Annotated in this window: 168 protein-coding genes, 7 tRNA genes and 1 other RNA gene (1 of these 176 cut by a window edge); 131 read left to right on the plus strand and 45 right to left on the minus strand. The window is 65.4% G+C overall.

The features are described 5' to 3' along the window. The first annotated feature begins 187 nt into the window (after positions 1–187). A complete protein-coding gene (locus tag DSM100688_RS00005; RefSeq protein ID WP_152357145.1) occupies positions 188–499 on the plus strand; it encodes a hypothetical protein in 312 nt (103 codons plus the stop codon). Between the two features lie 246 nt (positions 500–745). On the opposite strand, the gene glnA is transcribed toward DSM100688_RS00005, so the two are convergent. From glnA to DSM100688_RS00025, 4 genes are all read right to left on the minus strand, one after another. Next, entirely contained in the window at positions 746–2,182 is a 1,437-nt protein-coding gene (gene glnA / locus DSM100688_RS00010) for a type I glutamate--ammonia ligase (RefSeq protein WP_152357146.1), read from the minus strand. A 418-nt stretch (positions 2,183–2,600) separates the two neighbouring features. Continuing rightward, positions 2,601–3,416, minus strand: coding sequence for a DUF4191 domain-containing protein (locus DSM100688_RS00015; protein WP_152357147.1), 816 nt, complete (start codon positions 3,414–3,416; stop codon positions 2,601–2,603). A gap of 117 nt (positions 3,417–3,533) precedes the next feature. Then, the gene (locus DSM100688_RS00020; protein ID WP_152357148.1) at positions 3,534–5,033 is read right to left on the minus strand and encodes an FAD-dependent oxidoreductase; all 1,500 of its coding nucleotides are present in this window, start codon (positions 5,031–5,033) and stop codon (positions 3,534–3,536) included. Between the two features lie 102 nt (positions 5,034–5,135). After that, positions 5,136–5,747, minus strand: coding sequence for a DUF3043 domain-containing protein (locus DSM100688_RS00025; protein ID WP_152357149.1), 612 nt, complete (start codon positions 5,745–5,747; stop codon positions 5,136–5,138). 100 nt (positions 5,748–5,847) lie between these two features. Between DSM100688_RS00025 and DSM100688_RS00030 the strand changes: the two genes are divergently transcribed. The 3 genes from DSM100688_RS00030 (at position 5,848) to DSM100688_RS00040 (ending at position 10,916) form a co-directional block, all read left to right on the plus strand. Further along, positions 5,848–7,215 (plus strand): dipeptidase, encoded by a 1,368-nt coding sequence (locus tag DSM100688_RS00030; protein WP_152357150.1) that lies wholly within the window; start codon positions 5,848–5,850, stop codon positions 7,213–7,215. A 384-nt stretch (positions 7,216–7,599) separates the two neighbouring features. Beyond that, on the plus strand, positions 7,600–8,208 hold the full coding sequence (locus DSM100688_RS00035; RefSeq protein ID WP_152357151.1) for an ECF transporter S component: 609 nt from the start codon (positions 7,600–7,602) through the stop codon (positions 8,206–8,208). Between the two features lie 173 nt (positions 8,209–8,381). After that, positions 8,382–10,916, plus strand: a complete 2,535-nt coding sequence (locus tag DSM100688_RS00040; RefSeq protein WP_152357152.1) for an ATP-binding cassette domain-containing protein — start codon at positions 8,382–8,384, stop codon at positions 10,914–10,916. Positions 10,917–11,205: 289 nt separating this feature from the next. Here DSM100688_RS00040 and DSM100688_RS00045 read toward each other — a convergent pair whose 3' ends face one another. Beyond that, on the minus strand, positions 11,206–11,880 hold the full coding sequence (locus DSM100688_RS00045; RefSeq protein ID WP_152357153.1) for an ABC transporter ATP-binding protein: 675 nt from the start codon (positions 11,878–11,880) through the stop codon (positions 11,206–11,208). 28 nt (positions 11,881–11,908) lie between these two features. Then, positions 11,909–13,744: an FtsX-like permease family protein gene (locus DSM100688_RS00050; protein WP_152357154.1), complete on the minus strand. Its 1,836-nt coding sequence runs from the start codon at positions 13,742–13,744 to the stop codon at positions 11,909–11,911. 289 nt (positions 13,745–14,033) lie between these two features. Between DSM100688_RS00050 and rpoZ the strand changes: the two genes are divergently transcribed. From rpoZ to fmt, 6 genes are all read left to right on the plus strand, one after another. Continuing rightward, entirely contained in the window at positions 14,034–14,318 is a 285-nt protein-coding gene (rpoZ, locus tag DSM100688_RS00055) for a DNA-directed RNA polymerase subunit omega (RefSeq protein WP_033493015.1), read from the plus strand. Between the two features lie 186 nt (positions 14,319–14,504). Beyond that, positions 14,505–15,728, plus strand: coding sequence for a methionine adenosyltransferase (gene metK / locus DSM100688_RS00060; protein WP_152357155.1), 1,224 nt, complete (start codon positions 14,505–14,507; stop codon positions 15,726–15,728). A 230-nt stretch (positions 15,729–15,958) separates the two neighbouring features. Next, positions 15,959–17,263, plus strand: coding sequence for a class I SAM-dependent methyltransferase (locus DSM100688_RS00065; RefSeq protein ID WP_152357156.1), 1,305 nt, complete (start codon positions 15,959–15,961; stop codon positions 17,261–17,263). Between the two features lie 839 nt (positions 17,264–18,102). Next, positions 18,103–20,463, plus strand: a complete 2,361-nt coding sequence (locus tag DSM100688_RS00070; RefSeq protein WP_152357157.1) for a primosomal protein N' — start codon at positions 18,103–18,105, stop codon at positions 20,461–20,463. A 96-nt stretch (positions 20,464–20,559) separates the two neighbouring features. Continuing rightward, on the plus strand, positions 20,560–21,264 hold the full coding sequence (locus DSM100688_RS00075; RefSeq protein ID WP_152357158.1) for an HAD family hydrolase: 705 nt from the start codon (positions 20,560–20,562) through the stop codon (positions 21,262–21,264). An 86-nt stretch (positions 21,265–21,350) separates the two neighbouring features. Beyond that, entirely contained in the window at positions 21,351–22,325 is a 975-nt protein-coding gene (fmt, locus tag DSM100688_RS00080; RefSeq protein ID WP_152357159.1) for a methionyl-tRNA formyltransferase, read from the plus strand. 247 nt (positions 22,326–22,572) lie between these two features. Here fmt and serB read toward each other — a convergent pair whose 3' ends face one another. Beyond that, positions 22,573–23,247, minus strand: coding sequence for a phosphoserine phosphatase SerB (serB, locus tag DSM100688_RS00085; protein WP_152357160.1), 675 nt, complete (start codon positions 23,245–23,247; stop codon positions 22,573–22,575). A 29-nt stretch (positions 23,248–23,276) separates the two neighbouring features. Here serB and DSM100688_RS00090 point away from each other — a divergent pair, with 29 nt between their 5' ends. The 6 genes from DSM100688_RS00090 to pafA all read left to right on the plus strand — a co-directional run bounded on the left by DSM100688_RS00090 (position 23,277) and on the right by pafA (position 29,953). Further along, entirely contained in the window at positions 23,277–23,987 is a 711-nt protein-coding gene (locus DSM100688_RS00090; protein ID WP_420837463.1) for a DedA family protein, read from the plus strand. Between the two features lie 17 nt (positions 23,988–24,004). After that, a complete protein-coding gene (gene arc, locus DSM100688_RS00095; protein ID WP_152357162.1) occupies positions 24,005–25,546 on the plus strand; it encodes a proteasome ATPase in 1,542 nt (513 codons plus the stop codon). After that, entirely contained in the window at positions 25,543–27,201 is a 1,659-nt protein-coding gene (dop, locus tag DSM100688_RS00100; RefSeq protein ID WP_152357163.1) for a depupylase/deamidase Dop, read from the plus strand. Before arc ends, dop begins: the two co-directional genes overlap by 4 nt. A 127-nt stretch (positions 27,202–27,328) precedes the next feature. Next, a complete protein-coding gene (locus DSM100688_RS00105; protein WP_152357164.1) occupies positions 27,329–28,156 on the plus strand; it encodes an inositol monophosphatase family protein in 828 nt (275 codons plus the stop codon). Between the two features lie 112 nt (positions 28,157–28,268). Next, positions 28,269–28,472: a ubiquitin-like protein Pup gene (locus DSM100688_RS00110; RefSeq protein WP_152357165.1), complete on the plus strand. Its 204-nt coding sequence runs from the start codon at positions 28,269–28,271 to the stop codon at positions 28,470–28,472. Then, positions 28,472–29,953, plus strand: a complete 1,482-nt coding sequence (gene pafA / locus DSM100688_RS00115) for a Pup--protein ligase (RefSeq protein ID WP_152357166.1) — start codon at positions 28,472–28,474, stop codon at positions 29,951–29,953. Before DSM100688_RS00110 ends, pafA begins: the two co-directional genes overlap by 1 nt. 508 nt (positions 29,954–30,461) lie before the next feature. Here the strand turns inward: pafA and DSM100688_RS00120 are convergent. Beyond that, positions 30,462–32,060, minus strand: coding sequence for a zinc-dependent metalloprotease (locus tag DSM100688_RS00120; protein WP_152357167.1), 1,599 nt, complete (start codon positions 32,058–32,060; stop codon positions 30,462–30,464). Positions 32,061–32,121: 61 nt separating this feature from the next. Here DSM100688_RS00120 and DSM100688_RS00125 point away from each other — a divergent pair, with 61 nt between their 5' ends. Both DSM100688_RS00125 and DSM100688_RS00130 read left to right on the plus strand, forming a co-directional pair. Continuing rightward, positions 32,122–32,982, plus strand: coding sequence for a YlbL family protein (locus DSM100688_RS00125; RefSeq protein ID WP_420837465.1), 861 nt, complete (start codon positions 32,122–32,124; stop codon positions 32,980–32,982). A 97-nt stretch (positions 32,983–33,079) separates the two neighbouring features. After that, positions 33,080–33,496 (plus strand): DUF3052 domain-containing protein, encoded by a 417-nt coding sequence (locus tag DSM100688_RS00130; protein ID WP_152357169.1) that lies wholly within the window; start codon positions 33,080–33,082, stop codon positions 33,494–33,496. A gap of 63 nt (positions 33,497–33,559) precedes the next feature. Here DSM100688_RS00130 and DSM100688_RS00135 read toward each other — a convergent pair. Next, a tRNA-Val gene (locus tag DSM100688_RS00135) sits at positions 33,560–33,633 on the minus strand. 160 nt (positions 33,634–33,793) lie between these two features. Between DSM100688_RS00135 and DSM100688_RS00140 the strand changes: the two genes are divergently transcribed. The 6 genes from DSM100688_RS00140 to DSM100688_RS00165 all read left to right on the plus strand — a co-directional run bounded on the left by DSM100688_RS00140 (position 33,794) and on the right by DSM100688_RS00165 (position 41,376). Beyond that, the gene (locus DSM100688_RS00140; RefSeq protein ID WP_152357170.1) at positions 33,794–35,527 is read left to right on the plus strand and encodes a DivIVA domain-containing protein; all 1,734 of its coding nucleotides are present in this window, start codon (positions 33,794–33,796) and stop codon (positions 35,525–35,527) included. Then, the gene (gene dxr / locus DSM100688_RS00145) at positions 35,524–36,708 is read left to right on the plus strand and encodes a 1-deoxy-D-xylulose-5-phosphate reductoisomerase (protein ID WP_152357171.1); all 1,185 of its coding nucleotides are present in this window, start codon (positions 35,524–35,526) and stop codon (positions 36,706–36,708) included. Before DSM100688_RS00140 ends, dxr begins: the two co-directional genes overlap by 4 nt. Before the next feature lie 75 nt (positions 36,709–36,783). Continuing rightward, positions 36,784–38,025 carry a flavodoxin-dependent (E)-4-hydroxy-3-methylbut-2-enyl-diphosphate synthase gene (gene ispG / locus DSM100688_RS00150; protein WP_152357172.1) on the plus strand — a complete coding sequence of 414 codons (1,242 nt, stop codon included), beginning with the start codon at positions 36,784–36,786 and terminating at the stop codon, positions 38,023–38,025. A 74-nt stretch (positions 38,026–38,099) separates the two neighbouring features. Next, a complete protein-coding gene (locus tag DSM100688_RS00155) occupies positions 38,100–39,758 on the plus strand; it encodes an alpha/beta hydrolase family protein (RefSeq protein WP_163146779.1) in 1,659 nt (552 codons plus the stop codon). A 20-nt stretch (positions 39,759–39,778) separates the two neighbouring features. Then, positions 39,779–40,579, plus strand: a complete 801-nt coding sequence (gene recO, locus DSM100688_RS00160; protein ID WP_152357174.1) for a DNA repair protein RecO — start codon at positions 39,779–39,781, stop codon at positions 40,577–40,579. Between the two features lie 5 nt (positions 40,580–40,584). After that, the gene (locus DSM100688_RS00165) at positions 40,585–41,376 is read left to right on the plus strand and encodes an isoprenyl transferase (RefSeq protein ID WP_152357175.1); all 792 of its coding nucleotides are present in this window, start codon (positions 40,585–40,587) and stop codon (positions 41,374–41,376) included. Between the two features lie 173 nt (positions 41,377–41,549). Here DSM100688_RS00165 and DSM100688_RS00170 read toward each other — a convergent pair whose 3' ends face one another. The 3 genes from DSM100688_RS00170 to DSM100688_RS00180 form a co-directional block, all read right to left on the minus strand. After that, positions 41,550–43,124: a glycoside hydrolase family 32 protein gene (locus DSM100688_RS00170; protein ID WP_152357176.1), complete on the minus strand. Its 1,575-nt coding sequence runs from the start codon at positions 43,122–43,124 to the stop codon at positions 41,550–41,552. A 212-nt stretch (positions 43,125–43,336) separates the two neighbouring features. After that, a complete protein-coding gene (locus DSM100688_RS00175) occupies positions 43,337–44,671 on the minus strand; it encodes an MFS transporter (RefSeq protein ID WP_152357177.1) in 1,335 nt (444 codons plus the stop codon). Positions 44,672–44,961: 290 nt separating this feature from the next. After that, on the minus strand, positions 44,962–46,032 hold the full coding sequence (locus DSM100688_RS00180) for a LacI family DNA-binding transcriptional regulator (protein ID WP_152357178.1): 1,071 nt from the start codon (positions 46,030–46,032) through the stop codon (positions 44,962–44,964). A gap of 124 nt (positions 46,033–46,156) precedes the next feature. On the opposite strand from DSM100688_RS00180, the gene dnaG reads away from it, so the two are divergent. The 8 genes from dnaG (at position 46,157) to DSM100688_RS00220 (ending at position 56,972) form a co-directional block, all read left to right on the plus strand. Beyond that, a complete protein-coding gene (dnaG, locus tag DSM100688_RS00185) occupies positions 46,157–48,301 on the plus strand; it encodes a DNA primase (RefSeq protein WP_152357179.1) in 2,145 nt (714 codons plus the stop codon). 478 nt (positions 48,302–48,779) lie between these two features. Beyond that, positions 48,780–51,122, plus strand: coding sequence for an LTA synthase family protein (locus DSM100688_RS00190; protein WP_239519265.1), 2,343 nt, complete (start codon positions 48,780–48,782; stop codon positions 51,120–51,122). Positions 51,123–51,210: 88 nt separating this feature from the next. Beyond that, positions 51,211–51,915 (plus strand): hypothetical protein, encoded by a 705-nt coding sequence (locus DSM100688_RS00195; RefSeq protein WP_152357180.1) that lies wholly within the window; start codon positions 51,211–51,213, stop codon positions 51,913–51,915. Positions 51,916–51,961: 46 nt separating this feature from the next. Further along, positions 51,962–52,204: a helix-turn-helix domain-containing protein gene (locus tag DSM100688_RS00200; RefSeq protein ID WP_152357181.1), complete on the plus strand. Its 243-nt coding sequence runs from the start codon at positions 51,962–51,964 to the stop codon at positions 52,202–52,204. A gap of 324 nt (positions 52,205–52,528) precedes the next feature. Beyond that, the gene (gene pdxS, locus DSM100688_RS00205; RefSeq protein WP_152357182.1) at positions 52,529–53,404 is read left to right on the plus strand and encodes a pyridoxal 5'-phosphate synthase lyase subunit PdxS; all 876 of its coding nucleotides are present in this window, start codon (positions 52,529–52,531) and stop codon (positions 53,402–53,404) included. Positions 53,405–53,443: 39 nt separating this feature from the next. Next, the gene (gene pdxT, locus DSM100688_RS00210) at positions 53,444–54,082 is read left to right on the plus strand and encodes a pyridoxal 5'-phosphate synthase glutaminase subunit PdxT (RefSeq protein WP_152357183.1); all 639 of its coding nucleotides are present in this window, start codon (positions 53,444–53,446) and stop codon (positions 54,080–54,082) included. A gap of 157 nt (positions 54,083–54,239) precedes the next feature. Continuing rightward, positions 54,240–55,886, plus strand: a complete 1,647-nt coding sequence (locus tag DSM100688_RS00215; protein ID WP_152357184.1) for an aminotransferase-like domain-containing protein — start codon at positions 54,240–54,242, stop codon at positions 55,884–55,886. Between the two features lie 57 nt (positions 55,887–55,943). Beyond that, positions 55,944–56,972 carry an isoaspartyl peptidase/L-asparaginase family protein gene (locus DSM100688_RS00220; protein ID WP_152357185.1) on the plus strand — a complete coding sequence of 343 codons (1,029 nt, stop codon included), beginning with the start codon at positions 55,944–55,946 and terminating at the stop codon, positions 56,970–56,972. A 336-nt stretch (positions 56,973–57,308) separates the two neighbouring features. Here DSM100688_RS00220 and phnX read toward each other — a convergent pair whose 3' ends face one another. The 5 genes from phnX to DSM100688_RS00245 all read right to left on the minus strand — a co-directional run bounded on the left by phnX (position 57,309) and on the right by DSM100688_RS00245 (position 64,688). Then, a complete protein-coding gene (gene phnX, locus DSM100688_RS00225; protein WP_152357186.1) occupies positions 57,309–58,091 on the minus strand; it encodes a phosphonoacetaldehyde hydrolase in 783 nt (260 codons plus the stop codon). A gap of 57 nt (positions 58,092–58,148) precedes the next feature. Further along, positions 58,149–59,357 carry a 2-aminoethylphosphonate--pyruvate transaminase gene (locus tag DSM100688_RS00230; RefSeq protein ID WP_152357187.1) on the minus strand — a complete coding sequence of 403 codons (1,209 nt, stop codon included), beginning with the start codon at positions 59,355–59,357 and terminating at the stop codon, positions 58,149–58,151. A 312-nt stretch (positions 59,358–59,669) separates the two neighbouring features. After that, complete coding sequence (locus DSM100688_RS11845) at positions 59,670–62,552, minus strand: extracellular solute-binding protein (protein WP_204316605.1); 2,883 nt, start codon at positions 62,550–62,552, stop codon at positions 59,670–59,672. Between the two features lies 1 nt (position 62,553). Next, positions 62,554–63,366: an ABC transporter ATP-binding protein gene (locus tag DSM100688_RS00240; RefSeq protein ID WP_152357188.1), complete on the minus strand. Its 813-nt coding sequence runs from the start codon at positions 63,364–63,366 to the stop codon at positions 62,554–62,556. Between the two features lie 452 nt (positions 63,367–63,818). Further along, on the minus strand, positions 63,819–64,688 hold the full coding sequence (locus DSM100688_RS00245; RefSeq protein ID WP_152357189.1) for a MurR/RpiR family transcriptional regulator: 870 nt from the start codon (positions 64,686–64,688) through the stop codon (positions 63,819–63,821). 141 nt (positions 64,689–64,829) lie between these two features. Here DSM100688_RS00245 and DSM100688_RS00250 point away from each other — a divergent pair, with 141 nt between their 5' ends. The 3 genes from DSM100688_RS00250 (at position 64,830) to DSM100688_RS00260 (ending at position 69,200) form a co-directional block, all read left to right on the plus strand. Next, on the plus strand, positions 64,830–67,061 hold the full coding sequence (locus DSM100688_RS00250) for an alpha-L-arabinofuranosidase C-terminal domain-containing protein (protein ID WP_152357190.1): 2,232 nt from the start codon (positions 64,830–64,832) through the stop codon (positions 67,059–67,061). Between the two features lie 201 nt (positions 67,062–67,262). Continuing rightward, on the plus strand, positions 67,263–68,459 hold the full coding sequence (locus tag DSM100688_RS00255; protein ID WP_152357191.1) for an SLC13 family permease: 1,197 nt from the start codon (positions 67,263–67,265) through the stop codon (positions 68,457–68,459). 171 nt (positions 68,460–68,630) lie between these two features. Continuing rightward, on the plus strand, positions 68,631–69,200 hold the full coding sequence (locus DSM100688_RS00260) for a hypothetical protein (protein WP_152357192.1): 570 nt from the start codon (positions 68,631–68,633) through the stop codon (positions 69,198–69,200). A gap of 12 nt (positions 69,201–69,212) precedes the next feature. Here DSM100688_RS00260 and DSM100688_RS00265 read toward each other — a convergent pair whose 3' ends face one another. Beyond that, entirely contained in the window at positions 69,213–70,907 is a 1,695-nt protein-coding gene (locus DSM100688_RS00265) for an aldehyde dehydrogenase family protein (RefSeq protein ID WP_152357193.1), read from the minus strand. A gap of 296 nt (positions 70,908–71,203) precedes the next feature. Here DSM100688_RS00265 and DSM100688_RS00270 point away from each other — a divergent pair. From DSM100688_RS00270 to DSM100688_RS00370, 22 genes are all read left to right on the plus strand, one after another. After that, positions 71,204–71,277 (plus strand) — tRNA-Arg (locus DSM100688_RS00270). A gap of 737 nt (positions 71,278–72,014) precedes the next feature. Then, entirely contained in the window at positions 72,015–73,022 is a 1,008-nt protein-coding gene (locus tag DSM100688_RS00275) for a TrmH family RNA methyltransferase (protein ID WP_152357194.1), read from the plus strand. Positions 73,023–73,196: 174 nt separating this feature from the next. Then, positions 73,197–74,276: a phenylalanine--tRNA ligase subunit alpha gene (gene pheS / locus DSM100688_RS00280; RefSeq protein ID WP_152357195.1), complete on the plus strand. Its 1,080-nt coding sequence runs from the start codon at positions 73,197–73,199 to the stop codon at positions 74,274–74,276. A gap of 6 nt (positions 74,277–74,282) precedes the next feature. Continuing rightward, positions 74,283–76,889, plus strand: coding sequence for a phenylalanine--tRNA ligase subunit beta (pheT, locus tag DSM100688_RS00285; RefSeq protein ID WP_152357196.1), 2,607 nt, complete (start codon positions 74,283–74,285; stop codon positions 76,887–76,889). A 114-nt stretch (positions 76,890–77,003) separates the two neighbouring features. Further along, positions 77,004–77,708: a hypothetical protein gene (locus DSM100688_RS00290; protein ID WP_152357197.1), complete on the plus strand. Its 705-nt coding sequence runs from the start codon at positions 77,004–77,006 to the stop codon at positions 77,706–77,708. Between the two features lie 162 nt (positions 77,709–77,870). Then, a complete protein-coding gene (argC, locus tag DSM100688_RS00295; protein WP_152357611.1) occupies positions 77,871–78,965 on the plus strand; it encodes an N-acetyl-gamma-glutamyl-phosphate reductase in 1,095 nt (364 codons plus the stop codon). Beyond that, positions 78,962–80,134, plus strand: coding sequence for a bifunctional glutamate N-acetyltransferase/amino-acid acetyltransferase ArgJ (gene argJ, locus DSM100688_RS00300; protein ID WP_152357198.1), 1,173 nt, complete (start codon positions 78,962–78,964; stop codon positions 80,132–80,134). The genes argC and argJ overlap by 4 nt, the downstream gene beginning before the upstream one ends. Before the next feature lie 9 nt (positions 80,135–80,143). Then, positions 80,144–81,100 carry an acetylglutamate kinase gene (gene argB / locus DSM100688_RS00305; RefSeq protein WP_152357199.1) on the plus strand — a complete coding sequence of 319 codons (957 nt, stop codon included), beginning with the start codon at positions 80,144–80,146 and terminating at the stop codon, positions 81,098–81,100. A 46-nt stretch (positions 81,101–81,146) separates the two neighbouring features. Next, on the plus strand, positions 81,147–82,448 hold the full coding sequence (locus tag DSM100688_RS00310) for an acetylornithine transaminase (RefSeq protein WP_240811832.1): 1,302 nt from the start codon (positions 81,147–81,149) through the stop codon (positions 82,446–82,448). A gap of 57 nt (positions 82,449–82,505) precedes the next feature. After that, positions 82,506–83,471, plus strand: a complete 966-nt coding sequence (gene argF, locus DSM100688_RS00315; RefSeq protein WP_152357201.1) for an ornithine carbamoyltransferase — start codon at positions 82,506–82,508, stop codon at positions 83,469–83,471. A 67-nt stretch (positions 83,472–83,538) separates the two neighbouring features. After that, entirely contained in the window at positions 83,539–84,051 is a 513-nt protein-coding gene (gene argR / locus DSM100688_RS00320; RefSeq protein ID WP_152357202.1) for an arginine repressor, read from the plus strand. Positions 84,052–84,190: 139 nt separating this feature from the next. Next, a complete protein-coding gene (locus tag DSM100688_RS00325) occupies positions 84,191–85,429 on the plus strand; it encodes an argininosuccinate synthase (protein WP_152357203.1) in 1,239 nt (412 codons plus the stop codon). 1,186 nt (positions 85,430–86,615) lie between these two features. Beyond that, a complete protein-coding gene (argH, locus tag DSM100688_RS00330) occupies positions 86,616–88,109 on the plus strand; it encodes an argininosuccinate lyase (protein ID WP_152357204.1) in 1,494 nt (497 codons plus the stop codon). A 97-nt stretch (positions 88,110–88,206) separates the two neighbouring features. After that, complete coding sequence (thiF, locus tag DSM100688_RS00335) at positions 88,207–89,016, plus strand: thiazole biosynthesis adenylyltransferase ThiF (RefSeq protein WP_152357205.1); 810 nt, start codon at positions 88,207–88,209, stop codon at positions 89,014–89,016. 44 nt (positions 89,017–89,060) lie between these two features. Beyond that, positions 89,061–90,305 (plus strand): DsrE/DsrF/DrsH-like family protein, encoded by a 1,245-nt coding sequence (locus DSM100688_RS00340; RefSeq protein WP_152357206.1) that lies wholly within the window; start codon positions 89,061–89,063, stop codon positions 90,303–90,305. Between the two features lie 350 nt (positions 90,306–90,655). Next, entirely contained in the window at positions 90,656–91,150 is a 495-nt protein-coding gene (locus DSM100688_RS00345; protein ID WP_152357207.1) for an HD domain-containing protein, read from the plus strand. Positions 91,151–91,244: 94 nt separating this feature from the next. Beyond that, complete coding sequence (locus DSM100688_RS00350; protein ID WP_204316622.1) at positions 91,245–92,057, plus strand: putative ABC transporter permease; 813 nt, start codon at positions 91,245–91,247, stop codon at positions 92,055–92,057. A gap of 95 nt (positions 92,058–92,152) precedes the next feature. Then, positions 92,153–93,475, plus strand: a complete 1,323-nt coding sequence (gene tyrS, locus DSM100688_RS00355) for a tyrosine--tRNA ligase (protein ID WP_152357208.1) — start codon at positions 92,153–92,155, stop codon at positions 93,473–93,475. Between the two features lie 88 nt (positions 93,476–93,563). Beyond that, positions 93,564–95,477 (plus strand): tetratricopeptide repeat protein, encoded by a 1,914-nt coding sequence (locus tag DSM100688_RS11850; RefSeq protein WP_204316606.1) that lies wholly within the window; start codon positions 93,564–93,566, stop codon positions 95,475–95,477. Continuing rightward, entirely contained in the window at positions 95,477–96,511 is a 1,035-nt protein-coding gene (locus DSM100688_RS00365) for an HAD-IIA family hydrolase (RefSeq protein WP_152357209.1), read from the plus strand. The genes DSM100688_RS11850 and DSM100688_RS00365 overlap by 1 nt, the downstream gene beginning before the upstream one ends. A gap of 125 nt (positions 96,512–96,636) precedes the next feature. Next, positions 96,637–96,765, plus strand: coding sequence for a hypothetical protein (locus DSM100688_RS12175; protein ID WP_275575895.1), 129 nt, complete (start codon positions 96,637–96,639; stop codon positions 96,763–96,765). Positions 96,766–96,768: 3 nt separating this feature from the next. Then, the gene (locus tag DSM100688_RS00370; RefSeq protein WP_152357210.1) at positions 96,769–97,506 is read left to right on the plus strand and encodes a TlyA family RNA methyltransferase; all 738 of its coding nucleotides are present in this window, start codon (positions 96,769–96,771) and stop codon (positions 97,504–97,506) included. Positions 97,507–97,601: 95 nt separating this feature from the next. Here DSM100688_RS00370 and DSM100688_RS00375 read toward each other — a convergent pair whose 3' ends face one another. Both DSM100688_RS00375 and DSM100688_RS00380 read right to left on the minus strand, forming a co-directional pair. Beyond that, on the minus strand, positions 97,602–98,255 hold the full coding sequence (locus tag DSM100688_RS00375; RefSeq protein ID WP_152357211.1) for a potassium channel family protein: 654 nt from the start codon (positions 98,253–98,255) through the stop codon (positions 97,602–97,604). A gap of 202 nt (positions 98,256–98,457) precedes the next feature. Then, complete coding sequence (locus DSM100688_RS00380; protein ID WP_152357212.1) at positions 98,458–99,921, minus strand: TrkH family potassium uptake protein; 1,464 nt, start codon at positions 99,919–99,921, stop codon at positions 98,458–98,460. 230 nt (positions 99,922–100,151) lie between these two features. Here DSM100688_RS00380 and DSM100688_RS00385 point away from each other — a divergent pair, with 230 nt between their 5' ends. From DSM100688_RS00385 to DSM100688_RS00420, 8 genes are all read left to right on the plus strand, one after another. Beyond that, positions 100,152–101,156: an NAD kinase gene (locus DSM100688_RS00385; RefSeq protein ID WP_152357213.1), complete on the plus strand. Its 1,005-nt coding sequence runs from the start codon at positions 100,152–100,154 to the stop codon at positions 101,154–101,156. Continuing rightward, positions 101,149–102,966, plus strand: coding sequence for a DNA repair protein RecN (locus DSM100688_RS00390; RefSeq protein WP_152357214.1), 1,818 nt, complete (start codon positions 101,149–101,151; stop codon positions 102,964–102,966). Before DSM100688_RS00385 ends, DSM100688_RS00390 begins: the two co-directional genes overlap by 8 nt. Positions 102,967–102,971: 5 nt before the next feature. Continuing rightward, complete coding sequence (locus DSM100688_RS00395; RefSeq protein ID WP_152357215.1) at positions 102,972–103,637, plus strand: HAD family hydrolase; 666 nt, start codon at positions 102,972–102,974, stop codon at positions 103,635–103,637. A gap of 191 nt (positions 103,638–103,828) precedes the next feature. Beyond that, positions 103,829–104,203: a GntR family transcriptional regulator gene (locus DSM100688_RS00400; RefSeq protein WP_152357216.1), complete on the plus strand. Its 375-nt coding sequence runs from the start codon at positions 103,829–103,831 to the stop codon at positions 104,201–104,203. Between the two features lie 20 nt (positions 104,204–104,223). Continuing rightward, positions 104,224–105,174 (plus strand): ABC transporter ATP-binding protein, encoded by a 951-nt coding sequence (locus DSM100688_RS00405; protein WP_152357614.1) that lies wholly within the window; start codon positions 104,224–104,226, stop codon positions 105,172–105,174. After that, positions 105,171–105,887, plus strand: a complete 717-nt coding sequence (locus tag DSM100688_RS00410; protein WP_152357217.1) for an ABC-2 transporter permease — start codon at positions 105,171–105,173, stop codon at positions 105,885–105,887. The genes DSM100688_RS00405 and DSM100688_RS00410 overlap by 4 nt, the downstream gene beginning before the upstream one ends. A 323-nt stretch (positions 105,888–106,210) precedes the next feature. Beyond that, entirely contained in the window at positions 106,211–106,645 is a 435-nt protein-coding gene (locus DSM100688_RS00415; protein WP_152357218.1) for a GntR family transcriptional regulator, read from the plus strand. A gap of 2 nt (positions 106,646–106,647) precedes the next feature. Continuing rightward, the gene (locus DSM100688_RS00420; RefSeq protein WP_152357219.1) at positions 106,648–107,787 is read left to right on the plus strand and encodes a DUF1648 domain-containing protein; all 1,140 of its coding nucleotides are present in this window, start codon (positions 106,648–106,650) and stop codon (positions 107,785–107,787) included. A 140-nt stretch (positions 107,788–107,927) separates the two neighbouring features. Here DSM100688_RS00420 and thrC read toward each other — a convergent pair whose 3' ends face one another. Beyond that, the gene (gene thrC / locus DSM100688_RS00425; protein WP_152357220.1) at positions 107,928–109,427 is read right to left on the minus strand and encodes a threonine synthase; all 1,500 of its coding nucleotides are present in this window, start codon (positions 109,425–109,427) and stop codon (positions 107,928–107,930) included. Positions 109,428–109,606: 179 nt separating this feature from the next. Between thrC and glyA the strand changes: the two genes are divergently transcribed. The 22 genes from glyA (at position 109,607) to tsaD (ending at position 133,060) form a co-directional block, all read left to right on the plus strand. Beyond that, complete coding sequence (gene glyA / locus DSM100688_RS00430; RefSeq protein ID WP_152357221.1) at positions 109,607–110,914, plus strand: serine hydroxymethyltransferase; 1,308 nt, start codon at positions 109,607–109,609, stop codon at positions 110,912–110,914. Positions 110,915–111,231: 317 nt separating this feature from the next. Beyond that, positions 111,232–112,539 (plus strand): glutamate-5-semialdehyde dehydrogenase, encoded by a 1,308-nt coding sequence (locus DSM100688_RS00435; RefSeq protein WP_152357222.1) that lies wholly within the window; start codon positions 111,232–111,234, stop codon positions 112,537–112,539. An 80-nt stretch (positions 112,540–112,619) separates the two neighbouring features. Beyond that, positions 112,620–113,177 (plus strand): phosphoribosylglycinamide synthetase, encoded by a 558-nt coding sequence (locus tag DSM100688_RS00440; protein ID WP_420837466.1) that lies wholly within the window; start codon positions 112,620–112,622, stop codon positions 113,175–113,177. 29 nt (positions 113,178–113,206) lie between these two features. Next, entirely contained in the window at positions 113,207–113,890 is a 684-nt protein-coding gene (gene nadD / locus DSM100688_RS00445; protein WP_204316623.1) for a nicotinate-nucleotide adenylyltransferase, read from the plus strand. 187 nt (positions 113,891–114,077) lie between these two features. Beyond that, positions 114,078–115,100 (plus strand): ribose-phosphate diphosphokinase, encoded by a 1,023-nt coding sequence (locus DSM100688_RS00450; protein WP_152357224.1) that lies wholly within the window; start codon positions 114,078–114,080, stop codon positions 115,098–115,100. Between the two features lie 112 nt (positions 115,101–115,212). After that, positions 115,213–115,283 (plus strand) — tRNA-Gln (locus DSM100688_RS00455). Positions 115,284–115,414: 131 nt separating this feature from the next. Continuing rightward, complete coding sequence (gene glmU, locus DSM100688_RS00460; protein ID WP_152357225.1) at positions 115,415–116,797, plus strand: bifunctional UDP-N-acetylglucosamine diphosphorylase/glucosamine-1-phosphate N-acetyltransferase GlmU; 1,383 nt, start codon at positions 115,415–115,417, stop codon at positions 116,795–116,797. Between the two features lie 63 nt (positions 116,798–116,860). Then, positions 116,861–117,259: a ribosome silencing factor gene (rsfS, locus tag DSM100688_RS00465; protein WP_152357226.1), complete on the plus strand. Its 399-nt coding sequence runs from the start codon at positions 116,861–116,863 to the stop codon at positions 117,257–117,259. Positions 117,260–117,336: 77 nt separating this feature from the next. Further along, a complete protein-coding gene (locus DSM100688_RS00470) occupies positions 117,337–118,044 on the plus strand; it encodes a histidine phosphatase family protein (protein WP_152357227.1) in 708 nt (235 codons plus the stop codon). 98 nt (positions 118,045–118,142) lie between these two features. Next, complete coding sequence (locus DSM100688_RS00475) at positions 118,143–119,408, plus strand: alpha-amylase family protein (RefSeq protein ID WP_152357228.1); 1,266 nt, start codon at positions 118,143–118,145, stop codon at positions 119,406–119,408. A gap of 98 nt (positions 119,409–119,506) precedes the next feature. Next, positions 119,507–121,003 (plus strand): amino acid permease, encoded by a 1,497-nt coding sequence (locus DSM100688_RS00480; protein ID WP_152357229.1) that lies wholly within the window; start codon positions 119,507–119,509, stop codon positions 121,001–121,003. A gap of 170 nt (positions 121,004–121,173) precedes the next feature. Beyond that, the gene (amrB, locus tag DSM100688_RS00485) at positions 121,174–122,790 is read left to right on the plus strand and encodes an AmmeMemoRadiSam system protein B (protein WP_239519266.1); all 1,617 of its coding nucleotides are present in this window, start codon (positions 121,174–121,176) and stop codon (positions 122,788–122,790) included. Continuing rightward, the gene (gene amrS / locus DSM100688_RS00490) at positions 122,787–123,944 is read left to right on the plus strand and encodes an AmmeMemoRadiSam system radical SAM enzyme (RefSeq protein ID WP_152357231.1); all 1,158 of its coding nucleotides are present in this window, start codon (positions 122,787–122,789) and stop codon (positions 123,942–123,944) included. The genes amrB and amrS overlap by 4 nt, the downstream gene beginning before the upstream one ends. Before the next feature lie 177 nt (positions 123,945–124,121). Then, complete coding sequence (locus DSM100688_RS00495) at positions 124,122–125,363, plus strand: hypothetical protein (RefSeq protein WP_152357232.1); 1,242 nt, start codon at positions 124,122–124,124, stop codon at positions 125,361–125,363. Between the two features lie 146 nt (positions 125,364–125,509). Continuing rightward, positions 125,510–125,582: transfer RNA gene (locus DSM100688_RS00500), tRNA-Ala, on the plus strand. 299 nt (positions 125,583–125,881) lie between these two features. Further along, entirely contained in the window at positions 125,882–127,396 is a 1,515-nt protein-coding gene (locus DSM100688_RS00505; RefSeq protein WP_152357616.1) for an MFS transporter, read from the plus strand. Between the two features lie 289 nt (positions 127,397–127,685). Then, entirely contained in the window at positions 127,686–128,549 is an 864-nt protein-coding gene (locus DSM100688_RS00510; RefSeq protein WP_152357233.1) for a D-hexose-6-phosphate mutarotase, read from the plus strand. 204 nt (positions 128,550–128,753) lie between these two features. Further along, positions 128,754–129,734 carry a DNA polymerase III subunit delta gene (holA, locus tag DSM100688_RS00515; RefSeq protein WP_152357234.1) on the plus strand — a complete coding sequence of 327 codons (981 nt, stop codon included), beginning with the start codon at positions 128,754–128,756 and terminating at the stop codon, positions 129,732–129,734. Positions 129,735–129,824: 90 nt separating this feature from the next. Beyond that, positions 129,825–130,427, plus strand: coding sequence for a tRNA (adenosine(37)-N6)-threonylcarbamoyltransferase complex ATPase subunit type 1 TsaE (gene tsaE, locus DSM100688_RS00520; protein WP_163146748.1), 603 nt, complete (start codon positions 129,825–129,827; stop codon positions 130,425–130,427). Between the two features lie 127 nt (positions 130,428–130,554). Then, positions 130,555–131,445 carry a tRNA (adenosine(37)-N6)-threonylcarbamoyltransferase complex dimerization subunit type 1 TsaB gene (tsaB, locus tag DSM100688_RS00525; protein WP_152357235.1) on the plus strand — a complete coding sequence of 297 codons (891 nt, stop codon included), beginning with the start codon at positions 130,555–130,557 and terminating at the stop codon, positions 131,443–131,445. Continuing rightward, complete coding sequence (gene rimI, locus DSM100688_RS00530) at positions 131,445–132,020, plus strand: ribosomal protein S18-alanine N-acetyltransferase (protein WP_152357236.1); 576 nt, start codon at positions 131,445–131,447, stop codon at positions 132,018–132,020. The genes tsaB and rimI overlap by 1 nt, the downstream gene beginning before the upstream one ends. After that, the gene (gene tsaD, locus DSM100688_RS00535) at positions 132,017–133,060 is read left to right on the plus strand and encodes a tRNA (adenosine(37)-N6)-threonylcarbamoyltransferase complex transferase subunit TsaD (RefSeq protein WP_152357237.1); all 1,044 of its coding nucleotides are present in this window, start codon (positions 132,017–132,019) and stop codon (positions 133,058–133,060) included. The genes rimI and tsaD overlap by 4 nt, the downstream gene beginning before the upstream one ends. Positions 133,061–133,416: 356 nt before the next feature. Here tsaD and DSM100688_RS00540 read toward each other — a convergent pair. Together DSM100688_RS00540 and DSM100688_RS00545 are read right to left on the minus strand one after the other, a co-directional pair. Beyond that, positions 133,417–133,489 (minus strand) — tRNA-Asn (locus tag DSM100688_RS00540). A gap of 36 nt (positions 133,490–133,525) precedes the next feature. Beyond that, positions 133,526–133,598, minus strand: a tRNA-Asn gene (locus DSM100688_RS00545). A gap of 308 nt (positions 133,599–133,906) precedes the next feature. Here DSM100688_RS00545 and DSM100688_RS00550 point away from each other — a divergent pair. The 6 genes from DSM100688_RS00550 to DSM100688_RS00575 all read left to right on the plus strand — a co-directional run bounded on the left by DSM100688_RS00550 (position 133,907) and on the right by DSM100688_RS00575 (position 140,575). Then, complete coding sequence (locus tag DSM100688_RS00550) at positions 133,907–135,586, plus strand: SpaA isopeptide-forming pilin-related protein (RefSeq protein ID WP_163146749.1); 1,680 nt, start codon at positions 133,907–133,909, stop codon at positions 135,584–135,586. Positions 135,587–135,622: 36 nt separating this feature from the next. Beyond that, positions 135,623–136,768, plus strand: a complete 1,146-nt coding sequence (locus DSM100688_RS00555) for a hypothetical protein (RefSeq protein WP_152357239.1) — start codon at positions 135,623–135,625, stop codon at positions 136,766–136,768. A gap of 262 nt (positions 136,769–137,030) precedes the next feature. Further along, positions 137,031–137,885 (plus strand): class C sortase, encoded by an 855-nt coding sequence (locus DSM100688_RS00560; protein ID WP_275575896.1) that lies wholly within the window; start codon positions 137,031–137,033, stop codon positions 137,883–137,885. Continuing rightward, positions 137,882–138,499, plus strand: coding sequence for a M23 family metallopeptidase (locus DSM100688_RS00565; protein WP_152357241.1), 618 nt, complete (start codon positions 137,882–137,884; stop codon positions 138,497–138,499). Before DSM100688_RS00560 ends, DSM100688_RS00565 begins: the two co-directional genes overlap by 4 nt. Positions 138,500–138,576: 77 nt before the next feature. Further along, positions 138,577–140,388: an AMP-dependent synthetase/ligase gene (locus DSM100688_RS00570; RefSeq protein ID WP_152357242.1), complete on the plus strand. Its 1,812-nt coding sequence runs from the start codon at positions 138,577–138,579 to the stop codon at positions 140,386–140,388. 110 nt (positions 140,389–140,498) lie between these two features. Next, a tRNA-Asp gene (locus DSM100688_RS00575) sits at positions 140,499–140,575 on the plus strand. A 304-nt stretch (positions 140,576–140,879) separates the two neighbouring features. On the opposite strand, the gene DSM100688_RS00580 is transcribed toward DSM100688_RS00575, so the two are convergent. Beyond that, complete coding sequence (locus DSM100688_RS00580) at positions 140,880–141,755, minus strand: pyridoxamine kinase (RefSeq protein WP_152357243.1); 876 nt, start codon at positions 141,753–141,755, stop codon at positions 140,880–140,882. A 431-nt stretch (positions 141,756–142,186) separates the two neighbouring features. Here DSM100688_RS00580 and DSM100688_RS00585 point away from each other — a divergent pair, with 431 nt between their 5' ends. Next, positions 142,187–143,503 (plus strand): O-acetylhomoserine aminocarboxypropyltransferase/cysteine synthase family protein, encoded by a 1,317-nt coding sequence (locus DSM100688_RS00585; protein WP_152357244.1) that lies wholly within the window; start codon positions 142,187–142,189, stop codon positions 143,501–143,503. Between the two features lie 118 nt (positions 143,504–143,621). Here the strand turns inward: DSM100688_RS00585 and DSM100688_RS00590 are convergent, their stop codons facing one another. Then, positions 143,622–145,361 (minus strand): acetolactate synthase large subunit, encoded by a 1,740-nt coding sequence (locus DSM100688_RS00590; RefSeq protein WP_420837467.1) that lies wholly within the window; start codon positions 145,359–145,361, stop codon positions 143,622–143,624. A gap of 246 nt (positions 145,362–145,607) precedes the next feature. Between DSM100688_RS00590 and DSM100688_RS00595 the strand changes: the two genes are divergently transcribed. After that, positions 145,608–146,381, plus strand: coding sequence for an ABC transporter ATP-binding protein (locus DSM100688_RS00595; protein ID WP_152357245.1), 774 nt, complete (start codon positions 145,608–145,610; stop codon positions 146,379–146,381). 22 nt (positions 146,382–146,403) lie between these two features. Continuing rightward, a complete protein-coding gene (locus DSM100688_RS00600) occupies positions 146,404–149,157 on the plus strand; it encodes an ABC transporter permease (protein ID WP_152357246.1) in 2,754 nt (917 codons plus the stop codon). A 642-nt stretch (positions 149,158–149,799) separates the two neighbouring features. Here the strand turns inward: DSM100688_RS00600 and DSM100688_RS00605 are convergent. After that, complete coding sequence (locus tag DSM100688_RS00605; protein WP_152357247.1) at positions 149,800–150,543, minus strand: response regulator; 744 nt, start codon at positions 150,541–150,543, stop codon at positions 149,800–149,802. Positions 150,544–150,685: 142 nt separating this feature from the next. Then, positions 150,686–153,358, minus strand: a complete 2,673-nt coding sequence (locus DSM100688_RS00610) for a sensor histidine kinase (protein ID WP_420837464.1) — start codon at positions 153,356–153,358, stop codon at positions 150,686–150,688. 165 nt (positions 153,359–153,523) lie between these two features. Between DSM100688_RS00610 and DSM100688_RS00615 the strand changes: the two genes are divergently transcribed. Beyond that, the gene (locus DSM100688_RS00615) at positions 153,524–154,867 is read left to right on the plus strand and encodes an alpha/beta fold hydrolase (protein ID WP_152357248.1); all 1,344 of its coding nucleotides are present in this window, start codon (positions 153,524–153,526) and stop codon (positions 154,865–154,867) included. Between the two features lie 222 nt (positions 154,868–155,089). Here the strand turns inward: DSM100688_RS00615 and DSM100688_RS00620 are convergent, their stop codons facing one another. After that, complete coding sequence (locus tag DSM100688_RS00620) at positions 155,090–156,172, minus strand: LacI family DNA-binding transcriptional regulator (protein WP_163146752.1); 1,083 nt, start codon at positions 156,170–156,172, stop codon at positions 155,090–155,092. 178 nt (positions 156,173–156,350) lie between these two features. On the opposite strand from DSM100688_RS00620, the gene DSM100688_RS00625 reads away from it, so the two are divergent. The 3 genes from DSM100688_RS00625 to proC all read left to right on the plus strand — a co-directional run bounded on the left by DSM100688_RS00625 (position 156,351) and on the right by proC (position 160,844). After that, positions 156,351–158,237 carry a beta-L-arabinofuranosidase domain-containing protein gene (locus DSM100688_RS00625; RefSeq protein ID WP_152357250.1) on the plus strand — a complete coding sequence of 629 codons (1,887 nt, stop codon included), beginning with the start codon at positions 156,351–156,353 and terminating at the stop codon, positions 158,235–158,237. Positions 158,238–158,321: 84 nt separating this feature from the next. Further along, positions 158,322–159,839 (plus strand): peptide MFS transporter, encoded by a 1,518-nt coding sequence (locus DSM100688_RS00630; RefSeq protein WP_204316607.1) that lies wholly within the window; start codon positions 158,322–158,324, stop codon positions 159,837–159,839. Between the two features lie 204 nt (positions 159,840–160,043). Then, positions 160,044–160,844 (plus strand): pyrroline-5-carboxylate reductase, encoded by an 801-nt coding sequence (proC, locus tag DSM100688_RS00635; RefSeq protein ID WP_152357251.1) that lies wholly within the window; start codon positions 160,044–160,046, stop codon positions 160,842–160,844. A 162-nt stretch (positions 160,845–161,006) separates the two neighbouring features. Here proC and DSM100688_RS00640 read toward each other — a convergent pair whose 3' ends face one another. Continuing rightward, complete coding sequence (locus tag DSM100688_RS00640) at positions 161,007–161,957, minus strand: AraC family transcriptional regulator (protein WP_152357252.1); 951 nt, start codon at positions 161,955–161,957, stop codon at positions 161,007–161,009. A gap of 243 nt (positions 161,958–162,200) precedes the next feature. On the opposite strand from DSM100688_RS00640, the gene DSM100688_RS00645 reads away from it, so the two are divergent. Both DSM100688_RS00645 and DSM100688_RS00650 read left to right on the plus strand, forming a co-directional pair. After that, positions 162,201–163,766 (plus strand): peptide MFS transporter, encoded by a 1,566-nt coding sequence (locus DSM100688_RS00645; RefSeq protein ID WP_152357253.1) that lies wholly within the window; start codon positions 162,201–162,203, stop codon positions 163,764–163,766. Between the two features lie 110 nt (positions 163,767–163,876). Further along, positions 163,877–165,925: a beta-galactosidase gene (locus tag DSM100688_RS00650; protein ID WP_152357254.1), complete on the plus strand. Its 2,049-nt coding sequence runs from the start codon at positions 163,877–163,879 to the stop codon at positions 165,923–165,925. 272 nt (positions 165,926–166,197) lie between these two features. Here DSM100688_RS00650 and pepN read toward each other — a convergent pair whose 3' ends face one another. Further along, positions 166,198–168,810 (minus strand): aminopeptidase N, encoded by a 2,613-nt coding sequence (pepN, locus tag DSM100688_RS00655; RefSeq protein WP_152357255.1) that lies wholly within the window; start codon positions 168,808–168,810, stop codon positions 166,198–166,200. Positions 168,811–169,170: 360 nt separating this feature from the next. Between pepN and DSM100688_RS00660 the strand changes: the two genes are divergently transcribed. The 3 genes from DSM100688_RS00660 to DSM100688_RS00670 all read left to right on the plus strand — a co-directional run bounded on the left by DSM100688_RS00660 (position 169,171) and on the right by DSM100688_RS00670 (position 174,795). Beyond that, on the plus strand, positions 169,171–171,438 hold the full coding sequence (locus DSM100688_RS00660) for an alpha-galactosidase (protein WP_152357256.1): 2,268 nt from the start codon (positions 169,171–169,173) through the stop codon (positions 171,436–171,438). 133 nt (positions 171,439–171,571) lie between these two features. Continuing rightward, the gene (locus DSM100688_RS00665) at positions 171,572–173,104 is read left to right on the plus strand and encodes a peptide MFS transporter (RefSeq protein ID WP_152357257.1); all 1,533 of its coding nucleotides are present in this window, start codon (positions 171,572–171,574) and stop codon (positions 173,102–173,104) included. A 542-nt stretch (positions 173,105–173,646) separates the two neighbouring features. Next, the gene (locus DSM100688_RS00670; protein ID WP_163146753.1) at positions 173,647–174,795 is read left to right on the plus strand and encodes a GNAT family N-acetyltransferase; all 1,149 of its coding nucleotides are present in this window, start codon (positions 173,647–173,649) and stop codon (positions 174,793–174,795) included. A 226-nt stretch (positions 174,796–175,021) separates the two neighbouring features. Here the strand turns inward: DSM100688_RS00670 and DSM100688_RS00675 are convergent, their stop codons facing one another. Continuing rightward, the gene (locus DSM100688_RS00675) at positions 175,022–179,194 is read right to left on the minus strand and encodes a DUF3418 domain-containing protein (protein ID WP_152357259.1); all 4,173 of its coding nucleotides are present in this window, start codon (positions 179,192–179,194) and stop codon (positions 175,022–175,024) included. Positions 179,195–179,262: 68 nt separating this feature from the next. After that, the gene (locus DSM100688_RS00680) at positions 179,263–179,919 is read right to left on the minus strand and encodes a class I SAM-dependent methyltransferase (protein WP_163146754.1); all 657 of its coding nucleotides are present in this window, start codon (positions 179,917–179,919) and stop codon (positions 179,263–179,265) included. A 155-nt stretch (positions 179,920–180,074) separates the two neighbouring features. On the opposite strand from DSM100688_RS00680, the gene hflX reads away from it, so the two are divergent. From hflX to DSM100688_RS00695, 3 genes are all read left to right on the plus strand, one after another. Further along, on the plus strand, positions 180,075–181,559 hold the full coding sequence (hflX, locus tag DSM100688_RS00685) for a GTPase HflX (RefSeq protein WP_152357621.1): 1,485 nt from the start codon (positions 180,075–180,077) through the stop codon (positions 181,557–181,559). A 277-nt stretch (positions 181,560–181,836) separates the two neighbouring features. Continuing rightward, positions 181,837–182,799, plus strand: a complete 963-nt coding sequence (locus DSM100688_RS00690) for an L-lactate dehydrogenase (RefSeq protein WP_152357261.1) — start codon at positions 181,837–181,839, stop codon at positions 182,797–182,799. Between the two features lie 553 nt (positions 182,800–183,352). Then, on the plus strand, positions 183,353–184,300 hold the full coding sequence (locus DSM100688_RS00695; RefSeq protein WP_152357262.1) for a cation diffusion facilitator family transporter: 948 nt from the start codon (positions 183,353–183,355) through the stop codon (positions 184,298–184,300). 88 nt (positions 184,301–184,388) lie between these two features. Here DSM100688_RS00695 and lexA read toward each other — a convergent pair whose 3' ends face one another. Continuing rightward, positions 184,389–185,117 carry a transcriptional repressor LexA gene (lexA, locus tag DSM100688_RS00700; RefSeq protein ID WP_152357263.1) on the minus strand — a complete coding sequence of 243 codons (729 nt, stop codon included), beginning with the start codon at positions 185,115–185,117 and terminating at the stop codon, positions 184,389–184,391. Between the two features lie 151 nt (positions 185,118–185,268). On the opposite strand from lexA, the gene DSM100688_RS00705 reads away from it, so the two are divergent. Then, entirely contained in the window at positions 185,269–185,700 is a 432-nt protein-coding gene (locus DSM100688_RS00705) for a LysM peptidoglycan-binding domain-containing protein (RefSeq protein ID WP_239519267.1), read from the plus strand. Between the two features lie 59 nt (positions 185,701–185,759). After that, positions 185,760–186,206, plus strand: a complete 447-nt coding sequence (nrdR, locus tag DSM100688_RS00710) for a transcriptional regulator NrdR (RefSeq protein ID WP_152357264.1) — start codon at positions 185,760–185,762, stop codon at positions 186,204–186,206. Positions 186,207–186,314: 108 nt separating this feature from the next. On the opposite strand, the gene serA is transcribed toward nrdR, so the two are convergent. Further along, positions 186,315–187,514, minus strand: a complete 1,200-nt coding sequence (serA, locus tag DSM100688_RS00715) for a phosphoglycerate dehydrogenase (RefSeq protein WP_152357265.1) — start codon at positions 187,512–187,514, stop codon at positions 186,315–186,317. 10 nt (positions 187,515–187,524) lie between these two features. Continuing rightward, on the minus strand, positions 187,525–189,804 hold the full coding sequence (locus DSM100688_RS00720) for a HelD family protein (protein ID WP_152357266.1): 2,280 nt from the start codon (positions 189,802–189,804) through the stop codon (positions 187,525–187,527). Between the two features lie 308 nt (positions 189,805–190,112). On the opposite strand from DSM100688_RS00720, the gene mraZ reads away from it, so the two are divergent. From mraZ to DSM100688_RS00790, 14 genes are all read left to right on the plus strand, one after another. Further along, positions 190,113–190,592, plus strand: coding sequence for a division/cell wall cluster transcriptional repressor MraZ (gene mraZ / locus DSM100688_RS00725; protein WP_420837468.1), 480 nt, complete (start codon positions 190,113–190,115; stop codon positions 190,590–190,592). Further along, positions 190,592–191,737: a 16S rRNA (cytosine(1402)-N(4))-methyltransferase RsmH gene (gene rsmH, locus DSM100688_RS00730; protein ID WP_152357268.1), complete on the plus strand. Its 1,146-nt coding sequence runs from the start codon at positions 190,592–190,594 to the stop codon at positions 191,735–191,737. Before mraZ ends, rsmH begins: the two co-directional genes overlap by 1 nt. Beyond that, on the plus strand, positions 191,734–192,285 hold the full coding sequence (locus DSM100688_RS00735) for a hypothetical protein (protein ID WP_239519268.1): 552 nt from the start codon (positions 191,734–191,736) through the stop codon (positions 192,283–192,285). The genes rsmH and DSM100688_RS00735 overlap by 4 nt, the downstream gene beginning before the upstream one ends. Further along, on the plus strand, positions 192,285–194,093 hold the full coding sequence (locus DSM100688_RS00740) for a peptidoglycan D,D-transpeptidase FtsI family protein (protein ID WP_152357269.1): 1,809 nt from the start codon (positions 192,285–192,287) through the stop codon (positions 194,091–194,093). The genes DSM100688_RS00735 and DSM100688_RS00740 overlap by 1 nt, the downstream gene beginning before the upstream one ends. 88 nt (positions 194,094–194,181) lie before the next feature. After that, the gene (locus tag DSM100688_RS00745; RefSeq protein WP_152357270.1) at positions 194,182–195,078 is read left to right on the plus strand and encodes a UDP-N-acetylmuramyl peptide synthase; all 897 of its coding nucleotides are present in this window, start codon (positions 194,182–194,184) and stop codon (positions 195,076–195,078) included. Positions 195,079–195,175: 97 nt separating this feature from the next. Further along, positions 195,176–196,720 (plus strand): UDP-N-acetylmuramoyl-tripeptide--D-alanyl-D-alanine ligase, encoded by a 1,545-nt coding sequence (locus DSM100688_RS00750; RefSeq protein ID WP_152357623.1) that lies wholly within the window; start codon positions 195,176–195,178, stop codon positions 196,718–196,720. 70 nt (positions 196,721–196,790) lie between these two features. Further along, on the plus strand, positions 196,791–197,891 hold the full coding sequence (mraY, locus tag DSM100688_RS00755) for a phospho-N-acetylmuramoyl-pentapeptide-transferase (RefSeq protein ID WP_152357271.1): 1,101 nt from the start codon (positions 196,791–196,793) through the stop codon (positions 197,889–197,891). A gap of 78 nt (positions 197,892–197,969) precedes the next feature. Further along, positions 197,970–199,409, plus strand: coding sequence for a UDP-N-acetylmuramoyl-L-alanine--D-glutamate ligase (murD, locus tag DSM100688_RS00760; protein WP_204316608.1), 1,440 nt, complete (start codon positions 197,970–197,972; stop codon positions 199,407–199,409). 193 nt (positions 199,410–199,602) lie between these two features. After that, positions 199,603–200,790, plus strand: coding sequence for a putative lipid II flippase FtsW (gene ftsW / locus DSM100688_RS00765; protein WP_152357624.1), 1,188 nt, complete (start codon positions 199,603–199,605; stop codon positions 200,788–200,790). Positions 200,791–200,904: 114 nt separating this feature from the next. Beyond that, positions 200,905–202,074, plus strand: coding sequence for a UDP-N-acetylglucosamine--N-acetylmuramyl-(pentapeptide) pyrophosphoryl-undecaprenol N-acetylglucosamine transferase (locus DSM100688_RS00770; RefSeq protein ID WP_152357273.1), 1,170 nt, complete (start codon positions 200,905–200,907; stop codon positions 202,072–202,074). Positions 202,075–202,113: 39 nt separating this feature from the next. After that, the gene (gene murC / locus DSM100688_RS00775; protein WP_152357625.1) at positions 202,114–203,748 is read left to right on the plus strand and encodes a UDP-N-acetylmuramate--L-alanine ligase; all 1,635 of its coding nucleotides are present in this window, start codon (positions 202,114–202,116) and stop codon (positions 203,746–203,748) included. Then, positions 203,748–204,938, plus strand: a complete 1,191-nt coding sequence (locus tag DSM100688_RS00780) for a cell division protein FtsQ/DivIB (RefSeq protein WP_152357274.1) — start codon at positions 203,748–203,750, stop codon at positions 204,936–204,938. Before murC ends, DSM100688_RS00780 begins: the two co-directional genes overlap by 1 nt. 350 nt (positions 204,939–205,288) lie before the next feature. Further along, positions 205,289–205,685: a transfer-messenger RNA gene (gene ssrA, locus DSM100688_RS00785) on the plus strand. Positions 205,686–206,069: 384 nt separating this feature from the next. Continuing rightward, the gene (locus DSM100688_RS00790) at positions 206,070–209,216 is read left to right on the plus strand and encodes an alpha-mannosidase (protein ID WP_152357275.1); all 3,147 of its coding nucleotides are present in this window, start codon (positions 206,070–206,072) and stop codon (positions 209,214–209,216) included. A 206-nt stretch (positions 209,217–209,422) separates the two neighbouring features. Here the strand turns inward: DSM100688_RS00790 and DSM100688_RS00795 are convergent, their stop codons facing one another. Further along, positions 209,423–210,322 (minus strand): MBL fold metallo-hydrolase, encoded by a 900-nt coding sequence (locus tag DSM100688_RS00795; protein ID WP_163146757.1) that lies wholly within the window; start codon positions 210,320–210,322, stop codon positions 209,423–209,425. Positions 210,323–210,371: 49 nt separating this feature from the next. Then, complete coding sequence (locus tag DSM100688_RS00800) at positions 210,372–211,673, minus strand: MFS transporter (RefSeq protein WP_152357277.1); 1,302 nt, start codon at positions 211,671–211,673, stop codon at positions 210,372–210,374. A 320-nt stretch (positions 211,674–211,993) separates the two neighbouring features. Between DSM100688_RS00800 and DSM100688_RS00805 the strand changes: the two genes are divergently transcribed. Next, positions 211,994–215,137: an alpha-mannosidase gene (locus DSM100688_RS00805; protein WP_152357278.1), complete on the plus strand. Its 3,144-nt coding sequence runs from the start codon at positions 211,994–211,996 to the stop codon at positions 215,135–215,137. Positions 215,138–215,204: 67 nt separating this feature from the next. Here DSM100688_RS00805 and DSM100688_RS00810 read toward each other — a convergent pair whose 3' ends face one another. Both DSM100688_RS00810 and DSM100688_RS00815 read right to left on the minus strand, forming a co-directional pair. Continuing rightward, a complete protein-coding gene (locus DSM100688_RS00810; RefSeq protein ID WP_152357279.1) occupies positions 215,205–215,522 on the minus strand; it encodes a type II toxin-antitoxin system RelE family toxin in 318 nt (105 codons plus the stop codon). Next, entirely contained in the window at positions 215,523–215,831 is a 309-nt protein-coding gene (locus DSM100688_RS00815) for a type II toxin-antitoxin system prevent-host-death family antitoxin (protein WP_152357280.1), read from the minus strand. 356 nt (positions 215,832–216,187) lie between these two features. On the opposite strand from DSM100688_RS00815, the gene DSM100688_RS00820 reads away from it, so the two are divergent. The 6 genes from DSM100688_RS00820 (at position 216,188) to DSM100688_RS00845 (ending at position 224,021) form a co-directional block, all read left to right on the plus strand. Next, positions 216,188–217,456, plus strand: a complete 1,269-nt coding sequence (locus DSM100688_RS00820; RefSeq protein ID WP_152357281.1) for an ABC transporter substrate-binding protein — start codon at positions 216,188–216,190, stop codon at positions 217,454–217,456. Then, the gene (locus DSM100688_RS00825) at positions 217,456–218,445 is read left to right on the plus strand and encodes a carbohydrate ABC transporter permease (protein ID WP_152357282.1); all 990 of its coding nucleotides are present in this window, start codon (positions 217,456–217,458) and stop codon (positions 218,443–218,445) included. The genes DSM100688_RS00820 and DSM100688_RS00825 overlap by 1 nt, the downstream gene beginning before the upstream one ends. Then, positions 218,435–219,262: a carbohydrate ABC transporter permease gene (locus DSM100688_RS00830; protein ID WP_152357283.1), complete on the plus strand. Its 828-nt coding sequence runs from the start codon at positions 218,435–218,437 to the stop codon at positions 219,260–219,262. The genes DSM100688_RS00825 and DSM100688_RS00830 overlap by 11 nt, the downstream gene beginning before the upstream one ends. A gap of 21 nt (positions 219,263–219,283) precedes the next feature. Then, positions 219,284–220,561, plus strand: a complete 1,278-nt coding sequence (locus DSM100688_RS00835) for a glycoside hydrolase 5 family protein (RefSeq protein WP_152357284.1) — start codon at positions 219,284–219,286, stop codon at positions 220,559–220,561. Positions 220,562–220,741: 180 nt separating this feature from the next. Continuing rightward, positions 220,742–221,836, plus strand: a complete 1,095-nt coding sequence (locus tag DSM100688_RS00840; RefSeq protein ID WP_170286262.1) for a LacI family DNA-binding transcriptional regulator — start codon at positions 220,742–220,744, stop codon at positions 221,834–221,836. Between the two features lie 73 nt (positions 221,837–221,909). Further along, complete coding sequence (locus DSM100688_RS00845; RefSeq protein ID WP_152357285.1) at positions 221,910–224,021, plus strand: beta-N-acetylhexosaminidase; 2,112 nt, start codon at positions 221,910–221,912, stop codon at positions 224,019–224,021. Between the two features lie 443 nt (positions 224,022–224,464). Here DSM100688_RS00845 and DSM100688_RS00850 read toward each other — a convergent pair whose 3' ends face one another. From DSM100688_RS00850 to DSM100688_RS00875, 6 genes are all read right to left on the minus strand, one after another. Beyond that, complete coding sequence (locus tag DSM100688_RS00850; RefSeq protein ID WP_152357286.1) at positions 224,465–225,700, minus strand: AGE family epimerase/isomerase; 1,236 nt, start codon at positions 225,698–225,700, stop codon at positions 224,465–224,467. A gap of 117 nt (positions 225,701–225,817) precedes the next feature. Beyond that, entirely contained in the window at positions 225,818–227,119 is a 1,302-nt protein-coding gene (locus tag DSM100688_RS00855; protein WP_152357287.1) for a glycoside hydrolase family 125 protein, read from the minus strand. A 418-nt stretch (positions 227,120–227,537) separates the two neighbouring features. Further along, complete coding sequence (gene fucP, locus DSM100688_RS00860; protein WP_152357288.1) at positions 227,538–228,920, minus strand: L-fucose:H+ symporter permease; 1,383 nt, start codon at positions 228,918–228,920, stop codon at positions 227,538–227,540. Positions 228,921–229,050: 130 nt separating this feature from the next. Then, positions 229,051–229,440 carry a VOC family protein gene (locus DSM100688_RS00865; RefSeq protein ID WP_152357289.1) on the minus strand — a complete coding sequence of 130 codons (390 nt, stop codon included), beginning with the start codon at positions 229,438–229,440 and terminating at the stop codon, positions 229,051–229,053. A gap of 219 nt (positions 229,441–229,659) precedes the next feature. Continuing rightward, positions 229,660–230,556 (minus strand): carbohydrate kinase family protein, encoded by an 897-nt coding sequence (locus tag DSM100688_RS00870; protein ID WP_152357290.1) that lies wholly within the window; start codon positions 230,554–230,556, stop codon positions 229,660–229,662. A 73-nt stretch (positions 230,557–230,629) separates the two neighbouring features. Then, positions 230,630–230,686, minus strand: the final stretch of a protein-coding gene (locus tag DSM100688_RS00875; protein WP_152357291.1) for an ROK family transcriptional regulator. Its footprint extends 1,155 nt past the window's final position; only the last 57 of its 1,212 coding nucleotides appear in the window; the start codon falls outside the window, past its right edge — the gene reads right to left on this strand; the stop codon is at positions 230,630–230,632.

Consider the following 230,686-nt stretch of genomic DNA (forward strand, 5'->3'; position numbering starts at 1 on the left):
TGCCGGCCGATGATGATGAAAACGTGTCCATACACCATTGTCACCACCCAAACCCGTCAACCATGCCCCAGGACATACCGTCAACCATGCCCCGACACATGCGTCAACTATCCGCTGAAGCTAAACACACTGAAATCTAAAAACCATCAAAGAAAACAATGAATGCCTTATACAATTAAGGAGAATCATGGATATTGTTCCATCGTTAGCATTCTTTGCCGGCATTGCAATTTCAATCACAATTTCCGTAGTCCTCATGCGTAAGGCAAGTAACAGATTCATCATTAATGTAATACTGTATATAATATCCGTTGCATTCCAACTCGTGGTTCTGTTGCTCTTGCCGTCTCTGGCATTCACCTATCTACAAAACATGATGGATGTCGACACCGTCGAATTTTACGCTGCACCACTTACACTGTTCTTCCCCATTGTGGCAATACTTGCGTTCATGGTGTCGGACGGCATTATGGTGACAAAGCGACTATGGAAATCCTGAAAAATATTATCGAATGACACTAGCTGTCACTTGATTTCTATATAGCCGTAATAGCTGATGCCATTCAACGCATAATGGAAACTTCCCGTCAAGCATCATTCGTCAGTCATAATGAACCCAGTCATCATACACAATGGGTGGTCTACTCTGGAACCAGAGTAGACCACCCATTGTGTATGAGGCTTCCGCCTTTTGTACCCTTACTGTTGAAATTGGCTTAATTGCAACAGTAATGAGCTGTAAAACTCAGATGTGGAAGTACAGCTCGTACTCGAGCGGGGTCGGGGCCAGACGGGCCTGGTCGATCTCGCCACGCTTGATGTCGATCCAGGTCTCGATCAGGTCGTCGGTGAACACGTCGCCGGCGGTCAGGAAGTCGTGATCGGCTTCCAGCGCATCCATGGCCTCGGCCAGGGAGCTCGGGACCTGCTTGATGCCCGCGTGCTCTTCCGGCGGCAGCTCGTAGAGGTCCTTGTCGACCGGCTCCGGCGGCTCGATGTGGTTGAGGATGCCGTCCAAGCCAGCCATGAGCTGGGCGGAGAAGGCCAGGAACGGGTTGCAGGACGGATCCGGCGCGCGGAACTCGATGCGCTTGGCGGCCGGGGAGGTGCCGGCCAGCGGGATGCGGATGGCGGCGGAACGGTTGCGGGCCGAGTACACCAGGTTGACCGGGGCTTCGAAGCCCGGAACCAGACGGTGGTAGGAGTTCAGCGACGGGTTGGTGAAGGCCAGCACGGAGGAGGAGTGCTTGATCAGGCCGCCGATGTACCAGCGGGCGATGTCGGACAGGCCACCGTAGTTCTTCTCATCGTAGAACAGCGGCTTGCCGTCCTTCCACAGGGACTGGTGGCAGTGCATGCCGGTGCCGTTGTCGCCCGCGAGCGGCTTCGGCATGAAGGTCGCGGCCTTGCCGGCCAGCGCGGCGGTCTCGTGCACGACGTACTTGTACTTCATCAGGTCGTCACCCGCGTGCTGCAGGGAGTTGAAGCGATAGTTGATCTCCTGCTGGCCGGCGCCGGCGACCTCGTGGTGGGAGCGCTCGAGGATCAGGCCGACCTTCTGCAGGTTGGCGACCATGTCGTCGCGCAGATCCTGGGTGTGGTCGATCGGCGGAACCGGGAAGTAGCCGCGCTTGACACGGTTCTTGAACGCGATGTTCGGGGTGCCGTCCTCTTCGGTGTCGAGGCCGGTGTTCCACGGGGCCTCGATGGAGTCGACCTCGTAGAAGGAACGCTGCATGGAGTTCTCGTAACGCACCTTGTCGAAGATGAAGAACTCGGCCTCCGGCGCGAAGGACGCGGTGTCGGCGATGCCGGTGGACTTCAGGTAGGCCTCGGCCTTGCCGGCGACCTGACGCGGGTCACGCGAGTACGGCTCGTCGGTCAGCGGGTCGACGATGGAGAAGGCCACGTCGAGGGTCTTGTGCTTGCGGAACGGGTCGATGAAGGCGGTCGTGACGTCCGGCACGAGCTTCATGTCGGATTCGTTGATGGCCTGGAAGCCTTCGACGGAGGAACCATCGAACGGCATGCCGTCGGTGAACGCGTCCTTCAGGAACTCGCTTGCCGGCACGGTGAAGTGCTGCTGCACGCCGATCAGATCAGTGAAACGGACGGAGACATACTCGATGCCTTCCTTGTTGATAAGGGCCTCGGCGTCTTCCTTGGACTTGAGTTCGGTCACGGGACCGCTCCTTTCGTGAAGTTACTTACAGGCTTACAGTCTAGAAACGTGCGTTTCGCCCGCTCGTCATTTCGGTTACGAGAATGTTTCGTGATGGCGAACCGGCATGGTGCGTGCGATGCGGACGGCGGAATGATGCGATTGTTGTGTTACGGCACGTTACGTGAGCGGTCACGATCGTGTTCGATTGGTGAGACCGATGGGTTCCGCTGTTGACGGATATGCCCGACTCCCGTAACGGACATACAGCCGATTCCACCCGGCGAATCGGCTGTATGTCCGTTACGGGGTGGGGTGGAGTGAAGAGAAAGAGACGGGGATATACAAAAAGGGTCTGCAATCGGATGATTGCAGACCCCTGACGTTGGTCGGTCGCAGCGTTACGGCAGTGACGACAATGGTGACGTCGCGACGGCGATCACTTGCCGCGCATGGCGCGACGGCTCACGCGCTGCGGGCGGTTCGGATCGATGCCCTTCGGGATGCCGTAGCCGGTCTTGCTCTGCAGCGTATCGAGGCGCTTGTTCAGCGTCTCCAGCTCGTCCTTGGTGAGAATGAACCGCGTGGTCGGCTTGATCTTGTACCACATGGTGTCCCACCAGCCGGTCGGCTGGGACTTCGGACGGTACGCCTTCTGCTTGACGACGGTCTTGCGCAGGTCCTTGAGGCGGGTCTGGTTCGCGCCGGTGCCCACGTAGATGCGGTAGACCGGGATCTGCGAGCCGGCGGTGACGCCCTTGATGCGCTGCTCCTGACGCTCCATCGCGTGCTTGACGCGGTCGTAGTCGCCTTCGCCGAGCAGATAGATACCGTTGTAGCCGGTGCCGCGCCAGATCATGTCCTTGGTGCGCGGGTCGATCCACACCGGCTGATCCGGGAAGTTGAAGCCGGCCTTGTTGATGTTCTTGAGCACGCTGACCGCCGCGCCCGGGCGGCCTTCGAGCTTCATGTAGCCGACGCGGTCGGCGCGGTTGGTGAGCACCATCGTGCCGAGCAGCATGGCGAGCATGATCGCGGTGATCATCAGCAGGATCCACGAGATCACGGACCAACGGAACACGATGCCCAGGATGATGAACACGACGATCGGTCCGCCGAGCGCGACTCCGACCAGCCACGGCAGCGACTTGTCCTCGGCGGCCGTGTACTTGTAGATCTGTTTGATCTGATTGACCGTGGTGGACATGCGCGAGAACAGGCCGTTCTTCTTCGCCTTTCCGTCCTTCTCAGCCATTACTTCCTCACTTGACTCAGGGTGAACACACTATTTCACCACTCTACCAGCACCATTGCCCCGGCGTGCGGGCATGCGAAGCCGCGCACGGCCGCGCATACCCGCAACCGTCTGCCGTCACCGCGTGTTGAGCGGCCGCCCGTCCGCCTTGAGCAGCGCCTCGCCGAGCGTCTCGGAGAACGTCGGATGCGGGTGGATCAGCCGCGCCGCGTCGTGCAGCGGTACGTGGTTGCCGACGATCTGCTCGGCTTCGGCGATGAGATCGGACGCCATCGGCGAGACGATGTGCACGCCGAGCACGACCGGCACGTCGGGGTCGGCGGCATACTCGCCGGCCACGATCGACAGCGATCCGGCCGAGCCGGACATGAGCATGCGCGCGTTGCCGAGCATCGGATACACGGTTTCGCTCACGTTGACCAGATCGTCGCGCAGCTGCGCCTGATCGAGCGTCAGTCCGACGCTGGCCGCTTCGGGGGAGGAGAACACGACCTGCGGCACCGTCGCGTCGTCGACCGGACGCGGGTCGGCGTCGGCGATCGCCTCGGCCACGGTGATGCCCTGCTCGAACGCGCGATGGGCGAGTGCCGGCCCTTCGGTGATGTCGCCGATCGCCCACACGTGCGGCAGGTTGGTACGGCCGTACGGATCGGTGGCGACCATACCGTCTGCGTTGATGCGCAGGCCGGTAGCGGTGAGCCAGTCGGCGTCGGTGATCGGATCGCGGCCGATCGCGGCCAGTGCGATCTGCCCCCAGACGGTGTGCTCGCCGTCTTCGCCATCGCGCGTATAGTGGACGGTCGCGCCGAGATTGACGCCGGTGTCGACGTGCGTGACATGACTGTGCGTGACGATGGTGACGCCGTGCCGTTTGAGTTCGCGGGTGAGTGTGACGGCAGCGCGCCGGTCCCAGCCGGACAGGACGCGGTCCTTGCGGATGAGCAGCGTGACGTCGGTGCCGGCGGTCTGCCACATGGACGCGAATTCGAGCGCGACCGCGCCCGAACCGATGATGACGGCGCTGGCGGGGAATTCGTCGATGGCGAGCGCGTGCGTGGAGTCGATGAGCGCGTTGCCGAACGGGATGCCCGGCAGCGGGCGTGGGCGGGAACCGGTGGCGATGACGACGTGCGTCGCGGTGATCGTCGCCGTGTCGCCGAGCGGTTCGGGCACGCCGGCCCTGACATACCGTTCGACGGGGGAGTCGGTCACGTCGAACGTGTATCCGGCCGTCGTGCTTGACGTTCCCTGATGCAGTCCGGTGACTTCACCATGAAATACGGTGACGCCGCGGTGCGCGAGCAGTCCGGCCAATCCCTTGGTCATCGTGTCGATGATGTGCAGCCGATAGTCGCGCAGCCGGCCGAAGTCGATGCCGTCGACGGACGCGTTCACGCCGAGCTCGGCCGCGCGGCGGACGGTGTCGATCGTATGCGTGGCGGTGATGAGCGCCTTCGACGGTATGCATCCGCGGTTCAGACACGTGCCGCCAAGCGTCGCGTCGCGTTCGATCAGCGCGACCGAACGACCGAGTTCCGCCGCGCGCAACGCCGTCGAATAGCCGCCGGGACCGGCTCCGACAATCGCGATGTCAAATTGTTTCACATGCTGTTCCACGTTGTGCCTCCCTGCTGCTTCCCGTCTCCTTCAGACAAAGGGAGCGGGATCGTAATGGATACCGGATATGAAAAAGGCTCCCGCAGGGGGAGCCATCGACGATCACTCGGGGAAATGCCCACGCTTCGGATACCGCGGCTTCGGCAGACGCCAACGACGCACCTGAATGGCGCGGCTCCACGCGTACGTGCCGGAACGCATGCCCTTGGACACGGACTTCTCGCCGTACTTCTCGATGAGCTTGACCTTGAGCTTGCGCCACATGAGCCACACGTCGATGATCACGGCGAACAGGTACACGTACATGACCACCATCAGCGGGATCGACAGCGACGGCCAGACGGTGGTGACGAGCATCGACGCGATGAGGATGACGATCGCCACGGGGATGAAGAACTCGCCAAGGTTGAACCGGGCGTCCACATAGTCGCGGATGTAGATGCGCCACGGCAGGCGCTCCGACTTCGGCATGTGGTTGATGTCGCCGGTCTGCATCGCCGTGTATTCGGCGTCCTCGCGGGCACGCAGACGGGCCTTGGCCTCCTTGGCGCTGGCCTTGCGGTCGTTCGGCACGAGCGGGCGGATGTTGCGCGCCTGCGCCTGCTTCATCTTCGGGGTCGGGCGACCCTTCTTCTCGCCTCGTGCCGGCTCGGAAGCCGCGGCCTCGGCGGCCGGCTTCTGGGCCTCTTCCTTCTTGAACGGATTCCATGTCATAGCTGCCCAGCCTACGGGCACGTCAGGACGCGGAAACCGTGCCGTCGGGCCGCTACAATGACTGATTGGCATACGTTTACCGATCATATAAAGGAGCATCATGGCCGCACCCACCGCCGATGAGATCCGTTCCCGCGTCGAAGGCGACTTCGACCGCATCGTCGACCTGCTGAGCCGCAAGGTCGCGCTCAAGTCCGTCTCCGCCGAAGGCATCACCGGCGAGCACATGAGGCGTTCGGCCGAATTCGTCGCCGACGAGCTGCGTCAGGTCGGCGTCGACGCGAAGGTCGTCCAGTCGCACAACCCAGATGGCACGCCGGGCGCATGGGAGGTCATCGGCTCGCGCATCGTCGATCCGAACGCGCCGACCGTGCTGCTGTACGCCCACCACGACGTGCAGCCCGTACCGGACCCGGCCGAATGGGATACCGACCCGTTCGTCGCGACCATGGTCGGCGACCGTCTGTACGGCCGCGGCTCGGCCGACGACGGCGGCGGCATCGCCATCCACTCCGGCGCGCTCAAGGCGCTCGGCGACGACCTCAAGGTCAACATCAAGGTCTTCATCGAAGGCGAGGAGGAGATGGGCTCGCCCAGCTTCATCCCGTTCATCGAGGAACATGCGGCCGAATTCGAATCCGACGTCATCATCGTCGCCGACTCGGGCAACTGGGCCGCGGACATCCCGTCGCTCACCACGTCGCTGCGCGGCAACACGACCGTCGACGTCACCGTGCGTTCGCTCACGCACCCGGTGCACTCCGGCCAGTACGGCGGCCCGATCCTCGACGCGAACACGCTCGCCGCGATGCTCATCGCGTCGCTGTACGACGCCAACGGCGACCTCGCGGTGCCCGGCATCGCCGCCGACGAACCGGTGGGCGGCCTGCAGCGCGACGTGGACGAGGCCGGCGTGCGCGCCGACGCGGGCGTCGTGGACGGCTGCGTGCTCGCCGGCACCGGTTCGCTCGCCTCGCGGCTGTGGACCAAGCCGTCGCTCACCGTGATCGGGTTCGACGCGCATCCGGTCGATGGCTCGTTCAACGTGATCAGCCCGGCCGCGCGCTTCCGCCTGTCGCTGCGCACCGCGCCGAGCCAGCGCCCCGAGGAGGCGCAGGCCGCGCTCATGGAGTACCTGCGCACGCACGCGCCGTTCGGCGCCGAGGTGACGGTCGAGGCCGGCGACAACGGCATGGGCTGGGCGATGGACCCGACCGCCGAAGCCACGAAGGACGCGCTCGAGGCGATGGAGGAGGCGTTCGGCGTCGCGCCGATCAACCAGGGTCAGGGCGGCTCGATTCCGTTCATTCCCGAACTGCAGCGCATCTTCCCGGCCGCGCAGGTGCTCGTCACCGGGCCGGAGGATCCGAAGGCGAACGCGCACAGCCCGAACGAGTCGATCTCGCTGCCCGGCCTGCGCGACAACGTCATCACCGAGGCGCTCCTCCTCGCCAAGCTCGGCAAGTAGCTGTGCCCGCACCCCCTGACGGACATCCAGCCGTTTTCATCGTTGGAATCGGCTGGATGTCCGTCAGGGAAGCGAGCGTGCGACGTCAGGGAACGTTCCCTGACTACGGAGCTCCCCATCCTCTACGGACATACAGCCGATTCCAACGATGAAAACGGCTGTATGTCCGTTGAGGGCTATGGACAATGGCGGGGGATTGGGTTATGCTCGGGAATCGTTGACACGGGGGCTGCGGCCGGCGCGATGCGCTGGGCAGCGGCTGAGATGAGGATTCCCTCGACCGATTGAACGTGAGTCCGGGTAATGCCGGCGAACGGACGTCGCTCCTTCCCGTGCCTTGCAAACGCCGGATCTTCGGCGCGTTAAGAGAGAAAGGCACCCATTATGTCCGCAAACGAAACCAACGCGGCCACCAAGCACTCCAACAAGTGGCGCATCGTCGATATCGTCGTCGCCGCCATCATCGCCATCGCCTCCGGCGTCATCTTCTGGGGCTGGGACGTCGTCTGCGCCGTCCCGCTCGCCGTCTTCGGCGCGGTCACCCCCGGTTTCGAAGGCCTGCTCAACGGCTTCTGGCTGTTCGCTGGCCCGCTCGCCGCGATCATCGTGCGTAAGCCCGGCGCGGCCCTCTTCGCCGAAACGCTCGCCGCGTTCCTCGAGCTCACCCTCGGCAACCAGTGGGGCGTCGGCGGTTCGCTGATCGTCGGCATCGTGCAGGGCCTGTTCGCCGAAATCGGCCTCGCGATCTTCCTGTATAAGAAGTGGGACCTCGTCTCCGTCGTCCTGTCCAATGCCTTCGCCGGCATCGGCTGCGCCGTCTACTACTGGATCACCAACCCGGCGTGGGGCCCGGTGCAGGTGATCGTCTACCTGGTCACCTCGTTCATCTCCGGCGCGGTGTTCGGCGTGGTCTGCTGGTACCTGCAGCGCGCGCTCGCCGCGACCGGCGTGCTCGACCGCTTCGAATCCGGCCGCGCGCAGGCGCTGGTCTGATCGTCATCCATCACGGCTCTTCCGCGACCTGTGCGCGGAAGAGCCGTTTTTGTCTGTCGTCATTTCCGCCGCACACGACGCACAATACATAATCCGCGTATCCGTACGTCATCATCCACACGTCATCGTGTACGGCACCGCATACATACGCATCTTTGAATCACGGGGCATCCATGACTTCCGCACCTTCCGCAACCCTTGACGATCCGGCCGACGCATCGGCGACCGCAGTTGCAGCCGCAACCCACGCGCCGACCGAGCCGATCGCACCCGTCGCCGTACGCGCACGTGACTGGGGCTGGCGGCACTCCACCCGCCGCGACTTCGCCCTGCGCCACGTCGACTTCGACATCAGACCCGGCGAACACGTGCTGCTGCTCGGCGCATCCGGCGCCGGCAAATCCACGCTCATGGCCGCACTGGCCGGCGTGCTCGGCGGCGACGACGAAGGCGAGGAGGAAGGCTCGCTCACGCTCGACGGCGTCGAAGCACGTGACGCACGCGGCCGAGCCGGGCTGGTTCTGCAGGACCCCGACTCGCAGATCATCCTCGAACGCGTGGGCGACGACGCCGCGTTCGGCTGCGAAAACCTCGACGTGCCACGTGATGAAACCTGGCGCCGCGTTCGCGAATCGCTCGGCATCGTCGGCCTTGGTGACCTCGACCTGACCCGCTCCACCGCCCACCTATCCGGCGGCCAACGTCAACGGCTCGCGCTTGCCGGCGTGCTCGCCATGCATCCGGGACTGTTGCTGCTCGATGAACCGACCGCGAATCTTGACCCCGAAGGCGTGCGCGAAGTGCACGACGCCGTGCGCGACGTGCTCGCGAAGACCGGCGAGACGATGGTCGTCGTCGAACATCACATCGATGTGTGGCTCGACCTGATCGATCGTGTGATCGTGCTCGGCCGGCCCGAGGACGGCAACGTCACCGGCGGCGTGATCGCCGACGGCACGCCGAACGAGGTGTTCTCCACGATGGGCGACGTGCTTGCCGACGGCGGTGCATGGGTGCCGGGACGCGCCGTGCCGACCACATACCGTACGACGCGTGAGGCATACGGCCGCGCGCAGTCCGGCAAGCCGTTGCTCATTGCCGACGATCTGTCGTTCGGCCGCGGCACGCCGCTCGGCGAACATGCGAACCTGGCCTTCCGCGGCGGCGAGGTCTACGCGCTCATGGGACCGAACGGCGCCGGCAAATCCACGATGGCGCTCACCCTCGCCGGACTGCTGCGGCCGCTCGCCGGACACGTGCGCGTCTCCGCCGACCTTGCGCCGGCCAGTCGCGGCGCGTCCGCCAACGACGAACCCGTGCACTGGAGGAGCCGTGAGCTGCTTGGCCGTGTCGGCATGGTCTTCCAGGAACCGGAACATCAGTTCGTCACCAACAGCGTGCGCGACGAGGTGGCGCTCGGTCCGAAGGGCATGGGTGCGGGCGACGACGAGGCGTACCGCATCGCCGACGACATGCTCGAGCGGCTTGGTCTCGCGCGCTTCGCCAAAGCCAACCCGTACACGCTGTCCGGCGGCGAGAAACGACGCCTTTCAGTCGCATCGATGCTGGCCGCCGCACCCAAGGTGCTCATTATGGACGAGCCGACGTTCGGACAGGATTTCACCACGTGGACCGAAATGGTACGGCTTATCGCCATTGCCCGCGACGAAGGGTCGGCCGTGATCATGGTCACGCACGACGAGCCGCTCGTTGATGCGCTGGGTGCGACGCGCGTGCGGTTCGAAGCAGGGGAGATGCGTACGGACGGCGATGTCCCGCGTGAACCGGCGGCGTCGGTATCGTCCGCATCCGTGCCGTCGGATTCCGCCGTGTCCGTATCATCCGCAACGGATGCCGTAACGAATACCGCAACGGACGCCGTCGCGCAGATCGTACGTGTCAGCCCGCAAAGCGAACGCCACGAACCCGCCAAGCCCGCGTCGCCGTCGTGGTTCATCGCACGCATCAACCCGGTGAGCCGTTTCGTCATGGGCCTGATCCTGTGCATTCCGATGTTCTTCTCCCTCGATGTGGTGAGCGCGACCACGGCGCTCGGCATCGAACTGGCCCTGCTGTGGATCGGCGGTGTGAACCCGATCGCCGCATGCCGCAAAACATGGCCGGTGTGGATCGCCGCGGCCGGCGGCTTCGTGTCCGTGTTCCTGTACGGCAAGGCATCCGGCGCGACGCTGCTTGAACTCGGCGTGATCCACGTGACCGAGGGATCCGTGTACTTCGCGTGCGCCACGTTCCTGCGCGTGCTCGCGATCGCCATGCCCGGCGTGATCCTCGCGCTCGGCCTCGATCCGACCGATCTGGCCGACGGGCTCGTGCAACTGCTGCACCTGTCGCCGCGGTTTGTGTACGGCGGACTGGCCGGCATGCGCATGTTCACGCTGCTGCAGGAGGACTGGCGTGCGCTTGGACTGGCGCGGCGGTCGCGCGGCCTCGGCGACGAGGGCGCCGTCAAACGCGCGCTGTCGCAGGCGTTCGGCCTGCTCGTGCTGTCGATTCGACGGGCGACCAAGCTCGCCACGGCGATGGAGGCGCGCGGATTCGGCGGCTCCGGACCGCGTTCGCAGGCGCGCGTGTCGTCGCTGCACGCGATCGACGTCGTGGGATACGCGATCGCCGTCGCCGTGCCGACGATCGCGCTGACCGCGGCGGTGCTCACCGGCTACTGGAACCAGCCGTTGTTCTCCGCGTAATCTCCCCAACCTCAACGGACAGCGGAACCAATAAACCTCAACGGACAACCAGTCGATTCCCAGGGCGAATCGGCTGGTTGTCCGTTGAATATATAGAGTTTGACGTCTGGATAAAAGGGCCCGACGCTCGAATAAAAAAGCCCGGTTTCCGCAAGGCGTCGCTGCAGGAGCGGGCCGGTACCCTCTAACGGACATACAGCCGATTTCGGTATGCAAATCGGCTGTATGTCCGTTAGAGGTTGAGGGAGCCGGCCTTTTGGAAAGGGGCGAGTGCGTTAGAGGGTGTGGCTTAGGCGCGACGGCGCAGCGGGGCGAGCTCGAAGACCTCGTCGGACGCGGCGGCCACCTCGGGGCTGTGCGTCACGATGATCACACAACGGTCCTCGTCATGGGCCAGCGCGCGGAAGATCGACATGATGTCGTCCTGCGTGGCCATGTCGAGGTTGCCGGTCGGCTCGTCCGCCACCACGACCTTCGGGTCATAGCTCAGCGCCCGGGCGATCGCCACGCGCTGCTGTTCGCCGCCCGACAGGTGCAGGATCCGTTCGTTCGCGTACTCGGCCGGTAGATGCACCTGTTCGAGGAGCTTCACGGCGATGTCCTTCTTCGGCTTGTCGAACGTCTTGCCCGACGCGTCCATCGACAGTATGATGTTCTCCGCCACCGTCAGCTGCGGCAGCAGGTTGAAGCTCTGGAAGATCACGCCGATGTCGTGGCTGCGATAGTCGTAGCGGTCCTGCTTGGCAAGATCCTTGCCGTTGTAGACGACCTTGCCTTCGGTGGGGGAGGTCAGGCCGGAGATGAGCGACAGCATCGTGGTCTTGCCCGCGCCGGACGGACCGGTGATCGAGTACACCTCGCCGGTGCGGAACGTGTGGCTGATGTTTTTCAGCACCTTCTTGCCGCCCTTGGTGTACGAATAGCTGACGTTGTCGAGTTCGAGGATGGGGGTTGGTTCGGTCATGATGAAATCCTTTGCGAAGTAGACGGGATCACGAACGGTCGGCGAGGATCTGCAGCGGCTCGTAGCGCATGACGAACACGACGGCGACGAGCGCGGCGACCAGTGTCAGGCCGAGTCCGATGAGCAGCAGCTGGCCGACGATCTTGAGGTTCACGGTCGCGTTCACGTTCGAGACGTAGTTCACGGCCTGGCCCATCATGCCGCGCGGCCCGTTGCCGCCCGGCTGGTTCTGCGCGTTGGCGGAGGATGACGAGCTGGACGAATCGCTCGAGTTGGACGAATCGCTGCCGGAAGCATCGGACGACGAGTCGGATGACGACGAGCTGCTGCTGGACGATGAGCCGCCCTGCGCGCCCGGCCCCTGCATATCGCGGCCGAACTGCGCGTTCTGGCTGGACGCCTGCGACTCCTGCTGCGCGACCTGCGCGGCCAGCAGCTGGTTCGACACCGGCACCGAGGCGACCGCGCCGCCCGCCGCGCCGAGCGCGAGGCCGATCATCGTGACTACGAGCAGCTCGAACGTGAACTGCGCCGCCACCTTGACCTTCTTCACGCCGATCGCCGTCAGCACGCCGACCTCGTACTTGCGCTCGCGCACGTTGAACAGGGTGAGTACCACGAGCACCACCGCGCCCACGCCGAGCACGATCCACAGCAGGGTCAGCGCGAACTGCGCGAGGTTGTCGAGCGGCACGAGGCTGGACTCGTACTGCTCCACGTCGGCGGACGAGACGGTGTAGTCGTCGCTCAGGCCGGCCTTCTCGGCGTCGGAGACGAACTGCTCATAATCGTCCTTGCTGGAGAACACGTACGTGTAGTTGAGCTGCGCGGCCGCGGTCTCGACGGTGTTGCCGCTCGAGTCGGTGGAGGAGGTCGTCGAATCGGCGTCGAGGCCGAGCGACTTCAACGTGGAGACGGACGTGTAGATCGCGTTCGCCGGGTCGGATGCGGTCGAGCCCATCGGACCGCCCATCTGGTTGGACGATTCGGTGCTGTTCTCGTAGATGCCGACGATGGTGAACGTGTAGGTGGTGTCCTCGTCGTTCACGTTCTCGAGCGTGAACGTGTCGCCGACTTTGAGGTTGTTGAAATCGGCGAGTTCCTTGGAGATGATCACGTCGCCGTCCGAGTCGGAGTCGTAGCCGAAGACCTCGCCGTCGCTCATGGTGAACGTGCCGTTCTCTGCGTTGGCCACGGCCTCGTCGGAGGAGAAGCCGACGAGCGAGAAGTCGCCGGAGGCCATGGTCATGCCACCGCCCATGTCGCCGCCGCCTTGACCTCCGCCTGGCTGGCCCTGCTGGCCGTCGCCGGACTGCGCGTTGCCGTCGGACTTCGTCGAGTCGCTATCGGACGTCGAGCTGGACGAATCGGACGACGAGGATGACGACGATGACGACGATGACGACGAACCCGACGACGTGGAGTCCTCGACCGGCTGGACGGCGTCGGTTTCGGCCAGCGACGCCGTCTCCGTGTAATACGTCGACTTGACCGCGCTGGACGCCTTCGCGTACTTCTCGTAGTCGGCCAGCGACAGCTGCTTGTCGCTCATCGCCTCACGCATCGCGTCGAAGTCCGGCTTGGAGTCGGACGACGATGACGACGAGTCGGAGGAGTCGGATGAGCTGGACGAATCGGATGACGACGATTCGCGCAGCTCACTGATCGCCTTGCTGCGGTCGAAGCTGATCTGCGCGGTGATGGTGGTGTTGTCGAGACCGGTTTCGCGTGCGGTGACGGCCGCCTGCCGGATGGCCAGACCGATGGTGGCTGCGGCCGCGATGATGGCGACGATGATGGCGACGAGAATGTTTCGCCCCTTGTTGCGTATGACATTGCGCCAGGCGTTCTTCAGTACGAACATGACGGTTCCTTTGCGTGGCTTTGTATGGTTCTGTTCCGCGGGCCGAACTTGGGCGACCCGATACCTGTCATGAAACCGCCGCCATGTGGCAAACGCCTGTGGCGCCGCTGGAGCCGTTCTGGCCGGTTCGTGCGATGTTCTTGGACGTTTCCTGAGCGTCATCTGAGAACGATGATGGTATAAGGGTCGCTCGATCGCATGATGCGGCCGCGAAGACGAGGGGTCGGGGTATATTCGTTAGGTTGGAACAGCTGTAACGCTACGTATTGATGATTCGGAGAACAACACCATGGCTTTTGGCACCGATCCCCGCCCGCAGGGACTTGCGAATCCGCCGATCGACGATCTGATGGAGCATGCCGATTCCAAGTACGCGCTCGCGATTTTCGCCGCCAAGCGCGCCCGTCAGATCAATTCCTACTTCACCCAGCTCAACGAGGGCCTGCTGCAGAACGTCGGCCCGCTGGTCGAATACCAGAACCAGGAGAAGCCGCTGTCCATCGCGTTCCGCGAGATTAACGAGGGTCTGCTCGAGGAGACCCTCGGCGAGGATGATCTGAGCGAAGGCAACTGATCGACATTCTTGGCTTGATCGACGCATTATAGCGTCTACGCCCCGTCCGATATGTTGTGGGAGAAATCACTTCCATACCAGCGTATCGGCGGGGCGTATTATTTTTTAACGTGACAAGTTCCGGTCCGCCATCCGTCGGCGTGACCGATAGGGGAATCAGGCGGGTATATAGAGGTGTGAAGCAGTATGGAACGACGATTGATTTCGGCCGAATCGGTGACTGAGGGACATCCCGACAAGATTTGTGATCAGATTTCGGATGCGATTCTGGACGATCTGCTGCGGCAGGACATCCACTCGCACGTCGCTGTGGAGACCGTGGCCGGTGTCGGCCAGTTCCTCATTTTCGGCGAGGTCAACAGCGAAGGCTACTGCGAGGTGCAGCACGTGGTGCGCGACGTGGTACGTCGCATCGGCTACACGAGCAGCGAGGTCGGTCTCGACGCCGACTCGTGCGGCGTGCTCGTCTCCATCACCGGCCAGAGCGCGGAGATCAACCAGGGCGTGTCCCGTCTGAGCCACGAGCAGGAGACCGCGGCCTCCCGCGAGGAGCGCTACGAGGCGCAGGGCGCCGGCGACCAGGGCGTGATGTTCGGCTATGCGACCGATGAGACCGACGTGATGATGCCGCTGCCGATCCACTTGGCGCACCGTCTCGCGTACCGGCTCGCGCAGGTGCGCAAGAGCGGCGAGGTGCCGCATCTTCGTCCGGACGGCAAGACCCAGGTCACCATCGAATACGACGAAAACGATCACGCCGTGCGTCTCGACACGGTGCTCATCTCCACGCAGCACGATCCCGAGGCCACGCACGACTGGCTCGAGGCGCAGCTCGTCGAGCATGTCATCAAGCCGGTGCTTGACGAGGTCCTTGGCGACAAGGTCGAGCACGACGACTACCGCGTGCTCGTCAACCCGACCGGTTCGTTCGTGCTGGGCGGCCCGGCCGCGGACTCCGGCCTGACCGGACGCAAGATCATCGTCGACACGTACGGCGGCGCCGCCCACCACGGCGGCGGTGCGTTCTCCGGCAAGGACCCGAGCAAGGTCGACCGTTCCGCCGCGTACGCCGCGCGTTGGGTCGCCAAGAACATCGTCGCCGCCGGACTCGCGCATCGTGTCGAGGTGCAGGTCGCGTACGCGATCGGCGTGGCCGACCCGGTGTCCGTGAACGTCGAGACGTACGGCACCGAGATCGGCGGCGTGACCCGCGACCAGATCCAGCGCGCGGTGCGCAAGGTGTTCGATCTGCGTCCGGCCGCGATCATCGACGAACTCGACCTGCTGCGTCCGATCTACTCGAAGACCGCCGCATACGGCCACTTCGGCCGCGAGGACAAGGACTTCACGTGGGAGCGCACCGACAAGGTCGACGAGCTCAAGGCCGCGATCGAAGCCGAGGCCGAGTGATCCGAGGCCGATCCAACCGGCTGCACCGACGTACATGCGTCGGCATATAACTCAATGACAGACTATGGCGCCTGCCGTGAATGTGGTTCGCGGTGGGCGCTTTTTTGCAAGCCGTGCGCGACACGTCATACGCGTGCGGCCGTTGCGGATCGCGCAATCCGCGCGTGAACCGGCAACGGCCGTCGCATGCCGGACACGGTTCCGCAGAGCATTACAGAAAGAGGCGAACCATGAGCTATGGCAAGACAATGACCGTCGCCGAAATGGTCGGCGAATTCATCGAACCCAATCCGCTGCTGCGCGTCGAGGCGTTCGACGGCTCGACCTTCGGCCCGCAGACGGCCGATCTGGTCGTGCGGGTCAACACCCCGAACGCCGTGTACCAGTTGTTGGAGCATCCGAACGAGATCGGTGCCGTGCGCGCCTACGTGCTCGGCGACTTCGACATCGACGGCATCGACTACGCCGACCCGTACCCGCAGCTGCGCCGGCTGCTGTCCCTCGCTCCGTATGTCAAGCCGCTGTCGCCGCTTTCGATCGCCAAGGTCGCCGGCTCGATTCTCAGCCACGGCATCCGCAAGGCTCCTGTGCCCGCGACCGAAGGCCCGTCCAAGTTCGCGCGTATCAAATCCGGACTGCTGCCGCACACCGAAAAGGCCGACAGCGAAACCGTGAGCTTCCACTACGACCTGTCCAACACGTTCTACCGCAACTTCCTCGGCCCCACCATGACCTACACGTGCGCCGTGTTCCCGACCGAAGACACGAGCCTGGAGGACGCGCAGCTCAACAAGATCCGGCTCGTGCTCGACAAACTTGGTCTGAAGCCCGGAGACCGGCTGCTCGACATCGGCTGCGGCTGGGGTACGCTCGTGATCGAGGCCGCCAAACGCGGCATCAAGGCGCTCGGCGTATCGCTGTCGAAGGAGCAGATCGAATACGGCCAGGAGTGGATCAAGCGCGAAGGGCTGGAAGATCTGGCCGAACTGCGCGTGATGGACTACCGTGACGTGCCCGAACGCGACTTCGACGGCATCTGCTCGATCGGCATGATGGAACACGTGGGCGTGAAGAACTACCAGAGCTACTTCGAAGAGATGTTCAAGCTCCTCAAGCCCTGCGGCCGACTGCTCAACCACCAGATCACCATCAGCCACGACAAGCCGAACGGCAAGCCCGGCACCGATGAATTCCTCGACCGGTACATCTTCCCCGACGGCGACCTCGGCGCGCCGGGATTCATCGAAAGCTGCATCCACGACGCCGGCTTCAACGTGGTGCATCAGGAGAACCTGCGCCAGCACTACGCGCTCACGCTGCATCACTGGAATCACAACCTGTCCGAGCATTGGGATGAGGCCGTGGCCGAGGTCGGATTCGAGCGCGCGAAGGTATGGGGCCTGTACATGGCCGCGTGCGCGCTCAACTTCGAAATCGATGGTATTCAGGTGCATCAGTTCCTTGCGGTCAAGCCGGATCGCGTGGGGCATCCGGACGGCAAGTGGTATCCGCTGCGTCCGTGGTGGCGGGCGTAGTCGGAGCTGCGCGTCGTTGTGCGGGGGCGTGTCGTTGTGCGGCTTTGCTGCTTGTTCCCTCCAACGGACATACAGCCGATTTGTGGAGTGGAATCGGCTGCATGTCCGTTGGAGTTGTGAGGTATGTGATCGTCGGGGCGTTTCCTGGGCGTTGCAGCGTGCTCCTCTAACGGACATGCAGCCGATTCCGTGGCTGTTATCGGCTGTATGTCCGTTAAGGCGTGGGTGTCGTTGGTGATGCGCAAGGGTTTCGGGGAATGATGGCGTTCGTCCCGAATTTCTTGCGCTGAGAGTTGGTCAGTGCAAGAAATTCGGGAGAAGTGGGCTGTTTTCCCGAAAAAGTTGCGCTGAGGGCGAGTGAGAGCAAGGATTTCGGGACGATGCGGCTGTTTTCCCGAATTTCTTGCACTGGTGGTGTGGCGTGGTGGCCGATGCGTGTGCATCCTTGGGTTTCCCATCTTCGACGGACGTACAGTCGATTACCCCGGTCAAACCGGCTGTATGTCCGTTGGAATTGTGGGGTATTTGGTCGTGGGACGTTTTTGGATTGTGCAGCTTATTCATCTAACGGACATACAGCCGATTTTGGGGTTGATATCGGCTGGTTGTCCGTTGTGAGGGGAGGGGGATGGAGGTTCGGGACGGCTTGCCGGATAATCCGCCATTAGAATCAGAATCAACGGACATACAGCCGGTTTACGGGGCAAAATCGGCTGGTTGTCCGTTGTGAGTGTGCGAGTTGTAAGAATGCAGGTTCGCAAGAACGCAAGGATTCGAGTTTGCAGGTTTGCCCGAGTCGGGTGTGGTACAGCAGAGCAGGTGTGGTACAACAGGGAGATATGACCATGCCGGACGCCGAACAGCTGGCGCTTGACGGGCTCGCCCCACGCAAGCGCCGCAAACGTGCGCCCGAATCCCGCACGCCGACTGCCGACGACCCCATCGCACAGGTCGTGCTCGATATCCAGGCCACCCATCTCGGCCGTACCTTCGACTATCTCGTCGACGCAAGCCAATCCGACGCCGCGCAGCCCGGCACGATGGTCCGCGTCCGATTCGGCGGTCAACGCGTCAACGGCATCATCTGGAACCGCGCTGCCTCCAGCGACACGCCATCGTCGTCGCTGCGCTATCTCGAACGCATCCTCACGCCGTCGCCGCTCGTCTCCGCCGCGATGCGACGTGACATCACGCTGATCGCCGACGCGTACGGCGGCACCCGCGCCAACATCCTGCGCCTCGCCGTACCGACGCGCGTCGCCCGCATCGATCAGGAGCAACGGCTCGCCGCCGGCGCCGTATGGCAGGGACACGAACGCTTCGGCGACCGGCAGCGGCAGGCCCGTGACACCGGATTCGCTGGATTCCGCCAATCGTACGACCATGCGGAACGGTTGCGCGCGGCGCTGGACGGTACTGATTTCGCCGCGTTCGTGGTCGACGCGCTGCCCGGCGCCGCACGATGGGCGACCGACCTCGCCTGGATGACACTCGAGGCGCTGCTCGCCGGCAAATCGGCGGTGATCGTGCTGCCCACCGCGCGCGAGGTCGACGATTTCGCCCGCGTGCTCGCCGACGGCTGCGGACTGCGCCCGTTCTCGCCCGACCAGGCGTCGCATGGCGGCTGGCGCGGCGACTTCGCCGTGCTTGAGGGCAGCGCCATGCCGCCCGCCGAACGCTACCGCTCCTATCTTGCCATCGCCACCGGGCAGGTGCGCTGCGCGATCGGCGCGCGATCGGCCATGTACGCGCCGGTCGAAGGCCCCGCGCTGTTCGCCATCGTCGATGATCTCGCCTACCAGAACATGGACGGCTTCATGCCGTATCCCAACGCGCGCGGCGTGCTGCGGCTGCGTGCCAAGGCGCACGGCGGCGTGTTCGTCAGCCTCGCCAACGCGCGCAGTCCGATCAGCCAATGGGAGACGAACGGCGACGGTGACCCGGCCACGGTACGTGACACGCCGACCAGCGGCTTCTCCACCGCCATTCATCCGCTGCCCGCCGTCGTCAAGGACCAGACCCCGTGGATCCGCTGGCTCAACCGCGACGAACTCGCACGCATCGCCGACCCGACCATCGGCGCACGCGTGCCGCACACCGCCGTCCGCATCCTCACCGCCGCACTCGAACGCGGCCCGGTGCTGCTGTCCATCCCCGCCGACGGCATCACGCAAAGCCTGAGCTGCGCGCGCTGCCATCGTCAGGCGCGCTGCCCGCGCTGTACCGGGCCGCTCGAACTCGCCGTGTCCGCGAACCTGAATGCAAACGGCGGCCGACGCGCCGGCACTCCGCCGAATGCTGCCGCTGCCACCGCTACTGCCGCGCCGGCGCCGCGTTGCCGTTGGTGCGGCGCCGCCACCGTGAACTGGACCTGCCCCGGCTGTGGCGGCGAGCGGCTGCGTGTCATCCGCGTCGGCGCGGCCGGCACCGCGCAGGAACTCGCAGGACTATTCCGCGGCGTGCCCATCGTCGTCTCCTCGCCGAGCCAGCCGCACGGCATCGTCCAATCGATCGCATGCCGGCCGCAGATCGTCATCGCCACACCCGGCGCCGAGCCGCGCGTACGGCCGATCCGCGACGGCGACGGCCCTGCCGGTCGTGAATACCGAGCCGTCGCGATCCTCGATGCATGGACGAGTCTGTACGCACCCGGCGTGGACGCGCGCTCGGACGCACTGGCCGCATGGATGCGGGCCATGGCCCTGTGCGCGCCACGATCGCGCGGCGGACAAGGACTCCTGCTCGGCGAAACCGATCCGGCCATCGCGCAGGCGCTGATGCTGTGGGATTCGCCGCTGCTCGCCGCACGGGACCTCGACGAGCGACGCGAGACGGGTCTGCCGCCGGTATGTGCGGCGGCCTGTGTGTGGGGACGCCGCGACGCGGTGGCGACCGCACTCGCCCGTATCGGCGTGAGCGGTACGATCGGCGCGAACGGCCGCGCGGGGGAGTGGGCCACGGTGACGATCGGTGGCGAGGAACTGCCCGCGGTGCTCGGTCCGGTGCCGATTCCGCAGCCGGTCACCATCAACGCGCGCGAACTGGAAAGCACCGCCGACCGTGTCAAGGTCGTGGTGCGCGTCGCCCAGTCGCGGCGCGCCGAACTCGCGATCCGGCTGCGCGACGCCGTATCCCGGCACGTGGCCGCGCGCGAGCCGGGGGAGCTGCGGTTCCGGCTCGATCCGAAAGACCTGATCTGACAAACGGCTGACAGGCCGGTCGGCCGTTGGTTGGTCGTCGTGGCATGGGACGATGGTGCACGGAAAGACTCGGACGACGTTCGATTGGAGGATCGTATGAAGGGTTGGCCGGGAGAACCGGATATGGAGCACGACGTGCTCATGGCGGACGGCAACGCCGCGTCGGCGGCGGGCAAGCCGATCACCGACGTCATCTTCGATTTCGGCAACGTACTGATCTACTGGGATCCGGCCGCCGTGCTCATCGCGCGGTACAGTCAGGACACCATCGACCAGTTCCTCGACAACGACATCTCCGGCTTCTATGATGCGAACGATCGCATGGACGGCGGCGCGAGTACGGCCGAGGGCATCGCGTGGATGCGTGAGACGCACGGTGACCGTTGGGCCGACATCCTGCAGTACTACTGCGACAACTTCGAGGATTCGCTCACCGGCATCGTGCCCGGCATGCGCGTGCTCGTCGACGATCTCAAGGCCGCGGGCGTCGGCGTGTGGGGCCTGTCGAACTGGGAGAAGAGCCTGTTCCACTGCGCCGAGGAGAACTGCAAGATCCTGCAGCGGCTCGACGGCAAGCTCGTGTCCGGATTCGTCAAGCTGCGCAAGCCGCACCGCGACATCTACGAGGCCGCGCTCAAGGACTTCGGCATCGCGGCCGAGACCAGCGTGTTCGTCGACGACAAGGCCATGAACATCGTCGGCGCGAACGAGGCCGGCATCCGCGGCATCCGCTTCTCCGACTCGCGCAAGCTGCGTGAGATCCTCATCCGTCAGGGCGTGGCCATTCCCGGCGTGCAGTGAGTCCCGTGCGCGGCGGCCACGCATGCCGCCGATCGGGCATCCGCGTATCATGTGACCCTGTCGTTATTCAGTGAAGGAGAGATGGTTTGCTGAAAATCCTGTTCGCCGGCACGCCGGACGTGGCTGTGCCGTCGCTGCGCGCGCTGGCCGCCGACACCGAACATTTCGAGATCGTCGCCGTGCTCACCCGCCCTGACGCGCCGACCGGCCGCGGCCGCAAGCTCACGCCGAGCCCGGTCAAACAGGCCGCGCTCGAACTCGACCTGCCGGTCATCGAATCCGACCCGTCCGAGGACAACGTGTTCATCAGCGAGCTCGCCGCCACCGGTGCACAGGCCGCCGCCGTGGTCGCCTACGGCAAGATCCTCAAGGAATCCGTGCTCGACGCGTTGCCGCTCGGCTGGTACAACCTGCATTTCTCCATGCTGCCGCAGTGGCGTGGCGCCGCCCCCGTGCAGCGCGCCATCTGGGCCGGCGACCGGTACACCGGCGTCACCGTGTTCCGCATCACGCGCGGCATGGACGCCGGTCCGATCGTCGCCCAGCGCGAAACCGAGATCGACGCGCATGAGAACGCGGGTGATCTGCTGATGCGATTGGCGAACAGTGGATCGTCGGTGCTCGTGCACGCGATGCAGGCCGTGGACGCCGGCCGTGCGGCCGCGGTCGCCCAGCAGGAGGGCGACTATCCGAAGGCCGAGAAGATCCGCGTTGACGACGCACATATCGACTTCACCGCGCCGGTCGAGGTCGTGGACCGTCAGATCCGCGCGTGCACGCCGAACCCGGGCGCATGGTGCCTGCTGCACGCCGACGACGCGGACGGTGCCGAACCGATCACGTTGCATGTGCTGCGTGCGCAGCCGGCCGATATGGATCATCCGAACGCGCCGGCGGCATTGGCGGCGGGCATGATTGCGGCGGGCAAGAAGAACGTGTGGGTGGGCACCGGTTCCACGCCGCTCGAACTGCTTGAGGTCAAGGCACAGGGCAAGAAGGCCATGCGCGCGCCCGATTGGGCCCGCGGCGCCCGCCTCGCCCCCGCCGCACACTGCGCCTGATTCTCGCTGTCGCGCCACCACCCCCACCGCATCGCCACCCCCAACGGACATACAGCCGAAAAGGATGTCCACATCGGCTGTATGTCCGTTAAGGGGAGACGAGTTTGGCCAGAGGGATGGCCGTTGGATACGTTGGGGTATGGCTGTGCCACATCGTCGTGGCCATACCCTCTAACGGACATACAGCCGATTTTCCTATCCTTTTCGGCTGCATGTCCGTTAGAGGGAAGGGAGAGATGACAGGGGATTACGGACGAATGAGGGGAAGAACCCGGGTGAGGTCGCGCTCGTTGATGGCGTGATGGGCGGCGAGCTGGGTCTTCGGCTTCGCGCAGAACGCGATGCCGAGACCGGCGGCCTGAATCATCGGAATGTCATTCGCACCGTCGCCCACAGCCACGGTCTGGCTCATCGGCACGCCGATCCGCTTCGACCACGCCTGCAACGCATGCAGCTTCACCGTCTTGCACACGATATCGCCGACCACCTGCCCGGTCAGCACGCCGTCCGCGACCTCCAGCCGGTTCGCCAGCCAGAAATCGATATGCGCATCCTCCGCCAGACGGTCCACCACCTCATGGAATCCGCCCGACACCACGCCGACCTTCCAGCCGTGTTCGTGCAACGTGTCGATGAGCTTCAGCGCGCCGTTCGTGAAATGCAGCCCGTCATGCACCGTATCGAACACCGACACCGGCAGACCCCGCAACAACGCCACGCGGGCGCGCAACGCGTCGCAGAACTCCAGTTCGCCGCGCATCGCCCGTTCCGTCACCGCCGCGATCTCGTCGCCGCAGCCGGCCGCCTCGCCCAGCTGGTCGATGACCTCCTCGTCGATCAGGGTGGAATCCACGTCCATCACCAGCAGTCCGGGCTTCGACAGGGTCGGGGTGTCAAGGTCTTGCAATGTTTCATCGAGCATGCTTCCGATTGTCGAAAAACGTTGGGACAATGGCCCCTATGACTTTTTCGACGACATTTCCGGCCGTGATACTGGCCGAATCCGCCACACCGATCTGCACGACGGGCGAGACGGGCCTGATCGGCGCGATCACCGACTGGCTCGTCGGTCTGATGGAGACGATCGGCGGCATCGGAGTGGCGTTCGCCATCGCGCTCGAATCGATCTTCCCGCCGATCCCCAGTGAGGTCATCCTGCCGCTCGCCGGCTTCACCGCCGCACGCGGCACGCTGAACCTCGTCGAGGCGATCATCTGGGCCACCGTCGGCTCGCTGCTCGGCGCATGGGCGCTCTACGGCATCTCGCGCTGGGTAGGCCTGCACCGCATCCACCGCGCCGCCGACGTGATCCCCGGCGTGAGCCGCAAGGACGTGAACAAGGCCAACGACTGGTTCACCAGGTACGGCACCTGGTCGGTGCTGCTCGGCCGTGTGATTCCCGTCGTGCGTTCGCTGATTTCGATTCCGGCCGGATTCAACCGCATGAACTTCGTGCAGTTCACCGGCTGGACGCTGCTCGGCTCGGCGGTGTGGAACACGATCCTCGTATCGACCGGGTATCTGCTCGGCGACCAGTGGTGCTCGATCCTCGGTGTGCTCGGCGTGTTCGAGGATGTGGTGATCGTCGCCTTCATCGTGGTCGTCGTGGTGTTTGCGGTACACAAGATTCGTAGCATGATAGCGGCACGGAAGAATCAATAGCAGAGGTGAGGCATACGATGGATGAGGAACGGAGCGCCGAGGAGCTGGCGGCGCTCAATGATCGGCTGATGGAGAAGAACCATGCGTTGGCGCAGGCGTTGACCCGCGCCGGCAAGGAGCTGACGAAGGCCAAGGCGCAGCTGGCGCAGCTCGCCCAGCCGCCGCTCACCTTCGCCACAATGGTCAAGGTCGACTCCACGCATACCGACGAGGACGGCGTGCAGCACGCCAGCGCCGAAATCATCGCCGGCACCCGTCGCATGGTCGTGCCCGTCGCCGCGAACGTCAATGCCTCCCGACTCGCCGTCGGCAACACGGTCATGCTCAACGAGAACATGGTGCTCGTCGAACAGCGCGGCCCCGACACCGCCGGCCCGGTTCGCACGGTCAAGGAGACGCTCGATGACGGCCGTCTCATCGTCGCCGACGCCAGCGGCAACCCGCAGCTCATCCGCCGCGCCGGCACACTCGCGAACGTCACCGTCAACCAGGGCGACCGCGTCTGCGTCGATCCGTCCAACCGTCTCGCCATCGAACTGCTACCCGAATCCGACGACGGCGACCTCGTCCTCGAAGAGACCCCCGACGTCACATTCGCCGACATCGGCGGCCTTGACCAGCAGATCGAACGCATCCGCGATGCCGTCCAACTGCCGTTCCTGCACCGTGCACTGTTCGAGCGCTACGATCTCAAACCGCCCAAGGGCGTGCTGCTGTACGGTCCGCCCGGCAACGGCAAGACGCTCATCGCCAAGGCCGTCGCCCACGCGCTCGCCGAAGGCTCCGGCAACGGCTCCGGTGTGTTCCTGTCGGTCAAGGGCCCCGAGCTGCTCAACAAGTTCGTCGGCGAATCCGAACGGCTCGTACGCATGATCTTCAAACGCGCCCGCGAACGCGCCGCCGACGGACGCCCGGTCATCGTGTTCATCGACGAGATGGACTCGCTGCTGCGTACGCGCGGCTCCGGCGTCTCGTCCGACGTGGAGACCACGATCGTGCCACAGTTTTTGGCCGAACTCGACGGCGTGGAACGACTCGATAACGTAATGGTGATCGGCGCGTCCAACCGCATCGACATGATCGACCCGGCCGTGCTGCGCCCCGGACGGCTCGACGTGAAGATCCACATCGAGCGGCCTGATGCCGCGCAGGCGACGTCGATCATCCGCCACTATCTGACCGACGACCTGCCGCTGGAGAACGGCGTGGATGCGGACGCCCTGGCGCGCGTCATGGTGGGTGACATCTACGATCGTTCCGAACGCCGGCATCTGTGCGACGCCTGTGACGACAAGGGCGCGTGGACGGCCGTGTTCCTCGCCGATGTGGCGTCCGGCGCGATGCTCAAGAACATCGTGGACCGGGCCAAGACCAAGGCCGTCAAGGCGTCGATCGACTCCGGTTCGCCGGTCGCGCTCGGCGCGGCGCTGCTCGGCGCGGCCGTCGAGGACGAATTCGCGGAGACCCGCGACTCGGTGCTCGACGCCGACCCCGAACAGTGGAGCCGCATCAACGGCATGGACATGGGACGAATCACGAGAATCAGAGGTGTGCGATGAGCGTCAGACGCGTCATGGGAACGGAAACCGAATACGCGGTGTCGCGCGCGGACGGCGCGCACGCCAACCCCGTGCAGCTGTCGTTCGACGTGGTCGGCGCGGCCGCGAACGACGCGAACGCGCACATCCGCTGGGACTACCGGCAGGAGGATCCGGTCAACGACATGCGCGGCACCCGGCTCGAACGCGCCGCCGCCCGCCCCGACATGCTTACCGACGCGCCGCAGCTCAACATCGTCAACGTGATCGCCCCCAATGGCGGCCGCGTCTACGTCGACCACGCGCACCCCGAATACTCCGCGCCGGAAACGACCGACCCGTTCGAAGCCGTACGATACGACCACGCCGGGGATCGCATCATGCTCGCTGCGGCCCGCCGCGCGTCCGCAGACACCGGCACGCCGATCGTCCTGCACCGCAACAACGTCGACGGCAAGGGTGCCAGCTGGGGCACGCACGAGAACTACATGACGCTGCGAGCCGTACCGTTCGACGTCATCGCCCGCCTCATGACCGCCCATTTCGTCACCCGGCAGATCTACACCGGATCCGGCCGCGTCGGCCTCGGCGAACGCAGCGAAACGCCGGGCTACCAGCTGAGCCAGCGCGCCGACTACATCCACATGAAGATCGGCCTGCAGACCACGTTCGACCGGCCGATCATCAACACGCGCGACGAACCGCACAGCACCGGCGACTGGCGCCGCCTGCACGGCATCGTCGGCGACGCGAACCGCATGGACGTGCCGCAGACGCTCAAACTCGGCGTCACCTCCATGCTGCTGTGGCTCGCCGAACACGCCGACGACGCCGGACTGGACATGACCGACCTGCTCGACCGGCTCGAACTCGCCGACCCGGTCGCCGCGATGCACACCGTTTCACATGATCTGACGCTCGCCGAACCACTGCCGCTCGAACACGGCGGCGCGATGACCGCATGGCAGATCCAGGTCATGCTGCGTTCCGCCGTCTACGCGGCCGCCGCGATCATCCACGGCACCGACACGACCGGCGAACCGGTCTGGCCGGATAAGCCGACGCGGTCGATCATGGCGATGTGGGGACAGGCGCTCGCCGACACGGCCGCCATCCGGCATGCCGACGACGACGCGCGGCTGACGATGAGCGCCGAGGCGTCGCGCGTCGAATGGCTGTTCAAATGGCAACTGCTCGAGAAACTGCGCCGCAAACGCGGCCTCGGCTGGGACGCGCCGCAGCTCAAGGCGATCGACCTGAGCTGGGCGGCGCTCGACCCGGCCACATCGGTGTTTGCGAAACTCGCGTCGCACACCGAACGGGTCAACACGGACGACGACGTACGCGCCGCCGCCGAACGGGCGCCCGAGGACACGCGCGCCTGGCTACGCGCCACGATCGTAAGCCGGTACCCCGATCAGGTGGTCGCCGCGTCGTGGTCGCACCTGACCGTGCGTGCGCATCCCGACGCCGTCGACGACCGTGACCTATACGGCAACGCGAGCCGGCCGACCGCCCGCCAATCCGACCTGTTCACGCTCGACATGTCCGACCCGCTGCGCTTCGACCGCACACGGTGTGAACGGATTGTGGACGAATGTTCGACCGCCGTGGAAACGCTGTCGAGACTCTCTGAGAACATCACGACTTCGGATAAAATGAACATGATCATGTGATCGGTTCAAGGGCGACCACCGGCGACGACCGGGCCCTTGGCCGCAACGACCAGCAGAACGACCACCGCCCGCCGCCCCAGCGACACCAAGCGTACGGCGGCCCGACCGCACGAACGTAAGGATGACGATGGAACTGAGGGAACTCGCACTGGAAGTGGCGCGCATCGCCCAGGACGCCGGCCGCCACGCCCTGACCGACCAGATCAACCCGCGCGACCTGAAAAGCCTGAACCTGTCGCCGGACAAACAGTCCACGCTCGACGTCGACGACCGCCTGTCGCGGTTCATCGCCAACCGTCTGTCGTACATCGACAACTTCAACGGCCAGTGGCAGGACCGCCCCGAGGAATGCCATCCGGGCGAACGCTACTGGTGCGTCGGCAACATCGACGGCATCATCAACTATTCGCGTAACATGCCCGAATGGGCGATCACCGTCTCCCTGTTCGAATTCAACGAGGAAGGCTCCGCACAGCCGATCGTCGGCGTCGTGCACGCGCCGGCCCTCGGCATGACGTATCTGGCCGCGCGCGGTCAGGGTGCGATCCGCATCCGCAAGACGCCGATCGGCGACAAGCGCGAGAAGATCATGCCGTCGACCACCGCGCATCTGGACGGCTCCGTCGTCAGTTACGGCATGTCGTACGTGCCCGAGGAGTCCAAGCGCGCGCTCGCCGTGGTCAGCGCCATCGCCGGCCTGCCGGCCGACATCAAGCGCGTCGGCCCCGCCTCGCTCGATCTGTGCAAGGTGGCCGACGGCACGTACGACGCGTACTTCGAGCCGAACCTGCATAAATGGGACGTGCCCGCCGTGTCCGCCGGCGCAATCGTATTATGGGAGGCACAGGCCAAGCTGCGCACATGGAACGGCGGCTTGGTCCACTGGCGTCGCGAAAACGACATCGTGGCGTCGAACGGTCTGATCATCGACGAGCTGCGCCCGTACCTGCTGTAGTGCACGCGACGGCCGAAGCGGCGGCGTCGGCACCGCCGGGCATCACGGTGCGCGCGAACTCGACGATCACGGAACGGATCGCGAAACGGTCACAGAACAGGGAGCGGCAATCATGCCTCAGCAATTCGAACAGGCGAACGCGGACGCGCAACAGTCCGCACAGCATGACGCGCAGGCCGAAACCACGCGCGTCGAGAACACGCAGGCCGAGGCGACCGGCGACGTGCTCGACTCGGTGCTCGACGACATCGAATCCGTGCTGGAGACCAACGCCGAGGAGTACGTGAACAGCTTCGTGCAAAAAGGCGGCGAGTGATGCCGCAGCTGCGCGACAGCGGCAACAGCGGGCCGGGATCGACGGTGCGGCAGTCCCCGGAATTCGAAGGATTCGCGCGCATCTTCGGCATCGAAACCGAGTACGGCGTGTCCGTGACCGGCGCCGGCCGGCCGGTGGACGCGGGTCAGGTCGCCATGATGATGTTCCAGCCGATCGTGTCCCGGTCTCGCTCGACGAACACGTACCTGACCAACGGCTCGCGACTGTACCTCGACGTCGGTTCGCACCCCGAGTACGCGACCGCCGAGGCGCGCCGTCCGCTTGATGCGCTGGCGCAGGACATGGCCGGCGAGCTCATGATGCGCCGGCTTGCGGCACAGGCGCAGGAACGGCTGCAGGCCACCTACGGCACCGGTCTGCGTGTGCACGTGTTCAAAAACAACGCCGACTCCGCCGGGCACTCGTTCGGATGCCACGAAAACTATCTCGTGCGCCGGTTCGTGTCGCTCGAACAGGTCGAACACGAGCTGCTGCCGTTCCTCATCACGCGGCAGCTGTACACCGGCGCGGGCCGTGTGACCGACGAGGGTTTCGAGATCACGCAGCGCGCCGATTATCTGGACGAGGCCGTCTCCTCCGCCACGACGCGTTCGCGCCCGATGGTCAACACGCGCGACGAACCGCACGCCGATCCTGAGGAGTTCCGCCGCCTGCACGTGATCATCGGCGATTCCAACCGGTCGCAGTGGGCCACGTGGATGAAGCTCGCCGTGACGCATCTCGTGCTGTGCGTGATCGAGGAATCCGCGCGGCTGGGCGTGCCGTCCGGGTTCGAGACGTTCGCGTTGGCCGCGCCGGGGGAGGCGAACCGCGCGGTCAGCCGTGATCTGACCTGCCGGAACGCATCGCTGCGGATGGCGGATGGCCGGGAGTTGACGGCGCTTGACATCCAGCGTGGGTTCCTGCGCATCGTCGAACGGTTTGTCGCCGGACATGCGGCGGCGATGGATGCGGCGATGAACGGGACGAGGACGGATGCGGTTGCGTCGCGTGACGGGATCGGCCGGGTACTTGACGAGTGGCGTCGCACGCTGGACCTGCTGGATGCGGGGGAGAGCGGACGGTTGGCGGACCGGGTCGACTGGGCGGCGAAGCTGCGGCTGTTCGAGACGCTGCACGCGCGCCGCGGCGGGGTCGCGCAGTCCAAGCTCGAACAGCTGGACATGGACTATCACGACATCGCGAACGGCACGTTGTACGATGCGCTGCTGCGTCGCGGCGCGATGATGCGGCTGCTGGACGACGGGGATGCGCGGCGTGCGCTGACCGAACCGCCGGCCGATACGCGCGCCGCGTTGCGCGGTGGATTCGTCGCTGCGGCGTTGGTCGCAGGCGCGCAGTTCTCCTGCGATTGGACGCGGCTGACGTTGTCGAGCCCCGAACACCGCGAGGCGGTGATCCTCGACCCGTTCGCCGACGAGCCGACGGCCGATTACCGCCAGCTGATGCAGGCGCTCTAGGCGGTTTCAAGTCCGTTGAGCAAGTGCTGCGGACAGGGATTGGGGCGGTCGGTGAGACACATCCATAACCCTTGACGGACATACAGCCGATTCGCACGGCGAAAACGGCTGTATGTCCGTCAAGAAGTTGCGGCTACAACATTGAGAACTGTCGTACGTGTTTTTGGCTTCATTCTTCAACGGACATACAGCCGTTTTCGCCGTGCGAATCGGCTGTATGTCCGTTAGTGGGACGGTCGTTCATGACTCGGGCGAGCAACTGCGCGAGATCGGCTGTATGTCCGTTGGAGGGGGGGCGGTGGATCAGCGTGCGGCGGCTGTCGCGTGGCGCGCCCGTACCGTTCAACGGACATACAGCCGATTTACCGGTCGGAATCGGCTGTATGTCCGTTAGGGAGTGCGGCTGGAAGGGAGTACGACGGCTACTGTATTGCGTCCGTATAACACTAACGGACATACAGCCGATGATGATGGGTAAATCGGCTGTATGTCCGTTAGGGGGGGTGGATCAGTCGGTGGGAGTGTTCTTGTCGCTGTCTTGGCCGCCGTCCTGATCGTCGCCGTTGCCGGTCTCGCCTCCGGCATCAGTGTTGCCATCAGCGCCAGTAGCATCGCCGGGGGTTTCGTCGAGGAGCTTGGTGAGCTCGGCGTCCCAGTCGATCGCAGAGGTATCGCCGCTCGCGAAGCTGTCCGCCCCGTCGTCGCCGGTCGCACCGGTGCCCAGCGTGCCCGACTGACCGGTCGTCTGCGAGGCATCCGTCGAGCCATCACCGGCCGCGACGGCCGGCGCATCGGACGGCAGCTGCGGCAGCAGATCCGGGTGCGACCACTTCGCGTCGCGCGCCTCGGCGCCTTCCTCCGCGCCGATCCTCTCCCACAGCGCCGCGGCCTCACGCATCCGCTTCGGCCGTAGCTCCAGACCGATCAGCGATTCAAACGTCCGCTCGGCCGGGCCTCCCACCGCACGCTCGCGTCGCAGCATCTCACGCAACTGTTCGATATGCGGAATATGCGCCATGCCGGCGCGCCACACCACGCAATCGACCCAGCCTTCGACCAACGCGAGCAGCGTCTCCAGCGACGCCTTCGCCTCCCGCTGCTCCGGCGTGTCCGCGATGCCCACCTTGGTGAGGTTCACCGCGCCGGAAATCGCCTCCGGATCCATGCTCGTCGCCTCGCGCAGCTGCTCCTCCATCGCGTCGAGATCGATGTCCACGCCGCGCGCGTACTTGCCGATCAGCGCTTCGAACCGCGGCATCAGCCACGGCACCGACGCGAACAGGCGCGCGTGCGCCATCTCCTGCAACGCAAGGAACGACATCACCTCGTCGGCCGGCAGATCTAGCGACTTCGCATATTCCTCGACGTTCTGCACGATCAGCCCGCCCGCGGGATTCGCCAGCAGCGCGATGCCCTGATCGAAGCTGCCGCGCACCTCGTGCGACAGGTCGCCGGCCGCATGCCCCAGCTGCATCGCGAACGACGTGTTGCCGAGCAGCTTCATCAGCTGCGCCGGGTTCTTCATGCCCTCCGGCACCGGAATCGGCACCGGCCCGGCGAACATGCCCGCGATTTCGCCGTTGAACGAATCGCCCAGACGCTCGGAGATCACCGACGCCAACGCGTCGTTCATCGACTCGGCCACCGGCGCGGCGAACTTTGCCCACGCATCGATTGTCCCTTCGACCCAGCCGGCGCGGGTCAGCACATCCGGTTCGCCGCCGGCCGGATCCATCTCGCAGGCCGTGTCCAGCCACAGGCTCGCCTCGCTCATCGCGCGTCGCGCCGCCTGCCCGTCCGTTGCGTTCACCGACGCCAGCGAGCCTTCGCCGTTCGCCTTCTGCAACGCGAGCGACTTGGCGAGCTTGACGTTGATCGGTCCGTTCTCGACGGTCTGCTGCATGTCGCCCGGCGTGTTGAGCCCGCCGGCGGTGAACGCCTGCATCAGCGCCTGCACCTCGCTCGGCTTGGGCAGCTTCGCGGGATCCTGGTTCATGAGCTGGTCCTTGATCGCGTCGGGCAGGCTGTTGATCTGATTGAAGGCCATCTCGCCCTGGATCGGGCCGAAACAGTCGATCAGCCATTGGTGCAGTGCGTTCTCATCCATAGTCGGTTCCCCGCTTCGTGTGTTAACGTGTTGGTTCCATAGTATTGGAGGTATGCCGAAAATGCACCTGAAACGTCACCCTCACGCCCAAGGCATATTCCCACGCATCGGCGCGCGCGTCCGCGACTACTGCACGTCTCGTCCGCGCAGGTATTTCATCGGATCGATGGCCGTGCTGCTGTCGGTCGTGGTGCTGTGCCTGCCGAGCGCGTACGTCGTGGAGGGGCCCGGCCCGACCGCCGACGTGCTCGGCACGAGCGACGGCAAGGAGATCATCGCGGTTTCCGGCGCGCGCACGCACGCCGACAAGGGCAAGCTGCTGCTCGTCACCGTCAACGCGTCCGGCGTACCGGGCTATCCGGTGACGAACGCGCAGGCCGTGAAGGCGTGGCTCGATCCGCACGAAACGGTGATGCCACAGGAGGCCGTCATCCCGGTCGGCCAAACCGCCGAGCAGTACAAGCAGGAGAGCAACCAGCAGATGAGCTCGTCGCAGGACTCAGCCACAGCCGCCGCGCTGACGTACGCGAAGCGACTCGGCGTCGATACGGACGGCGTGACGGTCACCATGCACGTCGACGATATCGGCGGCCCGTCCGCCGGCATGATGTACGCGCTCGGCCTGATCGACAAGCTCACCGACGCGGACGAAACCGGCGGGCTGACGATCGCCGGCACCGGCACGATGTCCAAGGACGGCAAGGTCGGCGCGATCGGCGGGATACGGCTGAAGATGCTCGGCGCGAAACGCGACGGCGCGAGGTGGTTCCTCGCGCCCGAGTCGAACTGCGACGAGGTCGTCGGCCATGTGCCGCAGGGGCTGCGCGACGTGAAGGTGTCGACGCTCGACGAGGCGTATCGCGCGCTCGTGGCGATCGGCGAAGGCAAGGGGGAGTCTCTGCCGCAGTGCTCGGCCGACTGACGGCCGCGTATGGCCGTATGACGCGCGCGACCGTTTTTCGAGACGCGCCGCGTGTGTTAACGTCGCTGTTCCCAGCGGTTTGCTAATGTAATGTCCCGTGAATCAAACGGCATCTGATAACGCTGAAGAGTTCGGTTTCCACAAGGGCGACATCGTCCAGGAGTGGCTGTGGGACGAGGACGTGGACGATTCGATCCGCGCCAAGATCGAGGATCTGACCGGCGAGGATCTGGTCGACGAGGATTACGATTCCGCCGTGGACGGCGTGATCATCTGGTGGCGCGACGGCGACGACGAGGACGAACTGTCCGACGTGATCGTGGACGCGTATGCCGTGCTCGGTGACGACGGCCCGCTGTGGGTGCTCACCCCGAAGCCAGGACGCCCCGGCGCGGCGAGCTCCAGCACCGTGCAGTCGGCCGCGAAGACCGCCGGCATGAACGCGGCCACGCCGCTCACCGCCAGCAAGGACTGGAACGGCATCCACCTGCGCGCCTTCGGCAAGGGCCGCTGATCGCAGGATTCGGTGGGGAGTACTCGGGATACCGACGACGCCCGCTGCATCGCGGGCCAAAGGTGGGCGATGAGGGATTCGAACCCCCGACATCCACCGTGTAAAGGTGGCGCTCTAACCAACTGAGCTAATCGCCCGCACGTGAATACTGTAACGTATGCCCGTACAAAAGCGCGACATGAGCGCGTCGGGCGGCTGCACGGGCGTGTCGTGACCGGCACGCCCGTTTTTGCGTGCCGTGCGTCGCAAGCGCAACGTAGAGTTGAAACCGCAATACTATCCGTAGGAGGTCGATAGATGGCGCAGGAAGCCGAAGCCGCACGCGGTGAGTCGATGATCGCCCGTGCCGGGAAGCGCAAGTTGGGATACGACGCCGCACAGGTCGATGCGTTCCTTGAGCATGCGCATGCGCTGTACGACAGCGACGCGGCGACGCTCACCCAGCGCGACATTCAGAATGTGTCCTTCGACGTGGCCAAGGGCGGCTACGACATCGCGCAGGTCGACGCGGCGCTGTCGCGTCTGGAACGCGCCGTGGTGGACCGTCAGACGGCGGCGCAGATCGCCGATCAGGGTCGCGTGGCGTGGAAGGCGCAAAGCGAGGAGTTGTACCGTCAGATCGCCGCGCATGCGGCGCGGGCGGCCCGCGAACGCTTCCGCGGCGGCGAGAAGGGCCATCCGTCGTATGACCGCAAGCAGGTGGACCGTCTGATCGACGACGTCGTCGACAAGGCGGCCGCCGAGCTCGGCGTGGACGGCGCCGGCCAGCAGACGGCGCGCGGACTGGAAAACGTCACCGCGGCGTCGGTCGCCGGCGCGGTGTTCACCCAGCGCAAGGGACGTCGCGGCTACGACGAGCGTCAGGTCGACTACTATCTCAACGCCTGCGTGCAGCTGCTCACCCGCATCGAATCGTTCGCCCGCGTGTCCGCGCGCGTGCAGGGTACCGCAGACGCCGAACCGGCGGCATCGCAGGCTCCCGCCGCCGCGACGCAGCCCGGCGTGGCGCCGTTGTTCCCCGCCGCACCGCAGCCCGCCCCGGCGACCGACCAGCCCGCTTCGTACACGGCCGACCCGTCGTCGGCCGAATCCTTCGACGCACTGCACAAGGCCGAGCAGGCCATCTTCGCGCCGCAGGCCACCGCTCCGACCCCCGAAACCGTGGTCGCCCCGGCGTTCCCGCCGGCATCCGCCGCCGAGTCCGCTCCGGTTCCGTCGCCGGCTCCGGTCTCCGTCGCTCCGGCCGTGAACCCGACCGTGCCCGAGGCGCCGGCCCCGGCACCCGAGCCGGCCGCCGCGCAGCCCATCATCCCTGTGTCCGAATCGACGTCGCTGGGCGATTCCTCGCTGGCCGAACTCGCCCACATGGCCAAGGCTGCGCATGAGGAGGCTGTGCAGGAGGCCTCGACCGCATTCCAGCCGCACGTGCCCGATCTCGCGGCACCGTCCGTGCCCTCGCTCACCGAACCGGTGCTCGCGGTGCCGGCCCCGACCGCCGTATCCGCGACGACCCCGGCGCCCGTTGCCGCACCGCAATCGCCCGCCGCGCCCGCGCCGGTTCAGCCGGTGCATGAGGAACCCGCCACCCCGTCGGCCGGCGAGACCACGCAGGCCATGGCGCCGGTCATGCCCGAATCCTTCGCCCCGGCCTCCAAGCCGGAACGTCCGTCCACGCCGCACGTCCGCGTCAGCGAGTTCACCGTGCCGAACCCCGCGCCGACGCCGTCCCCGGTCGAGGCGGTGAACGACACGCCTTCGGCCGTGGGTGCCGTGCCGTCCTTCGCGCCGTCCGAACCGGTCGCAGCGGCTCCCGTAGAACCGGCTGCCCCGGTGCCGCCGGTTGCTGCCGCGCCGGCCCAGCCGTCGCCCGTCACCGACGAGACGGCCGCCAACGGCAAGACGAACACGCCGAACCTCACGGCGTTCCCCTCCGTATTCCCCAGCATCGACAGCGACATCAACACCGACATCCCCGACCTGTCCTTCCCGTCGCTGTTCGACGATCACGATGTGAAGAAGCGCGAACAGTGAAACAGCAATCCACCGTCGTCATCCTCGGTTCCACCGGATCCATCGGCACACAGGGCCTCGACGTCATCGCCCGGCATCCCGAACGGTTCACCGTCACCGGCCTCGCCGCCGGCGGTGCGCACGTCGAACTGCTCGCCCAACAGGCCGCGCGGTTCCACGTGCCCCAAGTCGCCGTCTTCGACAAGCATGCAGCCGCGCCGCTACGTGACGCCCTCGACCGCGTGGGTGCGCACTACACCAGCGTGCAGGCCGGCCCCGAGGCCGTCATCGCGCTGGCCGGCTGCGGTGCCGGCGTCGTGCTCAACGGCATCACCGGATCCATCGGCCTCGAACCGTCCATCGCCGCACTCAAGGCCGGCTCGCAGCTGGCGCTGGCCAACAAGGAATCCGTCGTCGCCGGCGGCCACCTGCTGTTCGGCGCGCAGACGCGCGACAACCAGATCAACCCGGTCGACTCCGAGCATTCCGCGATCTGGCAGTCCCTGCGCTCCGGCACGCACGCCGAAGTGAGCCGTCTGGTCGTCACCGCGTCCGGCGGTCCGTTCCGCGGCTGGAAGCGCGCCGACATGACCGGCATCACGCCCGAACAGGCGCTCAACCATCCGACCTGGCACATGGGCCCGGTCGTCACCATCAACTCGTCCACGCTCATGAACAAGGGACTCGAGGTCATCGAGGCGAGCCGGCTGTTCGACATCCCGCCGGACCGCATCGCCGTGACCGTCCACCCGCAGTCCATCGTGCACTCGATGGTCGAGTTCTGCGACGGCGCGACGATCTGCCAGGCGTCTCCGCCGGACATGCGTCTGCCGATCGCGCTCGGCCTGTCCGCGCCGGACCGTCTCGACAACGTCGCGGCCGCATGCGACTGGACCAAGGCCGCCAGCTGGACGTTCGAGCCGCTGGACGACGAGGCGTTCCCGGCCGTGTCGCTGGCACGCCATTGCCTCGCGGCGTCCGAAAAGCATACGGCCGTGCTCAACGCGGCCAACGAACAGGCCGTGCACGCGTTCCTCGAACATCGACTGCCGTACCTCGGCATCGTCGACACCGTCAAGGCGGTGCTTGACGAGATGGACGCCGAGCTGCGCGGCGCGCCGCTGTTCGCATCCGTGGAGGAAATGAGCCAACTCGAGCTGGAAGCCCGCCGTCGTGCGGACGATCTGATAAACAAGCAGTAGTCGATATCGTGAATACGGGCCGTGCGGTTGTCGCCGGCCCGTAACTATGAGACGCGTAGGGAACCACATCACATCATGAATTCGTCGAACGCCGAAACCACAAGCCTCCAGCAGCCCGTCGCCAAGCCGTTCCGCAAGACCGGCGACCCGGTCGACCTGACCAGCGAATCGCCGCTGCACCCGCGCCGCAAGTCGCGCCGCATCATGGTCGGTCCCGTGCCGGTCGGTGGGGGAGCGCCCATCTCCGTGCAGTCGATGACCAACACGCTCACCGCAAACGTCGGTGCCACGCTCCAGCAGATCGCCGAGCTGACCGCCGCCGGCTGCGATATCGTGCGCGTCGCCGTGCCGAGCCAGGACGACGCCGACGCACTGCCCGAGATCGTGCGTAAGTCGCCGATCCCGGTCATCGCCGACATCCACTTCCAGTCCAAGTACGTGTTCCAGGCCATCGACGCCGGCTGTGCGGCCGTGCGCGTCAACCCGGGCAACATCCGCAAGTTCGACCAAGTCGGCCCCGACATCTGCAAGGCCGCGACCGACGCGGGCATCTCGCTGCGCATCGGCGTGAACGCCGGCTCACTCGACAAGGAGCTGTACGCCAAGTACGGCGGTCCCACCCCGGAGGCGCTCGTGGCGAGCGCGCTCAAGGAGGCGCGCATGTTCGAGGACGTCGGCTTCCACGACTTCAAGATCTCCGTCAAGCATCACGACGTGATCACCATGGTGCAGACCTACCGTCTGCTCGCCTCGAAGGGCGACTGGCCGCTGCACCTCGGCGTCACCGAGGCCGGTCCGGCATGGCAGGGCACCATCAAGTCGTGCCTTGCGTTCGGCGCGCTGCTCGCCGAAGGCATCGGCGACACGATCCGCGTGTCGCTGTCCGCGCCGCCGGTCGAAGAGGTGAAGGTCGGCTGCAAGCTGCTCGAATACATGGGTCTGCGTCCGCGCAAGTTCGACATCATCTCCTGCCCGAGCTGCGGTCGTGCACAGGTCGACGTGATCCAGCTCGCCTCCGCCGTGACCGAGGGGCTGAAGAACGTCACCGCGCCGATCCGCGTGGCCGTCATGGGTTGTATCGTCAACGGCCCGGGCGAGGCGCGTGAGGCCGACCTCGGCGTGGCCTCCGGCAACGGCAAGGGCCAGATCTTCATCAAGGGCAAGGTCGTCAAGACCGTGCCCGAGGACCAGATCGTCGACACGCTGCTCACGATCGCCAACGACATCGCCGCGCAGATGGAGGCCGACGGCCAGGTGCCTGTCGGCTCCACCGGGCCGGTCGTCGTGCCGATCCAGCATCCGAACCGCGCCGCATGACGCAACGGGACCAGCGGAACGCAACGTTGGCCGACCGGACGGCCGCGCGGCCGTGGAACCGCGGCCGCAGGCTCATGCTGCGTCTGCCGATCTTCATCATCCTGCTGGGCGTGCTCGCGTACGTGTCGAACGCGACGACCGTGCCGTGGAACAACGAACCCACCGGCCGGACGATCGCCTCGCTGAACGCCGACACCGCCGTCACGTTCGCCAACCCACGGCATGCCACCCTGCATCAGGTCGGCGATTTCGACGTCACCGAACGCAATGCCTATCTCGACGTGCGCCGTGCGTCGACCGGCGAGATGCAACGCATCCGTGTCCTCATCCGCACGCCCAAAACCGACACGGCCGGCCTGCCCGCCGTCGTCTTCATGCACGGCGCCGGCCACGGTGGCACCCCGGACGATTCGTTCGGCGACATCGCCACCGACCTGGCCTCGGCAGGATTCGTCACCGCCGTCATCGACAAGCCGATCTGGTCCACCAACGACATCACCCGCGACTATCCCGCATCGGCCGCCGCCTACGATCAGGTCGTCGAATATCTGCGTGCCCTGCCGAACGTCGACGCCGCGCACGTCGGCATCTACGCAACCAGCGAATCGACGTGGATCGCCTCGTACCTGCTGCAACAGGACCATGACATCGCGTTCCAGATCCTGCTCAGCCCCATGGTGTACACGCCGCGGCAGTCGCTCGGCTTCCTCGCCGCGCAGGACTTCGCGCTCGTCGGCGCGCACGACGGCTACCAGTCGATCGTCCGTCGCGTGTTCAACGCCGACACGGCCCTGCTCGGCCTGACCAACTTCGACCTTGCGGACATCCCGAACGCCGACGCCTACGCGATCCCGACGTTTGTGGCGTACGGGTCGAAGGACGTGATGACCGCGCAGGTCGACGGCACCGAAACGATCTACGACCTCGCCAGACGGTCCGGCAACACGGACGTGACGGTGCGCGCGTACCCGATCGCCAACCACGTGATGCGCCTCGGCAGCGACGAGGAGGACGGCACGCCGTTCGCCGACGAGTACACGCGCGACGTCGCCGATTGGGCGGCCGGCACCGTCGCCGGGCTCACACAGACCAGCGAACGCGTCGCCGGCGACTCGCTCTACCAGTCGATCGCCGTGCCCGACGATCTGGCCGCACGGCGTGGACTGACCGTCTACGGGCTGTTGCTGCACGTTTCGACACTGGTGACGCTGCTGGTTGCGGCCGTCGTGGCGTTGGCCGCGGCGGGACGTTCGATACGGTTCAGGATGCGACGACGGGGAACCATCCGCGACACGGCGGCCCGGACCTCCGCGCTGGGATTCGCGCACGGCTTCGGCAACGCGCTGCTCACCCTGACCCTCACCACGCTGGCGACGATGCTGTTGTTCGCGGCCGGGTTCGGCCAGGTGATCATGGGTGTGGTGCGGCTCGCGTGGGGTAGCGCGCCGAGCGACGACCCGGGCATCATGCGCTGGAGCTGGCCGGTCATCCAGATCGTGTGCACGCTCGTGGTCTGGGCGTGGAGCGGCGTGTTCGCACGGCTCATCGAGGTCGCTACGGCGCGCGGCATCCTGCAATGGCCGCCGCGTCGCGGATCGATCCGGGCGGTGGTGACGGGCCGCGAGCCGGTGCTCGCCTCCACGCGGCTCGGGCGTGTGCTGTTTTGGGCCACGGCGGTCGCCATGCTGCATATACTGTTGTTCTTCGCGTTCTGGGGACTGTTCGTCTATTAGGCCAGGAAGGAGCCGTGTCCATGCCGCTGTACCGCGACGAGGCCGTCGTGCTGCGCACCGCCAAACTCGGCGAGGCCGACCGCATCATCACCATGCTCACACGCGGCCACGGCAAGATCCGCGCCGTCGCCAAAGGCGCACGCAAGGTCAAATCCCGCTTCGGCGGACGGCTCGAACCGTTCATGCGCGTCGACGTGCTCATCGCCACCGGCCGCTCGCTCGACGTCATCTCCCAGGCCGACTCCATCGCCGCGTACGCCGCGCCGATCAGCGCCGACTACGAGTCGTACGTCGCCGCCAACGTCATCGTCGAAACCGTCGACAAGCTCGTCGCCTCAGAACACGAACGCGTACCCGCGCAATACCAGCTGCTCATCGGGGCGTTGCACGCACTCGCCAAACGTGCGCACGCGCCGGCCGCGATCGGCGACTCCTACGTGATGCGTGCGCTCGCCCTGGCCGGATGGCTGCCGCGGCTGGCCAGCTGCGTGGTGTGCGGTGATCCGGTGGGGGCGCCGGCGTATCTGTCCGTGGCATCGGGCGGCGTGATGTGTGCGGCCGACCATACGCCGGACTCGCATCGGGTCGAGCCGGTGGTGCTGCGGCAGTTCGCGGCATTGGCGCGGGGCGACTGGGAGGTGCTGGATGCGGGTGGCGCGGGTGCTGGGAGCGCGGCTGCGGGGACGGCTGCGGCGGGAACCGCGGGGGCTGCGGCAGTCGGCGATGAGACCGTGCTGCTGCCGGACACACGCCGCTTGGTGGAGGAGTGGAGCGAGTATTACATGGAACGGCCGATTCGTTCACTGCGCTTGCTAGATTAGCGCTTATGGCTTTTGAGAACGTCGACTACACGTCGCTGGACATTCCGGCGGCGCCTTTTTCCGACCCGTCCATCATCCCCGATTTCCCGAAGAACAAGGTGCCCCGCCATGTGGGCGTGATCATGGACGGCAACGGCCGCTGGGCCAAGCAGCGCGGCATGATCCGCACCAACGGGCATCAGGCCGCCGAACCGGTGGTGTTCGACACGATCGCCGGCGCGATCGAGGCGGGCGTGCGCTACCTGTCGCTGTACACGTTCTCGACCGAGAACTGGAAGCGTTCCCCGCAGGAAGTGCGTTTTTTGATGGGTTTCTCGCGTGAGATCATCCACCGCCGCGTGGCGCAGATGGACGAGTGGGGCGTGCGCGTGCGCTGGTCCGGCCGCCGTCCGAAGCTGTGGAAGTCGGTGATCGACGAGCTCGAGGTGGCGCAGGAGCGCACCAAGAACAACAAGGTCATTGACGTGGTGTTCTGCATCAACTACGGCGGCCGCGCCGAGATCGCGGACGCATGCGCGGCGATCGCCCGCGAGGTGCGCGACGGCCGCATTTCCGGCGACCGCGTGACCGAGAAGATGATCGCCGACCATCTCTACCTGCCCGACGTGCCCGACTGCGATCTGGTGATCCGCACGTCCGGCGAGCAGCGGACCAGCAACTTCCTGCCGTGGCAGGCCGCCTACGCCGAACTCGACTTCGTGCCCGAGCTGTTCCCGGATTGCGGGCGCGAGGTGCTGTGGCGGTCTATCGACCACTATGTGCACCGCGACCGGCGGTTCGGTGGGGTGACCAAGTAGCGTCCGTCGGTTCCCGGGATTCGGCGTGGCCATCCCGGGAACCAGGAACCGCACAATAACGAACAAAGGCCGGAATCACAGTGGCGTGATTCCGGCCTTTTGCATGTTCATATAAACAAAGCCCGGTTCCCGGGATTTCTTGCGGAGAATCCCGGGAACCAGAACGGGCGAGCTTACTCCAGTCCGATGGACTTCAGGTGATGGATCTTCAGCGCATCCACCTTCAGCGATCCGGACTCGGCCACCAGCTTGACGGCGCGCGGGCCCTCGGACGCGTAGGAGTAGGAGCTGAGCACCTGATGACCGTGGTTCACGTACACCTCGACCGAACCGCGGTCCACGAATACGCGCAGCTCCAGCTTGCCGGTCAGCTCGTCCACGTCGAGCGGCGCGGCGCGGTAGCCGCGGTCGCCGTTGCGCATCGCGCCACGGTCGACCACCACGCGGCCGATCTGCTCGTCGAAGCCGATCGCCGTGTAGGCGCCATCCTCGGTCGCATGCACGCGCAATCCGGCGCGCTCGGCGGTGGAGACATCCAAGTCGATCGTCATCTCGATCTCCACGGCCTCGGCATCGTCCAGCAGCACGCGCTCACCGTCCTGCTCCAGTTCGATCGTGCCGAAGTCGATCGTGTCCTCACGCAGGCCTTCGACCTCGGCAACCGGCGCGGTGTGGATGTCGCCGCAACGCGAGCCGAGCGTGATCTCGCGGGGGAGTGTGAGTTGGCCGCACCAGCCGTCGTCCTCCATCGGGATCGGCTGGATGAACGGGCTCATCCAGCCGTACATGATCTGCCGGCCGTCGCGGCCCGGCGTCTCGGTGTCGCCGGCGGCCGTGTTGAACGACTGCGGCGCGTAGAAGTTGTGGCCGCAGTCCCACAGGTGGAACTCGGTCTCCGGCACGAACGCCTCGCCCGGTGTCCACGAGCCGATCTGGTAGCCGGCGGCCGACGTGCTGTGGCTGTCGAAGCCGTGCTTCTTCGCGCCCATCGCCGAGTAGCCGATAACCCACTTCTCATTGCCTTCCGCGTCGCGGATCGGGAAGAAGTCGGGGCACTCGAGCATGAACACGTCCGGGTCCGGATGCTGGAACAAGACGGTCTCGAACGTCCAGTCGACCATGTCGCTGGAGGAGTACAGCCACATCTGGCCGCGCTGCTCGGCGGAAGAAACGCCGAATGTCATCCACCACTTGCCGGCGGTCTTCCAGACCTTCGGATCACGGAAGTGCCAGTGCACCTTGTCGCGCGGGCAGTCGACCACCATGCCGCGCTTGGTGACGTGCGTGAGCGTGTCGTCGTCCGGCTCGGCGAGCATCTGCACCTGCCATTCGCCGCCGGTGTTGTCCACGCCGTTGGCCCAGCGGTGACCGGTGTAGAAGAACTTGACCTTGCCGTCGTCGCCAATGACCGCGCCGCCGGAGAACACGCCGTTCTTCTCCTGCTCGAGGCTCGGAGCGAACGCGATCGGCTCGCGGCGCCAGGTCACCATATCGGCGGAGGAGACGTGGCCCCAGTGCATCGGGCCCCACTGGGTGCCGTACGGGTGCAGCTGGTAGAAGACGTGCCAGCGGCCTTGGTAGTAGCACAGGCCGTTCGGGTCGTTGATCCAGCCGCCGTTCGAGGCGATGTGGAACTTCGGGTACCAGCGGTCGTTGCGGGTGGCGGCGAGCTTGGCGACGCCGGCTTCGGCCTTGGCGAGTTCGGCGTCGTGATCGGCGATCGGCGTGAGGATGGGGGATGCGCTCATCGTTGAGTTCCTTTCTGATGATGTTCGGCGGTCCGTGGCGGTTGCCGTGGCGGGAGGCCGGTGACGTGGACGGACGTTGCGGGGTGTGGGTTATGGAAGATGGTGCCCGGAGCGACAAAAGGGGAAACGCTGCCGGGCACCACGGTGGTGTCGGTTCGTGCGGCGGGGCCGGATGGGTGATGGACGAGCCGCACGAACCAAGGGGAGGAAGATCAGGCCTTGGCCGCTTCCATCTGGCGCAGCTGCTTGTCGGTGTAGAACGGGTCGCCGCCGACGTCCTGATCGTCCTTCTTGATGACGAAGAAGCCGTAGATGAGCGAGGCGAGCACGATCGCGGAGATGATCCAGAAGGTGATGCGGATGCCCATGTCGTTGGCCGGCATGAGCTCCTTCATGTAGCCGTGGAATGCGCCCAGCGGGGTGGAGAAGATGATCTGGCCGACCTGCGAGGCGATCTGGAAGCCGACCATGTACAGCGTGGCCGACAGCTTGGTGTCGAAGTGCAGGGTGAAGTAGCGGAACGCCGGCAGGCAGAACAGCGGCACCTCGATGGAGTGGAACAGCTTGACGATCGAGACGGTGACCGGATCATGGAACACGCCGCATAGGCCGATGCGGGCGAACATGACGAACGCGCCGAGCAGCAGGGAGTTGCGCACGCCGATCTTCTTCATGATGATCGGCACGACGCCCATCATCGCGGACTCGAGGAAGACCTGGAAGCTGTTCAGGGTGCCGTAGGTGGCGTTGCCGATGGCCTTGGTCGGGAACAGGGAGGCGTAGTACTGCGGGAACATCTGCTGATCGAACACGACGTAGAAGGTGTTGGTGAACAGCATGAAGACGATGAGCACCCACAGGGTCGGCATGCCGAGCACGCTCACCATCTCCTTGAGAGACGGGTTGGTCGGCGCGGCGTTCGGATCGGCCTCCTTGCGGAGCTCCTCCTTCTGCTCGGCCGGCACCCAGAAGGCATAGACACCCAGCATGACCAGACCGCAGATGGAGCCGACCCAGAAGTTGATCAGCGGGTTGATGTTGAACAGGAAGCCGGCGCACAGGGCCACGATCGCGTAGCCGAAGGAACCCCAGGCACGGGACTGGCCGTATTCGAAGTTGAAGTGGCGGGAGTAGCGTTCGGTGACGGCCTCGAACAGCGAGCAGGCGGCCATGAAGCCGGCCGACAGCACGACGGAGCCGATGAACGCGCCGATCCAGCGGGTCGCGCCGCCGGCGGAGATCATCGGGTGATAGACGAACTGGACGAACGGGCCGACGAGCGCGGCGATCACGGAGATCACGATGACCAGGTTGCGCTTGATGCCGAGCTGGTCCTGGATGACGCCGTAGACGAACATGATGATCATGGTCGCCGCGGAGTTGATGGTGTAGATGAGGCCGGCCTCGCCGTCGGTCAGACCGATCGACTCGAGCCAGATGCGGAAGAAGGACCACCAGATGCCCCATGCGCAGAAGAACATGAAGATGCCGAACGAGCTTTGCAGGTAGGAAGGATTCTTCCATGCCGCGGTTTTGCCTGCTGCCATTGCATTCCCTTTTCTCTCACGGCCGCTGCCATGCGACCGTTGTTTGATATTGGTTGGTTGTAAGGGGGTTCCGCTCCGGGCTGCTGCGCCCTTGCGTGGAATCGTGGTTTCAGTATAAAGCGTCAAACGATTTACGTCAAACGATTTAAGTACCTGTCGGCGTGTCGCGTAAATCGTTTGACGCGTCAGATCGGAAGCGTGGCGGTTTTCGCTCGCTGGGACATGCCCCAGCGAGCGAAAACCGCCACGCGGATGCGTGTGCGCTCGGTGCCGGACACGCACGTTTGTGGTCAGACGAGCGTGTCGTCCGGCGCGTCGCCGCGCACCGACTCCTTCTCGATGAGCGTGCAGTGGATCTTCGCCGGCACCGGCGCGTCGATCGGCGGCATCACGGCCGTCGTATCCGGCGCCGCGAACCCGCTCAGATCGCGTCCCGGCTCGATCAACGACACCAGCTTCAACGCCGCCCAGTAGCCCATTTCGTAATGCGGCAGCTCGACCGTCGTCAACTGCGGCGACAACGTCTCCGCCAGCACGCGGTGGTTGTCCACGCCGACCACCGATACATCGCGGCCGATCGTCAGTCCGCGCCGCGCCGCGCACTCGTACACGTACCAGGCGCGCGCGTCGTTGAAGCAGAACACGCCGTCCGGTCGTGCGCGATCGAACAGGTCGCTCACCGCACGCAACGCCGGACCGTTGTTGAGCACGTTCGCCACCAGCGTCTCGTCGTACGCGAAACCCGCGTCCTCGAGCGCGCGCCGATAGCCGTCCATCCGTCCGTTCTGCGCGATCAACGGCTCCGAACAGCCGACGTACGCGATGCGTGCGCAGCCGGCGTCGATCAGCCGGCGCGTCGCATCGTAGGCGATGCGGAACTCGTCGGGTTCGACGCTGGGGTACCTGCCGTCACGATCGGTCGCGTCGACCAACACCAGTGGATAGTCCTTGAGCTCATCGGGCACGTCGACGTACCGGTTCGACATCTTCGCATACATGAACCCGTCCACGCCGTACCGTTTGAGCGTGGCGATCTCGTCGGACTCGTTCGATGCGCCGTCCGTGTTCACCGTGAGCAGCATGTAGCCGAGCTGGCTCGCCGCGTCCTGCGCACCGAGGATGATGCCGCCCGCGTACGGCGTGGTGGCGACCTCCTCGCTGATAAATCCGAGGATGCGCGTCTTGCCGGTGCGCAGCGAACGGGCCAGCGGGTTCGACTGGTAGCCGAGTTGCTGCGCCGTATCGCGCACCCGGGCGGCGATCTCCGCCTTCACGCGCCCCTCGTCGCGGTGGTTGAGCACCAGCGACACCGTGGACACCGACACCCCTGTCTGCTCCGCGATTTCCTTCATCGTCGTCATACGTCAAACGATACACCCTGCGTGCCGTTGCGTAACGGACATACGGCCGCAACACGCACGCGGATCGGCTGCATGTCCGTTACGGGGGCATGGAAGGCGGGGCGTGCCGGTACTCTGGAACACTATGGCCGGGATGATTCTGAAGGAAGACGTGGAAAAGGTGCGCGCACGGGCGGACCTGTACGACATCGTGTCCGCGAGCGTGACGCTGAAAGCCTCCGGCACGGGCACGTACGTCGGCCTGTGCCCGTTCCATGACGAAAAATCCCCGAGCTTCAACGTCCGCCCGGCGCTCGGCGTCTGGCACTGCTTCGGCTGCGGCCTTGGCGGCGACGTGTTCAAATTCGTCGAACAGCAGGAGAACATCGATTTCCGCGAAGCCGTCGAACTGCTCGCCGACCGCTACCACATCGAACTGCATTACGAAAACGGCTCCAAACAGAACGAACACGCCGGCTCCAAACGCGCCCGCCTGCTCGAGGCGAACGAGGAGGCGCAGCGTTTCTTCGTCTCGCAGATCCTCACCAAGGAGGCGCTGCCCGCGCGCAAGCTGCTCGGCGGCCGCAACTTTAGCCAAGCCGACTGCGAACGGTTCGGCTGCGGCTACGCGCCGCAGGGCTGGGACAATCTCGTGCGGCATCTTGCCGGCAAGGGCTTCACGCAGCAGGAGATGCTTGACGCCGGCCTCGCGCGTCGCGGCCAGCGCGGCATCTACGACTACTTCCGCGGCCGCGTCACCTGGCCGATCCGCGATTCGACCGGCCGCACGCTCGGCTTCGGCGCGCGCAAGCTGTATGAGGACGACCAGATCAGCGCGAAGTACATCAACACGCCCGACACGGCGCTCTACCGCAAAACGCAGGTGCTGTACGGCATCGACATCGCCAAGTCTGCGATCGTGAAAAAACGCCAGGTCGTGATCGTCGAGGGCTACACCGACGTCATGGCCATGCATCTGGCCGGCATCGACACGGCCGTGGCGACCTGCGGCACCGCGTTCGGCGCGGAGCACGCGAAGATCGTACGCCGATTGATCGCCGACGACTCGCTCGGCGCGGTGCAGCTCGTCGGTCCGCTCAAGGTCGACGGGCAGTCGCTCAGCTCGCGCATCGTGTTCACGTTCGACGGCGACGCGGCCGGGCAGAAGGCCGCACTGCACGCGTTCGGCCTCGACTCGGCGTTCCTGTCGCAGACATTCGTGGCCGTGGCCGACGACAACCTTGACCCGTGCGACCTGCGGATCGAACGCGGCAACGAGGCGGTACGCGCGCTCATCGCCGGCGCGAAGCCGCTGTACGACTTCGTCATCGACGCGGCGATCAACCGATTCGACACCACGTACACGACCGGGCAGATGGGCGCGGTCAAGGCCGCCGCGCCGCTCATCGCGCAGATCCGAGACCGGTCGCTGCTTGACATTTACACGCGCAAGGCAACGCGTCGCATCGGCGTTGATCTGGACATCATGCAACGTGAGGTGCGCGACGCGCGACGGCAGCTGCACGTGCGCGACGACGACGCGTACGCCCCGAAACGACGGTCCGGCGGCTTCGGCGGCGGCGTGGGCGCCGGCGACGGATTCGGTGAGACGAACGGCGGCGCCGGGTTCGCCGGACGCGACCGATCCGGCGGCGACCCGTACGCGAACCCGGCCGCCCGCAAGACGCTCGAACGGCGCGACGCGGCAGACCAGACGTACTATCGGATCGACGATGCGGTGTTCATCTGCGAGCAGCAGTTCATGGCCACGCTGATCCAGGTGCCGCGCGCGATCGATCCGTCCATGTTCGCGTCGCTGTCGCTGTCGAACTTCATGACGCCGGTGTTCCGGTCGCTGTTCCAGACGATCGCCGCGGCCGGCGGACTGCCGGACACGACCACGCCGCAGGGCCTGTGGATGCACAACCTCGCGAAGGCCGGCGGGCCGCTGCTTGACCCGGTGGTCAACGAGCTGGCCGTGATGCCGCTGCCGCTGCCGCCGAGCGACGCCGATCTGCGCGCCAGCGACGGGGGAGCGGCCGGCGACGGCGACGCGAACGGTGCGGCGGCGCAGCTGCGGCCGGCGTCACCCGCCGAGCAGCAGTACGCCGCCGAACTAACGGCGAAGCTGCTGGACATGGGTTTCATGCGGCGCATCGGCGCGGTGCGCCGGCGCATGGCGCAGCTGCCGGACGGCGAGGAGAAGATCGGACTGCTGGGTGAGATCACCCGTATGGAGGCCGCCCGCAAGGACCTGCAGTCGCAGATCTTCGGCAACAACGTCGGCTGACGCGTGCGGCGTCGCTCCCCGCGGTCCCTGTTTTCATCCTCTCCTCTCGACCTCCCCTTCCTAACGGACATACAGCCGATTTACCTATGCGAATCGGCTGTATGTCCGTTGAGGTGATTGGGTGGTGAGGTGGGAAGTCGGTGCGCTGTTATGTCTGCGTGCCGCTGTGTCTATACGTTGTCTTGCCTGCCTCTCGTCCGTCTCGCACTTTGTTCTGCTCGCCCTGGTTCTGGTTCCACCCTTTAACGGACATACAGCCGATTGAGGTGGGTGAATCGGCTGTATGTCCGTTAGGAGGGGGCTTGCAGTCGCGAAAGCTATCCGTCGCGGGAGCGATCCGCGGGCAAGTCCGGGGAAGACTGATGATACAGACGTGAGAGACGGGCGGATGTGTATGGCACGTGAATTTTGGCTACGTTGCGGTGACATCTTGGTGGCGGCGATGGCCGTCGTGCGGTCGCGGCCATAGGCTGAAAGCATGAAGCAGTGGCGTGACGACGGCAGGATTGAGATGGATTCGGGCTCGCAGATGATGGCCTCGATGGAATCCACGGTGAGTATGCCGGAACCGGTGGGGTTCCCGGGACCCACTGCGATTCCCCGTCCCCTGCGGCATCCTTTCGGCGGCATGCGCGACCGTGTACGCGGCCATGTACGAGATCGGCTGTCGTCATCCGCCCGTCGGCTCCGCCCGGAACGGGACAAGGCGTCGCGGGCGGCCCACGTCCGTGCTCCGTTCCCGTGGTGGGCGTACGTGATCGCGTTCGTGTTGTTCGCCTCCGCCGCCGTGCTCATGCTGCAGTGGAGCGTGATGATCGCGCGCAGCCGCACCACGCCGTGGGAGTTCGTCGCCAAGATGTTCGGCATCGGGCCGGACGGGACGACGGTGCAGTTCGGCCAGTTCCAGTTCCTGCTCAACCTGCTCGTGATCGGCGCGGTCTATGCGGTGCTCGTATTCGCGATCAACCGGTTCTGGATCGCCAGCGGGCTTATGGTCACGGTGGCCGGCGTCATCGCCGTGCTCGAGCGCATGAAGGTGCTCGTCCGCTCCGAAACGATCCGGCCCACCGACATCACGCTGATGGCCAGCGGCGGCGCGGGCGGCATGGGCGACACCGTCACCAACACGCCGGCCGGTTCCGTCGAGGCGATCGTCCAGATGACGGTCACGGTGGCGGTACTGCTCGCGGTTTGCGTCACCGCTGCGGTCTTCGACGGCCGTCGCTCGCTGATCGTCACGCCGCGTCGGTTCATCGGCCGTGTCCGCCGCGGCCTCGCCGCCGTGATCTGCGCCGCGATGCTCGTCGCGTTCGCCGCCGACCTTGGCACCACCGGATCATGGGCGAACTCGTTCGCCGCCGGCTTCGGCGACAAGGCGAAACTGTGGGACTCCATCGAAGACGCGCAGTCCAACGGCGTCGCGGTCGGTTTCCTGCGCCTCACGCGCCCCAAGGTCATGGACCGTCCGGCGAACTACAGCGAGGCGACCATGCGCAAGGTCGCACAACGGTACGCCGCGCAGGCCGCCGCGATCAACCGCACGCGCACCACGAACCTCACCGACGGCACGGTCGTCATGATCCTGTCCGAATCGTTCTCCGACCCGACACGCGTGCCCGGCATCACGCTCAACGACGACCCCATGCCGTACATCCGGTCGCTCAAAAAGACCACCACATCCGGGCTCATGCTGTCGTCCGGCTACGGCGGCGGTACCGCGAACCTCGAATTCCAGGCGCTCACCGGGTTGAGCATGACCAACTTCGACGCGTCGCTGTCGAGCCCGTATCAGCAGCTCGTGCCGCAGATGACCTGGTCGCCCTCGTTCAACCAGATCTGGAACGCGGACGGCGACACCAGCCAGGCCGTCCACCCGTACAATCCCGCGCTGTACTCGCGCGCCACGAACTACCGCAAGTTCGGCTTCGCGAACTTCTACTCACAGAACGATCCGCTCATCGCCGACCATGCGACGCGCATCGACCGGTCGCACTACATCAGCGACGAAACGTCGTACGACAGCGTGCTCAAGCTCATCGACGCCGCGTCCGACAGCACGTCGAACCATGCTGCGGACGGCAAATCCGGCAGCCAGTTCATCCAACTGGTCACCATGCAGAACCACATGGGCTACGAGAACTGGTACGACCACAACCAGTTCACGGCCAGCTCCACGACCGGTACACCGCTTTCGGCCGACGAACGCACGCACATCGATACGTACGCCAAGGGCATGAGCTACACCGACCAATACACGAAGGCGTTCCTTTCCAAGCTCGACGCGATGAGCAAGCCGGTCACCGTGATCTTCTACGGTGACCATCTGCCGAGCATCTACAAGCACGCCAGCGCCGACGACCGCAACTCGATCCCGCTGCACGAGACCGACTATTTCATCTGGTCGAACAGGGCCGCGCGCGAGGCGACGCGCAAGACGGAAATCGCGGGTGTGGAGCATGCGGATGCGTCGGCTTCCGATTCGGACGCCGACGAGAACGCATACACATCGCCGAACTATCTCATGGCGCAGACCGCCGCGCATCTGAACGCGCGCGTCTCGCCGTACCTCGCGTTCCTGACGGCCATGCACCGAGCCGTACCGGCGATGGAACCGCCCGTGGTCAACGTGACGCAGGGCTGGACGCGTATCCCCGAAGGCACGCCGCTGTATCTCGATGCGGACGGCAAACAGATTGATGTCAGCCGTGCGTCGGCCGCGACCAAACGGCTGCTTGACGACTACCGGCTCATCCAGTACGACATCACCGCCGGCGACGGGTATCTGCGTGGGCTTGGATTCATGGACGTGCCCGAACAATAGTCGTCACACATTACAATATTAACGACAAACGATAAATTCGGCGTATACTGGAAGCGTAGGCACCGCAATCGATGACAAGGAGGTCATCATGGTCACGCAGCCCGTATCCACGACGCAATCCGCAACCCGATCCGCAACCCGGCAGACCAAGTCGGACATGCTGCTCGACCGCGCGGGCGGCGCGGCCGTCGTCATCGCGCGCATCGCGGCGGTCATCCTCGCGTTCCTCGCGGTCATCCAGCTCGTCATCACCATCATGTTCCTGGTCGACGGCCGTTCGTTTGCACCCGACGCCACGTCAGGCTACGCCGTATCGATGGACGCGGGCATCGGCACCGCGATCATCACCGGTCACTTCCTCGACAGCGACATCCGGCTCGTCAATTGGACGAACGATGCGATCAACGCGCCGGCCGTCGTGCTCGTCAGCCTCGAACGCACCGCGATCCTCACGCTGTTCGCGCTCGTGTTCGGCGAACTCGCCGCATTGCTCGCGAATCTGCGCGACTGGCTGCGCGACCGTGTGCGGTACGCCGACGCCGAAGCCGGCACACCCTCGCCGTTCCGCACCGTGCCGATCGAACGGCTCGACCGCGTTGGCTGGTACCTCATCACAGCTCCGGTCTCAGCGCTCGTCGTCACCGGTGTGTGCGCCCTGCTCGGCTGCGCGGTTTCGGTGACCGGCGGCTCGTCCACGGCCATCCTCGTCATGCTCGGCATCCTCGCGTTCATGTTCGCGCGGGTGTTCGGCTATGGCGCCGCACTGCAACACGACGTGGACGGGCTGCTGTGATCGCGGCGATGATCGTGGTGATGGACGCGGCGAGGGGAGCGCGGCGATGAGCGGGCGGATCGTGCTGCGGCTCGACCGGATGATGGTCGAGCGCGGGCGTTCGCTGAACTGGCTGGCCGATCGGGTAGGCATCACGAACGTGAACCTGTCGAAGATCAAGAACAACCGCGTTTCGGCCATTCGGTTCAGCACGCTCGCCGCGATCTGCGAGGCGCTTGACTGCCAACCCGGCGACATCCTCGCATACGAGGCGGATGGCGAGGAAGGCGATGGTCGGGAAGACGGATGACGGTCGGAAAGGCAGCGGTCGGGCATTGTCTGCGTGACGGTGACGTGCGCGATTGGTATGACGATGCCCGTCGTTCCTCCTGTCCGGTTCCCTTAACGGACATACAGCCGATTACGGTGGGCGAATCGGCTGTATGTCCGTTAAGAGAGAGGGAGGGACGGAGCGAGAGTGTGGGCGAGACGAAGCCAGGGCGTGGCGTGAATTGGCTGGGTCAGAAAACCGTCGATTGGTCTGGTCCAAATTGGACTGGTACGGTTGCGCGATCGGCGTGCGTCTGATAATGGGCGAGACGATATCGAACACTCTCGAACGCAAGGGGACAATATGACGCAGAACCGTGCCGAACTCAACCGCAACCTCGCCCAGATGCTCAAGGGCGGCGTGATCATGGACGTGACCACGCCCGAACAGGCCAAGATCGCGCAGGACGCCGGCGCGTGCGCTGTCATGGCGCTCGAACGCATCCCGGCCGACATTCGCGCGGCCGGCGGCGTCTCGCGCATGTCCGACCCGGCCATGATCAAGGGCATCCAAGCCGCCGTGTCCATCCCGGTCATGGCCAAGGTGCGCATCGGCCACATCGCCGAAGCGCGCATCCTGCAGGCCATCGACATCGACTACATCGACGAATCCGAAGTCCTCTCGCCGGCCGACGACGTGTACCACATCGACAAGAACCAGTTCGACGTGCCGTTCGTATGCGGCGCGAAGAACCTCGGCGAGGCGCTGCGCCGCATCGCCGAAGGCGCCGCCATGATCCGCACCAAGGGCGAGCCCGGCACCGGCGACGTCATCCAGGCCGTGCGTCACATGCGCACCATGACCAAGCAGATCCACGAACTGACCGCACTGCGCGACGACGAGGTGTACGAGGCCGCCAAGCAGCTCGCCGTCCCGTACGACCTCGCCAAGTACGTGCACGACAACGGCCGTCTGCCCGTCGTCAACTTCGCCGCCGGCGGCGTCGCCACCCCGGCCGACGCGGCGCTCATGATGGAGCTCGGCGCGGAAGGCGTGTTCGTCGGATCCGGCATCTTCAAGTCCGGAGACCCGGCCAAGCGCGCCGCCGCCATCGTGCAGGCCACCGCGAACTGGCAGGACGCCGACCTGCTCGCCAAACTGTCCGAAAACCTCGGCGAGGCGATGGTCGGCATCAACGAGGACGAGATCCAGACCATCATGGCCGCACGCGGCGAGTGACTCCGCATCCGTTCCGCTGACTCGATCGGAGGTTCATTTATGGTCGTAGCCGTCCAATACATCTCCAAAGAGGAATCCGACGACGCCGAAACCGCGAAACACGGCGTAACCGGTATCCTCGCCGTGCAGGGCGCATTCGCCGAACACGCGGCCGTACTCGACAAGCTCGGCGCGCCGTGGAAGCTGCTGCGCGCCGCCAGCGACTTCGATGCATCGATCGACCGCGTGATCCTGCCCGGCGGCGAATCCACCACCCAGGGCAAGCTGCTGCGTTCGACCGGTCTGTTCGCGCCGATCGCCGAACACATCGCCGCCGGCAAACCGGTGTTCGGCACCTGCGCCGGCATGATCCTGCTCGCGAGCCGCTTGGATAACGATCCGAACGTGTATTTCGGCGCGCTCGACGCGACCGTCCGTCGCAACGCGTACGGACGCCAGCTTGGTTCGTTCGCCGCCACCGCCGACTTCGGCCGGCCCGGCGATGCGGACTACCTGCCCGATCTGCCGCTCGTGTTCATCCGCGGGCCGTACGTCGTCTCGGTCGGGCCGAAGGCCGACGTGAAGACCACGGTCGACGGACATCCGGTCGCGCTGCGGCAGGGCAACATCCTTGCCACCGCGTTCCACCCGGAGCTCACCGGCGACACGCGCCTGCACGAGCTGTTCCTGTCGTTGTAGGTGCGGCTGATGCGGTTCGTCTCCCGTCCCGCGTGGCGGAAAACGCTCGCTGAGGCACGTCTCAGCGAGCGTTTTCCGCCACGAAGAGGTAGGGTGACGGAGGACGGCGGCGGAGACCGCGTGATGTCGGACGGTCGGACAGGATGGGGGTGATCGCATGCAGCTGCGACTCGACCGGCACAGCAGTGTGCCGATGTACCGGCAACTGGCCGGCGAACTGCGCGAGCAGATCGTCTCCGGTGCACTCGCCGAAGGCTACCGACTCCCGACCGAGCGCGAGCTCGCCGCACGGATGTCGGTCAACCGCGCCACCATCCTGCAGGCGTACCAGCAGCTCAAGGACGAGGGTCTCATCGCGTCCAAAGTCGGCAAGGGCACGTTCGTGCTGCCCGTCGCTTCAGCACGATCGGCTTCGGTGCCGTCTGCGCCGCAGCCGCCTGTCCCGTCCGACCTCGTGCATGACCATTCCCATCCGCGTGTCGTCACCATCCGCGACACGCGACGCCGCGACGCCGCGGCCGACCCCGAACCGACCGTCATCCGCCCGCCTTGGTCGGTGCTGTTCAGCGACTACTCCAACCGATTTACCTATCACGACATCGCCGAAGCGGAACGGGCGCAACGCGGCGGCGCCGGCGCGGCCGACGGTCATCGCATCATCGACTTCGCCACCGGCTCGCCGAACCCGGCCGACATCCCCGACGACCTGCTGCGCGCCGTCAGTCTCGAAGCGTTCGCCTCACGTGAATTCGACGGACAGCCCGAATCGCCGATCGAAGGTTTCGACGAACTGCGCGCCCTGCTCGCCGACCATATGCGCACGCGCGGCGTCCAATGCGACGTGCGCAACGTGATGGTGCTCTCCGGCTCGGAACAGGGCATCGACCTGATCGTGCGCGCGTTCGTCAACCCCGGCGACTGCGTGTTCGTCGAACAATCCACGTTCTTCCCCGCGCTGCAGTCGTTCCGCTCGGCCGACGCGCGCATCGTCGGCATCCCCATGGACGCGCACGGCATGCGCACCGATCTGCTCGACGGCTACTGCGCGCGGTTTCGCCCGAAACTCATCTACACCATCCCCACCTTCCATAATCCCACCGGCGCCACGATGCCCGTCGACCGCCGCCGCGAGCTCATCGACGTGGCGCGGCGCTACCAATGCCTGATCATCGAGGATGACGCATACGGGGAACTCTGGTACGGCGCGGCGGACGCGTCGCTCCCGGCGCACCGGCCGGTGCCGCTCAAAGGCATGGAGAACGCGGGATACGTCATGTATCTGTCAACGTTTTCGAAAACCGTGACGTCGGGGCTGCGCACCGGATGGATCGTCGCCGATCCGCACGTGATCGCGCGGCTGGCGGCGTTGCGGCGCATGGTCGACCAGCATACGAGCACGTCGTCGCAACGCATTTGCCTGGAACTGCTGCGCGAGGGGCGGATCGCCGCGCACGTGCGCACGCTGACGGCAGCGTATCGGACACGACGGGACGCGGTGACGCGCGCACTGACGCGATACGCGCCGGACGGCATGCGCTGGACCGTGCCGGCTGGCGGATACTACGTGTGGGTCACGCTGCCGGACGGCGTGCGGTCGTTGGACGTGCTGGCGGCATGCCGTGCGCGGGGCGTCACGTTCATGCCGGGCGGCGTGTTCGACGTGGACGAGACCGACGACGCGCACCTGCGGCTCAACGTCGTGCGACCGGATGCTGCGGATCTCGAACGCGGCGTGCGCGTGATCTGCGAGACGGTCGCCGAGATTCGCGACGGATTGGGTGGCCCGGCAACGACCCGCTCGTAACCGTCGTCGGCACATGCGGTGATGATGGCATCGCATCGACCTGGAAGGGGAACAATCATGGCAAGGCATTCCACACCGTTGGCGACCGTCGAATCGGCGGGCGACGAGGACGGCATCACACTGATCATCCACGCCGGAGCCGGCGATCGAGGCAGGCACCATACGCCGGAACGCTCGGCGCAGGTGCAGTCCGACCTGCGGCGCGCGCTGGACGCCGGATACGCGGTGCTGGAGGCGGGCGGTTCCGCCGAGGACGCGGTGATCGCGGCCATCCATGTGATGGAGGATGCGCCGGAGTTCAACGCCGGGCGTGGAGCGGCGCTCACCAGCGACGGCATCGCGCAGATGGATGCGTGTCTGATGGACGGCGACGGGGAAGTCGGCGCGGTCGCCGGCGTGAGCACGGTGAAGCATCCGATTGACGCGGCGCGGGCCGTCAAGGACCGGACCAAGCACGTGCTGTTCGCGGATCCGACCGATGCTGAGATCGCCGCGTGGGGTGTCGAGACCCAGCCGAACGAGTACTTCATCACCGAGGAACGGCGGCGCTCGCTGGCCGAGGCGCAGGCCGGCGGCGACGCGTGGGCGAAACGCGCCGATGAGGCCGGGGACGGGGCCGAGACCGCCGGAACATCACGCGACGCGGCCGGTAGCGGCGTGATCGGCGGTTCGCTCGGCGACGAGAAGCACGGCACGATCGGCGCGGTGGCGCGCGATGCGGCCGGGCGTATTGCGGCCGGCACCTCCACCGGCGGCATCACGAACCAGATGCACGGGCGCGTCGGCGATTCTCCGCTGCCCGGATGCGGCACGTTCGCTGACCGACGCACCGTGGCCGTCTCCTGCACCGGCATCGGCGAGGCGTTCATCAAGGCGGTCGCGGCGCATCAGGTGGCCGACCGAGTGCGTTTCGCCGGCGAATCCGTGCACGACGCGGCCGTAGCCACGCTCGCGGAGGTCGCCGCCCATCACGGCGACGGCGGTATGATCGTCCTGCCGGCGAACGGCCGCGGCGTGGTGGCCTATAACAGCGAGATGATGAACTTTGGCTACCGCAGTGCCGCCGGAGAGCGTGTCAACGGGTGAGATGTCTCGGCGGCCGGTGACCTGACACGCGATGATGCCGTCTGTCGGCATGCTGATGGGCTCATCCGACGGGCAATATGCAAACTGAGAGGCAGATTTACCGAGATTACGAGGTCTTTCTGCAAACTGAGAGGCAGCTTCCACCGCCGACACGCCGGAATTCGGCATATCGTCCGGGCATATCATCCGGTCATTCGGGGCGTCGGCTGCCTCTCAGTTTGCAGAAAGACCCGTGCAGTGGCATGAATCTGCCTCTCGGTTTGCGAAAAGCCGCTGTCCACGGGCGGTGAGGTGCTACCAGTGGACAGCGGCTTTCCGGGAAACGACGTGCAACACTCAGGCGATCTGGGCGAGCAACGCCGGCAGTTCGGTCATCGTATCGATGACGGCGTCGGCGCCGGCCGCCACGAACGCGTCACGTGCGGCGGCGCGGGCGGCGGCCTGGTCGGCGGGGGAGAGCGCCTCAAACTCGGACTGGCTCAACGCCATCTGCGAGCTGCCCTCCGTCACGCCGATCGTGAACACGCCGGCGTTCTTGCCCTCGCGGATGTCGGAGAGCGTGTCGCCCACCTTGGCGGCGCGGCGCACATCGGTCACGCCCAGCGTCTCAAGGTTGCGGAACACCATGTACGGGTAGGGGCGGCCGAACCCGTTCGTGGAGTCCGGGCTGAACCAACAGTCGGGCGCATAGCCGTTCGCGGCGGCCTGTGGCACGACGATGTCCATCATCTTGTCGGTGTAGCCGGTGGTCGAGCCGATCTTGATGCCGGCCTCGCGCAGCGCGGCCACCGCCTCCGTCACGCCCGGCTTCGGATCGGCGAACTCGTTGAGGATCGACAGCAGCTTCGGCTCGAAATGCGCGTACACGGCATCCACGTCCGCATCGGTCGGGGCGGCACCGTGTTCGTCCTCCCACGCGCGGGCGATGCGGTCCATGTGCAGCATCGTGTTGATGTGGTCGTGCTTGAGCATGCCCATCGGCTTGCGCGTCTCGGCCATCGTCGGCTCGATGCCGAACTCCTTGAACGCCTCTTGGAACGCGCGCACCGGCGCGAAGCACCCGTAGTCCACGGTGGTGCCGGCCCAGTCGAAGATCACGGCATCAAAACGGTTGGTCATGGCAGATTCCTTTCAGATTGTTCGGATCGTTCGGATCGGATTTCCGGGGGCGCAGTCTCAGGCGGTGAGCTTCACGCCGGCCGGGGCGGCAGCCTTGATCGGCTCGCCCGCGGCGTCCATCGCGGCGATCGCGGCCGGCACGGAGTCCGAGCCCGTGGCCGCCGCGAGCAGTCCGCGCTCGCCCATGTACAGCGCCAGCAGTTCGGTCACCTTCTCGATGTCGTCGGCGTAGATCTCGCCGATGTTGCCGAGGCGGAACGTCTCCTCGGTGGTGAGCTTGCCCGGGTAGATCGCGTAGCCGCGTTCCTTGATGAACTCGTACATGTCATGGAAGTCGAACGTCGTGCCTTCCGGGTACAGGAACGTGGTGATGATCGGACCCTGGTGTTCGGCGAGGAACACGTGGAAGCCGAGCGCCTTCATGCGTGCGATGAGCAGGTGGTTGTTGAGCGCGTAGCGGGCGGAGCGCACGGGGATGCCGCCTTCGGCGAACATCTCGTCGAGCGCCTTGGAGAACGCGAGCACCACATGGGTCGGGGAGGTGTAGCGCCACTTGCCGTTCGCCTTCTCGAGCGTGTTCCACTGGTCCCACAGGTCGAGCGAGAGGCTGCGAGCCTTGCCTTTGGATGCTTCGAGCTTCGCCTTGTTGCAGATGATGAAGCTGAAGCCCGGCACGCCCTGAATGCACTTGTTGGCGGAGGAGACGAGGAAGTCGATGCCCCATCCGGCGACCGGGATGTCCACGCCGCCGAACGAGCTCATCGCATCCACCATGAACGTGCAGCCGTGCGCCTTGGCGACGGTCGCGACCGCGGCGATGTCGTTGAGCAGGCCGGAGGTGGTTTCGGAGTGGATCATGGACACGTGCGTGATCGTCGGGTCGTTGCGCAGGTACTCGTCGACCTTCGCCGCGTCCGGGATGCGATCGTACGGTTCCGCGTACTGGACGTAGTTGATGCCCGCGTGCTCGCAGATCTTCACCTGACGGTCGCCGTACGCGCCGTTCGTGCACAGCAGCACCTTCTCGTCTTTGCCGATCACGGAGGTCAGCACGCTTTCGACGCCGAACGTGCCGGAGCCCTGCATGAGCACGGCGGTGTAGTCGGCCGGATCGCAGTGCGCGAGCTCGAGCAGCTGGCGGCGGATCTTCTGCGTGATCTGCTGGTAGTCCTCGTCCCACGTGCAGTGGTCGAAGAGCATCTCCTCCTTGACGGTGCGCGTGGTGGTCAGCGGGCCGGGGGTGAGGAGCTTGTATTCGTTTGCCATGATGGTTGGTTCCTTTCCTGATTTCCGATTGCCGACTGTAGTCATTCACGTAGTTGATGACATCTTCTACGTAGTCTGATGATTACCGTCGGCGTGTTGTCTGTAGTTCTGTTGGTTTGTTTGATTGCCGTTTACGATTGACGATTCGCGTTATGCACAGGTACCCCTACCGGGCCGGGGTACGGGATACGTTATCCGACGCGCTCCGGGTCGCTCGGCCAAGTCATACGGTCTGACAACGCATCCCGTACCCCGACCCTACGTTTCGTTATGACGTTGCGTTTGATCGGGGTGAACGACGGTGAACGGAGGCTACTTCCCCTGCGCGATGCGCTTGCACTCGGCGGAGAAGTCCTGATGCTGCTGGAGCAGGTCGACGGTCAGGGGCTTGGGGAAGGTCTTGGAACGCTTGGACGCGTTGGCCGGGGCCTTCTCGCCCACGTACAGCGGCGTCGGATACGTTTCGAGCAGTTCCTTGCGGCCCTGGTCGATGATCACCGCGGCCATCTGCTGCGCCTTCGGGTTCGTCGCCTTGCCCTTGTCGAGCACCGCCACCGATTCGGTCAGCGAGTAGTTGCCCTCCTCGGGGTCGACGTAGTCGATCGGCAGGCCCTTCTTCTTGTCCGCGACGGCTTGGTGGCGCAGGCCGAAGCCGATCGCCACCTCGCCCGAGCGCACGGCCTTCAGCGGGCCGGAGCCGGACTGTTCGAGGTGCGGGCCGGCGTTGCGGTAGATCGCCGTCAGGATGGCCTTGCCCTCCTCGCCGGTGCCGTACGCGTCCGCGATGGCCTGGATCATCAGCCAGCCGGTCGACGAGCCCTCCATGTCGGGCACGGAGATCAGCCCCGCGTACTTCGGGTCCGCGAGATCCTTGAAACTCTTCGGCGCGTCCACGCCGGCCTGCTTGAGTGCGGTCGTGTTGACGATGATCGCGCCTTCCTGCGCGGTGGTCGGACGGCGGTAGTTCGGCGCCTTCGAGTTCTCGGACGTGCCGAGCAGCTGGGACTTCACATCGGTCAGCGGCGCGAACATGTGGTTGCGCTCCTGCGCCGAATCGACGTAGTAGGAGCTCATGGTGAGCATGTCGGCCTCGAGCGCCTTGCCCTCGGCGAGCATCTTGCCGCCGAGTTCCGAGGTGCCGAACGGCTGGATGATGTACTGGTCCTTGAACCCGTTGTTGTCGAGCGCATGCTGGAAGGCGACTACGGCCTCGTCGTCGGCGTTCGTGTAGATCACGACCTGGCCGTTGGCGGAGGCGGTGGAGGTTGCGCCGAAGCCGAAACCGACGAGCAGCACGGCGAGCACGGCCGACAGTCCGGCGGTGAACGCGTTGCGGGCGCGGCGGTTGCCGCTGGTCGGCAGCGGGAAGTCCGGCGTGCCGTTCTCGGCGGCCTGCACCGCGGCGGTCAGCTTCGTGTCGGCGGCGACGGTGGACCGTGCGGCGGCGACCTGCGGCGTGCGCACGGTGGCGCGGGCCGCGGCGCGGGCACGCTCGGCGGAACGGTCGCGTGTGGCGAACGCGATCACGCCCTTGACGACGAGGTTCGTCACGAGGATGAGCAGCGAGAGCACGAACACGTCATCGAACTTGGCGATGTGCTGCAGCGCGGAGATCTTCGTGGTGATGACCTGCGTGCGCGCGCCGGTCAGGAACACGACCGCGGAGATCGTGACCATCGCGTTGACGAAGTAGTAGCCGAACACCTGCAGGATGGTCGGCAGCGCGTTCGGCGTGACCACGCGCACGATCGTCTTGATCCAGTTGTCGCCCATGAGTTTGGCGGTGGTCTCCCAGCCGGCGTTCATCTTCGAGAGCGAATCCTTGATCATCTGGTACGGGGTCGCGAAGTAGTGGATGATGTTCGCGGCGATCAGGATCCAGAACGTGTTCTGCAGGCCGGAGCCGGAGAATGCGAACAGGAACGCGATGCCGAGCACCATGCCAGGCACGGTGTTGATGATCGCCGAGATCGCGTCGACCGAACGTTTCGCCCAGTTCGGCAGCTTGGAACGCGACGTGACCAGGCCGGCCGCGTACGCGAACAGGCAGCCGATGATCGCGGTCATCACGGCCACGTACAGCGAGTTCGTGAACACCTGCGTGAGCTCGGGATCGGTGAACATGTTGGCGATGTGCGCGAACGTCGGCGCCGTGTTGAACGGCCATTCCGAGACGAACGGGATGAGCAGGATCACCGCAAACACCGACAGGGTGCACACCAAGACCACCACGGAGGCGATGCCGCACGCCCAGTCGCGGCGCGGCCCCTTCGGCAGATCGACCTGGCTGATCTGCTTGTAGCGGATCGCGAAGCGTTCGAGCACGGTCATCAAAATGATCGAGATGATCGACGGGATCAGCATGAACACGGCGATCACGGCGCCGCGGTTGAAGTTCGGGATGGAGCCGAGCATCTGGTTGAACAGCGTCATCGCGAGCACGTCGTATTCGCCGCCGACCGACGTCGGGATGCCGTAGTCGGTGAACGCGAGGAAGAACGACTGGATGAACGCGACGGCCATTGTGCCGATCAGCGGGCGCAACACCGTGTTGAGGAACGTGGTCAAGGGCTTGTCGCCCATGATGTGCGAGACGATGATGAACTTCTTGTCGACGAATTGGAAGCTGTTGTTGATCAGCAGGAAGCAGGTCGGCAGCGTGTAGATCACGTAGCCGAGCAGCAGGCCGTTGAACCCGTAGATGTCGAACAGCTGGTGGCCGCCGAGCAGCCGGGTGATCAGACCCTGCTTGCCGAACGAGTAGATGATCGCGAAGCCGTACGTGATGGTCGGCAGCAGCATCGGCAGCTGGGCGAGCAGGCCGACCGCCTTCTTGAATCCGGCCGGCACGTTCGTGCAGTTGATCGTGTACGCGAGCAGGAACGCGAGCAGCACAGCCACGAGCGCGGACACGGACGACACGGCCAGCGAGTTGGTGATCGACCGCGTGAATTCGGGGCGCGACAGTACGGCCGCGTAGTTGGCAAGCGTCGCGCTGCCGTCCGCCGTGGTGAACGACTTGACGATGACGAGCACCATCGGCACGACGAGGAACGCGGCGAACGCGACGGCCACGATGACCAGCAGCGTCCACAGCTCGGTCTGCTTCGGGGCGCGCGGACGGCGTTCGTAGTTGACGATTTCGGGGCGGATGTTGGGCAGCTGGTTGGCCGCCTGGATCGATTCGGCGGACATGTCAGGCCTCCTGCGCGCTCGCGGCGGTGGCCGTGGTGGCCGGCTGGCGATCGGCGGCCGCGTGCGCGTCGCCCTCGTTGAACAGCGTGTAGATGTTGTTGCGCTTGACTTCGAGCTGATGCAGGATGAACTTCTTCACAAAGTCGGACGCGGGGTGCTCGATGATGTTCTCCGGGGTGTCGTACTGCGCGATCTTGCCGTGGTTGATGATGAGCACCTTGTCGCTCATCGTGCATGCCTCTTCGGGGTCGTGCGTGACCATGATCGTCGTGAGCTTGTACTGTTCCACGATCTGCTTGATCTTCGCCTTGATCGACTCCTTGATCACGCCGTCCAAAGCGGACAGCGGCTCGTCGAGCAGCAGCAGTTTCGGCTTCATCACCAGCGTGCGGGCGAGTGCGACGCGCTGCTTTTGACCGCCCGACAGCTCGTCGATGCGCTTGTTCAGATGCTCCTCGAGCCCGAGCAGCGAGATCAGCTCCTTGATCTCGCTTTCCGACGAGATGCCCGGGTTGTTCCGCAGGCCGTACGTGATGTTCTCGTAGGCGGTGAGGTTCGGGAACAGCGCGTAGTCCTGGAACACGATGTTGAACCCGCGCTTCTCCATCGGCACCTGCGTCAGGTCCTCGCCGTTGTAGATGATTTGGCCGCTGGTCGGATCGGTGATGCCGAGGATGATGTTGAGCAGCGTGGTCTTGCCGCCGCCGGAGGGCCCAAGGATCGACATGATCTGGCCGTCGCCCAGCGTCAGGCTGATGCCGTTGAGGACGTGCGTGTCCCCGAAGGATTTGGTGATGTTCTTCAATTCGAGCATATTTCTCAACTTGCCTTCCGGCAGGCTGCTCGTGGCGGCCTGCGCGTCATTGACGCCGGACCGTGCGCCGGCGTCCCGTTCGGTATTCAGTTATGTGCGACCGAACCTCACGCCGCAGTTTCTATCGTCCGTCCATGCGTCGCCGCGTTGCGCCATCGGAGGGGAAAGCTCAATAAAAGAATGGTGAACAATGCGTAAAACTACGCAGCTTCGTTGTAGTTTCGTAGTTTTCGGTTGGTGTGTCATGACGAGATTCGCGTTTCCCAACGGACATACAGCCGATTGCGCCCGGTGAATCGACTGTATGTCCGTCAAGGGGGGAGAGCCGGTGAGTGTGGGAACGCATGCGTGGCGGAAAACGTTCGCTGAGCACATGCTCAGCGAACGTTTTCCGCCACGAGACGAGTGGGATGGAGCGGTACGGCTGCATGCGTGCCGCACCGCGGACCGGATCAGCCGCGGTACTCACGATCGGCGATGATCTTGCCGGAGCGGTCCAGCTCGGTGGAGAACCGGCCGTAATCGCTCAGGATCACGCCCATGTACAGCATGTCCACCAACGCCGTATGCGCCACGCGTGAGAAGATCGCGTTACCGTAGATCGTATGCTCGCCGCGTCCCGCGTACAGGCACACGTCCGCCCAGTTGGCCAGCGGCGTGCCGTACGCGTTCGTCACCGCAATCGTATGCGCGCCCTGCGCTTTCGCCAGCCGCAGCGCCTTGACGGTGTCCGCCGAGGACCCCGAATAGGAGAAGGCGACCGCCGTATCATCCGCGCCGAGGTGGCCGGCGCCGATCTGCTGCAGGTAGGCGTCGGTGTTCAGCCGCGATTTGAGGCCGAGATAGCCGAGCTTGGTGAACAGATCGGTGGCCGGCACGAGTGAGTTCTCCACGCCGTAGATATCGATCAGGGAGGCGCCGGCGATCAGCGAGACGGCCTTGCGGAACGCGGCCTGATCCAGCGACGAGGCCATGTCGTCCAATAGCGTCTTCGCGCTGTTGACGGCCTTGACCGGCACCGAATCCACGTCGTCCCACGGGTTGAGATCGAATCCTTCGAGCGGGTCGAACGTCACGCGACGTTCCGCCTCGGGATGCTTCAGCACATACCGCAGTTCACGGTACCCGCCGAATCCGAGCTTGCGGGAGAACCGGATCACCGTGGGCTGGCTCACACGGGCGGCGTCGGCGAGCTGGCCCACGGTCAGCGCCGCCGCCTCGTCGAGATGGTCGCGCACGTACTGTGCAACGGCACGTTCCGCCGGCCGCAGCGAAGGATACACATGGTCGATGCGTTCGCGAATGCCGACCGAGGACTGCATGCACGCCTCCTTCACGCCTACTCATTATCCGCGTTTCAGCTTATGCGATGCGGATGCGTCCGCGATGCACGCAAATTGACGTGCCGGTAAACACGCATTGAACACTTCCGTCGCCCGCGGCGGTGCGCGATAATGGGACGCATGGTGACGATAACGGTGGGCGCGCCGACGCATCCGGCCAGCGAACGGCTCTACGGCGTCTTCTTCGAGGACATCAACCACGGCGCGGACGGCGGCCTGAACGCGAACATGGTCGACAACTACAGTTTCGACGGCGTGTACCTGCATCATGAGTCGCTGCGGCTCAAAGGCGCGGACCGATGGCGGATCGAAGCCGATCCACTGCGCGGCTGGCGGTTCGACGGCGTGACCGCGACCAGCTGCGGCACCGAAATCCGCGGGGAGCGCGGGCGCCGCGTCGCGACCGACTGCCCTGCGCCGCCGATCCACCGCAACAGCCGCTACGCACGCATCGCGATCGGCGGGCTGCATCTCACCGAGTGCGCGGCCCATCCGTCCATCGAGAACTACGGGTACGGCGGCGACCTGCGTCGCGCCGGCCTGTACGCCATGTCCATCATGCGCGACCACACGTACGACTTCACGGCGGCTGTGCGGCCGGTCAACGGCAAGGTCGCGCTGCACGTCACCGTCATCGGTGCCGACGACCGGCCGATCGTCGACGACGTGCGCTTCGACGTCGACCGATTCGCCGGCGAGCCGATGCGTGACGGCTGGGTACAGGTCAGGTACGCGCTGACCGGTCTGGCGAACGACTACGGTGCGCTGCACATCGACGTGATCGGCGAGCCGGGGGCGACGTTCGATCTCGACTGCGTGTCGCTCATGGATGCGGACTCGTGGGGCGCGGGCGATCCGAAGTGGCGATACGGCCGGCTGCGGCGCGATCTGGTCGAGTCGATTGCCGCGCTGAAGCCGGCTTTCGTGCGCTTCCCGGGCGGCTGCATCGTCGAAGGCGTCACGCCCGGCAACGAATACCGGTGGAAGGACACGGTCGGCGCGTTGCCGGCCCGCCGTCAGCAGGCCAACATGTGGGCGTACAAGACGCCCGACGGCGGCATGTACTCGCAAAGCTACCAGATCGGCTTCTACGAGTACTTCTGCCTGTGCGAGGACCTCGGCGCCAAGCCCCTGCCGACCCTGTTCGCCGGCATCACCTGCCAGTCGCCATACCGTGACCCCAAGCACGTCGACACCGACTCCGACTGGTTCCGGGACGTCGTCGTGCAGGAATACCTCGACCTCATCGACTTCGCCAACGGCGATCCCGACGAGAGTCCATGGGCGGCCGTGCGCCGCGACATGGGCCACCCCGAACCGTTCGGCCTCGACATGATCGGCGTCGGCAACGAGAACTTCGGCGCGGACTACGTCGAGAAGTTCGATGCGATCAGCCGCGCCGTCCACGGCAAGGATCCGCACATGCTATGCGTGATGAGCGCCGGACTGTTCCCGTTCCGCCTGCCGATGCGCCGCACGTGGAACCATGCGCACGCGGTCGCGGCCGGTCAGGTGCCGGGCGTCGCGGCGATGCCGGGAGACGACGACGTGTGCGGTGACGGCCGAGCCGTCCGCGAACCGGGATTCGGTTCGCCGTCCATTCTCGTGGACGAGCACGCGTACCACTCCCCGGAATGGTTCATCGCGCAGGCCCACCGATTCGACGACTACCGGCGCGACGGCACCGGCGTCTACTTCGGCGAATACTCCGCCAACGGCTACTTCGCCGCCCAGCCGCAGAACTACGACCACGCGAGCCAGTGGCGGTCCGCGCTTGCCGAGGCCGCGTTCCTCACCGGCTGCGAACGCAACAGCGACGTCGTCAAGATGACCTCGTACGCGCCGCTGCTCTCGCACGTCACCGCCCACGGCTGGGAGCAGAACCTCATCGAATTCAACCCCGCGCATGTGCGGCCGAGCGTCAACTACGAGGCGGAGCGGCTGTTCTCCGCGAACTACGGCACGTGCGTCTACGACTGCCGCATCGACGGCGACACGGACGATCTGTACGTATCGGCCACCGGCGACGACGGTCGCGTGCATGACGATGACCGTATGCGACGGTTCGTCAAACTCGTCAACACAGGGGAGCGGCGCATCGGCGTCACCCTGAACGTCACGTCGCGCGATGACGATCGCGACACATGCGACATGGCCGACACGTCGCGGTCGCTGCACGTCGAAACGCTTACCGCCGATCCGTACGCGCGCAACACCCTCGATTACACCGGCGACGGCCACGACTGCGTCACCCGCACGGTACGCGACTCGACGCTGCCGGAGGCCGACGGACCGGTGCGTATGGCGCTCGTGTTGCCGTCGTACAGCATTACGCTGGTACGGTTGTCCTGACCGACGGTTGTCCTGACCAACGGCGTCCGGCAACGTAGCGGCGACGACCATCATGGTCGGAACGAAAGTACAATCCGCCGTAAGGCTGAGCGGCCGTTGGCGTTGGAATCGGTCGGAAAACAACACGTCGGCACGACGTACTTGGGCCGGTGCTCCGCTAGAATCATCCACGGTTAACGCACGGTGAACTTCGGAGGAACAATGCGTCGCTGGGCCATCGAGCTGCTGAAAAGCGAAACGATCCTGATCGTCGCCACGATACTCGCGATCATCTCCTGCTTCATCGTTCCGCCCGACGCCGACTACAAGGACTACGTGCACATGAGCACGATCAGCCAGCTGGTCTGCCTCATGCTCGTGGTATGCGGCTTCCAACGCATCGGCGTGTTCCGCATCATCGGCTCGCGGCTGCTGCACCACGTCGGCACCGCGCGCGGCCTGGTGATCACGCTCATCTCGCTCACGTTCTTCTCGGCGATGCTCATCACCAACGACGTGGCGCTCGTCACGTTCATTCCATTCGCGATCTCCGTGCTCATCATGGCCGACATGGAGGAGCACGCCGTGCTCGTCGGCACGCTCATGACCATCGGCGCGAACGTGGGCAGCATGTTGACGCCGATCGGCAACGCGCACAACCTGTACTTAAAAGCGCTCACCGGCATGCCCGCAATGGAGATGATCGGCATCATGGCGCCGTATTCGGCCACCGCCGCGGTGATGCTCGTCATCATCTCGTGCATCGTGTTCGGCAAGAAGCCCGTTTCGGAATTCCGCTCGCTCGACGGCGCCGGCATCGAACAGGGCGTGCTCGCCCCGTCGAGCGAAGGCCACCGGCCCGACGAGATCCGCATCACCGGCTACGGCGCGGGCTACGGCGGCTGGCGCACCATCGTCTACACGCTGCTCTTCGTCGTCTGTCTGCTCGCGGTGAGCGACGTCATCCCGCTGTGGGCCATGTGCGTGATCGTGTTCGCCGCGTTCCTCGTGTGCGACCGCAAGGTGTTCAAGAACGTCGACTGGGGCCTGCCGCTCACGTTCACCATGTTCTTCATCTTCATCGGCAACATGAAGCGTGTGCCGGAATTCTACGAACTGGCCGCGTCCTTGGTGAACATCCGCCCGCTCGAGGTCGCGGTCGGCTCCAGCCAGCTCATCAGCAACGTGCCGACCACGCTACTGCTGTCGGGCTTCACCGAACAGTGGCGTCCGCTCATCATCGGCACGAACCTTGGCGGCATGGGTACGCTCATCGCCTCCATGGCCTCGCTCATCGGCTACAAGAACGTCGTGCGCAAGTATCCGCACCAGAAGGGCCGGTATCTGGCCGTCTACTCGGCCGTCAACGTGCTGTTCCTCATCGTGCTCGTCGGGCTTTCCTGGATCATCGAGCCGTGACTCGCAAACCGTGAACACTTTGCCGTGAACCTTGCCGTGAGCCGCCCAACCGTTACCGGGAACGTGACCGTTCGTATGCTGTGTTCGGGCGTGGGCTGATCGTCGCGGATTTATCATGGATGCATTACGGAACACGGGTGTTCCGGTTCGTCGCCGAGGAGTAGTGCCGCCATGGAAAAGACACCGCAGAAGAAGCGCCGCGAACGCATCGCGCGCATCGTCGCCGGTGTAGTGGCGGCGCTGATTGCCGTCGGACTGCTGCTGTATTACGTGCCGTGGCCGCAACGCATCCGCATCGACGGCGACGCGTACCGGGTCGATAGAAACGCCGATTCCGACACCTCGTACACGATGTCGCTGGACGCGACCCGGTTACATTATCTGTTCCGGTCGGATCGCCTGACCGGACACGTCACCATCCGTCCGGCCGGCGGCGGGGATGTGGCGGTCGACCATGACCTCGACCGTCCGGGGTGGTATATCACGGACGTGACCCAGCCCGGCACCAAGGACACGGTCTCGTATTTCTGCGGATTCTGGGTCGACTACACCGGCTCCAGCCCCGACATGACGACGGTAAGCGGTCTGCTGTCGGCCGACCGGACCTCGATGCTGATCGAGGTCAATAGCGACCAGGGCCGAGGCGTCTACATCGCGCCGGCCTCCGACGAACAGTCTGTCGAAACGATCAAAACCGAACTCGGCAAAGTCTTCGACGTGGACGGCTGGATTGACAGGTGACTATACGTTGTTTCAGCGGGACAGCATGGAGATGAGGGTGCGCTTGCGCTTGGTGTAGGGCGGGTAGATGAGGGAAAGCGTGTCGGGGAACGTCGGCTTGGCGACGACGGTCTTGACATGGCTGAACTCGAGGAAGCCGGCGTAGCCGTGGTAGGCGCCCATGCCCGACGCGCCCACGCCGCCGAACGGGAGCCGACTGGACATCAAATGGCCGAGCGGAAGATTGAAGCCGAGCGCGCCCGAACTCGTCTCGCGCTCGAAACGGCGGCGTACGATGGTGCTGCGCGAGAAGACGTAACAAGCCAGCGGCCGCGGACGGTCGTTGATGAAGGCGATGGCGGCGTCCGCGTCGGCGACAGTTAGGATCGGCAGGATCGGGCCGAAGATCTCCTCCTGCATCACCGGAGCGTCCGGCGAGACGTGCGTGAGTACGGTCGGCGCGATATGCCGGCTCGCGCGGTCGCCGTAACCGCCGCAGATGATGTGCGCGGCGGATGACGGGTCGTCTGAGTTCGGCATCAGCGACATCAGCCGGTCGTAGTGACGGTCGTTGATGATCCGCGCGTAACTGGACGACCATACTATGCGCGAGTCGTGTGTATCGTCGTACGTCATATGGTCGTCGCGGCCGTACGTCTGTCGGTTGCCTGGCCGGCCGCTATTCGTCCAATCGCGTGTGGTTGAACTATCGTCGGCGGTGACGTGTACGTCGTCGTAATCGTGTGCGTATCCGTCGTCCGTCCGACGACGATCGTCGGACACGACTCTGCCGAATGCGACGGATTCTCGTCGTCCATAGTGCCGCCCGGCGACGGCGACCGGGCCGGAGTCGTACATAACGGCATCACGTCGTCCTCCGACGTTTCCGAACATCCGATACGCCGCTTTCGCGATACGCTCCGCCAGATCGTCGGCGATATCAGGCGTCGCCAGTACGTAATCGGGCGCGACACAGGTCTGCCCGGCATTGACGAACCGACCCCACGCGATACGCCGCGCGGCCACGTCCAGATTCGCCGTACCGTCCACGAACACCGGCGACTTGCCACCAAGCTCCAGCGTGACCGGCGTCAGATGCTTCGCCGCGGCCTCCATCACGATGCGGCCGACCTTGCCGCCGCCCGTATAGAAGATATGGTCGAACGGCTGCTTGAGCAGCTCGCCGGTTTCCCGCGCGCCGCCCTGCACCACGGCGAACGCGCGGCGGTCAAGATAACGGTCGATCAGCGTCATCAATGCACGGCTCGTCTTCGGCGACAATTCCGACGGTTTCAGACACACGCAGTCGCCCGCCGCGATCGCGTCGACCATCGGCTCCAACGACAACAGCACCGGATAATTCCACGGCGCGATCACCAGCGCCACGCCCTTCGGTTCCGCCACCGTCCAACCGGCCGCCGGCTGCAACAGCCAGTGCATCGGCTTCGGCCTGCGGGCCGCCCAGCGGGCCAGCCGAGGACGCACGAACCGAATCTCCTCCAGCGTCAGATTGATCTCCATGAGCATCGTCTCGGTCGTCGGTTTGCCGAAATCGTCATGCACCGCACGCGCCAGCCGCGCGCCCTGCTCGCGCAGCATCCGCTCCATCGCATCCAACTGCGCCCGCCGCCACCGCAACGGCCGTGTCACGCCGCGCCGGAACGTCCCGTCAAGCCGGTGGAATGTCGCCTCCGCATCGAGACTATCGTCGTAGTGATTCGCACTCATGCTCCCGTTATACCAGCGATCGTCGCGCGGCGGCCGACCGAAGCCGGTCTGCGGTTCGTCTTCTGGACGAAAGCAGACGCCGGCCCGAGACATATGCGTCCGTTTTTGTTCAGAAGAGGGGGAACTGTGAGTATTATGCTCAAACCGACGACCCCGGGATGAGAAGTCACGTGGTCGCAGAAAAGGGTCGTATTACTCGATGATGGTTCGGTGATTGGTTGTTCAGTGATTGATTTCGGTGACGGCATGCTGACGTTAAGCGAGTACCGGCATGCTGCTATACTGTCCCTTCGTTTGGCCCCGTAGCTCAGCTGGATAGAGCATGTGACTTCTAATCTCAGGGTCGCCGGTTCGAGCCCGGCCGGGGTCACGAGAAAGCCCTTGGAACTGCTGTATTGGCAGTGGTTCCAAGGGCTTTGTGATACCTCTGGCCGCTATTCCAACGTTGTTCTGCTGTCACCTTCTGACGGACAACCAGCCGATTTGAGTGGGTATATCGGCTGGTTGTCCATTGCGGGTGTGGGCTGAGGGCGTGGGCTGTTGTTGGTGGTGGTGCGCAAAGATTTCGGGGAATGATGCCGTTCGTCCCGAATTTCCTGCGCTGAGGATGGGTCAGTGCGGGAAATTCGGGAGAGATGGGTTGTTTTCCTGAAAAAGTTGCGCTTGGACTTGCTCAGTGCGGGTTATTCGGGACGATAGGGCTGTTTTCCCGAATATCTTGCGCTGGCGATGTGGCGCGGTGGCCGAAGCGTGTGCTTCCCTGGGGTTCCGCTCCCCGGGACGGACATACGGCCGATCGAGATACCGAATCGACTGTATGTCCGTTAGGGGAGGAGATGGGAGAAGTGGTTCGGGACTGTTTGCCGGGAACCCGTCATCATGATCAACGGACATACAGTCGATTGCGCGGCGAGAACGGTTGTATGTCTGTTGAGGATGAGGTGATTGAATTGCGACAATATATACAGCGGTCATTGTTCTTTCTCTCTAACGGACATGCAGCCGATTCAGGCGGGTAAATCGGCTGTATGTCCGTTAAGAGGAGGGGAAGAGGGTAAAACGGCGCGGCGCGGCGGGCGATAGCGGGGATGGGGTATGGTGACGGGTATGCCGATTTCCGCTGAAGTGCTGGCCAATGTGAAGGCCGACCGTATCCGCCGTGTATCCGATCTGGCCAACCGCCGCAGCCGCGAGAAAAGCGGACGGTTTCTGATCGAGGGGCCGCAGTCCGTGCGCGAGGTCGTCGCGTGGCATCCCGATGTGGTGCGTGACCTGTACGTGCAGGCCGGCGATGCGTCGGACGGCAGCCACGACGGTTTCGCCAATCAGACGATCGCTGCGATCGCGCAGGCCGCGCTGGACTCCGACATCTACGTGCACCGGGCGACGCGCGAGGTCATGACGAGGATCAGCTCCGACGCGCAGGGTATTGCCGCGGTCGGCGACCTTACCGCGATGCGCGATGCCATGCGATTCGACGGTGTGTCGTCGCACGGTGCATCCGCGAACGATTCGCCGGTACGGGATGCGTCGTCGCATGACACGTCCGTGGAGGATGCCGCCGAACGCGACGCCCATGACGGCGGTGCTGACGACGGCAGCGTTCGCGGGATCTCCGGTCCGTTCGTCGCGGCGTTCTGGCAGGTGCGCGACCCCGGCAACGCCGGCACTGTGATCCGCGCGGCCGACGCGGCCGGCTGTGATGCGGTCGTGTTCGTCGACGACTGCGTCGACGTGTTCAATCCCAAGGTGATCCGGTCCACCGCCGGTTCGCTGTTCCATCTGCCGGTCGTGTCCATGACGACCGGCGGGTTCTTCGATCGTGCGCGTGCCGACGGCGTGCGGGTGATCGCCGCCGACGTCTACGGCACCGACGATCGCAAGCCGGAACTCCTGCCGGACGTGCTCGCCGAACGGTCCGGAACGCGTCGCATCACGGACGATCCGCACGGCGATGCGATCCTGTTCGGCAACGAGGCGCGCGGCCTGCCGCGGGACGTGCTCAAACGGTGCGACCGCATCGTGTCCATTCCGCTGTACGGCAAGGCCGAATCGCTCAATCTCGGCACCAGCGCCGCGGTGATGCTCATGAGCCTCGCCATGGCGCGGCGATGACCGTCGATGGCGCGGCGGCAATGACAACGTTGACGGACATCGTCGCGATCGGCGCCGCGATGACGGCGCATGACGGCGGATGTGAGCCTTCACGGCCCGGCGATGTCGAGTCGTATAGGGACAATGTGAAGTTGGTTTAATGCTTGAAAACGCATGTTTTCGCAACATGCAAGGATGCAAGTCAAGGAAAGGGTGCTCGTGGCAGAAGTGCAATTCGATGCCCAGGCGGTGACCGACGCGGTCAACGACGGCATAGCGAAAATCGAGAACGCCTCCACCTCGGAGGAACTGAAAGCCATCAAAAGCGGCGTCATCACGGCGTTGACCCAGGCCAGCAAGGCCATCGGCTCGCTGCCGGTCGACCAGAAGAAGGACGCTGGCAAGCTCATGGGCAAGCTGCGCGCCGACTTCGGCCGCGCGTTCGGCGCCAAGGAGACGCAGGTCAAGGCCGATGAGGAGGCCAAGGCCCTCGCCGCCGAAACCGTCGACATGACGCTGCCGGTGGACCGCAAGCCGCTGGGCGCGCGTCACCCGATCTCGCGCGTGATCGAGGACATCGAGGACTTCTTCACCTCGATGGGCTGGCAGATCTCCGCCGGCCCCGAAGTGGAGACCGAATGGTACAACTTCGACGCCCTGAACTTCGGCCCCGACCATCCGGCCCGCCAGATGCAGGACACGTTCTACGTCAAGGGCAATCAGGCCAAGGACGCCGCCGGCTTCGTCGGCTCCAACATGGTCGTGCGCACGCAGACCTCGTCCGACCAGGTGCGCGCGCTCATCACCCGCGGCGTACCGCTGTACATCGCCTCCCCGGGCCGCGTGTTCCGCACCGACGAGCTTGACGCCACCCACACGCCGGTCTTCCACCAGTGCGAGGCGCTCGCCGTCGACAAGCATCTGACCATGGCCGACCTCAAGGGCGTGCTCGACAAGCTCGCCGTCGCCATGTTCGGCCCCGAGGCCAAGACCCGTCTGCGCCCGAGCTACTTCCCGTTCACCGAGCCGAGCGCCGAGCTCGACCTGTGGTTCCCCGACAAGAAGGGCGGCCCGGGCTGGCTCGAATGGGGTGGCTGCGGCATGGTCAACCCGAACGTGCTCAAGTCCGCCGGCATCGACCCGGACGTGTACACCGGCTTTGCGTTCGGCGTCGGCGTGGAACGCACGCTGCTGCTGCGCCACGACATCAACGACATGCACGACCTCGTCGAGGGCGACGTGCGATTCAGCGAACAGTTTGTGATGGGGGAGTGATAGCCCATGCCCATGATTGACATCGATTGGCTCAAGGACCACGTCGAAGTTCCCGAGGACCTGACCTACGAGCAGCTCGCCAAGGACCTCGTCAAGGTCGGCCTTGAGGAAGAGGAGATCCACTCCTCGCAGGTCACCGGCCCGATCGTCGTCGGCTACGTCGTCGACGCGACCCCGGAACCGCAGAAGAACGGCAAGATCATCAACTGGTGCCATGTCGACGTCGGCCCCGAATACAACGAGACGGACGAGCACGGCAACAAGGTGCCGCGCGGCATCATCTGCGGCGCGCCGAACATGGCCGCCGGCGAAAAGGTCGTCGTGACCTTGCCGGGCGCCGTGCTGCCGGGCGACTTCAAGATCGAGCCGCGCAAGACGTACGGCCACATCTCCAACGGCATGTGCGCCTCCGAACGCGAGCTCGGCCTCGGCGACAACCACGACGGCATCATCCTGCTGCGCAACTACGGCTTCACCCCGGAGGAATACGACGCGCTCAAGCCGGGCGACGACGCGATGCACCTGCTGCATCTCGACCAGCCGCTGCTCGAGATCAACATCACGCCGGACCGCGGCTATGCGTTCTCCTACCGCGGCGTCGCCCGCGAGTACCATCATTCGACCGGCGCGGCGTACGTCGATCCGGCCGTCGAACTCAACGCCAAGGCACCGGTCGTCGCCGGCGACCCGAACGTCACTCCCGACATCGAGGTGTCGATCGAGGACGACAACCCGATCCACGGTGTGCCCGGCTGCGACCGATACTATGCGCGCGCCGTGCGTGGCTTCGATCCGGCCGCACACACGCCCAACTGGATGCGCCGCCGTCTCGTGCGCGCCGGCATGCGTTCGATCTCGCTCGCGGTGGACGTCACCAACTATGTGATGCTCGATCTCGGCCAGCCGATGCACGCCTACGACATGGACAAGATCGAGGGCCCGATCGTCGTGCGCCGCGCCCGCGAAGGCGAGCAGCTCACCACGCTCGACGGCAAGAACCACGACCTGAGCACCGAGGACCTGCTTATCACCGATTCGCCGAACGGCGACCGCGGCTCGCGCATCCTCGGCATCGCCGGCGTGATGGGCGGCCTGTACGGCGAGGTCACCGCGGACACCAAGAACATTCTGCTCGAGGCCGCGCACTTCGATCAGGTGACGATCGCCCGTTCCGCGCGCCGTCACAAGATCCCGTCCGAGGCGTCTCGTCGTTTCGAACGTGGCGTCGACTCGCAGCTGCAGCCGGCCGCCGCGCAGATGGCCGCCGAACTGCTGTCCCGATACGGCGACGGCGAACCGAGCATGCATCCGACCGACGTCAACAACGTCGTGTTCCGCCGCCCGATCCACTTCAAGGCAAGCGAGGTCGCCCGAGTGGCCGGACTCGATGTGGACGTGAACCGTATCAGCGACATCCTCACCGACATCGGCTGCCGTGTGGCCGGTGGCGGCAACGGCGAGTTCTCCGTGACCGCGCCGAGCTGGCGTCCCGACCTCAACGAGGCATGCGATTTGGTCGAGGAAGTGGCTCGACTCGTCGGCTACGACGAGATCCCTGTCACCGTGCCGCCGGCGCCGGTCAACGGCGCGGTCGGCCTCACCCCGGAGCAGCGCCACCGCCGCGAAGTGGCCAACGAGCTCGCCGAATACGGTATGGTCGAAGCGCTGAGCTACCCGTTCATCGGCGACGAGGAATTCAAGGAGTTCGGCTACGACGTGGACGCGACCAAGCGCGTGAGCGTCGAGATCACCAACCCGCTGGCCGGCAACCGCCCGTACCTGCGCCGCGACATCCTGCCGACCCTGGCCGGCACCGTGCAGCTCAACCTGCGCCGTGGCCTGGAGAACATCAGCCTGTACGAGATCGGCCACGTCTACCTGTGGGATCCGAACGCGCCCGCTATCCCGGCGTTGCCCGGCGGCGTCAAGCCGACCGACGAGCAGCTCGCCGCGCTCGACGCCGGCCTGCCCGAGCAGCCGATGCACGTGGCCGGCATCCTCACCGGTCTGGCCGAGAACTCCGGATGGCTCGGCGGCAAGCGTACCGTCGACTGGAGCGACGCCGTCGAGGCCGTGCGCCGCATCGGCGAACGGCTCGGCGCGGACCTGACGTTCGACCAGCCGGCCGCCGCCGACGTGCCCGCCCAGTGGCATCCGGGCCGCACCGCCCGCGTCATGGCCGGCGACACGTTCGTCGGTCTCGTCGGCGAGCTGCATCCACACATCGACAAGGCACTCGGCTTCCCGGAGCACTCCGCCGCGTTCGAACTCGACCTCGACGCGCTGTTCGCCACGCTCGACGGCAAGCCCGTGCAGGCCAAGCCGATCTCCACGTTCCCGCCCGTCAAGCAGGACCTCGCCTTCACCGTGCCGACCACGGTGAGCGCCGCCCAGCTCGAGGACGTGATCCGCGAAGCCGCCGGCGATGCGCTCGAGTCGATCGAACTGTTCGACGTGTTCACCGGCGATCAGATTGGCGAGGGTCTGAAGTCGCTCGCGTTCGCGGTCGTGTTCCGCGCGCCGGATAAGACGTTGACCGCCGAGGACAGCGAGGCGATCCGCAAGGCGATCGTCGACAAGGCCGCCGGCATCGGCGCGCAGCTGCGCGCATAACGGCCGACCTGTGCAGTGGGGCTTCCGAAACGTTTCGGAAGCCCCACTGCGTCATTACAGTCACTGCACGAACTTCGTCATCGTGCGATTCCCTTGAGAGGCAGATCACAGACCATGACCGATCCATCGAATCAGACCGGCGACCAGCCGGGCGCGCAACCGCAGTACGGCCAGTACCAGCAGCCGGAATACGGGGCCATGGCCAACCAGTATCCGGCCGGCTACGATCCGTACGTATACGGCAGGCCGGATACCACGCCGGCAGCCGAATCGCAGGGCGGCCAAGCCGCGCAGCCGAACGCCGCGCAGTCCAACATGCAGCCGAACGCCGTACAGTCGAACAACACGCAGCCCGCATCGTCCACGCCGCCGCAGTGGCCCGCGAACCAGCCGCCGTACGGATACCCGCAGCAGCCGAACCCATACGGTCGGCCGATGCGCGGCATGCGCAACGATGCCGACCCGAACCGTCCGCCGCATCTCATCAACGGCATCAACGTGGACGATCCGAACCAGAATCCGCTGTATGGACGATGGGATCTGATGTCCGTGTTCTCGCTGTTGTGCGCGCTGTTCTTCCCGGTGCCGGTGCTGCCCGCCCTCATGGGCGCAGTTTCCATGCGCCGCACGAAACTGTTCCATATGAAGGGTTTCTGGCTGGGCTTCGCCGCGGTGTTCATCAATGTGTTCTACACGATCATGGTCGTGTGGCTGGCTGTCAACGGCATCAGCATGACCGAGTACTACCAGGCCCTGCTGAACATGCTGCAGAGCGGCGGTGTGGGCGGCGGATCGGACGGTGGTTCCGTCAGCGCCTGACCGTCGACGGCGTGTCTATGCGCGTCGTGCGGCTTGTGTGTGTCGTGTGTCTTGTGTGTTTCCTGCGTCTTTCGCATCGCCGACACTGTATAGTTATGCAATGTACTGCATAAAGTGTATAGTGACATGATGTTTACGAACGTCAAGGAAAAGAGCGACGACATGGCGAAATATACGGTAGCCGTGGCCGGTGCGACGGGATATGCGGGCGGTGAGGCGTTGCGCATCCTCGCCATGCACCCCGATTTCGAGGTGACCTGCGTGGCCGGTCACTCCTCGGTGGGCGACACGCTGGGCAAGCACATGCCCCACATTCCGCAACTGGCCGATCTGGTGGTCGAGGACACCACCCCGGAGGCGTTGAACGGCCACGACGTGATCATCCTCGCACTGCCGCACGGCGCGTCCGGCGCGTTGGCGACCAAGCTCGACCCGAACGCGGTGGTAGTGGACCTGGGCGCCGACCACCGGCTCGAGGAACGCAGCGCATGGGACGCCTACTATGGCGGCGACTTCTACGAGCACTGGACGTACGGCATGCCCGAACTCATCGTCGGCAAGGACGCTGACGGCGCATATCGCCGCCAGCGCGCGTCGTTGCCCGGCGTCAAGCGCATCGCCGGTCCGGGCTGCAACGTGACCGCCACCACGCTCGCCATGCAGCCGGGCGTCGCCGAAGGACTCGTCGAGCCGAAGACGCTGGTGGCCGATCTGGCCGTGGGCTATTCCGGCGCCGGCAAGAACCTCAAGCGCACCAACCTATTGGCTGCCGAGGCCTTCGGCTCGGCCGTGCCCTACGGCGTGGGCGGCACCCACCGCCACATCCCCGAAATCCTGCAGAATTTCGCCCACGCCGCCGGCCGGGACGCCGCGGCGGCCTCGGACTTCACGCTCGGCTTCACGCCGATCCTCGTGCCCATGGCGCGCGGCATCCTCGCCGTCGTCTCCGCGCAGCTGACCGACAAGGCGAAGGCGATGTCCGACGACGACATCCGCGCCGTCTGGCTGAACGCCTACGCCGGACAGGACTTCATCACCGTGTTGCCGCAGGGCACGCTGCCGGCTACGGCCAACATCATCGGCTCGAACGCGGCGCATGTGCAGGTCGTCACCGACCGCAAGGCCGGACGCCTGATCGCTTTCGCCGCCATCGACAACCTCAACCGCGGCACCGCCGGACAGGCGGTGCAGTCGCTGAACATCGCACTCGGCCTGCCGGAAGACGCGGGCCTCACCAAGATCGGAGTAGCACCGTGAGCGTTACCTTTGCACAGGGATTCTCGGCCGCAGGCGTGGCCGCTGGCATTTCTTCAGTCGCCGGAAAGAAGGATCTGGCCCTCGTCGTCAACAACGGCCCGCTGGACGCCGCAGCCGGCGTGTTCACCTCCAACCGATTCTGCGCGGCACCCGTGCAGTGGTCGCGTCATGCCGTCGCCGACGGCCATATCAAGGCCGTGATCCTCAACTCCGGCGGCGCCAACGCCTGCACCGGCAAGCCCGGCTACGAACAGTCGCGGACCACCGCCGAGACCGTCGCATCGCTGGTCGGCGCGGACGCCGACGACATCGCCGTGTGCTCCACTGGCCTGATCGGCGAGCTGCTGCCGCTCGACCACGTGCTCGCCGGCGCGCGCGCCGCGCACGACGCGCTGGCCTCGACCGCCGAGGCCGGAGCCGACGCGTCGCACGCCATCATGACCACCGACACCAAGCCCAAGACCGTCACGCTTGAAGGCAAGGCCGGTTGGCGCATCGGCGGCATGGTCAAGGGCTCCGGCATGATCGCCCCGCAGCTGGCCACCATGCTGTGCGTCATCACCACCGACGCCGTGGTCTCGGCCGGGCAGCTGCAGGCCGCACTGAACGCCGGCGTCGACACGTCGTTCAACCGCATCGACGTGGACGGATGCATGTCCACCAACGACACCGTGCTGCTGCTCGCCTCCGGCGCCTCGGGCGTCGAGCCTGACCCGGACGAGTTCAACGCGCTTGTCGCCTCGGCCTGTGCATCGCTCGCCCGCCAGATCATCGGCGACGGCGAAGGCGCCAGCCATGACATCCGCATCACCGTCACCGGCGCCACCACCGAGGACGCTGCCCTGGCCTGCGGCCGTGCGGTCGCCGCGTCCAACCTGCTCAAGTGTGCGATCAGCGGCAACGATCCGAACTGGGGACGCATCGTCTCTTCGCTCGGCACCGTGCCGCCGGACGTCGCCCCCTACGATGCGACCAAGGTGACCGTCGACGTCAACGGTGTGCGCATCTGCGAAAACGGCGGTGCCGGTCGCGACCGCTCCGAGGTCGACATGACCCCGCGCGAAGTGCACATCGACATCGACCTCAACGCGGGCGACGCCGAAGCGACCGTCTGGACCGACGACCTCACCCACGAATACGTCCACATCAACGCCGACTACGAAAGCTGACAGCTGAACATGGCAACAGAACTGAAGGGACCGGGATTCCATTTCGACGTGCACACCGACCTGCGCGCCGACCAGAAGGCGGAGGTGCTCATCGAGGCGCTCCCGTGGCTCGAGGAATTCGCCGGCCAGCGCATCGTCGTCAAATACGGCGGCAACGCGATGATCGACGACGAGCTCAAACGCTGCTTCGCCGAGGACATGGTCTTCCTGCGTCAGGTCGGCCTGCACCCGGTCGTGGTGCACGGCGGCGGCCCGCAGATCTCGCAGATGCTCAAGGCGCTCGGTATCAAGTCCGAGTTCAAGGGCGGCCTGCGCGTCACCACGCCCGAAGCCATGGACGTGGTGCGCATGGTCCTCACCGGCAAGGTGTCGCGCGAGCTCGTCGGCCTGATCAACGCGCACGGCCCGTTCGCGGTCGGCCTGTCCGGCGAGGACGGCGGCCTGTTCTCCGCCATGCAGCGCCGGCCCGTCATCGACGGCAAGCCCACCGACGTCGGCCTGGTCGGCGACGTGGTGAGCGTCGATGCGTCGGCCGTCGAGGACCTCATCGCCGCCGGGCGCATCCCGGTCGTTTCGTCCGTCGCGCCGAACGAGGACGACGCCACCGAAGTGCTCAACGTCAACGCCGATTCCGCGGCCGCGGCCCTCGCCGCCGCGCTCGGCGCACGCAAGCTCGTGATCCTGACCGACGTCGACGGCCTGTACGCCGACTGGCCGGACCGCAATTCGCTGATCGGCCGCATCGGCGTGGAAAACCTGCGCGACATGCTGCCCGACCTCGAATCCGGCATGCGCCCGAAGATGGAGGCGTGCGTGCGCGCGCTCGACGGCGGCGTGCCGCAGGCCCACATCATCGACGGCCGCAAGCCGCATTCCATCCTGAACGAGATTTTCACCACCGCGGGCATCGGCACCATGGTCGTGCCCGACGACGGTGTGGAGATGAGGAGTTCCTATGCCTACTGACAACACTGCAACCACTGCGGCCGCCGCCGTCTTTTCCACGACGGACGTGGCCACGAACGGGGCGCACGAGGAGACGCTCGGCGCCGAAGGCTCCAAGTGGCTGGGGGAGTACTCCCAGGTGCACATGAACGTGTTCGGCACGCCGCTGCGCGTCATGGACCACGGCCAGGGCGCGTACGTGTGGGACATCGACGGCAACGAATACCTCGACTTCCTCGCTGGCATCGCCGTCAACTCGATCGGCTATGCGCATCCCAAGTGGGTCAAGGCCGTGAGCGAGCAGGCCGCGAAGGTTGCCCACGTGAGCAACTACTTCGCCACCGAACCGCAGATCAAGCTCGCCGAAAAGCTCGTGCAACTGGCCGGCGCCCCGGAAGGCTCGCACGTGTACTTCGGCAATTCGGGCGCGGAAGGCAACGAGGCGGCCATCAAGCTCGCCAAGCTGTACGGTCGTACCCTGCCCGGCGCCGCGCCGGCGCTCGGCGGCAAGCCCGCCCGCATCATCGCCATGACCCACGGCTTCCACGGCCGTACGCTCGGCGCGCTGTCCGCGACGTGGAAGCCCGTCATCCGCACGCCGTTCGAGCCGCTCGTGCCGAACATCGAATTCGTCGAGGCCGGCGACCCGGTCGCTCTGTACGAGGCGTTCGCGCAGACCGGTCCGGGCAAGTACGGCAAGGGGCCGGTCGCCGCGGTCATCATGGAGCTCATCCAGGGTGAGGCCGGCGTGCGGCCGCTCGGCGCCGACTACGTGAAGAAGGCCCGCCAGATGTGCGACGCGAACAACGCGCTGCTCATCATCGACGAGGTGCAGACCGGCATGGGCCGCACCGGCGCGTGGTTCGCGTTCCAGCGCGAGGACCTGTCCGGCGGCATCGTGCCCGACATGATCACCTTCGCCAAGGGCGTGGCCGGCGGTTTCCCGATGGGCGGCATGATCGCCTTCGGCCAGAAGCTCTCCAGCCTGTTCACCCCCGGTTCGCACGGCTCCACCTTCGCCGGCAACCCGCTCGGCGCGGCCGCCGGCCTCGCCACGATCGGCGTGATCGAGGACGAGGATCTGGTCGCCAATGCCGAGGCGCGTGGCAAGCAGCTGCGCGACGGCATCATGGCCACCGGCAACACGCTGTTCGAATCGACGCGCGGCCGCGGCCTGCTCGACGCGATCCAGCTCGACCATCCGTGCTCCCACGCCGCGATGAACTGGGCCCTCGAACACGGGCTGATCGTCAACGCGGTCGCCCCCGACGCGCTGCGGCTCGCGCCGCCGCTCAACGTCACCGAACAGGACGTCGATGCAGCCATCGCCATCCTCGCCGGCATCCCGAACGATCTTCCCAACGACTGACGGCACCGACCGGCAGCCACGGCTGACGGTGACCGATAGCACTGATAAGGAGTCATTATGACCGGTCAACTGCGTCACATGCTTCGTGACGACGACCTCAACCACGAGGAACAGAAGCAGGTCCTCGAACTCGGCATGAAGTTCCGCGAGAACCGCTTCTACCGCCAGCCGTTCGCCGGCCCGCAGGCCGTCGCCGTGCTGTTCGACAAGCCGAGCACCCGCACCCGCTCCAGCTTCTCCATCGGCGTGGCGGAACTCGGCGGCTACCCGCTCGTCATCGACAAGTCCGGCTCCCAGCTGGGCCGCGGCGAGCCGGTGGCCGACACCGCGCGCGTGCTCACCCGCATGGCGTATGGCATCGTCTGGCGCACGTTCGGTCAGGACCGCGTCGAGGAGATGGCCAAATACGCCACCTGCCCGGTCGTCAACGCACTGACCGACGAATTCCACCCCTGCCAGGTGCTCGCCGACTTCCTGACCATCGCCCAGTTCCGCGGCGGCGTGGACGCGCTGCCCGGCAAAACGATCGCCTACGTGGGCGACGCGGCCAACAACATGGCCAACTCGTACCTGCTCGCCGGTGCGGTCGCCGGCATGAACGTGCGCGTGGCCGGCCCGTACGGCTACCTGCCGCACGCGGACATCGTCGCGGACGCCGAGCGTCTGGCCGCCGAGAACGGCGGGTCGATCCTCGTCACTACCGACCCGCGCGAGGCCGTGGCCGGCGCCGACTGCATCTTCACCGATACGTGGGTCTCCATGGGCGAGGAGGCGGAGTATGCGATCCGTTCCAAGCCGTTCTGGGACTATCAGGTCAACGACGAGCTCATGGCACTCGCCAAGCCGGACGCGCTGTTCCAGCATTGCCTGCCCGCATACCGCGGCAAGGAGGTCACCGCATCGGTGATCGACGGCCCGCAGTCCGTGGTGTGGGACGAGGCTGAGAACCGCTTGCACGCGCAGAAGGCGCTGCTCACATGGCTCGTCGGCCAGCAGCGCGGCGACGAAAGCCTGCTTGCATGACCGGCCGTGCCGGTCGTACTGCCAAGGGGCGGCCGACGAGCCGCCGACGGGAGACACGGAGATCAATATGAGTGATGCCAACATGCCGTTGCGGCGGCCGGCGACACGCGCCGCACGGTTGAGCGTCATCGAGGAGATCCTGCTCAACCACATCATCACGTCGCAGTCGCAGCTGTCCGGCATTCTCTCCGACGAGGGAATCGACGTGACGCAGGCCACGCTCAGCCGTGATCTCGACGAGATCAACGCGATGAAGACGCGGCTCAAGGACGGCACGATCGCCTACACTGTGGGCGACCATGCCGTCCATCAGGCCGCCGGCATCGGCGACAAGGCCGAGCAGCAGATGGCGAAGGTGCTGGGCGGGCTGGTCACGTCGGTCGCGTCGGCGCGCAACCTGGTGGTCGTGCACACGCCGTCCGGCGCGGCGCAGTATGTGGCCAGCGTCATCGACAAACAGCCGATCGACGGCGTGCTCGGCACGATCGCCGGCGACGACACCGTGATGGTGATCTGTTCGGACGACGACACCGCGGCCGCACGATCGCGGTGGCTGCTGTCGATCGCGTCCAAGAACTGATACGGTTCGGCGCATCCTCGTACCGGGCGCCGGAACACCGGTCATGAACCGGACGATACGACCTTCCGCCACGCCGAATGCATAAATATACAGACATGTGCATATACTTGCATCAGCTGACGTTTACAGAAAGGCAATCATGAGCGATAACAAGCGCATCGTACTCGCATACTCGGGCGGTCTGGACACGTCCGTCGCCATCTCGTACCTCAAGGAGCGCACCGGCAAGGACGTCGTCGCCGTGTCCCTCGACGTCGGCCAGGGCGGCGAAAGCCTCGAGACCATCAAGCAGCGCGCGCTCGCCTGCGGCGCCGTCGAATCCTACGTGGTCGACGCCCGCGACGAATTCGCCAACGAATACTGCATGATGGCCCTCAAGGCCAACGCCATGTACGAAGGCGTGTACCCGCTCGTCTCCGCCATCTCCCGTCCGCTCATCTCCAAACACCTCGTGCGTGCCGCCCACCAGTTCGGCGCCGACACGATCTCGCACGGTTGCACCGGTAAGGGCAACGACCAGGTGCGTTTCGAGGTGTCCATCGCCTCCATCGACCCGACGCTCAAGGCCATCAGCCCGATCCGCGACCTGTCGCTGACCCGCGACGTGGAGATCGCGTTCGCCAAGGAGCACAAGCTGCCGATCACCCAGACCGAGAAGTCGCCGTACTCCATCGACCAGAACGTGTGGGGCCGCGCCATCGAGACCGGCTTCCTCGAGGACCCGTGGAACGGCCCGACCAAGGACTGCTACGCCTACACCGACGATCCGGCCTTCCCGCCGGTCGAGGACGAGGTCGTCATCGAGTTCAAGCAGGGCATCCCGGTCAAGATCGACGGCCGCGACGTCACCCCGCTGCAGGCCATCGAGGAGCTCAACCGCCGCGCCGGCGCGCAGGGCATCGGTCGCATCGACCTCATCGAGGACCGTCTCGTCGGCATCAAGTCCCGCGAGCTGTACGAGGCCCCGGGCGCCGTGGCGCTCATCACCGCGCATCAGGAGCTCGAGAACTGCTGCCTCGAGCGCGAACAGCACCGCATCAAGCGCGACATCGACAAGCGTTGGGCCGAGCTGGTCTACGACGCGCAGTGGTTCTCCCCGGCCGTGCGTTCGCTCAACGCGTTCATCGAAGAGACCCAGAAGTACGTCTCCGGCGAAATCCGCATGACGCTGCACGGCGGCCGCGCGGTCGTCACCGGCCGTCGCTCCGACTCGTCGCTGTACGACTACAAGCTCGCCACCTACGATTCCGGCGACACCTTCGACCAGAAGTCCTCCAACGGCTTCATCGACATCTACGGCCTGCCGTCCCGCGTCGCCGCCGCCCGCGACGTGCGCTTCGGCAACGGCATCGAGGTGCCGGAGAACACCGTCGAGTGACGTTCGTCGTGTGCCGGATTGCCCGGTAGCGCCCAAGGCCCTTCTCCTGCGGGAGAAGGGCCTTTCGCGTATTGTTGCGTATTGTAGGATGCGTCGCATCGCGCGGGAGCTGGCAGCGAGACGCAAGACGTTCGGGGGAACGGCCGCATCGTCCCGAATCCCTCGCTCCGCCGGTATGACTGGCGGGACATGGTTGGACGTGCGCAAGGATCGTCTCCCTTTGACGGACATACAGCCGATTCACCCGTCAAAATCGGCTGTATGTCCGTCGAGGGGGCGGATGCTTGGGCGGATATGGGGTGGTTCCCGAATTTCTTGCGCTGAGAATGAGTCAGTGCAATTTTTTCGGGAGGAGTGGGCTGTTTCCCCGAAAAAGTTGCGTTTGGACTTGCTCAGTGCAGGTTATTCGGGACGATAGGGCTGTTTTCCCGAATATCTTGCGCCGGGGTTCGACGCGTGATTTTGGTGAGCGTTTCGATGGACGGTTGGGTACATGGTTTGATGTGTGGTTGGGCGTGTGGTCCGGTGTGGTCCGGTGTGATTCGTCATGGTTCGGTGCGTGGCCCGACGAGCGGTTTGGCACGTGATCGGTGTGATTTGTCGTGGTTCGGTGAGCGGTTTGGTGAGCGGCTCGACGAGTGGCTTGGTACATGGTTCGGCAAGAGTGAGGAACATGCGGCGGTAGATCGATCCTCGGTTTGTGGTTGATGGGATGGAGGGGGATTGATTCGTCCGACTTCCCTGACGGACATGCAGCCGGTTCCGCCCTGCGAATCGACTGTATGCCCGTCGGAGAAACAACCCGCACGATCTGAGGAACAAGCCGTACCGTCCGAGAAACATCCCAACGATCGAATATCCACAATCCTCAACGGACATACAGCCGATTCACCCGCCTCAATCGGCTGTATGTCCGTTGGAGGGGGGCGAGAATGCGGCGACGAAACTCCGCATGGAGGCGAATTCACAGACGAAGCGGCGAATGGATTCACGGCTGAAGCGGCAAACGGATTCAGGGGACGAGGTAGCAGGCGGATTCGTGGTCGGCGGCGCTAATGGTATGGAAACGATATAAGTGGTACGGACGCGGCGCAAATGGTTACGGAGACTGATAGGCTTTTGATGGTTTACGAGCATGAGAAGCCTGCCGCTTACCAAGCGGGCAACAGCACAAGGAGCATCACGCATGGCTGACAGCGCCGAGCAGAACACCGAGCATCTCGCCCTATGGGGCGGCCGTTTCACGTCCGGCCCGTCGCCGGAACTCGCCCGTCTGAGCAAGTCCACCCAGTTCGACTGGCGTCTCGCCGACGACGACATCGCCGGCTCGCGCGCCCACGCCCGCGCGCTTGGCCGCGCCGGTCTGCTCACCCCGGACGAACTGCAGCGCATGGAGGACGCGCTCGACGAACTGCAGCGCCGCGTCGATTCCGGCGCATTCGCCCCGATCGAGGACGACGAGGATGAGGCCACCGCGCTCGAACGCGGCCTGCTCGCCATCGCCGGCGACGAACTCGGCGGCAAGCTGCGCGCCGGCCGTTCCCGCAACGACCAGATCGCCTGCCTGATCCGCATGTGGCTGCGCCGCCACAGCCGCGTCATCGCCAAGCTGCTGCTCGGCCTCGCCTCCGCGCTCATCGAACAGTCCGTCGCCGCCGGCCGCACCGTCATGCCCGGCCGCACCCACATGCAGCACGCCCAGCCCGTTCTGCTTGCGCATCAGCTCATGGCCCATGTCTGGCCGATCCTACGCGACGTGCAGCGCCTCGCCGATTGGGACAAGCGCATTGATGCCAGCCCGTACGGCTCCGGCGCGCTTGCCGGCAACACGCTGGGTCTCGAGCCGGTCGCGGTCGCCCGCGAACTCGGCTTCACCAACGTCACCGCGAACTCGATCGACGGCACCGCCTCGCGTGATCTCGTCGCCGAATTCGCGTTCATCGCCGCCATGACCGGCGTCGATATCAGCCGTCTGAGCGAAGAGATCATCATCTGGAATACGCAGGAATTCGCGTTCGTCAAGCTTGACGACGCGTATTCGACCGGCTCGTCGATCATGCCGCAGAAGAAGAACCCGGACATCGCCGAGTTGGCCCGCGGCAAGTCCGGCCGCCTCATCGGCGACCTGACCGGTCTGCTCGCCACGCTCAAGGGCCTGCCCACCGCGTACGCCCGCGATTTGCAGGAGGACAAGGAGGCCGTGTTCGACCAGGTCGACACACTCGAAGTGCTGCTGCCCGCGTTCACCGGCATGGTCGCCACCATGCGCTTCGACCACGACCGTCTTGAGGCCGAAGCGCCGACCGGTTTCGCGCTCGCCACCGACATCGCCGAATGGCTCGTCAAGAACGGCGTGCCGTTCCGCCACGCGCACGAGCTGTCGGGCGCGTGCGTCAAGCGCGCCGAAGGCCGCGGCCAGGAGCTGTGGGACCTGACCGACGAGGACTTCATCGACGTGTTCAAGGACTTCCTGCCGGCCGACCTCGCGCCGCAGGTGCGTGAGGTGCTGTCCACCGAGGGCTCCGTGTCCGCACGCAACGGCAAGGGCGGCACGTCGCCGCTGCGCGTGCGTGAGCAGATCGTCGCCGCGAAGACGTCGATTGAGACGCTGCGTGCGTTCGCGAACTCTGTGTCCGACGGCCCGGCGTACAAGTCGCCCGAGTCGCTGTTGCAGAAGTAGGATCACGGCGAAGGCACCGTGCAGGGTGCAGGACGTTACCGACTGCGGTCGACTGCACTGATCACGGTCGGCACGACCGGCGGAAAGGGACCTGAATATGGCGATGAACGATGAGCAGCTGGAACGGTACGCTCGTCATCTGATCCTCAAAGGGGTCGGCGCGAAAGGGCAGAAGCGGCTGCTCGCCGCCAGCGTGCTCATCATCGGCGCGGGCGGCCTCGGCTCGCCGGTCGCGCTGTATCTCGCCGCCGCCGGTGTCGGCCGCATCGGACTGGCGGACGGCGATGTGGTCGATCTGAGCAACCTGCAGCGTCAGATCATCCATACGACCGCTCGCGTCGGCCAGCCCAAGGTCGAGTCCGCCGCCGCGGCCATCCGCGCGCTCAACCCCGACGTGACCGTCGACGAACACAACGGCATCGTCGACGCCGACACCATCGCCGCACTCATTGAACCGTACGATCTCGTCATCGATGCGACCGACAACTTCGCCACGAAATTCCTCATCAACGACGCGTGCGTGCTCGCCGGCAAGCCGTTCATCCACGCAGGCGTCGTCGGCTTCGCCGGCCAGCTCATGGACGTGGTGCCGGGCGCCGGCCCCTGCTACCGCTGCATCTTCGAGGAGATGCCGCCGGCGGGTGAGGTGCCGACCTGCAAGGAGGCGGGCGTGCTCGGCGCGGTCGTCGGCGTGATCGGCAGTCTCGAGGCCACCGAGGCGGTCAAGCTCATCGTCGGCGTGGGTGAGCCGCTTATCGGCCGCATGCTCACCGTCGACGCGCTCACCATGGATGTGCGTCGCGTGCCGCTGCCGGACCGCGTGCCCGAGTGTGCGGTGTGCGGCGACCATCCGACCATCACGACGCTCGATCCGGCGCGGTACGTCCAGCCGGCCTGCGCGATCTGACGTCACACGCCGTCGATTACGACAATCATCAGAAGGGGAATGACATGGCCATCGCATTGCATGGGGACGACGATACGAACGACGAGTACCGGCACATCACGCCGGCCGACTTCGCCGCGCTTGACCACGATACGGTCACGCTGCTGGACCTGCGCGAACCGGACGAGGTGATCGTGCATCCGGTCAAGGACGCGATCAACATTCCGTTCGACCAGATCGGCCAGCGGCTCGGCTCGGTGCCGACCGGTAAGCCGGTCGTCGTGTTCTGCCGCGTGGGCGATTGGAGCGAGCAGGTCTGTGAGATCCTCGCCGACCGCGGTTATGAGGCGATCAATCTGGACGGCGGGTTCGCCGCGTTGCGTGACGCCGGATACGCGGACGGGGTGGCGGCTGGCGATACGGCCGCCGGTACGTCTGACAATGTCACTGACGATACGGCCACACAGGTCGTGACGAGTGGCGATTCGAAAGAGGAGACGATTCCCGCCGCGCAGGCCGCACCCAAGACGCTGCACGTTGACGCGAAGGGACTCAAATGCCCCGGTCCGATCGTCGCCGTCGCCGATGCGCTGCGTCCCGAACCGGCCGGTACCAGGCTTACGGTCGAGGCCACCGAGGACGCGTTCTGCTCCGACATCGCCGTGTGGGCCGAACGCACCGGCAACACGCTGCTCAGCCTCACGTGCGAAAGCGACGACGGCATCATCCACGCCGAACTGGAGAAGGGCGCGCCGGCCGGTACCACGCCCAACGCCGCGCCGCAATCCCTATCAACCGCCGGTTCCGCCGCGGCCCCCGCATCCGCCGGCGGCGACGTGCTCCACGACAAGACCTTCGTCGTCTTCAGCGGCGACCTCGACAAGACCATCGCCGTGTTCATCATGGCCAACGGCGCGGCTGCGATGGGCCGCAAGGTCACGATCTTCTTCACGTTCTGGGGACTGAACATCCTGCGCAAGCCCAAGCACGTGCGCGTCGCCAAGAACCTCGTCGAGCGCATGTTCGGCTTCATGATGCCGCGTGGCACCAAGCAGCTGGGCCTGAGCCGCATGAATATGGGCGGCCTCGGCGCGACGATGATCCGCTGGATCATGCGGTCCAAGAACGTCGCCTCGCTCGAGGAGCTCATGAAGCAGGCCACCGACCACGGCGTGCGGCTCGTCGCCTGCCAGATGTCGATGGATATCATGGGCATCCGCAAGGAGGAGCTCATCGACGGCGTGGAACTCGGCGGCGTGAGCACGTTCCTCGGTGCCGGCGAAACCAGCGACATGAGCCTGTTCGTCTGAATCGTCGTACGTCCATGCGTAACTGTCGTGCGTCCGTGCGTGGGCCGGCCGGGTCGGTCTGGCCCGTCCGCACGTCCGCAGGCCGTCGTCGTGCGTCCCGATCATCACTCAGTACGCGCAATACCATGGCCGCCGCGCACTGAGTGATGATCACAGGCCCGTAATCATCACCCGGTGCGCGCAGCCATCGTGATTGCGCGCACGGAGTGACGGTTTACCGTGTGCGATGATCATCGCACACGAGCGTTCTCGCGACGATCATCCCACCGAACGACGTCGTCTGTTATCCGGATGTCCTACAATCATGCACGAACACGACGCACGCACGGACGGACGACGGGAGACACGCGGTGCTGACACGCAACCAGATACGGGCCTTGGTGAACGAACACGGCCACGACATCCTCGACCACGAGCACATGCGCATCGAACGCACCAGCTACCAGCACGGTTGCATCACCACATACGCCCATTCGATCCGCGTCGCATGCCTCGCCGTCTGGTTCGCCGACCGGCTGCACCTGTGGCATCGCGTTGACCTGCGCTCGCTGATCCGCGCCGCGCTGCTGCACGACTACTTCCTGTACGACTGGCACGACTGGGACGACGGCGACCACCGCCTGCACGGGTTCACGCACGGCCGGACCGCGCTGCGCAACGCGATGCGCGATTTCAGGCTCAACGCGATCGAACGCGACAGCATCGCCTGCCACATGTTCCCGATGACGCCCACCCCGCCCAGCTATCTCGAGGGCTATCTGGTCACCATGGCCGACAAGGTGAGCGCCACGCGCGAAACGGTGAGCCTCAAACGGTTCAACCGGCCGAAGCTCGCACGCCGCTGACGGCCGCGGCCGACGACGGCATGACGCCTGCGAGACGGAACTGATATACGACCGACATACGAATGACATACGACGGGAGCGCATGCCGATGAACATGATGGTGACGCTGGAACACCTGTTTCTCTGGTTTCTGTTCTACAGCTTCTGCGGCTGGGTGTACGAGTCGATTCTCGTGTCGGTGCAGCAGCGGCGGCCGGTGAACCGCGGTTTTCTCAACGGCCCGCTGTGCCCGATCTACGGCACCGGCGCGGTGCTGGGCGTCGTGCTGCTCGGCCGCATCCATGATCCGGTGATCCTGTTCGTCGTGTCGGCGGTCGGTGCGTGCGTGCTCGAATACTTCACGTCGTGGGCGATGGAACGGCTGTTTCACGCGCGATGGTGGGATTATTCGCACTTCCGGTTCAACCTGAACGGCCGCATCTGCCTGCTCGGCGCGATCGTGTTCGGCATCGGCGGTGTGGCGATCGTCGACGTCGTGCAGCCGCAGGTCGCGCGCGTCACCGCGATGATCCCGCTGCCGGTGGTGCATTGGCTGACGTTCGTCTGCCTGTTCCTGACCGTGCTCGACACGGCGGTCACCGTGGCCGGCATCGTCGATTTCGACCGCAGCCTCGACCAGCTGTCCGCCGTGGTGGCGAAGTACGGCGACGCGATGCGCGAGAAGGTCGGCGACGTGGTGGGCGACGCGCTCGACGGCGCGTCCGACCGTGTCGGCGAGTCGTGGCAGCTCGGCAAGGATATGTCGACCGAGTTCATGCTCAAGGTCAAGGACGCAGCCGATTCCGTATTCAACCGTCAGCAGCGCCGCATGATCGCCTCGTTCCCGCGTCTGCGCGCCGACCGCAACAACGAGGCCCTGCAGCAGCTGCGCGACACGTTCGAGAAGCTGTATCGCCGACGCGGGTGACGGTCGACCGACGGCCGCGCGGCGGCGCTGTCGGCCTGTTCTGCGAGACTGATAGGCGCAGAAAACCCACAATTTGATAGGGAGAAACCACGGTTATGGCTCACGTCATCGATTTCAAGGAGGCCGGATTCGACTCCGTCCTCGATGAACTGGAATGGCGCGGGCTGATCTCGCAGTCCACCGACCGCGATCAGCTCGCCGCAGCGCTGAACGGGGAGCCGGTCACCTATTATTGCGGCTTCGACCCGACCGCCGCGTCCCTGCACATCGGCAATCTGGTGCAGCTCATCAACATGCGCCATCTGCAGGCGGCCGGCCATCATCCGATCGCGCTGGTCGGCGGCGCCACCGGCCTCATCGGCGATCCGCGCCAGTCGGGCGAGCGCACGCTCAACCCGAAGGATGTCGTCGCCGGCTGGGCCGAACGGCTCAAGCACCAGATCGGCGGCATCCTCGAAAACGAGGGCGACAACCCGGTGCGCTTCGTGTCGAACTACGACTGGACCGCGCAGATGTCCGTCATCGACTTCCTGCGCGACGTCGGCAAGAACTTCCGTCTCGGCACCATGCTCGCCAAGGACACGGTTGCGCGCCGCCTGAACTCCGAGGAGGGCATCTCCTTCACCGAGTTCAGCTATCAGGTGCTGCAGGGCAACGACTTCCTGCACCTGTACGACGAGTACGGCTGCACGCTCGAAATCGGGGGCTCCGACCAGTGGGGTAACCTCACCAGCGGCATGGACCTGATCCGCAAGGTGCGCGGCGCCACGGTGAACGTGTTCACCAGCCCGATCATCACCGACGCGAGCGGCAAGAAGTTCGGCAAGTCCGAAGGCAACGCCGTCTGGCTCGACGGCACCATGCTCAGCCCGTACAAGTTCTACCAGTTCTGGTTCAACCGCCCCGACGTGGAGATGGAGGGCCTGCTCAAGGCGTTCACGTTCCTGCCGAAGGCCGAGATCGAACGCCTGGTGGAGGAGTCGAAGACCAACCCGGGCGCCCGCGAGGCGCAGAGGACGCTGGCTTGGGAGGTCACGAGCTTCGTGCACGGCGAGGCCGCGACGCAGGCCGCGATCGACGCGTCGGCCGCGCTGTTCGGCCGTGGCGGCGACCTCGGTTCGATCGACGAGGACACGCTCGAGGCCGCGATCGACGGCCTGAAGGTCGAGGACGAGCACGGTGACAAGGCGTTCGCAGCCGTGGCCGACGGTGATCGCGTGATCGAGGCCGGCGTCAAGGCCGGGCTGTTCAAGTCGATCTCCGAGGCGCGTCGTGCGGTCAAGTCCGGCGGCGTGTACCTCAACAACAACCGCGTGGAGGACGAGGAGCAGACGCTGGGCGAGGCCGACTTCCTGCACGGTCGCTTCGCGCTGATCCGCCGCGGCAAGAAGGCCCTCGGCGCGGTCGAGAAGCACTGATTTCGGTATTTTTTAGAGCACAGCAAGACACAGCAAATATCTCGGCTCCTTTGATCGAGGGAGCCGAGCACGTCAGTGAAGGACATCAATGGCAGAAGAACAGGGCCGCTCGGGCGGCAAATCCTACGGCAATCGCAAGTCCTACGGCTCCGGCCGGTCCGGTGGCAACGGTCACGGCGGCCGTTCGTTCGGCGGATCGCGCGGCGGTTTCCGCCGTGACGGCAACGGCAAGTCCGGCGGCTTCCATAAGGGCGGGTTCCGCAAGGACGGCGGTTTCCGCCGCGATCGCGACGGTGCCGGCGAAGGCCGTGATTTCAACCGCGAGGGCGGCGAGCGTCGCGACTTCCACCGCGACGGCGAGCACGGCGGCTACCGCGGCAAGTCGGGTGGTTTCCACGGCGGCCGTTCCGGCGGTTTCCGCAAGGACTTCCGTAAGGACGGCGAGCGCGGCGGCTTCCGTCGCGACGGTGGTTTCCGCCGTGACGACGATCGCAAGGACTTCCGCCGTGACGGCGAGCATCGCGACAACGATCGCCGTGATTTCAAGCGCGAGGGCGGCGAGCACCGTTCATTCCATCGCGACAACGAGCGTCACGACTTCCGCCGCGACGACCGCCGTCAGGGCGACAACCCGCGCTACCGTCGTGATGACCGTCGTGATGATCGTCGTGATTTCAAGCGTAACGATGGCGAGCGTCGCGAGTTCAAGCGCGACGACGATCGCCGGAACTTCCGTCGCGATGATCGTCGTGACGATCGCCGTGACTTCAAGCGTAACGACAGCGATCGCCGCGAGTTCACGCCGGAGGAGAAGCGCGAATACCGCGAGACGAAGCGTCGCGAATACATGGAGCGCGGCCCGCGCCGCAACTCCGACGGCACGATGAGCTTCCCGTCACAGAACCCGTACACCGCGCGCCGACCTGACGAGCCGAAGATGCCGAAGGGCATGGAATGGTCGATGCTGTCGACCGACGAGCGCGAACGTCTGCGCGGCCTGTCCAAGGAACACGCCGAGAACATCGGCCTGCACATCCTCGCCGCCTATGCGCTCGAGGAGTCCAACCCGGAGCTCGCGCTCGCGCACGCCAAGTGGGTGGCCCGTCAGGCGTCCCGCATCGACTTCGCCCGTGAAACCCTCGCGTTCGTCGCGTACCGTCAGGGCGACTACAAGCTTGCGCTCAAGGAGTTCCGCACCGCGTTCCGCATGAACGGCTTCCCGGACTACCTGCCGTTCATCGCCGACTGCGAACGCGGCACCGGCAACCCGAAGAAGGCCGTCGAGGTGGCGACCTCCGACGACGCCAAGCAGCTGCGCGGCGAAGCCAAGGTCGAAATGTTCCTCGTGTACGCCGGCGCGCTCGCCGACCTCGGCCAGACGGACAAGGCCATCGAGATCGTGCACACGATCGGCCGTTCCAAGGGTCTGCCGGGGGAGTACCGCATGCGCGCCATCCAGGCCGAACAGTACTTCCTCGAGGAGGCCGGTCGTGGCGAGGAGGCCGCCGATCTCGATCCGCTGCTCGACAAGCTCGAACTGCAGTACGCGGACGACGACGAGGCCGTCGATGACGTGGTGATCGACCACGATCTCGAACGGTTCAGCGACGACGAGCTCGACATGCTCGGCATCAGCGAGGCCGACGCGCAGTACGCGCCGGAGGACGATGCCGAGGATGCCGATGCCGACGGTGCGGATACGGACGATTCCGAGGACGACGGCAACGCGTCGAACGCCGAGGACGCGGACGACGCCGAGGACGTGAAGGAGGTCGCCGGCATGAGCGAATCCGCTGAGCACGAGGCCGCCGATGCGGTCAACGGCGACGCCTCCGCCGACGACGAATCCGTGCTGCCGGCGCAGGAGGCGCAGGACGGCTCCGATTCCACCGTCGAACCGGAGACCGGCATCGACGACGCGGCCGACGAAACGGACGCTGACGGTGACGGTGCTGATGGCGCCGATGCGGCCGACGGTGCCGACGCGGCTGACGCGGAGTGATGACGGGCATGCTCAAATCCACCGACAAGCCGATCGCCGAGGCATACCGTCTGGCGCTGCTCGACCTCGACGGCGTGGTATACCGGGGCAAGAACCCGGTCGAACACGCTGCCGAATCGATCCGCCGGGCCGAGGCGGCCGGCATGACCATCGAATACACGACGAACAATTCGTCGCGCTTCCAACGCGTCGTCGCCGAGCAGCTGCGCGGGTTCGATCTTGCGGTCGAACCGCATCAGGTGATCACCTCGTCGGTGGTCGCCGCCCGCATGGTGCGCCGGCATGTGCCGGCCGGCTCCAAGGTGCTGGTGCTGGGCGCCGAACATCTGCGCGAGGAGGTCGCCCGTCAGGGACTGATCGTGGTCGATGGCGCGGCAGACCAGCCGGTGGCCGCGATTCAGGGCTGGTATCCGGACATGCGCTGGCAGGAGATGGCCGAAGTCGCGTTCGCGGTCGAACATGGGGCGACGTATTTCGTCACCAACCGTGACCTGACCATTCCGCGCGAACTGGGCATCGCGCCGGGCTGCGGGTCGATGATCCAGGCCGTCATCAACGCGACCGGCGTCGAACCGGTCGCCTCGGCCGGCAAACCCGAATCCGCGATGTACGACGAGGCACGGCTGCTCGCGGCCGGCGACGACGAGGAACCGGTTGCCAAGGACGCATGTCTGGCGATCGGAGACCGGCTCGACACCGATATCGAGGCCGGTAACCGCGGCGGCTATGATTCGCTGGCCGTGCTCACCGGCGTCACCAATCCGCACGAGCTCATGCTCGCCCCGGCGCATCTGCGTCCGACCTACATCGTCAAGGACCTGCGCGGGCTGCTCGAAGCACAGCCGGCCGCGACCGCCGGCGACGACGGATCGTGGGCATGCGGCGACGCGACCGCAACATTGCGTGACAGCGTGCTGACGGTCAGCGACGCGGCCAGCATGAACGCCCTGCGCGCGGCATGCGCCCTCATGTGGGACTATGCCGATGCCGGTGGCGACGTATCGGCGGTCACACTGCCTGATTTCGCGCTCTAACGCTGCTCCGGCCTCCTCCGACGAGGAGGCCGGTTCGTTGCCGGACGGTTTCGAGCGGGACGACGATTCGTCTCGTTGATTTCTCTCCATCCCCTCATTCCTATCATGTGCAAGGAGCTTGTGTCATGCCCGACGATTTGATCCAGCGGTTCCCCGAACTGGCCGATCTGGATGCCAAAGATATGCCGCAGCGCATCACGGCGTTTCAGGACGTGCTCGATCGGCTCCAGCACGAGCTTGACGACAGCCGGTGACCTATGGCACGGCTTGACTCCTTGCTGGTCGATCGCGGATTGGTCGACAGCCGTTCCAAGGCGCAGAAACTCATCAGGGCCGGACAGGTCGTCGTCAACGGCGTCCCCGCATCCAAGCCGGCCATGACCGTGGATGCGACGGCCGCCATCACCGTGGATAAAGGCGACGACTACGTGTCGCGCGGAGCCTACAAACTGGTCGGCGCGTTCGACATGTTCGCCGCCGACGGATTGCCATCGCCGGACGGGATGCATTGTCTCGACATCGGCGCGTCCACCGGCGGATTCACCCAAGTGCTGCTGCGTCGGGGCGCGGCGCAGGTTATCGCGCTCGACGTCGGCCATGACCAGCTTGACCGGCGTGTGGCCGACGATCCGCGCGTCATTCGCATGGACGGCGTCAACATCCGCGACGTGACCGTCGACGATCTGCCGTATCGGCCGCAGATGATCGTCTCCGACGTGTCGTTCATTTCGCTGACCTACGTGATTCCGGTCATCGCGCGGATCGCCGCGCCGGGTGCGCATGTCGTGCTGCTCGTCAAGCCGCAGTTCGAGGTCGGCAGGGAAGGGCTTGGCCGGCACGGCATCGTGGAGGATCCGTCGCTGCGTGAACAGGCGTTGGACAAGATCGTCCGATGCGCCGCCGACTGTAGTCTCGATGTCGTGACCGCCGCGGATTCGCCCATCGAAGGCACCCACGGCAACGTCGAATACCTCCTCTACGCGCGTCGACCCTGACGTTGCGCCCAAGACGTCGCACGCCATGGCTCCCCGCGCTGAGGGGAACTGCCAGCGCAGCCGGCTGAAGGGAGCGGGGCCGCCGGCCTCGTACGTCACCCGCGGATGAACTTGTCGATCTGGTCTTCCTTGCCCATGATGATGAGCTCGTCGTTGCGGTGCATGACCAGTTCCTTCGACCCGTACTGGAATTCCTTGCCCGGCGACTTGATGCCGACCACGGTGATGCCGTACCGTTCGTGCACCTTCGCATCCTCGATGCTGTAACCGACGACGTGCGACGGCGTGTGGATCTTCACGACAGTATGAGCGCCTTCGATTTCGATGTAGTCAAGATAGTTGCCGGACACCAGATGACCGACGCGTTTGCCGGCGTCCGTCTCCGCGTTGATGATGTGGCGTGCGCCGATGCGCTGCAGGATGCGTGCATGCTCCTTCGACACGGATTTCGCCCAGATGTCCGAGATGCCGGCGTCCAGCAGATTACCGGTGGTGATGACCGATGCCTCCACGCTGTCACCGATCGCCACGATCGCCGTGTTGAAATCCGAGGCGTTGAGCTGTTCCAGCGCCAGCACGTCCGTCATGTCGGCCTGCACGGTGGGGATCTGCGACGACCAGCGGTTCACGAGTTCCGGATCACGGTCGACGGCGAGCACATCCTGCCCCATCGCATCCAGCGTGGTCGCCACGGAGCTGCCGAATCGGCCGAGTCCGACGACCAGAATGCTTCTGCCGTTATTCGCCATGTCGTTCGATCCTTCCTACGTCTGTGCCATGTCGGCCGGTACCTGCATATGCTGGTCTTCTGTGCGGCGCGGTGCCGGATTCCGCCGGCATCGTTGTGCCGGGGCGGCCGGTCGACCATGCTGCTGTCCGATGATACCGCGTGCCGTATCGTATTGCGACCGACTCCGGGCGACGAGTGTGACTTTTCGTGTGCGATCGCCGTCAGCCGACGACCAGCGGTTCGGTCGGGTATCGCAACGCCTCGAGCGCGCGTGGACGGCTGATCGAATAGGCGATCGTCATCGGACCAAGACGGCCGATGACCATGGTGATCGCGAGGATCGCCAGCGCGGCCGGATTGTCCTCGCGTGCCACGCCCACCGTGTATCCGCCGAGTCCGAACGCCGAGCAGGCGTCGAAAAGCGCGTTGGACAACGATGCGTCGGAGACGAGCATCAACGCGAGCGATGCGGCGAGCACGAGCATCAGGCATGTGGTGGTGATGCTCACGGCCGTCATCACCACGTTCGTGTGGATGCGGCGGCGGAACGCGTTGATGTCTTTGTGCCCGGTGAACGATGCCCGGCATACGAGCAGGATCACCGCGAACGTGGTGACCCTGATGCCGCCGGCGGTCGATGTGCTGCCGCCGCCGATGAACATGATGGCGCTCATGAACACCTTGGTGGCTTCGCTGACCTGCGGCATCCACGACAGGTCGAATCCGGAGGAGCGTGGCATGACCGCCGCCACCACGGCATGCCGCAGACGCGTCTCCACATCGGCGTTCTTGAACAGGAACGGGTTATCCCATTCGACCAGCAGGAACCACGCCAGCGACACGGCCACGATCAGGAACGTCATCGTCAACGTGATCTTGGTGTGCAGGCTCCACCGGCGTGGCGGCACATGCTGTCGTGCGCACCGCATGAGGTTGAGCAGGACGGGGAAGCCGAGCGTGCCGCAGAACGCGGACATCATGATCGGCATGCCCACGGCCCAGTTGTTCACGTGCAGGCCGGCGCCGTCCGGGGTGAACCCGGCGTTGTTGTAGGACATGACCGCGAAGAACAACGCCTCCCATGCGGTTTTGCCCGTATCGCCCCGGTTGATCGACCACAGTCCGGGGAACAGGGCCAGGAACGTGATGATCTCGATGACGAACGTGGTGGTGACGACGACGGTGAGCACGCCCCGGATTTCGGACAGTTTGGTGGTGCCCAGCTCCGTGGCGGTGAGCAGCCGTTGCGTGGCTTTCATGTGATGGTTGACGGCCAGCGCGATCATCGACGCGAAGGTCATGACGCCCAAGCCACCCATCTGCACGGAGACAAGCAGGATCGCCTGGCCGAACTGGGTCCAGTGCGTGGTCGAGTTGACGATCGAGATGCCGCAGGTCGACAGCGCCGACACCGCGGTGAACAAGGCCGTGGAGAACGTGGTGGTTTCGCCCGGGGGAGTGGACTGCGGGAGCAGCAGCATGCCGGTGGCGATGACGACCAGCGCCAGAAAGTAGATGATGGTGAGTCGGCCGGGATGCGACGTGACATGCTGACGGAACGTGTGCCGATGGGCCCGTTGCTCGTCGGCCGCCGCCTTCTCGAAGGTGTCGCCGGAGAACCACCATGCATAGCCGCGTGACGATTCGCGGTTGGAGGACGATTCGTCGAATACGAGGTTTGACATCGTTCCCTCCCGTCCCGTGTCCGTCGTTGCGCGGGTGCCGGCCCCGCGCCATCCGTGTGCCGATGGAGGACATTCTATGCCCCGCACGTGAGAAGCAGTGCCGGCGGCAGGGGCTCGCACGGCGTGGCGCAAGGAAGAACACGGCGTGTCATGCGAACAAGTGTTCGAAATCTCGATTGGTTCGGCTAGGATGAGATGAGTTCTTGGTTCCTGCTGGCAAGGGGGATGCGATGGTCGACGCACGGCACGCGGTGGTGGTGACGCACACCCGTCTTCGCGAAAGCGGCACGGTGGTGGCTGAGGCGGTGGAGCAGCTGCGGCAGGCTGGATTCGAGGTATCGATCATCGACAACACGGAGGCTCCGGAGTTCGGTTCCCGCCCGCCGGTGGTGCCGGACAACACCGAGATCGTGGTCGTGCTTGGCGGCGACGGCACGATTCTGCGGGCCGCGGAGCTGGTGCACTGCACGCGCGTGCCGATCCTCGGCGTGAACCTCGGCCATGTGGGATTTCTGGCCGAGTTCGAGAGCTTCCAGATGAGCGAGGCGATACGGCGTATCGCCACCCACGACTATTCCATCGACGAACGCATGATCGCACATGTGGATGTGTGGCTGCCCGGCGCTTCCGAGCCGCTGGGGGATTGGGCGCTGAATGACATCACCGTGGAACGGGCCGATCGCGGCAAGATGGTCGAACTGTCGATCCGCGTGGATGACGTGGAGATGAGCTCGTTCGGCTGCGACGGCGTGATCGTGTCCACGCCCACCGGTTCGACGGCATACGCGTTCTCCGCCGGCGGCCCGATCATGTGGCCGAACGTGCAGGCGTTGCAGCTGGTGCCGCTTGCAGCGCACGCGCTGTTCGCCCGTCCGCTGATCATCGGTGCCGGTTCCACGTTCGCCATGGATATTCTCGACGATTCGATGTCCGACGGATGGATCTGCTGCGATGGCCGTCGACAGCGCGCCCTGCCGAAGGGCACGCGCATCGAGGTGCGTCAGTCGAAGGATACGTTGCGGCTGGCGCGATTGTCCGGCGTGCCGTTCACGAACCGTTTGGTGACGAAGTTCGACCTGCCGGTGGTCGGCTGGCGCGAACAGGCCCGCGGTGGGCAGGCGGTGCACCACGGTCACGTGTTCCCCGATGGTGCCGAACACGGCCTTGTCGATAGCCATGGCGGCGAGGGTGCCGGGTCCGGCGGTGTCGCGGCGGAAGGCGGTGCCGATGCTTGAGGAACTGGAGATACGCGACCTCGGCCCGATTCGCCACGCGTTGCTGACGCCGGCGTCGGGCATGACGGCGATCACCGGTGAAACCGGCGCTGGCAAGTCCATGCTGCTGAGCGCCATCAAACTGATCTCCGGCGGTTCGGCGGATTCGGGACGTGTGTCCGCCGACGCGAAGGCGGCATGGGCGCAGGGCGTGTTCGCGGTCGATGACGACGCCGCATCCGCACAGGGCGCGTCGGATGGCAACGACGATGGCGGCACATCGTCGTCGGGCGAGACGGGGACATCGTCGATCTCGGATCCCGTGCACATCGCCCGGAACGCCGGCATCGAACCGGATGACGGCGAACTGTTCCTGTCCCGGACCGTGCCGGTGTCCGGCAGATCGCGCGCCGTGGTGAATGGGCGGAGCGTGCCACGCGCCATGCTCGGCGAACTGGCCGGCGGATTGGTGACCATCCATGGACAGGCCGACCAGCTGCGCATCGCCGCGCCGACGCGCCAACGTGAGTTCCTTGATGCCGTGGCCGGCGACGAACGGGAACTCATTGACTATCGCCGTGCATGGGATGCCCTGCGCGCAATCGACGATCGGCTGGAACGGGTGCGCAACCAAGAGGCGTCCGCCCGGCAACAGGCCGATTATCTCAGGGAGTCGATTGACCGCATCAACCGCGTCGACCCACAGGCCGGGGAGGACGACGATCTGAAGGCCAAACGATCCCGGATCGAAAACGCGGCAGACATCGCGCAGGGCGTCAGCGCCGCGCTTGCCGCCTTGGACGCGTCGCAAGTGGATGTCGACGCCGATGCCGAAGGCGCGAGCGAACTGATCAATCGGGCGGCTCAGTCGCTGCGCGCGATCCGCGCCGACGGCGATTTCTCCGGTCTGGCCGATCGTCTGGAATCCATCAACACCGATCTGTCCGACGTGGTGTATTCGCTGAGTCGGGAACTCGATGCGCCGGACGATATGGACGATCTTGACGAGCTCAACGCACGTATTCACGAGCTGGGGGAGCTGACCCGACGGTGGGGGCCGACGCTGGCCGATGTCATCGCATGGCGTGACAAGGCGGTGTTCGATCTGGAGGATCTCGACGCATCGCCGGAGAAGGTGGCGGAGCTGGAACGCGATCGTGAACGCCTCTTCCGAGAGGCGGTGGCCGCCGCGGACCGGCTGAGCGACGCCCGTGCCTCGGCCGCGGCGTCGTTGGCGGCGACGGTGACGGATGAATTGTCATCGCTGGCGATGGACGGCGCCGCACTGCGTATTCGAGTAACGAAGCGAACGGGAGCGGGCAAGACCCCGACGTGGCCACTCGACGCGAACGGCGCCGACGACATCGCATTCCTGTTCACGCCGTATGAGGGGGCACCCGAACTGCCGATGGGCAAAAGCGCCTCCGGCGGTGAGCTGAGCCGTCTCATGCTGGCCTTGGAACTGTCCGCCGCCGATCGGCATGCCGGCAGTCGCACGCCCATGACCTTCATCTTCGATGAGGTCGACGCCGGTGTCGGCGGCAAGACCGCCGTTGAACTGGGACGGCGACTGGCCCGTCTTGCGCGAACCGCGCAGGTCATCGTCGTCACCCATCTGGCGCAGGTGGCCAGCTGGGCCGACGCGCAGTTCGTCGTCACCAAGGAGCCTCCGGATGCCGATGACGATGCCGTCGGCGTCGTCACCACCGTCGAACAGGTCCGGGGCGACGCGCGCGTGCGGGAGATCGCACGCATGCTGTCCGGCTCCGAATCCGAAGCATCGCTCGACCACGCCCGCGAACTGCTTTCCGATTCCCGACTGAAAGGATGACGACCATGACGAGTGACGTCAACACCGGCAAAGCCGCCATCTTCGATCTTGACGGCACGCTGCTCGATTCGATGGGCGTATGGGATCAGGTCGATATCGACTTCCTCGGCAAACGGGGCATCGCCGTGCCGCCCGATTACATGACCAAGGTGGCGTCGATGCAGTTTCGGCAGATCGCCGAATACACGATCGCGCGTTTCGGGTTGCCCGACACTCCGGAACAGCTCATGAACGAATGGGACGACATGGCGCGCGTTGCCTATGCCACGGTGGTCGAGGCCAAGCCGCATGCCGCGGAGTATCTGGCATGGCTCAAGCGGTCCGGCGCCAAACTGGCCGTGGCGACGTCGTTGCCTCCGTCGCTGCGCGAGCCGGCCATGCGACACGTCGGCATCGCCGACTGCTTCGACGTGACCGTCAGCGTCGACGACGCCGGCGATGTCGGCAAGGACAAGCCCGACGTCTATCTGCTCGCCGCCTCCCGTCTCGGCATCGAACCCGCCGCCTGCACGGTGTTCGAGGATCTGCTCATCGGCATTCGGTCCGCGAAATCGGTGGGTATGAAGGTCTGGGCCATGCACGATGATTCGTCAGACGCCGACTGGCCCGTCATCTGCGACATCGCGGACGGCGTGCTGTTCGACTTCGCCGACGCGCCCCGATCCTTGTGACGCTGTTGCGCTCGAGTTGCCGACGGCGAGAACGCGGTCGCTGATACGGCAGCGGGGAGGTTCCGCGCCGTCGATAACCGTCTTACTGTTATGTAGCACACCTTGACAGTATTCCACAACAGTTATATAGTTATATATAACAGCGTAACGGCTGTGACATGTCGATCATCCACCGGCCGAAAGGGGCGCGTATGCGACTGGTCATCTCATCCGTGTCCGGCGAGCCCATGTACGAGCAGATCAAGCAGCAGATCCGATCGGCGGTGCTGTCCGGCGAGCTCAAACCAGGGGAGGCGTTGCCGTCCCTGCGCAAACTCGCCCGTGAACTGCGCATCTCCGTGCTCACCGTCACCAGGGCATACAACGAACTGGCCGACGAAGGCGTCGTGCAGAACATCCAAGGCAAGGGCACCTTCGTCATGGACAAAGGCAGCGAGTCCATGAAGCGCCAACTCGCTGATCGCGCCCGCGCGGCGCTCGCGGACGCCGCTGCCGCCGCCAAGGCCGCCGATATCCCGCTCATCGACCTCATGGGCATGCTCGAAGAGACATACCAGCAAGAGTAAGGAGCGCGACCATGAACGTCATGGCGCCATTCGTCGCAACGTCGTCAAATGCGACGACGAACGGTCCGGGCAACCTGATGGCGTTGTCCGTCACCGGACTGACCAAACGCTACAAGTCCGGCTTCATGCTCGACGACATCACGTTCGATCTGCCGGCCGGCTACATCATGGGTCTGATCGGCCCCAACGGCGCGGGCAAATCCACGCTCATCAGGCTCATCCTCAACATGACCCGGCGCGACGCCGGTTCCATCGACGTCTTCGGTCTCGACGCCATCGCCGACGAGGAGACTGTCAAGGGCCGGATCGGCGTCGTATTTGACGCCAACTGCTTCATTGACGCATGGACAGTGGGGAAGACCGGCCGCGCCATGCGCGACATGTACTCGGCGTGGGACGCGGCGCGGTTCGACGACTGCCTTCGCCGTTTCGGCCTCGACCGAAGCACGAGGGTCGGAGCGCTCTCGCGCGGCATGCAGATGAGGCTCATGCTTGCCGTCGCCCTCAGCCATCACGCGCGGCTGCTCATCCTCGACGAGCCGACCGCCGGACTCGACGTGCTCGCCCGCGACGATCTCATGGACCTGCTGCGGGACTATGTCGCGGACTGCGAGGCAGGCGTGCTGTTCAGCACGCACATCACCGCCGACCTCGAACGGTCGGCCGATCTCATCACCTACATCACCGGCGGCCGGCTGTACTACACCGGACCGAAGGATGAATTCGAGGACTCGTTCCGTATCGTCAGGGGCGGGCCGGACGACCTGACGGACGGGCTTGTGGCCTTGGCGCTTGGCATACGCCGGTACGACACCGGATTCGACGCGCTCGTCCGCGCCGAACGGGCGGGGGCGCTCGCCGCCGCAAGCCGCACCGGCGGCCATGTGCTCGTCGTCGAACCGGCCGGCATCGACGACATCGTCCGGCTGACCAACATGCCGGCCGACATCGAAGAAGGGTGGCAATCATGACCCGGACAATGCACCCCGTGATGCGTGCGTTCCGTATGGACTGGCACAAGATCGCCTCGCAGCGGGGATGGTGGTGGATGCCCGCCTCCGTGTTCGTCTTCCCGGTGCCCATCGCGAATCTGGCCGCGGCATCGCGGTCCGACACGCTCGTCGACTGGGCGATGTGGCTGATCGTCTTCATGGGCGTCACCATGGCGGCCTGTCCGTTCAACTACGAGCTGCAGGGGGAGTCGGGGTTCCGGCTCAACGGCATCATGCCGGTCGGCCGGGCGCATCAGGTGGCCGCGCGCTATCTGACCCTGGCCGTCTGCGCTGTCATGATGCTGGTCTCGTTCGCGTTCTCCTGGTGCCTGCTGACTGCCGTCGGCATGGGACCTTCCATCGGCGGCATGGCCGTACGTGCGTGGGCCGCGCTGCTGATGACGGCGGTCCTGTATCCGATGATGTACCGGTTCACCATGCAGCAGGTGTTCATCGGTACCATGATCGTCGCCATGCTGGCTGTCGTCCTCAGCATTCCGGTGCTGGCGCTCGTCATGACGTGGCCGTACATGGTGACCGGTGATATGTGGTTCGGGAAGGCATTCGCCGGTGTCGTGCCGCCGGTGTCGGTCGGGACGCTGCTGGCGATCGTCGCCGTCGCGGTGCTTGTCGTCGCATATGCCGTCTCGTTCCGCCTGTCCGTGCGTTGGTACCGTGACCGGGATCTCTAGACGATCGGCGTTGAAGTTCAAACGTCACTGCGTGCGCGCGATCGGCGGGATGACGCGCACGCAGTGACGTTTCCGGGGCCGAACCATCACTGTGTGCGCGTCCCCTTCGCGGTTGCGCGCACTCGGTGATGCATATGGTGACGGATGGCTGTCTCGTTCCCGATGTATTCGCTGTTGTGCATGTCGCGTGGCGGTTTTCGCTCGCTGAGCACTCGCTCAGCGAGCGAAAACCGCCACGCATATTGCCGATGATCGACGCATGTCGTAAGTGTTATAGTTGATATAGAACAACTGGAACGGACTGCGTAAGAAAGGCACAACCGATGATCATCGACATCGATCAGCGCGGCGACGTGCCGATCTACGAACAACTGCACCGGCAGATCATCGCCGGCATCGCCAACGACGAACTCATACCCGGCGACCAGCTGCCATCCGTCCGCGCGCTCGCCGTCGACCTCGGCATCAACCTGCACACCGTCAACAAAGCATACGCATTGCTGCGCGACGAAGGCTATCTGGTCATGCGGCGCGGCACCGGCGCGGTCGTCGCCGACCGCAGCAGCGCCGGCAACGATTCGACGACCCGCCGCGCCACCGACGAACAGGACGAGCGCATGAACGACGACCTGCACCGGCTTGCGCTCGCCTACAAAGCCCGCGGCGGCAGCCTGACCGCATTCCTCGACGCCACACGACGGCAGGCCGAACGTGTCTACGCATCATCGAACGAACGCAATGACAAGCAAGGGGAGTGACCATGAACGACACGAACACCACCATGAACGTCATCCTCGGCACCACATTCCTACTGCCGATACTGGTGACCATCAGCCTCACGGCCGTACCATGGATCACCGACCGGCACGATGCATTCGGCGTGACCGTACCGCCGGCAGCCCACGCCGACCCGGACATCCGCCGGCTCAAGCGCGGATTCTCATGGTCGATGGCCGCATCCGGCATCATCGCGACCGCCATATCGCTGGCCGTCTGGCAATGGTTCGGCATCGAACCCGCCATCTGGACGATCTCGGCCGTGTCGGTCGCGCTCACGCTGGTCGGTTTCACCGTCCAACAGATCTGCCGCCGTCGGACGCGCAGCATCGCCGTGCGCCGCAACTGGCACGCGGGCGCCGACCGCCGTGCCGCCATCATCGGCGAACACGACAACCCCGAACCGATCAGCCTCACATGGGAATGGCTCCACCTCGTGGCGCTCGCCGTCACCGTCCTGGTCGGCGTGCTCGGCTACGGCAATATGCCCGAGCGGGTGGCGATTCACGAGAACATGGCCGGGCAGATCGACGGCTGGGCGAACAAAAGCCCATGGCTGATCCTTATGGCCGTGCCCGGTCAGATCATTGTGGCCATGGTGCTGATCGCTGCCCACGTTGCCATCATCGACGCGAAAAAGCCGATCGACCCCGACCATCCCGCCACCACCGGATTCGCGTACGGCACGTTCGCCCGCGTGTGGAGCATCTACACGCTTGTGATCGGCCTGCTCGTGGCCGGATGGATGGGACTGGGCGTGCAGCTCGTCACCGTCGGCGTGATTGGCATCGATCTGTTCGCCACAGTCGCGATGCTGCTCGCCGTGGTCGCGTTGATTGGCGTGCTGGTGATCAGCGTGTACTGCGGGCAGAACGGGTCACGCTTCTATGCCGGCGCATCGCGCGGGAACGGAGGCCCGGAGTCCGATGATGTGATGTCGGTCGACGACGATCGTCACTGGATCGACGGCGTGTTCTACATGAATCGCGACGACCCGGCCATCTGGGTTCCCAAGCGGTTCGGCGTCGGCTGGACGGTCAACTGCGCCCGACCGGTCGTCTGGCTTGCGGCCATCGGACTTATTGCCGTCACTGTCGCGCCCGTCGTGCTGGCACTCATATAACACCGTGTCCTTGTTGTGTTGGGAGTGGGTTTCCTACGGGTGCACACGCAAAGCATTGCGTAAGCGTGTGCACCCGTAGGAAACCCACCCCCAACACAACAAGGACAGCTACGAAACGGTGCCTGTCTGCGGTCGCGCGCCTACAGCGCCTTGGCGGCGGCCTCCACGAACGCCTCCATGCCGTCGATCGGCACGACCGTGTCGAACCGCACGTCGGCATGCTCCAGACCACGCAGCGCGGCCGGAGCCACGGTGCCGGTCTCGCGCGAGAGCACGTCCATGCACTCGAAATCGGTGCCGGTCGCATCGAACCCGAGCGCCTCGTTGACCACGCGCGGGAACTTGTACGGGCTGGCGGTCGCGAGGATCACGCGCGGCGTCAGCGGATCGCGCGGCATCTGCTGCGCCACGAAATACGCGCACGCGGTATGCGGGTCGATCACGTAACGGTTCTTCGTCCAGCAGTCGGCGATCATCGCGCGCACCTGGTCCTCGTTCGCCCAGCCACAGCCGAACAGCTGACGCACCTTCGCCAGCAGCGGTTCCGGCACCTCGTAGGTGCCCCAGTTCTTCAGATCGTTCATGAGCATCGAGATCAGCCGCGTGTCGCCATCGGCGAAGTAGTACAGCATGCGCTCGAGGTTCGAGGAGATGAGGATGTCCATCGACGGCGAAATCGTCTGGTAGAACGGGCGCTGCCGGTTGTATGTGCCGGAGGTCAGGAAGTCGAACAGCACGTTGTTCTTGTCGGAGGCCACGACGAGGTGCTTGACCGGCAGACCAAGCCGCTTCGCATAGTAGCCGGCGAGGATGTCGCCGAAGTTGCCGGTCGGCACGACGAACTCCACCTCGTCGCCCACGTTGATGACCTGCTGTTCGAGCAGCTGCGCGTATGCGGAGAAGTAGTAGACGACCTGCGGCACGAGACGGCCCACGTTGATCGAGTTCGCGGACGACAGCACAACGTGTGAGTCGGCGGCGAGACGCTCGGCGAGATCGCGGTCGCCGAAGATGCGCTTGACCGCGGACTGCGCGTCGTCGAAGTTGCCCTCGACCGCGGCGACGTTCACGTTCGCGCCGGTCTGCGTGGTCATCTGCAGCTCCTGCACCTGCGACACCTTGCCCTGCGGATAGAATACGGTGATCGCGGTGCCCGGCGCGTCGGCGAACCCGGCCAGCGCGGCCTTGCCGGTGTCGCCGGATGTGGCTGTGAGGATCATGATCTTCTCGTCCGTGTGATCGACGCCGTCACCGTCGGCCGGCGTGGTGCGGGCCATGAACCGCGGCAGGATCTGCAGCGCGACATCCTTGAACGCGGAGGTCGGGCCGTTGAACAGTTCGAGGATATAGTCGTCACCGACCGGCTTCAACGGGGTGATTCGCTTGTCCGACCACTGTGCGCCGTACGCGGCGGCGATGCAGTCCTTGAGCTCTGCCTCGCCGAAGTCGGGCAGCAGCGCGTGCAGCACGTCGTACGCGATCGCCTGATACGGGCGGCCGGCGAGATTCGCGATGTCGACCTTCGTCTCGCCGAGCGAATCGGTCACGAACAGGCCGCCGTCATCGGCGATGCCCTTACGGATGGCCTCCTTCGAGGTCAGTGAATCGGTGGTGGAACGCGTGGAATGGAACGTGGTCATGATGTCCTTCGCGAAAGATGACGAATACCGACAGTATGGATCAAGTCTACCGTCAGCGGTGGGCAGGGGAGGGAAACGGGATGTGAATATGAGACGCAACCGTGCCGTAACGTAACGGCGGCCTACACTATGCACAACCGCAACCGCGGGACAGATATTGATTGAACAAAGGAGCGCAGATGACTGCCTCACCGCTCGCCCAGACCCCCACCGACGCATTCAACGCGCCGATCGCCGACACAGACCCGGAGATCGCCGAGATCCTCACCGCCGAACTGCATCGTCAGCAGGACGGTCTCGAGATGATCGCCTCCGAGAACTTCGTGCCGCGCGCCGTCCTGCAGGCGCAGGGCTCCGTCCTGACCAACAAGTACGCCGAAGGCTATCCGGGACGCCGTTACTACGGTGGCTGCGAGCAGGTCGACAAGCTCGAGACCATCGCCCGCAACCGTGCCAAGGAACTGTTCGGCGCCGAATACGCGAACGTGCAGCCGCACTCCGGCGCGCAGGCCAACGCCGCCGTCTACCAAGCGCTCGTCAAGCCCGGCGACACCGTGCTCGGCCTCGCCCTCGACCACGGCGGTCACCTCACCCACGGCATGAAGATCAACTTCTCCGGCCGCTTCTACCACGCCGAAGCCTACGGCGTGAACCCCGAAACGTTCCGCATCGACCCCGAGATCATCCGCCAGCGCGCCCTCGAAGTGCACCCGGCCATGATCATCGGCGGCTGGTCCGCCTACCCGCGCATCGAGGACTTCAAGGCCATGAAGGAGATCGCCGACGAGGTCGGCGCCAAGTTCTGGGTCGATATGGCCCACTTCGCCGGCCTCGTCGCCGCCGGCCTGCACCCGAGCCCCGTCCCGTACGCCGACGTCGTCTCCTCCACCGCGCACAAGACCCTCGGCGGCCCGCGCTCCGGCTTCATCCTCGCCAAGGAGGAGTACGCCAAGAAGCTCAACTCCGCCGTGTTCCCCGGCCAGCAGGGCGGCCCGCTCATGCACGTCATCGCGGGCAAGGCCGTCAGCTTCAAGGTCGCCGGCACCCCGGAGTTCAAGGACCGCATGCAGCGCACGCTCGACGGCGCCAAGATCCTCGCCGAACGCCTCACCGCCGACGACGTCAAGCAGAACGGCATCTCCGTGCTCACCGGCGGCACCGACGTGCATCTGGTGATGGTCGACCTGCGCAACAGCGAAATGGACGGCAAGCAGGGCGAGGACCTGCTCGCCCAGTGCGGCATCACCATCAACCGCAACACCGTGCCGTTCGACCCGCGCCCGGCCTCGGTCGCCTCCGGCCTGCGCATCGGTACTTCTGCGCTCGCCACGCGTGGCTTCGGACCGAAGGAATACGAGGAGGTCGCCGACATCATCGGCACCGCGCTCGCCGCCGGCCCGTCCGCCGACGTGGAGACGCTCAAGAAGCGCGTCGACAAGCTCGTCGAGGACTTCCCGCTCTACCCGGGCCTCGATCAGGTCCACTGATCGACCCGACGGCAATTCGTCCGCACAACCGTAACGCTGTGCGTCACAGAGTACGGTCGTGCCGCCGCCGCTGCAGAAACGTACATATGACGTGCGTCAGTGTACGTTTTTGCAGACGATTCCGCAGAAACGTACACTGAACGTCGGTTACTGTACGTTTCTGCAGAAGGTCCTGCACAACCGTACGGATAGGGTGCGTTGGCGTACGTTTCTGCAGACGGTCCTGCGGAAACGTACACATGATCCGCGCCGACGTACGATGCTGCGGATCGGTATCAATGACCGTGGCTGACGCCGACTTGCGCTAAGGTGTGGGTATGACGAATAGCGAAGAGGTTCAGGTGTCGCAGGCCGCGTTCGACGCGGTGTGCGCGAGGGCCGACGCCGCCGCCCGCGCCCAACGGGGACTCGCGCAGGCCGATACCGAAGCCAAGAACGAGCTGCTGCTTGCGATCGCCGACGCGCTTGACGCTCGCGCCGACGAAATCGCCGGGGCCAACGAGCTTGACATGATCGCCTCGCGCGAGGCCGGCATGGACGCCGGCAAGCTCGATCGGCTCCAATTCGACGTGCCCCGCGTGGCCGCCGCCGCACAGGGAGTGCGCCACGTCGCCACCCTGCCCGACCCGGTCGGCGAGATCGTGCGCGGCTACAACCTGCCCAACGGGCTGCGTCTGCAGCAGACCCGCGTCCCGCTCGGCGTCATCGGCATGATCTACGAGGCGCGGCCGAACGTCACCGTCGACGTCGCGTCGCTGTGTCTCAAATCCGGCAACGCGGCCATCCTGCGCGGCGGCCACGCGGCCGAACGCACCAATCGGGCCACGCTCGCCATCATTCGCGACGTCATTACCGACCACGGTTTTGATCCGGCGCTCGTTGATACGGTGGACGACTACGGCCGCGACGGCGCCACCGCCATGATGGAGGCCCGCGGCCACATCGACGTGCTCGTGCCGCGCGGCGGCGCCGGCCTCATCCAGGCCGTCGTACGTAACTCGAAGGTGCCCGTCATCGAAACCGGCGCCGGTAATGTCCACATCTACGTCGACCGATCCGGCGACCTCGACAAGGCCATCCCGATCATTCTCAACGCGAAGACGCAGCGCGTCGGCGTATGCAACGCCGCCGAAAAGCTCGTCATCCACCGCGACGTCGCCGCGCGATACCTGCCCGCCATCGCCCGAGCACTCGCCGAGGCGCAGGTCGAACTGCACGCCGACGACGACGCGTACGGCATCATCGACGAGGCCGGCATCGACGGCGTGAACCTGCTCGCCGCCACCGACGAGGACTGGGATACCGAATACCTTGCGCTGACGATGGGCGTCAAGGTCGTGGACTCCTTGGACGAGGCCATCGACCACATCAACGCGCACTCCACCGGACACACCGAATCGATCATCGCCGAGGACTACTCCGCGATCGAGGAGTTCACCAGCCGCATCGACTCGGCCGTGGTCATGGTCAACGCGTCCACGCGGTTCACCGACGGCGGCGTGTTCGGCTTCGGTGCGGAACTCGGCATCTCCACGCAGAAGATGCACGCGCGCGGGCCGATGGGCCTGCGCGAGATGACCACGACTAAATGGATCGGCTACGGCACCGGGCAGGTGAGACGATGAGTGAGGAGGACATCACCGTGATGCAGGAACAGGAGAACACCGTCAACGCGAACGCCGACGCCACGGCACCGGCGACCGACATGCCGACCACCGCGGACGGCATGCTCGTCGACAAGCCCCTGCGCCCCGACATCGATCTGAGCGACCCGCGTCTCGGCATGAAGATCGCCGCCGAACGGCTGAGCATCGTACGCTACGTGTTCCTCGTGCAGATCGAGGACGGCATCGCCTCGGCCGCGCAGCGCGCATCGCTCGAATACGCCGACGCGGTGCTCATCGGCTGGCCTGACGAGCACTCCGCCGACGTCACCGACCTGACCGCCGACCAGCTGCGCACCGTACGCGAGCAGATGCAGCTCATGGAGCAGTACATCCGCAAGTTTAGCGCGATGGAACGCGACGGCGACGTGGACGGCATGACCGATACGCTCATCCGCGTCACCGAACGCGTCGCCGAGGTGCGCCGCCTGTACCAGCCCGACTTCGCACTGCCGACGTTTGCGGAGATCCGCCGCGTCGTGCAGGACGAGTGGGATGAGGACATGGGCAAGATCGACCCGCAGGAATCCGATCCGACCGCCGGCGAAATCGCGCGCGAATCCGAGGACGAGGAGCGCGAGCAGGGGAGCGCGGCGTGAGCGGCGCGAACGGCGAGGCGGAACGTCGCATGGCCGACCTGTCGCCGGAAGCGTCGGTCGAACGCACGGTCAACGCCGTCGCCGGGCAGACGCCGCGCTGGCGGCTGTCCACGCGCGGCAACCGGCATGCGCGGCCGCGCATCGGCATCATGGGCGGCACGTTCGACCCGATCCACAACGGCCACCTGGTCGCCGCGTCCGAAGTGGCGTGGGTGTACGACCTCGACGAGGTGATCTTCGTGCCCACCGGCCGGCCCGTGTTCAAGCTCGACAAGAAGGTCACCAACGCGGAGGACCGGTACCTCATGACCGTGATCGCCACCGCGTCGAACCCGAAATTCACCGTCTCGCGCGTCGACATCGACCGCCCCGGCATCACGTACACGATCGACACGCTGCGTGACATCCGCGCGCAGCACCCGGACGCCGAGTTGTTCTTCATCACCGGCGCCGACGCGGTCGCCGAGATCATGCAGTGGAAGGACGCCGAGCACATGTGGGACCTCGCGCACTTCGTCGCGGTCACCCGGCCCGGCTACTCGTCGCCGGCCGGCGTCAAGCTGCCCGAAGGCAAGGTCGACACGCTGGAGATCCCCGCGCTGGCGATCTCCTCGACCGACGTGCGCCGGCGCGCCGAACACGGCGAGCCGGTGTGGTACCTCGTGCCCGACGGCGTGGTGCAGTACATCGGCAAGCATGGACTGTACCGGTAAAGGCGGGCGCCGTGCGTCGGTCGACGCCGGCATGATCGTCGCGTGCCGTCGGCATCGTCGATCTGTTGGGAGTGCCGTTCCGACTGTCGGACGAACGTCCACGGCCGTGAACACGCGACCCCGTGACGGTCGGCGCGGACGGTTACTATGAGGTCAGTCACTTCAACGAAGCCGAACGTTTGGAGATATGGTGAGCGCAATCCTTGAAGGAAAGCCCGATAAGAACCTCATCCTGGTGACCGGTCGTACCCATCCGAAGCTGGCGGCGGACGTCGCCGAACAGCTCGGGATCGACGTGCTGGAAACCACCGCCTATGATTTCGCGAACGGCGAGATGTACGTGCGATACACCGAATCCGTGCGCGGCGCGGACGTGTTCGTGCTGCAGTCCCACTCCCTGCCCGTGAACAAGTCGATCATGGAGCAGCTCATCATGATCGACGCGCTCAAGCGTGCATCCGCGCGTTCGATCACCGCCGTGTGCCCGCTGCTCGGCTATTCGCGTCAGGACAAGAAGCACCGCGGCCGCGAGCCCATCTCCTGCCGTCTGGTCTTCGACCTGCTCAAGACCGCCGGCGCCGACCGCATCATGAGCGTCGACCTGCACGCCGCGCAGTCGCAGGGCTTCTTCGACGGCCCGGTCGACCACCTCATCGCCATGCCGGTGCTCGTGGACTACATCCGCGACCGATTCTCCAACCAGCTCGACAACGTCACCGTCGTCTCCCCGGACGCCGGCCGTATCCGCGTGGCCGAGCAGTGGGCGCAGCGCCTCGGCGGCGGCCCGCTCGCGTTCGTGCACAAGACGCGCGACATCACCCGTCCGAACCAGGCGGTCGCCAACCGCGTCGTCGGCGACGTCGTCGGCAAGGACTGCGTGCTCGTCGACGATCTCATCGACACCGCCGGCACGATCGCCGGCGCCTGCCACGTACTCGCCGAGGCCGGCGCGAAGTCGGTCACCGTCGTCGCCACGCACGGCGTGCTCTCCGGCCCGGCCATCGAACGGCTCAAGGGCTGCGGCGCACGCGAGGTCGTGCTCACCGACACCGTGCCGATCCCGGCCGAGAAGCGCTGGGACGGCCTGACCGTGCTGTCGATCGCGCCGCTGCTGGCCAGCGCCATCCGCGCCGTGTTCGAGGACGGTTCGGTCGCCGAACTGTTCGACACCTATCCCGAACACCACGGCCAGGGCTTCCTCTTCGCCTGATCGCCGCCGTCGCGCGGCGTCCGGCAGCCGGGCCGGCCGTGCGGCGCATGATTTGACGAAGTCGCATCCTATGGCATAATAAACACTTGGCGGAAACCACGGTTCCCGCCGGTCCCCCATGGTGTAATGGCAGCACACGGGTCTTTGGAACCCTTTGTCTTGGTTCGAGTCCAGGTGGGGGAACTCGCCGAACGCCCGACAGGCATGTCCGTCGGACCGTCACCGCACGGTACCGACGGATCGCGGTCGGGCGTTTTTCGTCGGTCGTCGTTATCACGACATGCGTTATCACGACATGGAACAGGAGATTCCCGATGGCACTTTCCGCCGCAATCATCCTCGCCGCAGGCGAAGGCACCCGCATGCGTTCCGCCAATCCCAAGGTGCTCCACACATTCGCCGGCAAGACGTTCCTCAACCGCGTCATGGACTCCGTCGCCGCACTCGACCCGGCCACGCTCGCCGTGGTCGTGCACTATCAGGCCGAACGCGTCGCCGCCGCCGCGCGTTCGTACCACGCCGACGTTGAAATCGTTAACCAGGACGACATTCCCGGCACCGGCCGCGCCGTGCAGTGCGCGATGGCCCAGCTCGACGCCGAGCACAAGCTCGACGGCTACGTGCTCATCGCTGCCTCCGACATGCCGTTGCTCGACACCGAGACTTTGCGTGGCCTGATCGCCTTCCATGAGGCCAGCGGCAACGGCGCGACCGTGCTCACCACCATCCTCGACGACCCGACCGGTTACGGCCGCATCATCCGCGACCGCGACGGCCACGTGCTGCGCATCGTCGAACAGCGCGACGCCAACCGCAGCGAACTTGCCGTGCAGGAGGTGAACACCTCCGTGTACGTATTCGACGCGGCCGTGCTCGCGCAGGCCATCGCCGGGCTGAAGAACAACAACGCGCAGGGCGAGTTCTACCTGACCGATGCGCTCGAAACCGCCAAGGCGCAGGGCAACGTCGGCGCGTTCGCCGCTCCTGACCCGCTGAGCGTCGAAGGCGTGAACGATCGCGTGCAGCTCGCCGCCCTGTCGCGCGAGCATAACCGCCGCGTATGTGAAGCGTGGATGCGTTCCGGCGTGACCATCCTCGACCCCAGCACCACGTGGATCGAGGACGACGTCGAACTCGCCCGCGACGTGACCGTGCTGCCCGGCAGCTTCCTGCAGGGCCACACGACCGTCGGCGAGGCCGCCGTGATCGGACCGTACACGACGCTCATCGACGCGACCGTCGACGCCGAAGCCGTCGTCGAACGCTCCCGCGTGCAGGGCACCCACATCGGCCGCGCCGCGAACGTCGGCCCGTGGACCTACCTGCGTCCCGGCAACGAGCTCGGCGAGGAATCCAAGGCCGGCGCGTTCGTCGAAATGAAGAAGGCGCACATCGGCAACGGCACCAAGGTGCCGCACCTGAGCTACATGGGCGACGCCACGCTCGGCGACCACACCAACATCGGCGGCGGCACCATCACCGCCAACTACGACGGCGTGCACAAGAACAAGACCCATATCGGCGCCGGCGCGCACATCGGCGCGGGCAACCTGCTCGTCGCCCCGGTCGAGGTCGGCGACAACGTCACCTCCGGCGCGGGATCCGTCATCCGCCACGACGTGCCCGACGACACGATGGTCTACTCCGAGAACACGCAGCACAACGTCGAGGGCTGGAAGCCCAAATGGGAGCGCTGACCGGCGTTCATCATCAACCAAACCGTAACCAAACGAGTCGCAACCAACAGAAAGAGCACAGATTTGACCGCAGCGCAGAATTCCATCGACGCCATCCGCATCGCCGCCGAAGCGGCCGACCGACTCAAGGCCACCGACATCGTCGCGTACGATGTCAGCGACCTGCTCGGCATCACCGACCTCATGCTCGTCGCCACCGCGTCGAACGAACGGCAGGTGCTCGCCGTCGCGCAGGAAGTCGAAAAGGACCTGTATCTCAAGTGCGACAAGCGCCAGCCACGCTCGCGCGAGGGCCTGACCGAAGCCCAGTGGGTGCTGCTCGACTACGGCGACTACATCATCCACGTGATGCACGAGGAGGCGCGCGAATTCTACCGTCTCGACCGGCTGTGGCGCGACTGCCCGACCGTCGACCTCGGTCTCGCGCATCCGGAGGAGAGCAAGACGGCAACGGAGGAGTGACTGCTGTGTGCTGACATAATGTACGTTATGTCAGCACACAGCTGATCGTCCGTCCGTCATAAAGGGGAGGTATTCGGATGACCGCAAGCACGCATGTCCGTTCGATCACGCTGGTACGCCACGGACGCACGTCCTACAACGCGCGCCACTGCTTCCAAGGCCAGATCGACATCCCGCTCGACGAGATCGGCCGCTGGCAGGTCGCGCAGACCGGCGCCGCGCTGAAGGCGCTGTACGTCGACGGCCAGCCCGATCGCAGGCAGCTGGTCGTCGCCTCCGATCTGAGCCGTGCCGCCGCCACCGCGCACGCCTTCGCCGATCCGCTGGGACTCGAGGTCCACCTCGACGAGCGCGTGCGCGAACGCAGCTTCGGCCAATGGGAAGGCATGGAGGTCGCCGAGATCGCCCGCCAGTACCCGGACGCCTACCGTTCATGGGCCGAATTCCGCGGCGGCGAGCTTGAGTACGGCTGCGAACCCAAGGAACACGTCGGCGCGCGCGGCGTCGCGGCGCTGAACGACTGGGCATACCGCGCCGGCGACGACACCGACCTGTTCGTGTTCTCGCACGGCTCGTGCATCATGCAGACCACGATCATGCTGCTGGGGCTGAATCAGGTGCATCCCGAGTTCTCCGACGTCATGTCGATGCGCAACGCTCACTGGGCGCGGTTCGTAGCGGTCGATCTGCCCGACGGCACGCTGCGCTGGCGGCTTATGGACTATAATCACGGGCCGGCGTTGGCCGACACCGACCAGTGGGAGCATCCGACGCTCACGGACTGACCGCGCGGCGCGACTGACGGGACAGGCGAAATCGTAAACTCCGCGCCGCGGACGTATGCTGGAAGCGACGGCATCCGCACGGCATAAGGAGCGACGCGATGACCAACGACCCGAACCTCACCACGATCTGGTGGCAGATCTACCCGCTCGGCTTCACCGGCGCGCCGATCCGCCCGCAATCCGACGCCGAACGCGCGCTCACGCCGCGCCTCGACATGATCACCTCGTGGCTTGACTACCTCATCGACCTCGGCGCGAACGGCCTGATGCTCAACCCGATCTTCGCGTCCACCAGCCACGGCTACGACACCGTCGACTACTACCGCATCGACCCGCGCCTCGGCGACGATGCGGCCTTCGACCGGCTTGTCGCCGCATGCCATGAACGCGGCATCCGCATCATGCTCGACGGCGTCTTCAACCATATCGGCCGCGAATCGGCCCTGTTTCAACAGGCGCTCGCCGGCGACGATCCGGCCGCCGAACGCATGTTCCGCATCGACCGCGACGCGACGACCGGCAACGTCACCGACTACGCGCGATTCGAAGGTAACGGCGACCTGCCGTCCTTCAACCACGACGATCCGGCCGTGGCACGCCTCGTCGCAGACGTGATGCTCCACTGGATGCGCCGTGGCGTCGACGCGTGGCGCCTCGACGCGGCCTACGCCGTGCCGCCCGCCTTCTGGACCCGCGTGCTGCCCGACGTGCGCCGCGAATTCCCGCACGCGTGGATCATGGGCGAGGTCATCCACGGCGACTACGCGGCGATCGCGCGCGACTCCGGTATGGATTCGGTCACCCAATACGAACTGTGGAAGGCGATCTGGAGTTCGATCAAATCCGGCAACTTCTACGAACTCGACTGGTCGCTCAAACGGCACAACGAGTTCATGCGTACGTTCACGCCGCTCACGTTCGTCGGCAACCACGACGTGACCCGCATCGTCAGCCAGATCGGCGAAGCGGAGGCGGCGCTCGCCATGACCGTATTGCTCACGGTCGGCGGCGTGCCGAGCATCTATTATGGCGACGAACAGGCGTGGCGCGGCGTGAAAGCCGACGTGATGGGCGGCGACGATGCGGTACGGCCGATGTTTCCCGCCACGCGCGACGGGCTGGGCGGTGACGGTGCATGGATGTTCCGTCTGATCCAAGGTCTGATTTCGATCCGCCGACGCAATCCGTGGATGGCGCGGGCCGTGACCGAGCCGACGCAGGTGAGCAACCGCGTGTACTCGTACGATGTGGTCGGCACCGGGGAGGATGCGGGGCGGCGGTTGCACGTCGACCTGCGGCTGGGGGAGCGGCCGACCGCCGACATCAGCGAGGGCGGCGTCAACCTGTACCACGTCGTGCACTGAGCGGCGCGGGAGTGCCCGGTCCGGCTGGTCAGACCGCCCCGTATACTGTTCTGGGCCGTTTCGCCGGCCGTCATCGTATCGACAGCAGAGAGAACAGTATGAGCCAGTCCGACACCGACACTCCCGCCGAACCGATCCCGGATGCCTCGACGCAGACGCCGACCCCGTCCACTGACACGTCCGCCAACCACAGGCACGCGTTGCACACCAATCTCAAACGCGGCATGGAATCGCGGCACCTGCAGATGATCTCGCTCGGCGGCGTCATCGGCACCGGCCTGTTCTTGAGCTCCGGCTACACCATCCAGCAGGCCGGCCCGATCGGCACGATCCTCGCGTACGCCATCGGCGCGCTCATCGTGTACCTCGTCATGCTCACGCTCGGCGAGCTGTCCGTCGCCATGCCCGTCACCGGTTCGTTCCACGTGTACGCCGAACGGTTCATCGGCCCGGGCACCGGTTTCGTCGTCGCCATCCAGTACTGGCTCACCTGGACGGTCGCGCTCGGCTCCGAATTCACCGCAGCCGGACTGCTCATGCAGCGATGGTTCCCGCATACGCCCACATGGGTATGGTCGGCCGCGTGCATCGTGCTCATCTTCACCGCGAACGCGTTGTCGGTGCGGTTCTTCGCCGAGGCGGAGTTCGTGTTCGCGTCGATCAAGGTGTTCGCGATCTGCGCGTTCATTGCCATCGGTCTGCTTGCCATCTTCGGCGCGGTGCCGGTCGCGGGATACACGCATGCGCCCATGTTCGGCAACCTTGTGCGCGACGGGATCTTCCCGAACGGGTTCATGCCCGTGTTCGCGACGATCCTCACCGTCAACTTCGCGTTCTCCGGTACCGAGCTCATCGGCGTGACCGCCGGCGAGACCCGCGACCCCGAAACCGCCGTGCCCAAGGCCATCCACACCACCTTGTGGCGGCTCGTGCTGTTCTTCATCGGTTCGATCGTCGTCATGTGCGCGCTCATCCCGTGGCGCGAGGCCGGCGTGGGCGAAAGCCCGTTCGTGCTCGTGTTCAACTCCATCGGCATCCCGTATGCGGCCGACATCATGAATTTCGTGGTGCTCACGGCCGTGTTGTCCGCCTCCAACTCCGGCCTGTACGCATCCACCCGCATGGTGTGGTCGATGGGCAACGAGGGCATGATCCCGCGTTGGTTCGCCAAAACCAATCGCCGCGGCGTGCCGATGCTCGCCCTGTGCGCGGCCATGGCCGGCGGGCTGTTGGCGCTCCTGTCGTCCGTGATCGCCGCATCCACCGTATATCTCGTGCTCGTGGCGCTGTCGGGGTTGTCGGCGGTGGTCGTGTGGATCGCCATCGCGTACTGCCAGATCGTGTTCCGCCGCCGTTGGCTCGCCTCCGGGCATGCCGTCGATGAGCTCAAGTACCGCACGCCCGGCTATCCGTACGTGTCGTGGGCGGCGTTCATCCTGTGCACGGCCTCGTTCCTGCTCGTGTTCTTCGACAGGGAGCAGCGGTTCGCGCTCGTGGCCGAGCTGCTGTTCATCGTGGTCTGCTACGCCGCCTACTACGTGCAGGCGTGGTGGCGCAAGCGTCATCCGTCGGAACCTGAGTTGCGGCTGCCGTAGCCCGTTGAGGGTGGGGCGGTTTGTTGATCGAGAGGCTGGACCCGTGCAGCAGTCTTCAACGACCTCTCGATCGTCAAACCGACCCGTGCAAAGACTCGGAACCGCCTCTCGATCGTCAAATCCGGTCGCCAAGCGCCGCGACTATCATGGAAACCGAAGAGGTGGTTGCCATGATGAGGTTGTTCCACAACGGGATCACGGGCAGCGGCGGCGATGATGCCGCCCGCACCCTGCCCGCATCGATCTATATCCGTTCGGCCGCGGTGGCCGGCTCGTTCTATCCGGCCGATGCCGGCGAACTGCGCACGATGATCGACCGGCAGCTGGACTACGCCCGCACGCTCCTGCACGATTCCGGATTCGCGCAACGGCTGCCGGCCGGCGCGCCGAAGGCAGTGATCGTGCCCCACGCCGGATACGTGTACTCCGGCACGACCGCGGCGCTCGCCTACGCACTGCTCGAACGCGGCCGTGGCACGATCCGCCGCGCCGTGATCATCGGCCCGACGCACCGTGTCGCCGTACGCGGCGTGGCCTGTCCGTCCGCATCCGCATTCGTCACCCCGCTCGGCACCGTGCCGGTCGATCGTGACGCGGAACGCCGCGCGCTTGCGGCCGTGCCGTGTCTGACCGTCAATGATGCGACGCACGCCCGCGAACATGCGGTGGAGGTGCAGATCCCGTTCCTGCAGCGGGTGCTCGGCGACGATCTGACCATCGTGCCGCTCAACGCGGGTGATGCGAGCCCGGTCGAGGTCGGCGACGTGATCCAGACCTTGTGGGGCGGTCCGGAGACGGCGATCGTGATTAGCTCCGATCTGTCGCACTACCATCCTGAATTGGTTGCCCGGGTTTTGGATGACGAGACCATTGCCCACATCGTGCCGCTGGGGGATCCGACGATCCGCCCGAATCGCGCGTGCGGCGCGTACCCGGTCAACGGTCTGCTGGCCGCCGCGCGGGCGAAGGCTGTGCCGGTGCGGTTCCTCGGCTGCTCGACTTCGGGCGACGATGGGGAAGTGGCGCTCGCCAACGCCGCCGACGGCCGGCATGCGGAACGCCCGCCGATGCGCGACCCCGATACGCCGGTGGTTGGCTATGCGTCGTTCGCCGCATGGGAGCAGGGCGTGCTGACCCACGAAGCGATGCCGGCCGAATCCGATAGCCATTGTGCGGCTGACCGTGTCTCCGACAGCACCGCCAATCTGCCTGATCATGCCGACACGGTGCTGCCCGGTCTGGCCCGCGCCGCACTCGAACGGTATCTCGGCCTCGACAACCCCGGCGACCCCACGCCGGCTGACATCGTCGCCGCGCATCCCGAACTGCACCGGACGGGCGCGAGCTTCGTCACGCTGACCAAGCATGGACGACTGCGTGGCTGCATCGGCACGCTTGAAGCCCATCAGCCGCTCGGCCGCGACATCGCCGAACACGCCATCGACGCCGCCGCGCGCGACCCGCGATTCCGCCCGGTCGCCGCCGACGAATACCCGGACATCAGCGTCGAGGTATCGGTATTGTCCGAGCCAGAACCGATGCGCGTGCAGTCTCGCGCCGCGTTGGAAACGATGCTCAAGCCCGATCGCGACGGGCTCATCATCGACGACGGCCGCGGCCACCGTGCCACGTTCCTGCCGCAGGTGTGGGCCGAACTGCCGGACAGCCACGAGTTCGTCGGTCACCTGCTGCGCAAGGCCGGCCTACCGGCATCCTACGATTGGCAGGATGGCAGCATGACCTGCCAGCGGTACACCGTCACCGCATTCGGCGAGGAGTCGGCATGATGAACACGAACGGTCCGACGTCGACAACCGTCACGAAATCAGGCATCACGGAATCGGCCGCCGCGGCACGAACCGCCGATCGCGACCCGGCTATCGGCCGCTGGCAGCACCGTCTGTCGGACGGCCGCGCGCAATGTGACCTGTGCCCGCGCCATTGCACACTGCGTGACGGCCAACGCGGCTTCTGCTTCGTGCGTTCCAACCATCACGGCATGATCATGCTCGACGCCTATGGCTTGAGCTCCGGTTTCGCGATGGACCCGGTCGAAAAGAAGCCGCTCAACCACTTCCATCCCGGCAGTGCGGTGCTGAGCTTCGGCACGGCCGGCTGCAACAGCGCCTGCCGCTACTGCCAGAACTGGTCGATCTCCGCCTCCCGCCAGTGGAGCACGCTCGCCGTTGAGGCCTCGCCGGAGCGGATCGCCGCCGTCGCGGCGGAGTACGGCGCGCGGTCGGTCGCGTTCACCTACAACGATCCGATCATCTTCGCCGAATACGCGATCGACACCGCACAGGCCTGCCATGCGCGCGGCATCGAGGCGATCGCCGTCACCGCCGGATACATGGAATCCGCGCCGCGCACCGACTTCTATCGGGTCATGGACGCCGCGAACATCGATCTCAAGGGGTTCACCGAGGACTTCTACCGCACCGTCACCGGCACGCATCTGCATGACGTGCTCGACACGATCGCATACGTATGCAATGAGACGGACACGTGGGTCGAACTGACCACCTTGCTCATCCCCGGCTACAACGACGACGATGCGCAGCTGCATGCTGAATGCGCGTGGATCCGCGAGCATTGCGGCCGCGATGTGCCGCTGCATTTCTCCGCGTTCCACCCGGACTACCGGATGCGCGATGTGCCGCCCACGCCGCTCGCCACGCTCGTGCACGCGCGTGAGATCGCGATGGAGGAGGGACTGCGGTTCGTGTACACCGGCAACGTGATCGACCGCGAAGGTGGCACCACGTATTGTCTCGACTGCGGTGCGGCGCTCGTCGTACGCGACCGGTACGAGATCGACGGTTATCGGCTGACGCCCGACGGACGCTGCCCGGATTGCGGATGCGTGATTCCGGGTCGGTGGGATGCCGACGGGGCCGGTGATTTCGGATGTCGGCGTTGGCGCGTGGCCATGCGCGCGTAGCCGGGCGTTCTGGGCCGGTGAAGGACGCGTGCGCATACGTGCGGAAGAGCGGAAGATGCTGCGTCGCGGTGGCTGCCGTGCTGATTCGTGAAGATTTTGCCGGGAAGCTGTAAGGGTTACGTTGTTTTCACCCAAGGCTCAGCACGTTGCCAAGAAATCCCGCTATTGTTGCGTCGCGTGAGGAATTTTTTCAAGGGCATTTCCATTTCGTCGCTGATCGCCGGCGCGTTGGCGGCGGTCACGTCGTTTCTGTTGTCGGCGAAGATCGGCGTCGCGGGATCGGTGATCGGCGTCGCCGCGGGTTCGATCGTATCCGCGGTCGCGTCGCAGATCTACAAGAACGTGCTCAAGGCGTCAGGCGAGAAACTACAGACCATGACCGGTGTGGGGACCGGCGGCAACGCGGATGACACAACCGGTGGGACGGGCGGCGCGGATGGTGCCGGTGACGGTGCGCGCACGGTGGAGTCCGGCGCGTCGCCGACCGACCATGACGATACCGTGGCCATGACCGCGGTGATGCGCGACGACATGGGCGCGACGGACGATCGTCATATCGGACGTGTCGCGGCTTCGGATCGGCTGGACCAGCTGGCGCAGTCGGGACAGGCGGATCGAACCGGGGGCGTCGACGGCACCCGCGTCATGCCGGCTGTGCGAACCGTCTCGTCGGCCGGCGACGCGCATGCCGCTCGTGACGGCCGCGCCGTGCTGGGACATGCCGGTGCGGCTGGTATGCCCGCCGGCCACGTCTCCGCGCGGGCGCTGTCGTCCACGGCCCGGCAGAAGCGCATCGCCATCGTGGTCGCCGTCGTCAGCGCGTTGGTCGCCGTGGCCGCCACGGCGGGCATCATCATGCTGGTGACGCGCGGCCAGGGCACGGATTCGGTCGTCCGCGATCTGGTCCAGACCACGCAGACGCCCAGCCAGCCAGCCGACACGCCGTCGGACAAGCCGCAACAACCCGGCGACGGCACGAGCGGCGACGGCACGAGCGATACGAACAAGACCGATACGTCGAACGACGGTACGACCGGCGGCGGCAACGGTACGACCGACGACTCGACGTCGTCCGGCACGAGTGACGGATCGACCGACTCCGACACCTCCGGTTCGACCGGCAGCAGCGACGATACCTCATCCAACACGACCGGCGGCACCACGCAGAACGGCACCTCCGGTTCGACCTCGGACTCCACCGGGTCGTCCAGCTCCGACGGATCCACGTCGACCGGCACGTCGAACGGGTCGTCCACCGGTTCGTCGAGCGATTCGTCGTCCACCGGATCCACGGGATCGTCGTCGAGCGACTCGACAGGCACGTCGACCGGATCGTCCTCCGATTCGACCGGCGGTTCGTCCAGCTCCTCCAGCGATTCCACGACGGGCAGCGGTTCGACCGGCACCTCCGGGCAATGATCGTCGCAGGGCGATTCCCCTCTGGAGATGCCCGCCCGAACGGTGATGACGCGCGGCCGAATGCGCGATGACACGCCGATAGTTGCGCGTTCGGCCCATGCGTCATACACTGTCTCAGGTTCAGCAATGAACGCATAACGCAATCTGGGGCTATGGCGCAGCTGGTAGCGCATCTCCATGGCATGGAGAGGGTCAGGGGTTCGAATCCCCTTAGCTCCACCGGTAACCCGGAATCGTTGTCAGGCAACGGTTCCGGGTTTTTCGTTGTTTCCGGACTCGTGCATGCGGGTTGTCCAACGTGATCGGCTAAGGTGTGCGATGGTTAGGGGCGGAGACGGATGGCCGAAAACCGGCTTCGATCCGTCGAGACACATCGCCCGAACGGTTGGCAAACCACATTCCGAAGCGTCATGGCCGCGTGTGGTCGCCGTCATGCGCTGCACAGCGAAGAAATGGAAGGTCGCATGGAATCGTCCATGGCTCACTTCGATACCGAACATACCGGCGATCCCCGCCAGATGCGTCAGACGCCGCATGATACGCGCAACCCGCACGATACGGACGCCGAACGCATCCCGCTGAGCCTGATCGGCTCGATCGTCGCGGTCGGATCGCTCGCGTTCGTCGGCATCCTCACCGAAACCGTCATGACCGTGCTGTTCCCCCAGCTCATGGTCGAATTCGGCGTCAACACCGCCACCGTGCAGTGGATCACCACGATCTACCTGCTCGTCGTGGCCGCCACCATGCCGTTGTCGTCGTTCCTCAACCGCCGGTTCACGTTCAAGGCCCTGTTCGTCGCGGCCGTCGTGCTGGCCGTCACCGGCTCGCTCCTCATGATCGTCGGCCATACGTTCCCGCTGATCCTCATCGCGCGTGTGATCCAGGGCGTCGGCTCAGGCGTGGCCACGCCGCTCATGATGAACATCATCCTCCAGCAGGCGCCGCGGTCCAAGGTCGGCCAGCTCATGGGCGTGGGCTCGCTGGTCATCACCGTCGCACCGGCCATCGGCCCGACCGTCGGCGGCGCGATCTCCAGCGTGCTGCCGTGGCGTGCGATCTTCGTCATCGTCATTCCGATCGTGCTGTTGCTGTCCCTGCCGGTCGGCCTCAAGTGCATCCGTCAGACGCGACCGACCGAAGACGCACAGCTCAACCCGCTGCAGTTTGTGGCAATCGTGCTCGCCCTGTGCGGACTGATCTTCGCGCTCAACCAAAGCGGCGTGGCGATCAGCGCAGCCGTATCCGGCGGTTCCGGCGCGATGCGTTCCGCGATGCTGGCCGCGGTCAGTCTGATCATCGGCGTCGGCTCGCTGCTGTTCTTCGGCTGGTCGTCGAAGCGTTCGTTCTCGCCGCTGATCCGACTCGGCTGGCTGCGCGATCCGGTCGTGCTGCTGCACCTGCTGCCGTACCTGCTCATGCCGATCAACGGCATCGGTTTCGGCTATGTGATCACGAACGTGGCGCAGATGTCGCTCGGCACGTCCGCGTTCGTGGCCGGCGCGCTCGTACTGCCGGGCGCGCTGATCGGCGCGTTCTTCGCGCCCGTGGGCGGCATGCTGTACGACCGGTTCGGCGCGCCCCGGCCGGTGCTCGCCGCGATCGGCACGGCCACGCTCGGACCGGTGCTGCTGCTCGTGTGCTCCATGCACCTGACGCCTGGGCTGCTGGCCGGATTCTACTTCATTTTCGGCCTGTGCTATGCACTCGGCTACTCGAACATCATGACGAGTGCGTTGAGTGGCATCGACCGTGAGTTCACGCCGGACGGCAACGCCGTGTTCCAGACGTCGCTGCAGTTCGGCGGCGCGGTCGGCACCGCGTTGTTCTCCACGATTCTCGGCGTGGCGCAGGCCGGCTCGGGTGAGGAGGGATCGGCGGCGTTCCGCCATGCGACCGCAGTCGGCGGTGCGACGGTGTTCGCCACGATGATCGTGATCTGCCTCGTTTCGATCGCGTCGTTGGCCGTTGCATTCCGCACGCGCGCCGCACGTGCCGCGGTTGACGTGGCTGACGCGACCATCGCGCGGTAACGCGTTCCTTTTCTCTGACGGACATCCAGCCGATTGCTGTACCGAAATCGGCTGGATGTCCGTCAGAGGGGCGGCGGATCAGCCGGGGATGATTCGTTGGTCGGAGGTGCAATGCGGAAGATGATGGGGGTCTTTCCCTCGACTGATCCGTTGTGTCTTTTTCCCCCATAACGGACATACAGCCGATTCGGGTGGGTGAATCGGCGGTATGTCCGTTGAAGAACGGTGCTACGTAACGTGACGCATGTCGCGGCGGACGGTCGCGACGTTGCCGTCTATACTGGGACAGATGAGCAACGCATATGTTATTCGCAACATCGTCAATGAAGATGGTTCGGCGCTCGTCAGCGACCACGGCGCGCATGTGATCAACTGGGCTCCCGACGGCGGCACGCCCGTGATCTGGCAGCCGAAGGCCGTGTACCTCGGCGAAGGAACCGCGATCCGCGGCGGCATTCCGGTGATCTTCCCGTGGTTCGGCAAGGGCTACGAGCAGGGTCACGCGACCGACAAGCGGCCGAAGCATGGTTTCGCGCGCGTCAGCGACTGGCACGTCGACCCCGACACGCTGACCGACCGTCACGTCCGCTACACGCTGGACTCCGACGAGATCGACGCCGACACGCTGGCGCAGTTCATCTCCGGTCCCGATCCGCGGTTCCACGCCGAAGTCGACATCGCCGTCGGCCGTGAGCTGTCGGTGGTGCTGACCGTCGAGAACACCGGCGACGCGCCGATCACGTACGAGGCCGCCCTGCACACGTACTTCCGCGTCGGCGACGTGCGCTGCACCCGCATCGCCGGGCTCGTCGACACGCGGTATCTCGACTCGGCCGACGGATTCGCCGAACGCGAGCAGACGAGCGGTCCGCTGACGTTCGACGGCGGCATGGTCGACCGCATCTATTATTCGGACGGCACGCTGCTCATCGAGGACGACGCGCTGCACCGCACGATCAAGGTCGAGAAGAGCGGATCGTCGCAGACCGTGGTGTGGAATCCGGGCGAGGAGGCCGGCAATGCGATCGGCGACATGATGGATGGCGAATGGCGTGACTTCGTATGCGTCGAGGCCGCGGCGAACCGCGATCGTGCGATCACCGTCGAGCCGAGCGACGCGCATACGCTCAGCCAGACGATCCGTGTGAACTGAGCGCCGCGCTAAGTGTCTGCATCGAAGTGGCGCAGCATGTCACAAGGCTGTAGGCGTCCCGCACTGTGATGATGCTTCCCCTCAACGGACATACAGCCGATTTGCCCACCCGAATCGGCTGTATGTCCGTTAATGGGGAAGGATGGAAAGGGAAGCGGAGAAGACGCGGCGTCGTTGTCCAACGTTGCGGCGAGATTGGGGAGCATGGCGAAAAAGGCAGGGGCGGGCGCGCCGGTACGCATCGTGTTCGGCGGCGACCCGTATCTCAACGACCAGATGGTGCGCGACCTGTGCCATCAGGCACTCGACGCCCATCGCGACGCCGAACTCATCGAACTCGACGCCGCCACCGCCGACCGATACGATTTCGACGAAGCGGTCAGCCCGTCCCTGCTCAGCGATCTGGCCGTCGTCAAACTCACGAACCTGCAGAACGCCGACGACAAACTCGCCGAGGCGATCGTCGCCTACTGCAAGGAATCCGCGGCCGATCCGCAGCACGCCAGCATCGTCATCTGCCAACACGAAGGCGGCGTCAAAGGCAAGCGCGTCATCGACCAGCTCGAACGCGCCGGCGCGCGCAAGGACACCGTGCCGGATCTCAAAAAAGCGGACGCGAAACTCAACTTCGTCATCCAACGCTTCGAACGGCAGCATCGGCGTGTCGACCCGATGGCCGCCCAGCAGCTCGTCGCCGTGCTCGGCGACAAAACCGGCGAACTCGCCGCGCTGTGCGATCAGCTGTGCTTCGACTTCGACGACGATCCGATCGGTCTGGACCGCGTCAACCAGTACATGATCGGCAATCCGCAGGTCACCGGGTTCGCCGTCGCCGACACCGCCGTTGCCGGACGCACCGCCGAAGCGATCGTGCAGATGCGTTCGGCCGTCGAACAGGGCACCGATCCGATCGCGCTCATCGGCGCGCTCGCGATGAAACTGCGATCTATGGCCAAGGCATCGGCCGTGCGGTCGGGCGCGATCTCGCAGGCCGAAGCGAAAATGAACCCGTGGGTGCTCAAAAACGCGCAGCGTCAGCTTTCCGGCTGGACGTCGGACGGCATGAGCCGATGCATCGGGCTGCTCGCGTGGGCGGACGAGCAAAGCAAGACGAACGGCGGTGATCCGGTGTACGCGCTCGAACGGTGCATCACCGCGATCAGCCGGAAGGGTCGGGCCGAGTGACGTACGGCCGATGTGGCCGACACGTTCGATGTGGCCGGCATGGCGCATGCATACAAGAACGGACGAATCATGATGGGCAAGGTGAATGATATGAGTCATGACGATCAGGCGAACGGCGTCACCGTCGACGTGCCGACCGACGAGGACATGCGTGCGCTGGGGGAGCGGGTCGCGCGGCAGGTGCACGGCGGCGACGTGCTGCTGCTGTCCGGTCCGCTCGGCGCCGGCAAGACCACGTTCGCGCAGGGATTCGGCCGGGGCTTGGGCATCGGTGAGCCGATCGTGTCGCCGACGTTCACCATCGCCCGCGAACTGGACGGACGGTTCGCCGACGGCACGCCGGCACATCTCGTGCACGTCGACGCGTACCGGCTCGGCGGCAACGCGTACGCGCCCGGACAGGACGCGATCGGCCGGCTGCTCGACGAACTCGAATCGCTTGGACTCGACGAGGAACTGGAGGATCCCGGCGAGCAGACGGTGATCCTCATGGAATGGGGCGAGCAGATGGTGGCCGCGCTCGCGCCGGAACGGCTGGAGATCCACATTGACCGGTCGATCGCGGCCGATGGCCCTGCGGCGGCGGGGACGATGGCGGACGGTTCGGACGTGGACGCCGAACTGACCGGCGACGGCATGCGCGTCGTGACGTTGGTGCCGGTCGGCACACGATGGCGCGGATTTGCGCTGTAGTCCCGACGACCGTGCGCCGTTGCCCGTTCGTGCGTCGGATCGCGGATTCGCGCGCGTGTTGTAGACTCGCTACAGTTATGCGCGCGCTGACGTCGTGCGCGGTTGTTGCGGGTGAGAAGAGGTTCGTATGGGCTGCACATTGGTGATCGACACGTCGTACGGTTCGACCGTAGGCATCGTGGGACGCGAGCCGATCGTCGAAACCGACTCGCGCACCCACGTCGAACGACTGCAGGTCAATATCGCGCGGGCGATCGACGACGCCGGACTCGCACCGTCCGACATCGACACGATCGTCGTCGGCATCGGCCCCGCACCGTTCACCGGCCTGCGCGCCGGCATCGTCACGGCCAAGGCCCTGGCGTTCGCGACCGGTGCGAAGCTCGTCGGGCAGAACGTGCTCGAACCGCAGCACGAGATGCTGGGCGCCGCCATGAGCGGCGACATGTTCGCCGGCGTCGGCTTTCTTGCCGCTCTGCCGCGGCCGGTGCCGGCCGACGAGGCACGGGATTCCGACGACCCGGCTGTGCGCGCGGGATACGCCGAACTCGACCGTCATGTCACCCTGTGCGTGAACGACGCGCGACGCAAGCAGCTGTACTTCACGCTCATCCACGGCACGATCAACATGCCCGACGACGAGGCCGACGCCAACCGTTGGGTCGGCATGGACATCGACTATCCCGAACGGATCGTCGAACGTGTGCGCGACGTGATCGCCGCACGGTCCGCACGCGACGGCGTGCGTTACATCGTGGACATTGCCGGCCACGGCGCCGCCAAATACGCGTCCGCATGGGTGGGATTCGGCGACGTGCTCGGCTGTGTGGCCGACGGTTCGGTACTGGACGCGGGGGCGGACGGCGTGGCGCTGTTCGCGGCGACCGCGCTGTCGCGAGGGCTGCGCGGCGACCGGGAGGTGCCGGTCGAACCGCTGTACCTGCGCCGACCGGACGCGGAGATCCCAGCGCCGCTCAAGCACGTGCTCAACCACGCCGGCGCGGAAAGGACCGCCTGATGCTGGTGTCGCTGGACGAACTCGACCGCGAGACGGCCGTGGCCGCCGTACGCGCGCTCGAAGTCGAACTGTTCGGCAGCCACGCGTGGAGCGAGGCGTCGATCCGACAGGAACTCGACGCGCCGGCGCGCATGTACGTGTTCAATATCACGGATACACGGGACGATGACGCGATTCGGCCGGCCGATGTACGCGGATTCGCCGGATACTGGTACGACGGCGACGACGCGGAGATCATGGACGTCGGCGTCGGCAAGGCATACCAGCGGCAAGGCATCGCGGCCTCGATGATGACCTGGCTGATCGACCGGGCGTGCGAGCAGGGCGCGCGACGCATCCTGCTGGAAGTCAGCGTCGTCAACGATCCCGCCATCGCACTGTATCGCCGGTTCGGATTCGAAAACATCGGATTGCGGCGACGATACTACCAGCCGGAAGGCATCGACGCGCACGTCATGGCACTAGATCTCGAGCCGCGCATCGTCGGCTTCCAGAGCGCGGGTGAGCGCCGCGACACGACGGACGCGGAACACAAGGAACAGACGACACACACCGATCACGAGGAGACACGATGAGCGAACCGATCGTACTGGGCATCGAATCGACCTGCGACGAAACCGCCGCGGCCATCGTACAGGGCCGCACGCTGCGCTCCAACGTCGTCGCCTCATCCATGAACGAACACGCGCGATACGGCGGCGTGATCCCCGAGATTGCCTCCCGTGCGCACGCCGAAGCGTTCGTGCCATGCGTCTCGCAAGCGCTCGCCGACGCCGGACTGGAACTGGCGGACGTGGATGCGATCGCCGTATCCGCCGGTCCGGGTCTTGCCGGATGCCTCGCGGTCGGCGTGTCGGGCGTGAAGGCGCTCGCATGGGCGGCCGGCAAGCCGATCTACGGCATCAACCACGTGATCGGGCACATCGCGGTCACGCAGCTGCAGTTCGGCGCGTTCCCGCCGGACACGCTCGCGCTCATCGTCTCGGGCGGCCACACGTCGCTGCTGCACGTCGAGGACGTGGCGCGGCACATCGACGTGGTCGGCACCACGCTCGACGACGCGGCGGGGGAGTGCTTCGACAAGGTGGCGCGACTGCTCGGCTTCCCGTACCCGGGCGGCCCGCACATCGACCGACATGCGCAACTGGGCGATCCGAAGGCCATTCGCGTGCCGCAGGGGCTTACGCAGGGCAAGGCCGGCGCGGCGCATCCGTACGACTTCAGCTTCTCGGGCGTCAAGACCGCCGTGGCCCGGTGGATCGAGGAACAGCAGGCAGCCGGGCGCGAGATCCCGGTGGACGACGTGTGCGCGTCGCTCGCCGATTCGGTGGCGACCGTGCTCGCACGCAAGGCGATGCGCGGATGCGAACAGTACGGGTCGCGGTCGCTGATCGTGGGCGGCGGATTCTCCGCGAACTCGCAGCTGCGCGCCAAACTGCTCGAATACGGCGAGCGTTGCGGGGTCGAGGTGCGCATTCCGCAGATCAAGCTGTGCACCGACAACGGCGCGATGGTCGCCATGCTCGGCGTGAACCTGGTCGAAGCCGGCGTGGCACCGTCGGCGCCCGATTTCGCGATCGACTCGGCCATGCCGCTGACCAAGATCAGCATGTGAGCCCAGGCCGTTTTTGGCGCGGCCGGTAGCCGCTCGCCGTTCATTGTCGTTCAGCACCGTTCGTTGTTCACCGTTCATCGTCGTTCACCGTTCACCTCAACGGACATACAGCCGATACGTGCACCGCAATTGGCTGTATGTCCGTTGAGGTTTATGGATACTGACGTTTATGGATACTGACGTTTATGTTCGCCGGTGTTTATGAGCGTCGATCTGGAATCGTTCCCTTTTCCCTTAACGGACATACAGCCGATTCGGGCATGCGTATCGGCTGTATGTCCATTAAGGGGGGCGTATGCCGGCGACAATGCACGCCGGAAACAAAAAAAGCCGCGGACGAACCGCGGCCTGAGGAGCTCCCGCAGCTGGGCTTGAACCAGCGACATTTCGATTAACAGTCGAACGCTCTGCCAACTGAGCTATGCGGGAATATTCATTTATCTTGGATGTCTCCATCCAAGTGAGCTCCCGCAGCTGGGCTTGAACCAGCGACATTTCGATTAACAGTCGAACGCTCTGCCAACTGAGCTATGCGGGAATGTCTTCCGTGCGAAGCGTAGTGCCGCGCACAAGATGTAAATAATATCCGCAATCCACGATAATGCAAATCGACCGGCGCTGCGGCGTGTCGTGGAAAAATGTGGATGGCGGAAAATCATCCACAGCGTTGTCCGGCGACACGCGACAGTGTGGATAACTCATACCTTTCGACCACATACCCCGTTTTCACCGATCCCGACCGCGGCTCATCCGGCATCGTGGAATCACCGCACGAGGCACCGCCCCGCGCGACCGGTAATCAGCCAAGCCGACGATGACGCCGGCGACGATCCGAAAGGAATGACGATGACCATACGCAACCACGCATCCACCGGCAGAACGAACGGCACGGCCGGCACTTCGCATGCGGCAGGCAACGACAACCGCATGGCCCGCGTCGCACGCCATGCCGTATCGGGACTGTGCGCAGCGACGATACTGCTGGGCTCGATGGCGATGATCCCGGCAGCCTCCGCGGCCGACGGCACCCTGACCCTCACGTCGGGCAGCGGCAGTACACTGGCGGGCCACACCTTCAGCATCTACAAACTCGCCACCTATGCCGATGTGGTGTTGAGCGGCAACACCGTGAAAAGCCTGTCCGCGCAAAGCGCAGACGGCGCAACAGATAAGTGGCTTACCACGGCGCTCGACGCCGCCGGTGTCGCCATCGACACGAACGCCGGGCAGAACGCCGCCGCACAGATGCTCCGGCAAACCACCGGCAGTGCCACGTCGCGCAGGATCGCGGCCAATCTGGAATCCACCGTCGCGGGCAAAACCCCGGTGAAAAGCAAGCTGACCTCCAACGCCGCCAGTCTGCCGATCACCCTGCCCGAAGGGTTCTATCTGATCATCGATACGGCCGGCATGCCGATCCTCAGCTCGACCACCGTCTCCGGCAAAACCGTCATGGCCACCGGAGCCACGCTGGGATCGGTCGCCGTCAAAGGCAAGATCGCCACACCGAACAAGCAGATCAAGGCCGCCGACGGTACCTGGAAGGACGCGGCGGCCGCCACGAACGGCGAAACCCGCGAATTCCGCATCCGACTCACTCTGCCGAACCGACTCGCCGCCGACACGATCACCATCGACGACGCGATGTCCGGCATGGAATACGTCAGCGGCTCCTTCGCGGCCACGATCAGCGAAGGCGCCAAGCGAGGCACCGTCGTGACGAAGGAATTCGGCACGATCGGCGTATCCCCAAGCGGCAAGGGATTCAAGGTCACCAGCACGCAGGCGCTCATCGACACGTACGAAAACCAGCAGCTGGAGATCACCTACCGCGCCAAGGTGACCGACGCCACGCGAGCGAACTCCGCAACCAACACGGTGAAGGTCACGGTCAACTGGCTGCCCGACACCACGCCTCCGGGCAAGGAGCCGCCGGCGCCCGGCGAGGACAAGGTGACCGTCGCCACCTACGACTTCGACCTCACCAAGATCAGCGCGTCCAGCACGACCACCAAACGGATCGTCGTGGCCGGAGCCAAATTCACCATCAAAAACGAAACGCTGGGCAAATGGCTCAACTGGGACGATAAGACCGGCCAATGGACCTACGTCGACACGGCGGCGAAGGCGCAGGAGCGCAGCACCGACGCGCAGGGCGTCATCAGCTACGACCGGCTCGGCGCCGGCACGTACCTCATCAGCGAGACGCAGGTGCCGGACGGCTACTTCACCGCCATCAAACCGAGTTTTCGCGTCACCATCGCGGACGACGGCACCACCACCATCGTCGGTGTCGCCCAATCCGGTCTGACCACCAAGGTCACCGGCGCGGACGCGTCCGCAACCACGCCGGTCGCGATCGTCAAGAACGTGGACAGCATGACCCAGCTGCCGGCCACCGGCGGCACGGTCATGGGCGTCATCCTCATCGGCGGCATCGCCGTCCTGCTGTTCGCCGGACTGAACGGCACCAAGGCATACCGCATCAGCCTTGATGGTTCCGAACGCCCGGACGTCCGCGCATGAACCCTGCAGCGACCAGGGAAAGACGGCAAGGAGATCATGATGAGACGACATTCCTTGAACGGGCCGTGGCACGGTCTTGCGGAACGGCTGTTCATCGCGTCGGCGGCGGTGCTGTGCGTCGCCGTTGCCTGCATCGGCGCGGGATCGTGCGGTGTGCCGCAGGCCGCGGCGACGTTGACGGGCGACGAATCGATGGCCATGACGGGCGTCGTGAACGACGGGTCGGCCGACGGCGGATCGAATGACACGACGGACGATACGACGGACGAACGGTCGATCATGCCGATGGCGATACTCGACGCGCCGCCGGAGGAAGGATGGCTGAAGTTCTATGATCGCAGCGGTGTCGAACAGACCGCCCTGCACATCACCATCGCCAGCCAGACGTCATACCGGATGCCATCCGTCGCCGGCATCCGACACGATGATCATGCCGGCGCCGGACTGACCGGCGACGCCGATTGGGTGGCGATCGGCTGGATCATGCAGGGATTGACGCTCGGCGCGCCCTGCGAGGCAAGTCTGGGTGTGGAAGTGTGCGCGATCTCGGATCTGGGAGGACTCGCCAAAACCAACAACGGCGAGAACGGCGCGCTGACGATGCGCCGATCACGGCCGGGCGAGGTCATCAAGGCGCCGCTCGCCAACGGCAGCGGCCTGCGGTGGAAGATGTGGCACAAAAGCTACGCCCTTTACGCGCAGCAGGTGCGGTATGCGCCCAACGGCGGCACCGGCAGTATGAACTCCACCGCACCGGACACCGACGGCAAGAACCTCAACGGCACGAATCTCGCCGACGGCGGCATCTACCACCACGCATACGCCATGCTCGCGCAGAACCGGTATACGCGGCCCGGGTACCGGTTCGTCGGATGGAAAGCCCGGCAATCCGGCTCGGGAACCCGTCAGCCCGGCGACCGGGTGATCGTGACGATCAGCAGGGAGGCACCCGGCCTCGAGTCGGCGATCTACGACGCGCAGTGGGAGCGGCTCGTCGACCGCACGGTCACCACGATGCCGGCGACCGGCGGCGTCGGATTGACGGGAGCCGGCGCGGCCGGCCTTGGCTTCGCCGGGGTGGCCTGCGGTTCCGGCGTGATGTTGCTGCATTGCTGTACCCGACGCCGCGACGAGGAGCATGACGATGTGTGCAGTACCACTGATGACGGGCTCCGGGGTTGATGCAACGGCGCATGGGGCGACCGGTAGGACCGGCGGCGGTGCGCCCGGCGCGACGGATGCCAGAGCGACCGTTGCACCGGCCGGCGGCAGCGCCGTTCTCGAGACGGCACGTCGACGATGTGCGTCATCCCCCGAGACGTGGCGGACCATCCTGTTCGGCCGGGAACAGGTGCCGTCACGCAGGGCGCGCACCGCACGTCGCCGTCTCCGGGCACGTCGACGCCGACAGGTCATCCGCCTGACGGCAACCTACGTCGCGGCCATGACACTCGGCATGGGAACGTTCGTCTGGATGGCGGTCACGCAGGCAAACGCGAACCAGGCCGCCGTCGAACAGCTGGCCGCCGCGCAATCCTCGGCGATGCAGGCACGTGCCGCGTCGCTACGTGAGGACATCGCGAAGGCGAGGGCATACAATCGGCGGATCGCCGCGACGCCGCAGGTCATCGGCGAGGCGTTGTTCGACGGCGAATCGCCCGCGGGCGACTTCTCGTTCCGCGACGACGCCGAATACCATGCCATCCTCGATCTGGGCGACGGCATCATGGGCGCGCTGCGCATCCCCAAGATCGGTCTGACCCTGCCCATACGCCACGGCGCGGACGACTATGTGCTGGCAAACGGCGTCGGGCATCTGCACGGCACGTCGATGCCGGTGGGCGGCGCATCCACCCACACGGTGCTCACCGGTCATCGCGGATTGGCCGATAAGGAGCTGTTCACCAGACTCGACGAGTTGACGGCCGGCGACCCGTTCTACCTCGAATTGGGCGACGGCACGGTGCTCGCCTACCTCGTGCACGATATCCGCGTGGCCGAACCGCATGATACGGCGATGCTTGCGGTGCGCCACGACGCCGATCTGGCGACATTGGTGACCTGCACGCCGGTCATGCTCAACACCCACCGGCTGCTGGTCACCGGGCGGCGCGCCAGCATGCCCGATGTCGCCCCGCCGCCCGAGGAAGCGCCCGGCGACCGTCATCCGAAAGCCGTATCCGCGGCGGCCAGCGGCGGGTGTCTGACGGTCGGCTGGGGATCGACGGCGGTGACCGGCGACGGAATACGACGACGCGCGGCATCACCGCCACGACACGAAAGGAGCGGATTGACATGATCGACCATGACGACCACCGCCGCATCAGAATCCGCCGTCGGATGGCATTCGACCGGGAAACACGCCGATGGCAGGAGGAGACGCATCGCATGCGCCTGGCCGTCGCGGCCTGCTGCCTTGGCATGGTGTTGGCCATGCTGATGGCGTTCGCCGGGCCCGCGGGACGGGCGTTGGCACGCGAGGAATCGTCCGGCTGCCGGTCGCTCATGGACTGGCCGGTGGCCGAGCCGGCCGTCATCGCGGAGTTCGAAGGACCGCCGCAGCCGTGGATGTCCGGCCATCGCGGCATCGATCTTACCGCACCGGTCGGCACGATACTGCTGGCACCGGCCGACGGCACCATCACGTTCACCGGGACGGTCGCCGGCAAAGCCGTGGTCAGCCTGCGCACCGGCGCCTCGACGCTCACGTTCGAACCGGCCGACACCGATCTCGGCATCGGTGCGGCGGTGCGACGCGGACAGCCGTTCGCCGTCGCGGCGGAAGGTTCCGATCACTGCGACGGCAGATGCGTCCACTGGGGTGTCCGCCGCGGCGCGACGGACTACATCGACCCGCGTTCGCAGGTGACCGACCGTCGCATCGCGCTCAAGCCGATACGGTCGCCGTCATGATGGGCGGCTGGCGCGGGGTTGTTGCATAACCGCACTAAGATCGGTGACAGCTACCGTCCATGGAGAAAGGCGACATCATGCGTAAGGAATACACGCGTCCGCTGGAACAGCCGATCGACGACGACAAGAACCTGTTCTCGATACTCATCGAGCGCGCCGAACGTACGCCCGACGACCCGCTCGTCGAATACAAGGACGAAACCGGCACATGGCGGTCGTTCACCGCCGCGGAATTCCGCGACAAGGTCATCGCCATCGCCAAGGGCCTGATCGCACGCGGCATCATGCCCGGCGACAGCGTATCCGTCATCGCGCACACCTGTTGGCAGTGGACGGCCCTCGACATGGCCATCATGTCGATCGGCGCGCTCACCGTGCCCGTCTACGAAACGAACTCGCCGGCGCAGGTCAGCATGATCTTCAACGACTCCAACGTGCGCATGGCGTTCGCCGAAGACGACGCGCAGCGCGACAAGATCGAATCCGTACGCGACCAATGCCCCGACCTGCGCGACGTGTACGTAATCGACTTCGGCGCGATCGACACCATCGAAACCTATGGCCATGCCGTCACCGATGCGGAGTTCTGGGAGCGCGAACGCGCCGTGCGCGGCGACGACCTCGCCACCATCGTGTACACATCCGGCTCCACCGGCACGCCAAAAGGCATCGAGCTGAGCCACCGCAACTTCGTATTCATCACCTATTCCGGCGTGCGGACTATGCCAGACATCGCGATGAAGCCGAACCGCCGCCTGCTGCTCTTCCTGCCGCTCGCCCACGTGTTCGCCCGCTACATGCAGTTCTTCTGCTTCGCCGGCAACGTCACGCTCGGACTGTCCAGCAACCTCAAGACCATCCTCGCCGACTTCCACGCGTTCAAACCGACATTCATCCTCGCCGTGCCGCGCATTTTCGAAAAGATCTACAACGCCGCCTCGCAGAAGGCCGGTGCGGGATTCAAGGGCCGCGTGTTCGCCGGCGCCACGCAGGCCGCACGTGATTGGTCCCGCGCACAGCAGTCCGGCGAACCGATCCCGTTCGCGCTCAAGGCCAAGCACGCGCTGTACGACCGGCTCGTCTATCGGTCGATCATGGACGTGTTCGGCGGTCATGTCGAATACGCGGTGTCCGGTGGCGCGCCGCTCGACGCGTCCATCGCGCATTTCTTCAACGGCGTCGGCCTGCCGCTGCTGGAAGGCTACGGCATGACCGAAACCTGCGCACCATCCAGCGTCAACCCCACGTCCGGCTATAAGATCGGCACGATCGGACTGCCCATGCAGGGCGTTACCATGGGCGTCGACGATGACGGCGAACTGTGCGTCAAATCGCCGGCGGTCTGCGTCGGCTACCACAACCATCCCGACATCACCCGGCAGCAGATCGTCGACGGCTGGCTGCACACCGGCGACCTCGGTGCGATCGACGACGAAGGCTTCGTGTCGATCACCGGACGCAAGAAGGACCTGATCATCACCGCCGGCGGCAAGAACGTGTCGCCGGGAGAGCTCGAAGCATCGGTGATGACCTCGCCAGTCGTCGACCAGTGCGTCGTCGTGGGCGAGCGCAAGCCGTTCGTCGCCGCCATCATCTCGCTGGACCTCGCGGAGACGAACACCTGGCTGCGCTCACAAGGCGCGGAGCCGGTCGCCGACCTCGCCGAGGCCGCGACGAATCCGATCGTGCATGCGGAGGTCGAGCGTGCGGTCAACAAGGCCGACGAACTGGTGTCGCGCGCCGAATCGATTCGCAAGTTCGAGATCGTTCCCGACGCCTTCACCGAGTCCAACGGCATGCTCACGCCGAGTCTCAAGGCCAAACGGCAGGTCATCACCGACCACTATCGCGATCTCATCGACAACGTCATCTACGGCAGCAAGCGGTGACGTGATTTCGGTGGTTCCGACCTCAACCTGTCGACCGCGACACGCCGAGGTCGACAGACCGGCGAAGATCTTGTAATATCGCAACTCGTGCTTCGATGAGAAACACGAACGGCCCCGTAGCTCAGTTGGTTAGAGCGCCGCCCTGTCACGGCGGAGGTCACCGGTTCAAGTCCGGCCGGGGTCGCCATAATGAAGGTCCTGTGAGACATGTCTCACAGGACCTTCATCGTATGTGCCGCCGTGCCGTTAGTAGTCAATTTTCCCTTCTCCTTAACGGACATACAGCCGATACGCATGCCCGAATCGGCTGTATGTCCGTTAAGGAGAAAAGGGAACGATTCCAGATCAACGCTCATAAGTACCGGCGAACATAAACGTCAGTATCCATAAACGTCAGTATCCATAAACCTCAACGGACATACAGCCGATTGCGGTGTGCGTATCGGCTGTATGTCCGTTACCAGAGAACAAAAGGGGAGGAGCGGAAGCGGCTACTTCACCAGATCGGTGAGCTCGCCGAGGTTGAGCTCGAAGCTCACGCCGCGTTCCTCGAAGTTCGGCTGGTGGCGCGTGCTCTCCATCGCGTGGCGCACGAACTCGCCGGCGATGCGTGCCGACTCGGCGAGCCCGCGACCGGCCAGCACCGCGCCGCACAGCGCGGAAGCGAACGCGTCGCCCGTGCCGTGGATCATGTACGGCAGCTTGTCATGCGCCAGCTCGACCTTGCCGGCCACGCCGGAGGCCGCACTCGCCACGTAGTTGACGATCTTGCCGTCGCCGTGGTCGATGCCCTTGAGCACCACGTTCTTCGCGCCGAGCTCCAGCAGCGCGCCCAGCAGCTCGTCCACGGTCGCCTCGTCGATGTCCTGACCCGGATAGTCGCGCTTGGTCAGGATCGATGCCTCGGTCAGGTTCGGCATGAGCACGTCCGCGCCGTCGGCCAGCGCGCCCATCGCCTCGCACAGCTCCGGCGTGTACGTCGGGTACATCTGGCCGCCGTCGCCCATCACCGGGTCGACCAGCCGCAGCGCGTGCGGATACTCGCGGTACAGGCGCTGGATGATCGCCACCTGATCGGGGGAGCCGAGGAAACCGGAATACACTCCGTCCAGATCGACGTTCTCCTTTTGCCACGCGTCGAGGTAACCGGACAGGATGTCGGTCGTGTCGTGGAACGTGAACACCGCGTAACGGGTGTGCGCGGAGAACAGCGCGGTCGGCACCGGGCACACGTCGCAGCCGGCGGCCGACAGGATCGGGATCGCCGCGGTCAGTGAGCACTTGCCGTAGCCGCACATGTCGTGCACGGCCGCCACGCGCGGAATGTACAGCGGATCGCGATCGTACAGCACCACGTCATCAGTCATGGGAATCGTCCTTTCGTCCATACCGCACCGGATACACCGGCGCGGCTCGTCGCCTATCGACTGACTTACGACTGTAGCCGCTCGTACGGCCGTTCGCGGACGTCATGTCAGCAATGTGATACGTGGACGGCCGCGATGACGCGACACGCCCGGCGACGACCGTCCGCGACCATCGGACACGTGGATCGCGTGCACGTCTCCGCCGGCGTGTCGGACGGTTTCGGCGACGGATTTCGACGTCTCCGATATGCCGTAAGGCCAATGATCGCAAGGGCTTTGAAGGGGCTATAGGCAACCGCGATAACGTCCGGCTTGCGCCGCGCCCCGCCGTCCTCGTATGGTCATAACCAACACCTCGCCAACCGCCGCACACGGCAGGCGGGTGGCGATCAGAACACCGCAACCGAACAACCCCACCGAAGGAGCACATCATGACCGACCCGAACAAGAAGTACCGTTTCGAGACCCTGCAGCTGCACGTCGGCCAGGAGCAGGCCGACCCGGCCACCGACTCCCGCGCCGTCCCGATCTACGCGACCACCTCCTACGTCTTCCACAACTTCGACCACGCCGAGGCCCGCTTCGGCCTCGCCGACCCGGGCAACATCTACGGCCGTCTGACCAACTCCACCCAGGGCGTGTTCGAGAACCGCATCGCGGCCCTCGAAGGCGGCACCGCCGGCCTCGCTGTCGCCTCGGGCGCCGCCGCCGTCGAATACGCGGTGCGCAACATCACCCAGTCCGGCGACCACATCGTCTCTTCCAAGAACATCTACGGCGGCACCTTCAACCTGCTCAAGCACACGCTGCCGCGCGACGGCATCACCACCACCTTCGTCGACCCGGAGGTCCCGCAGAACTTCGAGGACGCCATCCAGGAGAACACCAAGCTCGTCTACTTCGAGACCTTCGGCAACCCGAACGCCGACCTGCCGGACTTCGAGGCCATCTCCGCGATCGCCCACAAGCACCACCTGCCGGTGATCGTCGACAACACGTTCGCCACCCCGTACCTGTTCCGCCCGCTCGAGCACGGCGCCGACGTCGTGGTCGAATCCGCGACCAAGTTCATCGGCGGCCACGGCACCACCCTCGGCGGCGTGATCGTCGAAGGCGGCAAGTTCAACTGGGCCGAAGTGCCGGGCAAGTTCCCGACCCTGACGGAAGCCGACCCGTCCTACCACGGCCTCAACTTCTACGAGGCCCTCGGCGGCGCCGCGTTCGTGACCCGCATCCGCGCCATCCTGCTGCGCGACACCGGCGCCACCCTGTCCCCGTTCGCCGCGTTCCTGCTGCTGCAGGGCACCGAGACCCTGTCGCTGCGCGTCGAGCGCCACGTGCAGAACGCGCTGAAGGTCGTCGAATACCTGCAGACCGTGCCGGAGGTCGAGTCCGTCTCCCATCCGTCCATCCCGGGCCGCCGCGACCACGCGCTGTACGAGAAGTACTTCCCGAACGGCGCCGGCTCCATCTTCACCTTCGACATCAAGGGCGGCAAGGACGCGGCGCGCGTCTTCATCGACAACCTGCACCTGTTCAGCCTGCTCGCCAACGTGGCCGATGTGAAGTCCCTCGTCATTCACCCGGCCTCCACCACGCACTCGCAGGAGACCCCGGAGGAGCTCGAGGATCAGGGCATCCACCCGGGCACCATTCGCCTGTCCATCGGCACCGAGAACATCGAGGACATCCTCGACGATCTCAAGGGCGGCTTCGAGGCGGTGCGCGCCTCCGGTCTCGCCAAGTGAGCCTGAGCGGCCGATACCGGATAGGTAGATAGAACGAGGCGGTGACCACGGAAATCGTGGCCACCGCCTCGCGTCGTTGACGGCCGTCTACGGTCCGTCGTTTACGGCCCGGCCGGACTCAGCCCGGCAGCTCCAGCTCGCCGAGCTTGTCGGTCAGCTTGATGTTCTCGCTGTAGTCGACCGGGCAGGCGATCACGTGCACGCCGCCGTCGGCCATCATCGCCGCCTCGATCGCGGGTTTGAGATCATCGGCCGACGAGACGAGATGACCATGCGCACCGAAGCTCTCGGCCAGTTTCACGAAGTCGGGATTATTGAAATCCACGTCGTCGTGATGCCCGTTGTGCAGGTCCATCTTCCACTTGATCAGGCCGTACGCCTCGTCCACCCACACGAGGATCACGATGTGGCATCCCAACCGCACCGCCGTTTCGATCTCCTGCATGTTCATCATGAAGCTGCCGTCGCCCATCACCGCGAGCACCGGACGGCCGCGCCGGGCCAGTGACGCGCCGACCGCGCCCGGCAGCGTCCAGCCCATCGTCGACAGGCTGTTGTCGATGATGCACGTATTCGGCAAATACGTCGGATACAGTCGCGCCATCCACATCTTGAGCGCGCCGGTGTCCACGAGCGCCACGTCGCTGTCGTTCAGCGCGCGCCGCGTATCGTAGACGACGCGCTGCGGCTTCATCGGGAACGAGTCGTCGTCCTTGCGGGACTCGAATTCGTGCGTGAGCAGGCCGCGGATGTCCGATTCGGAGTTCTCGAACGTGACGTCGCGTTCGCGCAGCGCGTCGATCAGCTGCGTGAGCGTGGTGTCGATGTCGGCCATGATGTTCAGCGTCGTCGTGTAATGCGCGTCCGTGTCCTCCACGAACGTGTTGATGTGGATGATCTTCTTGTCGTTCTTCGGGTTGATCTTGACCGGGTCGAACTGTTGGATCGAAAAGCCGATCGCGATGATGAGGTCGGCGTCGTCGAACGCGAAGTTCTCATAGTCGTGGCGCATGAACCCGACCACGCCGAGCGCGTTGCGGTGCCGGTCGGAGAACACGCCCTTGCCTTCGAACGTGGTGGCCACCGGCACGTTGAGCTGCTCGGACAGCACGCGCAGCTGATAGTCGGCGTGCGCGCGGCTTACCCCGTTGCCGGCGAGGATGATCGGATGCTTCGCCTTGGCGATGATGTCGGCCGCGGCCTCGATGTCGGCGGGCGTCGGCACGGTGTGCACCTGCAGCGCGCGGCTGAGCGGCTCGGCGTCGGCCGGCGCGGGCTGTTCGGCGATGTCCTCGGGCAGGATGATGCAGGTGGCGGCCGGACGCTTGCGCTGGGCGAGCGCGAACCCCTTGCGCATGGTTTCGGTGACGGCCTGGGGGCTGAGGATCATGTTCGTCCAGCGGGTGATCGGACGGAACACCGACACGAGGTCGATGATCTGATGCGACTCCTTGTGGATGCGGCTGACGCTGCCCTGCGCGCACAGGGCGACCAGCGGCGTGTTGCTCGCGTTCGCGCACGCCACCGGCAGCGTGAGGTTCAGGGCGCCCGGGCCGAGCGTGGCGAGGCACACGCCGGGCTTGCCGGTCAGATGCGCGTAGGTGAGCGCCATGAAGCCCGCGCCCTGCTCGTGGCGCGTGACGACGAAGCGGATATGCCCGTCGCGTTCCAACGCCTCGATGAACGGGATGTTCTCCTCGCCGGGGATGCCGAAGATCACCTCGACGCCCTCCTGCACGAGGCATTGCACCATGAGGTCGGCGACGTTGCGCTGATGATGGCGGTCGGCGCGCGGACGGGTCGCGGCTGCGGTGTCGTGGGACTGTTCGTCGCCGTCGCGATCGAGACCGTCGCGCAGGCGCGACTCGATGCGGGCGAACAATGATTCGTTATGTTGTGTCACGAGTGCATGAGTATAGCCATGAGGATGATCGAAACGGTGTCATGGACGACATACGGCCGTAACAATGACGGCGGCGCTCGTCGGTTCATCCTTGGGGATGATGCCGACGGCCGCGTTTCCGTCTGCCGCACGATGTCGGCGGCGGACGATCCCTGCGACGATGGAACCATCATCCGATCATCATGCGAGAAACGAGGAATCATGGAAGGTATGGTCACCACGGCCGCCAATCCGACCGCCATCGAGGCGATCGACCTGATCAAGGACTACGGGCAGGGCGACACCGCCGTGCACGCACTACGCGGCGTCAACGTGCGCTTCGAACAGGGCAAATTCACGGCCATTATGGGCCCGTCCGGATCCGGCAAATCCACGCTCATGCACACGCTCGCCGGACTCGACTCGGCGACATCCGGCCGGATCATCTTCGACGGCGCCGACATCACCAAGATGAACGACAACCAGCTCACCCTGCTGCGGCGGCACAAGATCGGCTTCATCTTCCAAAGCTTCAATCTGCTGCCCATGTTCAGCGCCGAACAGAACATCCTCATGCCGCTGACGCTCGCGGGGGAGAAGCCTGATCGCCGCTGGTTCCGCCAGCTGGTCGAGACGCTCGGACTCAAGGACCGGCTCAACCACCGTCCGAACGAGCTGTCCGGCGGCCAGCAGCAGCGCGTCGCCATCGCGCGTGCGCTCATCGCCAAGCCGTCGCTTGTGTTCGCCGACGAGCCGACCGGCAACCTCGACTCCGTCTCCAGCGCGGAGGTCCTGAGCTTCCTCAAGCGTTCGGTCAAGGAACTCGGCCAGACGATCATCATGGTCACGCACGACGCGGTGGCCGCCTCCTACGCCGACCGCGCGATCGTGTTCGCCGACGGCCGCATCGTCGCCGACGTGCCGCATCCGAACGCCGAGCAGATGAACGAACTGCTCATGGCCGAACGCGAACGCGCCACCCGCGCCGCCATCTGATCGAAGACCAAGGAATCCCATCATGTTCTCCATCACGCTCAAACTCATGAAGAAAAGCGCGCGGATGCTCATCCCCGCGGGCATCGCGATCCTCATCGGCACCGCGTTCATCTGCGCCACGTTCCTGTTCTCCAACACCATGACCGACGCGCTCGGCCGCCAGCAGACCGGCGGCTACGGCGATGCGAACACCATCGTCACCATCGACTACGACGCGTTAGGTTCCGCGACGAAAGAGGAGCGGGACGCCGCATACTCGACCACCGTCAACGACTTCCATCTCGATCAGCTGGCCGCGATCGACGGTGTCGACGGCGTGCGTGCCAACACGATGACCGATGTCATCGTCGTCAACGGCGACAAGAACGTCAGCGGCCTCGCGCTCGGCACCGCCAAGGACGCGCGGCTGCTGCCGGTCAGCCTTGCGGACGGCGACCTGCCGGCCGACAACGGCGAGATCGCCTTGCCGAAGTCCGTCGCAAAGCAGCTCGGCGTGACGATCGGCGACACGGTGACGCTCAGCTCGCGCAGCCTGCAGGAAGAGGCGAGTGCGAACACCGGCCGGTCATCCGGCAACATCAGTGTGCGCGTCGTCGGCCTGACCGACGATCCGAACGGCGTGTACGGCTCCTACGGCGGTGCGTCCGTGATCTCGAACAACGTCATGGCCGCCCTGCAGGTCGTCGGTGACTTCTCGCAGGTGCGTACCAGCCAGCTGTTCCTCGACCTCGCCGGCGGCGGCAACGGCACTGACGGCAGTGTCACCGACTCCGCCAAGGCGCAGGCCACGGCCGACGAGATCGCCAAGCTCATGCCGAAGCATTACCGCATCCTCTCGCGCGAGGCCGCCAACCGCGAGGCCATCAAGGCGCTCAGCGCGGACGGCGGTACCGACATCACCACCACGTTCCTGCTGAGCTTCGGTGTGCTCGCCATGTTCGTCGCCGCGCTCGTCATCGCCAACACGTTCCAGGTGCTCGTCGCCCAGCGTCGCCGCACGCTCGCCCTGCTGCGCACGATCGGCGCGAAGAAAGGACAGCTGTACGGCTCCGTGCTGTTCGAGGCCGGTGTGCTCGGTCTCGTCGCGTCCGTGCTTGGCGTGGCGCTCGGCTGCGCGCTGATCGGTGGATTGTGCGCGTCCGGAGTGATGGCGTCGACCGGCATGGACGCGCGGTTCGTCGTCAGCTGGCAGGCGTTCGTCGTGCCGATCGCGTTCGGCATCGTCATGACCGTGCTCGCCTCGCTCGGCTCCGCACGCTCCGCGACATCCGTGACTCCGCTCGAGGCGCTGCGGCCGATCGAACTGACCGACACGCGCCGAGCCGGAATCGTGCGTGGCATCATCTCCGTGCTGCTCGTGCTCGCGGGCCTGGCGATGGCGTCGTTCGCCGCATGGCAGATGAGCCAGTCGATCGCCGGACAGTCGTCCATGGTTACCGACGCATATTCCACCGTGCTGCTCATGGCCATTGCCGGATGCGCGCTGATCTTCCTCGGTCTCGTGCTGTCGGCCGTGTTCTGGCTGCCGGTGCTCATGCGCGGCGTGGGCGCGCTCGTCGCGCTCGCCGGGCCGTCGGCCAAGGTCGCGCACGCGAACATCCAGAAGAACCCGCGCCGTGTGGCCGCGACCGGTGCCGCGCTGCTCATCGGCGTGACGCTCGTGGCGACCATCGCGACCGGCGCGACCAGCGCCAAGCAGACGATGGGGGAGGCGCTCGACAAGCGGTTCAGCGTCGACATGATCGCCGACGGCGCCGATATGACCGACGCGCAGGCGGCCGATGCGGCCAAGATCAAGGGCGTTGCGGCGTCCGTGTACGCGCCGACCGTCATGAAGTACGCGACCGACAAGAACGGCGACGACCTGTCCGTGCTGCTGGTCGGCGTGAATGATGCGGATGCGCTGCGTTCGGTGATGAAGGCCGATCTCAAGAACGTCACGATCGGCGACGGTACGGTGCTCATGCCGAAGTACGACGTGTTCACCGGCAAGACGATGGCCTTCGACGGCGATACGGTGACGTTCGCGGACATGACAAGTGACTCCGGCAACTCCGGCGACGGCACGGCAGTGACTGACGGCAATGCGTCGGCCGAATCGTCCGGCAAGACGCTCGCGCTCAAACCGACGTACGTCGACTACCGTCGCGTGTCCGAAAACTACAACGCGGTCGCGTTCGTCAGCGCAACGCACTTCACGAACGGCGACCTCAAGGCCACAGGCCACATGATGCTCATGAAGATCGACGCGGACGCCGCCGGCGTCGCCCTGAACGACGTACTCACCGACATACAACAGACGTTCACCGCCAGTTCCGGCGTGCAGGTGACCGGACCGATCGCCGAACGGTCACTGTGGGAAACGATGATCAACGGCCTGATGGCGCTGCTCGTCGGCCTGATCGCGGTCGCCGTGCTCATCGCGCTCGTCGGCGTGGCCAACACCTTGTCGCTGTCGGTCATTGAACGCACCCGTGAATCCGCGACCCTGCGCGCCATCGGCATGACGCGCGGCCAGTTGCGCCGCTCGCTCGCCGTCGAGGCACTGCTGCTCTCGCTCGTCTCCGGCGTAGCCGGCGTGCTGCTCGGCACCGCGTTCGGCTGGCTCGGCTCCTACATGGTGTTCAGCCTGTACGGCGACGTGGTCTTCCCGTTCGACTGGGTCGGCAACGGCATCATGCTTGGCGTCGCGGCCATCGCCGCACTCATCGCCAGCATCGCTCCCGCCCGCCGTGCCGTGAGCACGCCGCCGGTGGAGGCCTTGGCCGAAGCCTGACGGCTTGACTTGAGCCTTTGGGGCGGCCAGAGCCGCTCGCTTCGCCTACAAACGATCCACTGGGCCGTTTGCTGAACGGCTCAGCCCGGCGAGGCTCTCGCCGAAGCCTGACGATGCACGGATGCGGGCCCGTGGCATAGCCGCTGGATGCATCGCCTCACGGGATGGAATATCGGTGCGATATGCCATCCCATGATCGGCATTCGGGTCACGCGATGGCATATCCTTCGTGATTTCCATCGCGTGACCCGTTTTTTCGTGGTATCGAGGTCACGCGATGGAGAAACCAGTCGTTCCGCCATCGCGTGACCGCGCTGTCTCTCACGCGATGGAAAATCTGGTCGGATTTCCATCGCGTGACCCCGTATCTGTCCGTATTCGGGTCATGGGATGGCATATGCCGTCGGATTTCCATCGCGTGACCCTGCACCCATCCGTATCGAGGTCACGCGATGGCATATCCACGGTTATTTCCATCGCGTGACCTGGGTCTCGAAGACGATCTGATCACGCGATGGCGAAAACGTCCGAATTTCCATCGCGTGACCGATGAACGTCGGATATGAGATCACGCGATGGCAAACCGGGGCGATCTGCCATCGCGTGGTCTCATATCCCGGCGCGTCTAACGGAACCTATGATTCACACGATCCCGTTGTCGTAGGCGAAGACGACGGCCTGCACACGGTCGCGGGCGTTGATCTTGGCGAGGATGTGCGCCACATGCGTCTTCACGGTCGGCAGGCTGATGAACAGTTTGCTCGCGATCTCCTGATTGCTCAGCCCATGCGCGATCTCGACGAGGACCTCGCGCTCGCGGTCGGTGAGCAGTTCCAGTTCCGGATCGGTGTATGCGGGGCGCCCGGATTGCGGCGGCACGGCGACGCCCGATGTCGGTGCCGCCAGCGCGTCGGACAGTGAACGATCCTTCGTATACCCGTCCTGCATCATCTTCTCGATCAGCCGCTTCGTGGCCGACGGTGCGATGATCGCATTCCCGTTGAACACCGTGCGGATGGAGCTCAGCAGCGTCTCCGGTTCGGTGTCCTTGAGCAGGAACCCCGACGCGCCCGCGTTGATCGCGGCCATCACGTATTCATCCAAGTCGAACGTGGTCAGGATGATCACGCGCGTCGGTCGTGCGCCGTCCACAGTCTGCAGCGAACTGATGCGCCGCGTCGCCTCGATGCCGTCCATGCCGGGCATACGCACGTCCATGAGCACCACATCCGGATGCGCCGACTCCGCCAACGCCACGGCCTGCGAGCCGTCGCCGGCCTGCCCGATCACCTGCATGTCCGTCTGGGAGCCGATCACCATCGCGAATCCGGCGCGCACCAATTCCTGGTCGTCGGCGATCACCACTCGAATCCTGTTCTCACTCATGATTCCCCACTGTATTCGTTGCTCGGTAAGACGGAAGTGGGCGACACCCTGATTCTTCCCTGAATCCACCAGAGACCATGGTGGTGGTTGTTGCTCGCCGACGGCTCCGTCAGCGAGCGACAACCACCACGCAGGAAAGGGCCTATGTCCGAGACGTCCCGGCGAGCTGTTCGTCGAGCGAGACGGCCGGGCGCAGTTGCATCGCCGGCTGGGCGTGATCGTGTGCGTGCGCCTCGTCGCTGAATCCGGTCTCGCGCAACACGCTCAGCAGTTGGCGCATATGCTTGAGCGCGATACGCCCCTGCTGTCCGATCGCCGCGAACGCCGCCGCGATCGATTCGGCGGACGGCTCCTCGCCGCGTGCCTCGGCCTCGTCCAGCATGCGGATGCCGGCCACGGCCCGGTCGATCACCAATGTCAGCGTTTCGCTCACCTCGGCCTGGATGCTCGCGCTGATCCGGTCGCGTTCCATGTTCGCCGCCAGCACCTTCTGCTTCGCCTGTTCGGCCTGCAATGCCTCCTCGCGCGCCTGCAGCACCAACGCGTTCGCGCCGCTCGACCGCTGCCATCGCGCCAGCAGAATCGTGCCCACGCACATCGCGCCGACCATGCCGGCCCACATCGCCGCCTCGACCAGCATCCTCAGTGGCGACCAGCCGTTCGCACTGTAATCCGCGGAACGCAGCATCCAATGCAGCACGCTCGCATACCCGTAATCGCTCACCAGCACCTTGAACCCGAACAGGGCCGCCACGCCGATCGAAGCCACGCCGGTCCATCGCCATGCGGTCGGCCGGCCGTACAATACCGCCGAATACAATGCGCACAGCGCGAACAGATTCGAGAGCAGCACCGGCTCGAACACGACCAGCTGGAACGAGGACACGATCACGACCGCAAGCGCCGCGCCCTCGGGGAACCGGCGGCGGAAGCACAGCGGCAGCATCGTCGTGATCACGATGAACCGGCCGACCGCAAGCTCGCCGGTGATGCCATCCAGATAGCCGTCGAACATCGAGATGGCATTGACGCACATGATCGCGGTGAGCAGCAGCGTGCCGATGATGTCGGTCGCCAGATAATGGCGTTCGGTCCACTGCGACAGCCGTTCCACCCAGTTGAACGGTTCGCCGTTCGCCAGCACGGCCTGCGCGATCGGCTTGGAACGCAACCGGTCGCGCAACTGCGCCCACGTGGGGATCTGGGGGAGCGCGGGATCAGGAAGATGTCTCCGCTCGCTGCGCTCGGTCGACATGACCGTAGGGTTGGTTTGCTTGGTCGGCATGACCGGGGAGTCGATCTGCTTGGTCGGAACCGCAAGGAAGGAAGATTGCCGGGGCGGTGCGACGGCGGGATCGGACTGCATGGCCGAATCGGGATCGTCGTACGGTTTCGCGGCGGCGGTGCCGAGCGGTATGACGGCGTGGACGGCGAATCCGCCGCCGACCTGTGGGCCGGCCGTCACCGTGCCGCCGGCCGCTTCGACGCGCTCGCGCATGCCGAGCAGCCCGTAGCCCGGCTGATGCCCGTCCAGCGTGGCCGAGGCGCCGCGGCCGTCGTCGGTCACGGCGATCTCCAGCGACCGGTCGGTCCACCGCTCGCTGATGACGACGTGCACGTTCGGGCCGGCGTACTTGCGCACATTGGTCAAGGATTCCTGTACGAGATGATAGACGGCCGTGCTGGCGGCCGCGGTCAGCAGGTCCGGTCGTGCGGTGCCGTCGACGCGGCGCGTGATCGTGCCGTCGGCGGATGATGCGGGCGTGGCTGCGGATGATGCGGGTGACGTCGATGACGGTGATGATGCCGACGGTGCCGTAGCCGACGATGCGGCGGCCGCCCGCGCCTGATCGACCAGCGCGTCGATATCCGCATAATCCGCATGGGCGGACCCGCCGAACACGCCGAACAGCCGCTTCATATCATGCAATGCGCGTTCGGACTCGTGCCGGATCGTCTCCATTGTGCGCCGCGCCACGGCCGGATCATGCGCGCCCGCGTACCGTCCGCCATCCGACTGCACGATGATGATCGACAGCGTGTGCGCCACCACGTCGTGCATGTCGCGTGCGATGCGTGCGCGTTCCGCCAACGCCGCGATGCGACGCTCCTCGGCCTCGCTCGCCTGCAACGCGTCGTTGCGCTCCTGCATCATGCGGATCGTGATGAGTCGCGCCCGCTGCCAGAACGCGGCGATGGCGGTCGCGACGATGCATGACAGGATCGAGACGGCATAGATCGCCGTCTGCTGCATCAGGTTCTGCGCGCATTGGCCGGTGAACTGGCCGTCCGCATAGACGAGCCAGCATTCCGGCATGCCGTTCAGATCGACGCTGCTGATATCGGTGGGTCTCATATACGGTTCGAAATACGGGCCGACGAGCGACGACCATGCGATGACCGCGCTCGCCAGCACGCCGAGCGCCGAGGCGAGCACGATGAACGCCTTCGTATTGCGCGGGTTTCCGTAGACGATCACCGAATACAGCAGCAGCAACGACAGGAAATCGGAGAACACCATCGACGGTCCGGCGATCAGCTGGAGCACGGCCATCGCCGCGAACGCGAGCGCCGAAGCCTGCGGCCAGAACCGTCGGGTCGCCGCCGGCACCGTCATCGCCGTCGACCAGAACACCTGCGGTCCCATGCCGTACGACAGGAACAGTCCGGGGAACCCGCTGCCGGTGGAGCCGAACAGCAGTCCGAAGACCAGTGCCAACATCACCGCGGTGATCGAATCCATGGCCAGCATGCGGACGCGACGGTTGCGCGTCAGCCGGTTCCATGCCGTTCGTAGTCGTTGTCCGATACCCATAGCCGACCAGCCTAGCGCGCCGGCCGTCCGTACGGCCATCGTGCGTGGGGATGAGCCGTGTGACGGCCACGCCCGGTTCGGTGTCGTGCACCCGTGATTCGGACGTGCCCGACGCGTACGATGGACGGGGAGATATCAGCGGAGACGTCGGGAGAAAGGGACCATATGACGTTGCTTGCCGAATACTACGTACCGGGTCTGCATGTGGAGGACCGTTCGATCAAGGTGCCGCTCGACTGGACCGGCCACGAGCCGGGGCAGGGCTTCGACGGCGAGTCGATCGACCTGTTCTACCGCGTGGTCACCGCACCCGAGCATGTGCACGACGACCTGCCGCTGCTGGTCTTTCTGCAGGGCGGTCCCGGTGGCCCGTGCCCGCGTCTGATGGGTCCGGATCATGAGATGTGGGTCAAGGACGCGTTGAAGCGCTTCCGTATCGTGTTGCCCGACCAGCGCGGCGTCGGCCGGTCGTCCGCCATCGATTCGCACGTGATGGCGCGATTCGACAGTGCCCGCGCGCAGGCCGACTACCTCAAGCGGTTCCTTGCCGGATCGATCGTGCGCGACTTCGAGCACCTGCGCCGCACCGAATTCGGCGGGCGCAAATGGGTGTCGCTCGGCCAGAGCTACGGCGGCTTCCTGACGTTGTCGTACCTGTCGCTGTACCCGGAGGGACTGCTCGCGTCGTTCACCACCGGTGGCATCCCGTATGTCGCGGCCGACGCCGACGCGGTGTACCAGCACACGTTCCCGCGCATGATCCGCAAGAACGAACAGTTCTACGAACGGTACCCGCAGGACGTGGAGCGCGTGGCGGCCATCGCCGACATCCTCGACTCGAGCGACGTGCACCTGCCCAACGGCGACCCGTTCTCGGTGCGCCGCCTGCAGCTGCTCGGCAGTGATTTCGGCATGAAGCCGAGCTTCGAACGGCTGCACTGGCTGCTCGACACCGCGTTCGTGGACGGCGACGGCGGCGCCAGCCGCGGCTCGTACCTGACCGACGGCTTCCTGATGGGTGTGCTCACCAGCACGCAGACCTACAACAAACCGTTGTATTGGACGCTGCAGGAGTTCATCTACGCGAACGGCGACTGCAAGCCGATCCGCTGGGCCGCGCAGCGCGAGCGCGACAGGCATCCGGAATTCGATCCCGCGCACCGGCCGCTCATGTTCACCGGCGAGGCGTCGTTCCCGTGGATGTTCGAAGAGGGCGGCGCGCTCATCCCGTTCCACGATGCGATGGACCTGCTCATGGAGGACGGCCACTGGGACACGATCTACGATGTCGACCAGCTGGCCCGCAACGAAGTGCCGCTGCAGGCCGCCGTGTACTACGACGACATGTACGTGGACTCCACGCTGCAGCTCAAGACGCTGTCGAACATCGGCAACTCGCACGCGTGGGTGACCAACGAGTACGAGCATGACGGCGTGCACAGCAACCATGTGTTCCAGCGCCTGTTCAACGAGGCCCTCAACCGCGGCGACCTCGAGGCGTTGTTCTAGCCCTATTGGTTAACGGACATACAGCCGATTTTGGGCCGGCAACGGCTGTATGTCCGTAAGGGATTCGCCGCGCGGATACGAGGAACGTTCCTCGACGATATGGCTCACCAACCTCAACGGACATACAGCCGTTGCCGGCCCACAATCGGCTGTATGTCCGCTGAGGGGAGCGACGCCGTCCGTCTCGTCTGGGCCGTCCGAGGCGGGACGCTCCTCACCATCTCAGCGCAGGGCGAGGTCGATCCAGCGGCGGTCGGGGGCCGTTTCTGCGACGCGGGCGCCGACCGGACACGATTCGCCGAACACCGGCGGGCATGCCGTGGTCGTCACGTCCGGCCGGAACTCGCCGTAGATCGCCGACACCAGCAGCGTCGCCGCCAGTGCGCCCACGCCGGTCAGATTGTTGGTGAACGTGGCGATGGTCGGATGCGTCGCATAGGCCACGCTGCGGTTGTCGTGGCCGACGACGGCCACGTCCTCGGGCACGCGCAGTCCGCGGCTGCGCAGCAGTTCGATGGCGCCGCGCGCCACCAGATCGTTGACGCAGTAGATGCCGTCGATGCGGTTGCCTGCATCGAGCAGCCGTTCGGTGGCGATGACGCCCCAATCCTGCTCCCAACTGCCGAACTGGATCGGTGTGACCGGCGTCAGTCCGCGGTCGCCGAGCTCGCGCAACGCCCCGTTGATGCGGTCGGTGCTCGCCGCCCAATGCTCCTCCGCCCCGATCAGCGCGATACGCGTGCACCCGTATGCGATCAAGCGTGCGATCGCGTCGCGTCCGGCGCGCACATTGTCGGCGACGACCGAACAGTCGCCGGGATCACGCGACGGAGCATACGCGTACACCGTCGGCAGTCCCATCGTGACCCGGTCGCGCAGCGACGACCGCGCATCGGTGTTCGATCCGGTCAGGATCAGCCCGTCGATGCCGTGCGAGGCGATGCGGTTGATCTGCCGCTCCTCCAGTTCCGGATCCTCATGCGTGTACAGTACCGTCGCGCAGTAGGCGGTGGTGCCGAGCGCCTGCTCGACGCCCTCGAGCAGATCGGTGATGAATGAGCTTTTGAGGTCGGTGGTGGCCACGGCGATGATCCCGGTACGGCGCGGCGCGTGCGCGACGGCGGATCGCCGGTAGCCGAGCTCATCGGCGATGCGGCGGATCATGCGGCGCGTCTCCGGTGCGATGCGTCCCGTGTCGTTGAGTGCTTTGGACACGGTGGCCGGCGAGACATGGGCCGCCTCGGCGATCCGCCGGACGGTGACTTTGGCGGGCCGCCGGCCCGCATCCGCACGATGCTGCTCCATGCTTCGCATGATAGCCGCGGTATTGCCGGTCGTCGTCCCGCGTCCGGTTTGAGAAACGTTTCCCTTTGCGTCGGATACGCCGGCGGCGCGTCGACGGACGTCATATATTCGTGAGCACACGACCGCACGGCACCGACGCCGCCGGTCGCAACGCGACGACAAGGAGCGATGATTCGATATGACCAGATACCAATCCTTCGATCTCAATCAGGTGACCATCACCGGCGGCGTGTTCCGCAGACGGTCCGACGCGGTGCGCCGCTTCCTGCTGGACTTCGACATCGACCGGCTCATGCACACCTTCCGTCTCAACGCAGGACTGCCGTCCACGGCCGAGCCGCTCGGCGGCTGGGAAGGCGAGCAAGCCGGCATCCGCGGCCACTGCGTGGGCCACTACCTGTCGGCCGTGTCCAAGTACTACGCCGGCGACCACGACCCGGCCTTCAAGGACAAGGCCGACCGCATCGTCTCGATCATGGGCCAGTGCGCGCGCGACGACGGCTATCTGAGCGCGTTCCCTTCCGAGGTGCTCGACCAGCTTGAACTGTGGGAGAACCACGGCGTCGAGGTGCCCTATTACACGCTGCACAAGATCATGCAGGGGCTCCTCGACGCCTGCCGGTACGTCGGCAATCGGCAGGCGCTCGACCTTGCGCTCGGGCTGGGGCATTACATCGGCCGGCGGTTCGAGAAGCTGTCGGCATGGAAGACCGACGGCGTGCTGCGCGCCACCAAGGTCGACCCGACCAACGAATTCGGCGGCATCGGCGACGCCCTGTACACGCTCTACGATCTGACCGGCGACGAGGCCATCCTGCGCACCGCGAAGCTGTTCGACCGCGACTATTTCATCGGCGCGCTCTCGCGCGGGGAAGACGTGCTCGAAGACCTGCACGCCAACACCCACCTGCCGATGATCATCGCCGCCCTGCACCGCTACCGCATCACCGGCGACATCGCGTACCTCACCGCGGCGGTCAACGGCTACCGGTTCATCGCCGGCCGCATGTTCGCCAACGGCAACACCAGTTCGAAGGCGACCCACCCGGATCCGAACGCGATCTCCGAGCGCGCCGAGCACTGGGGTCCGTACGGCGATCTGAGCGAAGCGCTCACCGGCGGCGAAAGCGAATCATGCTGCGCCCACAACCTCATGGCCATCGTGCAGACTCTGTTTGAGATCACCGGCGAAGCGACGTACCTCGCCGAACTCGAACGGCTCAAGTTCAGCGCGGTGGTCAACTGCATCGACGAGAAGTCCGGCCAGTCGCTGTACCACCAGCCGATGGGCGTCGGCGTGCACAAGAAATTCGGCCGGCCCTACCTCGATTTCTGGTGCTGCACCGGCACCGGCATGGAGGCCGGATCGCAGATGCAACGCGGCATCTGGTTCCATGGCGCCGATCAGGACGGAACCGCGCCGACGATCCTGCTCGCCGAGCTGATCCCTTCACGCCTGGACTGGGCCGACGACGGCGTGCGGCTCACACTGACGACCGACTGGCCGAACGACCCGTCCGCCACGATCGACGTGTCGCTGGACGCGCCGAAACGGCTCACCCTCGCGCTCGCCGCCGACCGGATCAGCGGAATCGCCGTGGAACACGCGGATGGCAGCCGGGCGGAGAGCACCGACATCGTCGAGCGGGTGAGCGACGGACTGTACCTGTTCACCGCCGACCTCCGGGACGGTGACCGCATCGCACTCGACCTGCGCGCCGACCTCACGCTCGTGCCGCTCATCGGCGACGCGAACCGGCAGGCCATCCGCTACGGCAACGTGCTGCTCGCCGCGCTCGGCGACAACGCGGCCATCGGGCCGATCAGCGAGAGCGAACTGACCGCGTCGACCGTCAAACACCCGGACGAGCGGTACGGTTCGGTGTTCGACCTGCATGCGCCGCACGCGCCGCACGACCTCACGCTGCAGCTGGTCCCCATCTATACGATCGACGACGAGACGTACTCGGTGTACCTCGACACGGCGCCGGACGCCGCATCCGCATCGGCCGGCGATCCCGGCGAGGCCGCGATCAAGAGCACCCTCACCCCAACCCACCAGTGAGCCGCATCACGGCCCGACCATCGGATTGCGCACCCGGTCCGTCACCGTCGACGGCCGGTGCGCACCATCACAGAAAGGAATATCATGGCACATTCATCGGATGACAAGTTCACCCCCGAGCAGATGAAGGAGGTGGAGCGGCTGCGCGCCGACCACGGCTTCATCGGGCACCCCAAGGCCATCGGCACGCTGAGCATCATGCAGCTGTGCAACGGCGTCGGATCGTCCGTCGTCAACGCGATCCTGATCTACTTCCTGATCAAGCAGTCGCCGGTCGGCCTGGGCTTCAGCGACAGCGACGCCTCGCAGCTCATGTCGCTGTTCTCCACGCTCATGCTGCTGTGCGGCATCGTCGGCAGCTACGTGGCCGACCGCATACTCGGGCCGCGCACCTCGCTGCGGTGCGCCAGACTCGCCTCGCTGGTCGGCTACACGATGCTGGCCCTGCCGTTCCTGGGCGTGTACGGCTACGTCGGCAGCCAGATCGTGCTGTGCCTCGGCTCCATGGTGGCCGGCCGCAGCACCGAGGCGCTGGCCAGCAAGATGTACCGCAAGGGCGACGAGCGCAGCACCGCGGCGTTCAGCATGCTCTACATGCTTTCCAACGTCGCCGGCATCTTCGCGCCGATCATCGTCGGCACCATCGCCGACGTGTTCGGTTACTACGCATCGTTCGCCGTCGCGGCCGTGTTCGCGCTGGTGGCTCTGGGCGTGTACGGGCTGACCGAGAAGAAGTTCTTCGGGCCGGTCGGCCTGAAGCCCGACGACCCGGTGCCTCCGGCCAAGCGCAACGCCTTCGTGCTGCGCCTGGTGCTCATCATCGTGGTGGTGCTGGCCGTCATCGGCGTGCTGTTCGCCGCCGGCGTGCTGAGCGTCAAGACCTTCTCGAACTACGTGAGCACCGCGGCCATCTTCATCCCCGTGGTCTACTTCATCTACATCTTCAAGAGCAAGAAGACCTCGCGCGTCGAGGCCCGGCGCCTGCTCGGCCTGATCCCGCTGTTCCTGTGCAACATCTTCGCGATGTGGGTGTGGACGCAGTGCATCTCGATCCTCGCCGTGTACACGGACAAGGGCGTGAACCGCATGTTCCTCGGCTTCGAGATCACGCCTGCCGCCTTCCAGACCTGGGGCTGCATCCTCGCCGTCTCCTTCGGCGCGCTGACCACGCTGCTGTGGACCAAGCTGGGCGACCGCCAGCCGAAGGCGCCGACCAAGCTGGGTCTCGGCACGCTGCTGTGGGCCGCCGGCCCGGCGTTCATGGCGATCCCCTTCGCGCTCAACCAGGGTGGCAAGGACAGCCCGCTGTGGCTGCTGATCTTCTGGGTGCTGATCATGCTCGGCGAGGCCATCACCTCGTCGGCCGGTTACGCGGCGGCGGCCGAGGTGGCGCCGGTGGCGTTCACCACGCAGATGATGACCGTGTGGAGCATGTCGCAGTCGACCGGTGCGGCGCTGAACACGCTGTCGGTGAACTTCTACCACGAAGGCGGCGAAGTGCCCTACTTCCTGACCATCGGCGGCACCACGGCCCTGCTCGGCGTGCTCGTGCTGGTGTTCTCCAGGAAGATCAGCGGGGTCATGACCGGCGCGAAGGAGTAGTTGGCGGCTGGCATGGCTGAGTAGCCAATATCGTAGACCGGCGTTCGTGACTGGCGCCGGACTCTGACAGACGAGGGCGCGGACGGATGTCCGTGCCCTCGCCGCGTTATGGCGTGCCGTGCGCAGGGGAATGAGACCGGCTGGCGGCGTGGGCAGCCATGGCCTAGACTCGACGTCGGAACATCCCCGCGACAAGGAGCCACTATGAGCAATCTCACCATCGGGTTCATCGGATACGGCAACATGGCGCAGGCCATCGCGCAAGGACTGGTCGATGCCGGCGTCGTGGCGGGCGGCCATATCGTCGCCTGCGCGGCGCACTACGACAAGCTCGAGCGGACCACGGCGACGATCGGCGCGCGGCCGCTGCACAGCGCGACCGAGGTCGCCGTCGCGGCCGACGTGGTGGTCGTCGCGATCAAACCGTATCAGATCGAGTCCGTGCTCGGCCCGATCGCCGAGGAACTGGCCAAGCCGGACAAGATCGTCGTGTCGATCGCCGCCGGCTGGGATCTTGCGAAGTACCGCGCACTGTTCGGCGACGCGGCCGAGCGCATGCACATCCAGTGCACGATCCCGAACACGCCGATGGCCGTCGGCAAGGGCGTGCTCGTCACCGAGACCGACAACACGCTCACCGACGCGCAGACGCGGACGTTCGAGGAGCTGTTCGCGCCGATCAGCCTGATCGAACGCGTCGACACCGCGCATATGAACATCGCCATGTGCATCGCGGGCTGCGCGCCTGCGTTCACCGACATGTACCTTGAGGCGCTGGGCGATGCGGGCGTCAAGTACGGTCTGCAGCGCGCCACCGCCTACCGTCTGGCGGCGAAGATGATCGAGGGCGTGGGTGCGCTCTACATGGCCACCGAAACGCATCCGGGCGCGATGAAGGACGCGGTGTGTTCGCCCGGCGGCACCACGATCCGCGGCGTCGCCCAGCTCGAGAAGGACGGCTTCCGCGGCGCCGTCATCAACGCCGTCGACGCGATCGAGGCATAACATCAACAGACATGCAGCCGATTTTCCGGCGAAAACGGCTGCATGTCCGTTGAAGTTGAGGGGCCATATCGCCATGGAACGCTCCGAAGCGCCTACGTGCTACTCTCCTAACGGACATACGGTCGTTTTCGCCGGAAAATCGGCTGCATGTCCGTTAAGGGATCAGGCGTTCGTGAGTGGATCGGGGGCGACGACGGGCGGCTGGGGGCCGAGCCGGCGCTGGTCGCTGGGGGAGAGGCCGGCGTACTTGCGGTACAGCCGCGAGAAGTACAGCGGATTGTCGTAGCCGACCATGAGCGCGATCTCGTTGACCGGGTACTCGGTGGCGGTGAGCAGGTTGTACGCGTGCTTCATGCGCACGGACGTGAGATAGCGCTTCGGCGGCATGCCGGCCGCCTGCTTGAACAGGCCAGTGAACGTCGAATCGCTCATGCCGAGTCCGGCCGCGTAGTCGGTGATGGAGATGTCCTCGCTGAAATGCTCGTTGAAGTACAGGATCGCGTCCTGCACGAGCGTCGCCGACGTCGGATCGCTCGCCGTGAGATTCTCCGCCATCTGCCGGCGGATGCGGATCACCAGCGAGCGCAGCTGGTATTCGAGCAGCTGCCGGAACCCCTCGCGCCGCAGCTGCAGTTCGCGGATCATGGAGTCGAACAGCCGCCGGAACTCCGGGTCGGTGCCCACGTGCATGATGCCGTGCTGCGTGTCGGTGAACCCGGCCGAACGGAGCATCTCCTCGGCGGCGGTGCCGGAGAAATGCACCCAGCAGGCGTCGGTGCGGTAGTCGGCCGTGTACACGTACGACTGCGGTTCGCCCGGCCGGAACGCCACCATCGTGCCCGGGCCGACCACGAGTCCCGTGCCGTCCATCGTCTTGTCGAACCACGCCTGCCCGTCGTTGATGTAGACGATCTGGTAGTCGGCGCGGCCCTCCGGCCGGTACGTGCGCAGCTGCGGGCGCGTGATGAGCCGGTAGCAGCCGCAGCAGCCCACAGTGAGCGGCCGTTCGGTGTCGACGATCACGTCGCGCATTGAATCGATGAGGTATCCGCAGTTCGCGTACATATCGTCCGACTTGCGGGAACGTTCATACGATGGTTCATTTTCGTGCATACTTCATGATATGTTTCCGTGCTTGTCTCGTGCAATGCCGATGATCAGTGATCGTATTTCGTGCATGCTCCGATTCGTTTTGTCCATGGCGGCGCGATCGTCGCGATCGTATAGTGACGTACGGAACGCACACCGGACCGGCCGCAGCGCAGCGGTCGGCCGGCGCGGGTTCCGCGACCACAGGGAGTATTGACGATCGTGCGGCAACGGACCGCGACGATCATCGCGATCAAGGGAGAGAACATGACACAAGCGGTATCGGCGTCGGCTTCGGCCCGGACGGCTGCGCGAAGCGGCGCGGCGGACGCGTTGAGCGACGAGGAGCGCATCGCGCAGATCCACCGGGAACGGTCGTTCATCGGCCACCCGCGTGGCACCGGCTCGCTGTCCCTGCTCAATCTGGGCATGGGCGTCGGCCACGGCTCCATCAACGCCATCCTCATCTACTACATGTACGCGTCGGCGCCGGGCGGCCTCGGTTTCAGCCAGACCGAAGCCGCGCAGATCTTCTCGCTGTACAGCACCTTCATCGTGCTGTGCGGCCTGGTCGGCAGCTACGTGGCCGACCGCATCCTCGGTCCCCGTCGCGGCCTGCGCTACGCCCGTCTCGGCCAGGTCATCGGCTTCATGCTGCTCATGTTCCCGTTCCTCGGCATCGCCGGCACCATGGCCAGCCTCACCCTGCTGAGCGTCTCCGCGATGTTCGGCGGCCGCAGCCTTGAGGCGCTGCTCGGCATGCTGTACGCCGAAGGCGACGGCCGCCGCGCCGCCGCGTTCACCATGACCTACGTGTTCTCGAACATCGCCGGCATCTTCACCCCGCTCATCGTCGGCACGATCGCCCAATACGCGGGCTACTGGGCCGGCTTCGCGTTCGGCGCCGTGTTCGCGCTCGCCGGCTGGCTGCTGTACTTCCTCACCGAGAAGCGGTTCTTCGGCCCGCTCGGCCTGACGCCCGGCGATCCGATCGCCCAGGACAAGCGCCGCGGCTTCATCGTGCGTCTGATCGTCATCGTCGTGGCCGCGGTCGCCGTCGTCGCCACGCTGTTCATCATGAAGGTCATCACCATCAGCGCGTTCTCGAACGCGGTGAGCACGGCCGCCATCTTCATCCCGCTCGTCTACCTCGCGTACATCATCAAGAGCCGCAAGACGAGCCGCGCGGAATCGCATCACGTGATCGCCATCCTGCCGCTGTTCGCCTGCAACGCCGTGGCGATGTGGGTGTGGACGCAGACGATCACCATCATCTCGATCTACTCCGAGAAGTCCGTCGACCGCAACCTGTTCGGCTTCGAGATCACACCGGCCGCCTTCCAGACCTGGGGCAGCTTCCTCGCGGTGGCGTTCGGCACGCTGTTCGTGACCCTGTGGACGAAGCTCGGCTCCCACCAGCCGTCGAACGCGGCGAAGATGGGCTTCTCGACGATCATGTACGCAGCCGGCCCGCTGCTCATGACCCTGCCGTTCACGCTCTACCCGGCCGGCGTGAAGGTCAGCCCGCTGTGGGTGCTCGTGTTCTGGCTGCTCATCATGATTGGCGAGGCCAGCGGCGGTCCCGCGGGCTACGCGGCCGCCTCCGACGTGGCGCCGAAGGCGTTCGCCACGCAGATGATGACCGTCTGGGCGCTGTCCCAATCCACCGGCTCCGCGCTCAACTCGCTGTCGATCAACTTCTACCACGAAGGCTCCGAGGCGACCTACTTTCTGTTCGTCGGCGGCGTGACCGCGGTCCTCGGCATCCTCGTGCTCGTCTTCTCGAAGAAGCTCACCCACGCGATGGGCGTCGACGAGGCGTCGCTCAAGTAAGCCGACCGGTCGTGGCCGCGCATACGCCCTGTGCATACGCGGCCGCGACGCACGGTCATCGGCCGGCAGGTCACATCATCAACCAACCGATCAACCAAAGGAAGCACATCATGACACAGCCACTGTTCGACCGCTTCTACTACGGCGGCGACTGGAACCCCGAGCAATGGGACGAGAGCGTCTGGCTCCGCGACATCAGGATGCTCGAGGACGCCGGCATCAACGAGGCCACGATCAACGTGTTCTCTTGGGCGCAACTGCAGCCCAGCGAGGACGAATACGACTTCTCGACGCTCGACCGCATCGTCAAGCTGCTCGTCGACCATCGTTTCGGCATCGTCATGGCGACGTCCACCGCGGCCATCCCCGCATGGATGGCCCGCCGTCACCCCGACGTCATGTACGCCGACGAGAACGAGGTGCGCCACCACTTCGGCGAACGCCACAACCCGTGCCCGAACTCGCCCACGTTCCGCAAGTATGCGCCGCGACTGGCCGGCAAGCTCGCCGAGCGCTACGCCGGCACGCCCGGACTGGTCGCCTGGCACGTCTCCAACGAATACGGCGCGTACTGCTACTGCGAGAACTGCCGCGCCGCATGGATCGCATGGCTTAAGAACAAGTACGGCACCATCGACGCGGTCAACCACGCCTGGTACACGCACTTCTGGGGGCACACGCTCTACGACTGGGACGACATCGCCGTTCCCGACAAGCTCGGCGACGAATGGGAGCCCGGCTGCGCGACGCTCTCCGGCATGTCCATCGACTACCGCCGCTTCATGAGCCAGTCCATCAAGCGCTGCTTCACCGACGAGAAAACCGCGATCCGCGAGTACGACAAGACCACGCCCATCACCACCAACCTGATGAGCGTGTTCATGGACATCGACTACTTCGACCTCGGCAAGGGCATGGACGTCATCAGCTGGGACAGCTACCCGCGCTACGACTTCCCGGCCTCCGAAGTGGCCATGCGCCACGACCTCATGCGCGGCGTGGGCGGCGGCAAGCCGTACATGCTCATGGAGCAGACGCCGAGCCAGCAGAACTGGCAGCCGTACAACTCGCTCAAACGCCCCGGCCAGATGCGCGTGATGAGCTACCAGGCCATCGCCCACGGCGCCGACACCGTGCAGTTCTTCCAACTGCGCCGGTCGATCGGCGGCACCGAACGGTTCCACGGCGCGGTCATCAGCCACGCCGACACCGAGAACACGCGCGTGTTCCGCGAAGTCGCGCAGCTCGGCGCCGAACTCAAGGAACATGGCAAGGAGTACATGGGCGGGCGCGTCGACTCACAGGTCGCGATCATGTTCGACTGGGAGAGCTACTGGGCGATGTTCTACTCGTCCGGCCCGTCCGTGCTGCTCAAGTACGTCGACCAGATCCACCGGTACTACGCGGCGCTGTACCGGCGCAACATTCAGGTCGACATGATTCCCAGCACCACGCCGGCCGACCGGCTCGCGCGATACCGTGCGGTGCTGGCGCCCGCGCTCGTCATGGTCAAGCCGGGCGTGGCCGACGCGGTGGACGCGTACGTGCGCGGCGGCGGACGGTTCGTTGCCACGACCATGTCCGGCATCGCCGACGAGCATGACCAGGTCTTCCTCGGCGGGTATCCGGGCGCGTTCCGCGAGCTGTGCGGCTCGTGGGGCGAGGAGATCGACGCGCTGCCGCCGGAACGGCCGGTCAAGGTACGGCTCGGCGACGGTGGCGTCGCCGGGGCCGCCGGCGCCGGACGCGAGGTCGAGGGGACGATCGTGGCCGAGCTCATCCATCCGGTCACGTCGCGGGTGATCGCCACGTACGCGAGCGACTTCTACGCCGGCATGGCCGCTGCGACGGTCAACGAGGTCGGCGACGGCAAGGCGTACTACGTCGGTACCGACCTGGACACGGAGGGCATGGACTGGTTCGCCGACGTGCTGGCGCGCGACGCCGGCCTGCGCACCGTCGAGACGCCGGACGACGTGGAGATCCGCGTGCGCACGTACGACGACGGACACCGGCTCGTGTTCGTGCTCAACAACGGCGGCGAGACGCGCGCCGTCGACCTGCCCGAGGACCTGTCCGGCACATCGGTGCTCGACGGCGGGCGAATCGCGGGTCTGTTCGACCTCGAGCCGTATGGTCTGCGCGTGATCCGTCTCTGAGGTTGTAAACGGACATACAGCCGATTTTCCGACGAAAACGGCTGGTTGTCCGCAATGATTAAGCCCATATCGCTGAGGAACGTTCCCCGGTGATATGGGCTTTTCAACGTCAGCGGACATCCAGCCGTTTTCGTCGGAAAATCGGCTGGTTGTCCGCAAGGGGGAGGGGCGTTATCTCGCTCCGGGACGTCCCAAGTGGGTCGCCTCCCCGCACTTCGACGGACATCCAGCCGTTTTTGACGGAAAATCGACTGTATGTCCGTCAGGGAGTGTCAGTTGTTGGCGGCTTCGGCGTGGGCGGCGCGGCGGGAGCCGTCGACGGCGTCGATGACCAGCCGGCGCAGCGCGGCGTCGGTCTTGCCCGCCGGATGCGCGGCCAGCCACTCGTCACCGAGCTTCGTCAGCAACGCGGCCGGCGCGTGCTCCGGGTACAGGAACCGCAGCAGCACGTCCGCCACATGGAAGGAACGGTGCGTCCAGATCCACTCGGCCTCGTCGAAATACCGCTGCGCGTACGGTTCATACAGGTCCTCGCATCCCAGATCCGAGTTGAACGCCGGCGCCATCTCCCACAGCTGCGTGTGCGCCAGCGACTCGTCATGGAGCATGAGATCCCAGTACTTCGCCTTCGCTTCGGCCGTCGGGATCGCGGCCTTTGCAGCCAGCGCGTTCTCGCGGTTCTTCGAGGTGTCCGCCTTCGCCAGTTCGGTGTCGACGTCCGCCTCGGACAGGAATCCGCGTGCGGCCAGGGCGCGCAGGATCTTCCAGCGCATGCCGTCGTCGATCTCGATGCCCTCGAGCGCGACCGTGCCGTCGAGCAGTCCGCGCGCATGCGCCTCGAACCCGTGGTCCGCCGCGTACTTCGCCAGATAGGCGGTGAGCAGCTGGAACTGCTGGCCGGAACCGGGCTTGGCTTCGCCGATCTGCCTCCACACCTCCTCGGAGATGCGCCGCATCGTGGCCACGCGCCGCGCCGCCGGCACGTAATGCTGCGCGGTGATCTGCATCTCGCGCATGCTGTACGTGAACGTCGCCGCCTGATCCTCGGTCGGCAGCGCGCGCAGCGTCAGGTCGATGAACCGTTCGGCCGGGAACTCGCCGTCGCGCGTCATCGACCAGAACGACTGCCAGATCACCGCGCGGGCCAGCGGATCCGCGAACTGCGCGAGATGCTCGGCCGCGAAGTCGCGCGACCGCTCGTCCAGACGGATCTTCGTGTAGGTCAGATCGTCGTCGTTGACGAGAATCACATCCGGCCGGCGCAAGCCGACCGCCTCGGGCACGTCGGCCGTCGCGCCGTCCAAGTCGAGTTCGAAGCGCGCCGTGCGCGTCACCCGGCCGCTCACCTCGTCCAGATCGTAGAAGCCGACCGCGATGCGGTGCGGACGCAGCACCGGCCGTTCGCCCGGCGCGCTCTGGCGCAGGGTCAGACGGCTGATCGTGCCGTCTGCGGCAGTGTCGGCATCCGCCTCGACCATGGTCATGCCCGCGTGCTCAAGCCAGCGTTCGGCCCAGTCGCGCATCGGCCGGCCGCTGGCGCGCTGCAGCGATTCGAGCAGGTCGTCGAGCGTGGCGTTGCCGTACGCGAGCCGGGTCAGATAATCGTGGATGCCCTTGAAGAACGCCTCGCGGCCCACGTAGTACACCATCTGCTTGAGCACCGCCGCGCCCTTGGTGTAGGTGATGCTGTCGAAGTTGACGTACGTGTCGTTGAGATCGTGGATCGGCGCGACGACCGGATGCGTGGTCGGCCGCTGGTCGGCGTCGAGCGCGCCGTACTTCTGGCACGAGCAGAAGCTCGACCAGTCGTCCGGCCATCCGGCGGCCTCGCAGCCGGCCAGATAACCCATGAACGTGGCGAACGACTCGTTGAGCCACAGGTCGTTCCACCATTTCATCGTCACCAGATCGCCGAACCACATGTGCGCGAGCTCGTGCAGCAGCGTGCGGTCGCGATCCTCGAGATCGCCGGCGTCGACCTTCGAGGAGAACATGAACCGGTCGTGTACCACGACCAGGCCGATGTTCTCCATCGCGCCGGAACTGTATTCGGGCGCGAACACCTGATCGTACTTCGCGTACGGATACGGCACATCCCACTGTGCGGCGAAAAACGTCATGCCCTTCTTGGTCACGTCGAACAGGTACTCGGCGTCGCGGTCGAGCGCGTCCTCGAGCGACTGCCGGCAGTACAGGCCCATCGCGATGGTGCGGCCGTCTGCGTTGGCGTACGAGGAACGGCGTTCGGCGTACGGGCCGATCGCCAGCGCCGTCAGATACGACGACATGACCGGCGTCGTCTCGAACGTCCAACGGCGCACGCCCTCGGCCGGCCGGTCGACCAGCGTGCCCGGCTCGGTGAGCGCGCCGGGCACGTCCTCGCAGGCGGCGACCGGCGTGTTCGACAGCGCGAGCCACGACGCGGGCGCGGCGACGTCGAACGTGAACGTCGACTTGATGTCGGGCTGGTCGAACACCGCGAAGGCGCGCCGCGCGTCCGGCACCTCGAACTGCGTGTACAGGTAGACGTTGCCGTCGGCCGGGTCCACGCTGCGCTGCAGGCCCTCGCCGGTCTTCGAATACCGGCAGACGGCCTCGACGGTCACGACGTTGTGCTCGCGCAGGTCCGGCAGCGTGACGCGCGAATCGGCGTACGCCTCGGCCGGATCCAGCGCCGTGCCGTTGAGCGTGACCGAGACGACCTCGTCGGCGGTCAGGTCGAGGAACGTCGACGCGCCCGGCGCCGCGTCGAACGTGATCGTGGTGGACGACGGGAACGTGTCCGGCCCCTTCGTCACGTCCAGCGATATGCGATAGTCCGGCCTGCCGGCGACGACGGCACGGCGTTCGATGGCCTCCTGTTGGGTCAGATTGGTTCCCGGCATTGCGATGTTCCCCCTTGATCATGGGCGCCGGCCTGTGCGGGGAGCGCCCGGGTGAATGGTGTACCGTGCCCCGGTGCGCGGCGGCGACATCCACGCCGGCGTGTCGGAACATGGCTTCATCGTAGCCGCAAATCGCGCGGAAAGCCCGTGGAAACGGCGCAATGCCAACGATTATCCGCACAATCGAACAATAGTCCACTTGCCCGCCGAACCGTGCACCATGGGCGCAAGTGCGAACGGGAGTCCACCGAACATAAGTTCTGTCCATCGAACGGGCGCGTCTCGATCCCGTATCGTGAAGGCATCGCGCGGCGCACGGGAGCGTCCGCGGACGGATTCACACCGAGAGGAGATGCGACAATGCCTATCGTCGTGCATGAGAACACCAAGGTGTTTCACCTGTACAACCGGTATTTCAGCTACATCATCGACGTGCTGCGCAACGGCCAGATCGGCCAGCTGTACTTCGGCGCGCCGCTGAGGGACCGTGAGAACTTCACCCACATGCAGGTCAACGACCGGCGCGACATGGACCCCTGCGTCTACGAGGGCGACCAGAGCTTCTCGCTCGAGGACACCAAGCAGGAGTATCCGGTCACCGGCAACGGCGATCTGCGCAACATGGCCGCGACGATCGTCAACCCCGACGGCAGCCGGTACGCCGACTTCACGTACGCATCGTACGCGATCACGCCCGGCAAGCCGAAGCTCGACGGCCTGCCCGCGACCTACGTCGAGCACGACGACGAGGCCGAGACGCTGACGATCACGCTCGTCGACCATGTCACCAAGGTCGAACTCGAACTGTCGTACACGCTGTACGCCGACCGTCCGGTGCTCGCCCGCAACGCGCGCTTCGTCAACCACGGCGAGACGACGGTCACGCTCGACGCCGCGATGAGCGTCAACATCGACCTGTCCGACGCGCGCTGGACGATGCTCGACTTCACCGGTGCATGGGGCCGCGAACGTCATCTCGACGAACGCCCGCTGCATACCGGCGTCCAGTCCATCTACAGCCTGCGCGGCCACAGCTCGCACCAGTTCAACCCGTTCCTCATCCTCAAGCGCCCCGAAACCACCGAGGAGGCCGGCGAATGCTTCGGCGTGAGCCTGGTCTACAGCGGCAACTTCCTCGGCCAGGTCGAAGTCGACAACTACCACGTGACCCGCCTCATGATGGGCATCCACCCCGAAGGCTTCGCATGGCCGCTCAAGCCCGGCGACGCGTTCCAGACGCCGGAGGCGGTCATCGCGTACAGCGCGGACGGCCTCAACGCGATGAGCCAGGCCTACCACAGCCTGTACCGCACACGCCTCGCCCGCGGCTACTGGCGCGACCGGCCGCGCCCGGTGCTCATCAACAGCTGGGAAAGCACCTACATGCGGTTCGACGAGGACAAGCTGTACGGCATCGCCGCGAAGGCGCACGAGCTCGGCGTCGACCTGTTCGTGCTCGACGACGGCTGGTTCGGCCACCGCGACAACGACGAAAGCTCGTTGGGCGACTGGTTCGCCGATCCGAAGAAGCTGCCCAACGGCGTCGAGGGGCTGGCCCGCCGCATCACGTCGCTCGGCATGCAGTTCGGCCTGTGGTTCGAACCCGAGATGATCAGCAAGGACTCCAAGCTGTACAAGGCGCACCCCGACTGGATGATCCGCGTGCCCGACCGCACGCCGCTGCACGGCCGCAACCAGTTCGAACTCGACTTCACCAAACCCGAGGTCGTCGACTACATCGCCGAACAGATGGAGAAGATCCTCGGCACCGGACTCGTCAGCTACGTCAAGTGGGACATGAACCGGTCCATGACCGACGTGTTCTCGCAGGGCCGCCCCGCCGAGTTCCAAGGCGAGGTCTACCACCGGCAGATCCTCGGCGTGTACGCGCTGTACGAGCGGCTCACCGCGAAGTTCCCGAAGGTGCTGTTCGAATCGTGCGCCTCCGGCGGCGGCCGGTTCGACGCCGGCATGCTGTACTACGCGCCGCAGGGCTGGATCTCCGACGACTCCGACGCGATCGAGCGCCTCAAGATCCAGTACGGCACATCGTTCGGATATCCGATCTCCAGCATGGGCAGCCACGTCTCCGCCGTGCCGAACCATCAGGTGTTCCGCCGCACGCCGCTCAAGACGCGCGCCGACGTCGCATACTTCGGCACGTTCGGCTACGAGCTCGACGTCAACAAGATCCCGCCGGAGGAGCAGGAGGAGATCCGCGGGCAGATCGCGTTCTTCAAGGAGCATTACGACCTCATCGCGCATGGCACGTTCTACCGGCTCATCAGCCCCTACGGGGCCAATCCGGTCGGACTGCAGGAGGGCGCGGAGACCGCGTGGATGGTCGTGTCCGAGGACCGTTCGCGCGCGCTCGTGGGCTACTACCGCGCGCATCAGCCGGTCAACGAGGGCTACCGTTCGCTGCGGCTCGACGGACTCGATCCCGACCGCGAATACACGGTGAAGGACACCGCGTACCGCATGCCGCAGGTTGACGGCGAACGCTTCTACGGCGACGAGCTGATGCGGCACGGCTTCGACGTGTCCGACTCCGGCTTCGGCCCGTGGACGACATGGATCTACCAGGGCGACTATCAGTCGCGCCTGTTCGAAATCACCGCCTGCTGACGCGGACGACCGTCGGGCCGTGCGTCGCGACGACGCGTGACTGCCGCGGCGTGCGGTCCGGTCGCAAATGGATACCGTCGCTTCCCTGACGATGGGGGAGCGTCAAGTGGAAGAATCAAGAAGGAGCAATCCCATGAGTCAATCAACCAACCCGCAGGAGGCCGGCGCCGGCCACGATCTTGCGGAGAAGCTCCGACACGGCACGAAGTTCCTCGGCCACCCGAGCGCGGTGGGCACGCTGAGCTTCATGAACCTGTGCAATGGCTTCGCCTACGGCGGCATGAGCGCCATCCTCATCTACTTCCTGTACAAGCCCGCCCCCGAAGGCCTGGGCTTCACGGAGGCCGAGGCATCGCAGCTCATCTCGCTGTATTCGACCGCCGCCCTGCTGTGCGGCCTCGTCGGCTCGTACATGGCCGACCGTGTGCTCGGTCCGCGCAAGGCCCTGCGCCTCGGCCGTATCACCACGGCGCTCGCCTACGTGGTGATCTCCCTGCCGTTCCTCGGCGTGTTCGGCTACGCCGCCAACCAGATCCTGCTGTGCGTCGCCGCGATGATCACCGGCCGCAGCGTCGAGACGCTCGCCGGCAAGATGTACGACAAGCAGGACAAGCGTCGTGACGGTGCGTTCTCCATGCTGTACATCATCAACAACGTCGGCGGTGTGGCGCCGCTCATCGCCGGCACCATCGCGCTGGCCACCGGCTACTACCCGGCGTTCGCCCTGTGCGCCGTGTTCGCCGTGCTCGGCGTCGTCGCCTACCTGCTCACCGAAAAGCAGTTCTTCGGCCCGATCGGCGCGTTGCCGGACGACCCGGTGCCGCCAGCCAAGCGCACCAGCTTCACCGTCAAGGTGTTCGCCGTGATCGTCGTGGTCGTTGCGCTCATGGGCGTGCTGCTCGGCACCAAGCTCGTCACCATCGGCTCGTTCACCACCGTCGTCAGCACCTGCGCCATCTTCATCCCGATCGTCTACCTCGCCTACATCATGATGAGCAAGAAGACCACCCGCCCCGAGGCGAAGCGTCTGAGCGCCATCATCCCGCTGTTCGTGTGCAACGTGTTCGCCATGTGGGTGTGGACGCAGTCCACGTCGATCCTCGCGACCTACGCCGACACCACCGTCGACCGCAACCTGTTCGGCATGGAGATCACCCCGGCCGCGTTCGGCACCTGGTCCGCCGCGCTCGCCGTCATCTTCGGCATCGTCGTGACCACGCTGTGGACCCGCCTCGGCGACCATCAGCCCACCGTCGTCTCCAAGATGGGCTTCGGCACCATCCTGTGGGGTGCCGGTCCGCTGTTCATGGCCATCCCGTTCGTGCTCTATCCGGCCGGCCAGAAGGTCAGCCCGCTGTGGCTGCTCGTCTTCTACGTGTTCATCATGCTCGGCGAGGCCATCACGTCGCCGTCCGGCTACTCGGCCGCCTCACTGGTCGCCCCGTTGGCCTTCTCCACCCAGATGATGACCGTCTGGTCGATCTCGCAGTCCACCGGCGCCGCGCTCAACGCGATCTCCGTGAACTTCTACCACGAAGGCTCCGAGGCCCCGTACTTCGCGGCCATCGGCGGCATCACGATCCTCGTCGGTCTGATCGTGCTGGTCTTCACCAAGAAGCTCGGCAAGATCATCACAGCCAAGGTCGACACCGACGTGAACGCCTGACCGTTTCCCTCGAGCGGGAAGGGGTTTCGATCCCCTAACCTTTAACGACCTCTAACGGACATGCAGCCGATTTCGGTACCGAAATCGGCTGCATGTCCGTTAGAAGGAAGGATGCTGGTGGGGTACATAGCCGAGAGTTTTTCGTTTCTCAACGGACAACCAGCCGATTTCGATATACGAATCGGCTGGTTGTCCGTTTTCGTTATGTGCCGGGGTATGCGTGTGCCGTGCGTGTGTGTTGCGCGTGGCGCGGCATCGAAGAAAAATACACCTCATCGCATCATGTTCACCTACGCGGCGAGGCCATGCCGCGATACGCTGGAAGACAACGGACAGGACGGCCGCCACGATGCAGTAGGGGAGGCGGCGATCCGGTCCTACGGACACAGGCTCCCACAAGGAACGTCCGCACCACGCGTAGTCGACGGCGACGTGCCCACCCGATCAACCATCACCTCAGTCGTATCATCAGCGCACCGGTCATATCCGGCCGTACCCGACCGGTACGGACGGCGGCCATACCGGTCGCAGAAGGAGCATCCATGACCATCTACCGCGACATGCGTCCGTCGGAACTCGACGACGTCATCGACCTCATCGACCTCTCGTTCGGCGGCATGCGGCCGAACGGGGCCCTGTCCAAAACATACGGCCCCGAACCGAACCAGCCGGCGCGCCACGTCGTCGCCGAAGACGAGACGACTGGCCGTCTGCTGGCGGTCGCCGCCATGTACCCGCAGACCTTGAGCGTGGCCGGCCATACGCTGCACGCCTGGTTCCTCGGCGTGGTCGGCGTGCATCCGCGCCACCGCGGCGAAGGCCACATGCAGGGCGTCGTGAACCTGCTGCAGCAGGAGGCACGGGACGCCGGCGACGTCGACCTGCTCGTGCTGTGGGGACTACGCCACCGCTATGCGTACTTCGGCTACACGCCGTTCGGCTATGAGTATTCGTACGGCATGAACGGCAGCGACGTCAAGCACGCGCTTGCGTCCGTCGACGCCGACGACGTCGCCTTCCGACCGCTATTCGACGAACCGGGTGACGTCGAGATCGCCCAGCGACTCAACGACGCGCGCACGGTGCATGTGGAACGTGACGGCGCCTATCTCGACCGCACGCTGGCCCACCTGCGCAGCGACGCGCTCGCCGCGGTGCGCGGCGGTGAGGTGCTCGGCTACCTGACGCGCGACCGGCGCAACCCATCGCAGGTGCATGAGGTGGCCCTGTTCGACCCGCGGGACGCCGGAGCGGTGATGAAGGCGTACTGGACGTCGCTGCAGCCGCGCGGGCTCGACTCGTTCGACCTGCGCATCAGCCCGACCGACGTGGGACTCAACGAGCAGCTGTCGATCTTCTCGGAAGGCGCGTCGGTCGAAAACCTCACGCAATGCGACATCCTCGACTATGCGGCCATGATCGAGGCGTATCTCGCGGCGGCCAACGAATCGTGGGGCGTGGAGCCGGGACGGTTCAGCGCGGTGCTGGATGGGCAGCCGGTCACCGTGACCGTCGCCGACGGCGCGGTGCATGCGGAGCGTGTCGCGGACGACGATGCGCCGCGGCTGGACAAGGCCGATGCGCAGACGCTGCTCGGCGGCCTGTGTGCGCGATACCGCCGCGACCTGCCGCATACGCCGGCCGGCTGGTTCCCGCTGCCGGTGAGCTGGTACTGGTCCGACCTGAACTAGCGGTTTCCTTGGGTGGGGAGTTTTTTCCCCATACGCCGCTCTCCTTAACGGACATGCAGCCGATTTCGGTACCGAAATCGGCTGCATGTCCGTTAGAAGGATGGAACGCTGATGGGAATACCCAGTCGAGGGTTTTCCTTTCTCAACGGACAACCAGCCGATTTCGGTATTCCAATCGGCTGGTTGTCCGTTGAGAAAGGAGAGATCGGGGAGGAGAGAGCCGGAATCAGGCGGCGAGTGCCTTCTTGATGCGGTTGAGGCTGACGGGCTTGGCGGTGCCGAGCTCCTGCGCCCACAGGGACACATAGAACTCCTCGAGCATCCAGCGGGCCGCCGTCGCCCGCTTCGTCAGCGCCTCGTGGCGCGGTCCGGCCGGCTCGGCCTTGGCGCGGGCCGTGGCCTTATCGACCAGCTGCCGGGCCTCGTCCGCCTCCCACGCCCAGCGCACGTCGCGGTTCTTGTCGGCCTTCGCCTTGGTCAGACGCAGCATGTCGGCCTGCAGGTACCGCGGGATGTTCGCCAGCGCATCCGGGGGAGCGGCGCCGATGAACCCGGGGAACACGAGCGTCGCGATATGTTCGCGCACCGACTGCAGCACCGACAGCATCGGCAAGTCCGCCTTGCCGCTCGTCGCCTTGTCGACCTCCGCATGGCGTTTGAGGATCGTGATCACGTCATGCGCGACCGCATACACGGTGTCCTCGTACACCTCCGTCACGCCGAGCACCGCATCGGCCAGCGCATCATCGTCCGGCAGCGCGTCGACCTTCGGCAGCAGCCGTTTGACCGCCGCCAACTGCAGATCCTCCACGAGATCCTTCGTCGTCTTGTACGGCGCGGACGCCAGCATGAGCGCTTCCGTGCCGAGCCAGCGCGACGAGATCCGCTCGGACGGCAATCGCAGCGCGTCCAGCGCGCCATGCCACAGCATCGTCGCGCGCGACTCGGTCGTCGCACCGGCCTTGTGCAGCAGGTTCGCCTGTTCGACCAGCTTGCCCTGATCCGCCGCGCGATCGGCCTGCCGCTTGACCATTTGCCGCGCCGACGCCTCGGCCTGCGCCGCGAACCGACGCTGCAGCTCGACCAGCGACTTGCCGGTGCCCAGCACCTTGACCGGGCCGCGTCCGCCACGCCGCCCGCGCGCGTTCTTCGGCGCGGGTATCTGCTGCTCGACCGCGAACGTCATGCGCAGATACGGCGACAGTCGATCCCATAGGTCGCCGGTGAGCACCTCGGGATGGATCTGCGCGCCGACCGTGGCGATCGCCGCCCGCGTGAACACGTGCGGCAGGTCGGGCCATCGCGCCGCGTCCGCCTGCGCTCCGCCGCCGTTCGTGCCGTCATCCGATCCGTCCAGTCCGCCCGCCGGCGGCAGGTTCGGCTTGTTTCGCTCGCCGGAGCCGGGCAGGTCGGCGACATGGTCGTCGATCCATGCGCGGATCTTGCGCGCCGTGTCCGGCGCGGGTACGAACTGCACGCGCAACGACTTCGGCAGCGCCTTGATCAGCCCCACGATCAGCTCGTCCAGCAGACCGGGCACGTTCCACGTGAACTGTTCCGGCGTCAACCGCGACAGGGCCTTGAGCGGCACGTGCACGGTCACGCCGTCGGCCGGATCGTGCGGATCGTACACGTAGCTCAGCCGCAGATCGATCGGTTGGCCGTCCGTGCCGAGCGTATGCCAGTGGTCGGGATAGTCGGCCAACGACACGGATTCGCTCGACGCGAGCCGTTCCACCTTGTCCGGGTCGAAATCGAGCAGATGCGGATGCTCGTCGTGCTCGCGTTTCCACCACTTCGCCAGATCGGCCACGCACGTCACGTCGTTCGGGATTACGGACTGGTAGAAGTCGAACAGATCCTCGTCGCTCACCGTCGCTGCCAGCTGGCGCGTGCGGCTCGCGTCGTCGGCCGCGTCGTCGAGCACGTCGCGGTTGCGCCCCACGAACTCGTCATAGCTGAACCGCTGCTGGATGTCGCCTTCGACGAGCCCCTGCCGAATGAGGAAGTCGCGCGCCTCCAACGGATTGATACGTCCCCACTGCACGGTGCGGTCCTGCACGATCGGCAGGCCGTACAGCAGCACCTTCGCGCTCGCGACCGCCGAACCGCGCGAACCGGACCAGTGCGGCTCCGCGTACGTGGTGCGCGTCAACTGGCCGGCCAACGGCTCAGCCCACGCCGGATCGATCGCCGCCGAATACCGCGCCCAGAGCCGGCTCGTCTCCACGAGCTCGGTGCTCATCACCCATGCGGGTGTGCTCTTGGCGACGCTGGAGGCCGGGAACAGCGCGAAATGCGTGCCGCGCGCGCCTTGATAGTCGTTCTTCGCCATCTTCTGCGCGCGCTTGATCGCCTTCGCGCGAGCCGCGCCCTTGAGTCCCGTGAAGTCGGACGCCTTCGGCTCGCGGATGATCTGCATGCCCATCATCGACAGCAGACCGGCGAGCATCGACGTGTGAATGCCCCGATCGTCCCACGAACAACGCAGCGAACCGGCCGCCTGCTGGTTGATCGGCAGCTGACGGATCTCCAGACCAGGCCGCGACGCGGGTTGCGGGGAGCCGACCGTGAACTTGAGCTCATGGCACATGTCGGTGAGCTGGTTCACCAGATCCTTCCACTGGCGCACGCGCATCCAGCTGAAATACTCGGTCTTGCAGATGCGGCGCAACGCCGAATTGCTCGGCTCGCCGTCCGCCTGGAAGATGCGGTCCCAGATGTTCAGCGCGGTCAGATAGTCGCTCGTCGAGTCGGCATAGCGGTTGTGGATGCGGTCGGCCTCGTCGCGCGCCTCGTCCGGACGTTCGCGCGGGTCCTGCAGGCTTAAAAACGCCACGATCACGAGCACCGCGGCCAGCGTGTCCGGCGTGGTCGACTTCGCCGCCTCGATCACCATGCGCCCCAAGCGCACGTCGATCGGGATGCGCGCCAGCTGGCGGCCGATGTGCGTGAGCACCACCTCGCCGCGTTTGCGGGCCACGGCCTTGAGCTCGGTCAGTTCGTTGAAACCGTCGGAGACGGCCTTCATGTCCGGCGGATCGATGAAGCCGAAGTTCGTTACGTCTTCCGCCGTGCGCGCCACGCCGACCGACAGCATGTGCAGCACGACGGCGCCCAGCGACGTGCGCAGGATCTCCGGTTCGGTGAACCGCGGCCGCGTCTCGTAGTCCTCGCGCGAATACAGACGGATCGCGATGCCGTCGGCGATGCGGCCGCATCGGCCGCTCCTCTGGTCGGCGCTTGCCTGGCTGATCGGCTCGATCGGGAGCCTTTGCACCTTCGCGGTCTTCGAATAGCGGCTGATGCGCGCGGTGCCCGGATCGACCACGTAGCGGATGCCCGGCACGGTCAGCGACGTCTCGGCCACGTTCGTGGCGATGACGATGCGCTGGTGCGTGTGCGGTTCGAACACGCGGTGCTGGTCCTTGGCCGACAGGCGCGCGAACAGCGGCATGATCTCGATCGCGTCCGGCCGGCGCATGTCGTCGGCTCGCGGGCCGTAGTGGCGGCGCAGCGCGTTCTCGAACTCGTGGATGTCGCGTTCGCCCGACGCGAACACGAGGATGTCGCGGGCGCCGCGCTCATGGCTCGAATGGATGACCAGTTCGGCGCAGGCGCGTGCCACGGCCGTCGGCATGTCCATGTCAGTATCGCGGTCCGTGCCGCGGCCGTTCCCGCTGCCGCCCCGTTCGGCGGCGCTCGGCGCGGCCGACAGTTGTGCGTATGCCTCCTCTCCGGGCATCGCACCCGTCTCGAAACCGGGCACGTTGCGCATGAGCGCGGGCGCGGTGCCGAGCGGCTCGTACACGATCTGCACCGGGAACGTACGGCCCGACACCTCGATCACCGGCACCTTCTCGTGCAATGCGTGTTCGAAATGCTCCTTGAACTTCACCGAATCGATCGTCGCGGACGTGATCACGAGCTTCAGATCACGGCGCTGCGGCAGGAGCGCGGTCAGATAGCCGAGCAGGAAGTCGATGTTCAGGCTGCGTTCGTGCGCCTCGTCGATGACGATCGTATCGTACTGGTTCAGCTTCGGATCGCGCTGGATCTGCGCGAGCAGAATACCGTCGGTGACGACGCGCAGCCGCGTCTTTGGCGAGCTTTCGTCGGTGAACCGCACTTGATAGCCGACCTCGTCGCCCAATCGCACGCCCATTTCCGCGGCGATGCGTTCGGCGACCGTGCGCGCGGCGAGACGACGTGGCTGCGTGTGCACGATCTGCCGGCCATGGCTGCCACGGCCGAGTTCCAGCAGGATCTTCGGCAGCTGCGTGGTCTTGCCCGAACCGGTCTGGCCGGACACGATCACGACCTGGCTGTGTCGTACGGCGTTTGCGATCTCGTCGCGCGCGGCCGACACCGGCAGTTCCGGTGGATATTCGAATTTCATCAGTGAATCGTCCCTATACATACGGTCGGCTCCCCGATGACGGGGAGCCGCGGATGGCATGAATGCGTCTACTTGTTCCGCACCACTTCGATGACGCGGTATCCCTTGGCGGAATGGTATTTGCTCACCTCGTAACCGTCGCCGAGCTCATTCGCCAGCCATGGGATCAGCGAATCGGCGCCGAGGTTCTTCTGCACCACCAGATACGCCGTGCCGCCGTTCGGTTTCAGACGCGGCAGCCACGTCATGAGCAGCGTGTGCAGCGCCTCCTTGCCGATGCGGATCGGCGGATTCGACCAGATCAGGTCGAACTGCGCGTCTCCCGGCAGCGTCTCGCAGGACGCCGCCGATTGTTCGGGCAGGGGAGCGCCGGATTCGTCCGTCTGCGCCGCATGCACGTTCGCGCAGCCGTTGCGCTTCGCGTTCGCCGCCGTCAGTTCCAGCGCACGCGTGTTCACGTCCACCGCCCATACGTCCGCATCCGGCGCGGCGAACGCCAACGACAACGCCACCGGGCCCCAGCCGCAGCCGAGATCAAGGAACGTGCCGGACTCCGGCGGCTCCGGCACCTCGCGCAGCAGCACCGACGTGCCCAGATCAAGCCGGGAACCCGAAAATACGCCGTTCGACGTCTCGACCGTCGCCTCACGCCCCTGCAACGTCACGGTCAACGTGCGACGCACGTCCTCGGATGCGGGTTCGGCGGAAAAATACTGCTCGACCATACCTCTCCTTGCGGCCATCAATGATCCATGCGCGAAGCATGTCGTCCAAAACGATGATAATAAAGACCACCATAGTTCAATCGTGAGTCAAGCAAACCAGCCAAGAGGTGCCATTGAGCGAGCAAAGCCAGCCGTCCGCCGTCGAGAAGACCGTCGTGAACCAGCCCATTGTCGAGGAGGAGCCGGCGCTGACCGGCGTGCTGGCCGACCAGTCCGACGTGCTGCTCGACGAGAACGACCACGGCGCCGGATTCGGCGCACAGTCCAGCGAGGCGTGGGAGGAGCGCGAGTCGCGCAACCAGCTCAAGCACGTCGCCGGCCTCGGCGAGCTGCAGGACGTCACCGAAGTCGAATACCGCAAGGTGCGCCTCGAACGCGTCGTGCTCGTCGGCGTCTGGTCGTCGGCCGTGACCACCGCCGCGGCTGCCGAGGAATCGTTGCGCGAGCTGGCCGCGCTCGCCGAAACCGCCGGCGCGGTCGTCTGCGACGGTCTGCTGCAGCACCGCTACCGGCCTGACGCGGCCACCTACGTCGGCTCCGGCAAGGCGAAGGAGATCGCCGACATCGTCGCGCGCGAGGAGGCCGACACGATCATCGTCGACGACGACCTGCCGCCGAGCCAACGCCGCGCGCTCGAAGACGCCACCAAGGTGAAGGTCGTGGACCGCACCGCCGTGATCCTCGACATCTTCGCGCAGCATGCGACCTCGCGCGAAGGCAAGGCGCAGGTCGAGCTCGCGCAGCTCGAATACATGTTGCCGCGACTGCGCGGCTGGGGCGGGTCGCTGTCGCGCCAAGCCGGAGGCCGTGCGGCCGGCGCGGACGCGGGCATCGGCTCGCGCGGCCCGGGCGAGACGAAGATCGAAATGGACCGTCGCGTCATCCGCACGCGTATCGCCCGACTGCGCAAGCAGATCCGCGAGATGGCACCCGCCCGCGAGGTCAAACGAGGATCGCGCCGACGCTACGGCCTGCCCACCGTCGCCGTGGTCGGCTATACGAACGCCGGCAAATCGTCCCTGACCAACCGGCTGACCGGCTCGGCCGAGCTCGTCGAGAACGCGCTGTTCGCTACGCTCGACACGGCCGTGCGGCGCGCCCGCGCCAAGGACGGGCGTCTCTACGCCTACGTCGACACGGTCGGATTCGTGCGACGCCTGCCCACGCAGCTCATCGAGGCGTTCAAATCCACGCTGGAGGAGGTGGCCGAGGCCGATCTCATCGTGCACGTGGTCGACGGCTCCCACCCGGATCCGTTCTCGCAGATCGACGCGGTCAACGACGTGCTCGCCGACATCGACGGCGCCGCCGAGATCCCGCGCATCCTCGTGTTCAACAAGGCCGACCGCATCGATGCCACGGTGCGCGAACGGCTCGCGTCGCTCGAACCCGACGCCCACATCGTCTCCGCGTTCAGCGGCGAAGGGCTCGACGCGTTGCGCGACCATGTCGAATCCATGCTGCCCGTGCCCAACGTGCACGTGCACGCCCTACTGCCGTACACATCCGGTTCGCTCCTGTCGCGTATCCGCGAATACGGCCACGTCATCGCCGTCGACTACCGCGACGACGGCATGATGGTCGAGGCCGAGGTCGACAGCCAGCTCGCCGCGCAGGTTGTCGACCAGGCCATCGACTGAAGGGCTTGGCTGGCGGGCTCGTTTTTTTCGCGTGTGGACGCCGTCGTTTCCTTGCGATCGCTGGTGTCCGGCGTTCTGTGGCCGGATCGTTGATTTTCACGATGCGGCATCGTTTGTGGACATGTGATGTGAGCGTTCTCAAAGTGTGACGAAGATCACGGAAAGCGTGTGCGGCACGCGCGCTCGAAACGTCATCGTATGTGGATAGAGTGAATGGTGTTGTTTGGATGAATGCCGACACAATCGGCAGATTTTGTTAAGAGAGGTCGCTAACAACATGGCTGAATCACTCATCAAGCCCACCAAGCTCGCCGTCGTCGGAGCGGGCGCAGTCGGCTCCACGCTCGCCTTCGCCGCCGCCAACCGTGGCGTGGCCCGTGAGATCGTCCTCGAAGACATCGCCAAGGAGCGCGTCGAGGCCGAGGTGCTCGACATGCAGCACGGCTCCAGCTTCTACCCGACCGTCTCCATCGACGGTTCCGACGACCCGGAGATCTGCCGCGACGCCGACATGATCGTCATCACCGCCGGCCCGCGCCAGAAGCCCGGCCAGTCCCGCCTCGAGCTCGTCGGCGCGACCGTCAAGATCCTGCAGGCCATCATGCCGAACCTCGTCAAGGTCGCCCCGAACGCCATCTACATGCTCATCACCAACCCGGTCGACATCGCCACCCACGTCGCCCAGAAGATCACCGGCCTGCCGCAGAACCAGATCTTCGGCTCCGGCACCAACCTCGACTCCGCCCGCCTCCGCTTCCTCATCGCCCAGCAGACCGGCGTCAACGTCAAGAACGTCCACGCCTACATCGCCGGCGAGCACGGCGACTCCGAAGTCCCGCTGTGGGCCTCCGCCACCATCGGTGGCGTCCCCATGTGCGACTGGACCCCGCTGCCGGGCCACGAGCCGCTCGACGCCGACAAGCGCGAAGCCATCCACCAGGAAGTCAAGAACGCCGCCTACAAGATCATCAACGGCAAGGGCGCGACCAACTACGCCATCGGCATGTCCGGCGTCGACATCATCGAAGCCGTCCTCCACGACACCAACCGCATCCTCCCGGTGTCCTCCATGCTCAAGGACTTCCACGGCATCTCCGACGTGTGCATGTCCGTCCCGACCCTCCTCAACCGTCACGGCGTCAACACCGCCATCAACACCCCGGTCTCCGATCGTGAGCTCGCGGCCCTCAAGCGCTCCGCGGAGACGCTGAAGGAGACCGCCGCCCAGTTCGGCTTCTAACGATTTTCCGAGCGACGGAGCGTCTGCTGCGTTGCTCCTCGGTTGCGGTACCTTTGTACCGCTGCCCTCGGTGCGCCTTGCAGTCGCACGCGTCGCTCGAAAAATCGCGGTGATCTGCTGATGGAGCGTAAACCGCCTTTCCTCAACCTTGACGTGCCTTCGCACGCCTTCGGTTTCGGACGGCGGTTTCCGCACGCATCAGCCGAATATTTGTAATGACGCATGATGAGCGGAGCGTCTGCTGTGTTGCTCCTCGGTTGCGGTACCTTTGTACCGCTGCCCTCGGTGCGCCTTGCAGCCGCACTCGTCGCTCGAAAAATCGTGTGTTCGCGGCGTATGAGTGGCTCCCCTCTGGGAGGGGAGCTGTCGCCGCAGGCGACTGAGGGGAGCAACGTGATGCGCCTGCATACCATGCGGTGTATCATTCTGCTTCGCTCATGAATACAGTGCAGGAAACCCCGGCCTTGTGCCGGGGTTTCCTGCGTTATGGGGATATTGAGAATGATTGTGAGAAGCGGTCTCATAATCGTTGACGAACCAAATGGAAGGCGATATGGCGCATACGCATGACCATACGATAACGACGGAAGCCACGGCCGGCGACGGCAAGGCACACCAGCGGCGGCTGACGATGACGCTGGCGCTCACCGGCACGGTGTTCGTGGCCGAAGTGGCCGGTGCGGCCATCACCGGATCGTTGGCGTTGCTCGTCGACGCGGGCCACATGCTCACCGACATGTCGGTGCTGCTCGCCTCGACGATCACCGCCATCCTCATGCGCCGCAAACCCAGCAACCATCGCACCTGGGGCTGGGCGCGGCTGGAAGTGCTCACCGCCGCCTGTGGTGCGCTCATCCTGATGATCGTTGGCGTCTACGCGTTGGTCGAAGCCTGCATGCGCCTGTTCGGCGGTGCGGACCACGGCATCCAGGACATCGGACTGCTGCTGTTCTTCGGCATTCTCGGTTTGGCTGCCAACGTCGGTTCGATCTTCATTCTCGCCTCGCAGCGCTCCGACAACATGAACATGAAAGCCGCGTTCCTCGAAGTGATGAATGACGCTCTCGGCTCGGTCGCCGTCGTGCTGTCGGCGTTGGTCATGATGTCGACCGGATGGGACGGCTTCGACGCCGTGGCCGGTGCCGTCATCGCGCTCATGATGATCCCACGCGCCATAGTGCTCCTGCGCAACGCGGTCAGGGTGCTGCTTGAGGAGACCCCGGAGGGACTCGACCTCGATGCGGTGCGCGAACATCTCGAAAGCGTGCCGCATGTGGTTGCCGTCCACGACCTGCACGCCAGCACCGTCTCCACCGGCATGCCGATCCTCATGGCGCACATCGTCGTCGAACGCGGATTGACCATGGAACAAGGCGCCGCCATTCTCGAACAGTTGCAGGACTGTCTGCGCGAGCATTTCCCCGTGTCGGTGCCTCACACCACCTTTCAGCTCGAACCGGAGGGGTACCAGACCGCCAGCGGCGAACATCCACACCAGTAGCAGACCATGGCTCCCCTCCCAGAGGGGAGCTGTCGAGCGCAGTGAGACTGAGGGGAGTAGGGGGTGATCCCCAGGGTGTCTCAGCGGGCTAGAGCTTTCGCAGGACGGTGACGACTTTGCCCATGATCTGCGCGTGGGTGCCGTCGATGGGGGAGTAGGCCGGGTTATGCGGGATGAGCCACACATGGCCGTTGTCCTTGCGGAACGTCTTGACCGTGGCCTCGTCGTCGAGCAGCGCCGCCACGATATCGCCGTTCTCCGCCTCGTGCTGCTCGCGCACGACCACGAAATCGCCGTCGCAGATCGCCGCATCCACCATCGAATCGCCATGCACCTCCAGCATGAACAGGTTGCCGGTGCCGGTCAACCGCTCGGGCAGACGCATCACGTCATCGACATGCTGTTCGGCGGTGATCGGCACGCCGGCGGCGATGCGACCCACCAGCGGCACGTCGCGCGACTGCATGATGGACGCGCTGGCGCCTGCGGGGAACGGCAGTACGGTGGCGACGGCCTCTGCGGGCTGCACCGTCGGGAGGGCGGAACTAGGCGTGCCGACATCCACCAGTTCGATGGCGCGCCCCTTGTTGGCATTCATGCGGATGAACCCCTTGTCCGCCAGCACCTGCAATTGGTGCTTGACCGAGGACGGGCTCTTCAGACCGGCCGCTTCGCCGATCTCACGGAACGAGGGGGCGAAACCCCGTTCGCTGACATGGGAACGGATGGCGTGCAGCACCTTGCGCTGGCGATCCGTCAGTGCGCTCTCCTGAGGCGTTGCCGCCGTCGGTTTCGGGGTGAAGGGGATGGTGCTCACGGTGACTCCTTTCGTGTTGTTCTCCAGCATAACGTGAATGGCGGGTAAAATCAAACATCTGTTCGACGCATCGTGTTGCGCTTGTCGAACAGATGTGCCACACTAAGAACGGATGTTCGATAGAACACTCGTTCGAAAGGATGTGGTTGTCATGATGTCTGAAACGATGGTGTCTGATGTATCGATGGCAGGCGCAGCGTCGTCGCGTGGCGTAAGGGGGCCGCGTACCTATGCGTACGTGCACGCGTCGCGGCATACGGAAGAAGGAATCGTCGTGCGGCGGTCGGCCGCGCGCATGCAGACAAGCCGTCGGAAACGGATCGGCGTGGCGCTGCTATGCGCAGTGCTGACGTGGTTCGTGGTGGGGGTGATGATGCCGTTGCGTGCGGATTCGGCGCCCCGTGCGATGGAGGTCGTCAGCTACACGGTGCGGCCGGGGGACACGCTCTGGTCCTATGCGCAGAGCATCACTCCGCAAGGCGGCGACGTGTCGCAACGGGTGGACGAACTGATGCGGCTGAACGATCTGGAGTCCACGGCGCTGCAAGTCGGTCAGCGTATCGTGGTGCCGGTGGACGATTGATCGTGGGCGATGCCGGGTCGTTTGGCGTGTTCGCGGGTGGTCACGCTATTCTTGGGGACATGCATTGTCCTTTTTGCCAACAACCAGATACCAAGGTCATCGATACGCGCATCAGCGACGATGGGTATTCGATACGCCGTCGCCGTGAATGCCTGAAATGCCATAAGCGGTTCACCACGGTGGAGACCACCATGCTGCTGGTCACCAAGCGATCGGGCAACTCCGAACCGTTCGACCGCAGCAAGGTCATCTCCGGCGTGCGCAAGGCGTGCCAAGGCAGGCCGATCAAAGAGGAGGACCTCAAGCGGCTTGGCCAGCGGGTGGAGGAGGATCTGCGCTCGCGTGGCCTCGCCGAAGTGAAGTCCGAGGATGTGGGCAAGGCCATTCTCGCCCCGTTGAAGGATCTTGATGAGGTTGCGTATCTGCGGTTCGCCAGTGTGTATCAGAACTTCGATGGTCTTGAGGATTTCCAGAAGGCCATCGACGAACTGAAGGCCGGAGAATAGGCGGGGAATCCGAAGAAGACCACAGAGCTGTGTGACCATATTGGGTCGGTGCCTCAGTCGACGGGCCAATCGACGGTCGAGACAGGCACCGGCCCGATCAATGAAGCGTCATCGGATGACTCGCATGCGGATGGTGCCTTCGATGTCGCGCAACGCCTCCAGCGCCGCCGGGCTGGGGGACTGGGACACGTCGGTGACCACGTAGCCGAGTTCGCCTTCGGTGCCGAGGGCCTGCGCGGCGATGTTGATGTTCTCCTCGCCGAGCACGCGGTTCACCTTCGCCAGCACGCCGGGCAGGTTCGCGTGCAGATGAGCGATACGCGCCGTACCGGGCAGCGAGGTCAGCGTGATCTGTGGCATGTTCACCGACAGCATCGTGGAGCCCTTCTCCCAGTAGTCCTCAAGACGCTGCGATACGAAGTGGCCGATGGCCTCCTGCGCCTCCAACGTCGAACCGCCGATATGCGGGGTGAGGATCATGTTGTCCTCATCGGCCAACGGCGTGGCGAACGGGTCGCCGACCTTCTTCGGCTCGACGGGGAACACATCGACCGCCGCACCCGAGAGATGCCCGGATTCGAGATGGCGCTTGAGTGCGTCAAGATCGGCCACAAAACCGCGCGACAGATTGATGAAGATCGCGTCCTGCTTCATGTGCTGGAACTGCTCCTCGCCGAAGAAGCCGGTGTTCTCCTTGCGCCCGTCCACGTGGATCGACACGGCGTCCGACTGCTCAAGCAGCTCGTTGAGCGTATCGCAGCGGTGAGCGTTGCCCATGGCGAGCTTCTCCTCGGTGTCGTAGAACACGACGCGCATGCCGAGCGCCTCGGCCAGCACCGACAGCTGCGAGCCGATGTTGCCGTAGCCGATGATGCCGAGCGTCTTGCCGCGTACTTCATGCGAGCCGGCGGCGGACTTGTCCCACACGCCCTGCTTCATATGATGCGTGTGCGCGGGGATGCGGCGCATCAGGCAGATGATGTCGCAGATCACCAGCTCCACCACGGAACGCGTGTTCGAATACGGGGCGTTGAAGACGGCCAGACCATGCTTGCCCGCATAGTCGAGGTCGACCTGATTGGTGCCGATGCAGAAGCATCCGACCGCGGTCAGATGAGGACGCGCGTCGATCACCTTGCGCGTGACGGAGGTCTTCGAGCGGATGCCGAGCAGATCGACGCCGTCCAGGGCCTCGATCAGTTCATCCTCGCTCAGCGCGCCCTTGCGCGTCTCGACCTCGAACCCGTGGTTGCGCAACGACTGCGCGGCGAACGGGTGAATGTTTTCCAGTAACAGAGCTTTAGGCATAACCCCCACCTTAGATGGTCAGATCGTTTTCATCGTCATGTGTCCGCACTATAAGCAGGCGCTGCGTCGGGCGGGTCATCGCCACATACAGGTCGGAGGCGGCGATCAGGCGCGACGGAGCCTCCTGCTCGATCAGGCCCGGCTCGACGACGATCACGGCGTCGTACTCAAGGCCCTTGACCTCCTGCGTGCCGCACACGTTGACCTGCTCGTCCCACGCGCTCTGCGCCGACAGCCGTTCGAATTCGGCCGCGGGCAGCGCCGAGCGCAGCGCCTCGCGCACACGGCGGCGCACCTCGTCGCGAATCGAATCGGCCGCGAGCACGGCGATGCGGCCGGTGCCGTCGGCCGCGACGAATTCGCGCGTCAGCTCGACCGCGCGTGCCGCCACGTCGTCGAACAGCGCCGCACGGTCGTCCACCGCCACGCGTTTGACCGAATCGGGCAGCGCGCGCACGGCCTTGACCGTGGAGATGTACAGTCCCTCGGCCGTGGCGAACCGCGACGCCAGATCGGACACCTCCTGCGGGTTGCGGTAGTCGATGGTCAGCTCGTTGAGCGTCCAGTGCCCCTCGCCGAACAGCCGGTCCATCGTGCGGCGCCACGACCGCGTGCCGCCCATCGCCGACGTTTGCGCGACGTCGCCGACGATGGTGAATGAGCGCGTCGGGCAACGCCGGATCAGCATGCGCCAGTCCATGGCGGTGAGCTCCTGCGCCTCGTCGACGACCACATGGCCGTACGTCCATTCGCGGTCGGCGGCCGCACGTTGCGCCGTCAGTCCCTCCTCGGGCGCGTTGATGTTGTCGACGAGCATCTGCGCGGTGACGATGCCCGAACCGATGCCGGCCTGCGCGAGGGTGTCGCGGGCGAACTGCTCCTCTTCGGCGCGCGCCGCATCCTTGGCGCCGTCGCGGCCGGACGCCTTCGGATCTGGGCCCAGCAGCTCCATCGCCTCGTCGAGCAGCGGGATGTCGGAGCGGGTGAGCGGCGAGCCCTTCGGCCGCGTCAGCAGCGCCACCTGCTCGTCGGTGAGCCACGGGGCCAGCGCGCGCAGCTTGACCGGACGCGACCACAGCTGGTCGATCAGCCACGGGCCGGTCATGGGCAGCCACGCGAGGTTCAGGGTCTTGCGCACCTTGTCGTCGAGGCGCAGCATTTCGGTGACGCGCGACAGCTCCGCCTCGTCGGGGGTGTAGTCGAGCTGCTCGGCGTACCGGTTGCGCAGCGCGGCGAGCATGCTGCGCACGAACGTCTCACGCGCCTTGTTGTGCGGCTGGTGCGAACGGCGGGCGTCGGCCTGCGCCTGTTCGATGTCGACGGCAAGCATCGGCACGGGGAAGCCGTTGACGCGCACGGTCGGCAGGTCGGCGGGCACGCGCACGCGCGCGGCGACGGCGTCGGCCACGACGCGGGCCATGCGGCGGTCGCCCTTGAGCATGGCGGCCTGCGGCGTGTCCTCGGCGGTGGCCGAGACGCCGGGGATCAGATCGCCGATGGTGCGGCTGACCACGCCGGTCTCGCCGAGCGAGGGAAGCACCTGGTCGATGTAGCGCAGGAACGTGGAGCTCGGGCCGACGATGAGTACGCCGGAACGTTCGAGCGTGCGGCGGTGCGTGTACAGCAGATAGGCCGCGCGGTGCAGCGCGACCGCGGTCTTGCCGGTGCCGGGACCGCCCTGCACGACCACCGCCTGGTTGAGGTCGGAGCGGATGATGCGGTCCTGCTCGGCCTGGATCGTGGCCACGATGTCGGTCATCTTGCCGGTGCGCCGGGAGCTCAGGGACGCGAGCAGCGCGCCTTCGCCGGTGAGCGTGCCGGAGCGCGACGCGTCGTCGACCTGCGACGAATCGACGTCGAGCACCTCGTCCTCGATGCCGACGACCTCGCGGAACCGCAGGGTCAGGTGGCGGCGCATCACGATGTCGCCGTGATGCGAGGGCGTCGCCTCGTAGAACGGCCGTGCGGCCTCGGCGCGCCAGTCCGTCAGGATCGGTTCGTGGTTCTCGTTGGACAGGCCGATACGGCCGATGTACCGTCGGTTGCCATCGACGTCGTCGAGCCGGCCGAACACCAGCCGGTCCTCGACGGCGCGCATCTGGGTGAGCCGGTCCTCGTACATGGTGGCGAAGGAGTCGCGTTCGGTGCGCATCGTCGGCGAGCCGTGCGATCCCGCGGCGCGCACCGTGTCCAGACGGGCCTTGACCTGCGTGCGCATCGCGTCGAGCCGATCGTACGCGCGGTCGACCGCCCGCTGCTCCTCGTGGATCTGCGCCGAGTACTCCGACATGGGCCTGCTGCTCCTTCTCTCGTGAAAACTCAGGCATTCCAATGTACTCCGAACCCCATACCGGAACGGTGCCTCCGATGGTCCGGCAAGATGAATTCCTCGTGAACGCCGCCGTGCGCGCGGGCCGTGTCGGGATCGCCGCACGACGTCGATGGTGAAGGATCGCGCGCAAAAGGCACAGAAAATGTAAAGAAGTGGGGTTTTGTGGTGATCAGTGGGGTAGAGTGGTGAGCTAGTTGTGGCAGCAGCGCGTTTTTGGGGCGACGGCAAGGAGGTGGGACATGGACGAGCAGACAACCGCGCAGTCCATGCCCGACCCCGCGCAGAACCCGGCGATGGCCGGCATGCCGCCGTTGCTGCTGGGCACCTACACGCCGAAAATCGACGCGAAGGGCAGGTTGGCCCTGCCGGCCAAGCTGCGCGGCCAGCTCGGCCCCGGCATGGTCATGGCCCGTGGTCAGGAACGATGCGTGTATCTGCTGCCGCAAAGCGAGTTCCGCCGGATCGCCATGCAGATCCAGCGCACGTCGATGGGCAACAAGGCCGCGCGCGACTACCTGCGCGTGTTCCTGTCCGGCGCCGTCGACCAGGAACCCGACAAGCAGGGGCGCATCCTCGTGCCGCAGATGCTGCGCGACTATGCGAACCTCGGGACCGACGTCGTGGTGATCGGCGTGGGCACCCGTGCGGAGATTTGGAACAGCAAGGCGTGGGAGGAATACTTGGCCGCTCAGGAACAGGGGTATTCCGACATCGCCGATGACGTATTGCCGGTGGTGGAATTCTGATGACCGATGTGACTGCCATACATCAGCCCGTACTGCTCGACCAGTGCGTGGATCTCGTCGCGCCCGCGCTCGCCGCGCCCGGATCCGTGGCCGTGGACTGCACGTTGGGCCTCGCCGGCCATGCCACCCATTTCCTCAAGGCGGCGCCGAACGCCCGCCTCATCGGCATCGACCGCGACAGCGAGGCGCTGGCGCTCGCCACCGAACGCATGCGCGCCGAGGGACTGGCCGACCGGTTCACGCCCGTGCACGCCGCCTTCGACGAATTCGCGCAGGTGCTCGTCGATCTCGGCATCGACCGGGTGCACGCCGTCTTCATGGACCTCGGCCTGTCCAGCCTGCAGATCGACGAAACCGACCGAGGCTTCTCCTATTCCCACGACGCGCCGCTCGACATGCGCATGGACGTCTCCCAGCCGCTTACCGCCGAACGTATTCTCGCCGACTATTCGGCCGAGGAGCTGACCCGTATCTTCCGCGAATACGGCGAGGAGAAGTTCTCCCGGCAGATCGCCCGCGAAATCGTCAAACGCCGCACGGCCGAACCGCTGACGACCTCCGCCCAGCTCAACCGGCTGGTGGACGAGGTTGTGCCGCAGGCGCATCGTCCGGCCGGCAACCCGGCCAAACGTGTGTTTCAGGCGCTGCGCATCGAAGTCAACGGCGAACTTGACAAGCTCGCCCGCACCCTGCCGCAGGCCGCGCTGCATCTGGCCGTGGGCGGCCGTCTGGTCGTTGAGTCCTATCACTCGCTTGAAGACAAGACCGTCAAATCGTTCATGAACGAGGGCCTCAAGGTCGACGCGCCGGCCGGCCTGCCGATGATCCCGCCGGACGCCGAACCGTACCTGCGTGAGCTGACGCGCGGCGCCGTCAAGGCCGACGAGGCCGAGATCGCCGCCAATCCGAGGTCCGCCTCGGTCCGTCTGCGCGCGGTCGAGCTCGTCAAGGACATCCCCGACAGCCGCCGACGCCGGCTCGAGGAGGCCGCAGACGGCGTCGCATCGCGCCGCGCCGGACGCCGAGACCAGCGCGGCCGCCAACATGGCCAGCGCGGCCAACGCACCGAACAGCATCACGAACGCACCGCGAAAGGAGCGGTGCGCACCAGCATGGACCGCACCACAGGAAGGACCCGCCGATGAGCACCAATCACGGACGCACCGTGCGGTCCAACGCCATGCCCGCAACCCGACGGCCCGTGCCCAACGCCACGCCGTCCCGCCCGCAGCTGCACGTCGTCGCCGGTACGACGCGCAACGAACGACGCGACGCCAGCGGATTCGCCAGACTGGTGGTCTGGACGCGATCGCGCAGCACGTCGCTGTTCCACATCGTCGCCTCGGCCGTGTTCCTCGCCGCCACGCTCGTCGGCGCGCTGCTGCTGCGCACCGAAATGGTGCAGAACTCCTATGAGGCCGCTGACATCGAAGCCAACATCGCCACGCTCCAGCAGGACGTGGACGAGGACCAGGCCAAACTCGACGCGCTCGAGGCGTCCCTGCCCGACAAGGCGCAGAAGATGGGTATGGAGCTACCGAAAGGATCGCTCACCATCGACCTGAGCGGCTATCAGAAGCCCGGTCACGGCAAGTCGAGCACGTCCTCCAAGTCCACCGAATCAAACAAGTCAGCCCAGTCCGCCACGTCCGATCAGACGAACGGCACATCCTCCACCGAAGGAGCCCAGTGATGAACGCCACCCCGCGCCAGCGCGCCAAGGCCAAGGGCTTCGCGTTCCGCTGCGTCATCGTCGCGGTCATCCTCGGCGTGGTGGCCTCCGCATGCCTGCTCAAGCTCGCCTCCATCCAGCTGCTCGGCCATAGCACGGCTCTCGCCGCCACGCAGCAGCGCACGCTCAAGGTCGTCACCAACGCCAAGCGCGGCCGCATCCTCGACGCGAACGGCACCGTGCTCGCGCAAAGCCTCGAACGCTACAACATCATCGCCAACCCGCAGGCCGCCACCGAATTCACGCCGATCGCCTGCAACGACAAGACGAAAAGCTACTGCCACCAGATCGACGGCAAGCCCGTCGGCGCCACCGGCGCCGCGGCCGTCGCCCGTCTGCTCGCCACCGTGTTCACCGACGTGAACGCGATGGAGCTCGGCGCGAAGATCAGCAACCCGAACAGCCAGTACGCGGTCATCGCCAAGGACGTCACCCCCGAGGTCAAACGCAAGATCGACGACCTGAACCTGGGCGGCATCGTCTACGGCGAACTGACCAACGAACGTGTCTACTCGTCCGGCACGCTGCTCGGTCCCGTGCTCGGCGGCGTCAACGCCGACGGCGAGGGCGTCGCCGGCCTCGAACTGATGCTCAACAAGAAGCTCAACGGCACCGACGGCTACGAGGTCTACCAGCGCAGCAACGGCGGCACCCAGGAGATCCCCGGCACCCTCACCGAATCGAAGGCCGCGGTCAACGGCTCCGACGTGACGCTCACCATCGACGGCACCGTCGACTGGTACGTCAAGAAGGCGCTGCTCGACGGCATCAAGAAGTACAACGCCAGCTGGGCGCTCGGCGTGGTGTACGACCTCAAGACCGGCGGCGTCATCGCGCTCGAGGACACCGACCAGTACGAGGCCGGCAGCGACGACGCCAAGCTCAACACTTCGCGCGTCGTGAGCGAGACCTTCGACCCCGGCTCGATCGGCAAGGTGTTCACCATGTCCGGCGAACTGCAGGAGGGCGTGCACAAGGCCACCGACAGGTTCACCGTGCCCGACACGCTCACCGTGGACGGTCAGACGTACAAGGACGCCGAGAACCATGCGGACGGCCGCTGGACGTACGCCGGCATCCTGCAGCATTCGTCCAACGTGGGCATGATCCTCGCCGCGTCCAACTACAGCGACCAGAAACGCTACGAATACCTCAAGAAGTTCGGCGTCGGCCAGCTCAGCGGCCTCGGCTTGAGCGGCGAATCCGAGGGCCTGCTGTACAACTACGACCAGTGGGATCTGCGCACGCGCAACACCGTGCTGTTCGGCCAGGGCTACACGATGAACGCGCTGCAGATCACGCGCGCGATCGCCACCGTCGCCAACGGCGGCGTCATGCCCGAGTTCAGGATCATCGATTCGACCACCGACGCCGACGGGCACGTCACCAAGACGAAGAGTTCGAACGAGGCGACGCGCGTGATCGACGAAAGCACCGCCAAGCAGGTGCTCAACGCGATGGAGTCCGTTTCCGACCTGTATTCGAGCTTCGTGTCGGTGCCCGGCTACCGCGTCGCCGCCAAGAGCGGCACCGCCGAGGTCGTCGGCTCGGACGGCACGCTGTCGTCGATCATCAGCGACTGGGCGGGCATTCTGCCGGCCGACAATCCGCGGTTCGTCGTCACCGTGGTGATGAAGGACGCGAAGGTCGGTTCCTTCGGCGGCGTGACCGCGGGCCCGGTGTTCGCCAACATCGGTGAATTCCTTATGCAGAAGTACAATGTGCCCGCCTCGGCCAAGCGCACCGATGCTATTCCGGTGGAATGGTAGGACGGCCATGACGGGAACGGTGATGGCGGGAACGGCGGTGGCCGCGCGGTGCATGCGCACGTGCGCGGGGAAACGGAAAGGCGGCGTGATGAGTGCGGTCAGTGAGTCGGTCGCGCGTCGGATGACGTTGGGATATCTGTCGGAACATTACGGATGCGGACTCGTGCCGCCGTTCACGGCCAACGTGACGGTCACGTCGCTCGCCGACGACGTGCGGTCGGTCGCGCCGGGCGCGCTGTTCGTGCCGCGTGACGGCGTCGATGCGAACATGATCGAACAGGCGCAGGAACGCGGCGCGTACGCCGCGGTGATCCCGCCGACGATGCGCGCCGCATGCGCCGCCTGCGAGATCCCGCTGCTCGTCGGTGATCTCGACGACCGGCAGCTCGGGGCGATCGCCGCGGACATGGCCGGCTCCCCGTCGAGCATGCTCGCCGTGTTCGCCGTGACCGGAGGCGACGCCGACGCCATCCACGCGAACGTCAGGCGCGTCGCGCGGCTGCTGCACATGCTCGGCAATCCGGTCTCCGTGATCGACGCCGCCGGCTCGCAGTCGCTGGAACGCCGGCTGCAACTCGACTATCCGCTCGGCATCCTTGACGTGCAGCGCGCGCTGGCCGTCTGCCAGGAGGACGGCGCGGCCGCGGTGATCGTCGCGCTCGACGAGGCGACGTTCCGTTCCGGCGCGCTGAGCGGCGTGAACGTGGACGTGCTCGGCGTCGACGGCATGGACAGCGACCCGCGCAAGCATGATCTTGGCCGCGCGGCCTGCGGACGGTACGGCTTCGTGATGGACAAGCAGACCCATCTGGTCGGCCGCACCGCGGAATCCGACCAGACCGCCATGCAGTTCCCGGTCGAAGGGGACGAGGGCATGGCCGACGTCAAACGGGCGTCGCTGGCGATCGCCATGGTGATGGCGGCCGGCGTGCGCCGCAGCAACATCAGGAACGCCCTGCGGGTCAGCCATGATCTGAGCCGGTGACCGCGGCGGCTGACGAACAGACGAGCAGACGAACGATCGACGAACGTGGACAACCACGAGTGATGAGGAACGAGGAACGACAGTGAATACCGAAACGATGATGCCGATGTCGCTTGAGGAGATCGCGCACGCGGTCGGCGGCACGCTCGTACGGGTGCCGCAGGGCGTCGCGACGGATCGGCCGGTGGCGACCGGCGCCGTGAGCGACTCGCGGCAGGCGACGACGGGCACCGTGTTCGTCGCGATCAAGGGCGAGCGCGTGGACGGCCACGCCTTCCTTGCCGACGTGGCGGCGAAGGGCGCCGCGTGCGCACTGGTCGATCATGAGGTCGACGCGCCGCTCGCGCAGATCGTGGTGAGCGATACGGTCGACGCGCTCGGCCTGCTCGCCAAGCACAACATCGCGCGCCGCCGCGCGCTCGGCACGCCGTTCTCCATCGTCGGCATCACCGGCTCGGTCGGCAAGACCACCACGAAGGACCTGCTCGCCGCGCTGCTCGGCGACATGGGCCCGACCGTCGCGCCGATCGGCTCGTTCAACAACGAGATCGGCCTGCCGCTCACCGCGCTCAAGGTCAACGCCGGCACGCGCTTCTTCGTGGCCGAAATGGGTGCGAGCCACATCGGCGAAATCGCGCGCCTGACCACCATCGCGCCGCCCGACGTGGCCGTGGTGCTCAAGGTCGGCTGCGCGCATCTGGGCGAGTTCGGCTCGGTCGAACGCATCGCGCAGGCCAAAAGCGAAATCGTGCAGGGCCTGCTGCCCGGCGGCGTGAGCGTCCTCAACGCCGACGATCCGCACGTCGCCGCGATGGCGGCGCTCGCGCCCGGCGCGGTGCGCTGGTTCGGCGTCACGGACGCCGTCGCCGACGTGTCCGGCACGACGCTTACCGCCGGCGACATCACGCAGGACGACACCGGACGTCCGCGCTTCACGCTGTCCGTGACGGACACGGCCTCGACGGACGATGCCGTGACGGACGCCGCCGCACGTCATGAGACGACCAAGACGACGTCGGTCACGCTCGGCATCCGCGGACGACACAACGTCATGAACGCGCTGGCCGCGTCCAGCGTCGCCCTGTACTTCGGCATGCCGCTCGCGCGCGTCGCCGAGCTCCTCGCCGCGCAAAACCACATCAGCGCGCATCGCATGGCCGTCTCCACGGTCAGCCGCGGCGACGCGACCTTCACACTGATCGACGATTCGTTCAACGCCAACCCGGACTCGATGCGCGCCGGTCTCGACGGCCTGGCCGCATGGCACGCGGGGGAGGACCCGCAGCCGTTCCGCATCGCCGTGCTCGGCGCGATGCTCGAACTGGGCGGCGACGAGGACCGGCTGCACCGCGACATGGGCCGTTACGCGGTCAACGTCGGTGCGGACGCCGTCATCGCGGTCGGCGGCGTCGACCCGCATCTCGACGAGCTCGCCGGTGCGCTGGCCGACGGCGCACGGCAGGCCCGCGGCGGGACCGACGCCCCGTCGATCGACTGGGCGCACACGGCCGACGAGGCCGACGCGCTGGTCATGCGGCTCGCGGCGGACGCGCACGGGCGCGAACCGGTCGTGCTGCTCAAGGGATCGCACGCCTCCGGCCTGAGCGCGCTGGCGTCGCGGTGGGCGCCGGCCGGCGTCTGAGCCGAGCCGAGACGGCGTCCGGAAATAGAACACACGGAGTCTTCGAAGAGTCGAACCGGGAGAGGAAACCATGATCGCACTCATCATCGGCATGCTGGTGTCGCTGATCGTCACCATGATCGGCACACCGATGCTGATCCGTCTGGTCCACAAGCTGCACTACGGGCAGTACATCCGCCAGGACGGGCCGAAATCGCATCAGATCAAACGCGGCACGCCCACGCTCGGCGGCGTGGTCATCAACTTCGCGGTGCTGCTCGGCTGGGCCGCCTCCGCGCTGTACCGCTACGTCAACTCGGGCAGCGTGCCGTCGTGGTCGGCCGTGCTCGTGCTGTTCGCCATGTTCTCGATGGGCTGCCTCGGCTTCGTCGACGACTTCGCGAAGGTCCGCAAGAAGCAGAACGAGGGCCTGACCGTCGCCGGCAAGTTCATCGGCCAGTTCATCCTCGCCACGATCTACGCGGTGCTCGCGCTCATCATCCCCACCAAATCGGGCTTCCCGAGCGCGCAGGCCGGCATGAGCTTCATCGAGACGCCGTTCTTCAGCTTCGAATTCGCCGGCCGGCTCGTGTCGATCATCCTGTTCGTCGTCTGGGTGAACTTCCTCATGGCCGCGTGGACGAACGCGGTGAACCTCACCGACGGGCTTGACGGCTTGGCGGCCGGCTCGTCGATGATCTCGTTCGCCGGCTACGCGATGATCGCGTTCTGGGAGTCCTACCACATCAAGGGCGGCACGCACCAGGGCTTCTCGTACGCGGTGTCCGACCCGCTCGACCTGACCATCATCGCCGTGTGCGCGGCCGTCGCCTGCTTCGGGTTCCTGTGGTACAACTCGAACCCGGCCACGATCTTCATGGGCGACACCGGTTCGCTCGCGCTCGGCGGCCTGTTCGCCGCGATGTCGATCGCCACGCATACCGAATTCCTCGCCGTGATCCTCGGCGGACTGTACGTGATCGAGGCCATGAGCGACGTGATCCAGGTCGGCTCGTTCAAGATGACGCACAAGCGCGTGTTCAAGATGGCGCCGATCCACCACCACTTCGAGCTGTGCGGCTGGACCGAGACGAAGGTCGTGGTGCGCTTCTGGATGGTCGAACTGCTGTTCGTGCTGTGCGGACTTATGATTTTCTACGGCGATTGGGTCGCGCGCTCCGGCCTGCTGTGACGGATGGCCGCGGCCGAGGCCGTGCGCGCTGCGATCGGCCGGCATGCCGTGCGTGTGTCGGGAACGAACGAATCGAGGATGGATATGGAACTGCATGACAAAACGGTGATGGTGGCCGGGCTCGGCGTGTCCGGCCGAGGCATGATGGAGGTGCTGCGCACGCGCGCGGCGAAGGCGTTCAGCGTGGACGAACGCAACGAGCACGCCGACCTGCATTCGTTCGACGACGTCGACTGGGAGCATGTCGATCTCGTGTGCACGTCGCCGGTGTTCAACCCGCGCACCCCGTTCATCCTCGAGGCGCAGCGCCGCGGCATCCCGGTGATCAGCGAGGTCGAACTCGCCTGGATGCTGCGTGCCGACCGCGACGGCAAGGGCGCACACGCCGGCTGGATCGGCATCACCGGCACCAACGGCAAGACGTCCACCACCGAAATGACCTCCGAGATGCTCACCGCATGCGGCCTCGACGCTCCCGCGGTCGGCAACATCGGCAAATCCGTCTCCCATGCCGCCGTCGAACCGGAACACGACGTGCTGTGCGTCGAATTGAGCTCCTTCCAGCTGCACTTCACGTATTCGCTGGCGCTCGACTGCGCGGTCATCACCAACATCGCCGACGACCACCTCGACTGGCACGGTGGCATCGACAACTACGCCGCCGACAAGGCCAAGGTCTTCCACGGCGTCACCCGCACGCTCGTCTACAACGCCGACGACGCGCGCGTCTCCGGGCTCGCGGCCGCGGCCGAGACCGCGCCGGGCTGCCGTAAGGTCGGCTTCACGCTGCATGAGCCGACCGCCGGCCAGATCGGCGTGAAGGACGGCTGGATCGTCGATATGAGCGGCGTCGCCGGCGCCGCGCCCGGCGAGGAGGAACGCATCGCGCCGGTCGCCGAATTCACGCATCTGACCGAACCGGACGGCACCGTCTACCCGCATCTGCTCGCCGACGCGCTCACCGCGCTGGCCCTCGCGCTCGGCTACGGCGCCGACCGCGACACCGCCGTGCGCGCGCTGCAGGGTTTCGCACCCGGCGGCCACCGCATCCAGACCGTCGCCACCGCGTCGCTGGCCGACGGCGGCACGGTGCGCTTCGTCGACGATTCCAAGGCCACCAATGCGCACGCGGCCAACGCGTCACTGAGCAGCTTCGGTCCGAAGTCCGTCGTTTGGATCGCAGGCGGCCTCGCCAAGGGCAGCCGCTTCGAACGGCTCGTGGCCGATCAGGCGCACACCATCAAGGCCGCCGTCATCATCGGCAAGGACCAGCAGCCCATGCTCGACGCGTTCGCGGCCAGCGCGCCGGACATCCCGCTGACCGTCATCGACCCGGCCGAGAACGACACCGTCATGGCGCGTGCGGTCGACGCCGCCGGCACGTACGCCACGGCCGGCGACGTGGTGCTCATGGCCCCGGCCTGCGCGTCGATGGACCAGTTCAAGTCGTATGCCGACCGCGGCGATCAGTTCGCGGCCGCGGCGACCCGTTGGGCGAGCGTGCATGGCGGGCGCTGATCCGAAACGACGCGGCGGCCGCATCAGTATCGGCTCCGCGCGGCGTGCCGGCACGGCGAAGACCGGTGATCGGACGGCCGGCGGATCGGCCGCTCGATCGACTGACAAGCCGACCGCCAAGGCGACGTCGCGCCGATCCGTGTCCGGCGGAGCGCGCCCGACCCGAGGCGCCACGGCCAGCCCCACGCCGACCATGCCGGCTGCCGACGGACCGGGCCGTACCGGTTTCGCCGGTTTCACCGGCATCCGTTCGCTGGTCAACCCGCTGTGGTGCTACCACGGGTTCATCGGCGCGGTGCTGGTACTGTGCTGCTTCGGCGTGATCATGGTGTTCTCGAGTTCGACCGTCACGCTGGTCGCCAGCGGCCTCAAACCGTGGCAGCGTGGTCTCAACCAGGGACTGTACTGCGGCGTCGGCCTGATCTGCGCGGCATTTCTGGCACGGCGAAGCGTGAAGTTCTACCGGCATGTCGCCGGCGGCGTCATGATCGGCTCGCTGGTATTGCAGATGCTGACGCTGACGCCGCTTGGCGTCGGCAGCGAAACCACCGGCAACAACGGTTGGATCGCCATCGGAGGATTCTCGATGCAGCCCGCCGAGGTGACCAAGCTCGCGCTGTGCCTGTGGCTGCCGATCGCACTGCACCGGTCCGCCAAGGCGTATCCGCGCGACGGGCTCAAGGCGTACGCGGTGCCGGGCGGCATGTACGTGGCGGCATTGGGACTGGTCATGCTCGGCAAGGATCTCGGCACGGCCATGATCCTCGTGTTCATCGGCGTCGTCGCGTTCCTGATCAGCGGTTTCCCGCTACGGTACATGGCGATGCTCGCCGGCGCGCTCGGCGCGGTCGTCGCCGTGCTGGTCATCAGCAGCCCCAACCGTCTCAACCGCGTGCTTGCCGCATATCAGGAATGCACCGACACGCAAGGCGTATGCTTCCAGTCCACGCATGCCAAATACGCGCTGGCATCCGGCGGGCTGCTCGGCGTGGGACTCGGCAACTCGCGCGAGAAATGGAACTACCTGCCCGAGGCGCACAACGACTTCATCTTCGCGATCATCGGCGAGGAGACCGGATTCATCGGCGCGGCCATCGTGATCCTCCTGTTCGTCGTGATCGGCTGGTGCCTGATCAGCGTCGCCATGCAGCTGGACGACCGGTGCTTTGCGACGTCGCTCGTGTGCGTCGCCGTCTGGCTGGTCGGTCAGGCGCTGGTGAACATCGGCGTGGTCGTCGGCATCTTCCCGGTGCTCGGCGTGCCGATGCCGTTCGTGTCCGCCGGCGGATCGTCGATGCTGATGTGCCTGTGCGCGGCCGGCGTCGCGGTCGCGATCATGCGGTCGCACCCGCAGGTCCGTGCCGAAGGACGATTGGACTAGGACGATCGATCGGAGCGGAACGGCGTGCGGTCGCGTTCGACGCCGTGTCCGTGAGCAGGCGACGTTGCATCCGTAAGCCGGCGACGTTGCGTCCGTGAACTAAGCTGAGGTGTTATGAGTACTGGAGTTCGTCATATCGTTCTGGCCGGCGGCGGCACCGCCGGCCACGTCAATCCGCTGCTCGCCGTGGCCGCGGCGATCGGCCGCATCGACCCGCAAGCCAAGGTCAGCGTCATCGGCACGGCCGTCGGTCTGGAGCACGATCTCGTGCCGGCCGCCGGATACGAGATCGACACCATCGAGAAGGTGCCGTTCCCACGCCGCCCCAACCTCGACGCGCTGCGGTTCCCCGGCCGCTGGAAGCGCGAGACCGCGAAAGTCCACGATATTCTTACGCGTCGGCAGGCCGACGTGGTCGTCGGATTCGGCGGTTACGCGTCCGCGCCCGTGTACGCGGCGGCGCACCGGATGGGCATTCCGATCGCCATCCACGAGCAGAACGCCCGCGCCGGCATGGCCAACAAGCTCGGTGCACGCTGGGCCGACTTCATCGGCACCGCCTATGAGAACACCGGGCTGAAATCCCGCAACGGCGCGCCCATCGAACGCGTCGGCCTGCCGTTGCGCCCCGCCATCGCCGACCTGTGCACACGGTTCAGCGCCGACCGCGTCGCCGTACGCGACGAGGCCGCGGCCACGCTCGGCGTCGACCCGACCCGACCGCTCGTGCTCGTCACCGGCGGTTCGCTCGGCGCGTTGAGCCTCAACCGTGCCGTGTCCGGCGCCGCAGCCGACCTGCTCAAACATGCGCAGGTCATCCACCTGACCGGCCGCGGCAAGATCGACGAAGTGCGCGCCACCGTCGCCGAACAGGCCGGTGCATCGGCCTTGTCCGGACTGTTCGACCAGGCCACCGGCGGCGACTACCACGTCGCCGAATACCTCGAACGCATCGATCTCGCATTCGCCTGCGCCGCGCTCGTGATCTGCCGCGCCGGTGCCGGCTCCGTGTCCGAACTCGCCGCGCTCGGCCTGCCCGCCGTCTACGTGCCGCTGCCGATCGGCAACGGCGAACAGCGGTTCAATGCGCAGCCGGTCGTCGCAGCGGGCGGCGGACTCATGGTCGCCGACCGCGACTGCACGCCGGCATGGATCCGCGAACACGTGCCCACGCTGCTGGCCGATCCGATCAAACTGCGGCAGTTCGGCGAAAAAGCTTGGAATTACGGCATCCGCGACGCGGCCGACATCATGGCCCGCAAGGTGCTGGAACTGGCGAAATAACAAAGGAGCATACCGTTGAGCGATATCAACCAGGACGACATGGCCGTCCTCGACCCCACGCACGCCGCGTTCGGCGCGGACGACACGGTGCACGGCCTCGGCCGCACGCATTTCATCGGCATCGGGGGAGCGGGCATGAGCGTGCTCGCCGAAATGCTGCATGAACAGGGCGTCGAGGTCGACGGATCCGACCGCGAACGCAGCGCCAAAACCGACCGCCTCGCCTCGCTCGGCATCGCCGTCGCATTCGGCCAGCGCGCCGAAAACGTCGCCGGCGCGTCCACGGTCGTCTACTCCAGCGCCATCAAGCCGGACAATCCCGAAATCGTCGCCGCGCACCAGGCCGGCGCACATATCGTGCACCGCAGCGACATCCTCGCGCTGCTCATGAACGGCCGACGCGCCGTGACCGTCGCCGGCGCGCACGGCAAGACCACCACCAGTTCGATGATCGCCCATGTGCTCACCCACGCCGGTACCGGCGCGCTCGCCGATCCGAGCTACGCGATCGGCGGCTCCATCCAGGGGCCGGACGGCCGGACGATCGACGGCGGCCACGCCGGCAAAGGCGACGTGCTTGTCGCCGAGGCCGACGAGTCCGACGGCAGCTTCGAAAAATACCGTCCGACCATCGCCGTCATCACCAACGCCGAACCCGATCACCTCGACCATTACGGCACCGCGGCCAACTATCACGCCGCATTCGTCGAGCACGCCGGCCACGCCCAGGCGCACGTGGTGATGTGCGTGGACGACGAAGGCGCGCTCACCGTGCTGCGTGCGCTCGACCCGGCCGTCGCGGCGCGCGTCATCGCCTACTCGACCCGGGACGCCGCACAGATCGGCGACCTCAACGGCGCGACGTTCGTGCGCATCGCCTCCGAAAGCGAGCATGCGGGCAGCGGTGCGGAACGGTTCGCCATCGACCTGCCGGCGGCCATCGTCGGCGGCGACGGGCTGCGGCTGCCGGTCAGCCTGATCGTCCCCGGCATCCACAACGCGCGCAACGCCACCGCAGCCATCGTCACGGCCGTCCTGCTTGGCATGGATCCGCAGGCCGCGGCCACGGCGGTCGGCACCTTCCTCGGCGCGGCGCGGCGTTTCCAGATCCGCGGCACCGTCGCGCAGGTCACCGTCGTCGACGACTACGCCCACCATCCGACCGAGATCGCCGCGCTGCTCGACGCCGCACGCCGCCGCTACCCGGGCTCGACGCTGCACGTGCTGTTCCAGCCGCATCTGTTCTCGCGCACGAAGTTCTTCGCCCGCGAGTTCGCCGAAGCGCTCGCCAAGGCCGACGACGTGATCATCACCGGCATCTTCCCGGCGCGCGAAAAGCAGGAGGACTTCCCGGACATCACCGCGCGCACCATCGTGGACGCGGCCGCAGGACTGCCGCACGAGCCGGCGGACCATTGGATCTCGGCCGTCGACGACATGCGCACGGCCGCGCAGATGCTCGCCATGCGCGCGCACCACGGCGACGTGATCTTCACCGTCGGGGCGGGCGACATCACGGCGATGGGCGACGTGCTGCTGCATGCGCTCGCCGCGCATCGGTTCGACTGCCCGACCGGCGACGGGGACACGGTCGTCACGTCCGATGTCGCCGGCGTCGCTGCTGCTGGTATTGGTACTGATGATGCCGCGAGCGGCGCAACGGACGGATGCTGATGGGTCGCAGGATCGTCAGTTCATCCGACGAGCCGCATGGCGGATCGCACGATGTGGCGCGCGAGGTCGCCTCGCATGACGTTCGTCGTGCGGACGGCGCCTCCGGTGCGGATGGCACGCGGCGGACCCGGACGTCGCGCTCGTCGCGCACCGCGCGTTCACGTACGGCGTCCGGGACTGCCGGCGCCGCCGGTCCATCGTCCGGCGACGACACGACGATCGCCGAACGTCAGCGTTCGCATACCGCGCGTACCGTCTCGTCGGCGGGAGAACGTGCCGGTGCGCGTCATGGCGGCAACGATCGGACGGGCGCCCGCCGCAACGGCACGGCGATCCGCGAGGGCTTCGTGGATGCGCGACGCATGCCCAGCGAGGACGTCGTGTCCAAAACGCTGCGCGAGACAGCAGGTACGCTCGGCATCCCCACGCGGCCGAAGGTCGTGGATTTCAGCGCCCGGCTCAAGGAGCATCGCAGGGCCAACGCGCGCATCATCGCGGTGCGCGTGGCCGCCGGCGTCGCCGCGCTCGGCGTCGCGGTGGCGTTGATATGGCTGCTGTTCTTCTCGACCGTGTTTCGTCTCGAAACGGCGAACATCAGCGTGAGCGGCGGCAACGAATGGGTGAGCCGCAGCCAGATCCTCGCCATCGCCGACAAGCAGTCGGGCAAATCGCTGCTGCTCGTCTCGTCGCACGACGTCGTCGCGCAGCTGACGAACATCCCCGGCGTCACCGAGGCCAGCGTATCCAAGCGGTTCCCGGACGGGCTGTCGGTCAGCGTGAAGGCGCAGCAGCCGGCCGCGATGCTCAAGGACTCCGGCAGTCAGATGGTGGCGGTCGACAGCAAGGCGCGCGTGCTCAACAAGGTGGGCGGCGCGTCGACCGACGGCATCCCGGTTATCCAGGTGCGCAACGTCGACAGTGCGTTGGGCAGCGCGGCCGTCAAGGAGGCTCTGACCATCCTCGGCAGTCTGCCCGACTCGATGCGCGCGAGCATCACCAAGGTCACCGCCGCCACGCAGGACTCCATCACCACGGAGCTCAACGGCGGCGAGCACGTGGTGGTCTGGGGCGACTCCTCGGATCTCGAGCTCAAGCAGGCCATCGTCGACAAGATCCTGGGCGATCCGAAGGTGATCGGCGACAAGACGCAGGTCGACGTCTCCGCCCCCTCGCGTCCCATCATCAAGTAGCGGCTGCCGACGCCCTCGCTTCTCAACTCAACGGACATCCAGCCGATTTGGTATGTGCAATCGGCTGTATGTCCGTTAAAGAAGCGGTTGAAGAAGCGGTTGAAGAAGCGGGGTCGAGGAAGGGGAGGCGCGTCTGTCCCAAGGAAGCGCGTCTGTCCTAGGGAAATGCGTCCGCCACAAGTATCCGGCCCCATATCCCAACGGACATACAGCCGATTCGGTATGCGAAATCGGCTGGATGTCCGTTGAGGGGGAGCGGTGCGGGCGAGCGAGGTGAACGGGTTGACAGCGCTCATGATCGGCGGTATATTGAAATGTCCGTGCAAACGGATGCTTGATAATTCAAGATTGGGGTCGATCGGTTTCGACGGTGACCTGTTCGTCGCAGGGAAGCGTGCCGAGAACGCCGGGTCCGCTCGTGGATGCCCCCGGCAAAAGAATAAGTGCTAAATCTAACCGCACTGAGTTCGCTCTCGCTGCCTGAGCTTCGCGCCAGGATTAACCAGTGAGCAGCCGCTCCGTTCACTCCTCCTCGTCTTTGGGAGGATGCTGAGCGTCGTTAAGAAGACTTGCTGATGCAGCTGCGTTGCAGGGCTGCATCGGGACTTTAACTGCGAATATGCCCGCCGTCCGTTGTCTGCGACATAGACGGGGGCAGAAAAACTGCCAAACGGCCAGCAGACTACGCACGTAGAAGACTGAGGGTACGGTTACCGGACCGGGGTTCAATTCCCCGCGACTCCACCAGACATCAACGAAGGGCGTCGTTCCGTGAAAGGAGCGGCGCCCTTCGTCGTTCCGCGGCACTGCTCAACGCGGAAGTCCTTTCTCCTCTCAGCGGACATACAGCCGATTTGGTGTGCCAAATCGGCTGTATGTCCGCTGAGAGGAGAAAGAGGGAGAGGAGCGGAGGCTTGAGGCGAAGTGCGGAGAGGGTGTCTCGCTGCCCGTGATGACACAGATGACACACGCGAAATCGTATGCCGCTTGACATTCGAGACAGTCTCCGCCATCATGATACTAAAGCGCTTTAGTAATGGCGTGTGAACGAGCGTGCAGCGGCGGCCGGGCGATACGATGAGGTACCGGCTCGCCACAATGCCACAACGACAAAGGAGTAGACGACCCGTCATGTATCTCAAACCAGAAGCGCAGCTCGAGCGGTGCACACGTGTGCTCCGCCAGCGCGTCGCCCCGCACATCCACCCGGTCGTGGCCGGCCTCGCCGTCGAAGCGTTCGACATCCCCGGCGAGCCCATGCCCAGCGCCGAGTTCTTCGCCAAACTCGCCGCCGGCGACATCGACTTCCATCCGTTCACGCTCGGCCATGAGTGGGGCACCACTTGGGGCACCGTCTGGTTTCGCCTGACCGGGCGCATCCCCGCCGACCTCGATCGCCACGGCCGCCCGCTCGAGCTGGTCCTCGACCTCGGCTGGTACCCGCACTCCTGCGGCGGCCATATCGAAGGCCTCGTCTACCGCCCCGACGGCACCGTCATCAAGGCCGTGCACCCGCTCAACACCTGGGTGCCGTTCATGAATGCCGACGACGTCACGCAGGTGCCGGTCGCCGACGACGGCACGTTCACCGTGTATCTGGAGGCGGCCAGCAACCCGCTGCTGCTCGGCGTGCCGCCGTTCGTCGAAACCGAACTCGGCGACCACGCCACCGGCACCCCGGACGAGCCGTACGTGTTCAAGTCGGCCGATCTGACCATCTTCGACCAGCGGTACGAAGACTACGCCGTCGACCTCGACGTCGTCCGTCAGCTCATGGAGCGGGCCGACAAGGAGTCGCCGCGCTACTGGCAGCTCGCCAAGGCCCTGCAGCGTTCGCTCAACGTCTTCGACGAGCAGCATCCCGATTCCGTCGTCGAGGCGCGCGCTGCACTCGCCGGCGTGCTCGGCAAGCCGGCCAACGCCTCCGCGATGAACGTGAGCGCCATCGGCCACGCGCACATCGACTCCGCGTGGCTGTGGCCGGTGCGCGAAACCCGCCGCAAGGTCGCCCGCACGGTGTCGAACGCGCTCGCGCTCATGGACGCCGACCCCGACTACCAATACGCGATGAGCTCCGCCCAGCAGTACGCCTGGCTTGAGCAGGACCATCCCGACATCTTCGCGCGCATGCTCGAACGCATCCGGGAGGGCAGGTTCATCCCGGTCGGCGGCATGTGGGTCGAATCCGACGGCATGCTGCCCGCCGGCGAATCGCTCATCCGCCAGATCAGCTACGGCAAGCGCTACTTCAAGGAACATCTCGGCGTCGAGCCCAAGGGCATCTGGCTGCCGGACAGCTTCGGCTACACCGGCGCCTGGCCGCAGATCGCCCGCCGCGCCGGCTACGAGTGGTTCCTCACGCAGAAGATCTCGTGGAACGACACCACCAAGTTCCCGCATCATTCGTTCCTGTGGCGCGGCATCGACGGCACGCCGATCTTCACGCACTTCCCGCCGTCCGATACGTACTCCGCATGGTGCGAGGTCAAGGAGCTCGACTACGCCGAGAAGAACTTCCGCGACAAGGATCTCGCCGACCGTTCGCTGCTGCTCTTCGGCTTCGGCGACGGAGGCGGCGGCCCCACGCGCGACATGATGGAGCACCTGCACCGCTATGAGAACCTCGAGGGCGTGTCCCGTGTGACCGTCGAAAGCCCAAACGAGTTCTTCCGCAAGGCGCACGAGCAGCTCACGCAGAACGCCGGCCCGGAGATGCCCGAATACAAGGGCGAGCTGTACCTCGAACTGCATCGTGGCACGCTCACCTCGCAGCAGGACATGAAGCGCGGCTGCCGTGCGGAGGAGTCGCTGCTGCGCACGGTCGAGTATCTCGGCGCGGCTGCCACGATCGCCGATCCGACGTTCGTCTATCCGACCGAGGAGATGGACCGTATCTGGACGACGCTGCTGCTCGACCAGTTCCACGACGTCCTGCCCGGTTCCGGCATCGCGTGGGTGCATCGTGAGGCGCGTGAGAACTATGCGCGCGACCTCAAGCGGCTCGCCGAGCTCGCCGAGGACTTCTGCGCCGTGCTGCGCAAGGTTGACCCGACCGCCGACGTGCTGTCCGAGGCGCGTATCAGCCAGTACCGCGCCGACGGCGCGTCGTGGCAGGTGCGTCCGACGTCCGTAGCCAAGACGGTGTCGGCCGCGCAGCCGTCCACCGTCGACACGCTGGCCGATGGCCGCGTGCGTCTCGCCAACGGTCTGCTGACCGCGATCGTCGAACCGGACGGCACTGTCTCGTCGCTCGTCGACGAGACGGCCGGCCGTGAGCTGGTACCGTCCGGCACGAGACTCGGTCGCTACGAGCTCATGAAGGACGAGCCGGCCGTGTGGGACGCCTGGGAGATCGAACGTGAATCCCTGCTGCTGGGGCATGGTCTGACCGGCGAGATCGTCGGCCAGACGGTCGACGGCGCCGGCGCGGCGTCCGTGAGCGTGCGCGCCGGCGAAGGCGACACGACGATCGGCACGACGGTCACGTTGCGCCCGGGCTCGCGTCAACTCGACTTCCACGCCGACATCGACTGGCATATCAAGGAGCGCTTCCTCAAGGTCGACCTGCCGCTGTCGATCGTCGCCGACCGTGCGACCTACGACTGCCAGTACGGTCTGATCGAACGGCCGATCGTCAAGAACAGCGCGTCCGACGAAGCGAAGTTCGAGAACGACACCAACCGGTTCGCCATCCTGCGCGAGGCCGGCTACGCGGCCGCGGTTGTCAACGGGTCGATCTACGGCTCCGACGCCGCGCCGATCAACGGCGACGCGGCGCAAGGCATCGGCAACGGCACCATGTTCCGGCTGTCGCTGCTGAGCGCGCCCACGTACCCCGACCCGCGCACCGATCAGGGGCGGCACGTCTTCGACTGGTCCGTGGTCGCCGACGCGACGCTGGAACGCACGATCGACGCGGCCTGCACGCTCAACGCGCCGGTGCTGCGCGACGCGCCCGCGATCGCGCCGCTCGCGTCGCTCGACGTGACGCGCGGCACGGTCGTGATCGACTGGATGAAGCCGGCCGACGACGGTTCCGGTGACCTCATCGTCCGCGCGTACGAGACGGCCGGCGGCCGGGCCGACGCGACGCTGCACGTCGCCGACGTGCTGCGCGACGCCGCGGTGCGTGAGACGAACGTGCTCGAAGGCGACGAGATCGCCGCCGATCTGCCGACCGCGCTCGTCGGCGAACCCGGACAGTCGGCCGATGGCGCGACGCTGCACTTCGGCCCGTTCCAGCTCGCGACGCTGCGCATCACTCGGACCGTGAAGTGAGCTGCCTATGATCCGATGACATGCATATGATTTCCTCCTCCTCATAACGACGGTGCCTTCCGGGAATTTCCCCGGAAGGCACCGTCGTTTGCGTATGGCGTGCATGTCGTATCGTGCTCGCTATGCCGCGTATGCAACAAGGCGCGCGGGATGTCACAAAACCATCCCGCGCGCCTTTGCATATCAGTAGGTGGGGTATCGGCGGCTCAGAACTCGACCTCCATGCCGTCCCACGCGCAGCGGAAACCCTCGCGCCGCGCGGCCTCGGCCATCTCCTCGTGCGTGGTGCGACCGTTGTGCGAGAAGTGGTTCGCCACGAAGATCGTCCGCTCGTCGGCCACGCCGAGCTCGACCATGCGGTCGCGTGCACGCAGGTTGTCCTCGAAGTTCATGTGCATGCTCAGCGACGACCCGTGCAGCGCATGGTTGCAGTCGAGCGACACGTAATCGTAATGCCCGCCGACCCGCGCAAGCTCGTCCCATGTGACGTCCGGGAACCAGCCGGTGTCGTGCGCGTACAGCAGCGTGCGCTCGCCGTCCGTCAGCGAATAGAACAGGCAGTCGCCGGCGTGGTGGCCGTGCGCCGCCTCGAACGCGTGCGCCCGGTACTTGCGCAGCGTGCCGGTGCCGCCGTCAACGGCGTTGCCGGATTCGTCGGTGTCGACTGGTCCGCCGCACACCGTGAAGTCGTCGCCGGGCCGCACTGTCGTGAACGCCACGCTGTCCTCGTCGTGCCGCTGTTCGAGGAAGAATGCGCGCTCGTGGAAGCCGTGCACGGTCTCCGAACCATACACCTCCATATGCCGGACGGGATTGCTGATCACGTAGCCGTTCATGCGGTAGGCGACGTCCTCGCCGTAGAAGTGGTCGGAATGCCAGTGCGTCACGAGCACCGAGCGCACGGACGGCAGCGGGAACCGGTCGCGCAGATAGTGCAGATACGTGTCGCCAGGGAAGTCGAGCAGGATCGCGTCGTCGACGATGGCCTGGCACTGCGTGCGGATCTCCTTGCCGCCGGCCGCGGCGGCGTGGCGGCACAGGTCGCATTCGCAGAAGATGCCGGGGATGCGTTCGGCGGCTGCGGTGCCGAGTTGCTTGATTTTCATGGGTGCTCCTTTGCTTGATGGTTGATGATGATAGTCGAAGGCGTGTGGTTCAGCCGCGTCGCTTCGCGGCGATGAGCCGGTGTCCGCACAGGCTGAACCCCGCACCGGCGAGACTGGACAGCAGGATGATGACGAACACCGTGCGATAGGCGTCCGCGCCGGTCGCGCTGCCGTCGATGATGGCGCCGAACAGCGGATAGGCGAAGAACGACGGCATATAGCCGAGAAACGACGTGACCGACATGACGGTCGCCGACTGGTCGTTCGGCACGCCGTACTCGCCGATCGGCACGTAATACACGGCGCGGATCGCATAGCAGGTCAGCGCGAGCAGGCAGGTGACGACGGTGCACGCCGCGAACCAGCCGGGACGTTTGGGCAGCAGCGCCAACGGTAGCGCGCAGACGGCGCAGGCCAGGAACAGCACGACCATCCAACGCGGGCTGTCGGCGAAGCGTTTCGCGACGGCGCCGGACGCCAGCGCCGAGACGACGGGGAAGATGCCGGTGTTGATCAGGCCGTAGACCGCGGCCTGCGTGTCGCTCAGGCCGAACGTCTGCTGCAGCAGCGGCAGCGTGTACGTGGTGGCGGCGATGTAGGCCGTGTAGCCGGCCATCGTGGCCAGTCCGGTCGTCCAGACGATCGGCAGCCGCAGCGCACCGACGATGGCGGCGAGGCCGGTGCGGCGGACGTCACCGCTGCCGCGTGTTGCGCGTGCGGCGTCGTGACGGTCGTCGTGCAGGAAGTCTTCGGGGATGTTGCGCAGCACGATGACCGAGAACACCATCATGAGCAACGCATAGCAGGTCATGGCCGTGCGCGCGCCGGTCACGGGGGAGAGACTCACGGTGAACAAAACCAGCGTGACCATGTTCGCGAACAGGCCCATCACGCCGCGCATGGCCTCCTGCGTGCTGAACAGCGCCGCTTGATGAACGCCGTCGGACAGGCCGCGCGTGCTTTTTTGGATGGTCGGCCAGTACAGCGCCTCGCCGAAGAGGCCGAAGCAGGCGAACGCGATGACCAGATACCAGAACGGCAGGTCGGTCGCGACGGCCAGCGACATGGCGATCAGCCCGTAGGCGACGAGATCGAACGCGATGACCTTGCGGATCACGAGAAAGTCCTGGATCCAGCCGAGCAGCAGATAGCCGAACACCTGCACGAACCCGGTGACGCCAAGCAGGAAGCCGAGCTGGGTGTTGGTCACGCCGAGCGCCTGGCGGAACGGCTCGTAGATCACGCCTTTGATCGACAGGAACCAGTAGATGCACGACGATAGGGAGATGACGAAGAACGTGCGGGTCCCCCTGGCATCGGTGCCGAGATAGCGGGACGTGAATTCGAGCATGGCGGACTTCCTTGCCTGCGGCGGTGCGTGGTGTGGTTGGGGGCGGGTAACGGCTGTGTGTCGCAGTCGGATGATGATGCTATTACCTCGGCGGAACTAAAGCGAATTAGTTGGCGTTATTCCGCGTTTCTTGAGGAATTTAAGGCGTGTCGCGGCGATTGGCGTGGATACGTCTTGGGTGTGCGCCATGCTGTATCTAAAGCGTTTTAGTTCGTCGTTCACGACGAGCTCGGCGGAGGCTGCGCGAACGGACACGACGATGGTCCGGGTGTGCGGACGCTGACATGGATTCATCGACTCGGCAAAGGGGCGTCCCTCTTATGTTCTTATTACCCAACCAGCAACTCGAACGATGCGACCGCGTCATGCAACAGCGCGTCGAACCGCACATCCACACCACGCTGGCATCTTGTGTGCTGCGTTCGCACGACAACCCCGGCGAACCCGTGCCCTCCGGCGAATTCCTCGCGCAGGTGCGCGCCGGCGAAGTCGAGTTCAAACCGTTCTCCATTCCCGGCATGTGGGGCACCACATGGGGTACCACATGGTTTGAGGTGACCGGCCGTATCGACCGCGAGACGACCAAGGGCCGCAAGGTCGAACTTGAGATCGATCTCGGCTGGCTCGGCCACCGCGGTCCCGGTTTCCAGTCCGAAGGCCTCGTCTACCGCGCCGACGGCACCGCGATCAAATCCGCGAACCCGAAGAACCACTGGGTCCCGCTCGTCTACGCCGACGGCACCAGCACCGTCGACCTCGACAAGGACGGCAACTTCACCGTCTACATTGAGGCGGCCGCCAACCCGTTCGTCGAAGGCCCCACCCCGTTCTCGCCTACCGAACTCGGCGAAGGCCCGACCGGCAGGTACGACTTCCCGTACACGTTGAGCCGCATGGACGTCACCGTGTTCAACGAGGACGTGTTCGCCTACTCCATGGATCTCGAAACCGTATCGTCGCTCATGCGCGAACTCACGGACGACGACCCGCGCTACTGGCAGCTTGCCAAGGCCCTGCAGCGTTCGCTCAACGCATACGACGAGCGCGACATCGGCGGCACGCTCCCCACGGCCCGCGGCGAGCTCGCCGGCGTGCTGGCGGAGCACGCGTCGTCCAGTGCGATCAACCACATCGCCATCGGCCACGCGCACATCGACTCCGCATGGCTGTGGCCGGTACGCGAAACCCGCCGCAAGGTGGCGCGCACGGTCTCCAACGTGCTCGCGCTCATGGACGAGGACCCGGACTTCACGTACGCGATGAGCTCCGCCCAGCAGTACGAGTGGCTCGAGGCCGAGCACCCCGATCTGTTCCGCCGCATGATGGAACGCGTGAAGGAAGGCCGGTTCATCCCGGTCGGCGGCATGTGGGTCGAATCCGACAACATGATCCCATCCGGCGAGTCCCTCGTCCGCCAAATCACGTTTGGCCACCGCTACTTCAAGGAGCACTTGGGCGTCACCCCGCGCGGCATCTGGCTGCCTGACAGTTTTGGATACACCGGTTCGTGGCCGCAGATCGCCCGCCGCGCCGGCTTCGACTGGTTCCTTACGCAGAAGATCTCGTGGAACGACACCACGAAGTTCCCACACCACTCGTTCATGTGGGAGGGCATCGACGGCACGCGTATCCTCACGCACTTCCCGCCGTCCGACACCTACTGCTCGTCCATGAGCATGCACGAGCTCATGTACTCGCAGCGCAACTTCCTCGACAAGGACCTGTCGCGCAACGCGATCCTGCTGTACGGCTTCGGCGACGGCGGTGGCGGCCCCACCCGCGAGATGACCGCGCGCATCCGTCGCGACCATGACCTCGCCGGCGCCCCGAAGATCGACTTCGGCACCCCCGACCAGCTGTTCGACCGCGTCCGCAAGGACATCGTCGGCGACGCGCGCGGCGAAACCCCGGTGTTCAAGGGCGAGCTGTACCTCGAACTGCACCGCGGCACACTCACCGCCCAGCAGGACATGAAGCGCGGCTGTCGGCAGGAGGAGGCCATGCTGCGCGTGACGGAATACCTGTGCGCCGCGGCCCGCGTCAAGAACCCGGATTACGTCTACCCGCGCGAGGAGATGGACTGCATCTGGAAGACGCTGCTCCTGAACCAGTTCCACGACATCCTGCCCGGCTCCGCAATCGCATGGGTACACCGCCAAGCGCGCGCCGAATACGCGCGCGACATCACCCGGCTGCGCGAGATCGCCCTCGAGGCCGGTCGCGCGATCGTCGCCGCCGAGCCGGACGACGCGACGGTCGCGGATGCGGTGATCACCCCGTACTCACGCGAGATCTGCGACGCATGGACCGTGCGTTCCGCTGCCGACGTCGCGCATGTTGCCGACGGCGAGGTGTCCGTGACGCGTGACGGCGAGACGACGATCCTCGACAACGGACGACTGCGCGCCCGCATCGAACCGGACGGCACCGTCTCCTCGCTGACCGACCTAGCCGCCGGCCGCGAACTCGTGCCCGCCGGCACCCGCCTCGGCCGCTACGAGCTGCTCAAGGACGAACCATTCCACTGGGACGCCTGGGACATCCAGCGCGACGCGTTCCTCACCGCGAACGGCCTGGACGACGCGAGCGTGGAAGGCGTCGACACGGGCGCGGACGGCAGCGCCGCCGTGCACGTCGTCACCGAGGTGCAGGGCGTCGAGATCCGCACGACGATCACGCTGCGGCCGGGCGCGGACACGCTCGACTTCGCCGCCGACGTGGACTGGCATGCGGTCGAGCAGTTCCTCAAGGTCGACCTGCCGGTTGCGGTGCAGGCCGTCAACGCACAGTACGAATGCCAGTACGGCATCGTCGAACGATCGATCAACAAGAACACGCGCTCCGACGACGCCAAGTTCGAAAGCTGCACGCACCGCTTCGTACGCATCGCCGACTCCGGCTATGCGACCGCCGTCGTCAACGCGTCCACCTACGGCTCCGACGTCAGTCCCATCCACGAGGATGCGGCGCACGGCACCGGCCGTGGCACCATGATCCGTCTGTCGCTGCTGTCCGCGCCGCTCTACCCCGACCCGCGCACCGACCAGGGCGAGCACTCGTTCGCATGGAGCGTGGTCGTCGGGGCGCCGATGGATGCCGTGCTCGCCGAAGCATCACGGCTGAACGGCCCGGCCGTGGAGGAGCTGCCCTCCATCGCGCCGCTCGTGACGCTCGCCGACGTGACCGGCACGCCCGTGCTCGACTGGATCAAACTCGCCGACGACGGCTCCGACGACCTCATCGTGCGCATCTACGAGGCCGCCGGCGGTGCTGCCAGCGCCACGTTGCGGCTTGATCATGCGCTCGCCGATGCGAAGGTGCAAGAGGTGACGTTGATGGAGGAGCCGGGTTTGGATGCTGAACTGCCGCGGGCGCTCGCCGCTGGTGATGGCATGATGCCGGCCGACGGTGCCGCTATCGCGCTCGCCCCGTTCCAGCTCGCCACACTGCGTATCCGCCGATGACGCCTTCCCGTGGGGCTTCTCGCCGTTGCTCAGCGAGAAGCCCCACGGTGATTATGGTGTATGGCTCCTATTTGATTCGTCTTGCGGCCTCTTTGTAGACGGCGTTGTCGTCGCGCACCGACACGACGATGACGGTCATGGCGTGCTCAGTGCGTTCCAAGCGGTACACGGCTCGCAGTCCGTCCCCCTTGAGCTTGACCTTAAGATAACCGGTGAGATTGCCGTCGCGCTTATGGCCGAGCGGTTTGCCATACCCTCCTTCGGTGAATGGCAACGGGTTCTCCGCAACTTTGTTGAGCATTGCGTAGACGTGGCTCTTTGCGGGTTCCCTCAACTGCGCCACGTCTTTGGCGGCGGCCTTGGTGAATTCGATACGCCAGGCCATTTACTCGAACTCCGGTTCGAATCCGTCGTCGACGGGACGATAGTCTTCGCCGAACACGTCCGTCATGGTCCGTCGCTCGCCGTCATCGTGCTTCATACGGTCGACGGCCTCAAGATAGAGCGCGAAATTCTCCTCCGCCTCCGTATACCGCTTGTAGTCGTCCGGCGTGATGACCACGGCCGCCGGCTTGTTGTTTCGCATGACCACGACCGGGTTGTCGTCCGATACGCGGCCAAGCGTGCGGCTGACCCCTCCGTGGCTCAACTCGGACACGGACACGAGATTATCCAGTGAAATTGTTCCCGCCATACCGGCATCAATTCCTTCCGCTCAATAAATAATCATATTTATGAATATAATTATGATCATATTTTGTGACGACATGCCGTTGTGAAGTACATGATCGGCATAAAACGGCGCGACACGCAGGGATTGCTGGCGGGTTGCGTTATGGATGGTCTGCTGTTATATTATCAACTAAACCGATTTAGTTAATGAGTTTGAAACGGGCTGATAACTAAAGCGGTTTAGTCTCAGCGGTGAGACCTACATAATCGCACAACATCGCAGACTGCCCTCGTGCGAGCTCGATGACATGCGACCGGTAAGGCTTCCTCATCCATCGCAGGATGCGGGACTCCAACGAAAAGAAAGAAGGAAACGGTATGTTTTCCATGAAGAAGACCATTGCTGTGATCGGAGCGGGCTCCATGCTGTTCGCAGTGGCCGCGTGCGGCAATTCGACCTCCTCCAGCAGCAATGAGATCTCTTTCCAGACCTGGAACCTGAAGAACGACACCTACACGCCGTACTTCAACGACCTCATCGCCGCCTTCGAGAAGGAGAACCCCGGCGTCACCGTCAAGTGGATCGACCAGCCCGCCGACGGCTATACCGACAAAATCAACGCCGACGCCGCCGCCGGCACGCTGCCGGATGTCGTGGACATGAGCCCGACCGGAGCCTACAGCCTCGCCAAGGCCGGCGTGACGCTGAACCTGTCCAAGGAGGACCCGGACGCGGAATCCCAGTTCACCGCATCCTCTTGGAACAACGTGACGTTCAAGGGTGACAACATCGAGGAAGGCGCCTACGCCTATCCGTGGTACCTCAACTCCGGTGTCCAGTACTACAACAAGGCCGTCATGGAACAGTGCGGCGTCACCGATCTGCCGGCGGACATGGACGAATGGTTCGCGGCCGCCAAGACGATGGGCGAAAAGTGCAACGGCTCCGTGAGCATGGTCGCATCCGTGCCGACGCTGGAATCCCTTGGCCAGTACGGCGTGCAGCTCATGAACGATGATCAGACCGAATTCACCTTCAACAACGAGAAGGGTGTCGAACTCGTCCAGCACTACATCGACATGTACAACCAGAAGGCGCTGTCCGCCGAGGCGCTGAACAACACGTGGACCGGTGAAGGCGACGCCTTCAAGCAGGGCAGCGTGGCCTCCCTGGCCGGCTCCGCCTACTCCGTCGCCGACTTCGAAGCCAACGCGCCGGAACTGTACAAGAACCTCGGCATCACCGAGCGACTGCTCGGCGAAGGCGGCAAGATGAACGTCGCCATGGAGACGCTGGTGGTCAGCAAGAACACCAAGAACAAGGACATGGCCATGAAGTTCGCCAAGTTCGTCACCAACAAGGAGAACCAGACCGAGTTCTGCACCAAGTCCCACACCTTCCCGTCCGTTGCCGGCGCGATCGACGACGAGGCGTTCAGCCCGACCGGCGACTCCCTGCAGGACCAGGCCGTCGCCCTCGCCTCTAAGGCCGTGAAGGACGACGATTGGTTCATCGCCCCGGGCCCGTTCTCCGAGAACGCCAAGAACGTGCTGCGTGAGCAGATCGCCCGCGCCATTCAGGGCGAACAGACCGCGCAGGAGGCCCTGGACGCGGCGGTCAAGGTCGCTAACGAGGATCTGAAGTAATGACCTCGTCGACTACCGACAAGAAGTCGCTGGCGGCCGGCAAGGCCGGCCGCCGCGGCGGCTCTTCCCACGAAACGGCGTGGGAGGTGGATGACGCCCATCGCATCAAGGAAGGCAATGACGTTGCGGGCTGGCTGTTCGTGGTGCCCGCGCTGCTCATCGCGTTGACCTTCGTCATTGCCCCCTTCATCAATACGATCCGCCTGTCCTTCACCGACGCTACCTTCTCCAATCCTGGCCACTTCGTCGGGCTTGAGCAATATCAGAAGATGTTCTCGGACGAATCCGTGCACATCGGCCTGCTGAACTCCTCGCTATACGTGGTGTGCGTGGTGCCGTGCATGGTGATCCTGCCGCTGATCCTCGCGGCGCTGGTCTCCGGCAATTCCAAGATCCTCGCCTTCTTCCGCGCGTCCTTCTACCTGCCGGTCGTGGTGTCCACCGTCATCGTCGGTCTGGTCTGGACCAACCTGCTCAGCCAGAAAGGTCTGGTGAACGCGCTGCTGCAAGGCGCGAGCCTCATCAAAACCGCCATCCCGTTCCTTACCGACCGCTGGCTGCTGCTGTTCAGCGCCATGCTCATCACCGTCTGGACCGGTCTCGGCTACTACATGATCATCTACTTGTCCGCACTGGCCAACATCGATCCCAGCCTGTATGAGGCTGCCGAGCTGGATGGCGCCGGAGTCATCCGCCGATTCCTCCACGTGACCGTTCCCGGCGTGCGCTCCACGATGGTGCTCATCATGCTGCTGTCCTCGGCCGCCGCATTCCGAGTCTTCAACGAAATCTACGTGCTGACCGGCGGTACCGGTGGCGTCGGCGGCAAGGACGTGACCATGACGATGCTGATCAAGAACTACGGCACCGGCCTGAACGCCAAGTACGGCTATGCCGGCGCGGTCAGCATGCTGGTGTTCGTGATCGTCGGCAGCCTGGTGGCCATTGAGTTCTTCGTGCAACGAAAGGTCGATAACGATGCGAGGTAAAAAGGCCAACAAGGTCGCGCAATATGTGCTGCTGACGCTGTTCTTCCTCATCCTGATCGGACCCCTGCTGTGGCAGCTGACCTTGGCGTTCAAAGGCAAGGGCGACGACATCTACGCGATCCCGCCGTACCTAGTGCCCAAGGACCCGACCTTCGACAACTTCATTCAGGCGTTCAACACCATTCCGGTGCTGTCCTACTTCAAGAACTCGCTGATCGTCGCTGCCATCTCGGTGTGCGGCAACGTCATCGGCGCCACACTCGCCGGATACTCGCTGGCCCGACTGAAGTTCAAGGGCAAGTCACTCGTCGTGCTGCTGATCTTCAGCGCCATGCTGATCCCCGGAGAGACCCTGCTGATCTCCCAGTTCCTCATCGTCAAGACCGTGGGTCTGCAGAACACCCTGCTCGGTGCGGCGCTTCCCGGCCTGTGCAGCGCCATGAACGTGCTGCTCATGATGAACGCGTTCTCCGGCATCCCGATCGAGCTGGAGGAGGCCGCCAAGGTGGACGGGGCCAGCATCTGGCAGCGTTTCTTCAACGTCTGCCTCCCGCAGGTCAAGGGAACCATGACCGTCGTCGTCATCTTCGCCTTCGTCGGCGCATGGAATGACTTCCTCTGGCCGTTGATCATTCTCGGCGACGATTCGGTCTACACGCTGACCGTCGGTCTGAACAGGCTCAAGAACCAGTTCGTCTCCGATCCTCGTCTGATCGCCGCGGGCACGGTCATCGCGTTGGTGCCCATCATCGTCTTCTTCCTGATCTTCCAGCGCTACTTCTTCCGCGGCGTGGAAGAGGGTGGCATCAAGGGCTGACCGGGCAAGAAAGGTATACCTATGAAATTCGGAGTAGACTACACTCCTTCGCATGGGTGGTTCCACTCGTGGCTTGACCCCGACTGGGCGAGCATCGACGACGATCTGCGCCAGATCAAGGATCTCGGCATGGACCACGTGCGCGTCTTCCCGGTGTGGCCGTATCTGCAGCCGAACCGTACCTGGATCAACCGCAAGGGCGTGGACGACGTGCGCCGCATGGTGCATATGGCCGGCGAACACGGGCTTGACTGCTATGTGGATGTGTTCCAAGGGCACCTGTCAAGCTTCGACTTCATCCCGAGTTGGCTGGTCACCTGGCATAAGGGCAACATGTTCACCGATCCGGACGCCGTGGCATCCGAGCGAGAGCTCATCTCGGTCATGACGGATACGCTTGCCAAGGAAAGCGCATTCAAGGGGCTGACGCTCGGCAATGAAGTCAACCAGCTTTCGGATCGGCCGCATCCGACCAAGATGACCGCGACGCCGGAGCAGATCGACGCATGGCTCGATGAACTCCTGCCGGCGGCCAAGCGTGACGGCACGTTGTCGCTGTACAGCGTCAACGACGGCGTATGGTTCCTCGACAAGCATCCGTTCACCCCCGTGCAGTCGGCCACCAAGGGCGATCTCACCACCATCCACTCGTGGGTGTTCAACGGTATCGGGCAAGGCTACGGCGCGAAAAGCGAGGAATGCTACGCGTACGTCCTGTACCTGGCCGAACTCGCCAAGGCGTTCGGGCCGGCCGATCGTCCGGTGTGGCTGCAGGAGATCGGCGCCCCCGAAAACGTGCTCGCCACCGAAGACACCCCGGACTTCTGCCGTCGTGCCGTCGAAAAGGCGATCGACTGTCCGAACCTGTGGGGTATCACTTGGTGGTGCTCGCACGACGTGGCCGCATCCCTCGCCGACTTCCCGCAGCTCGAATACTCGCTCGGGCTGTTCGACGAACACGGCCGGGTCAAGCCGATCGGGCGCATGTACGGCGAACTGGCGGAACAGTACCGCGACATGAAGCCGGCCGACGCGAAGTCGGTGGCCGTCGTCGTGGACGTGGATGAGACCGGAAATCCGGTCGACCGTTCCACGCTCGGCCCGGGAGGTTCGATCTGCGACCTGTGGATGAAACTCGAGGTTGCCGGAAAGCGACCGACGATCGTCACCTCGTCCGTCGCCGACGATGCCAGCGAACTCAGCCGACGCGGCATCATGGAACTGCATCGGGATACGTCGCCGTATGCGGCGCGGTTCTATTCCGCGGTCTCCGATCCGGCCTTTGAATCCGTGGACTGATCGGCCATCGGCGCAACCCATTCGACATGCATGGATGCGCCGATGGCCGATCGGCCGTTTGGCCGCAATATGATGCAAACGCACGTCGCCAAGCCCCCGACGTGACACAATAGTATAAGCGGCCATGCCGGACGCCTGATATTCGATGCCGAGCATCACATCGCAGAATGGAGAAGCACCATGAAATCCGCCTCTGATGCAGCGACCTCCGGCATGCAGCGGGTCAGTCTCAAAGATATCGCCGACGAGCTTGGCATATCGCAGACCGCCGTGTCCTTCGCCATCAACGACCGTCCGGGAGTCTCCGCCGAAACCAAACGCAGGGTCAAGGAGGCGGCGACGAAAATGGGATGGCGCCCGGTATACGCCGCACAGGCTCTGGGATCCTCGAAAACCATGACAGTCGGCTTCGCGCCGTCGCGTTCGGTGCGAGGGCTCAAGGAAGAGACGTTCATGCTGCATTTCATGGCCGGCGTCCACGAATCACTGAGCCGTCAGCGGTACGGCCTGCTCTACCGTCCGTGCGCATCCACCAAGGAGGAGATGACCGTATACCGCGACTGGGCATCGCGCAAACGGGTGGACGGCGTGATCCTGGTGGATCTCAAGGCCGATGATCCACGACCAAAACTGCTGAACGAGCTCGGACTGCCCGCAGTGCTCGCCGGTGGACCCGATCCCGGCAATCTGCTGCCGTCATTATCAATCGACGACTCGAAAACCATGGGCGCGATCCTCGATCATCTACTGTCGCGGGGCTATCGAAAGATCGCCTATCTGTCCGGTGATTCGACCCTGGACTACTCCCATGATCGCGAGAAGTCATTCCGGCGATTCGCCGCGAAGAACGATCTTGAGTTCTCCTCCGTGTCATTTACGAATTTCGATCCCGACGTGGCTGTCGGCGAGACGCTGCGCCTGCTGGGGGAGAACCCCGCGCCTACGGCGTTCATCTATGAGAACGAAATTCTGGCCGCGGCGAGCCTGCATGCGCTGGCCGCGAAGTACTTCGGCCGAAACGCCGGGCGGCCCGATGGTGATGAGCGGCCATATCCCTACAATCTTCCAGCCATCGTGAGCTTCGAAGACAGCTTCGTATGCGAGGCGGCCTACCCCTCCATCACATCGGTGCACCGCGATGCCGGCGTATACGGCACCAAGGTTGCCAATCTGCTGCTCAAGGTGTTCGCCGGCGAACCGGTAAGCGGCAACCGTAAAATACTGACTCCGCAGCTGATCGTCCGTGACAGCACCGGTCCGGCGCATTCCCGCTGACGATGGCGCCTGCCTGTTCGCGGAACATACGACTTTTCGATATTCAATCAACGCAACGTAAAGGAGCGTTACCATGTCCGAAACCGACATTCATGACATTGCCGAGCATCATGGGCCGACGATCATCCCGACACCGAACGTCATGCGGGAGCCGAACGGTCCCGCACTGCGGCTGGACCACGTCGGCATAGCGCAGTGGTACGAACCAAGCCGGGCCGGCGACGTCATCATGCGTCAGCTGCAGGACGAACTGCGGCGACGTGGCGTCACGTCATACGCCATCGTACGCGATGCGACCGTCCGCGACGAATCATCGGAACCCCGCGACACCGACCATGCGACGATCGCCCTGCGCATCGACCGCGCCCTCGCCGCGCAGGAATACACGCTCGACATCGACGAGCGTGGCGTCGTCATCCGCGGCGGCGACCTGGCCGGCGTGCGGTACGGCGTGCAGACGCTGCGCCAGATCATACGCCAGACCGCCCCCGTCCTGCCGGCGCTGCACATCGAAGACCGTCCGGCGACGCCGATGCGCGGCTACTACCTCGACGTGTCGCGCGGGCGCGTCCCCACCCTCGACTGGCTCAAGCACTGGGCCGACGAACTGTGCCTCTACAAATACAACCAGCTGCAGCTCTACATCGAGCACGCGTTCGCCTTCCGCGGCATGAGCGAGGCGTGGCGTGGCGCCTCGCCGCTCACCGCCGACGACATCACCGCGTTCGACGCATACTGCTGGGAGCGCGGCATCGAACTCGTGCCGTCGGTGTCCACGTTCGGCCACCTGTACATGGCCCTGCGCACCAACGCGCTGCGCGAACTGGGGGAGTTCCCCGACGCCGCCGACCGCCCGTTCAGCTTCGTCGAACGCATGCACCACCACACGCTCAACGTCACGCTCGAAGAGTCGTTCGCGTTCTCGAAGCGGCTCATCGACGAATACATGCCGCTGTTCCGCTCGCGCAGGTTCAACATCTGCGCCGACGAGACGTTCGACCTCGGCAAGGGGCGCTCGCACGAGACGGCCGAACGGCTTGGCATCTCCGCGCTGTATGTGCGCTACGTCAACCGGCTGTGCGCGTACGTGTCCTCGCGCGGCCGCGAGCCGATGCTGTGGGGCGACATCGCCATCGAGATGCCGGAGGTGCTGCCGCAGCTGCCGTCCGATGCGATCCTGCTCAACTGGCAGTACGATCCCGACTGCACCGACGAGAAGGTGCGGCTCGTGGCCGACCGCGGCGTGCGGCAGGTCGTCTGCCCGGCGGCGCACGCGTGGAACCGGATGCTGCCGTTCGTCGAGCCGACGTGGCGCAACATCGCGCGGTTGGCGCGGTATGGCCGCGAGGCGCACGCCGAAGGGTTCCTGCTTACCGACTGGGGCGACTACGGGCATGTCAACGATCCGCGGATGAGCATACCGGCGCTGGTCATGGGCGGCCAGTGCGCGTGGAGCGCGCGGGAGCTGTCGTTCGAGGCGATGGCCGCGATGATCGCGCGGCTGGAGTACGGCGACCGGTCCGGTGGATTCGTGGCTGCCGCCGAGCATGCGTCGGCGCAGACCGCCGCCGTATGGGAGGACATCGTGCGGTTCGTCGAGGTCGAGGAGCCGGACGGCTCGGTGAACGCCGACGTGGTGAACTCGGTATGGTGGATCGACGCGGACCGGCGGGCCGAGGTATGTCGTCGCGGCGATCTGCAGGAGGCACGGCGGATCGTCATGCAGCCGGTCGCGGAGCATGTCGCCGAGTTGCGCGACGGTGCGAGCGGCGCGGATGATGTGGATGATGCACGCGGTGTGGACGGTACGGATGGCTCGTGCGGTGCGCGTGACGATGGCGCTGCCCGTGGTTCCGATGCGTTGCGCATCATGCAGGACGCCTGCTGTGCGGCGTACGACGGTGCGGCGGTGCCGCATGACGACGTGGCCGCATGGCTGCTCGCCGCGCGAGGACAGGACCTGATGAACGACGTCGGTCTGGCGTTGGCGATCGATGCGGGCGCGTTGCGCGCGGAGGATGTGGCGGGGGACCTGCCGTCCCCCGATGCGCTGGCGGACAAGCTCGAGTCGTGGTTCGAACGGTATTGCGATCAGTGGCGCGAAGTCAGCCGCGAGTCCGAGCTGCGTCGCATCGCCGCCGTCCTCTGGAAGGCCTGCGACTACCTGCGTGCGTTGCGTCACTGACGTTCCGACCGCTGAGGTTGCGCGTCGCGTACGTCACGTACGCCGCTGACGTTACCTACCGATGCCGCCTTATACTCAAACGGACATGCAGCCGATTTCCCATACGAAATCGGCTGCATGTCCGTTGAGGGGGAGCGGTGATTGTTGATCATGACGTGACGTCGTACTGGACGTGATGGTGTGAGGTCGCAGTGGCGTTTCGTCGTTTCCGATTCCCGCAATACATTAACGGACATACAGCCGATTTCATAGGAAGAATCGGCTGCATGTCCGTTGAGACATGTGAGCAGTAAAGACGACATTCTTATTCGTTGGTATTCGTTGCCCTATTCGCTGTCTTCTTTACCGCGTGTTCTTGCGTTTCTTTTTTCTAACGGACATACAGCCGATTTCGGTATCCGAATCGGCTGTATGTCCGTCAAGGGGAGAGGGAAGGGGATAGGTCAGGCCGCGTTCTTGACGGCGGTGGCGATGGATACCGCCGGGTCGAGGTACGGGATCAGCGTCGACTGGAACGCGTGGTACAGGTCGGACTTGCCCGGCCACACGGTGTCGATCACGTGGTTGTCCTTGTCGAGCTGGTGGAACCACGAGCCGCCCTGGTGGTCGATCACATGCTCGTCGACGTACTGCGCGAACGTGGCGTACCACTGCGCGTACTCCTCTTTGCCGGTCGCCGCGTACAGCGAGGCGGAGGTGTTGAGCGACTCGGCCAGCGTCCAGTGCATGCGGTCGGTGACCACCGGCTTGCCGTTCCAGTCGGTCGTGTACGCGAGGCCGACGGTGCCGTCGGCGTTCCATGCGTCGGCCACGGCGCGCGCGAACAGGTGCTCGGCGGCCTCGATGTATGGCTCGGCGCCCTCGAGGTTCGCGAACGAGCTCAGCGCCCACTGGGTGATCAGGCGCGCCCATTCGATGCCGTGGCCCGGGGTGGCGCCGTACGGCTTGAACTGGTCGTCCTTCTTGTCGGCGTTGAATTCGAGCTCGACGGTCCAGTCGGAGGCGAAGTGCTCGGGGATGCGCCACTCGTTGTCCTTGGCCCAGCCGATCACATGGTCGATGATGCGGCCGGCGCGCACGCGGTAGGAGTTGTCGCCGGTGGCGTCGGCCACGGCGAGGAACGCCTCGGTGGTGTGCATGTTCGCGTTGAGGCCGCGGTATGGGTCGAGTTCGGTGAACTCGGTGTTCCACGTATCGACCGCGAGGCCGATCTTCTCGTCCCAGAAGTGCTTGTCGTAGGTGGCCAGCGCCTCGTCGAGCAGCGCCTTGGCGCCCGGGCGGTCGGCCAGCAGTGCGGACGAGGCGGCGAGGATCACGAACGCGTGCGCGTAGCAGACCTTGCCCGGCTCCGGGGTGCCGTCCTCATGCACCTGCGGGTACCAGCCGCCGTTCTTGTCATCGTGCAGCACGCCCGTCAGGCCGTTCAGCGCCTTGTCTGCCAGCTCGCCCGCGCCCGGGTATCCCAGCATTTCGCCGATCGAGTAGACGTGCGCCATGCGGCTCGTGATCCACGTCTCCTCGCCGTGCGACGGGTCGATGGTGCCGTCGGCGTTCAACCAGCCGGAGCCTCCGACCGCTGCGGGGAAGCCCTTACCGAAGTTCAGTAGCTCGTAGGTTTCGGACGCCATGAAGATGCGGTTGGCCTCGGTGCCGAGGACATATCTCGGATTGGTACTCATTATTGTTCCTTCCTTGGATATGATGTGCGCGGCGAGTGCCGTCCATCACTGGTCGTCCCGTCGTGCACATCGGTCATATCGTACGGTAAACGCTTTCCATAATACTGCCAGTCGTCGTCATCGCTTGACGCGAATGTCGAAATAGTCCATGACCAGTTCGCAGAACATCATGTTCGACCAGCTGAACCATTCGCGCGTGTACTTCGTCGGATCGTCCACGTCGATGCCCTCGTGCATGAGATGCGTGCCGGCGTCGGTGGCGACGAGTCGGTCGAGGATGCGCGCCTCGACCTCGCGGTCGCCGCTCGTCATCGCCTCGATCGCCAGCGCGATCGGCCACACGTAACGCGGCGGCGTGTGCGGCGAGCCGATGCCGCGCAGGTATTCGCCCTCGTAATAGAACGGGTTCTCGTCGCTCAGCAGCGTGCGCCGCGTCGCCAGATACGTCGGGTCGTCGCTCGCGCAGTAGCCAAGATACGGCGCGGCCATGAGGCTCGGCACGTTGCTGTCGTCCATGACGTTGTAGTGTCCCAGACCGTCCGTCTCATACGCGTAGATCGTCTCGCCGTCGCGGTTGCTGGTCTTCGCGTACGTTTCGATGCCGTGCGTGATCGATTCGCGCAGCGTCCGCGCGCGTGCGGCGATCGTCGGATCGTCGAGGACGTCGCCGCCGAAGATACGCTCGAGATAGCCCATGACCACTGCCGCGAACATGTTCGACGGCACCAGATAGTGGTAGGTGCACGCGTCGTCGCTCGGACGGAAGCCGGACCATGTCATGCCGGTGACGGCGACGGGGGAGCCCTTGCCGTCGTTGGCGAGCGTTTCGGTGGGGATGTCGGTGTCGCGTACGAAGAAGTACGGCGATCGCGCGGTGTGGTCCTGCTCGGTTTCGAACACGTCGAGGATGCGACGCACGCCGGCGACGAACGTGTCGTCGAAGTGGTCGGTACGGCCGGTGTTCGCGTACAGCAGCCACGCGAGCTGGATCGGATAGCACAGCGAATCCACCTCGTACTTGCGCTCCCACAGCCACGGGCTGGAGAAGTCGGACGAGTCGCGCGGATCCCACGTGTTGCCGTTCGGCTGCTCGTTGAACGCGTTCGCGTACGGGTCGATGCCGATGCAACGGAACTGCCGGCGTACGAGACCGGCGATCATGTCGGCCAGATCGGGATCGTCCTTGGCGATGACGAGGTACGGGCGCACCTGTGCGGTCGAGTCGCGCAGCCACATGGCCGGGATGTCGCCGGTGAGCAGGAACGTGGTGCCATCGTCGTACCGTTTGACGGTGGTGAGCAGCGTGTTGGCGAAACAGGCGTTGAAATTCTCGGCCCAGCGGGCGTGCTCGTCGCCGCACAGGTCGGTGATATGCTGCATGAACGCCGCGACGGACTGCGGCACTTCGGTGTAGGTCATGGCTCCAACTTCTTTGTCAAAGGATGGCGGGTTGCTGTACTCCGATATGTTGTACGGTGCCATTCTAAACCGCTTTAGTTGGCGACACGCGACGTACTCCGCGAACCCCAACCAAAAACGGACATACAGCCGATTCGAGTACCGGAATCGGCTGTATGTCCGTTGAAAAAAGGATGACGTAGCGGTCGCGGGGACTCCGGAACCGTGTGGAGACTCCGCGACCGGCAGTGTATTGTCTTGGAACTGACAGCTTAACCTCTGAAACCGCAAACCCTTAACGGACATACAGCCGATTCCGGGGGTGGAATCGGCTGTATGTCCGTTAAGGGGAGCGGACGCCCGAAGGGTTCGGGGCGCACGGGGCTGAGCGTCCGGTGGGGACCGGCTGTGCTCAACCGGGGTGGGCGGTTGTTCGCCGTCAGTTGGCGATCTCGCCGTCTTCGGTCATGGCCTTGAGCTGGGCCGGGGTGTACTTGTCGCGCTTGAATTCGGAGACGAAGTACAGGCCGACGATGAGCAGCTCGATGGCCGGCAGGATGAACGAGAACTGCATGTTCACCGCGTCGGAGAGCGCGCCCTGCGCCATCGGCAGGATCGCACCGCCGACGAGCGCCATCACGATGATCGCGCCGGCGGTCTCGGTGTGGCGGCGGTCCTCGACGGTCTTGAGCGTACGCGAGTAGATCGTCGGCCAGCCCGGGCCGAGGAACAGGGAGACGAGCACCGCGAGCCAGACGGACGCCATGCCGGGCACGAACGCCGTGCCGATGAGCACCACGCAGCCGACGATCATGTAGACCGCGAGCACGCGCGTCTCACGGAACTTCGACAGCAGGTAGGAGGCGGAGATACGGCCGACGAAGAAGATGATGTAGCTGATCATCATGTAGTTCGCGGACTCGCGGTCGGAGATCGGATTGCCGGCCTGCTCGGACACGTTCAGGGCCAGTCGCATGGTGAACGACCAGATGCCGGTCTGCGCGCCGATGTAGATGAACTGGATGGCGATGCCCTGCCAGAAGCGGCCGTTGTGGCCGAGGTAGGTCATCGTCTCTCCGAGCGTGGCCTTGGCGACGTCGCCCTCCTTGGTCTGCGGGCGGCACTTCGGGAACTTCACGATCGCGAACAGCACGATGAACACGAGCATGACGATCATGACGACGATGTACGGCTGCAGCGTGCGGCCGAGCTGCTCGGAGGCGAGGTCGAGCGCCGCCTGCGGGTTGGTCTTGCGCAGCTTCTCCATCTCGGTGTGCAGGTTGGAGTCCTGGAACACGAAGTATTTGCCGAGCAGCACGCCAGACAGCAGGCCGAGCGCGTTCATGGTCTGCGCGACGTTGAGGCGCAGCGTGCTCAGGCGCTTCGGGCCGAGCAGCGTGGCGTACGTGTCGGCCGAGGTCTCGAGGAAGCTCAGGCCGATCGCCTCGACGAAGATGGCGAACAGGAAGATCTCGTACGTGATCAGGCGCGAGGCGGGGAAGAAGATGAAGCAGCCGAGCGCGAAGAACGCGAGGCCGGTCATGATGCCGACCTTGTAGCTGGTCTTCTTGATGAACAGCGAGGCGGGGATGGCGATGATGAAGTAGCCGGCGTAGAACGCGCTCTGTACGAGGGCGGTCTGCATGTCGGTCAGCTCGAACACCGGCTTGAACTGGGTGATCAGCACGTCGTTGAGGCTGGAGGCTATCGCCCAGAAGGCGAACAGCACCGAGGTCATGGCGAACTGGAGGACCGGCGTGCGGTCGAGGTAGCCGTCGGGGCTTTCGACCCACGGCGTCGTTGCGGAGGTTGTCTTGCTCATTGGTGATTCCCTTTTTATGATCCCTTTTTTGATGAAAAACAGCGTTGTTTCGCCGTGCGGGCGTCCGACGAACGGTGTGCGGGCCCGCACGGCATGTCCAAGAGAAAGAGTGGCGTTCCGCGGTGGCGGACTACATGATCTGGCAGAACTCGATGACCTCGTGGTTCGGACCGAGCACGTTGAAGTAGCGGATGCCGTGCTCCCAGAACGTGTCGATGTGCTGGATGGAACCTTCGACGAAGTTCAGGCCGAGCTTCTGCGCTTCGGCGAACGACGCCTCGATGTCGGTGGAGTCGAGCGCGAAGTGGTTGATCGCGCCGTTTTCCATCGGGGTCGGGTCCATCGTCCACACCTCGAGGGTGAGGTTGTTCAGACGAAGGAAGGTGCAGCGGTCCGCGCCGTTCGGGTAGATGCCGAGGCATTCGAAGCCGAGCTTCTCGTAGTAGGCGATGGTGCCTTCCAGATCGGTGGTGGGGATGCCGACGTGCTGCACGCCGGTGACGGTGTCCTGAATGGCCATGATGACTCCTTGTGGTTGGTGTCGGATGATAGGGGATGACGTGATGCGGATTGCCCGGCAAACGGGTTCGATGCCGTCGCATGACGATGCGTCGGCTGTTGCGGGAACGCGTATGCCGTGGATGGGAGAGGAGAGAAAGGAAGTGGCCTCGTTGCCAGCCCGATCGGTTCGGTTGCGCCGCGCCGACGATGGATGCGGCGCAACCGAACCGACGATGGGTCACTCGCCGGCTTCGGCGAGGTAGTCCGGCATGACCTCCGGGTACTTCGGCCAGGCGCCGGCCTGGGTGCACACGAAGGCGGCGGTGTTCACGGCCGCGCGGTGCGCCTCGGCAAGGGTGTTGCCAAGCAGGATCTTCGCGGTGAACGTGCCGGAGAACGAGTCACCGGCGCCCACGGTGTCGTTGACCTCGACATGCGGGGTGTTGAGCGTGGAGGATTCGCCGTTCTTGGAGATGATGGTCGAGAAGGTGGAACCGCCGGTCAGGATCACGTAGTCCAGGCCGTACTCGGTCATGAACCAGCGGCAGGCCTCGTCGTCGGAGGTGCCGCGGATATCGAACATGTCGCGCAGGAGCAGCAGTTCGGCGTCGTTGATCTTGAAGACGGTGGCGTAGCCGAGCAGCTCCTCGATGAGCTCCTTGGAGTAGTGGTCGCCGCGCAGGTTGATGTCGAAGAAGCGCATCGCGGACGGCTTGGTGTGCTTGAGCAGCTCGACGATGGTGTCGTGCGACTCCTGGGAGCGCAGTCCCAGAGTGCCGAAGCAGACGGCGTCGGCCTGTTCGGCGACCTCGATGAGCTCGCGGGTGAGCAGCAGGTGGTCCCAGGCGACGCCCTTGACGATGGTGTACTCCGGGATGCCGTTCTTCAGGGCCACCTCGACGGTGGAGGTCGGCCAGGCGTTGCGCTGGATGATGGTGTGGATGCCGGCCTTCTCGGCCTCCACGAGCAGTTCGTCGCCGAGCTCGTCCTCGCCGACGGCGCTGATGGACCAGCCTTCGGTGCCGTTCATCATCGCGTGGTACGCGAAGTTGACGGGGGCGCCGCCGGCGCGCTTGCCGGTGGGCAGCATATCCCAGAGGAGTTCTCCGAGTGACAGGACGATGGGCTTTGCCATGTCGGTTCCTTTCCTTTTCTTGTTTCTTGGTTGTTGGGTTTTTCCGTGTGGTCCGGGAAATCTTGATGGGCGGTCAGGTCAGTTCGAAGAACAGCGATGGGTTCGTGAGGAACTGGGTGATCGCGACGGC

Origin of the sequence: Bifidobacterium ramosum, from assembly GCF_009299505.1 — a bacterium.
GTDB classification, from domain to species: domain Bacteria; phylum Actinomycetota; class Actinomycetes; order Actinomycetales; family Bifidobacteriaceae; genus Bifidobacterium; species Bifidobacterium ramosum.

Excerpts from the sequence above, each read along its gene's own strand:
- DSM100688_RS00005 (WP_152357145.1), top strand. The coding sequence starts at position 188 with ATGGATATTGTTCCATCGTTAGCATTCTTTGCCGGCATTGCAATTTCA.
- DSM100688_RS00015 (WP_152357147.1), bottom strand. The coding sequence starts at position 3,416 with ATGGCTGAGAAGGACGGAAAGGCGAAGAAGAACGGCCTGTTCTCGCGC.
- DSM100688_RS00025 (WP_152357149.1), bottom strand. The coding sequence starts at position 5,747 with ATGACATGGAATCCGTTCAAGAAGGAAGAGGCCCAGAAGCCGGCCGCC.
- DSM100688_RS00030 (WP_152357150.1), top strand. The coding sequence starts at position 5,848 with ATGGCCGCACCCACCGCCGATGAGATCCGTTCCCGCGTCGAAGGCGAC.
- DSM100688_RS00035 (WP_152357151.1), top strand. The coding sequence starts at position 7,600 with ATGTCCGCAAACGAAACCAACGCGGCCACCAAGCACTCCAACAAGTGG.
- DSM100688_RS00040 (WP_152357152.1), top strand. The coding sequence starts at position 8,382 with ATGACTTCCGCACCTTCCGCAACCCTTGACGATCCGGCCGACGCATCG.
- DSM100688_RS00045 (WP_152357153.1), bottom strand. The coding sequence starts at position 11,880 with ATGACCGAACCAACCCCCATCCTCGAACTCGACAACGTCAGCTATTCG.
- DSM100688_RS00050 (WP_152357154.1), bottom strand. The coding sequence starts at position 13,744 with ATGTTCGTACTGAAGAACGCCTGGCGCAATGTCATACGCAACAAGGGG.
- rpoZ (WP_033493015.1), top strand. The coding sequence starts at position 14,034 with ATGGCTTTTGGCACCGATCCCCGCCCGCAGGGACTTGCGAATCCGCCG.
- metK (WP_152357155.1), top strand. The coding sequence starts at position 14,505 with ATGGAACGACGATTGATTTCGGCCGAATCGGTGACTGAGGGACATCCC.
- DSM100688_RS00065 (WP_152357156.1), top strand. The coding sequence starts at position 15,959 with ATGAGCTATGGCAAGACAATGACCGTCGCCGAAATGGTCGGCGAATTC.
- DSM100688_RS00070 (WP_152357157.1), top strand. The coding sequence starts at position 18,103 with ATGACCATGCCGGACGCCGAACAGCTGGCGCTTGACGGGCTCGCCCCA.
- DSM100688_RS00075 (WP_152357158.1), top strand. The coding sequence starts at position 20,560 with ATGAAGGGTTGGCCGGGAGAACCGGATATGGAGCACGACGTGCTCATG.
- serB (WP_152357160.1), bottom strand. The coding sequence starts at position 23,247 with ATGCTCGATGAAACATTGCAAGACCTTGACACCCCGACCCTGTCGAAG.
- DSM100688_RS00090 (WP_420837463.1), top strand. The coding sequence starts at position 23,277 with ATGGCCCCTATGACTTTTTCGACGACATTTCCGGCCGTGATACTGGCC.
- arc (WP_152357162.1), top strand. The coding sequence starts at position 24,005 with ATGGATGAGGAACGGAGCGCCGAGGAGCTGGCGGCGCTCAATGATCGG.
- dop (WP_152357163.1), top strand. The coding sequence starts at position 25,543 with ATGAGCGTCAGACGCGTCATGGGAACGGAAACCGAATACGCGGTGTCG.
- DSM100688_RS00105 (WP_152357164.1), top strand. The coding sequence starts at position 27,329 with ATGGAACTGAGGGAACTCGCACTGGAAGTGGCGCGCATCGCCCAGGAC.
- DSM100688_RS00110 (WP_152357165.1), top strand. The coding sequence starts at position 28,269 with ATGCCTCAGCAATTCGAACAGGCGAACGCGGACGCGCAACAGTCCGCA.
- pafA (WP_152357166.1), top strand. The coding sequence starts at position 28,472 with ATGCCGCAGCTGCGCGACAGCGGCAACAGCGGGCCGGGATCGACGGTG.
- DSM100688_RS00120 (WP_152357167.1), bottom strand. The coding sequence starts at position 32,060 with ATGGATGAGAACGCACTGCACCAATGGCTGATCGACTGTTTCGGCCCG.
- DSM100688_RS00125 (WP_420837465.1), top strand. The coding sequence starts at position 32,122 with ATGCACCTGAAACGTCACCCTCACGCCCAAGGCATATTCCCACGCATC.
- DSM100688_RS00140 (WP_152357170.1), top strand. The coding sequence starts at position 33,794 with ATGGCGCAGGAAGCCGAAGCCGCACGCGGTGAGTCGATGATCGCCCGT.
- ispG (WP_152357172.1), top strand. The coding sequence starts at position 36,784 with ATGAATTCGTCGAACGCCGAAACCACAAGCCTCCAGCAGCCCGTCGCC.
- DSM100688_RS00155 (WP_163146779.1), top strand. The coding sequence starts at position 38,100 with ATGCTGCGTCTGCCGATCTTCATCATCCTGCTGGGCGTGCTCGCGTAC.
- recO (WP_152357174.1), top strand. The coding sequence starts at position 39,779 with ATGCCGCTGTACCGCGACGAGGCCGTCGTGCTGCGCACCGCCAAACTC.
- DSM100688_RS00165 (WP_152357175.1), top strand. The coding sequence starts at position 40,585 with ATGGCTTTTGAGAACGTCGACTACACGTCGCTGGACATTCCGGCGGCG.
- DSM100688_RS00170 (WP_152357176.1), bottom strand. The coding sequence starts at position 43,124 with ATGAGCGCATCCCCCATCCTCACGCCGATCGCCGATCACGACGCCGAA.
- DSM100688_RS00175 (WP_152357177.1), bottom strand. The coding sequence starts at position 44,671 with ATGGCAGCAGGCAAAACCGCGGCATGGAAGAATCCTTCCTACCTGCAA.
- DSM100688_RS00180 (WP_152357178.1), bottom strand. The coding sequence starts at position 46,032 with ATGACGACGATGAAGGAAATCGCGGAGCAGACAGGGGTGTCGGTGTCC.
- dnaG (WP_152357179.1), top strand. The coding sequence starts at position 46,157 with ATGGCCGGGATGATTCTGAAGGAAGACGTGGAAAAGGTGCGCGCACGG.
- DSM100688_RS00190 (WP_239519265.1), top strand. The coding sequence starts at position 48,780 with ATGAAGCAGTGGCGTGACGACGGCAGGATTGAGATGGATTCGGGCTCG.
- DSM100688_RS00195 (WP_152357180.1), top strand. The coding sequence starts at position 51,211 with ATGGTCACGCAGCCCGTATCCACGACGCAATCCGCAACCCGATCCGCA.
- DSM100688_RS00200 (WP_152357181.1), top strand. The coding sequence starts at position 51,962 with ATGAGCGGGCGGATCGTGCTGCGGCTCGACCGGATGATGGTCGAGCGC.
- pdxS (WP_152357182.1), top strand. The coding sequence starts at position 52,529 with ATGACGCAGAACCGTGCCGAACTCAACCGCAACCTCGCCCAGATGCTC.
- pdxT (WP_152357183.1), top strand. The coding sequence starts at position 53,444 with ATGGTCGTAGCCGTCCAATACATCTCCAAAGAGGAATCCGACGACGCC.
- DSM100688_RS00215 (WP_152357184.1), top strand. The coding sequence starts at position 54,240 with ATGCAGCTGCGACTCGACCGGCACAGCAGTGTGCCGATGTACCGGCAA.
- DSM100688_RS00220 (WP_152357185.1), top strand. The coding sequence starts at position 55,944 with ATGGCAAGGCATTCCACACCGTTGGCGACCGTCGAATCGGCGGGCGAC.
- phnX (WP_152357186.1), bottom strand. The coding sequence starts at position 58,091 with ATGACCAACCGTTTTGATGCCGTGATCTTCGACTGGGCCGGCACCACC.
- DSM100688_RS00230 (WP_152357187.1), bottom strand. The coding sequence starts at position 59,357 with ATGGCAAACGAATACAAGCTCCTCACCCCCGGCCCGCTGACCACCACG.
- DSM100688_RS11845 (WP_204316605.1), bottom strand. The coding sequence starts at position 62,552 with ATGTCCGCCGAATCGATCCAGGCGGCCAACCAGCTGCCCAACATCCGC.
- DSM100688_RS00240 (WP_152357188.1), bottom strand. The coding sequence starts at position 63,366 with ATGCTCGAATTGAAGAACATCACCAAATCCTTCGGGGACACGCACGTC.
- DSM100688_RS00245 (WP_152357189.1), bottom strand. The coding sequence starts at position 64,688 with ATGCAGTCCTCGGTCGGCATTCGCGAACGCATCGACCATGTGTATCCT.
- DSM100688_RS00250 (WP_152357190.1), top strand. The coding sequence starts at position 64,830 with ATGGTGACGATAACGGTGGGCGCGCCGACGCATCCGGCCAGCGAACGG.
- DSM100688_RS00255 (WP_152357191.1), top strand. The coding sequence starts at position 67,263 with ATGCGTCGCTGGGCCATCGAGCTGCTGAAAAGCGAAACGATCCTGATC.
- DSM100688_RS00260 (WP_152357192.1), top strand. The coding sequence starts at position 68,631 with ATGGAAAAGACACCGCAGAAGAAGCGCCGCGAACGCATCGCGCGCATC.
- DSM100688_RS00265 (WP_152357193.1), bottom strand. The coding sequence starts at position 70,907 with ATGAGTGCGAATCACTACGACGATAGTCTCGATGCGGAGGCGACATTC.
- DSM100688_RS00275 (WP_152357194.1), top strand. The coding sequence starts at position 72,015 with ATGCCGATTTCCGCTGAAGTGCTGGCCAATGTGAAGGCCGACCGTATC.
- pheS (WP_152357195.1), top strand. The coding sequence starts at position 73,197 with ATGCAAGTCAAGGAAAGGGTGCTCGTGGCAGAAGTGCAATTCGATGCC.
- pheT (WP_152357196.1), top strand. The coding sequence starts at position 74,283 with ATGCCCATGATTGACATCGATTGGCTCAAGGACCACGTCGAAGTTCCC.
- DSM100688_RS00290 (WP_152357197.1), top strand. The coding sequence starts at position 77,004 with ATGACCGATCCATCGAATCAGACCGGCGACCAGCCGGGCGCGCAACCG.
- argC (WP_152357611.1), top strand. The coding sequence starts at position 77,871 with ATGGCGAAATATACGGTAGCCGTGGCCGGTGCGACGGGATATGCGGGC.
- argB (WP_152357199.1), top strand. The coding sequence starts at position 80,144 with ATGGCAACAGAACTGAAGGGACCGGGATTCCATTTCGACGTGCACACC.
- argF (WP_152357201.1), top strand. The coding sequence starts at position 82,506 with ATGACCGGTCAACTGCGTCACATGCTTCGTGACGACGACCTCAACCAC.
- argR (WP_152357202.1), top strand. The coding sequence starts at position 83,539 with ATGAGTGATGCCAACATGCCGTTGCGGCGGCCGGCGACACGCGCCGCA.
- DSM100688_RS00325 (WP_152357203.1), top strand. The coding sequence starts at position 84,191 with ATGAGCGATAACAAGCGCATCGTACTCGCATACTCGGGCGGTCTGGAC.
- argH (WP_152357204.1), top strand. The coding sequence starts at position 86,616 with ATGGCTGACAGCGCCGAGCAGAACACCGAGCATCTCGCCCTATGGGGC.
- thiF (WP_152357205.1), top strand. The coding sequence starts at position 88,207 with ATGGCGATGAACGATGAGCAGCTGGAACGGTACGCTCGTCATCTGATC.
- DSM100688_RS00340 (WP_152357206.1), top strand. The coding sequence starts at position 89,061 with ATGGCCATCGCATTGCATGGGGACGACGATACGAACGACGAGTACCGG.
- DSM100688_RS00350 (WP_204316622.1), top strand. The coding sequence starts at position 91,245 with ATGATGGTGACGCTGGAACACCTGTTTCTCTGGTTTCTGTTCTACAGC.
- tyrS (WP_152357208.1), top strand. The coding sequence starts at position 92,153 with ATGGCTCACGTCATCGATTTCAAGGAGGCCGGATTCGACTCCGTCCTC.
- DSM100688_RS11850 (WP_204316606.1), top strand. The coding sequence starts at position 93,564 with ATGGCAGAAGAACAGGGCCGCTCGGGCGGCAAATCCTACGGCAATCGC.
- DSM100688_RS00365 (WP_152357209.1), top strand. The coding sequence starts at position 95,477 with ATGACGGGCATGCTCAAATCCACCGACAAGCCGATCGCCGAGGCATAC.
- DSM100688_RS12175 (WP_275575895.1), top strand. The coding sequence starts at position 96,637 with ATGCCCGACGATTTGATCCAGCGGTTCCCCGAACTGGCCGATCTGGAT.
- DSM100688_RS00370 (WP_152357210.1), top strand. The coding sequence starts at position 96,769 with ATGGCACGGCTTGACTCCTTGCTGGTCGATCGCGGATTGGTCGACAGC.
- DSM100688_RS00375 (WP_152357211.1), bottom strand. The coding sequence starts at position 98,255 with ATGGCGAATAACGGCAGAAGCATTCTGGTCGTCGGACTCGGCCGATTC.
- DSM100688_RS00380 (WP_152357212.1), bottom strand. The coding sequence starts at position 99,921 with ATGTCAAACCTCGTATTCGACGAATCGTCCTCCAACCGCGAATCGTCA.
- DSM100688_RS00385 (WP_152357213.1), top strand. The coding sequence starts at position 100,152 with ATGGTCGACGCACGGCACGCGGTGGTGGTGACGCACACCCGTCTTCGC.
- DSM100688_RS00390 (WP_152357214.1), top strand. The coding sequence starts at position 101,149 with ATGCTTGAGGAACTGGAGATACGCGACCTCGGCCCGATTCGCCACGCG.
- DSM100688_RS00395 (WP_152357215.1), top strand. The coding sequence starts at position 102,972 with ATGACGAGTGACGTCAACACCGGCAAAGCCGCCATCTTCGATCTTGAC.
- DSM100688_RS00400 (WP_152357216.1), top strand. The coding sequence starts at position 103,829 with ATGCGACTGGTCATCTCATCCGTGTCCGGCGAGCCCATGTACGAGCAG.
- DSM100688_RS00405 (WP_152357614.1), top strand. The coding sequence starts at position 104,224 with ATGGCGCCATTCGTCGCAACGTCGTCAAATGCGACGACGAACGGTCCG.
- DSM100688_RS00410 (WP_152357217.1), top strand. The coding sequence starts at position 105,171 with ATGACCCGGACAATGCACCCCGTGATGCGTGCGTTCCGTATGGACTGG.
- DSM100688_RS00415 (WP_152357218.1), top strand. The coding sequence starts at position 106,211 with ATGATCATCGACATCGATCAGCGCGGCGACGTGCCGATCTACGAACAA.
- DSM100688_RS00420 (WP_152357219.1), top strand. The coding sequence starts at position 106,648 with ATGAACGACACGAACACCACCATGAACGTCATCCTCGGCACCACATTC.
- thrC (WP_152357220.1), bottom strand. The coding sequence starts at position 109,427 with ATGACCACGTTCCATTCCACGCGTTCCACCACCGATTCACTGACCTCG.
- glyA (WP_152357221.1), top strand. The coding sequence starts at position 109,607 with ATGACTGCCTCACCGCTCGCCCAGACCCCCACCGACGCATTCAACGCG.
- DSM100688_RS00435 (WP_152357222.1), top strand. The coding sequence starts at position 111,232 with ATGACGAATAGCGAAGAGGTTCAGGTGTCGCAGGCCGCGTTCGACGCG.
- DSM100688_RS00440 (WP_420837466.1), top strand. The coding sequence starts at position 112,620 with ATGCCGACCACCGCGGACGGCATGCTCGTCGACAAGCCCCTGCGCCCC.
- nadD (WP_204316623.1), top strand. The coding sequence starts at position 113,207 with ATGGCCGACCTGTCGCCGGAAGCGTCGGTCGAACGCACGGTCAACGCC.
- DSM100688_RS00450 (WP_152357224.1), top strand. The coding sequence starts at position 114,078 with ATGGTGAGCGCAATCCTTGAAGGAAAGCCCGATAAGAACCTCATCCTG.
- glmU (WP_152357225.1), top strand. The coding sequence starts at position 115,415 with ATGGCACTTTCCGCCGCAATCATCCTCGCCGCAGGCGAAGGCACCCGC.
- DSM100688_RS00470 (WP_152357227.1), top strand. The coding sequence starts at position 117,337 with ATGACCGCAAGCACGCATGTCCGTTCGATCACGCTGGTACGCCACGGA.
- DSM100688_RS00475 (WP_152357228.1), top strand. The coding sequence starts at position 118,143 with ATGACCAACGACCCGAACCTCACCACGATCTGGTGGCAGATCTACCCG.
- DSM100688_RS00480 (WP_152357229.1), top strand. The coding sequence starts at position 119,507 with ATGAGCCAGTCCGACACCGACACTCCCGCCGAACCGATCCCGGATGCC.
- amrB (WP_239519266.1), top strand. The coding sequence starts at position 121,174 with ATGATGAGGTTGTTCCACAACGGGATCACGGGCAGCGGCGGCGATGAT.
- amrS (WP_152357231.1), top strand. The coding sequence starts at position 122,787 with ATGATGAACACGAACGGTCCGACGTCGACAACCGTCACGAAATCAGGC.
- DSM100688_RS00505 (WP_152357616.1), top strand. The coding sequence starts at position 125,882 with ATGCGTCAGACGCCGCATGATACGCGCAACCCGCACGATACGGACGCC.
- DSM100688_RS00510 (WP_152357233.1), top strand. The coding sequence starts at position 127,686 with ATGAGCAACGCATATGTTATTCGCAACATCGTCAATGAAGATGGTTCG.
- holA (WP_152357234.1), top strand. The coding sequence starts at position 128,754 with ATGGCGAAAAAGGCAGGGGCGGGCGCGCCGGTACGCATCGTGTTCGGC.
- tsaE (WP_163146748.1), top strand. The coding sequence starts at position 129,825 with ATGAGTCATGACGATCAGGCGAACGGCGTCACCGTCGACGTGCCGACC.
- tsaB (WP_152357235.1), top strand. The coding sequence starts at position 130,555 with ATGGGCTGCACATTGGTGATCGACACGTCGTACGGTTCGACCGTAGGC.
- rimI (WP_152357236.1), top strand. The coding sequence starts at position 131,445 with ATGCTGGTGTCGCTGGACGAACTCGACCGCGAGACGGCCGTGGCCGCC.
- tsaD (WP_152357237.1), top strand. The coding sequence starts at position 132,017 with ATGAGCGAACCGATCGTACTGGGCATCGAATCGACCTGCGACGAAACC.
- DSM100688_RS00550 (WP_163146749.1), top strand. The coding sequence starts at position 133,907 with ATGACCATACGCAACCACGCATCCACCGGCAGAACGAACGGCACGGCC.
- DSM100688_RS00555 (WP_152357239.1), top strand. The coding sequence starts at position 135,623 with ATGATGAGACGACATTCCTTGAACGGGCCGTGGCACGGTCTTGCGGAA.
- DSM100688_RS00560 (WP_275575896.1), top strand. The coding sequence starts at position 137,031 with ATGACACTCGGCATGGGAACGTTCGTCTGGATGGCGGTCACGCAGGCA.
- DSM100688_RS00565 (WP_152357241.1), top strand. The coding sequence starts at position 137,882 with ATGATCGACCATGACGACCACCGCCGCATCAGAATCCGCCGTCGGATG.
- DSM100688_RS00570 (WP_152357242.1), top strand. The coding sequence starts at position 138,577 with ATGCGTAAGGAATACACGCGTCCGCTGGAACAGCCGATCGACGACGAC.
- DSM100688_RS00580 (WP_152357243.1), bottom strand. The coding sequence starts at position 141,755 with ATGACTGATGACGTGGTGCTGTACGATCGCGATCCGCTGTACATTCCG.
- DSM100688_RS00585 (WP_152357244.1), top strand. The coding sequence starts at position 142,187 with ATGACCGACCCGAACAAGAAGTACCGTTTCGAGACCCTGCAGCTGCAC.
- DSM100688_RS00595 (WP_152357245.1), top strand. The coding sequence starts at position 145,608 with ATGGAAGGTATGGTCACCACGGCCGCCAATCCGACCGCCATCGAGGCG.
- DSM100688_RS00600 (WP_152357246.1), top strand. The coding sequence starts at position 146,404 with ATGTTCTCCATCACGCTCAAACTCATGAAGAAAAGCGCGCGGATGCTC.
- DSM100688_RS00605 (WP_152357247.1), bottom strand. The coding sequence starts at position 150,543 with ATGAGTGAGAACAGGATTCGAGTGGTGATCGCCGACGACCAGGAATTG.
- DSM100688_RS00610 (WP_420837464.1), bottom strand. The coding sequence starts at position 153,358 with ATGGGTATCGGACAACGACTACGAACGGCATGGAACCGGCTGACGCGC.
- DSM100688_RS00615 (WP_152357248.1), top strand. The coding sequence starts at position 153,524 with ATGACGTTGCTTGCCGAATACTACGTACCGGGTCTGCATGTGGAGGAC.
- DSM100688_RS00620 (WP_163146752.1), bottom strand. The coding sequence starts at position 156,172 with ATGGAGCAGCATCGTGCGGATGCGGGCCGGCGGCCCGCCAAAGTCACC.
- DSM100688_RS00625 (WP_152357250.1), top strand. The coding sequence starts at position 156,351 with ATGACCAGATACCAATCCTTCGATCTCAATCAGGTGACCATCACCGGC.
- DSM100688_RS00630 (WP_204316607.1), top strand. The coding sequence starts at position 158,322 with ATGGCACATTCATCGGATGACAAGTTCACCCCCGAGCAGATGAAGGAG.
- proC (WP_152357251.1), top strand. The coding sequence starts at position 160,044 with ATGAGCAATCTCACCATCGGGTTCATCGGATACGGCAACATGGCGCAG.
- DSM100688_RS00640 (WP_152357252.1), bottom strand. The coding sequence starts at position 161,957 with ATGCACGAAAATGAACCATCGTATGAACGTTCCCGCAAGTCGGACGAT.
- DSM100688_RS00645 (WP_152357253.1), top strand. The coding sequence starts at position 162,201 with ATGACACAAGCGGTATCGGCGTCGGCTTCGGCCCGGACGGCTGCGCGA.
- DSM100688_RS00650 (WP_152357254.1), top strand. The coding sequence starts at position 163,877 with ATGACACAGCCACTGTTCGACCGCTTCTACTACGGCGGCGACTGGAAC.
- pepN (WP_152357255.1), bottom strand. The coding sequence starts at position 168,810 with ATGCCGGGAACCAATCTGACCCAACAGGAGGCCATCGAACGCCGTGCC.
- DSM100688_RS00660 (WP_152357256.1), top strand. The coding sequence starts at position 169,171 with ATGCCTATCGTCGTGCATGAGAACACCAAGGTGTTTCACCTGTACAAC.
- DSM100688_RS00665 (WP_152357257.1), top strand. The coding sequence starts at position 171,572 with ATGAGTCAATCAACCAACCCGCAGGAGGCCGGCGCCGGCCACGATCTT.
- DSM100688_RS00670 (WP_163146753.1), top strand. The coding sequence starts at position 173,647 with ATGACCATCTACCGCGACATGCGTCCGTCGGAACTCGACGACGTCATC.
- DSM100688_RS00675 (WP_152357259.1), bottom strand. The coding sequence starts at position 179,194 with ATGAAATTCGAATATCCACCGGAACTGCCGGTGTCGGCCGCGCGCGAC.
- DSM100688_RS00680 (WP_163146754.1), bottom strand. The coding sequence starts at position 179,919 with ATGGTCGAGCAGTATTTTTCCGCCGAACCCGCATCCGAGGACGTGCGT.
- DSM100688_RS00690 (WP_152357261.1), top strand. The coding sequence starts at position 181,837 with ATGGCTGAATCACTCATCAAGCCCACCAAGCTCGCCGTCGTCGGAGCG.
- DSM100688_RS00695 (WP_152357262.1), top strand. The coding sequence starts at position 183,353 with ATGGCGCATACGCATGACCATACGATAACGACGGAAGCCACGGCCGGC.
- DSM100688_RS00705 (WP_239519267.1), top strand. The coding sequence starts at position 185,269 with ATGATGTCTGAAACGATGGTGTCTGATGTATCGATGGCAGGCGCAGCG.
- nrdR (WP_152357264.1), top strand. The coding sequence starts at position 185,760 with ATGCATTGTCCTTTTTGCCAACAACCAGATACCAAGGTCATCGATACG.
- serA (WP_152357265.1), bottom strand. The coding sequence starts at position 187,514 with ATGCCTAAAGCTCTGTTACTGGAAAACATTCACCCGTTCGCCGCGCAG.
- DSM100688_RS00720 (WP_152357266.1), bottom strand. The coding sequence starts at position 189,804 with ATGTCGGAGTACTCGGCGCAGATCCACGAGGAGCAGCGGGCGGTCGAC.
- mraZ (WP_420837468.1), top strand. The coding sequence starts at position 190,113 with ATGCCCGACCCCGCGCAGAACCCGGCGATGGCCGGCATGCCGCCGTTG.
- rsmH (WP_152357268.1), top strand. The coding sequence starts at position 190,592 with ATGACCGATGTGACTGCCATACATCAGCCCGTACTGCTCGACCAGTGC.
- DSM100688_RS00735 (WP_239519268.1), top strand. The coding sequence starts at position 191,734 with ATGAGCACCAATCACGGACGCACCGTGCGGTCCAACGCCATGCCCGCA.
- DSM100688_RS00740 (WP_152357269.1), top strand. The coding sequence starts at position 192,285 with ATGAACGCCACCCCGCGCCAGCGCGCCAAGGCCAAGGGCTTCGCGTTC.
- DSM100688_RS00745 (WP_152357270.1), top strand. The coding sequence starts at position 194,182 with ATGAGTGCGGTCAGTGAGTCGGTCGCGCGTCGGATGACGTTGGGATAT.
- DSM100688_RS00750 (WP_152357623.1), top strand. The coding sequence starts at position 195,176 with ATGATGCCGATGTCGCTTGAGGAGATCGCGCACGCGGTCGGCGGCACG.
- mraY (WP_152357271.1), top strand. The coding sequence starts at position 196,791 with ATGATCGCACTCATCATCGGCATGCTGGTGTCGCTGATCGTCACCATG.
- murD (WP_204316608.1), top strand. The coding sequence starts at position 197,970 with ATGGATATGGAACTGCATGACAAAACGGTGATGGTGGCCGGGCTCGGC.
- ftsW (WP_152357624.1), top strand. The coding sequence starts at position 199,603 with ATGCCGGCTGCCGACGGACCGGGCCGTACCGGTTTCGCCGGTTTCACC.
- DSM100688_RS00770 (WP_152357273.1), top strand. The coding sequence starts at position 200,905 with ATGAGTACTGGAGTTCGTCATATCGTTCTGGCCGGCGGCGGCACCGCC.
- murC (WP_152357625.1), top strand. The coding sequence starts at position 202,114 with ATGGCCGTCCTCGACCCCACGCACGCCGCGTTCGGCGCGGACGACACG.
- DSM100688_RS00780 (WP_152357274.1), top strand. The coding sequence starts at position 203,748 with ATGGGTCGCAGGATCGTCAGTTCATCCGACGAGCCGCATGGCGGATCG.
- DSM100688_RS00790 (WP_152357275.1), top strand. The coding sequence starts at position 206,070 with ATGTATCTCAAACCAGAAGCGCAGCTCGAGCGGTGCACACGTGTGCTC.
- DSM100688_RS00795 (WP_163146757.1), bottom strand. The coding sequence starts at position 210,322 with ATGAAAATCAAGCAACTCGGCACCGCAGCCGCCGAACGCATCCCCGGC.
- DSM100688_RS00800 (WP_152357277.1), bottom strand. The coding sequence starts at position 211,673 with ATGCTCGAATTCACGTCCCGCTATCTCGGCACCGATGCCAGGGGGACC.
- DSM100688_RS00805 (WP_152357278.1), top strand. The coding sequence starts at position 211,994 with ATGTTCTTATTACCCAACCAGCAACTCGAACGATGCGACCGCGTCATG.
- DSM100688_RS00810 (WP_152357279.1), bottom strand. The coding sequence starts at position 215,522 with ATGGCCTGGCGTATCGAATTCACCAAGGCCGCCGCCAAAGACGTGGCG.
- DSM100688_RS00815 (WP_152357280.1), bottom strand. The coding sequence starts at position 215,831 with ATGGCGGGAACAATTTCACTGGATAATCTCGTGTCCGTGTCCGAGTTG.
- DSM100688_RS00820 (WP_152357281.1), top strand. The coding sequence starts at position 216,188 with ATGTTTTCCATGAAGAAGACCATTGCTGTGATCGGAGCGGGCTCCATG.
- DSM100688_RS00825 (WP_152357282.1), top strand. The coding sequence starts at position 217,456 with ATGACCTCGTCGACTACCGACAAGAAGTCGCTGGCGGCCGGCAAGGCC.
- DSM100688_RS00830 (WP_152357283.1), top strand. The coding sequence starts at position 218,435 with ATGCGAGGTAAAAAGGCCAACAAGGTCGCGCAATATGTGCTGCTGACG.
- DSM100688_RS00835 (WP_152357284.1), top strand. The coding sequence starts at position 219,284 with ATGAAATTCGGAGTAGACTACACTCCTTCGCATGGGTGGTTCCACTCG.
- DSM100688_RS00840 (WP_170286262.1), top strand. The coding sequence starts at position 220,742 with ATGAAATCCGCCTCTGATGCAGCGACCTCCGGCATGCAGCGGGTCAGT.
- DSM100688_RS00845 (WP_152357285.1), top strand. The coding sequence starts at position 221,910 with ATGTCCGAAACCGACATTCATGACATTGCCGAGCATCATGGGCCGACG.
- DSM100688_RS00850 (WP_152357286.1), bottom strand. The coding sequence starts at position 225,700 with ATGAGTACCAATCCGAGATATGTCCTCGGCACCGAGGCCAACCGCATC.
- DSM100688_RS00855 (WP_152357287.1), bottom strand. The coding sequence starts at position 227,119 with ATGACCTACACCGAAGTGCCGCAGTCCGTCGCGGCGTTCATGCAGCAT.
- fucP (WP_152357288.1), bottom strand. The coding sequence starts at position 228,920 with ATGAGCAAGACAACCTCCGCAACGACGCCGTGGGTCGAAAGCCCCGAC.
- DSM100688_RS00865 (WP_152357289.1), bottom strand. The coding sequence starts at position 229,440 with ATGGCCATTCAGGACACCGTCACCGGCGTGCAGCACGTCGGCATCCCC.
- DSM100688_RS00870 (WP_152357290.1), bottom strand. The coding sequence starts at position 230,556 with ATGGCAAAGCCCATCGTCCTGTCACTCGGAGAACTCCTCTGGGATATG.